Source organism: Salibacterium salarium, assembly GCF_030813635.1.
Taxonomy (GTDB): domain Bacteria; phylum Bacillota; class Bacilli; order Bacillales; family Marinococcaceae; genus Salibacterium; species Salibacterium salarium.
This window is the reverse complement of record NZ_JAUSUM010000004.1, coordinates 57,672-288,357: the sequence shown is the minus strand read 5'-3', so window position 1 is coordinate 288,357 and position 230,686 is coordinate 57,672. Positions and strand designations below refer to the sequence as shown.

Annotated in this window: 201 protein-coding genes, 10 pseudogenes, 1 CRISPR repeat array and 1 riboswitch (2 of these 213 only partly in view); of the genes and pseudogenes, 72 read left to right on the top strand and 139 right to left on the bottom strand. The window is 40.1% G+C overall.

Annotated features, from left to right (window positions below; all coding sequences use genetic code 11):
- The 3 genes from J2S78_RS15530 to J2S78_RS15520 form a co-directional block, all read right to left on the bottom strand.
- Positions 1–54, bottom strand: partial view of a hypothetical protein gene (locus tag J2S78_RS15530; RefSeq protein ID WP_306900029.1) — the 5' portion only. Its footprint begins 291 nt before the window's first position; only the first 54 of its 345 coding nucleotides appear in the window; the start codon lies at positions 52–54; its stop codon lies off the left edge, out of view.
- A gap of 26 nt (positions 55–80) precedes the next feature.
- Positions 81–1,472, bottom strand: coding sequence for a hypothetical protein (locus J2S78_RS15525; protein ID WP_306900027.1), 1,392 nt, complete (start codon positions 1,470–1,472; stop codon positions 81–83).
- Between the two features lie 376 nt (positions 1,473–1,848).
- Positions 1,849–2,856 (bottom strand): pectate lyase family protein, encoded by a 1,008-nt coding sequence (locus J2S78_RS15520; protein WP_306900025.1) that lies wholly within the window; start codon positions 2,854–2,856, stop codon positions 1,849–1,851.
- A 456-nt stretch (positions 2,857–3,312) separates the two neighbouring features.
- Here J2S78_RS15520 and J2S78_RS15515 point away from each other — a divergent pair, with 456 nt between their 5' ends.
- Entirely contained in the window at positions 3,313–3,492 is a 180-nt protein-coding gene (locus J2S78_RS15515) for an H-type small acid-soluble spore protein (RefSeq protein WP_306900023.1), read from the top strand.
- A gap of 41 nt (positions 3,493–3,533) precedes the next feature.
- On the opposite strand, the gene J2S78_RS15510 is transcribed toward J2S78_RS15515, so the two are convergent.
- Positions 3,534–4,037 carry a ferritin gene (locus J2S78_RS15510; protein WP_306900022.1) on the bottom strand — a complete coding sequence of 168 codons (504 nt, stop codon included), beginning with the start codon at positions 4,035–4,037 and terminating at the stop codon, positions 3,534–3,536.
- Between the two features lie 185 nt (positions 4,038–4,222).
- Here J2S78_RS15510 and J2S78_RS15505 point away from each other — a divergent pair, with 185 nt between their 5' ends.
- Entirely contained in the window at positions 4,223–4,864 is a 642-nt protein-coding gene (locus tag J2S78_RS15505) for a LysE family transporter (protein ID WP_306900021.1), read from the top strand.
- On the opposite strand, the gene J2S78_RS15500 is transcribed toward J2S78_RS15505, so the two are convergent.
- The 3 genes from J2S78_RS15500 to J2S78_RS15490 all read right to left on the bottom strand — a co-directional run bounded on the left by J2S78_RS15500 (position 4,861) and on the right by J2S78_RS15490 (position 7,904).
- A complete protein-coding gene (locus J2S78_RS15500) occupies positions 4,861–6,204 on the bottom strand; it encodes an amino acid permease (RefSeq protein WP_306900019.1) in 1,344 nt (447 codons plus the stop codon). The two genes, J2S78_RS15505 and J2S78_RS15500, sit on opposite strands and share 4 nt — an antisense overlap.
- A gap of 223 nt (positions 6,205–6,427) precedes the next feature.
- The gene (locus tag J2S78_RS15495; protein WP_185819830.1) at positions 6,428–6,589 is read right to left on the bottom strand and encodes a hypothetical protein; all 162 of its coding nucleotides are present in this window, start codon (positions 6,587–6,589) and stop codon (positions 6,428–6,430) included.
- 130 nt (positions 6,590–6,719) lie between these two features.
- Positions 6,720–7,904 (bottom strand): nitrate/nitrite transporter, encoded by a 1,185-nt coding sequence (locus tag J2S78_RS15490; RefSeq protein ID WP_306900016.1) that lies wholly within the window; start codon positions 7,902–7,904, stop codon positions 6,720–6,722.
- Positions 7,905–8,108: 204 nt separating this feature from the next.
- Here J2S78_RS15490 and J2S78_RS15485 point away from each other — a divergent pair, with 204 nt between their 5' ends.
- Both J2S78_RS15485 and J2S78_RS15480 read left to right on the top strand, forming a co-directional pair.
- Positions 8,109–9,056, top strand: a complete 948-nt coding sequence (locus J2S78_RS15485; RefSeq protein ID WP_306900284.1) for an L-lactate dehydrogenase — start codon at positions 8,109–8,111, stop codon at positions 9,054–9,056.
- A gap of 582 nt (positions 9,057–9,638) precedes the next feature.
- On the top strand, positions 9,639–10,013 hold the full coding sequence (locus tag J2S78_RS15480; protein WP_306900014.1) for a DUF2512 family protein: 375 nt from the start codon (positions 9,639–9,641) through the stop codon (positions 10,011–10,013).
- A gap of 47 nt (positions 10,014–10,060) precedes the next feature.
- On the opposite strand, the gene J2S78_RS15475 is transcribed toward J2S78_RS15480, so the two are convergent.
- From J2S78_RS15475 to J2S78_RS15465, 3 genes are all read right to left on the bottom strand, one after another.
- On the bottom strand, positions 10,061–10,744 hold the full coding sequence (locus J2S78_RS15475) for a DUF421 domain-containing protein (RefSeq protein WP_306900012.1): 684 nt from the start codon (positions 10,742–10,744) through the stop codon (positions 10,061–10,063).
- A gap of 157 nt (positions 10,745–10,901) precedes the next feature.
- Positions 10,902–12,110, bottom strand: a complete 1,209-nt coding sequence (locus tag J2S78_RS15470) for a hypothetical protein (protein WP_306900010.1) — start codon at positions 12,108–12,110, stop codon at positions 10,902–10,904.
- Positions 12,103–12,636, bottom strand: coding sequence for an RNA polymerase sigma factor (locus J2S78_RS15465; protein ID WP_306900009.1), 534 nt, complete (start codon positions 12,634–12,636; stop codon positions 12,103–12,105). Before J2S78_RS15465 ends, J2S78_RS15470 begins: the two co-directional genes overlap by 8 nt.
- Positions 12,637–12,798: 162 nt before the next feature.
- On the opposite strand from J2S78_RS15465, the gene J2S78_RS15460 reads away from it, so the two are divergent.
- Positions 12,799–13,998 carry a cation:proton antiporter gene (locus J2S78_RS15460; RefSeq protein ID WP_306900007.1) on the top strand — a complete coding sequence of 400 codons (1,200 nt, stop codon included), beginning with the start codon at positions 12,799–12,801 and terminating at the stop codon, positions 13,996–13,998.
- Between the two features lie 267 nt (positions 13,999–14,265).
- Here J2S78_RS15460 and J2S78_RS15455 read toward each other — a convergent pair whose 3' ends face one another.
- On the bottom strand, positions 14,266–15,330 hold the full coding sequence (locus J2S78_RS15455; protein WP_306900004.1) for a DUF3231 family protein: 1,065 nt from the start codon (positions 15,328–15,330) through the stop codon (positions 14,266–14,268).
- Positions 15,331–15,718: 388 nt separating this feature from the next.
- On the opposite strand from J2S78_RS15455, the gene J2S78_RS15450 reads away from it, so the two are divergent.
- The 3 genes from J2S78_RS15450 (at position 15,719) to tatC (ending at position 18,195) form a co-directional block, all read left to right on the top strand.
- Positions 15,719–17,152 (top strand): alkaline phosphatase PhoX, encoded by a 1,434-nt coding sequence (locus J2S78_RS15450; RefSeq protein WP_370871577.1) that lies wholly within the window; start codon positions 15,719–15,721, stop codon positions 17,150–17,152.
- A 13-nt stretch (positions 17,153–17,165) separates the two neighbouring features.
- Entirely contained in the window at positions 17,166–17,399 is a 234-nt protein-coding gene (locus J2S78_RS15445) for a twin-arginine translocase TatA/TatE family subunit (protein WP_125560414.1), read from the top strand.
- 73 nt (positions 17,400–17,472) lie between these two features.
- The gene (gene tatC / locus J2S78_RS15440) at positions 17,473–18,195 is read left to right on the top strand and encodes a twin-arginine translocase subunit TatC (RefSeq protein WP_306900000.1); all 723 of its coding nucleotides are present in this window, start codon (positions 17,473–17,475) and stop codon (positions 18,193–18,195) included.
- Positions 18,196–18,261: 66 nt separating this feature from the next.
- On the opposite strand, the gene J2S78_RS15435 is transcribed toward tatC, so the two are convergent.
- Positions 18,262–19,467: a CHAD domain-containing protein gene (locus tag J2S78_RS15435; RefSeq protein WP_306899999.1), complete on the bottom strand. Its 1,206-nt coding sequence runs from the start codon at positions 19,465–19,467 to the stop codon at positions 18,262–18,264.
- Positions 19,468–19,632: 165 nt separating this feature from the next.
- Here J2S78_RS15435 and J2S78_RS15430 point away from each other — a divergent pair, with 165 nt between their 5' ends.
- The 3 genes from J2S78_RS15430 (at position 19,633) to J2S78_RS15420 (ending at position 22,673) form a co-directional block, all read left to right on the top strand.
- On the top strand, positions 19,633–20,652 hold the full coding sequence (locus J2S78_RS15430) for an LLM class flavin-dependent oxidoreductase (protein ID WP_306899998.1): 1,020 nt from the start codon (positions 19,633–19,635) through the stop codon (positions 20,650–20,652).
- A 127-nt stretch (positions 20,653–20,779) separates the two neighbouring features.
- The gene (locus J2S78_RS15425) at positions 20,780–22,459 is read left to right on the top strand and encodes a tetratricopeptide repeat protein (protein ID WP_306899996.1); all 1,680 of its coding nucleotides are present in this window, start codon (positions 20,780–20,782) and stop codon (positions 22,457–22,459) included.
- Between the two features lie 16 nt (positions 22,460–22,475).
- Positions 22,476–22,673, top strand: a complete 198-nt coding sequence (locus J2S78_RS15420; RefSeq protein WP_125560360.1) for a YwbE family protein — start codon at positions 22,476–22,478, stop codon at positions 22,671–22,673.
- A gap of 384 nt (positions 22,674–23,057) precedes the next feature.
- Here the strand turns inward: J2S78_RS15420 and J2S78_RS15415 are convergent, their stop codons facing one another.
- From J2S78_RS15415 to J2S78_RS15350, 14 genes are all read right to left on the bottom strand, one after another.
- Complete coding sequence (locus J2S78_RS15415; RefSeq protein WP_306899994.1) at positions 23,058–24,977, bottom strand: glycoside hydrolase family 13 protein; 1,920 nt, start codon at positions 24,975–24,977, stop codon at positions 23,058–23,060.
- 26 nt (positions 24,978–25,003) lie between these two features.
- Positions 25,004–27,442 (bottom strand): glycogen/starch/alpha-glucan phosphorylase, encoded by a 2,439-nt coding sequence (locus tag J2S78_RS15410; RefSeq protein WP_306899993.1) that lies wholly within the window; start codon positions 27,440–27,442, stop codon positions 25,004–25,006.
- A gap of 25 nt (positions 27,443–27,467) precedes the next feature.
- Positions 27,468–28,898, bottom strand: coding sequence for a glycogen synthase GlgA (gene glgA, locus J2S78_RS15405; protein WP_306899991.1), 1,431 nt, complete (start codon positions 28,896–28,898; stop codon positions 27,468–27,470).
- 77 nt (positions 28,899–28,975) lie between these two features.
- A complete protein-coding gene (glgD, locus tag J2S78_RS15400) occupies positions 28,976–30,082 on the bottom strand; it encodes a glucose-1-phosphate adenylyltransferase subunit GlgD (protein WP_306899989.1) in 1,107 nt (368 codons plus the stop codon).
- Between the two features lie 13 nt (positions 30,083–30,095).
- Positions 30,096–31,256 (bottom strand): glucose-1-phosphate adenylyltransferase, encoded by a 1,161-nt coding sequence (locus J2S78_RS15395; RefSeq protein WP_306899986.1) that lies wholly within the window; start codon positions 31,254–31,256, stop codon positions 30,096–30,098.
- Positions 31,246–33,147, bottom strand: a complete 1,902-nt coding sequence (gene glgB / locus J2S78_RS15390; protein ID WP_306900281.1) for a 1,4-alpha-glucan branching protein GlgB — start codon at positions 33,145–33,147, stop codon at positions 31,246–31,248. The genes J2S78_RS15395 and glgB overlap by 11 nt, the downstream gene beginning before the upstream one ends.
- 399 nt (positions 33,148–33,546) lie before the next feature.
- Positions 33,547–34,719 carry an aminotransferase-like domain-containing protein gene (locus J2S78_RS15385; protein ID WP_306899985.1) on the bottom strand — a complete coding sequence of 391 codons (1,173 nt, stop codon included), beginning with the start codon at positions 34,717–34,719 and terminating at the stop codon, positions 33,547–33,549.
- Between the two features lie 150 nt (positions 34,720–34,869).
- Positions 34,870–35,919 carry a galactitol-1-phosphate 5-dehydrogenase gene (locus J2S78_RS15380; RefSeq protein ID WP_306900280.1) on the bottom strand — a complete coding sequence of 350 codons (1,050 nt, stop codon included), beginning with the start codon at positions 35,917–35,919 and terminating at the stop codon, positions 34,870–34,872.
- Between the two features lie 2 nt (positions 35,920–35,921).
- Positions 35,922–36,098, bottom strand: a complete 177-nt coding sequence (locus J2S78_RS15375; protein ID WP_306899983.1) for a hypothetical protein — start codon at positions 36,096–36,098, stop codon at positions 35,922–35,924.
- A gap of 27 nt (positions 36,099–36,125) precedes the next feature.
- Complete coding sequence (locus J2S78_RS15370) at positions 36,126–37,160, bottom strand: zinc-binding dehydrogenase (protein ID WP_306899980.1); 1,035 nt, start codon at positions 37,158–37,160, stop codon at positions 36,126–36,128.
- Positions 37,161–37,188: 28 nt separating this feature from the next.
- Positions 37,189–38,451: a PTS galactitol transporter subunit IIC gene (locus J2S78_RS15365; RefSeq protein WP_306899978.1), complete on the bottom strand. Its 1,263-nt coding sequence runs from the start codon at positions 38,449–38,451 to the stop codon at positions 37,189–37,191.
- A gap of 144 nt (positions 38,452–38,595) precedes the next feature.
- A complete protein-coding gene (locus J2S78_RS15360) occupies positions 38,596–38,877 on the bottom strand; it encodes a PTS sugar transporter subunit IIB (RefSeq protein WP_306899976.1) in 282 nt (93 codons plus the stop codon).
- On the bottom strand, positions 38,874–39,362 hold the full coding sequence (locus tag J2S78_RS15355; protein ID WP_306899975.1) for a PTS sugar transporter subunit IIA: 489 nt from the start codon (positions 39,360–39,362) through the stop codon (positions 38,874–38,876). The genes J2S78_RS15360 and J2S78_RS15355 overlap by 4 nt, the downstream gene beginning before the upstream one ends.
- Before the next feature lie 16 nt (positions 39,363–39,378).
- A complete protein-coding gene (locus tag J2S78_RS15350; protein ID WP_306899974.1) occupies positions 39,379–41,433 on the bottom strand; it encodes a BglG family transcription antiterminator in 2,055 nt (684 codons plus the stop codon).
- 491 nt (positions 41,434–41,924) lie between these two features.
- On the opposite strand from J2S78_RS15350, the gene J2S78_RS15345 reads away from it, so the two are divergent.
- Positions 41,925–42,674, top strand: a complete 750-nt coding sequence (locus tag J2S78_RS15345) for a class I SAM-dependent methyltransferase (protein WP_306899971.1) — start codon at positions 41,925–41,927, stop codon at positions 42,672–42,674.
- Positions 42,675–42,795: 121 nt separating this feature from the next.
- Here the strand turns inward: J2S78_RS15345 and J2S78_RS15340 are convergent, their stop codons facing one another.
- A complete protein-coding gene (locus J2S78_RS15340) occupies positions 42,796–43,245 on the bottom strand; it encodes a VOC family protein (RefSeq protein ID WP_306899970.1) in 450 nt (149 codons plus the stop codon).
- Between the two features lie 663 nt (positions 43,246–43,908).
- Positions 43,909–44,880, bottom strand: coding sequence for a Gfo/Idh/MocA family protein (locus J2S78_RS15335; protein ID WP_306899968.1), 972 nt, complete (start codon positions 44,878–44,880; stop codon positions 43,909–43,911).
- A gap of 300 nt (positions 44,881–45,180) precedes the next feature.
- Between J2S78_RS15335 and J2S78_RS15330 the strand changes: the two genes are divergently transcribed.
- On the top strand, positions 45,181–45,954 hold the full coding sequence (locus tag J2S78_RS15330; protein ID WP_306899965.1) for a hypothetical protein: 774 nt from the start codon (positions 45,181–45,183) through the stop codon (positions 45,952–45,954).
- A gap of 147 nt (positions 45,955–46,101) precedes the next feature.
- On the opposite strand, the gene J2S78_RS15325 is transcribed toward J2S78_RS15330, so the two are convergent.
- The gene (locus tag J2S78_RS15325; protein WP_306899963.1) at positions 46,102–46,584 is read right to left on the bottom strand and encodes a metallophosphoesterase family protein; all 483 of its coding nucleotides are present in this window, start codon (positions 46,582–46,584) and stop codon (positions 46,102–46,104) included.
- A gap of 58 nt (positions 46,585–46,642) precedes the next feature.
- Complete coding sequence (locus J2S78_RS15320) at positions 46,643–47,761, bottom strand: serine hydrolase (protein WP_306899961.1); 1,119 nt, start codon at positions 47,759–47,761, stop codon at positions 46,643–46,645.
- A gap of 153 nt (positions 47,762–47,914) precedes the next feature.
- Here J2S78_RS15320 and J2S78_RS15315 point away from each other — a divergent pair, with 153 nt between their 5' ends.
- Positions 47,915–48,568: a type 1 glutamine amidotransferase domain-containing protein gene (locus J2S78_RS15315; protein ID WP_306899960.1), complete on the top strand. Its 654-nt coding sequence runs from the start codon at positions 47,915–47,917 to the stop codon at positions 48,566–48,568.
- A gap of 183 nt (positions 48,569–48,751) precedes the next feature.
- Here the strand turns inward: J2S78_RS15315 and J2S78_RS15310 are convergent, their stop codons facing one another.
- Positions 48,752–50,644: a 3'-5' exonuclease gene (locus J2S78_RS15310; RefSeq protein WP_306899958.1), complete on the bottom strand. Its 1,893-nt coding sequence runs from the start codon at positions 50,642–50,644 to the stop codon at positions 48,752–48,754.
- A 145-nt stretch (positions 50,645–50,789) separates the two neighbouring features.
- On the opposite strand from J2S78_RS15310, the gene J2S78_RS15305 reads away from it, so the two are divergent.
- The gene (locus J2S78_RS15305) at positions 50,790–51,899 is read left to right on the top strand and encodes a 5-methyltetrahydropteroyltriglutamate--homocysteine S-methyltransferase (RefSeq protein ID WP_306899957.1); all 1,110 of its coding nucleotides are present in this window, start codon (positions 50,790–50,792) and stop codon (positions 51,897–51,899) included.
- Positions 51,900–52,671: 772 nt separating this feature from the next.
- Here J2S78_RS15305 and J2S78_RS15300 read toward each other — a convergent pair.
- The 3 genes from J2S78_RS15300 to gltC all read right to left on the bottom strand — a co-directional run bounded on the left by J2S78_RS15300 (position 52,672) and on the right by gltC (position 56,061).
- Positions 52,672–53,439, bottom strand: coding sequence for a TatD family hydrolase (locus J2S78_RS15300; protein ID WP_370871582.1), 768 nt, complete (start codon positions 53,437–53,439; stop codon positions 52,672–52,674).
- Positions 53,440–53,458: 19 nt separating this feature from the next.
- Entirely contained in the window at positions 53,459–54,904 is a 1,446-nt protein-coding gene (locus J2S78_RS15295) for a restriction endonuclease FokI C-terminal domain-containing protein (RefSeq protein ID WP_306899954.1), read from the bottom strand.
- 269 nt (positions 54,905–55,173) lie between these two features.
- Complete coding sequence (gltC, locus tag J2S78_RS15290) at positions 55,174–56,061, bottom strand: glutamate biosynthesis transcriptional regulator GltC (protein WP_306899952.1); 888 nt, start codon at positions 56,059–56,061, stop codon at positions 55,174–55,176.
- Positions 56,062–56,571: 510 nt separating this feature from the next.
- On the opposite strand from gltC, the gene gdhA reads away from it, so the two are divergent.
- Positions 56,572–57,954 (top strand): NADP-specific glutamate dehydrogenase, encoded by a 1,383-nt coding sequence (gene gdhA, locus J2S78_RS15285; protein WP_306900279.1) that lies wholly within the window; start codon positions 56,572–56,574, stop codon positions 57,952–57,954.
- Between the two features lie 221 nt (positions 57,955–58,175).
- On the top strand, positions 58,176–58,541 hold the full coding sequence (locus tag J2S78_RS15280) for a DoxX family membrane protein (protein WP_306899949.1): 366 nt from the start codon (positions 58,176–58,178) through the stop codon (positions 58,539–58,541).
- Positions 58,542–58,593: 52 nt separating this feature from the next.
- On the opposite strand, the gene tenA is transcribed toward J2S78_RS15280, so the two are convergent.
- From tenA to J2S78_RS15240, 8 genes are all read right to left on the bottom strand, one after another.
- Positions 58,594–59,262, bottom strand: a complete 669-nt coding sequence (gene tenA / locus J2S78_RS15275) for a thiaminase II (protein ID WP_306899947.1) — start codon at positions 59,260–59,262, stop codon at positions 58,594–58,596.
- Entirely contained in the window at positions 59,263–60,549 is a 1,287-nt protein-coding gene (locus tag J2S78_RS15270) for an acetylornithine deacetylase (protein WP_306899945.1), read from the bottom strand.
- Between the two features lie 67 nt (positions 60,550–60,616).
- Positions 60,617–60,720, bottom strand: a riboswitch (TPP riboswitch).
- A 261-nt stretch (positions 60,721–60,981) separates the two neighbouring features.
- Positions 60,982–62,865 carry a molecular chaperone HtpG gene (htpG, locus tag J2S78_RS15265; protein ID WP_306899943.1) on the bottom strand — a complete coding sequence of 628 codons (1,884 nt, stop codon included), beginning with the start codon at positions 62,863–62,865 and terminating at the stop codon, positions 60,982–60,984.
- A gap of 219 nt (positions 62,866–63,084) precedes the next feature.
- Positions 63,085–65,289: a choice-of-anchor I family protein gene (locus J2S78_RS15260; RefSeq protein WP_306899941.1), complete on the bottom strand. Its 2,205-nt coding sequence runs from the start codon at positions 65,287–65,289 to the stop codon at positions 63,085–63,087.
- Positions 65,290–65,519: 230 nt separating this feature from the next.
- On the bottom strand, positions 65,520–66,569 hold the full coding sequence (locus J2S78_RS15255; RefSeq protein WP_125560172.1) for an NAD(P)/FAD-dependent oxidoreductase: 1,050 nt from the start codon (positions 66,567–66,569) through the stop codon (positions 65,520–65,522).
- 141 nt (positions 66,570–66,710) lie between these two features.
- Positions 66,711–67,181 (bottom strand): HAD family hydrolase, encoded by a 471-nt coding sequence (locus J2S78_RS15250; protein WP_306899938.1) that lies wholly within the window; start codon positions 67,179–67,181, stop codon positions 66,711–66,713.
- Positions 67,115–67,366 (bottom strand): HAD hydrolase family protein, encoded by a 252-nt coding sequence (locus tag J2S78_RS15245; protein ID WP_306899937.1) that lies wholly within the window; start codon positions 67,364–67,366, stop codon positions 67,115–67,117. Before J2S78_RS15245 ends, J2S78_RS15250 begins: the two co-directional genes overlap by 67 nt.
- 140 nt (positions 67,367–67,506) lie before the next feature.
- Entirely contained in the window at positions 67,507–69,090 is a 1,584-nt protein-coding gene (locus J2S78_RS15240; RefSeq protein ID WP_442476012.1) for a glycoside hydrolase family 43 protein, read from the bottom strand.
- 361 nt (positions 69,091–69,451) lie between these two features.
- Here J2S78_RS15240 and J2S78_RS15235 point away from each other — a divergent pair, with 361 nt between their 5' ends.
- Positions 69,452–70,660, top strand: coding sequence for a Bcr/CflA family efflux MFS transporter (locus J2S78_RS15235; protein ID WP_306899936.1), 1,209 nt, complete (start codon positions 69,452–69,454; stop codon positions 70,658–70,660).
- Between the two features lie 60 nt (positions 70,661–70,720).
- On the opposite strand, the gene J2S78_RS15230 is transcribed toward J2S78_RS15235, so the two are convergent.
- Positions 70,721–70,909: a hypothetical protein gene (locus J2S78_RS15230; protein WP_306899934.1), complete on the bottom strand. Its 189-nt coding sequence runs from the start codon at positions 70,907–70,909 to the stop codon at positions 70,721–70,723.
- Between the two features lie 593 nt (positions 70,910–71,502).
- Here J2S78_RS15230 and J2S78_RS15225 point away from each other — a divergent pair.
- Entirely contained in the window at positions 71,503–72,282 is a 780-nt protein-coding gene (locus J2S78_RS15225) for a metal-binding protein ZinT (RefSeq protein ID WP_306899932.1), read from the top strand.
- A gap of 274 nt (positions 72,283–72,556) precedes the next feature.
- Complete coding sequence (locus tag J2S78_RS17120) at positions 72,557–72,643, top strand: putative holin-like toxin (protein ID WP_221761387.1); 87 nt, start codon at positions 72,557–72,559, stop codon at positions 72,641–72,643.
- A gap of 476 nt (positions 72,644–73,119) precedes the next feature.
- Here J2S78_RS17120 and J2S78_RS15220 read toward each other — a convergent pair whose 3' ends face one another.
- The 7 genes from J2S78_RS15220 to J2S78_RS15190 all read right to left on the bottom strand — a co-directional run bounded on the left by J2S78_RS15220 (position 73,120) and on the right by J2S78_RS15190 (position 82,542).
- Positions 73,120–76,014 (bottom strand): DEAD/DEAH box helicase, encoded by a 2,895-nt coding sequence (locus J2S78_RS15220; protein WP_306899931.1) that lies wholly within the window; start codon positions 76,012–76,014, stop codon positions 73,120–73,122.
- A gap of 21 nt (positions 76,015–76,035) precedes the next feature.
- A complete protein-coding gene (locus J2S78_RS15215) occupies positions 76,036–76,437 on the bottom strand; it encodes a (deoxy)nucleoside triphosphate pyrophosphohydrolase (RefSeq protein WP_306899929.1) in 402 nt (133 codons plus the stop codon).
- A 364-nt stretch (positions 76,438–76,801) separates the two neighbouring features.
- Complete coding sequence (gene uvsE, locus J2S78_RS15210) at positions 76,802–77,767, bottom strand: UV DNA damage repair endonuclease UvsE (protein ID WP_306899927.1); 966 nt, start codon at positions 77,765–77,767, stop codon at positions 76,802–76,804.
- Between the two features lie 108 nt (positions 77,768–77,875).
- Positions 77,876–78,520: an RDD family protein gene (locus J2S78_RS15205; RefSeq protein ID WP_306899925.1), complete on the bottom strand. Its 645-nt coding sequence runs from the start codon at positions 78,518–78,520 to the stop codon at positions 77,876–77,878.
- 200 nt (positions 78,521–78,720) lie between these two features.
- Positions 78,721–80,166, bottom strand: coding sequence for a nitrate/nitrite transporter (locus J2S78_RS15200; RefSeq protein ID WP_306899923.1), 1,446 nt, complete (start codon positions 80,164–80,166; stop codon positions 78,721–78,723).
- A 183-nt stretch (positions 80,167–80,349) separates the two neighbouring features.
- On the bottom strand, positions 80,350–81,036 hold the full coding sequence (locus tag J2S78_RS15195) for a phosphatase PAP2 family protein (protein ID WP_306899921.1): 687 nt from the start codon (positions 81,034–81,036) through the stop codon (positions 80,350–80,352).
- Positions 81,037–81,108: 72 nt separating this feature from the next.
- Complete coding sequence (locus J2S78_RS15190; protein ID WP_306899920.1) at positions 81,109–82,542, bottom strand: MDR family MFS transporter; 1,434 nt, start codon at positions 82,540–82,542, stop codon at positions 81,109–81,111.
- A 239-nt stretch (positions 82,543–82,781) separates the two neighbouring features.
- Here J2S78_RS15190 and J2S78_RS15185 point away from each other — a divergent pair, with 239 nt between their 5' ends.
- The gene (locus tag J2S78_RS15185; protein ID WP_306899918.1) at positions 82,782–82,928 is read left to right on the top strand and encodes a hypothetical protein; all 147 of its coding nucleotides are present in this window, start codon (positions 82,782–82,784) and stop codon (positions 82,926–82,928) included.
- 141 nt (positions 82,929–83,069) lie between these two features.
- On the opposite strand, the gene J2S78_RS15180 is transcribed toward J2S78_RS15185, so the two are convergent.
- Entirely contained in the window at positions 83,070–84,827 is a 1,758-nt protein-coding gene (locus J2S78_RS15180) for a methyl-accepting chemotaxis protein (protein ID WP_306899916.1), read from the bottom strand.
- 251 nt (positions 84,828–85,078) lie between these two features.
- Between J2S78_RS15180 and J2S78_RS15175 the strand changes: the two genes are divergently transcribed.
- Positions 85,079–85,786 carry a class I SAM-dependent methyltransferase gene (locus J2S78_RS15175; protein ID WP_306899914.1) on the top strand — a complete coding sequence of 236 codons (708 nt, stop codon included), beginning with the start codon at positions 85,079–85,081 and terminating at the stop codon, positions 85,784–85,786.
- 88 nt (positions 85,787–85,874) lie between these two features.
- Here J2S78_RS15175 and J2S78_RS15170 read toward each other — a convergent pair whose 3' ends face one another.
- Both J2S78_RS15170 and J2S78_RS15165 read right to left on the bottom strand, forming a co-directional pair.
- Positions 85,875–86,639, bottom strand: a complete 765-nt coding sequence (locus tag J2S78_RS15170) for a LamB/YcsF family protein (RefSeq protein ID WP_306899912.1) — start codon at positions 86,637–86,639, stop codon at positions 85,875–85,877.
- 58 nt (positions 86,640–86,697) lie between these two features.
- Positions 86,698–87,121, bottom strand: a pseudogene (locus J2S78_RS15165) (hypothetical protein); the annotation flags it as partial.
- A 328-nt stretch (positions 87,122–87,449) separates the two neighbouring features.
- Here J2S78_RS15165 and J2S78_RS15160 point away from each other — a divergent pair.
- Positions 87,450–88,199 (top strand): IclR family transcriptional regulator, encoded by a 750-nt coding sequence (locus J2S78_RS15160; protein ID WP_306900277.1) that lies wholly within the window; start codon positions 87,450–87,452, stop codon positions 88,197–88,199.
- A 5-nt stretch (positions 88,200–88,204) separates the two neighbouring features.
- Here J2S78_RS15160 and J2S78_RS15155 read toward each other — a convergent pair whose 3' ends face one another.
- Both J2S78_RS15155 and pxpB read right to left on the bottom strand, forming a co-directional pair.
- The gene (locus tag J2S78_RS15155) at positions 88,205–89,200 is read right to left on the bottom strand and encodes a 5-oxoprolinase subunit C family protein (RefSeq protein ID WP_306899910.1); all 996 of its coding nucleotides are present in this window, start codon (positions 89,198–89,200) and stop codon (positions 88,205–88,207) included.
- Positions 89,193–89,936: a 5-oxoprolinase subunit PxpB gene (gene pxpB / locus J2S78_RS15150; protein ID WP_306899908.1), complete on the bottom strand. Its 744-nt coding sequence runs from the start codon at positions 89,934–89,936 to the stop codon at positions 89,193–89,195. Before pxpB ends, J2S78_RS15155 begins: the two co-directional genes overlap by 8 nt.
- 477 nt (positions 89,937–90,413) lie before the next feature.
- On the opposite strand from pxpB, the pseudogene J2S78_RS17115 reads away from it, so the two are divergent.
- A pseudogene (locus J2S78_RS17115) lies at positions 90,414–90,530 on the top strand (hypothetical protein); the annotation flags it as partial.
- Between the two features lie 113 nt (positions 90,531–90,643).
- Positions 90,644–90,856 carry a hypothetical protein gene (locus tag J2S78_RS15145; RefSeq protein ID WP_306899906.1) on the top strand — a complete coding sequence of 71 codons (213 nt, stop codon included), beginning with the start codon at positions 90,644–90,646 and terminating at the stop codon, positions 90,854–90,856.
- Positions 90,857–90,891: 35 nt separating this feature from the next.
- Positions 90,892–91,383: a CRISPR direct-repeat array (repeat unit 32 nt; unit sequence ATTTCAATCCACGCACTCACATGGAGTGCGAC).
- A gap of 160 nt (positions 91,384–91,543) precedes the next feature.
- Here J2S78_RS15145 and cas2 read toward each other — a convergent pair.
- From cas2 to J2S78_RS15085, 12 genes and pseudogenes are all read right to left on the bottom strand, one after another.
- Positions 91,544–91,833, bottom strand: a pseudogene (cas2, locus tag J2S78_RS15140) (CRISPR-associated endonuclease Cas2).
- 9 nt (positions 91,834–91,842) lie between these two features.
- Positions 91,843–92,874: pseudogene (gene cas1c, locus J2S78_RS15135) on the bottom strand (type I-C CRISPR-associated endonuclease Cas1c).
- Positions 92,871–93,529 (bottom strand): annotated as a pseudogene (gene cas4 / locus J2S78_RS15130) (CRISPR-associated protein Cas4). Before cas4 ends, cas1c begins: the two co-directional pseudogenes overlap by 4 nt.
- Positions 93,519–94,382: a type I-C CRISPR-associated protein Cas7/Csd2 gene (gene cas7c / locus J2S78_RS15125; RefSeq protein WP_306899904.1), complete on the bottom strand. Its 864-nt coding sequence runs from the start codon at positions 94,380–94,382 to the stop codon at positions 93,519–93,521. The pseudogene cas4 and the gene cas7c overlap by 11 nt, the downstream one beginning before the upstream one ends.
- A gap of 3 nt (positions 94,383–94,385) precedes the next feature.
- Positions 94,386–96,281, bottom strand: coding sequence for a type I-C CRISPR-associated protein Cas8c/Csd1 (cas8c, locus tag J2S78_RS15120; RefSeq protein ID WP_306899902.1), 1,896 nt, complete (start codon positions 96,279–96,281; stop codon positions 94,386–94,388).
- On the bottom strand, positions 96,282–96,992 hold the full coding sequence (gene cas5c / locus J2S78_RS15115) for a type I-C CRISPR-associated protein Cas5c (protein WP_306899901.1): 711 nt from the start codon (positions 96,990–96,992) through the stop codon (positions 96,282–96,284). It abuts the gene before it with no gap.
- Positions 96,993–97,221: 229 nt separating this feature from the next.
- Positions 97,222–99,651, bottom strand: a complete 2,430-nt coding sequence (gene cas3, locus J2S78_RS15110; protein ID WP_306899899.1) for a CRISPR-associated helicase Cas3' — start codon at positions 99,649–99,651, stop codon at positions 97,222–97,224.
- 403 nt (positions 99,652–100,054) lie between these two features.
- Entirely contained in the window at positions 100,055–101,170 is a 1,116-nt protein-coding gene (locus J2S78_RS15105) for an acyl-CoA dehydrogenase family protein (protein ID WP_306899898.1), read from the bottom strand.
- A 31-nt stretch (positions 101,171–101,201) separates the two neighbouring features.
- A complete protein-coding gene (locus J2S78_RS15100) occupies positions 101,202–101,573 on the bottom strand; it encodes a DUF5367 domain-containing protein (protein ID WP_306899897.1) in 372 nt (123 codons plus the stop codon).
- Positions 101,574–101,599: 26 nt separating this feature from the next.
- Entirely contained in the window at positions 101,600–102,190 is a 591-nt protein-coding gene (locus J2S78_RS15095; protein WP_306899895.1) for a TetR/AcrR family transcriptional regulator, read from the bottom strand.
- A 99-nt stretch (positions 102,191–102,289) separates the two neighbouring features.
- Positions 102,290–103,336, bottom strand: coding sequence for a Glu/Leu/Phe/Val dehydrogenase dimerization domain-containing protein (locus J2S78_RS15090; protein ID WP_306899894.1), 1,047 nt, complete (start codon positions 103,334–103,336; stop codon positions 102,290–102,292).
- Positions 103,337–103,553: 217 nt separating this feature from the next.
- A complete protein-coding gene (locus J2S78_RS15085; RefSeq protein WP_306899893.1) occupies positions 103,554–104,993 on the bottom strand; it encodes a DEAD/DEAH box helicase in 1,440 nt (479 codons plus the stop codon).
- Between the two features lie 298 nt (positions 104,994–105,291).
- Between J2S78_RS15085 and J2S78_RS15080 the strand changes: the two genes are divergently transcribed.
- A complete protein-coding gene (locus J2S78_RS15080) occupies positions 105,292–105,630 on the top strand; it encodes a hypothetical protein (protein WP_306899891.1) in 339 nt (112 codons plus the stop codon).
- Between the two features lie 73 nt (positions 105,631–105,703).
- On the opposite strand, the gene J2S78_RS15075 is transcribed toward J2S78_RS15080, so the two are convergent.
- On the bottom strand, positions 105,704–106,069 hold the full coding sequence (locus J2S78_RS15075; protein ID WP_306899889.1) for a PH domain-containing protein: 366 nt from the start codon (positions 106,067–106,069) through the stop codon (positions 105,704–105,706).
- A gap of 418 nt (positions 106,070–106,487) precedes the next feature.
- Here J2S78_RS15075 and J2S78_RS15070 point away from each other — a divergent pair, with 418 nt between their 5' ends.
- Entirely contained in the window at positions 106,488–107,456 is a 969-nt protein-coding gene (locus J2S78_RS15070; protein WP_306899887.1) for a DUF4003 family protein, read from the top strand.
- 122 nt (positions 107,457–107,578) lie between these two features.
- Here J2S78_RS15070 and J2S78_RS15065 read toward each other — a convergent pair whose 3' ends face one another.
- Complete coding sequence (locus J2S78_RS15065) at positions 107,579–108,403, bottom strand: MerR family transcriptional regulator (RefSeq protein WP_306899885.1); 825 nt, start codon at positions 108,401–108,403, stop codon at positions 107,579–107,581.
- 89 nt (positions 108,404–108,492) lie between these two features.
- Here J2S78_RS15065 and J2S78_RS15060 point away from each other — a divergent pair, with 89 nt between their 5' ends.
- Complete coding sequence (locus J2S78_RS15060) at positions 108,493–109,698, top strand: MFS transporter (RefSeq protein ID WP_306899883.1); 1,206 nt, start codon at positions 108,493–108,495, stop codon at positions 109,696–109,698.
- A gap of 470 nt (positions 109,699–110,168) precedes the next feature.
- Here J2S78_RS15060 and J2S78_RS15055 read toward each other — a convergent pair whose 3' ends face one another.
- Positions 110,169–111,866: an SWIM zinc finger family protein gene (locus J2S78_RS15055; RefSeq protein ID WP_306899882.1), complete on the bottom strand. Its 1,698-nt coding sequence runs from the start codon at positions 111,864–111,866 to the stop codon at positions 110,169–110,171.
- Positions 111,867–112,374: 508 nt separating this feature from the next.
- On the opposite strand from J2S78_RS15055, the gene J2S78_RS15050 reads away from it, so the two are divergent.
- Positions 112,375–112,638, top strand: coding sequence for a hypothetical protein (locus tag J2S78_RS15050; RefSeq protein ID WP_306899880.1), 264 nt, complete (start codon positions 112,375–112,377; stop codon positions 112,636–112,638).
- A 220-nt stretch (positions 112,639–112,858) separates the two neighbouring features.
- The gene (locus J2S78_RS15045; protein ID WP_306899879.1) at positions 112,859–113,164 is read left to right on the top strand and encodes a hypothetical protein; all 306 of its coding nucleotides are present in this window, start codon (positions 112,859–112,861) and stop codon (positions 113,162–113,164) included.
- 119 nt (positions 113,165–113,283) lie between these two features.
- Here J2S78_RS15045 and J2S78_RS15040 read toward each other — a convergent pair whose 3' ends face one another.
- Both J2S78_RS15040 and J2S78_RS15035 read right to left on the bottom strand, forming a co-directional pair.
- Positions 113,284–113,469 carry a P-loop NTPase family protein gene (locus tag J2S78_RS15040; RefSeq protein WP_306899878.1) on the bottom strand — a complete coding sequence of 62 codons (186 nt, stop codon included), beginning with the start codon at positions 113,467–113,469 and terminating at the stop codon, positions 113,284–113,286.
- A 25-nt stretch (positions 113,470–113,494) separates the two neighbouring features.
- A complete protein-coding gene (locus J2S78_RS15035) occupies positions 113,495–113,866 on the bottom strand; it encodes an ATP-binding cassette domain-containing protein (protein WP_306899876.1) in 372 nt (123 codons plus the stop codon).
- Positions 113,867–114,024: 158 nt separating this feature from the next.
- On the opposite strand from J2S78_RS15035, the gene J2S78_RS15030 reads away from it, so the two are divergent.
- From J2S78_RS15030 to J2S78_RS15015, 4 genes are all read left to right on the top strand, one after another.
- Positions 114,025–114,219, top strand: a complete 195-nt coding sequence (locus tag J2S78_RS15030; protein ID WP_125560962.1) for a helix-turn-helix transcriptional regulator — start codon at positions 114,025–114,027, stop codon at positions 114,217–114,219.
- Positions 114,220–114,221: 2 nt separating this feature from the next.
- Positions 114,222–114,686, top strand: a complete 465-nt coding sequence (locus J2S78_RS15025; protein ID WP_306899874.1) for a hypothetical protein — start codon at positions 114,222–114,224, stop codon at positions 114,684–114,686.
- Between the two features lie 401 nt (positions 114,687–115,087).
- Complete coding sequence (locus J2S78_RS15020) at positions 115,088–115,912, top strand: metallophosphoesterase (RefSeq protein ID WP_306899873.1); 825 nt, start codon at positions 115,088–115,090, stop codon at positions 115,910–115,912.
- A 157-nt stretch (positions 115,913–116,069) separates the two neighbouring features.
- Positions 116,070–116,780, top strand: a complete 711-nt coding sequence (locus tag J2S78_RS15015) for a class I SAM-dependent methyltransferase (protein ID WP_306899872.1) — start codon at positions 116,070–116,072, stop codon at positions 116,778–116,780.
- On the opposite strand, the gene J2S78_RS15010 is transcribed toward J2S78_RS15015, so the two are convergent.
- The 7 genes from J2S78_RS15010 to J2S78_RS14980 form a co-directional block, all read right to left on the bottom strand.
- Positions 116,777–117,889 (bottom strand): DNA alkylation repair protein, encoded by a 1,113-nt coding sequence (locus tag J2S78_RS15010; protein WP_306899869.1) that lies wholly within the window; start codon positions 117,887–117,889, stop codon positions 116,777–116,779. The genes J2S78_RS15015 and J2S78_RS15010 overlap by 4 nt on opposite strands.
- An 80-nt stretch (positions 117,890–117,969) precedes the next feature.
- Positions 117,970–120,099 (bottom strand): alpha-galactosidase, encoded by a 2,130-nt coding sequence (locus tag J2S78_RS15005; RefSeq protein WP_306899867.1) that lies wholly within the window; start codon positions 120,097–120,099, stop codon positions 117,970–117,972.
- A gap of 106 nt (positions 120,100–120,205) precedes the next feature.
- On the bottom strand, positions 120,206–121,189 hold the full coding sequence (locus J2S78_RS15000) for a LacI family DNA-binding transcriptional regulator (RefSeq protein ID WP_306899865.1): 984 nt from the start codon (positions 121,187–121,189) through the stop codon (positions 120,206–120,208).
- A 26-nt stretch (positions 121,190–121,215) separates the two neighbouring features.
- The gene (locus J2S78_RS14995; RefSeq protein WP_306899863.1) at positions 121,216–122,940 is read right to left on the bottom strand and encodes a glycoside hydrolase family 35 protein; all 1,725 of its coding nucleotides are present in this window, start codon (positions 122,938–122,940) and stop codon (positions 121,216–121,218) included.
- A 16-nt stretch (positions 122,941–122,956) separates the two neighbouring features.
- A complete protein-coding gene (locus J2S78_RS14990) occupies positions 122,957–123,790 on the bottom strand; it encodes a carbohydrate ABC transporter permease (protein WP_306899861.1) in 834 nt (277 codons plus the stop codon).
- Positions 123,787–124,638, bottom strand: coding sequence for a carbohydrate ABC transporter permease (locus J2S78_RS14985; protein ID WP_306899859.1), 852 nt, complete (start codon positions 124,636–124,638; stop codon positions 123,787–123,789). Before J2S78_RS14985 ends, J2S78_RS14990 begins: the two co-directional genes overlap by 4 nt.
- Positions 124,639–124,716: 78 nt before the next feature.
- A complete protein-coding gene (locus J2S78_RS14980; protein ID WP_306899857.1) occupies positions 124,717–126,000 on the bottom strand; it encodes an ABC transporter substrate-binding protein in 1,284 nt (427 codons plus the stop codon).
- Positions 126,001–126,392: 392 nt separating this feature from the next.
- On the opposite strand from J2S78_RS14980, the pseudogene J2S78_RS14975 reads away from it, so the two are divergent.
- Positions 126,393–126,713 (top strand): annotated as a pseudogene (locus tag J2S78_RS14975) (SRPBCC family protein); the annotation flags it as partial.
- A 115-nt stretch (positions 126,714–126,828) separates the two neighbouring features.
- Here J2S78_RS14975 and J2S78_RS14970 read toward each other — a convergent pair.
- On the bottom strand, positions 126,829–126,969 hold the full coding sequence (locus J2S78_RS14970; protein WP_370871575.1) for a hypothetical protein: 141 nt from the start codon (positions 126,967–126,969) through the stop codon (positions 126,829–126,831).
- Positions 126,970–127,156: 187 nt separating this feature from the next.
- Entirely contained in the window at positions 127,157–128,020 is an 864-nt protein-coding gene (locus J2S78_RS14965; protein ID WP_306899855.1) for a LysR family transcriptional regulator, read from the bottom strand.
- 115 nt (positions 128,021–128,135) lie between these two features.
- Between J2S78_RS14965 and J2S78_RS14960 the strand changes: the two genes are divergently transcribed.
- Both J2S78_RS14960 and J2S78_RS14955 read left to right on the top strand, forming a co-directional pair.
- Positions 128,136–128,762, top strand: a complete 627-nt coding sequence (locus J2S78_RS14960; protein ID WP_306899853.1) for a LysE family translocator — start codon at positions 128,136–128,138, stop codon at positions 128,760–128,762.
- Between the two features lie 150 nt (positions 128,763–128,912).
- Positions 128,913–130,079 (top strand): DUF4317 domain-containing protein, encoded by a 1,167-nt coding sequence (locus J2S78_RS14955; protein ID WP_306899852.1) that lies wholly within the window; start codon positions 128,913–128,915, stop codon positions 130,077–130,079.
- A gap of 71 nt (positions 130,080–130,150) precedes the next feature.
- Here the strand turns inward: J2S78_RS14955 and J2S78_RS14950 are convergent, their stop codons facing one another.
- The 3 genes and pseudogenes from J2S78_RS14950 to J2S78_RS14940 all read right to left on the bottom strand — a co-directional run bounded on the left by J2S78_RS14950 (position 130,151) and on the right by J2S78_RS14940 (position 132,552).
- Positions 130,151–130,909 carry a GNAT family N-acetyltransferase gene (locus J2S78_RS14950; protein ID WP_306899849.1) on the bottom strand — a complete coding sequence of 253 codons (759 nt, stop codon included), beginning with the start codon at positions 130,907–130,909 and terminating at the stop codon, positions 130,151–130,153.
- Between the two features lie 80 nt (positions 130,910–130,989).
- Positions 130,990–131,503: pseudogene (locus J2S78_RS14945) on the bottom strand (3-oxoacyl-[acyl-carrier-protein] synthase III C-terminal domain-containing protein); the annotation flags it as partial.
- A gap of 587 nt (positions 131,504–132,090) precedes the next feature.
- On the bottom strand, positions 132,091–132,552 hold the full coding sequence (locus tag J2S78_RS14940; protein ID WP_125560988.1) for a hypothetical protein: 462 nt from the start codon (positions 132,550–132,552) through the stop codon (positions 132,091–132,093).
- Between the two features lie 281 nt (positions 132,553–132,833).
- Here J2S78_RS14940 and J2S78_RS14935 point away from each other — a divergent pair, with 281 nt between their 5' ends.
- Entirely contained in the window at positions 132,834–133,133 is a 300-nt protein-coding gene (locus J2S78_RS14935; protein ID WP_125560990.1) for a hypothetical protein, read from the top strand.
- Positions 133,134–133,487: 354 nt separating this feature from the next.
- Here the strand turns inward: J2S78_RS14935 and phnE (J2S78_RS14930) are convergent, their stop codons facing one another.
- From phnE (J2S78_RS14930) to phnD, 4 genes are read right to left on the bottom strand one after another with little or no spacing between them, the layout of a single operon-like run.
- Positions 133,488–134,303, bottom strand: a complete 816-nt coding sequence (phnE, locus tag J2S78_RS14930; protein ID WP_306899846.1) for a phosphonate ABC transporter, permease protein PhnE — start codon at positions 134,301–134,303, stop codon at positions 133,488–133,490.
- Complete coding sequence (phnE, locus tag J2S78_RS14925) at positions 134,300–135,142, bottom strand: phosphonate ABC transporter, permease protein PhnE (RefSeq protein ID WP_306899844.1); 843 nt, start codon at positions 135,140–135,142, stop codon at positions 134,300–134,302. The genes phnE (J2S78_RS14930) and phnE (J2S78_RS14925) overlap by 4 nt, the downstream gene beginning before the upstream one ends.
- An 11-nt stretch (positions 135,143–135,153) precedes the next feature.
- Positions 135,154–135,897, bottom strand: coding sequence for a phosphonate ABC transporter ATP-binding protein (phnC, locus tag J2S78_RS14920; protein ID WP_306899843.1), 744 nt, complete (start codon positions 135,895–135,897; stop codon positions 135,154–135,156).
- A gap of 13 nt (positions 135,898–135,910) precedes the next feature.
- Positions 135,911–136,819, bottom strand: coding sequence for a phosphate/phosphite/phosphonate ABC transporter substrate-binding protein (gene phnD, locus J2S78_RS14915; protein WP_125560996.1), 909 nt, complete (start codon positions 136,817–136,819; stop codon positions 135,911–135,913).
- A gap of 381 nt (positions 136,820–137,200) precedes the next feature.
- Between phnD and J2S78_RS14910 the strand changes: the two genes are divergently transcribed.
- Together J2S78_RS14910 and J2S78_RS14905 are read left to right on the top strand one after the other, a co-directional pair.
- Positions 137,201–137,497, top strand: a complete 297-nt coding sequence (locus J2S78_RS14910; RefSeq protein WP_306899842.1) for an RpnC/YadD family protein — start codon at positions 137,201–137,203, stop codon at positions 137,495–137,497.
- Between the two features lie 280 nt (positions 137,498–137,777).
- Positions 137,778–138,041, top strand: a complete 264-nt coding sequence (locus tag J2S78_RS14905; protein WP_306899841.1) for an MFS transporter — start codon at positions 137,778–137,780, stop codon at positions 138,039–138,041.
- Positions 138,042–138,070: 29 nt separating this feature from the next.
- On the opposite strand, the gene J2S78_RS14900 is transcribed toward J2S78_RS14905, so the two are convergent.
- Positions 138,071–138,400, bottom strand: a complete 330-nt coding sequence (locus J2S78_RS14900) for a type II toxin-antitoxin system PemK/MazF family toxin (protein ID WP_306899838.1) — start codon at positions 138,398–138,400, stop codon at positions 138,071–138,073.
- A complete protein-coding gene (locus tag J2S78_RS14895; RefSeq protein ID WP_306899837.1) occupies positions 138,390–138,560 on the bottom strand; it encodes a hypothetical protein in 171 nt (56 codons plus the stop codon). The genes J2S78_RS14900 and J2S78_RS14895 overlap by 11 nt, the downstream gene beginning before the upstream one ends.
- A gap of 364 nt (positions 138,561–138,924) precedes the next feature.
- Here J2S78_RS14895 and J2S78_RS14890 point away from each other — a divergent pair, with 364 nt between their 5' ends.
- Positions 138,925–139,077 (top strand): Rpn/YhgA-type helix-turn-helix domain-containing protein, encoded by a 153-nt coding sequence (locus J2S78_RS14890; protein WP_306899834.1) that lies wholly within the window; start codon positions 138,925–138,927, stop codon positions 139,075–139,077.
- A gap of 26 nt (positions 139,078–139,103) precedes the next feature.
- On the opposite strand, the pseudogene J2S78_RS14885 reads toward J2S78_RS14890, so the two are convergent.
- The 7 genes and pseudogenes from J2S78_RS14885 to hsdR form a co-directional block, all read right to left on the bottom strand.
- Positions 139,104–140,075, bottom strand: a pseudogene (locus J2S78_RS14885) (ISL3 family transposase); the annotation flags it as partial.
- 177 nt (positions 140,076–140,252) lie between these two features.
- A complete protein-coding gene (locus J2S78_RS14880) occupies positions 140,253–142,991 on the bottom strand; it encodes an AAA domain-containing protein (RefSeq protein ID WP_306899832.1) in 2,739 nt (912 codons plus the stop codon).
- A 216-nt stretch (positions 142,992–143,207) separates the two neighbouring features.
- Positions 143,208–143,618: pseudogene (locus J2S78_RS14875) on the bottom strand (zinc-binding dehydrogenase); the annotation flags it as partial.
- A 190-nt stretch (positions 143,619–143,808) separates the two neighbouring features.
- Positions 143,809–144,714: a restriction endonuclease subunit S gene (locus J2S78_RS14870; protein WP_306899830.1), complete on the bottom strand. Its 906-nt coding sequence runs from the start codon at positions 144,712–144,714 to the stop codon at positions 143,809–143,811.
- 25 nt (positions 144,715–144,739) lie between these two features.
- A complete protein-coding gene (locus J2S78_RS14865; protein WP_306899828.1) occupies positions 144,740–145,249 on the bottom strand; it encodes a restriction endonuclease subunit S domain-containing protein in 510 nt (169 codons plus the stop codon).
- A gap of 1 nt (position 145,250) precedes the next feature.
- Complete coding sequence (locus J2S78_RS14860; protein WP_306899827.1) at positions 145,251–146,720, bottom strand: class I SAM-dependent DNA methyltransferase; 1,470 nt, start codon at positions 146,718–146,720, stop codon at positions 145,251–145,253.
- A 20-nt stretch (positions 146,721–146,740) separates the two neighbouring features.
- Entirely contained in the window at positions 146,741–149,113 is a 2,373-nt protein-coding gene (gene hsdR, locus J2S78_RS14855; protein WP_306899825.1) for an EcoAI/FtnUII family type I restriction enzme subunit R, read from the bottom strand.
- A 160-nt stretch (positions 149,114–149,273) separates the two neighbouring features.
- On the opposite strand from hsdR, the gene J2S78_RS14850 reads away from it, so the two are divergent.
- Positions 149,274–149,603, top strand: coding sequence for a hypothetical protein (locus J2S78_RS14850; protein WP_306899822.1), 330 nt, complete (start codon positions 149,274–149,276; stop codon positions 149,601–149,603).
- Positions 149,578–150,264, top strand: a complete 687-nt coding sequence (locus J2S78_RS14845) for a transposase (protein ID WP_306899820.1) — start codon at positions 149,578–149,580, stop codon at positions 150,262–150,264. The genes J2S78_RS14850 and J2S78_RS14845 overlap by 26 nt, the downstream gene beginning before the upstream one ends.
- Before the next feature lie 346 nt (positions 150,265–150,610).
- Here J2S78_RS14845 and J2S78_RS14840 read toward each other — a convergent pair whose 3' ends face one another.
- The 3 genes from J2S78_RS14840 to J2S78_RS14830 all read right to left on the bottom strand — a co-directional run bounded on the left by J2S78_RS14840 (position 150,611) and on the right by J2S78_RS14830 (position 154,776).
- Entirely contained in the window at positions 150,611–151,726 is a 1,116-nt protein-coding gene (locus J2S78_RS14840; protein ID WP_306899819.1) for a hypothetical protein, read from the bottom strand.
- 577 nt (positions 151,727–152,303) lie between these two features.
- Positions 152,304–152,651 (bottom strand): hypothetical protein, encoded by a 348-nt coding sequence (locus J2S78_RS14835; protein WP_306899817.1) that lies wholly within the window; start codon positions 152,649–152,651, stop codon positions 152,304–152,306.
- On the bottom strand, positions 152,641–154,776 hold the full coding sequence (locus J2S78_RS14830; protein WP_306899816.1) for a PHP domain-containing protein: 2,136 nt from the start codon (positions 154,774–154,776) through the stop codon (positions 152,641–152,643). Before J2S78_RS14830 ends, J2S78_RS14835 begins: the two co-directional genes overlap by 11 nt.
- A 363-nt stretch (positions 154,777–155,139) precedes the next feature.
- Between J2S78_RS14830 and J2S78_RS14825 the strand changes: the two genes are divergently transcribed.
- Both J2S78_RS14825 and J2S78_RS14820 read left to right on the top strand, forming a co-directional pair.
- A complete protein-coding gene (locus J2S78_RS14825) occupies positions 155,140–155,454 on the top strand; it encodes a hypothetical protein (RefSeq protein WP_306899814.1) in 315 nt (104 codons plus the stop codon).
- Between the two features lie 180 nt (positions 155,455–155,634).
- Positions 155,635–155,826 (top strand): hypothetical protein, encoded by a 192-nt coding sequence (locus tag J2S78_RS14820; protein ID WP_306899812.1) that lies wholly within the window; start codon positions 155,635–155,637, stop codon positions 155,824–155,826.
- A 104-nt stretch (positions 155,827–155,930) separates the two neighbouring features.
- Here J2S78_RS14820 and J2S78_RS14815 read toward each other — a convergent pair whose 3' ends face one another.
- A complete protein-coding gene (locus J2S78_RS14815) occupies positions 155,931–156,164 on the bottom strand; it encodes a hypothetical protein (protein ID WP_306899810.1) in 234 nt (77 codons plus the stop codon).
- A gap of 752 nt (positions 156,165–156,916) precedes the next feature.
- Between J2S78_RS14815 and J2S78_RS14810 the strand changes: the two genes are divergently transcribed.
- Positions 156,917–157,453, top strand: coding sequence for a GNAT family N-acetyltransferase (locus J2S78_RS14810; RefSeq protein WP_306899808.1), 537 nt, complete (start codon positions 156,917–156,919; stop codon positions 157,451–157,453).
- A 114-nt stretch (positions 157,454–157,567) separates the two neighbouring features.
- On the opposite strand, the gene J2S78_RS14805 is transcribed toward J2S78_RS14810, so the two are convergent.
- Together J2S78_RS14805 and J2S78_RS14800 are read right to left on the bottom strand one after the other, a co-directional pair.
- Positions 157,568–157,819 carry a hypothetical protein gene (locus J2S78_RS14805; RefSeq protein ID WP_125561002.1) on the bottom strand — a complete coding sequence of 84 codons (252 nt, stop codon included), beginning with the start codon at positions 157,817–157,819 and terminating at the stop codon, positions 157,568–157,570.
- Between the two features lie 607 nt (positions 157,820–158,426).
- Positions 158,427–159,389 (bottom strand): proline dehydrogenase family protein, encoded by a 963-nt coding sequence (locus J2S78_RS14800; protein ID WP_125561004.1) that lies wholly within the window; start codon positions 159,387–159,389, stop codon positions 158,427–158,429.
- A gap of 201 nt (positions 159,390–159,590) precedes the next feature.
- On the opposite strand from J2S78_RS14800, the gene J2S78_RS14795 reads away from it, so the two are divergent.
- From J2S78_RS14795 to J2S78_RS14785, 3 genes are all read left to right on the top strand, one after another.
- On the top strand, positions 159,591–159,932 hold the full coding sequence (locus tag J2S78_RS14795) for a hypothetical protein (RefSeq protein WP_125561006.1): 342 nt from the start codon (positions 159,591–159,593) through the stop codon (positions 159,930–159,932).
- A 27-nt stretch (positions 159,933–159,959) separates the two neighbouring features.
- Positions 159,960–160,118, top strand: a complete 159-nt coding sequence (locus J2S78_RS14790; protein WP_185819851.1) for a hypothetical protein — start codon at positions 159,960–159,962, stop codon at positions 160,116–160,118.
- Positions 160,119–160,258: 140 nt separating this feature from the next.
- Entirely contained in the window at positions 160,259–160,630 is a 372-nt protein-coding gene (locus J2S78_RS14785; protein WP_125561008.1) for a hypothetical protein, read from the top strand.
- Positions 160,631–160,932: 302 nt separating this feature from the next.
- Here J2S78_RS14785 and J2S78_RS14780 read toward each other — a convergent pair whose 3' ends face one another.
- Positions 160,933–161,127, bottom strand: coding sequence for a hypothetical protein (locus tag J2S78_RS14780; RefSeq protein ID WP_125561012.1), 195 nt, complete (start codon positions 161,125–161,127; stop codon positions 160,933–160,935).
- Positions 161,128–161,496: 369 nt separating this feature from the next.
- A pseudogene (locus J2S78_RS14775) lies at positions 161,497–161,643 on the bottom strand (DUF4256 domain-containing protein); the annotation flags it as partial.
- 163 nt (positions 161,644–161,806) lie between these two features.
- Here J2S78_RS14775 and J2S78_RS14770 point away from each other — a divergent pair.
- From J2S78_RS14770 to J2S78_RS14755, 4 genes are all read left to right on the top strand, one after another.
- A complete protein-coding gene (locus J2S78_RS14770) occupies positions 161,807–162,064 on the top strand; it encodes a hypothetical protein (protein WP_306899802.1) in 258 nt (85 codons plus the stop codon).
- 530 nt (positions 162,065–162,594) lie between these two features.
- The gene (locus tag J2S78_RS14765) at positions 162,595–163,458 is read left to right on the top strand and encodes a PhzF family phenazine biosynthesis protein (RefSeq protein WP_125558077.1); all 864 of its coding nucleotides are present in this window, start codon (positions 162,595–162,597) and stop codon (positions 163,456–163,458) included.
- A 67-nt stretch (positions 163,459–163,525) separates the two neighbouring features.
- Positions 163,526–164,035, top strand: coding sequence for a GNAT family N-acetyltransferase (locus J2S78_RS14760; RefSeq protein WP_306899799.1), 510 nt, complete (start codon positions 163,526–163,528; stop codon positions 164,033–164,035).
- 195 nt (positions 164,036–164,230) lie between these two features.
- Positions 164,231–164,959: a YdeJ family lipoprotein gene (locus J2S78_RS14755; RefSeq protein ID WP_306899798.1), complete on the top strand. Its 729-nt coding sequence runs from the start codon at positions 164,231–164,233 to the stop codon at positions 164,957–164,959.
- Between the two features lie 140 nt (positions 164,960–165,099).
- On the opposite strand, the gene J2S78_RS14750 is transcribed toward J2S78_RS14755, so the two are convergent.
- From J2S78_RS14750 to J2S78_RS14715, 8 genes are all read right to left on the bottom strand, one after another.
- A complete protein-coding gene (locus J2S78_RS14750; protein ID WP_306899796.1) occupies positions 165,100–165,855 on the bottom strand; it encodes a sugar phosphate isomerase/epimerase family protein in 756 nt (251 codons plus the stop codon).
- Positions 165,856–165,867: 12 nt separating this feature from the next.
- Complete coding sequence (locus J2S78_RS14745; protein ID WP_306899794.1) at positions 165,868–167,721, bottom strand: DUF2264 domain-containing protein; 1,854 nt, start codon at positions 167,719–167,721, stop codon at positions 165,868–165,870.
- A 10-nt stretch (positions 167,722–167,731) separates the two neighbouring features.
- Positions 167,732–169,282, bottom strand: coding sequence for a response regulator transcription factor (locus J2S78_RS14740; RefSeq protein WP_125558069.1), 1,551 nt, complete (start codon positions 169,280–169,282; stop codon positions 167,732–167,734).
- The gene (locus J2S78_RS14735; protein WP_306899792.1) at positions 169,263–171,092 is read right to left on the bottom strand and encodes a cache domain-containing sensor histidine kinase; all 1,830 of its coding nucleotides are present in this window, start codon (positions 171,090–171,092) and stop codon (positions 169,263–169,265) included. Before J2S78_RS14735 ends, J2S78_RS14740 begins: the two co-directional genes overlap by 20 nt.
- Positions 171,093–171,115: 23 nt before the next feature.
- Positions 171,116–172,870 carry a heparinase II/III family protein gene (locus J2S78_RS14730; protein WP_306899790.1) on the bottom strand — a complete coding sequence of 585 codons (1,755 nt, stop codon included), beginning with the start codon at positions 172,868–172,870 and terminating at the stop codon, positions 171,116–171,118.
- A 65-nt stretch (positions 172,871–172,935) separates the two neighbouring features.
- The gene (locus J2S78_RS14725) at positions 172,936–174,282 is read right to left on the bottom strand and encodes an ABC transporter substrate-binding protein (RefSeq protein WP_306899788.1); all 1,347 of its coding nucleotides are present in this window, start codon (positions 174,280–174,282) and stop codon (positions 172,936–172,938) included.
- Positions 174,283–174,312: 30 nt separating this feature from the next.
- Positions 174,313–175,149 carry a carbohydrate ABC transporter permease gene (locus J2S78_RS14720; RefSeq protein WP_306899786.1) on the bottom strand — a complete coding sequence of 279 codons (837 nt, stop codon included), beginning with the start codon at positions 175,147–175,149 and terminating at the stop codon, positions 174,313–174,315.
- Between the two features lie 14 nt (positions 175,150–175,163).
- A complete protein-coding gene (locus J2S78_RS14715) occupies positions 175,164–176,117 on the bottom strand; it encodes a carbohydrate ABC transporter permease (protein WP_370871574.1) in 954 nt (317 codons plus the stop codon).
- An 866-nt stretch (positions 176,118–176,983) separates the two neighbouring features.
- Here J2S78_RS14715 and J2S78_RS14710 point away from each other — a divergent pair.
- On the top strand, positions 176,984–180,772 hold the full coding sequence (locus J2S78_RS14710) for an S-layer protein (protein ID WP_306899784.1): 3,789 nt from the start codon (positions 176,984–176,986) through the stop codon (positions 180,770–180,772).
- Positions 180,773–181,080: 308 nt separating this feature from the next.
- Here the strand turns inward: J2S78_RS14710 and J2S78_RS14705 are convergent, their stop codons facing one another.
- Together J2S78_RS14705 and J2S78_RS14700 are read right to left on the bottom strand one after the other, a co-directional pair.
- A complete protein-coding gene (locus tag J2S78_RS14705; protein WP_306899782.1) occupies positions 181,081–181,482 on the bottom strand; it encodes a VOC family protein in 402 nt (133 codons plus the stop codon).
- Between the two features lie 442 nt (positions 181,483–181,924).
- A complete protein-coding gene (locus tag J2S78_RS14700) occupies positions 181,925–182,533 on the bottom strand; it encodes an SCO family protein (protein WP_306899780.1) in 609 nt (202 codons plus the stop codon).
- 239 nt (positions 182,534–182,772) lie between these two features.
- Here J2S78_RS14700 and J2S78_RS14695 point away from each other — a divergent pair, with 239 nt between their 5' ends.
- From J2S78_RS14695 to J2S78_RS14670, 6 genes are all read left to right on the top strand, one after another.
- On the top strand, positions 182,773–183,615 hold the full coding sequence (locus J2S78_RS14695) for a cytochrome c oxidase assembly protein (protein ID WP_306899779.1): 843 nt from the start codon (positions 182,773–182,775) through the stop codon (positions 183,613–183,615).
- Positions 183,616–183,651: 36 nt separating this feature from the next.
- Positions 183,652–185,853, top strand: coding sequence for a heavy metal translocating P-type ATPase (locus J2S78_RS14690; RefSeq protein WP_306899778.1), 2,202 nt, complete (start codon positions 183,652–183,654; stop codon positions 185,851–185,853).
- Between the two features lie 171 nt (positions 185,854–186,024).
- On the top strand, positions 186,025–186,147 hold the full coding sequence (locus tag J2S78_RS14685; RefSeq protein WP_306899777.1) for a hypothetical protein: 123 nt from the start codon (positions 186,025–186,027) through the stop codon (positions 186,145–186,147).
- A 527-nt stretch (positions 186,148–186,674) separates the two neighbouring features.
- Positions 186,675–187,136 (top strand): hypothetical protein, encoded by a 462-nt coding sequence (locus tag J2S78_RS14680; RefSeq protein WP_306899775.1) that lies wholly within the window; start codon positions 186,675–186,677, stop codon positions 187,134–187,136.
- Positions 187,137–187,291: 155 nt separating this feature from the next.
- On the top strand, positions 187,292–187,693 hold the full coding sequence (locus J2S78_RS14675) for an RrF2 family transcriptional regulator (protein WP_306899773.1): 402 nt from the start codon (positions 187,292–187,294) through the stop codon (positions 187,691–187,693).
- Positions 187,694–187,770: 77 nt separating this feature from the next.
- Positions 187,771–188,469 carry a class I SAM-dependent methyltransferase gene (locus J2S78_RS14670; RefSeq protein WP_306899771.1) on the top strand — a complete coding sequence of 233 codons (699 nt, stop codon included), beginning with the start codon at positions 187,771–187,773 and terminating at the stop codon, positions 188,467–188,469.
- Positions 188,470–188,615: 146 nt separating this feature from the next.
- Here the strand turns inward: J2S78_RS14670 and J2S78_RS14665 are convergent, their stop codons facing one another.
- Positions 188,616–190,094 carry an aldehyde dehydrogenase family protein gene (locus J2S78_RS14665; protein ID WP_306899769.1) on the bottom strand — a complete coding sequence of 493 codons (1,479 nt, stop codon included), beginning with the start codon at positions 190,092–190,094 and terminating at the stop codon, positions 188,616–188,618.
- A 325-nt stretch (positions 190,095–190,419) separates the two neighbouring features.
- Between J2S78_RS14665 and J2S78_RS14660 the strand changes: the two genes are divergently transcribed.
- The 4 genes from J2S78_RS14660 to J2S78_RS14645 all read left to right on the top strand — a co-directional run bounded on the left by J2S78_RS14660 (position 190,420) and on the right by J2S78_RS14645 (position 194,632).
- Positions 190,420–190,623 carry an aldehyde dehydrogenase family protein gene (locus J2S78_RS14660; RefSeq protein WP_306900273.1) on the top strand — a complete coding sequence of 68 codons (204 nt, stop codon included), beginning with the start codon at positions 190,420–190,422 and terminating at the stop codon, positions 190,621–190,623.
- Between the two features lie 210 nt (positions 190,624–190,833).
- Positions 190,834–192,519: a choline dehydrogenase gene (gene betA, locus J2S78_RS14655; RefSeq protein ID WP_306899767.1), complete on the top strand. Its 1,686-nt coding sequence runs from the start codon at positions 190,834–190,836 to the stop codon at positions 192,517–192,519.
- Positions 192,520–192,765: 246 nt separating this feature from the next.
- Complete coding sequence (gene betT / locus J2S78_RS14650) at positions 192,766–194,313, top strand: choline BCCT transporter BetT (RefSeq protein WP_306899766.1); 1,548 nt, start codon at positions 192,766–192,768, stop codon at positions 194,311–194,313.
- Positions 194,314–194,452: 139 nt separating this feature from the next.
- Positions 194,453–194,632 (top strand): hypothetical protein, encoded by a 180-nt coding sequence (locus J2S78_RS14645; RefSeq protein ID WP_306899764.1) that lies wholly within the window; start codon positions 194,453–194,455, stop codon positions 194,630–194,632.
- Positions 194,633–195,072: 440 nt separating this feature from the next.
- On the opposite strand, the gene betA (J2S78_RS14640) is transcribed toward J2S78_RS14645, so the two are convergent.
- Positions 195,073–196,758, bottom strand: a complete 1,686-nt coding sequence (gene betA, locus J2S78_RS14640) for a choline dehydrogenase (protein WP_306899762.1) — start codon at positions 196,756–196,758, stop codon at positions 195,073–195,075.
- Positions 196,759–197,046: 288 nt separating this feature from the next.
- Positions 197,047–198,540, bottom strand: a complete 1,494-nt coding sequence (rlmD, locus tag J2S78_RS14635) for a 23S rRNA (uracil(1939)-C(5))-methyltransferase RlmD (protein WP_306899760.1) — start codon at positions 198,538–198,540, stop codon at positions 197,047–197,049.
- 218 nt (positions 198,541–198,758) lie between these two features.
- Between rlmD (J2S78_RS14635) and J2S78_RS14630 the strand changes: the two genes are divergently transcribed.
- Positions 198,759–199,403, top strand: a complete 645-nt coding sequence (locus J2S78_RS14630; RefSeq protein WP_306899759.1) for a glycosyltransferase — start codon at positions 198,759–198,761, stop codon at positions 199,401–199,403.
- Between the two features lie 146 nt (positions 199,404–199,549).
- Here J2S78_RS14630 and rlmD (J2S78_RS14625) read toward each other — a convergent pair whose 3' ends face one another.
- From rlmD (J2S78_RS14625) to J2S78_RS14610, 4 genes are all read right to left on the bottom strand, one after another.
- A complete protein-coding gene (rlmD, locus tag J2S78_RS14625) occupies positions 199,550–200,941 on the bottom strand; it encodes a 23S rRNA (uracil(1939)-C(5))-methyltransferase RlmD (protein ID WP_306899757.1) in 1,392 nt (463 codons plus the stop codon).
- Positions 200,942–201,109: 168 nt separating this feature from the next.
- A complete protein-coding gene (locus J2S78_RS14620; RefSeq protein ID WP_306899755.1) occupies positions 201,110–202,048 on the bottom strand; it encodes a nuclease-related domain-containing protein in 939 nt (312 codons plus the stop codon).
- Complete coding sequence (locus tag J2S78_RS14615) at positions 202,026–202,163, bottom strand: hypothetical protein (protein WP_306899753.1); 138 nt, start codon at positions 202,161–202,163, stop codon at positions 202,026–202,028. The genes J2S78_RS14620 and J2S78_RS14615 overlap by 23 nt, the downstream gene beginning before the upstream one ends.
- 38 nt (positions 202,164–202,201) lie before the next feature.
- The gene (locus J2S78_RS14610) at positions 202,202–202,699 is read right to left on the bottom strand and encodes a GNAT family N-acetyltransferase (protein WP_306899750.1); all 498 of its coding nucleotides are present in this window, start codon (positions 202,697–202,699) and stop codon (positions 202,202–202,204) included.
- Between the two features lie 106 nt (positions 202,700–202,805).
- On the opposite strand from J2S78_RS14610, the gene J2S78_RS14605 reads away from it, so the two are divergent.
- The 5 genes from J2S78_RS14605 to J2S78_RS14585 all read left to right on the top strand — a co-directional run bounded on the left by J2S78_RS14605 (position 202,806) and on the right by J2S78_RS14585 (position 207,310).
- Positions 202,806–203,765, top strand: a complete 960-nt coding sequence (locus J2S78_RS14605) for an aldo/keto reductase family protein (protein ID WP_306899749.1) — start codon at positions 202,806–202,808, stop codon at positions 203,763–203,765.
- Positions 203,766–203,916: 151 nt separating this feature from the next.
- Complete coding sequence (gene exaC / locus J2S78_RS14600; protein WP_306899747.1) at positions 203,917–205,437, top strand: acetaldehyde dehydrogenase ExaC; 1,521 nt, start codon at positions 203,917–203,919, stop codon at positions 205,435–205,437.
- 34 nt (positions 205,438–205,471) lie between these two features.
- On the top strand, positions 205,472–205,831 hold the full coding sequence (locus tag J2S78_RS14595) for a DUF779 domain-containing protein (RefSeq protein WP_306899745.1): 360 nt from the start codon (positions 205,472–205,474) through the stop codon (positions 205,829–205,831).
- 293 nt (positions 205,832–206,124) lie between these two features.
- Entirely contained in the window at positions 206,125–206,700 is a 576-nt protein-coding gene (locus J2S78_RS14590; RefSeq protein ID WP_306899743.1) for a hypothetical protein, read from the top strand.
- Entirely contained in the window at positions 206,663–207,310 is a 648-nt protein-coding gene (locus tag J2S78_RS14585) for a GNAT family N-acetyltransferase (RefSeq protein ID WP_306899742.1), read from the top strand. The genes J2S78_RS14590 and J2S78_RS14585 overlap by 38 nt, the downstream gene beginning before the upstream one ends.
- Positions 207,311–207,347: 37 nt before the next feature.
- On the opposite strand, the gene J2S78_RS14580 is transcribed toward J2S78_RS14585, so the two are convergent.
- Entirely contained in the window at positions 207,348–208,235 is an 888-nt protein-coding gene (locus tag J2S78_RS14580; protein ID WP_306900271.1) for a diacylglycerol kinase, read from the bottom strand.
- 213 nt (positions 208,236–208,448) lie between these two features.
- On the opposite strand from J2S78_RS14580, the gene J2S78_RS14575 reads away from it, so the two are divergent.
- Positions 208,449–209,171 carry a metallophosphoesterase family protein gene (locus J2S78_RS14575; protein WP_306899740.1) on the top strand — a complete coding sequence of 241 codons (723 nt, stop codon included), beginning with the start codon at positions 208,449–208,451 and terminating at the stop codon, positions 209,169–209,171.
- A gap of 122 nt (positions 209,172–209,293) precedes the next feature.
- Here the strand turns inward: J2S78_RS14575 and gatB are convergent, their stop codons facing one another.
- The 10 genes from gatB to J2S78_RS14525 form a co-directional block, all read right to left on the bottom strand.
- Positions 209,294–210,727 (bottom strand): Asp-tRNA(Asn)/Glu-tRNA(Gln) amidotransferase subunit GatB, encoded by a 1,434-nt coding sequence (gene gatB, locus J2S78_RS14570; RefSeq protein ID WP_306899738.1) that lies wholly within the window; start codon positions 210,725–210,727, stop codon positions 209,294–209,296.
- Between the two features lie 15 nt (positions 210,728–210,742).
- Complete coding sequence (gene gatA / locus J2S78_RS14565; RefSeq protein WP_306899736.1) at positions 210,743–212,200, bottom strand: Asp-tRNA(Asn)/Glu-tRNA(Gln) amidotransferase subunit GatA; 1,458 nt, start codon at positions 212,198–212,200, stop codon at positions 210,743–210,745.
- Positions 212,201–212,216: 16 nt separating this feature from the next.
- On the bottom strand, positions 212,217–212,507 hold the full coding sequence (gene gatC, locus J2S78_RS14560; RefSeq protein WP_306899734.1) for an Asp-tRNA(Asn)/Glu-tRNA(Gln) amidotransferase subunit GatC: 291 nt from the start codon (positions 212,505–212,507) through the stop codon (positions 212,217–212,219).
- A 103-nt stretch (positions 212,508–212,610) separates the two neighbouring features.
- The gene (locus J2S78_RS14555) at positions 212,611–213,789 is read right to left on the bottom strand and encodes a CamS family sex pheromone protein (RefSeq protein ID WP_306899732.1); all 1,179 of its coding nucleotides are present in this window, start codon (positions 213,787–213,789) and stop codon (positions 212,611–212,613) included.
- A 126-nt stretch (positions 213,790–213,915) separates the two neighbouring features.
- Positions 213,916–215,919 (bottom strand): NAD-dependent DNA ligase LigA, encoded by a 2,004-nt coding sequence (gene ligA, locus J2S78_RS14550; protein WP_306900269.1) that lies wholly within the window; start codon positions 215,917–215,919, stop codon positions 213,916–213,918.
- A 25-nt stretch (positions 215,920–215,944) separates the two neighbouring features.
- A complete protein-coding gene (pcrA, locus tag J2S78_RS14545; RefSeq protein WP_306900267.1) occupies positions 215,945–218,161 on the bottom strand; it encodes a DNA helicase PcrA in 2,217 nt (738 codons plus the stop codon).
- Positions 218,162–218,223: 62 nt separating this feature from the next.
- Positions 218,224–218,937 (bottom strand): heptaprenylglyceryl phosphate synthase, encoded by a 714-nt coding sequence (gene pcrB / locus J2S78_RS14540; protein ID WP_306899730.1) that lies wholly within the window; start codon positions 218,935–218,937, stop codon positions 218,224–218,226.
- Between the two features lie 174 nt (positions 218,938–219,111).
- The gene (locus J2S78_RS14535; protein WP_306899729.1) at positions 219,112–219,426 is read right to left on the bottom strand and encodes a YerC/YecD family TrpR-related protein; all 315 of its coding nucleotides are present in this window, start codon (positions 219,424–219,426) and stop codon (positions 219,112–219,114) included.
- Positions 219,427–219,474: 48 nt separating this feature from the next.
- On the bottom strand, positions 219,475–220,563 hold the full coding sequence (locus J2S78_RS14530) for a DUF3048 domain-containing protein (RefSeq protein ID WP_306899727.1): 1,089 nt from the start codon (positions 220,561–220,563) through the stop codon (positions 219,475–219,477).
- A 44-nt stretch (positions 220,564–220,607) separates the two neighbouring features.
- Positions 220,608–222,353, bottom strand: coding sequence for an adenine deaminase C-terminal domain-containing protein (locus J2S78_RS14525; protein WP_306899725.1), 1,746 nt, complete (start codon positions 222,351–222,353; stop codon positions 220,608–220,610).
- Between the two features lie 175 nt (positions 222,354–222,528).
- Here J2S78_RS14525 and J2S78_RS14520 point away from each other — a divergent pair, with 175 nt between their 5' ends.
- On the top strand, positions 222,529–222,798 hold the full coding sequence (locus J2S78_RS14520) for a YgaP family membrane protein (RefSeq protein ID WP_306899723.1): 270 nt from the start codon (positions 222,529–222,531) through the stop codon (positions 222,796–222,798).
- 615 nt (positions 222,799–223,413) lie between these two features.
- Here J2S78_RS14520 and purD read toward each other — a convergent pair.
- The 6 genes in view from purD to purL are tightly spaced (at most 39 nt apart) and all read right to left on the bottom strand, a layout consistent with a single transcriptional unit that may run on beyond the window.
- The gene (gene purD, locus J2S78_RS14515) at positions 223,414–224,670 is read right to left on the bottom strand and encodes a phosphoribosylamine--glycine ligase (protein ID WP_306899721.1); all 1,257 of its coding nucleotides are present in this window, start codon (positions 224,668–224,670) and stop codon (positions 223,414–223,416) included.
- A gap of 39 nt (positions 224,671–224,709) precedes the next feature.
- The gene (gene purH / locus J2S78_RS14510; protein ID WP_306899719.1) at positions 224,710–226,251 is read right to left on the bottom strand and encodes a bifunctional phosphoribosylaminoimidazolecarboxamide formyltransferase/IMP cyclohydrolase; all 1,542 of its coding nucleotides are present in this window, start codon (positions 226,249–226,251) and stop codon (positions 224,710–224,712) included.
- On the bottom strand, positions 226,226–226,840 hold the full coding sequence (gene purN, locus J2S78_RS14505; RefSeq protein WP_306899718.1) for a phosphoribosylglycinamide formyltransferase: 615 nt from the start codon (positions 226,838–226,840) through the stop codon (positions 226,226–226,228). Before purN ends, purH begins: the two co-directional genes overlap by 26 nt.
- Complete coding sequence (gene purM, locus J2S78_RS14500) at positions 226,837–227,877, bottom strand: phosphoribosylformylglycinamidine cyclo-ligase (protein WP_306899716.1); 1,041 nt, start codon at positions 227,875–227,877, stop codon at positions 226,837–226,839. Before purM ends, purN begins: the two co-directional genes overlap by 4 nt.
- A 31-nt stretch (positions 227,878–227,908) precedes the next feature.
- Positions 227,909–229,330 (bottom strand): amidophosphoribosyltransferase, encoded by a 1,422-nt coding sequence (purF, locus tag J2S78_RS14495; RefSeq protein ID WP_306899714.1) that lies wholly within the window; start codon positions 229,328–229,330, stop codon positions 227,909–227,911.
- A protein-coding gene (purL, locus tag J2S78_RS14490) for a phosphoribosylformylglycinamidine synthase subunit PurL (RefSeq protein ID WP_306899713.1) crosses the window boundary here: on the bottom strand, positions 229,306–230,686 show its 3' portion. Its footprint extends 848 nt past the window's final position; only the last 1,381 of its 2,229 coding nucleotides appear in the window; its start codon lies beyond the right edge, outside the window; it ends in the stop codon at positions 229,306–229,308. Before purL ends, purF begins: the two co-directional genes overlap by 25 nt.

Here is a 230,686-nt window from a genome sequence, read left to right as displayed (position 1 = left end):
CGTTTTCCCTTTTTTAACAGGAATAGAACTGCGCGATACATTCTTTTTTGACATATTTTACCTCCCACTCCGGTATTAATTTATTGCTTATCATGAAGGTTATTTACAACGTCCGTAAGAACTTTTTTCGTCTCATTTTCATCTTTTGTTAAAACATTTAATGTCTCAGTGAGGTTAGAAATAACATCGTCAATATTGGTAGTGGAATTATTGCCATGGAAAGCTTTGACCATGGATAACGTTGAGATAGCAGTAACAATAGCTTCGACTCCACTTTTGGACACATTAACTAGCGTATTGTCTCCCGTTCTAAGGGTATTGCCGCCAGCACTGGCTGTTATTTCATTATCATCAAAACTAGCAGAGGATTCGGATTCAGATTCTGCTTCTGCTTCTGCCTCTGCTTCCGCTTCTGCCTCTGCTTCTGCTTCTGCTTCTGCTTCTGCTTCCGCTTCTGCTTCTGCTTCCGCTTCCGCTTCTGCTTCTGCTTCTGCTTCTGCTTCCGCTTCTGCCTCTGCTTCTGCTTCTGCCTCTGCTTCTGCTTCTGCCTCTGCTTCTGCTTCCGCTTCACCATCGATATCAGCGTCTGCATCTGCATCTGCTTCCGCTTCTGCTTCCGCTTCTGCCTCTGCTTCTGCTTCCGCTTCCGCTTCCGCTTCTGCTTCTGCTTCCGCTTCTGCTTCTGCTTCTGCTTCCGCTTCCGCTTCTGCTTCTGCTTCCGCTTCCGCTTCTGCTTCCGCTTCTGCTTCCGCTTCTGCTTCTGCTTCCGCTTCCGCTTCTGCTTCTGCTTCCGCTTCCGCTTCTGCTTCTGCTTCTGCTTCCGCTTCTGCTTCTGCTTCTCCTTTAATATCAGATTCTACTTTTGCATCGGACTCTGCTTCCGATTCAGACTCTGCTTCCGCATCGGATTCTGCCTCTGATTCAGATTTTGATTTCGCATCGGACTCTGCCTCCGATTCAGACTCTGCTTCCGCATCGGACTCTGCCTCTGATTCAGACTCTGCTTCCGCATCGGACTCTGCTTCCGATTCAGACTCTGCTTTTGCATCGGACTCTGCCTCTGATTCAGACTCTGCTTCCGCATCGGACTCTGCCTCCGATTCAGACTCTGCTTTTGCATCGGACTCTGCCTCTGATTCAGACTCTGCTTCCGCTTCGGATTCTGCTTCCGATTCAGACTCTGCTTTTGCATCGGACTCTGCCTCTGATTCAGACTCTGCTTCCGCTTCGGATTCTGCTTCCGATTCAGACTCTGCTTTTGCATCGGATTCTGCCTCCGATTCAGACTCTGCTTTTGCATCGGATTCTGCCTCCGATTCAGATTTTGATTTCGCATCAGACTCTGCTTCTGCTTCCGCTTCAGCAATTGCTTGAATAATTTGCTCCAATTCTATTAAATTCTGTTTCATTTGTTCCTTCCGTTTTTTCATTCTTCTAATATTTTTATGGCGTTTCGATAGATAATTATCCATAAAATCGTCCTTTCTATTTTTAATTTTCATCAGTACCACTTATTAATCAATATCTTACAGTTTGGATTCCTCTTCTTTTATACGTTTTTCCAATCGTTCTAATTTTGAAAGCAATCTCTCGCGTTCCTTTTTCTTTCGAGATAATCTTTTATCACTCATTTAAAGCTCACTCCTTTTCATGAGAGATACTCTATTATAGTGAAGCTCCCTCTAATTGTTGTAGGACTTATCATCATACCAAGAGTGGAATTTCTAACAAGGAAAAAGAAAATTTTACAAAAACATAAAAAAAGACTGCCTTATAAGCGTTCTGCTTACTAGACAGTCCTTTCTATCTTTCTCGTATTTTCAAGTAAATAGGTCGATTCCATCTTCCCTATGGGTTGATTACACCTACACCAGAATATTGAGTAACGATACTTTTTACATCATCTTGGTGATCCAAGCTATAGTTGTAAGGAGGTGTATAACTTGTAGTAGAAGTCGTCGGCATACTTCCAGAACTATTTTCATACTTATTATTAGAAACGTTCCAATATCCTGCATCATCACTATACCAATATCCCAACGGATCATTAGAATCTTCAAAATGGTTATTTTCCACCAAAAGTTCCGCTCCCATGCGAGAATTTATACCTGTATCTACAATATTTTCAAAGTAGTTATTATAGAGATGACCTTCTCCATGTCGAAAACTCGGCACTCTTGAGTTTAAATTATCGAAGTGGTTATGGTGAAATGTGATATTTCTGTCGTCATCATCGCCGTCAGATGACCCCATTAGCATTGCTTTCCATCCGTCATGAACGTAATTCCAAGAGAATGTAATATTATACGCATCTCTTTTCACATCAAATAATCCATCGTAGTAGTCTTTATCAACATTTAAGCTTGCATATAATTCATTATGATCGACCCAAATATTATTAGAAGGTCCTTCTACGCTGATGGCATCTTTATCCCCAGTATCAACTTCATGGATGGTCAAGTTACGCACTATAACATTATCGGCTCTCCAAATCTTTAAACCAATCCCATCAAATTCTCCATTATTTCCTACACCAAGTACGGAAATATCAGAGACATCTTTAATGTTAATCTTACTGTCAGAAGTGTTAGAAGGTGTAATGGTCCCATCAACGTAGATAGTTAATGGCGTGTTTTCATCCTTGTTACTAATTGCATCTGCCAGTTCATCACCAGTACTTACTGTCACTGTGTCTCCACCTTCTCCGCCAGTTGTTCCACCATCTTCTGTGGCAAATCCAGTCATGTCAAAGTTTGGTGTAGAAGCATTGGCTTGGTCTGCTTGAAATGAAAAACTCACCACAAAAAGGGCAGCAATAAAACTAAATGCTAGCAAATAGTTAAATTTTCTTTTCATTTTTTCCCCTTCTTTCTTTATAATATAATAATTTGGATCCGATCATTTGACAACGCTTTCATTATGGTGGACGTAAATTTCTCATTTTTTATGATACCTCCCTTCTCTACAAACTAAGGTAGTGCAGTTAAAATATATCATAATTTTACATTTTAGAATATAAATGGTTTTAATACAAAAGATTATACATAATCATATTATACTTCATAAGACATGCGTATATACTTTTTCTTGCTTCGCTTTTCATAAAGATTCATTTGTTTTCTTGTTCCAACATACAACGATTCTCCTGTTTTTATATGTACAAGCCGTTACATTGTATTAATTTTTAAATATACCAACTTTTTTAAGACTCTATAAGTTTTAGCATAATTATCCACATAAGATATTTGGTTCTTATTCGTATAATGATAAAGCTAGTGAGGGATAGTAATGATTAGATAAGGAGGGGCTACTATGGATGTTTTACGTGCCCAGAAAATATCAGAATCTCCGGTAATGGGGAATATAACCTATGACGGAACTCCAGTTTATATTCAACATGTTGATGTGCAAAATGGAACAGCTAGAATATATGCACTTGAGAATCCTGATAATGAACTAACGGTATCCCTGAATCAACTAGAAGAAAGGTAAAAATAGAATCAGAGCAATAAGCTCTGATTCTATTAACAGTACTATTCATTTGCTTCGAATTTGCGTTTGCCTAGTTCTTCCTCAAGCATAAAGAGAGCATTGCTGTCGCTGTCGATACGCTTCAATTTTTGAATAAGATCATCGAATAACGATTCTTCTTCAATTTGTTCCTCAATAAACCAATTTAAAAATGTCATTGTAGCATGTTCACGTTCATCAAGTGCTATATCTGCTAGCTTATAAATACGTTTGGTTACATCTTTTTCCTGCTCCAACCCTTTTTCAAATACATCAAGAAGTGAGCTAAAAGTATTATTTGGGCTATCAAACCCTTTTACAATTGCACGTTCTCCCATATCATTCAGAAAATGATAGAATTTCATTCCATGAAAACGTTCTTCTTCTGCTTGAACTAAAAAGAAATTTGCAAAACCATCCAAGTTTTCCGCCGAGCAGTATGCTGCTGCAGCCATGTAAGCATGTGCCGAATAAAACTCATAATTCATCTGATCAATGAGTCCATCTCTCAATTTCTCGCTCATCATAAATATCCCACCTATCGAGTTTTTTCATATTTCATCTTATTTTAATCATATCATCTGCTGAGACGCCTGTCACCGCTAACGACTTACGATATTACATATTATTTCTCCAACAAAAAAGTTGTACAAGTTCATTCTCCTGAATATACTTTTGAAGATTATCCTTTAAATATTGAGGGGTTGCTGATATGAGTGTATTCTTTAGCTATATTTTTTTAGGATTGACTCTGGCAGCACCAATTGGACCTATTAATGCGGCTCAATTGGACAGGGGAATAAAAAGCGGTTTTTGGCATGCATGGCTTGTTGGAGTAGGCGCAATGGTTGCTGATGGGTTATATATGCTGCTGGTTTATCTTGGCGTCGTTCATTTTTTAAGTGCCCCATTGGTAAAAACGTTTCTTTGGCTTTTTGGCTTCTTTGTATTAGTTTATATTGGTATCGAAAGTGTGAAAGGGGCAGCCAACACTATTACAGTCCGTAGTCAACGCAAGGAGCAGCCAATTATGAAATCATTTCTTTCGGGGTTTTTTATGTCTTTATGCAACCCGTTAACAATTTTATTTTGGTTAGGAATATACGGATCTATCGTCGCAAAAACAGCTGCTTCCCAAAGTATAGAACAGTTATGGTTATATAGCCTCGCTATTTTTATCGGGGTGTCCTTGTGGGATGTGACCATGGCTGGAATGGCAAGTGGATTTCGAAAATACTTATCCGATCGTATGTTAACGATTATTTCGATTGCGTCCGGTTTTTCCTTAATTATTTTTGGCATCTATTTTGGTTGGGAAGGGATAAAGGCTCTCCTTGCATTCGGTCATCCTTAACTTTCATATGACCGTTGTTGCCATTTTTTTCTCATTTTAAGGACAACAAGACCTACGACAACAACAAAGGCAAGACTGACAAAAAAACCAATGCGGCTTGCTTTTTCCAAAAGGGTTCCGCTTACCGCTAACAGAACAAAAGCCATGCTGCCAAAACGTTTCATATGGTCAAAACCTTTTATTTCAAGCAAACGATTCGAATAGAAAAGTATGAAAAACCAGTTATAAATCAGCATAAGACCTGCTGCTGTGGTAATATACTCAAAAATCTTTTCTGGCAACAACAGAGAAAAGATAATCGAAACAATCATACCAATAACAGTTAAGCCCAATGCCGGGAGATGAAGATTCACCTTTCCTTTTCCTTCTTTTGAAAAAAGTGCAGGTGCATCTCCATCCTTGGCTAGTGTCACAAGCATGCTGGTTACAGCAAATAGAGACGCAACCATAGTAGAAAAGCCTGCTATAATTAACGCTCCATTAAACACATGGGGAAAGAACGGAAACTGATGTTTGTCTAGTGCTGTCACAAAAGGACTTTCATTCGCATCAAAACTGTCAACGGAAACTAACAAGACTGCTAAACCAAGAGAAATGATGTAGATAGAGGTAATAAGCAGTAACATGACTCTTCCTGATTTTGAGGCGTCTTTTTTATCCTTTAAACGAATCGACATCATGCTCATGATTTCAATTCCACCAAAGGCATAGAACGCATAAATCAAGGAAGACCATAAACCTGTAAATCCATTAGGAAAAAATGAAGAGAGTGTCTGCGGAACATGCACCGCCTCCGCATTTTTAGTCACCATGCCAGAAAGAGCAATGCAAGCAACAACAATAAACATGAGAATAGCAGCTATTTTCACAACACCGAAAATATTTTCAATCCGGTCAAAACCTTTCGAACCAGTTAGAACAACGAGAATCCCAAGTACCGAGTAGCCTGTTGCAAATATCCATAGAGGGATATCCGGAAACCAAAATTTCGAAAAAATCGACAAGGCCGTCATCTGACTTCCCATAATCAACATCTCCGAACCCCAATATACCCAGCCCGAACTAAACCCAGCCCAACGTCCGTAAGCCTTTCTAGCATATGTATGAAAAGACCCTTTTTGCGGGTCATCTGTCATTAATTTTGCCAGGAAATGATACACAGAATACGTACCGAAACTTGCTAAAATAAAGGAGATGACAACGGCCGGTCCTGTCATGGAAATCGCAAGGCTTGATGCTAGAAAGAAACCTGTCCCGATAATACAGCCCGTCCCCAGTAGCGACAACTGCCACCACTTAAGATAACTTTCCTCTTGCCCACTATCTGTCGATTTCTTCATCGCCTTTCAACCCCTGTACAAGAAATAATGACACACTCTTCAACGTTCTATAACGTGTGCAAAAGAAGTCTTCATTATTCTCGCCACAGAAAAATATCATTTGAACTAAGAAAACGGACCAGGGAAGTTCACCCAAAATCCGTCTTTTTTTATCCTGGAAGGTTGCTACATGGTCTTAAACTGTGCTATCTACAGGGGGGGGACTTCTAGCGGGCTGGATGTATTAGGCTTGGTTCCGCTCCGCTTGAACTTCTTTTTTTGCCTCTTCATGCAATTCTTTTTCTTCTTCTTCCTTGTACTCCCACAAGGTGTTATACACTTCTATTAAGCTTTCTTCGGGAAGACTGTTGATTAAGGCATGAATGTCATCACGTAAGGAGGACATATCAGATACTCCTTTCTTGTTTGTTCTTGTTGTTTTTTCGTGGTTGTTTTATTCAACAGCTACCTTTTTCCATGTTACCCCACACTTGCTGTATAATACTCATTCCTGTTTATTTCTTATATTAAACATATTACGCCGTTGATTTTGGTCGTACTGTCATTCTATTATGATATAGCTTTCGGATTACAATCAAGCACCCGATTGTAAATAACGCAAGTAACAGGAAACCAAGTGTGTATCCACCTGTGATACCTTTGATCAATCCAAGCGCAACAGGCGGAAAAAATCCACCTACTCCTCCAATCGCACTCACAAAACCAGTAACCGCTCCTGTATTTGTCGGAGAAACTTGAGGAACTAATTTAAATACAGCTCCATTACCTGCCCCTAACAGCAGTGCCATCACCGCACAACTCATACTAAACATAGCAAAATTAGTACTATAAAAAGCCATGACTATAGCAAATATAACGATGCCACTAAATAACAGTTTTAGCACGTGGACAGGACTAAATATATCAGCTAAATATCCTCCTAATGGTCTGATACACGTTGCCAATATAACAAAACCGGCCGCGATCATTCCCGCTCTGACTGCTGAAAACTGAAACGTGTCTTGCAAAATAGCAGGCAAATATAAACTAAAGGCCATAAATCCGCCAAAAGTTAAAAAGTAAAATAAAGACAACACCCATGTTTGTTTATGTTTTACAACAGAAAATGATTGTTTTAAAGTAATAACTTCTTTAGGATTTGACAATTCTTTCGTCCCGAACCAGAAAATTAGAGCCATAAACGCTATAGCAACAGCAAATCCCCAAAACACCCACTCTAAACCGAAACTTGTGTAAATGGTTGGAACCGTGAAGCTTGCGAGCGCCGTCCCCATGTTCCCCATTCCGGTTATTCCAAGAACAATGCCTTGTTTCTCCGGCGGAAACCACTTCGTCACATAACTCACCGCTATTGCAAATGTCGTTCCCGCCATACCAATGAAAAATACAAAAAACAACAGCATACTGTATTGATGAAAAAAACCCGCGCCTACCAACGGAATGATTAGAAACAGCATAGTTATCGTATATACTTTTCTTCCGCCATATTTATCAGTAATAATCCCCATTGGAATTCTCATAATCGATCCTAAAACAACTGGAGTCACGACGAGAAAACTCTTTTCCATTTCACTGAGTCCATACACTATTTGAATATCAGTTGAAATTGGTGCAATCACCGACCATAATGCAAAAGAAACAACCATTGCTAAAGTTGATAAAAATAGAGCTGACGTCTGATCCTTCTTTTTTACATCCATAAAAGTGTGTCACCCTTACATTTATATCTTTCTTTAGAGTGTTGCATAATAAGTATTTTTCATCACGAATTTTGATAGATTAACTAACACACTTTCCATGATGAAAAAGTTCACATAATTTTCACTCCAATATGTGAACTTTTTCACAATCAAATGTTACACTTAATATGTGAAATAATTCACATGAAAAAGGAGGCTTTTATGATGACAAAAGAAGACGTGAATCGCGTTGTTATAATAGGAACAGGAGCAGTTGGCTGCAGCTATGCTTATTCCCTTATTCATCAAGGGACTGTCGGTGAAATTGTGCTTATCGATGTGAATAAAGAAAAAGCGGAAGGCGAAGCGATGGATCTCAATCATAGTATTCCATTCGCTCCTGCTCCTGCTAAAGTGTGGAGCGGTGTTTATGAAGATTGCAAAGACGCAGATTTGGTTGTCATCACTGCCGGCCTTGCCCAAAAACCAGGCGAAACAAGGCTTGATTTATTAGCTAAAAACACAGACATCTTTAAACAAATTGTAAAACAAGTCATGGACAATAAATTTAACGGCATTTTTCTCGTAGCCACTAACCCTGTTGATATTTTGACCCATGTGACATGGCAAGAATCCGGACTTCCGAAAGAAAAAGTAATCGGATCAGGGACTGTCCTTGATTCCGCACGCTTGCGGTATATGCTTGGAGAATATTTCGATGTCGATACGAGAAATATTCACGCAGCTGTCATCGGCGAACATGGTGACACGGAATTACCTGTATGGAGCCATGCTGCAATAGGAATGGAGAGCATTTATAAACGAATGCAAGGACAGGCTGAGTTAGAAGAAAGCACATTAGATAATATTTTTGAAAATGTCCGTGATGCTGCTTATCATATTATTAAACGAAAAGGAGCGACCAATTACGGAATCGGAATGTCGCTGCTTCGCATAACACAAGCAATTTTTAATAATGAACGGTCGGTTTTAACCGTATCTGCTCATCTTGACGGAGAATACGGGGAAAAAGGAATATATATAGGTGTTCCCGCGATTATTAACCGTGGAGGAATTCATGAAATTATTGAGATTGATTTAAACGAAACAGAAAAAAAACAATTCACCCATTCAGCAAAGGTATTAAAGAATTTAATGTCACACACACCATAAAACAACAAGAGGTTGGGACAAAAGAAAAATATGCGGTAGTAAACACGAATGTCTTGCGCTGGTCAAGAACTGCATATTAGCGGAGCCAAAATGCTTCGACTCCTGCGGGAAAAGCACGAAGGAACTTCTACTAAAATCGCACACGTCCTGTGTGCAACGTAGAAGCCACCGCATCCTGCGGAAGTGAGACCCCGCAGGCAGGGGTTTTCTGCCGAGGGCCCGCAGGATGCGGGTCAGATCGGCGTTGGCACAGGACGTGCCGCTTTTAGCCGATCTTTCTCTTTTCGAGCCGTGCCCGCGGCAAAGGAGACACGGTGATCCGCAGGGAGCCGATGTCGCTCTTGTGCTCTGGAGTGAAAGCGAAGTATTTTGGCGCAGCGATTTGTCTTAGGAACGAAAAATGCCGAACGATTTTGTAAAATCGTTCGGCATTTTTCTATCTTATAAAGGTTTAGTCCCAGCCCCTTTTAGATGGAAGCTCTTATGGGTGGTTGAAAAACGATAATAAAGAAATACATAACATGATTAACAAACGGGCAATTTACAAGTAAATAAGGAAACAAAAAGGAGATTAGAAAGCAGATGGAACATGCAAAAGCACTTCTTATAAAAGGTGTCACTACCCTTATTGTCCTATATTTAATACTTGGAATTGGTTTTGGTGTGTCTTTTTTATTTGTCTTTATTTTAACTGCCATCATTGGTATCGTATCTTATCCAGGTGATTTGTTCATCATGCCAAGAATCATGAACATTCCCGCTACCATCGCTGACTTTTTTCTCGCCTTTCTGCTAATATGGATTTTTGGTTCACTGTTTTTCAAGTCCGAGATTCCAATTATTTCAGCTTCAATCCTTGCTGCTACCGTACTAGCTTTTTGCGAATATTATTTCCATTTCTACCTCGCCACTCATGTCCTTCCCGGAAACAACCGCATCAAAGCTTATACCCAGTAATTATAAGCTTGATAATCAATATTTAAATGTGATTTCCACTTTAAACCTTACGAGGAGCCATGTTTCCCCTCTCCATCATCAACAAGGAAAGAGTGATCGTTGTCTCGTACCGACGCATAAAAAATATCATTTACTTTAGTGAAACCAGCAGCTTGTACTTTTTCCATCAGCCAGTCTCTATCTTTATGAATTAATTCTAAATTTCTGTGTTGAATCTCCCCCTCAACAATTACAGCAATAGGGGTTCCTTGGTATTCTAATTGGTAACCTAACATATTAGGTGTCACTGGCATGGCGTTTTCATTCGGCAGCACACTAATATCTCCGCTTGGTTCAAGAATCGCATATTGAATGTTGCTTATATCTGCATAGCCTTTACTTCTAATACTTGCTAAAAGTTCCGACAACGAAAAACGACTCTTTTTTAAGTTAGCCCTGATTAATTTTCCATGTTTAATAAAAATTGTCGGTTCTCCGATCACTAATTTGTTTAACTTATTGTAAAGGCTTAATTTGGAAAGCGAGATATGAACAACAATAACAACTACTATGCCAATGGACGATTGAAAAATTCCTTCTACTTCCAAAACGCTCATCGCAAGGCCTATTATAAAAAATATTGCAATTAAATCGTGTGGGGTAAATTGTGATAATGCAGATTTCCCCATAAACCGCACAACAATAACAGTAACAGCAAATAGTACAAGTAACGTTCCAAGAAATAACAACATAGACTCACCACTGATTGTAAACTTTATAGCACGTAATATGACCGTCTCTTACACACTTTTTATCTTTTCACTCATTTATGTTCTTATTCCCTTGTTTGATGAAAACATTTATAATGCCCGAATCTGCGCACGACTCGGGCATTATAAAGATCGATATCTAGATTGTCCATTGATCATGAACAACCGCAACTAATTTCCATGAATCCTCTGTATCTTGTTCAAACACGAGATTGAGACTTGCCCAATCCATCCCTCCGCTTTCACCTGAAGCTTCAATATGGTATTCCACTACGGTACTATCCGGAAAAACGTCTTTCATGTTACTGCTCATATTCCCACGTTGTTCAATGTCATCAACAGAAATCTCATCCGCGTTTTGAAAATCTCGATCGAAAATAAACTCCTCATAATATTCACTTGGCGTCTGTTCAATCGTATCGCCTCGACCATCATAAACACCCCATTCATACACTTGATCTGTTTCAAAAAATTGTTCTACTTCTTCCTGATCAAATACGCGAGCATCTTCTTCATCAATATTTACATACGGGGAGAAGAGAACTCCTTTTTCGGGGTGAACAAGCGATGACAAGCTTCCCATATCTTGACTTGCTAACATAGTTAGTACTGTTTCAGAAGTATTCATAATATTTTCTTGTTCTTCTGATTCCGGGTTTTCGTTCGTTTGCTCATCTAATACATTTGTTTCAATATCATCCACTATCCATTGTTCCTCTCGATACGTTGCATGATAAATCATTTCGCGGTGCCCGAGTAATTCGTTGTTTCGTTCTTGGACTATTTTGAAATGTTCCTCCGACACTTCTTCCAACTCAAACGATTGATCTTCCTGAAACCACGTTGGTCCATCTTTTGCAATGACGTAAACTCCATCATCTTCTTCTCTGAAATAAGAATCTGTCATCCACGTAGCTAGCTCATCAGACATAACGTTGTTGAAGTGTTGTTTTACTTCATCAATGGATTGATAGGAGTTGATTTTTTGATTATTTTGGTTGGCCTCATCAATAAGAGATACAAATGATTCTTTATAAGCATTCATTACTTGTACTGCACGTTCTTCTGTGAAAGCAGGCACTTCATCATCTTGTTGCGATTCTTCCATTGGTTGTTCATTATTTTCCACGTTATCGCCACCCGGGGCTACACTAGTCTGACTCATAATAAGCAGGGCTGCAATGCCGGCAGCAATTACTCCTCCGCCCGTTGTATATATTCTTTTCCAGCGGGATTTTTTCTTTGTTTTCTCTACGCTTTCAATGATTTTTTCTGGTGAGATGGAATCCGACATATTGTTATATCCTTCCTCTAATTCTTTCATACGCTCTTCAAAAGATTTACTCATGAGAAACACCTCCCTTTTCCATTTGAGCTTTGAGCTGCTGTTTCGCCCTCATCACCTGTGATTTCACACCGGATACAGATGTTCCGGTTACTTCACTGATTTCTGCATGCGTCTGTTGATGAAAATAATGAAGGACAAGCGGTACCCGATATTTTTCATCAAGAGTGCGGATCATCTCGTGTAGTTCCATTGCGTCTTCACTAACGTCCAGTGTAGCGTACGTCTGATTTGACGTTTTCTCTTTCATCTTTTCAATTTTCTGATTCAAGCGTTTTTGTTTTCTCATCATATCTCTTGCGGTGTTCAACGTAATCGAATACAGCCAGGTTGTGAAAGTACCGCCGGAAAAATGATGGAGTGACCGATATACTTTCAAAAAGACTTCCTGGGTGACATCTTCTATATCTTCTGGTTTGACACCGATTTGGTACGCAAATCGCTGAACGGTTTGATAATAGGTATGAACAAGGTCATGAAACTCTTGATTGCCGTAGCGCGCACGTTGAATCGATTCATTGCTGGTCATTGGTGTGTCCCCCCTTTTTGTTATTCTACCTGTGAAACGTAGTAACTGAAAAAATGGTCTCAAATTCTCTCAAAAAAATGCTCTGTTTTATATAATGGCCGGTTCTTGTAAATACTACTTTCTAATAATACATGACAATGGTATGAGGAAAGGGAGGGTATCATGGATTTTAGTTTATTAGGAGTAGGACTTGTTTTGTTTATCGGAATGTTTTCCCAATGGTTATCATGGCGTTGGAGTTTACCTGCAATTGTAGTGATGACGATCGCAGGCGTTATCGTCGGGCCTGGACTGCATGTTGTTCAACCTGAAAACATTTTCGGTCCGATTATGAAATCATTGATTTCCATGGCCGTCGCCATCATTTTATTTGAAGGCAGTCTCAGTTTAGACCGAGACGAAATTCGTCATTTCAGAAGGCCTGTTCGGCGTATGGTAACGTCTGTTCCTTTCCTGTCATGGATACTTACAGCAGTCGCTACCCATTACATCATAGACTTATCATGGGTGGTTTCTTTTGTTATTGGTGGATTATTCGTCGTTACCGGACCAACTGTCATTGGTCCATTGCTACGGCAATCCAAGTTAAAAGAACGTCCAGCCAGTTTATTGCATTGGGAGGGCGTTATTGTTGATCCAGTTGGTCCTCTACTAGCATTACTCGCGTTACAAATCGGTTTGAGTGTTACGGGCATAACGGAATGGACATATTTAGTGTTGTTCTTTCTCGCTGCGGCAACTGCTTTAATCAGTGGGTACTTTATAGGTTATGGGATGGGTTATGTATTCCAAAAAGAGATTATCCCTCACCACATGCAGACTTCTATCATGTTCGTCGTCGTTGTTCTTAGTTTTAGTCTGTCTAATCTGTTGATGCCAGAAAGCGGTCTGTTAGCAGTAACAGCAATGGGATTTGCCATGGCAAATATGGGCTTGGATGACCATATATTAGAAAACATACGGCACTTCAAAGAGGATATAGCCATTCTTTTAGTTTCTGCTGTATTTGTCATTTTAACAGCTACGATTACCAGAGAAGAATTAGCAGGCATGCTTGATTTTCGATTGTTAGGGTTTGTGCTGTTGATGCTTTTTATCGTTCGTCCATTGTCTGTCTGGTTATCTTTAATAGGGACAGACCTCCCCGCCCGCGAGAAAACATTAATAAGTTGGATTGCTCCAAGGGGAATTGTCGCTTTGACAGTCAGTAGCTATTTTGAAAGTATCCTTATAAAAAATGGCTTCGATGATGCTGTCTTACTATTGCCCATGACACTCGCCTTAGTTTTTACCACGGTTACGGCTCATGGATTCACTTTAACTCCTCTTGCCAAACGATTACAGCTAACAAAAAAATCATGACGGTTTTCCACCGTTTGATGAAACCTTCAGGTCCTCGTGTGAGCCCTCGACCTCATGCTTTTCCCGTTGGAATCGCCCGTTCTACTCCTGCTGAAGGTTCATCCCAAAATATAAATCGTGCCAAATCTATACTTACCTTTCTAACCAAATAAGTTTGTTTAAAAAAAGAGAAATAAATGCACAAAAATATGTGCGTTCATTCCTCTTTTTCCAAATTCTTCTTTACACGATGACCTTCCAATCTAGATTAAGTAATCAGTCTACAGGTTAATCTGCAGATGAGTGCTTCGAAAGATTTATTCGGTCCGCTGCTGTAGGGGGCTCCTCAAACCAATTATTTTCGATTGTAAGATTCATTCCTTCATTTGCGTATTTCGCTATATCTGCCGTGAGAAGAGCAATTTTAGCATGTAAATCATGTCTCATTATTTTAGAAACAGCGAATCCATAGTTTGAAACGCCAATCGTATTAGCTAACGATGTATGATAAAGCATTAACTTATCAGAAAATGGCGGGATGATAGAATCACTTATATGAGCATCCATTAAATTTGGCGTCGGTAAATCTTCACTAATTAGAAACTTTCCTAATTCCTCAATTTGTCTATCTGCCACTTTTACTCCGTCTTGAAAATAATTTCGTAATTTGGCGGAAGAAGCAACTTGGCTAAATCCTAACATCAAAGACTTACCTAAAATGTTTGAATTAATGTTTACCTGCAAATGCTTAATTTCAATTGCTGTTAGGGGTCTAAACTTACCAGCTATGACAGAAATAAAGGACTCTTTTTCGACAAAATCAACTTTTGTTGGATATGGTATATTTGGAGTGGAGATTGGTATTCCTTTAGACAATAATAAATGCATCGCCTTTTCTTGAGTCACAATAGAATCATTCAAACACATCTTAAAGTAATCAGCAATATCATGTCTTACTGATGTTGATAACGTATCACCATACGTAATAAGAGCAACTCTCGTCATTTGCTCAATGTAAAAGAGCATGAAAATATCACTAAATAATCGAGGCGCTTCTTGTCTCATATCTTGTTCTCCAAATCCTACAGGTACAGGTATGTTTTCTTTGACAAATATTTCTCTCATCATTCTGAGATGTTTGTTTGAAATGTCTAATGCGAATTCTATACATTCTTTAATCTCATCATCTTCCACTACCTGAAGTTGATGTTCAAAAACACAGGCAAACATCGAATCACCCATGTAATTTGAAAATAAATCTCCGAGTTCTGAAGCGTTTAATTTTTTATTTTGTTGATGTTCTCTATGTTCGTCGCGTGAAAACATGTCCTTGTTTTGTGAATGTCCCTCCACCAATGAACCTCCTTAAAAAAATTGGTTAGGATTATTGTGTCCTAACCAATCAAAAATATGAAGGAACTACATTTTGATAATGTTCTTTTTCACATTACCTTTACCTTTTCTTCATTTCCTTAACGTCCTCCTCCTTCCATAGACACCCCGATTCTTTGTTATTATTAGTTCTTATATTATCTACCTGTGTCATACTACCTACTGTCAACAGAACATAGCGCCCTATCCTCCGTTAACAACGGCGATTATTACATACTTTAGAAGTAATGTTCATTAAAATCTGAATATTTACATAAAATAAACCGTTTTTCAAAACTCTTTTGATAGTTTTGAACTAGACATACTCCCAAGGATAACATCCTATTAAAAGTAAGGAGGAATGCTGACATTGAAAAACACAATGAATCGTAGGGATTTTTTAAAAGCTGGAAGCATGAGTGCCATTGCCTTAACTCTTTCGACGTCAGGGTTGGGGTCACTCGGCAGCGTTAAACATGGGATGGCTGCCACTCGGAATCCAGACAGTAGTTCATTTGGCTATGGACCGCTCGTAAAAGATCCTGGAGGAGTTCTTGATCTGCCTAATGGATTTCAATACCGTATTATTTCTGAAGAGGGGGGAAAGCTGGTTGACGGCCGCCCAACCCCAGCCATGTTTGATGGAATGGCTGCTTTTCCAGGTAAACAAAATTCTACTATTTTAGTGAGAAATCATGAATTAAGCGGAAACCACGAATTTCCTGTAGAAGGAAAAAATCCATACAATAAAGAGGCAACTGGCGGTACAACAGCGCTTATTGTCGGACCAAACCGAAAATTAACTGGAGAATATGTGACGTCTGCCGGAACGGTTCGAAACTGCGCTGGCGGCTCTACTCCTTGGGGCACTTGGCTAACATGTGAGGAAACGTTAAACCGGGGACATGGATACGTGTTCGAAGTCGATCCTCTCGATCCGGAAGGCGACGTGTCTAAAACTCCTATCCGTGACATGGGGGCATTTTCTCATGAAGCCACAGCTACTGATCCTGAGACAGGAATCGTCTATTTAACAGAAGATTCGAGTCCTAGTTTTTTCTATCGTTTTATTCCTAACGATCGTAGCCAGAAGGTGGGGGCATTACAGAAAGGCGGTACACTGCAAGCGGCAGCTTTAGAAGAAAAACCTTCTTCGATGGCCAGTGATTTTGATGATGGCCAAACCTTCGGGATTGTTTGGAAAGATGTTGATCCTGAAAAGCCGAGTGATGAAGCTATAGAAAAAGACTGTATACAATTCAGCCGTTTAGAAGGAGCTTACTTTGCAGGAGGAGTATTTTGGTTCGACGATACGTCTGCTGGCGACGGGAATCTTGGCCGTGTTTACCGCTATATTCCGGCAACTAACACATTAGAACTATTTTATGAATCCACTGACAAAAATGACCTCGAGATGCCGGATAATATTTGCATGACGCCATGGGGAGATTTGTGGATAGCAGAAGATGGAGGCGGAGTAGACCGTATTATCGGAATGACACCCGAAGGAGAAGTATATACCTTTGCCGAAAACCGATTAAATAATTCCGAACTTGCCGGCCCGACTTTTTCCTCTGATGGCAAAACATTTTTTGTAAATATACAAGTTCCCGGCTTAACCTTTGCGATTTGGGGGCCGTTTTCCTGGAGAAACGCCGGTCGGCAACGACTAATGGGACACGCTGAACCACCGGCATCCTACGCTCCTCAAGTTTCAGATAAATTGGCCGCCTTTGCTGAACGAAAAGGAATGTCTAATCTTGAAGCGGCAGCCTTTTCACGTCACGGCATGCCACTACTATGAGGAGGATTAAATGATGCCGCAAAATATAGGAATTCCAGGATTAATTCTAGTGCTCGTTATCGCGTTAATTATTTTTGGACCATCCAAACTTCCGGAAATCGGACGAGCTTTCGGAAATACGTTAAAGGAATTTAAAAAAGCAACGACCGAATTAGTAAACGGAGATAGCGAAGAAAAGAAAACCGTAGAAAAAGACGACAGCAACGTGCAAGCAATGGAAAGAAAACATGATAAAACAGGCAGTTAACGACTGAATAGATGCAGGCAGGTTTTCTCATATCCTGCTTGCATCTTGATTTTACAAGAAAGGTTGATTATCAATGAGTACCGAAATGAATCTTGTCGATCACCTCGGTGAACTCCGCAAAAGAATAATCATTACACTGCTTTCTTTTGTTTTTTCTTTTGCTGTATCATTTGTTTTCGTAAAAAATATTTATCAATTTCTAGTACGAGATTTAGAACATAAGCTAGCATTGCTCGGGCCTGGGGATGTCCTTTGGGTGTACATGGTTATTGCTGGTGTCATTGGGTTAGCCGTCACGCTGCCAATTGCAGCCTTACAAGTATGGAAGTTTGTGCAGCCGGCTTTAACCAACATCGAACAAAAAGCGTCATTGTCATTTATCCCCGTCTTATTTTTCTTATTTTTAGGAGGAATCGCTTTCGGTTATTTTGTATTATTTCCGCTGGTTCTCTCCTTTTTGGAAAATTTAGCTGACGATGATTTTGAAACCTTTTTCACTGTCCATAAATATTTTTCGTTTATGATTAATTTAACGTTGCCTTTTGGATTTTTATTTGAAATGCCTGCCGTTATTATGTTTCTCACACAAATTGGTATTATCAATCCAAGGAAACTGGTGAAAGTAAGAAAAGTAGCCTACTTTGTATTGGTTATTATCTCCGTTCTTATCACCCCGCCAGACTTTATGTCAGACATACTCGTAATCATCCCACTACTTCTATTATACGAGTGCAGCATTATTCTAAGTACATTTATTTATAGAAAGAAACTCCATGCTCAAGAGACCCAGTCATAACTAAACGCAGTAAATTATATTTCGATGGATAGCCCCGGCATTCCTATTGTCCGGGACCCTTCCCCTTTATTTTCCTATTTCTATTTTGCTTACCAATGCTTGAAGTTCTTCTGTTAACATCTTTCGCACGTCCTTCACATTTTCAGCAGGGGCGTCTATTTTCTTTCGGCAGTCTTTTATTTCGCGTAACCAATCGCGGATATCATTTATGTCTCCGAATTGACGCTGATAATTTTTATACTGTTTAGCATAATCGGCATAGTTCTTCCCATAAATCAATCCTAAATATTGATAGATGTATCGAAGTTCTTTTGAAAGAATCCGAATATCATGTAATGCTTTTAACGCAGGCTTCGATGATTCTCCATCCTCAGCCACCACGTTTTTGTATTTTGTCACTTTTTCTGCGAATTGTTCTTCATAGTATTTGACGTTATCTTCAACATCTAATGGAAGTACTAGTTTACGTAATTCGTCATCTCTGAATGCCTCCCAACGTTCTACAAATTTAGCGTTAATCATTTCCGGTAGATTGCTTTGCAATTTTTTCTGTTCTTTTCGACGTTTTTCATCTACTCGTTCGCCTACTTGCCGATAAATGTCAGCATGATCTGCATTTTCTGTTTCTGCTGCTCTTTTTTCAAAAGCATGAACAAGTACATCACGTTCCCTGACATTTCCTAGACGCTTATGAGCGTCTTGGAGTTTTTCCATTAGTTTATGATTTTTATCAATGCCTAAGAAATTCAACAACGTCAGCAAACGCCGGCCTTTTACACGAGCTTGATGTAAATCTTCTGTATCATTAAAAGACAGCGCTTTTTCACAATAATCCATATACTCTTGAACCAACTGATCGAGCACATTTGCCCATCTCTTTGTAATACCTCGATTACCTTCAGCCAAACAATCCTCACAAAGAAACGCCTGATTTATTTTTATTAATGAATGTTTTGATTCGCAAACCGAGCAAGTGGCCAATACACTTTGTAAGAAAATAGAGTCTTCATATATTTCGACCTCAATTTGATCTCCTTTATCCCAATCATATTCGTGTCTGATATCAGCAGGAATCAAAAGGCGACCTTGTTCATCCAATACTTTATATTCTTCAGACGTCTGATTAGCTTTTATCACAACTACCGCCTGACGATTCACTCTTTTGTTTAAAACAAGGGGTTGGTCCGCAAGCTCCAACTGATCTCGGACACTTTTAGGGATAACGATGCGTCCCATCGAATCTATCTGTCTCGTCAATGTTTTTGCCGCCATAGAATAACCACCTTTCACCCTTTTCTTTACTCATTCCCTGTTCTATCCGTTCGAAACTACTAAATGTCATTTCCAGACGCGTACAATCATTTTATTTTGGAACACTAAATAAAATTGATAAAATACGACCAGTCCAAAATTTTTTAAAGTAAAGGAAGATGTAATATGTCTACAGATAAACAATTAAAAGACATTCGTTACTCCGCTCTTGATTTGTCACCCATCGTAGAAAACGGAACAGCCTCTGATTCGTATCAAAATACAGTCGACCTTGCCCAATATGCGGAAAAATGGGGATATCATCGCTATTGGATGGCCGAACATCACAATATGCCTTTCATTGGCAGTTCCGCAACATCTGTATTAATCGGGCACGTGGCAGGCGCTACATCGAAAATTCGTGTCGGTTCAGGCGGTATTATGCTGCCAAACCACTCCCCACTCGTTATCGCCGAACAATTCGGCACGCTCGAAACGCTTTATCCTAATCGTATTGACCTCGGACTTGGACGCGCACCAGGAACCGATCAGCTCACGATGCAGGCGCTTCGCCGTAACAGTAAGAGCGATGGACATGATTTCCCGCAAGATTTAGAAGAATTGCGTGCATATTTTGATTCGTCCCTTGCTTCTGGGAAACAACGTATTCGTGCGATTCCAGGACAAGGTTTAGATATCCCAATCTGGCTGCTTGGTTCCAGCGGGTTCAGTGCACAACTTGCCGGTCAGCTTGGCTTGCCATTCGCCTTTGCCAGCCACTTTTCACCAGACAATACACTGCCGGCACTTGATTTATATCGTCGCTCCTTCCAGCCATCCGATGTACTGGATGAACCTTATGCGATGGTAGGTCTTAATATTATTGCCGCAGATACAGATAATGCAGCTGAGTATCTCAGTACAACCATGAAACAGCAGTTTTTGAATCTAGTTCGGAACACGGAAAACAAGCTCCAACCGCCTGTTGATAACATGGATGATGTTTGGACAGAGCAAGAAAAATTTGCTTTACAAAAACAACTAGGTTCTTCTATTATCGGTTCACAGGACACTGTCAGAAAGCAAATGCAGGATTTCTTAAACGATACACAAGCGGATGAAATGATGATTAATGCTCAAATTTATGATCATAATGCGCGTTTACGTTCTTATGAAATCGTATCTGAAATTATGAACGAAAACTAAACTTTCACGATGTTTTATCTTCTATTGGCTTTACTCCAGGCAGTATGAACTGTCTGGATTTTTTAAAATGTCCTCCTTATGATAAAATTTTAACCAAGTATCTCGTAATGAAAGGACTTAAACGACGATGTTATTAATAAATCCAGAATTATATCCATTGTTAACCAATAAACCTTTACCCGAAAATGAGACCCTTCCAACAAGTAATCTCCTTCTTGGGTCAATTGCTTATGAAGTAGCGGAAAAATTAAATAAAATGCCACGTTTTTTTAGAAGAAACCGACACTTGTTAACATGTCATCAATGTGGACAACGTGAGAAATATAATATCGGGCAGCCGCTTCTAGACTATTCTATCGTGGACCGTTCTAAACTGGTTACACAAGAAATAACCGTAATGGACAAAGTTCAATTCCCGTTTTATTTTCGTTGTGTTCATTGTAATGCAGCAGGAGAATGGACATGGAGCGATCGCCTGGAAAAAGCCGTTTATCTGGGAGCATTAGGCAATACAGAAAATCCCGATAACCCGTCGATTCCGTTAAACGGGGAATCCCGGCTTTTCGACGATTATAAACCAAAATGGGCAGCACAAGGGGAAGAACATATACTGAAGCTGATTAAACAAGACCAGACGAATGCTTTTTTATGGTATACACTCGGTAACCTTTACTACAAAAGCCACCGCGCTGACCTTGCCGCAGCTGCGCTTGAAAAAGCAGTTGAATTAGATCCAACTCACACTGAAGCACTGTATACTCTCGCCCAGATTCTAGATACCGTTAACTTAGATGCTTCCCAGTATTATTTTCACAACGTCTTATTAACAGTTAGCACATACAACGACATGGACGTGCATATGCTGCGCGATGTTGCCGCTCACAGTATCTGGGAATTAGAGAGCATGTATAAAGAATCTGAAGGGAAACTACCTGTCTTTCCGTCAGCAAAAGCAGCTAAACATATAAATGATTCTTCGTTACATGAGTTTCTTTCCCGTACAGAAGAGGAAAAAATGAACTTTTTAAATGATAGTGATATTAATGCCAAAACACTCGATTCGTTTTATCCGTTGGCAGAATTGTTTCTAGGTAAGCAAAAAGAAAAGCTGCCGAAAAAAGAGCAAACATTTCATCATATCGTCCATCCGGAAGTGGCTAAACAAAAACAAGCAAACCTTGAAAAATATAAACAGATTCGAAGCGCTGGTATGCAGCTTCATGCGGACATCTTCTCCTATTTAGTCGAGCAAAATGGTCCTCACACATTACGAGAAGTGAGCCGATTTTTAAATATTTCCTTTGAAAACGAAGAAGCGTTTGATCGTGATGTTATGACCGATTTTGCTATTTATGAATACGATTGGAATGGTGAAAAGGCTGTTCAGAAGTACAAACAGGACCACGAAGAAGCAGACGAACGATTGCAAATACTCGAAGCTGCAGACAATGCCTGGTCGTCATTATTTCAAGTAAAAGATGCTAGCAAAATCGATGGTACGGTGCTTTTAGAGGACCTCATTTATGAAATGGACATTGAAATTATAGATAATCATTTTAGCGCTACTGTCGATTCTGATGAATTACTGTTGTACACAAGAATTCTTCCGTTTTCAACCTTTAACATAACTTCAGGTATTAGTTTCCTCTTTGGTAAAGACGACTCATCTTACTTGTTGAATCAATGGGAGAAACAAAAAGAAAAAACAGAGCCAGAAAATAGGTCACCGTATTGCTTTAAAAAGTTTTATCAGCTATACAAAAGAGCGGATCTCGGCCTTCCACTCGATTTTCAGACAACCAAATAAAAAGGGAGCGACTGCCATGAATGGGCAAAACCGCAGCACTATTCAACCAGGAATAGAAGTAAACATTGTACTTAAACAAAATCAACGATCCGGAAAACTGACTCGCGGTATCGTTAAAGATGTACTGACAAACTCGTCGAATCACCCGCACGGCATTAAAGTGCGACTGGAAGATGGCAGTGTTGGACGGGTGAAAGAAATTATAAAAGGATGATGAACATGTCGATTTATTCCGATGATGAGCTTATTAGATTTGGTTCGCTTGTGAAAGATTGGACAGTAAATTTGAATTTCGCTAGTAAACTTGCTCATTCGGACAGTAATCACTCAAACTCGGCTAGTAAATTATCGAATGGGAACAGTAAATGTTGGATGTGGATCATAAATCCATGCTGACTCCCTCATTTTAATAAAGAACGATAGCCAATCACTACCAAGAAAAACGGAGCTTGGGCGAACTTCCCAAGCTCCGTCCTTTGTTTTAGAATATGCTTCTTTCCGCATCCGCTCCAGACAGGACGCTTTCTGCAGGTCTAGCCTCAGCCTCCTCCGAAAAAACGCCAACATTTTATACTGCCCTATCCCATTAAATAAACATTCAATCAAGATATTGCAACAGCATACTTTCGTTTGGCTCAAGCGTAAGCCTTAATTTCCCGTTTTTTGAAGGAAATATGCGCAAAAGATTCTGTATATCCTGCCAATTCCCTTCCTTTTTAACAGATAGGGTGACTTCTTCACTCTCTCTATGGTCCCGATTGATAAAATAAATCATGTGTTCATTATCAGCTTTTTTGCCAAAGGTATCCTCCCCATTTTCTGTCCATCTTTCAAAACTATACACATGTTGATTTAAAAAGTGGGATTTCCAGTGCCCAGTCCGTAGAGCAGTAAATTTATTTCTCCAGCTACCTAGCTTTTTATACCACGATATTAATTCGCGGTCTTCTTTACCCCACGGGTATGGCTTACGATTGTCTGGATCTTTCCCTCCTGTTAACCCCGCCTCATCTCCGTAATACAACGACGGAATCCCCGGGAAGGAGTATAACCATAGACTTAAGGCTTTCACTTGTGCTTTAACGATTTCTTTTCTTTCTTCCATTGGATGAGCAAGGACATTTTTTTCTAAAACCGTTTTTATGCGTTCCACATCATGGTTCGATAACATATTCATCAACGAATAAAAATAGTGCTTAGGGTAATGTTCACGTAAGGTCATTAATTTTCGGTGAACAACACCGGCGTCTATTTCTCCCTTCATAAAGTCGAGCATAATACGGCGAAGTGGATAGTTCATTACAGAATCCAATACCCCACCCAAAAAATAATCCCTGCGCTTACCATACGCTGTCTTATTCGTTGCATCTTCCCATACTTCACCAAGAAGCACACTCGACTCATCGTCGTTTTTCATTTGTTTATAGATTTTTTTAATAAGATCATCGGGAAGCTCATCCGCAACATCAAGACGCCAATTCTTCATCCCTCGTTGTTGCCAGGTTTTAATCACACTTTCTTTGTCATAGATAAGAAAGTCTTGATAATCTTGGTTTTCTTTATTCAGTGTGGGCAGCGTTCCTACTCCCCACCATGTTTCATAGTCATAAGGGTGATTATGAAACGTGTACCATTCATAATAAGGGGAATCTTTTGACTGATAAGCTCCAAGTGTTGAATACTGTCCTTCGCGATTAAAATATTTACTATTACTACCTGTATGGCTAAAGACGCCATCAAGCATAATTTCGATATTACAATCTGCTGCCTTGTCGATAAGTTCTATAAAATCATTCTTATCTCCAAGGAACGGATCAATTGTATGATAGTCACCTGTATCATAACGGTGATTGCTTTCCGCCTCAAAAATCGGATTCAAATAAAGAACCGTCACTCCTAATGATTGTAGATAATCTAACTTTGCAATCACACCTTGTAGGTCGCCCCCAAAAAAATCCCAACGTGTCACTTCTTTTTTCTCATTAAAAATATAAAGTGGTTCATCATCCCAATGGGTGTGCAATAAGCTTGTTTTAGGTGCATGAGTGACATCAACCGTTCCCGAGCGGTAAAAACGGTCAGGGAATATTTGATACATCGTAGCATGTTTCCACCAATTTGGAGTTTGATAAACCGGATCATAAACGGTAATTTGCCAAGATGGCGGGATATGATCATAAATATGACCAGCACCACTTTCAAACACTTCTTCCCGTCCATAATAAAGAGAATGGTTATCTGTCACCACCTCAAAGAAATACCAGAGTAACTGGGGTTCCTCCGGAGTGGTAATTCTCGATTCATATCTATGATAGGGGCGTACTTTCTTATTCAATTCCATGGCTTGGATGTGATGGTCATCTTTTTTATCGTAAATATAATGCAGGTTCACTTGTGACACCTTATACCATTGGTGAATATCAAGTTTCAACGAAACGTTTGAACCTTTCGGAACAGCCCCAAAAGGCTCCCTGTATTGTAATTGAAAACTATTGTGATACAAATCTCGCTGCCTCACGTTTCGTCCCCCTAACTGCGATCCCTTCATATTGTAGCAGGTTTAATTTTCCAAATGTCATCCGCATACTGCTGTATCGTACGATCACTCGAAAACGTTCCGGAATGAGCAATGTTTATTAAACTTTTTTTACTCCACTTCCTTTTAAATGGATAATCCCGATTTATTTTTTGTTGCGCTGCCACGTAACTAGCAAAATCTTTTAACACAAAGAATTCATCATTATGGGTCAATAAGGCATGATAAATTTCTTCGAATACATTGTCACCTTTGGAGAAGGGACTAAACAGAATGAGTTGATCCAGAAGGAGACGGATGCGGTGATCCGACTCATAGATATCTCTCGATGAATAGGAACCGTTATAGTCGAACCGATGAACTTCCTCGGCACTTAATCCAAACGTATAAATGTTAGCATTACCTACTAACTCATGGATTTCAACATTAGCACCATCCATCGTGCCAAGGGTCACCGCTCCGTTCATCATTAGTTTCATATTACCTGTGCCGGATGCCTCTTTACTGGCTAAAGAAATTTGCTCACTTACATTTGTTGCAGGAATAATACGTTCCGCCGTGGAAACCGAATAATTAGGCAAAAATACAACCTTAAGTTGATCATTCACATCTGAGTCATTATTAACAACCGTTGCAATCCTATCAATTAACTTAATCACTTTTTTTGCAAAGTGATAACTGGGAGCTGCTTTTGCTGCAAAGAAAAAAGTTCTCGGCTTGATCGTATACGATCGATTTAACTTGATTTGATTATATAAATACATAATATGCATAGCATTCAATAACTGCCGCTTATATCCATGAAGGCGTTTTATATGAACATCAAATATAGAAGACGAATCAATCGTAATTCCATCGGTCTTCTTCACCCATGCCGCCAGCTCTTCCTTGTTTTGCTGTTTGATGTCATACAACTGATCCAATAAGGCAGCATCATCTTGTTGGAGAAGCAGTTTCTGTAAACAGTCAGGTTTTTCTATCCATTCTTCCCCGATTGCTTCTGTTATCGTTTTCGATAATCTTTGATTGGAATACATTAGCCAGCGTCTGTGCGTGATTCCATTCGTTTTATTGTTAAATCGATTAGGAAACGTCCTATAAAAATTTTTCATTTCCCGTCTTTTTAATATCTCTGTATGCAGTTGAGCCACTCCATTTACGCTATGACTTCCTACAATCGCCAAATGCGCCATCTTCACCTGGCCATCTGCTACAATAGCAAGCGCTGCAATTCGATCAAAATCGCCGGGGTATATTTTCCATAAAGATTGACAAAATCGCTCATTGATTTCAACAATAATCATAAAAATCCGCGGCAATAACCGACGTACTAAATCTATCGGCCAGGATTCCAAAGCTTCACTTAAGGTTGTATGATTCGTATAAGAAACCGAGCGCTGAGTTAAATCCCAAGCTTCATCCCAGCCAATCCCCTTTTCATCCATGAGAACCCTCATCAATTCAGGGATAACTAACGCAGGATGGGTATCATTAATATGAAGAGCTACTTGGTTTGAAAATGTAGACATAGGTAACTCTAGATCTTCAAAAGAACGAACTACAGACTGAACACCAGACGAGACAAGGAAATATTCTTGTTTCAAACGAAGCTCTTTGCCTTCCTCGTTAGAATCATCTGGGTATAGACATTCTGTGATAGATGTTAACGACCGGCGATGATCGAGAAAATTCCCATAATCATCCTCCAAGGAAGCTTTAACAAGAGTATCATCAACCGACGGCTCAGCGGACCACAATCTTAACGTATTCACCGTTTCATTATTATACCCTACGACAGGAACATCATAAGGCACTGCTTTTAGCTGTTCATAGTCACTATGATCAAAAGAAAGAGCACCTAATGAGTCTTCAACAGGGTACACATGTCCGCCAAAACGGATCTCAATTGTTTCTTCTGGTCGGCGTACTTCCCATACATACCCTTGGGCAAGCCAATCGTCAGGTAATTCCATTTGCTGACCGTCTAATAATTGTTGATGAAACATTCCATATTTATAACGGAGTCCATAACCATGCCCTGCCAAACCTAATGTAGCTAAAGAATCAAGAAAACATGCAGCTAAACGGCCTAAACCACCGTTGCCAAGTCCAGCATCATTCTCTCTTTCTTCTAGCATCGACAACGATAATCCAAGGTCTTGTAAACCTTCCTTTACCGTTTGAAGTACTTGTAAATTAAGAAGATTATTGCCGATCAATCGTCCTATTAAAAATTCCATAGAAAAATAGTAGACTTGTTTTTGTTTATTTTCCTTATATTTTTGATTGGTGTGCATCCAATTTTTATTTATTTTATCTTTTAACAGCGACCCCAACGCCCTGTAAGCATCATCCTCTGTAGCTGTCTCCATGTTTTTGCCAAGTTTGGTTTCTAATCTTTCGGAAAATGCCTGCTTAAATTCTTCTTTGCCGCTGAAAACGTACATGATAATTTCCTCCCATTACCCTCCGCTATTCCACCATGGATTGATAGTAATCCATATACTGATTAGCGGAGTGTCTCCATGAGAACTGACTTTTCACAGTATTTTTCATTAGTTTCTTCCAGTGATTTGCATCATGATAGATATGAAGAGCCCTTCTAATCGTAAACAACATGTCGTGAGCATTGTAATTAGCAAAAGTAAAACCATTACCTTCACCCGTTTTCTCAGAAAAAGGAATAACCGTGTCCTTTAATCCTCCGGTTTCCCGGACAATCGGCACCGCAAGATATCTAAGCGCAATCAATTGTCCTATACCACACGGTTCAAAACGTGATGGCATTAAAAAGAAGTCACTTGCTGCATAGACTTGGCGTGAAAGCGGTTCAGAGAAGGTTATATTGGCTGACATCTTTTTCGGATGTCTCTCCTGGACCCATTGCAGCATCTGTTCATATTGATATTCTCCTGTACCAAGGAGTACGATTTGTACATCTTCGTGATACAGCAATTCATCAATGACACGTCCAATAAGATCAAACCCTTTTTGTTCTACCAGTCTCGAAACAATGCCAATCATGGGAATGCCTTTTTGAACCGGTAATCCTAATTGCTCCTGAAGCCACATTTTATTTTGTTGTTTCTTTTTTAAAGAACTCCGATATGGAAAAGTAAGTGTGTCGTCCTTCATGGGATTATAATCTTTATCATTTATTCCGTTCACTATACCTGTAAATCTCTCGGAATGTTTTCTTAATACTCCGTCTAAGTTTTCTCCATAATACGGAGTTTGAATTTCATTAGCATACGTTTCACTCACCGTTGTGATAAAATCCGCATAATTCAGCGCACCCTTCATGAAATTAATACCACCAAAGAATTCCAAACCTTCTTCTGTCATCATACCCTCATCTAAATCCATCAAGTCATGTAAAACCGACTGAGGAAACGTTCCTTGATACATTAAATTATGAATGGTAAAGACGGTTTTTATACCTTGGAACTTCTCTACATTTTTGTAATGGGTATGTAAGAAGACAGGAATTAAACCTGACTGCCAATCATGACAATGAAGGATCTCCGGCTTCCAATCCAATTCTTTTATCATCTCCATAACAGCCCGATTAAAAAACACAAATCGTTCCGCTTCATCCTCATATCCATAAAGATTCGAGCGTTTAAAATAGTATTCATTGTCAATGAAATAAACAGGAATACCCTCATACTCTATATATTCAATTCCTGCATATTGGTTACGCCATCCCAATTGAACGTTAAGCTCCTTTATTTGCGTCAATTGTGATTTCCAGGACCCATCCATATTCGCATACTTAGGCAGCACAATCCGCACATCTGCTCCTTGACTACGTAGTTCGCTGGGCAGTGAACCTAATACATCAGCGAGCCCTCCTGTTTTAAAAAAAGGAGTACATTCTGCTCCAATCATTAACACATTCATATCTATCACTCCCTATAAGTATACGAATTTGTAAAAGGACTGTCAGAATCATGTCAGACAGTCCCTTCTTTTAGCTGTTAGATTATTTTTCGCTTTGGAACTACATATGGTTTTTGAGTTGCTCCTACTAATGTCTGTCCTTCCGAGATCCTGCAATCCTTATCTAAAATCACGTTCTCTAGATGTGTGTTCCTTGCAATATCACATCTTTGCATAATAATAGAATCCTTGATGACAGCTCCCTCTCCTATTCTTACTCCGCGGAACAAAATACTGTTTTCGACATGCCCATCGATGATGCAGCCATTAGCTACTAATGTGTTGGAAACATGAGAATCCGGAAGGTACTTGGAGGGGGCCTCATTTTTCACTTTTGTTAAAATAGGGGCGTCCTGCTTGAATAACTGGTCATGTACATCAGCATCCAATAATTTCGCACTGTTTCGATAATAACTTTCAATCGAATTCACAAGCGCGTGCATCCCTTTATATTCATAAGCATGAATGTGAAGGGATGAATGCTTAGCCTTAATCGCGTCTAAGAAAAAATGTGCGTTTCCATGGGCGATGCAATCTTCAATCATGTCACAAATGAGTTCTTTTTTTACAAGAAATATGTCCATATAAACGTTTTTTTCACTACGTTCATTATGAATGGCGGACACTCTTTGTTGATCATCAATTGTCAATTTATGTGACAATTGATGTTCTGGATATAGTTTATCCACTTTTTTATACACAACCGTTACATCTGCTTTTGCTTCTTTATGTTCTGCGAGCACCTCCTGAAAATCAATGTTACAAATATTTTGAGAGCCCGTTACTAAGATATAATCAGCAAGGGCACGATGAACAAAGTCAAGGTTATTGTGGAAATGCTGCAAGTCTCCTCGGGATATATCCGTTGGATCATTCCAATCAGGCGGCAAAATAAACAATCCTCCGCGGGTCCGATCCAAATCCCACGCTTTCCCTTGTTCGAGATGATCCATAAGCGATCGATATTTCCGGCGTGTGAATAAAGCAACCGATACAATTCGTGAATTCGTCATGTTTGATAAGATAAAATCAATCATCCGGTATCGTCCGGCGAACGGGACCGCAGCCCCGCACCGAAAGTATGTTAGTTCCTCTAAAACATCATGTTCATGATCCAAATTAATAATTCCAGCTATTCGATCCATGCCTCTCCTCCTCTTAGCTATTGGCTGCATAATTAGCTGCAAGAGCGCAACTTTCATGGGTAACAAGTGTGATTTCAGCACTTGGCGAAGGGTCACCAATTACAGCACCATCTTCAATAACACTTCCCTCTGTCACGATAGCGCGGTGAATGGCGACATTCTTACCCATCTGCACATTAGGCATGATGACAGAATCCTTGATGTAACATCCTTGTTTCACATGTACTCCATAAAAAATAACCGACCGGTTGACCGTACCGTATATGCGGCAGCCTTCGTTAATCTGTGCATTTTGGACGGTCGCTCCAGGGGCTATATATTGAGGGGGTTGATTCGGATTTTTAGATAATATTTGCCATGAATAATCGTTTAAGTTTAATGCCGGATCTTTTTCTAATAAATCCATGTTAGCTTCCCATAGACTCTCTATCGTTCCGACATCTTTCCAATATCCTTCAAACGTATAAGCCATTAGCTTTTTATAATCATAAAGAAGAGCTGGAATAATGTCTTTTCCAAAATCATGGGACGAATTTTCATTCCGGGCATCTTCTATTAAATATTTTTTTAGAACGTCCCATTTGAAAACGTACACTCCCATAGAAGCTAAATTACTTTTGGGCTCCTTTGGTTTTTCGTCGAATTCCGTAATACGTCCGTTTCCATCCGTATTCATAATGCCAAAACGGTCAGCCTCTTGCCATGGCACTTCAATGACAGATATGGTCGCATCCGCTCCAGATCCTTTATGATAATCAAATATAGCACCGTAATCCATTTTATAAATATGATCTCCTGAAAGAATGAGCACATGTTCAGGCTCGAATTGATTTAAAAATTTTATATTTTGGTAAATCGCATTAGCTGTTCCAGAATACCAACCTCCGCCTTCATACTGCACATATGGAGGAAGAACTGATACACCACCATACTCTCTATCTAAATCCCAAGAAGATCCGATTCCAATATAATCATTTAAAACAAGCGGTTCAAATTGTGTTAATACCCCGACGGTATCAATACCCGAGTTCGTGCAATTACTTAATGGAAAATCAATGATTCGGTATTTTCCGCCAAAATAAACAGCCGGCTTAGCAATTTGTCTCGTTAAGGATTTTAACCTTGTTCCTTGCCCACCTGCTAAAAGCATTGCCACACATTCCTTATTTTTCATGCTCTGCCTCCTTAGTAACTGATGTTCTCTTTAAGAAGCTCACACCGAGTGGAGGAATCGTCATTGTAATTTGTTGATTCTGCCCATGCGAAGGGACAGGATCTGTTTCAAGCAACAAACCATTCGTTTGTCCTGAACCACCAAAGTGTTCCGCATCACTCGTGAATATCTCTTTATAAAACCCTTGTTCAGGCACTCCTATTTTAAAATGATGGTACACTTCTGGGGTGAAATTACACACGACAACTAATTGATCGTTCGATGATCGGCTGTTGCGCGCAAAAGCTATAATACTCTGCTCATTATTATGTGGATCAATCCAGAAAAAACCGTCCTCCTTATGATCTAGTTCCCATAGGGCTGGCATGTCTCTATAAAGTTGATGAAGTTGTTTAATATAGTTAAATATGGATGCATGGGAGTCGTAATCTAGTAATTTCCAATCTAGTTCTTCCATGTCCTTCCATTCATCAAACTGGCCAAATTCACCTCCCATAAATAATAACTTTTTGCCGGGATGTGCATACATATAGGCGAGAAACACCCTAAGATTCGCAAACTTCTGCCAATAGTCTCCGGGCATTTTGTTTAATAATGACTTTTTTCCATGGACAACTTCATCATGAGAGATCGGTAAAACAAAGTTTTCTGAGAAGGCATACATGAGGGAAAATGTCAGTAAATGATGGTGGTGTTTACGATAAATCGGATCCATTTCCATATACTCAAGCATGTCATTCATCCAACCCATGTTCCATTTGTAATTGAAGCCAAGCCCGCCACTATAGGTTGGCGCACTAACTAACGGCCAGGAGGTGGATTCTTCTGCCATCATTAGTGTATTCGGAACTTCTTCAAATATTGCCTCATTCATCTTTTTTATAAATGAAACGGCTTCTACATTCTCACGTCCACCGTACTCATTCAATTCCCATTCCCCGTCGTCTTTGCCGAAATCCAGATGGAGCATGCTTGCTACCGCATCGACTCTTAGTCCGTCTAAATGGTACTCTTTCAACCAGTAAATCGCATTCGATATTAAAAAGCTTTGCACCTCATTTCGAGCAAAGTCAAAGGTGAGTGTTCCCCATTGTGATTTTTCTGCTTTTCTCGGATTAGCATATTCATAGAGTGCTTCTCCGTCGAATTTCCGCAATCCATGCTCGTCTTTGCAAAAGTGGCCCGGAACCCAGTCCAATAACACTCCAATGCCTGATTGATGGCATTGATCTACAAAATAACGAAAATCATCAGGGGTGCCATAACGAGATGTTACCGAATAATATCCAGTGGCTTGATAGCCCCAGGAGCGGTCATAAGGATGTTCTGTTAAAGGAAGCAATTCTATATGGGTGTATCCTAACTCTTTGACATAAGGAATCACTTTGTCTGCATATTCACGATATGTATAAAAAACTTCCGACTCTATATTTTTCCATGATCCTAAATGTAGTTCATAAATAGACATAGGAGATTCGTAGATATTTCGTTGTTTTCGCTGCATCAACCATTCTTGATCATTCCACGTATAGTGATCAAGAGGATATATAATAGAAGCTGTATGAGGTCTCTGTTCACTAGAAAAGGCATAAGGGTCTGATTTTAAACTTAAATGTCCATGTGCGGTTAAGATTTCATACTTATACATCATTCCCGTTTCCAGTCCAGGAATGAACGCATACCAAATTCCTTCTTCGTTCCACTTTTTCATAGGGTGTTGTCTACCGTCCCAATTATTAAACATGCCGACAACACTGACTTGTTTTGCATTAGGCGCCCAAACTGCAAAACGAATACCAGGAATGCCGTGTTGTGTATCTTTATGTGACCCCAAAAGCTGATAACTGTAACGTAGATTCCCTTGGTGATATAAATAAATATCTTGCTCCATGTCTAATTGTTTTATCACTGAAACACTCCTCTATATTAAAAAAGATCATTTTATTGACCATATATCTATCATAGAATCACTACAATATTTTTACAATAATACTTTTTGTAATATTCTGATAAGTTTTGTCACTATTAGTTCCGCTGTTTCTACAGGATTCGTTTGAGTTTTAGTTCATGATAAGAAAATCGCAAGCACCCTTGGATAGTGGACGGATATTTATTCCGTTATCTTGATTAAAAAAGGAACAATGGAGGGGCACGGACATCTGTTCCTCTATTGGCGGTTTCATTTGACAAATCGCAAGGTTTTAGGCAATTAACGGATTAAATGTCCGCGCAGCTTCTCTCCTCTTCGTTTCTGCCAGCGCAAACCACCATCCACTGCCCCAAGCCTCTCTTATTTTTTCATGACGTCAATGAGACGTTTCATTCCTTCTTCAATCATATCCGGCTCGGCGTTTGTGAAATTTAAGCGCATCGTGTGCTGAGCTGGTTGATTCACATAAAACGGTGTACCAGGGACAAACGCCACACCATTCGATACAGCTTCATTCAACAAAGCGGTTGTATTTACTTCTTCGGGCATGGACACCCAGAAAAACATACCACCTTTTGGTTCAGTATACTGGATTTTAAGATCATCGGCTTTATCAAAAATATCTTTCATAACTAGCATTCTTTCTTTATACGCATGGCGCAGCGTACGAATATGCTCATCAAGATCAAATTCCTCCATTAGCGCGATAAGAGCGTGCTGTGATAATGAATTGGTATGGAGATCTGTAGCCTGTTTTGCTTGTGCCATCATGCGGATAATTTGATATGGACCGGTAATCCACCCTGTTCGCATTGCTGGTACTACCGTTTTTGAAAAAGTACTCGTATACACAACATATTTATTATCATCCATTGCGGCAAGCGGCGGGACATTTTCTGATTCGTCAAACTGAATATCCCCATATGGATCATCTTCAAATACAATCGTATGATACTTCTCAGCCAACCTTAACAGCTGTTTTCGTCGTTCTAATGACCACATTTTCCCTTCAGGATTCGAATAGGTAGGAACGATATAAATACATTTGGGTTTTAATTGTTGAATCTTTTTTTCTAAATCGACTTGGGTCATTCCTTCCTCGTCAGAATCTACGGGAACGATATTCACTTCATACGATTGAAACACCTGGAGTGCCGCTAAATAAGTAGGATTTTCCGTTAATATAATGTCTCCTGGGTTAAACATGACACGGGCAAATAAATCTATTGCCTGCTGCGAACCAGAAGTAACCAAAATGTTTTCTGGGTGGCGGGAAATACCCTTTGCCTCCATTCGTTCGCTCAATTTTTCACGAAGTCCGGGAACCCCCTCGGTTTCCCCGTATTGTAAAACTTTAGGTTCTGCGGACAGCGCCTTATCAAACGCACGCCGTACTTCTTGGACTGGAAATAACTTTTCATCGGGCAGCCCGCCGGCAAAGGAAATAACATTTCCCTGGTTTACTACTTTTAAAATGTCTCGAACTGCCGAGGACTTCATATGATTCACACGTTTAGCAAAGCCATATTTCATTCTCTCTCCACCTTTATTATTTGAAAAATCTGAATATACAACGCAAATATTCTTATATTATAACACAAAAGATACGGGTCAGACCTTTTTATAAGAGATTTGACCCGTACATAGGTGTTAGATTTTTATTTGAATCATGTAAAGTCCTCATCACGATGTCGTTGGATAAAGCAAAACCTTGCTGAAGAATTCATTCTGGTTAAGAATACGATCAAATACAGCAGGGCCTTCTTCTAATGGCAAACGGTGGGTAATAATAGGGTTTGTTTGAATACACCCGCTGCGCATCGCTTCTATGGAGGTATGCCATTCTCTTCCTGGAAAAGGGGATGATACGGCATTCCAACCTCCTAAAATTCGCAGTTCATTTCTTACTATTTTTTCAAAATAAAACCGTTCAATCGAAACATCACTGTACGGAATACCCATAAACACAACTTCTCCGCCCTTTTTAGGAAGAGCAAGTACCTCGGCAGATGCGGCCACTGATCCAGCTGATTCAACCGCTACATCTACTCCATCTCCTCCCAACTCTTGAATGATTTCATACGCTGGTTTTTCTTTTGGTTGTATCGTTACATCAGCCCCTACTCTTTCCGCTATTGTCAGTTTATTTGAATCAATATCTATCGCATAGACAGTGGAAGCACCAAACGTCTTGGCCCACTGTATTGCTAGTAATCCAATGTTTCCACAACCTATTACGGCCACTGTATCTCCAGGCTGCATGGAGGTTCTGTAATAAGCATGCGCTACAACAGCGGAAGGCTCTATCATTGCTGCTGTATCATCATCTACTTCATCGGGTATCGGAAGAACGTTTGCAGCGGGAAGTTTTGTTTTATCAGCAAAAGCACCAGCCTGAAACGCTCCGAGAACCGTAAGTTTTTCACAACGAGCAGGATTTCCTTTTTCACACTCATGACAACTTTTGCACGGAAAAGCGGGACACCCCGCTACTCTATCTCCCGGATTCACATGAGTTACTGCTTTTCCGACTTTTTCAACAACCCCTGAAAATTCATGTCCTAATGTCATTCCTTTTACATAAGGTCCGAGCTTTGCAAAACGAGACAAATCTGAACCACAAATGCCGGCAGCTTTTACCTTGATAACAACATCATCTGATTCTGTGACTTCTACTTCTTCTGCCTTTTCAAAGCGAAGATCCTTTCTCCCATATAACTTAAGTGCCTGTATCGTCATGAGGAGTGCTCTCCTGTTCTCTTGTTATCCTTATTGTCATTGTTCCGCTTAAATATACTAACGATGGCACCGAAAACAACGATACTATTAATTATCAGCTGATTTTCTATATACCAGTCACTCACAGGAGTTAAATAAGGACCCAGCATAATCTCTACCATTGTTTCTACCATTCTTTTCACCTCTTTCAGATAAATCCATTACTCTTCTATAGGAGTTAATGAAACTTTAATTGCTTCCCCGCTTTTTATCGCATCATAAGCTTCGTTCCATTGTGTTATGTCAAATTGGTGAGTAATAAGTGCTTTAGCATCAACCTCTCCTTGATTCATCAATGACAGACTTGGTTCCCAATCACTTGATTTTTGACTGCGGCTGCCTGTAAATTGGATCTCCTTTTGAATAATATTACTTACATTTAATTCAATCGTACTCTTCGGGAATATGCCTACTTGTACGTATTGACCTTTTTTCACTAGCAAATCAATTCCCATGTTTGCCGCAGGTACCGCTCCTGTGCATTCAAATACGACGTCCGCACCATAACTATCAGTGTAGTAATTGACAACATCTTTTACATCTTTTTCTTCTATATTGATCACTTTATCTATACCTAATTCTCTCGCCTTCTCTAATCGAATGGTATCATTGGATAATCCCGTAATAATAACAGTAGCTCCTTTTGACTTTACCGTTTGTGCCGTTAATAAACCAATAGGACCTGGACCTAGTATAACGACAACGTCTCCCTTTTTTATTTCCGCTTTTTCTACCGCGTGAAAAGCACAAGCAAGTGGTTCTGCCAGAGAAGCAGCTTTAAAATCAACATGACGAGGAAGAACATGAACACTTTCTTTTTTTGCAATTAAATAATTCGTGTAGCCACCATCTTGTTTTGATCCTAGTCCTATACGGTGGTTACATAAATTATAATCTCCAGATTTACAGTACTTACAGACACCACAGATAAAAAACGTCGTCTCGGATGTAACTCGGTCGCCTATTTTGCAGTGCGTTACATTTTCGCCTACTTCAACTACTTCCCCTGAAAATTCGTGTCCTAATATAACAGGGGTCTTCACCTTATAGTGGCCTTCGTATGCATGAATATCGGAGCCGCAAACACCAGCGTATTTTACTTTGATTTTGACTTGGTCAGCGTCCGGAGAAGGTTCAAAAACCTCTCGGACATTTAAATGACCATACCCTTCTGTTTCTTTGACAAGTGCCTTCATTCAGTTTCCTCCTTTCACCAATCCACTATTAATTGAATAGTCCAAAAAATTTATAAATGACGTAGTTAATCATGTTTCCACCTTGATCAATACTTGAAATTAAATTCGTATCCTCCGGCATTTCAAACTGAGCATCCTGTGCCATTTGTGTATGAAGTTGTGCAATATCTGTAGCCATATAAAGAGATAAAGCAATCATAACCGTACCAACCAGTACAGAGTGAACAATGTTACCACGAGCCGCTCCCACTATAAATGCGACGACAAATGGAATAGTTGCTAAATCGCCAAAAGGAAGCACACTGTTACCAGGTAGTATAATAGCAAGTACAATTGTTATTGGTACTAAAATAAGTGCTGTGGCAATCACAGCTGGGTGTCCGATTGCAACCGCTGCATCCAGTCCAATATATATGTCCTTTGCTCCAAATCGTTTTTGAAGTAATTCTCTGGCAGACTGAGAAATTGGCATTAAACCTTCCATCAATATTTTCACCATTCTCGGCATAAGAACCATAACCGCTGACATCGATATACCGATGTTCACCACTTCTCCGACGGGGTAACCTGCCAATATACCTAACGCAACACCTAGTACTAATCCGATGAATATCGATTCTCCGAAAACTCCAAAACGTTTTTGAATCGTGTCAGGATCTGCATTCCAATTTTTCACTCCCGGAATCCGCTGTACCAGCCATACTAACGGAATTCCTATCGGTGCATAGGAAACGGTACTTCCAGTTGCCACTGACACTCCGGGTAAATCAAATTCCCGCTCTAACATAGGTGCTGTCCAATCAGCAATTTTCAAACAGGCTATCTCAAATAGAATCGCGGCAATCAATCCTTGAATAATACTGCCAGTCATCGCATAAACAATACCGCCCATGAAAGAAAAATGCCAAAAGTTCCAAATATCCACGTTCATCGTTTTCGTCGTTTTTGTCATAAGCATAAGCACGTTGACTAATAAACCTAAAGGAATAATAAACGCAGCTACAGGAGTGCCCCAAGAAATAGTAGAGGCTGCCGGCCAACCAATATCAATAACGTTTAGTTCCACTCCTAATCTCTCTACCATTGCTTGAGCAGCAGGTCCTAAGTTTTCCACAAGCAAATCTACGACAAGAAAAATACCAACGAATGCGACACCAATTGTTAAACCAGAACGAAAAGCTTTACCTACTTTTTGTCTGAAAGCCAATCCTAATATGAAAATAGCAATTGGCAAAATAACAGTTGGTCCTACATCTAAAAACGCTTGAAACCCATCTATAACACTTTGCATAACCTCTCCTCCTTACATTTCATCTTCTATCAAAAACAAGCTTTTTCTGTTTGTATTCAATTCATAAAAACTATATAATGAAATTGGATGTGTTGTTCTCCCGTAATCTAGTCAAGATTCGGGAGGATTTTTTTATCTTTAATGCTACTGTTTCAAAGCTTCTAATATCTCTGCTTTTGTTTCTTCTGTACCTATCCCTGTTAAAAATGAACGGGCATTGATAACCGGAAAAGGGTAGTCTTTTTTTGTCACTGTCGTTGTTATCAATAGATGAGCAGAATCTTCATAAGCTGGAATATCTGAAATCTTGCATTGGATAACTTCCGCCTCGACGTTATTATCTTCACACATTGATTCAACTGCTTCATTTACAACAGTCGATGTAGCAATCCCTGTCCCGCAAGCTACAAGTACACGCTTTTTCATGTTGTTTCACCTCCTTGATAAGATAATGCTAATGCGTCTTTCAAAACACTCACCATTTTTTTCTTATCTTTAGTGTTCTTTAAAAATAGTAATTGTTCTTCGTCTTGAAAGATTTTCATAAGGCGCTGCAACATGGCCAATTGCGAATGTTCGTCATCCATCGCAAGCATAAAAACAATATCAACCGAAGTCGTTTCTTTTTCTTCTCCCATTATTCCAAAATCAACGGGTTCTTTTAATATTCCTATACTGAGCGATTTTTGTATTACATGTTCTTTGTCTGTGTGTGGAATGGCAACGGAAGTGCCTTTCGTTGGCAAACCCGTGGCATATTGTTCTTCACGATCTATAATAGCCTGTATATAAGATTCTTTTACAAACTTTCTTTTATAAAGATTGGTTGCTAATGTACGCAGCACGCTTTCATTTGTAGTGTCATCCAAATCATCTAGTATCAATGTTTCATCGAGGTACAAGTCACTCACTAGTATCACTCCTTTTTCATGTAGGTTCATTGTACGCGTACTGTTGAAGCACAGTTTGAATGTCTTGTTTTGTCGAGGCCTGTTCGATTGCTTTTATATCTTCAGGATGTTGTGATAGTTTCATAATTTGCCGTAGTGCTTGTAAATGGTGATGCTTATCAAGAGCTGCAATGATAAAGATAAACTGCACTTCATGATTGGTGTCAAAATCTATACTTTCTTTTAACCTTAAGAAACTAATACCAAGGTTTTTTACACCTTTCTCTGGATTCGCATGAGGTATAGCTACGTTATTGCCTAACACAATATAAGGATCCGTTTGAGTAAGCATTTCATTCACATAATTTTCTGTAATACTATCATCTAACAACAGAGGCTCAGATGCTTTGCGAAGGGCTTTTTCCCAACTCTTCGCTTCAGATAGTAGCGTCATACGGTCTTGTGTCACAATTTCATATAAATGTGGTTTTCGATCAATGGATGGATCTGGAGCTATTGGTCTTACGTCTTTGTGTAAGTACCTATCTAACTCTTGTGCCAACGCTTCCGATTGAGAAATATCCACGTGCTTTTGAATAATCTCCAAAATATAATCCACACTCAAATGTTCCGGGGTATAACCGTGTAACTCTGACATCACCTGCTGTCTTAATCGTTGCTTTTCTGATGGATTCAATATTTTACTTACTATAAACAACTTTGCTTCGGTGTGGACGAATACCGGTGAAAACACTACATCGTACTCTAAATCATATTTTCTGAAATCTCGTACCGATAAGGCATCAAGAAAGACTAGTTCAGGGAAAAGTTCTTTCAACTCTCCCAGTAATAAACGAGATACCGAAACACCGTGTGGACAAACGACTAATGCTTTTGTTTTATGATGAATACTATCTCCCTGTTTAGTAAGCCAACCTCCTATGAGCATTGTTAAATAGGCTGTTTCACTATCAGGAATCACTTCACCTATCAATTCCCTTAAAGGTCCTGTTGATTGTTTGACTAAGTGGTGAAGTTCTTGAAATTCTTCACTTACTGTATGATGCCATTCGTTCATCTCCGTTAATTTATACTTCACCCGGTAGTAAGCGGGTTTCACATGTAGCAATAACCGATGAAGCAGCTGCTCTTTATTGTGCAAGTAGATACAAGACCTTTTTTCGAATTGGTGAAGGACTTCTTGTAGCGTGTTTAATAGTTCAGGTATCGCTTCTTCGGTTAAGTCTTCTGCCCAATACACGTTCGCCGTCAGCAAATGAAGTGTGATAAAGAGACGCTCCTCCATTGGTACATCCGGCTGATTTTCTAATATTTCTTCCGTCGCTTTCCATTCTTTTGTATCCATTAATTCTTCGTAATGAATATAAAACGGATCGATAAAACGACTTTGCTTCATCCGCCGCAACAAAAGGGATAGAACATACGGCATCGTTTCTATTTTTTCATCAGTAAACTTTAACTGTAATGTTTGTTCAATGTTTTGGATTTTATCGTGAAATGTTTGTATATCTGACTTATCCAGTTCACCCATTTCAAGTATCCGCCACACCCCATTTGCCCGTTCCATTATCCGATGGACAGTGTTAATCAGAAGTTTTCGAACAGAAAACTCCTTACCACTCAACTCATACCCCTCTCGTCTCGTATACGTAATTTTCAATTGATAAGCAGTCAGACGTTCCTGTACTTTTCTAAGATCACTTAAAACTGTATTTTTACTGACATCCAGAGTACTTGTGAAATGTATAAGAGAGAACTCTTCCTGCTTACTTAACAAAAGAAATATTAGAAGATCCTCTCTTTCCCTTTCTGAGAGAATATTGTCATCGCTGTACTCCTGCTGTTCGTCCAACAATGCAGATGACACAATCGGATCTACTATAAACAACCCTTGCTTCGTCCGTTCTATTTTTGGTAAGTTTTTCGTCTTCAACCAGTCATTAATTTTGTCAAAACTGTATTTCAATTGACGTCGGTTCAATACATATTTGCTTTCTAAGTCCTTACTTTTCAAACCGGGTTTTTTAATGATTTCGTTTAATAAATCATTGCTCCGCTGATCAAGCTGCATGGATTCCCCCCTTTCCACAATTTCATTGTAACACCGATAAAACCCGTTATGTATGCGTTTTCATCACAGTCTCTTGCCTTGTGCATTGTCACACGTTGTGATGTATGACAATAAATAACGCATCTTGAGAAGTTCACCCAAAATTCTCCTTTTTTATTTTCGGTGGGGCTCAATGGCCTGCGCTGCAGCAGGTGAATGGTTTCCGTAGGTCTGCTCTCGAGGAGTCTTCGCTCCTGCTGAGGGCTAGCGATGAAACATATACAATCGTGAAACATTCTATTGTTTTAATTTTACAATTTGTTCTTCACCAGATATACTCATCATAATCTTTCAAATCGGGGGTATGGAATGATTAACCGTATTGTTCGAAGGTTTTCGGGCTGAAAAATTGCGTACCGTCCTACAAGGGGCAAGTGTTCCCTTTTTATGAATACTTTTTAAATGAATTCTCCGTAGTAACTTGGGTTTATGTATGAAAGGTGGTAAACAACGTGAATCAACAAGAGTATGAGAGTTTTTATGATAAAGTAGGAAAAATAAACGGTTGGGATTTTAGTACATTGAAGTATATTTCTGAAGGAGTTACATGGGATTTCTACAAAGAAGTAATTAAAAAGTGTGATCACAAAGATATACTTTTGGATCTTGGCACTGGTGGGGGAGAAAGTGTATTAAAGATTTCCTCTTCGTTACTACTTTTAATTGGAATTGATTTATCTAGTGAAATGATTGAAACAGCCCAATCAAATCTAAAAAAATCAAATGTTTCAAATGTGAATTTTTTTCAAATGTCTTCTGAAAACATACAATTTCCTAGTGGTTTTTTCGATGTGATTTCAAGTCGACATGCCCCTTTTTCTTCAAAAGAAGTTTTTAAGGTGTTAAAATATGAGGGGCACTTTTTTACCCAACAAGTAAGTGAAGCAGATAAATTAAATGTAAAAGAAGCTTTTGGTCGAGGGCAAGCTTTTAATCAGAGTGATGGGACGTTAAAAGAACAATATATTCGTGAACTTAGGAACGCGGGATTTTCTGAGGTTAAATCCTACGAATATAATGCTGTTGATTACTATCAGAGACCTGAGGACCTTCTATTTTTACTTAAACACACACCGACAATTCCAAATTTTGGTCAAGATAAGAAGGATTTTGAAATATTAAATGGGTTTATTGAAAAGAATAAAACGGAAAAAGGAATTATGACAAATTCTAAAAGGTTCATTATAATAGCAAAAAAATGAGAATGTTAATACTAGAGGGCGCTGACTAAACGCGTTAAAAGTTAAGTCTTTTTCCACAATAGCGCCCGATTGCATAACTATGGTCTAACTTTTTTCCTGATTTTCCGAAAGTAATTTTATGTTATTTCCAGTTCTGAATCTCTATAATATTTCCTTCGGGATCCTCTGCATAGACTACTGTTAATATTCCCACAGACTCATACTCTCTTTCTTCTAAACTTCCATATTTTTGTCCACCATGTTCAATTACCTTATTCAAAACCTCTTCAACGTTATCCACTACAAATGCAATATGTCCGAAACCTTTAGAACTAATATTTGATTGCTGATTATCAAGATTTTCAGGATAATATTGAAAAATCTCTAAAGTCGGCCCTTCATCAAACCCAGGTAAAGTTAAATGGATGCCTTTAATATTAACATTATCTATATTAGTAAGCCTATCTAGCCATTTGCCTGAGAGATCTCTTTCAGGCAATACAGGCTTACAGTTAAAAACCTTAATATAAAAATCAGATAATTTGCGCCAGTCATTTGCAACTATATTTGTATGAGCATATTTTATTGACATCAAAAACCCTTCCTTTCAAGATAGTAAATTATCTTGCCATTCTTATGCTACAATATGGCCCGCTTCTTGAATAGAAGGGAAGTTTTTAAACAACTATTTTATCATTTAAATGACTTTATTATTCGTGTTCAAGTAGAGCCTCCCTCCAAGACCCGCTACGAATAAATGGCTCGTTTTTGTCCCACGAGGGTTCTCCTTTTTTGTCTTAAGAAAAGGGGCTGGGACTAAACCTTTATAAGATAGAAAAATCGCTGCGCCAAAATACTTCGCTTTCACTCCAGAGCACAAGAGCGACATCGGCTCCCTGCGGATCACCGTGTCTCCTTTGCCGCGGGCACGGCTCGAAAAGAGAAAGATCGGCTAAAAGCGGCACGTCCTGTGCCAACGCCGATCTGACGGGCCCTCGGCAGAAAACCCCTGCCTGCGGGGTCTCACTTCCGCAGGATGCGGTGGCTTCTACGTTGCACACAGGACGTGTGCGGTTTTAGTAGAAGTTCCTTCGTGCTTTTCCCGCAGGAGTCGAAGCATTTTGGCTCCGCTAATATGCAGCTCTTGACCAGCGCAAGACATTCGTGTTTACTACCGCATATTTTTCTTTTGTCCCAACCTCTTTAAATATTTATTATTTGCCGCAAATGGTGCAGCGATGATGAACAAGAAGCATTATAGTTTCACAGCACGTCCTGTTTTCGCTGATTCAAGCGCTGCAGCTGTGACTTTTTGCGTTTTCAGAGCATCGCTGTAATCAGATAAAATTTCAGAAGTATCACCCGTTTTTACCGCATGAATAAAGTTCTCATTTTCTTTTTCATATGGATCATCTCTATCATTATATTCTTCTAATATCGTGCCGCTGTCATGTTCTACACGATCTGGCTGCCAACTGAGGATACCATCGTCTGTGTAAAATGTAATCCCTATATCGTGAACATGAGGAGGTAATACACACGTATTCGTTATGCTTGCAATCACACCATTTTCTAGTGTGAGCGTAACTGTTCCGACATCCGCTATCGTAAAATCTTCTTCCTTCTTGTGAAGCAGAGTGTTCGCAAACACAGCATGGACTTCTTTTATTTCACCAACCGTGTAACGGAGTAAATCAACAATGTGAATCGTTTGTTCATTAAATTGCCCGCCTGACTTATCTTGGTCTTTCCACCATGTCGTTTGAGGCAATCCGCTCATCCATCGACCAGTAACCATCCCTACTTCAAGCTCTTCCAAAAAGTTTTTCATGGTTTGCGTATTCTGTTTATAGCGAAAATGGTAGCCAACCGAAGTAATTAGAGATTTTTCTTCAATCTGCTCAGCAAATTCTGCGGGCATATCTGCCTCATTGCTCAGCGGTTTTTCTATAAAAAACGGAATATCTCTATCGATTAATTCTTTTTCAATCGCCCCATGTGACATAGGCGGCACACAAATATATGCTGCATCCAGATGCTCATTGTCTAACATCTCGGTTAAATCTTCATACCCTTTCGCATTGTCAAATTGTTTCGCCATGTTATCAGCTTTCTCTTTGCTTGTCCCGTAAAAAGCAGCTACTTGCACATCTCGCATTTCTGTTAGAATATCGGCATGTTTTTTACTGAAATTCCCGGTACCCATCATTCCTACTCTTATGGCCATCATGACTCTCCTTTATGACTTTATTTTTATTCTACCATTTCTGCACGCTTCTCTTCATCTCCTTTCCCTTTATATATAATAGTAAATTTTATTTATCTAAAAGGAAGCATATTAAATGAAAGGAATAATGTATTTTCTAGTTAATGTAGTAATTAAGACCTAAAAATAAAAATCTTTTTACCTATTTTTTACTCATTCTCTTTTATCTCTTTATTTTTTTAAGTATTCTTATTGTCGTGTGGAAATTTAATCCTTATAATATCAAATTTTAAAAAATCATCAATATAGTGGGAGGTTTCTATGAAAAAAACTGCATTACTACTTACTTTAACATTTATCATCGCACTAATGGCGGCCTGCAGCTCCGACGATGAGAATACAGAAGCAGCCGACGACGCTAAAACAGATTCTGAAACACAAGAAGAAGAAAATGAAGAAGAATCAGAAGAATCAGAGTCAGAAGATAATGGATCTAATTTAGCAGATGCTTCTTCCGAAGAAGAACAAGATACAGAAGAAGAGGAAGAAGAAGAATACGAGCCTTATGAATACGAAGAAGTATGGGCAGACGTTGGATTAGAGGTTGAATCCTCTAACGATGAAATAAACAGCGATTTAGAGAAATTTCAACCACTTCTCATCTCCGATACAAAGCAAGATTATCGCGGTTACGTTAGTAGCGTTTTAACATCTGTCCAACAAGAAGTTACGGTTGGTTATCATTATAAAAGGTTTATGAATAATGTTCCTGACATGTTAATGGACTTAAAACGAGTGGAATTAGAAACAAATGAAATGGATTATGCCCGACAGCAAATGATTAAAGCTTACGAAAAAGCTATTGATACCATTGAGCCGTTGGAATCAGAAATTGATGACATTCACGATGGTAATTTTGACACCGAGAGTATGAATGAACTTGAAAATAATTTGTTAGAAGTGTATCACTATGAAGCTCTAGCGTGTGTTCAATTACAAAGACTTAACGAAGAAGAAGATATAGAGTTGGAATTGGAAGGAGAAGACGCATTACTCGATTTCATTGATGAGAATTTAATAGAGGACAAATTATAACCCCTCCTTGAATGACGTCGGCAGGTCTAATTCCGACGTACAGGGATTCCCACAACGGGAAGAAATCCAGAGCACTTGGACGTTACAAACATCAAAGGAAAAGCTGACCTGAAGTGATGACAAACACTTATCGGTCAGCTTTTTTCTTTATAAAAAAACATGTTCGACATGAGGTTTTTCTTCTAATGTTATAATCCCGAAGGAACAATATGGAAGTTTCCGCTTATACAAAAGAGAACCGGGATTAAACAACATCGTTTTCCCGGCGTACCGGATGAGTGGAATATGTGAATGGCCGAAAACAATAATATCAAGATGTTCATCAAAAGCTTCTTGTGCCCGCTTTTCCGTTGTTTTTTTGTCTCCATGTCCATGTACAATCCCAATTTTCCATCCATTCTTTTCAATCACCCTTTTTTCTGGAACAAGACGCATTATCTCTTCTCCATCCACATTTCCATATACACCTGTCACATCCCCATATTGTTGCAACGTATGATAAACAGCTGGTATCTGCCAATCTCCAGCATGAATAATATGGTCTGCTGATTGTAATTCTTGTATGACTCTTTCCGGAAGCTCATGTTTTTTGTATCGAATATGAGTATCCGATAAAACGACTATTTTCATCGGTTCATTTACCTTTCTATAAGTTTTTAGCCCCTTTTTCTTACGGATGAAGGCTTCTCTATTCAACATCAAGCGTTCTGACTACTTCTTCTCGAAAACGTTTGTCCGTTGCAAATTTCCCAATAAATAAATTAAACTTATTTTGAATCCATAGAAGATCCATACGGGAAGGATCGTGAATAAAAATTGCCATATCCATCGTGTTCCCGTCTTCATCTTTTGAGTAAAATGCTGTTGTTAGAATAGATATTGATGATCCACCTTTTAAACCTAAATCAATTAAGCTAGAACCTTCATTGGGAATAATGTTCATAATTTCTTGTAAAATATCTTGTGCATTGCTTGTTAAAAACTTTCTTTTTCTAATCGCCTGCATAAGGTTTGCATATTCCTTCGTAGTAGATGTTGGTTGTTTTTGAGATGCAATAACTTGAAAGCGATTATTATATATATCTTTTGTATTTAGCTGATTAATTAAAGCCATTTCTTTGTCATCTTTTAATATCTGGTTGATCTCGATAGCTTTATTTGCATATTTTTCGTAGGTCATCCCTTTTATTTCCTTTAACGCTTCCTTAAATGTCATACCATTTTTTAATTGAATATACGTACAAATAAGGTTAGCAGATGATATTGGAAATAACGGATCATGCCGTTCCAAGGTTAATATTTTAAGAACTTGATTTATTTTTTCTAGTCCTAATTTATTTATTAGAAATTCCATATTTGCATTTGAACTGAATTCAATCATACCTTTTGCCACTTGAAAGAGTGAAACCTGACCTTGATTGATTTGGTTGTTATTTCTTAAGGACTCAACCCAATTCAAATGTGCTCCACCATCAGAGTTTTTGATAAAGTACTTATCCAATTCATTCAAAGGTACTAACTCTTTAATGTCTATTGCTTTTATATCTGCTTGTCTTGCAAATTCAATAGCTATAATTATTTTCAAGGTGCTTGCTAAAGGCATTTTTTTGTCTGCTTGATATTCCAACAAAGGGTAATCATTATAGATTGCAAAGATGGATGCTTTTTCTGGATTATTCTTGATAAACTTCAAGACATCCTGTTCGTTTTTCTTGTCCTCCATTAATTTTATTATTTTTGCTAATATGCCAAATATTGTTGGTATAAGTAAAAGTAAAACAACCACTATAATCCATACATTCATCATTACCATCCTCTCTTTTCAAAACTTACTTCGGATATTTATTTCACTTGTACCATTTCCGGACTTGTTCACCGTACACCGTTGAGCAGTATTTTTTACAGGAAGTTGATTATCATATTATGATAGAGCAGTAACTCATTAAAGGAGGTATTCATAATGGCTAAAAAAGTTCTCATGGTCGTAACAAATCATACTACTATTTCAGAAGATCACAAAACCGGGCTTTGGCTTGAAGAATTCGCAGTACCATACAATGTATTTAAAGAAAATGGCTTTGATGTAAAAGTAACAAGTATTGAAGGTGGTGAAGTTCCACTCGATCCTAACAGCGTGGAAGATCATCCAGAATGGAAAGAAGCAGAAGAAGAATTGAAGCATACCGTTGCTCTAAAGAAAGATGATACAGAAGGCTTTGATGCCATCTTCTTACCTGGCGGACATGGTACAATGTTTGACTTCCCTGATAATAGTACATTACAACATGTTCTCGAGCATTTTGCGGAAAACAGTAAAGTCATTAGTGCAGTTTGTCACGGACCAGCCGGCTTAGTTAACGCAACGTACGCCAATGGTACACCTATCGTGGAAGGAAAAACGATTTCGACCTTTACCGATAAAGAAGAAATTGAAATGCAGCTAGATCAACATATGCCGTTTATGCTTGAATCTAAACTTCGGGAAAAAGGTGCTAACATTGAACACGGTGATAGCTGGAGTGATTTCTCTATCACTGACGGCAATCTCGTTACCGGTCAAAATCCACAATCCAGTAAAAGCACTGCTGAAAAAGTAGTACAAGCCTTGAAATAAATAAAGCTAACGCTGCCCTCCTGTTAAAAAGAGGGCAGCATTTACATGTAAGTGCAACAAATGGCGGTTTTTAATATTAAATTAGCGCTTTCGTTTGATATATCGGCGGAATTTTGATGTGAATCGGCGAAAAATAAGAAATACCGGCGAAAATCTAAATTAATCGGCGAATTAACTTCTAAACTACAGCTTCGACTGTGACTGAATTCTCTGACGCTGTTCTACGACTTCATCAAAATACTTCGTATATTCGGATTCATCAGAATAAGAAATCATTAAATATTCAATAGCACGGGTCATACCAATATAAAGCAAAGCTGCTTCACGCGTTTTATCTTCTTCGAGTGCAAATGGCATGTTGTCTATATTCACGATAAACACAGCTTGAAAATCAAGACCTTTACTGCTATCGATAGTTGAAATTTTCGCTTTTCCATCTTCTTTTTCATACGAGCGTTTGCTTTCCGCATTTTCTGTTATCCACTGAAAAGGAATGTCTGCTTCGTTTAATTCAAATGCAATAGAAGAAACAATTCTTTTGTACGAATTAGCGCGATAAAGAATAACCATTTCTTCAAACGGAACGTGATGGTGTTGATGAAGTTTTTTCATCGTTTGGACAACCTTCTTCATTTCTTCTTTCCAATCTGATGATTGAACAATGGCTGGTTCTGGTCCTTTACGACGTGTGCTTCTCGGAGGGATAATCTCTTGGCCTTCTATTTCTCCGGTAGTCACCCCTTCTGTTCCAGAATGCTTCTGAAAAAAATTCCAGGCAAACGTAATGATTTCGGCAGTATTGCGATAATTAATTTGCAACACTTTCGAACGCCCTCGAAAGTCGAGTCCGGTATCCTGCCTATACGATCTTTTTCTTGGATAAATCGTCTGTGCCCGATCTTCAACAAGCAGCATAGAATATGTTTCTGGATTTAATAAGAAACTAACAAGCCGAAGCCATTCCGGTTCAAAATCTTGCCCTTCATCTATTAATACAGCATCATATGTAGGTAAAATAGCTTCCCCTTTTTCTAACTTTTCGAGATAGTCTGGGATACTTTGTTCCGATATTCTCAGATCTTTTTTTAACCACTCATGAAAATTGCGAACAGTAATTCCTTTCATCGAATCACGATGTTCCTCTGCTGCATCAAATAAATCAACCGGCATCTCCATTTTGGCACGAATCATGGAGTATATAGAACGAGAAAGTGATATATTATAACTTAGAACTAAAACTCTCCAATCCGGGTGTTCTTGCTTCATAATACGTACACGACTTGCTAAAATTAACGTTTTCCCACTTCCAGCTACACCACGAATCAAGCGATTTTTATCACCAATCTGTTTAGCCAACTTCTCTTGATGTAAATCCATCGTTTGCAAATCATGCAAGGACAATAGCAACTGATCGCGGTAAGGCGTCGTTTGCTTATAGTGTCCACCGACTCTGACTTCTGGGAATAGATGATAACGGATAGCATTGATCTCATTATGTGTTAACGGTTCTTTCAAACGAAACGGAACTTTAAACATACTTAACAACTTTTCTATAAGATTTTCTTCAGAAAATCTATCTTTCTCGGAATCAATCTCTTCTCTCGTCAATAGAAACATTGGATCAATCACATCATATAAATTGTGTGTAATGCATTGTTCTTGAGAAAGACGAGTGAATACCGTTCCATATCCACAAGGAAACTTTAACTTAAACTTGTATTTTCCGTCATGATTTATTAAATTCGTGTCTTTTTTTAAAACATTTTGAATCGTATACATATAATCCATCGCCTGTTTAAGGGGCGATTTCACCGTCTGTAGACCATCTGAGGTAGTATGAATCAGCCACTGATCATGATTAAGGCTGTGTAGACTGTTCACTGTATAGTCTTTCACTTCGAGCACAAGCAACCCAAGATAAGGCCCAATAATGACAAAGTCTGCCCGGAACTCCTTAATTTTTGGTTCATAATATACGATATAGTCATCATCTAAATGCTTTTTTAATGTTTGAAAAAGGATTCTTTCGCCTGTCGTTGCCATATTCTGAATCGATTCAGGGATCATGACAGCCATCGTCTTCCACCCCTTTTTATGTTAAACTAACAAATATTTACTACCCATTATACCACGTCATGATGATTTCGTATTTATCGATACAGAAACACTCATGTTATAATAATGGGAATCAATCAAATTTCACAGAAAGAAGGAATTAGTAATGAGTGGAGAGTTAAAGCAGGCTCCTTTCCGAGCAGATCATGTGGGAAGTTTATTGCGTTCGGAAGGCATCAAAAACGCAAGAATTCAATTTGAAAAAGGAGAAATCAATGCGGACCAGTTACGGGAAATAGAAAATGAAGAAATTACCCGCATTGTAGAAAAACAAAAAGAGGCTGGATTAGAAGCCGTCACCGATGGCGAATTTCGTCGTTCATGGTGGCACTTTGATTTTCTCGAACAACTAGACGGAGTAGAAGGTTATGAAACAGACACTGGTATTAAATTCGAAGGTGTGGAAACAAAGGCCCGCGCCATCAAAGTAACAGGCAAGCTTGATTTTTCGGATCACCCTATGATTGATCACTTTAAATTTCTAAAAAGTGTAGCTGGAAATCATACAGCAAAAATGACCATTCCTAGTCCTAGTATGCTTCATTTTCGTACAACGTTTGAAGATGGAACCTATGACGATCAGGAGTCCTTTTTCACTGACTTAGCTCGTACATACAAAAAAGCCATCCAAGCGTTTTATGACGCAGGATGCCGCTATTTACAGCTAGATGATACATCTTGGGCTTATTTCTGCTCTGAAGATCAACCGGAAGAAGTGCTTGGTAAAGGCGTCGATCCAGAAGAAATTAAGAGCTGGTACGCTAAAACAATAAATGATGCGATTGCAGATAAACCATCTGACATGAAAATCACGATGCACATTTGCCGCGGTAACTTCCGCTCTACCTGGATTGCTTCCGGTGGATATGAAGCGGTAGCCGAAACTATTTTTCAAAAATTGAACGTCGACGGGCTCTTCCTAGAATATGATACTGATCGGGCCGGCGGGTTTGAACCACTTCGTTACGTTACCCGTTCCGATCTTCAAATTGTTCTTGGACTTATCACTTCTAAATTTGGGGAGCTGGAAAACGCAGAAGATGTGAAAAAACGAATCGAAGAAGCTTCCAAATACGTAAACCTTGATCAACTTAACCTCAGTCCGCAATGTGGATTTGCTTCTACAGAAGAAGGTAACATTTTAACCGAAGACGAGCAGTGGGACAAGCTTCGTCACGTTGTTAAAATTGCAAATGATGTGTGGACCAACCAATAAATTATCTTTTTGACATCCAAAGGGATCGCGACCTTTTGTAGTAGAAAATTGAAAACAAAAAGGGTGCCATGAACGTAACATGGCGCTCTTTTTGTGTCTTACACCGTAACAAACGGTTGATGATTTACATTAACCCTTGTTCGGAAGATGAACCAGTCAAATGCGTAACTAATGTTTTCACAAAAGGCTTCGTTATGATAGGATATGGTTGTAAAATTTAACCACACAGATAACTTTAACATCAGGAATAAACGATAGGAGAAGTGGTGATGAAAAATACATTGGTCCATGCAGGATATTTCATTATCCTCATTGCGCTTTCTATTTTTTCCTTTTTTTTCATATTTGGCTCAGGATTCGTCGGAGACCTAAATGCTTCCGTATTCGTTTTTCTTTCCATTTTAAGTATGATGTGGGTCAGTAGTTATGCATGGTCTGTTCTTCGAATAGAGTCATCATCAGCTGAAGTTGATCATACTACCCGTATAAAAAACTGGTATTTTGTTAGTATACATCTTGCAGGTACATGTACTGTATTTAACTTATTTTTATCAACCATGTTCCCAACTCCACCATTCCAACTAGGCTATCCATGGATTTTTATTGGGACTCCCCTTGTTATGTTCATCATTTGGCTTTCTCTCTTTTATCGATATGCAAAGAACAAAAATAAACCTTATCATTCTATAATGAGTTTCGTACTCCTTTTCCTTTCTTTGTTATACTCTTATCAAGTTTGCAGTCTTTACATGAACCAGCTCTTTTAGTAATCTTAACCTCCATACATTCTCGCTAGATTGTCGTTTAACTTTTGTTTTAACGTCTCTGGTCGTTCATCCTTTTTGGGAGCAAGAAAATCAATCACTCTATCTATTAATAAGGGTGTCGTTTTTTCTCCTACAAATGGACCTTGAAAAGACCAGGGACCATCCGTTTCTAACAACAATTGATGGTCAGGGACGATTTCTGCCAATTGCTGATCCCGCCCCCGATAACACACTTCAGGCGTAACCGAAATAAAATACCCCGATGCTGTAATATTTCGCACAACATTAGGCGGAGCCTTCAGCCAATGAAAGTGAGCCGATATAGTCGGCGCATGCATCTGCAGCATATCATATACTATTTTTGCTTTATCGTGAACGGCATGAAGCGCAACTGGCAGATGGTGTTTTTCAGCTACCTGAAAGCATTCTATTAGAAACTCTTGATAAGCCTGCAGCGAAAATGGCAGGTCGGTGAGTTCATAGTGTGGCAATCCAATTTCGCCAATACATGTAATATTTTCTCGCTCGATTTTTACTAAACGCAGCCACTCCTGAAAATCCGATGAAGCAGGAAGGGGCATTTCTGGATGAAAACCACAACCTGCCAAAACAAACGCTGGATACCGTTCTTTTAATTCAAGCGTTCGATAGGAAGAAGCTAAGTCGTTAGAAACAGCCACCACTTTTTCTACACCCGCCGCCTGCCATTTTTTGATATGCTCTTCCACATTATCGTATTTTTCCAAATGAATATGCGCATCTATCACTGTCATCATCCCAACTTTGTACTTACTATAATGACCAGCTCATTCTATCTTTTAATATGCTCCGCGTTAATTCACCTGTGTAATTCAGAACCTGTAAATTGAATTCTGGTTCTTTTTTTGTAGAATAGTCTTTCCAGTATTCAGCTACATACTTCAAATCTTCTGCCGAAACTAAAGCAACATCAGTGTCTGTTTCAGAGAATGCTTTTAATTTTTGCGCTTTTGATATAGCATCAGGGGATATCCATGAGGTTATAATTAAGAACAATGTCACTCTATTATCGTTCGCTCTAATATATTTTAAAAATTGATCAAAATGTTCATCGGGGAAATTATACTCCTTCTCCACACTTTTGTTATCCCAAAGAATTGTTTCATTTTTGTCATTAAACTTTATTTTACCGTCCGCATGTTTACTTCCTGGCATGTGGACTAGTTCCAAACCTAACTTAACTTCGAATATATATCTTGTTGCTTCTTCAAAATACTTTTCAGCTTCAAGATCCTTGTCTATCACTTTATTTACACGAAGACGTTTTAAATTCCTTGCTGCCAGGTCTTCAAAATAATCGAAGTATAAAGAACGTTCGTCTTCTGGATCAGAAATGTTTTTACCAGAAAGATTTTCATAGTAATCTATAATATTACTGATCCTTTCATTTTTTGTACCTGTGATTCGTACTCCTTCTAATTCTTTTAAAATTTCTTTCAACTCATCATTTGAAAATGTATCCAGTGCTTTCGAAGGGAGAATATTATGTTTTAATATTCTGCTGACTAATATTTCTTTTACCCCAGAAGAATTTAAATAACATTGTGACAAAATATGTTTTAAATGATTCTTCGTTAAATCGTTTAACAATGATTCATACGTTGCCTTTCTTAATTCTCCTCCTAATTCATATCTTATAATTCGTGCTAACTCAGATGGTATAATATAATAAGCTGCATCTGATTTAAATCTTAATATCAGTCCTCTGGATTGTAAATTGCGAAGTGCTTTTTCAATTTGTCTATGACTATGGGGTTTGTTCCCTTTTTGCGGAAAACGTCCAAGTCTACTTTCTATAATATAATGATCTCGTTTTGTTAACTCTAGTTCCTGTCTTAATACCGTTAACATATTTGTTTCGTGGGCATTTAAAGCTTCATCCTTTTTCCAAGCGGCTGATAAAACAGATGAATAGATTCGACAATAATCTTCCGAAATAGTATTTTTAATAAATTCATCTTCCAAGCTGTCTTTTACAATTTGGTCTTCTAACTGCTCTACATTTTGAAGCAGAATCGATTCCTCTAAAACATAGCCCTCGTTTTCCAAAAGTGACATCAATATCATTTCGTTTAAGAGCGCAATATCCCTGTATTCTTCCAAGAAGTTAAGATTACGGGTAACCCGGTCTTTATTCTGAAACTCTTCAATATTTTTTAAAATAACTTCCCGCATTTCATCTTCATCATTTAATTTCACATCTTTTAAAAAACTGTCCACAATTCTATTTAAATATAATTTGCTCATTTTAGGCAAGACGTCTTGTACATTCATAAAAACACCCTCATTTCAAAATTTAGGATAAACTGATTAGAACTTATTTACTTTTTCTCGTTTTTCTGTCATTTTCCTGCTATTTTTTTATGTTTATTGTCCAATTGGAAATAAAAATTCCTTCCAAATAGCACTACTTGCCAACACAAACTAAAAATCCAGCAAAAATAAACTGGATTGTCACTATTTGTTTCTCATTTAACGAAAAACTCTTTAATGTATTGAAAAAATATAGATTCTGTCGGTAGCAGTTGCCGCTCTTTCGGTGTGATAACTCCTACTGTACGGGTCACACCAGGGTTCTTGATTGTCTTTTTTACCGTAAAACGCGGCGTCGTGTCGACTAAAGTTATCTCAGGAATCAAAGCGATACCAAGACCCGCAGAAACAAGTCCTTTCAACGCGTCAACATCATCCCCTTCAAAAGCAACTTTCGGTTCAAATCCTTGCTCTAAACAAGCATCAATCACCATCTCACGAAAATACATACCTTCTGGTAACAAGATAAACGATTCATATTTTAACTGCTTCAATGTTAGATTTTCTTCATTGGCTAATGCATGGTTGCTTGGCAGTAAGGCAATAATATTTTCTGTAAACAATATATGTCCTTCTACCTTCTCATCATCCATCGGAACTGGGGCTAGAATCCCCATGTTGTATTCTCCGTTTTTCACTTCATCTATCACATCATAGTAAATGTTTTGTTTAAGCTGAAAATTTGCATCCGGATACTGCTCTCGAAACGAAGAAATAACTGTCGGCATCGTATAAGCAGCCATACTTATCGGATAGGTCACCCGAATAGTACCTCGTTCTGGCTCTAGGTACTCTTTCACTTCCTGCGTTGCATTTTCTAACATTTGCATGGCTTGTTTTGAACTGCCCAAAAACATTCTTCCTATCGGAGTTAACCGAACTCGTCGTCCTTGTCGGACAAACAAATCAACACCTAGTTCAGACTCAAGATTCACGATTTGCCGGCTGACTGCTGATTGTGCAACATGCATATTCTCAGCCGCTTCTGTAATATGTTCACGTTTCGCTACTTCCATAAAATATTTTAATTGTCTCAATTCCAAAAGTCATCTCTCCTCGATTCATCTCGATATGATATCATTTCTATCTTTAATCCGTATTGATTAGATTATTTATACACTATAAAATACACCTTATTGGATACATTAACAATCATTCATTCGTTAAACTAGGAAAGGGTGAATTACAATAATGTCTAATGTAAAATGGAAATCATGGCAAAAAAGTGTTGTGCAAGAGGATTATGTAAAGCCTGAAATCTCGCAGGAAAACAGAATAAAAAGAATCCATGAAGTGAATAAAAAGTATAAACCATCTTCTTATTACACTATGTTAGCAAATAAATACAAATAAGACACCTATCTTTAAAACATCCTCTACTACAGATGAAAGGGCGTCTGTAGCCCTTTTCCGCGCGAATCATCTCATACCGGCATGAAACCTATCTATACTTCATATTGTTTCAAATTGCTTAAAAATTATAAAATACTCCATAACACTCATTTTAATATTAGGTAATGATCCCATTTTTACTTGGAGGTTTGGATAAGTATATGACTGTGACAGCTCAACCTACGCAAACCGATAAACAATCAGCGGAACAGTATGTAAATGAAGTATTTGAAGCCGTGAAACATCGAAATCCCCACGAAACAGAGTTTCATCAAGCCGTCAAAGAAATATTTGAATCCCTCGTACCAGTGTTTGCAGCCCATCCTGAATATATGAAAAATGGAATACTGGAAAGATTGTCAGAGCCTGAACGTGTGATATCTTTCAGAGTTCCATGGGTAGACGATCAAGGAAACGTACAAGTGAACCGAGGGTTTCGTGCACAATTTAATAGCAGCATTGGTCCTTATAAAGGCGGACTCCGGTTCCATCCATCAGTTAACGCCAGTATTATCAAGTTTTTAGGCTTCGAACAAATTTTCAAGAATTCTCTGACTGGTCAACCGATTGGAGGCGGAAAGGGTGGATCTGATTTTGATCCAAAAGGGAAATCAGACGCAGAAGTGATGCGTTTCACCCAAAGTTTTATGACGGAACTGTCAAACCACATCGGATCTGATATCGATGTCCCAGCCGGCGATATCGGAGTCGGACCTCGAGAAATCGGCTATATGTTCGGTCAATACAAAAGACTTCGCGGCGGGTACGAAGCCGGTATCTTGACAGGAAAAGGAATAGAATACGGCGGAAGTCTTGGCAGAACAGAAGCTACAGGATACGGAACGGTATATTTCATGGAGGAAATGCTAAAGGATAAAGGTCAGAACTTCAAAGATAGTACAGTTGTCGTATCGGGATCAGGTAACGTTTCTATCTATGCGATGGAAAAGGCAGCACAATTAGGTGCTAACGTAGTTGCTTGTAGTGATTCGAATGGATATATTTATGATAAAAACGGAATAAATCTAGACACTGTTCGAAGATTAAAAGAAGTTGAAAGAAAAAGAATCTCAGAATACGTGGAAGAACATCCAGAAGCAGAATACCATGAAGGGTGTACCGATATTTGGTTTACTCCTTGTGACATCGCATTACCATGTGCTACACAAAATGAAATCGATGAAGCAGCCGCAAAAATACTCGTTGCCAACGAAGTGAAGGCGGTCGGAGAAGGGGCTAATATGCCTTCGACGTTGAAAGCAATCGACGTCTTCCAAAATAACGGCGTTCTTTTTGGACCAGCTAAAGCTGTTAATGCCGGTGGAGTTGCTGTTTCTGCTTTAGAGATGGCTCAAAACAGCATGAGACTTTCCTGGACATTTGACGAGGTAGATACGAAATTACAAGACATTATGAAAAATATTTATCGCAACAGCATTGATGCTGCAGAAAAATACGGTCACCCTGACAATCTTGTCATGGGCGCCAATATTGCCGGTTTTCTTAAAGTAGCAGACGCTATGCTTGAACAAGGTGTTATTTAAACTTTTGAATAAGATTCTATAAGCGAGGCTTTCCCAAAAAGGGAAGCCTCGCTTTTTCATCGTGGCGACAAAGCATATGGGGGTGTAGAGGCCACAAGGACGGGGATGGAAACGGGGATCCCCCGTCACTGCGGATGCTTCATTTGTAGATTTTCTCTATTCCATCATAGTCATATGTTCTCCTTTTGTCTCATACTTTCTAAAAAAAGGGAGGACAAGTTATGTTTACCACGTTTTCTGCTATCACTATAATTCGTTATCTTACAGCATTTGTTTTTATCGTTTCTGGACTTATGAAAATAATTAATCCTGCTATTTTAAGCGGGCTTGATTTACCTTTTTCTGTGAATATAATGTTTGCTGTTGCTTTATTGGAAATCCTTTGCGGTATTTTTGTTGCTGTCAATAAGCAAGTGAGAAATGCTGTTATCCCACTCATCATTATCATACTAACAGCTATACTCATAACAAAAATGCCTCTTCTGGAAACAAATATTTTAACCTTTTTATTTGAAGCGAGGCTAGACATCGTCATGCTCATCTTACTAGTCACAATTTTTTATAAATATTCTATATCTGACGTGTGAAGAATTTGTCCGGTTTTGTGGCTGCTGTTAGCCTTCACTCTTTAAACACTTTCTACACAGGCCACACTTCCTCGTGGTATGCCATGTCCCAGAACATATATTCAAATCGTGTGGTGGTGAGGAACATTTCTTCCAGGTGACGGAGTTCATGCTCTGGTTTCTCTTCTGCCAATTGATCCAAAAGATTTATTGTCCACTGTGCCAATTCTTGAAATTCGTCATCCGCATACATCGAAATCCATTCTCCATAGAATTCATGCTCACTCGCACCAGGAATCTGCTGAAGAGACTTCCCGATTTCAGCATAGCTCCACATGCATGGAAGCAAGCTTGCGACAAGCTCCGCAAGACCTCCATTTTGACCGACAGCCAGCATATAATGTGTGTAGGAAACCGTAACAGCTGCTGGTTTCGCCTGTTCAAGCTCTTCTTCACTAATATTAAATTTCTTCGCATATTGACGATGAAGGGCCATCTCCGTATTCAAGGTTGTGTCTAACATTTTGGCGAATTCACCCATTGTTTTTACATCTGTTGCTTTCACAGCACCTATAGCAAACAGCTTCGCATATTCGATTAAGTACAAGTAATCTTGAATCATAAAATATCGGAATTTATCCTTATCAAGTGTACCTTTTCCCATTTTTTGTACAAATGGATGGTTATGGTTCTTTTCCCAAATCGGTTTTACCTTTTCATATAATCGTTCGCTGAATGTCATCTACTCATCACCCTTTCTTTTCATTGAACACCATTTATAAATAAAAACAATCATTGCCTTTGTAAATTGGATAAGCTGTTCGGTGGAAACGGATTCGTTGACTGTATGGGCATTCCGCAAATCACCAGGACCATATATTAGTGTCGGAATACCAGCATCTCCAAGCCATCCACCATCGGTGACCGATGGCGACATACTAACAGAAGGCTTCTCCCCAAATATTCTTTGATGAGCTTCCTTTAGAGCCTGTGTCCCTTCCCCTTCTTCATCAATATCAAGGGAAGGAAAAATTTCTCCCCGCTCTTCAATCATCGACGTGCCTCCCCATTCAAACACCGGGGGGTTTTCTCGTAGCCAAATATCCGCTTCTGCTACTCTTCGAACATGATCTTCTACTTCTTGTGCAATCGTATTGTGATCTTCATTCGGATAAAAATGAACGGTAATCCAAAGGTTGCATTCATCAGCGACAAAAGCCGCATGGCGCCCTCCTTCAATAACCGCCGGATTAATGGTGTTCATCCCCACCGGAAAGTTTGGATAAGACTTTGTCACAGCCCAGTGGTTCTCTAAATCCCGCAAGCCACTCATGATCTTCATCATTTTCTCAATCGCACTGGCCCCTTTTACACCGCCGCCAGCATGAATCATATTGCGGCGGGTGGCGTCATGGTATGTATTCGGACTTTTTATAGTAATCCAACCAGTGATCACACCACCCTGTCCTTGAATATTCAGGTCACTTGTATCTACTACTACCGCTAAGTCTGCACTGTAACCACGTTCACAACATGCGAGAGTACCAGCTTCCCCAACTTCCTCTCCAATCACTGATTGAAAAATGAGATTGCCCGGTAGACGAATCCCCTGTTCATGGAGAAGTTTTATTGCAAAAAGCGCCCCTGCCAATCCCCCTTTCATATCCGCAGTACCACGCCCATATATTCTATCTTCTTCGATAACAGGGTCAAACGGCCCGTACTTCCAATCTTCACTCTCCTCTACTTCTGCCACATCCATATGTCCATTAATAATGAGACTTCTATAGGCCTCTGGATTTTCACCTTCCCGTGTTCCAACCACATTTGGATCACCTGAATACACATCCCACAGGTCCGTCTCAAAATCTAGTTCTCTTAAAAATTGCTCAACGAATTGTTGGGCTTCGTTTGTGTTTCTCGCTGGCGGACTTGGTGTTCTAAAGCGGACTAATTTCTCCACAAGAGCCAGCAGCTCCTCTTCTCTTTCCTCTATTAGTTCTTGTAATTGCCTGAGTTTTTCTTCCACAACAGTCCCTCCTCCTAAAAATAAAAACAGCCACTCTAACGAAGAGTGGCTGCACATATCATAAGAAAATTAGGTGCTCACACTTCCCTCCGCTAGTATAAACTAGATCAGGTTGCAGGGTTAGGACAACTTCATCCTTCTCAGCCGTAAACGGCACCCCTAGTGTTCAAGTTACATTTTTTGTTATTTCCCATTACCAACATAGCACAGTTTTCCCTATTATAAAACTGCTTTTTTAAACAGATGCTGACTGTTTTTCTTCCGTTGCTTTTGTTGGCGTTTTTAATACTTTTTGCAGTACAAAAGCCAAGACCGCAAGACCTAAGGCCAGTAAATCAAACCACAAACCACTCTACATAAAGAAAATACCCTGATGAAAGTCCATCAGGGCGTTCCATGCAACGTCAATTAAGCAAGTCGCTGAATCTACCGTTAATCCATGATCTTACACATGTCGTTGGTAAAAGATACAGGGTCCTCCACAGATAATCCTTCAATTAGGAGGGCTTGATTATACAAAAGGTTTGTGTAAAGATTTAATTTGTCTTTATCATTATCATAAGCGTCTTTAAGAGAATTATAGACATCATGGTTGATGTTGATTTCAAGCACTTTATCCGCTTGAATATTTTGATTATCCGGCATCGATTGCAATATCTTTTCCATTTCAATCGATACTTCTCCATCAGCAGTTAAGCAGACCGGATGACTTTTGAGGCGTTTGGATGCGCGGACATCCTTCACTTTGCCGGTTAAGAGATTTTTAAGCTCATCAAACATCTCTTTATTTTCCTGTTGTTCGGATTCCTCTTTTTCCTCATCTTCTTCAGACTCAATGCCAAGATCTCCGCTTGCAACGGACTTAAATTCTTTATCATCGTAGGACATCAACGTTTTAATCGCGAATTCATCAATATCTTCGGTGAAATAAAGAATTTCATAGCCTTTGTCGAGTACCATTTCTGTTTGCGGAAGTTTCTCAATGCGGTCATAAGATTCACCCGTTGCATAATAAATGTACTGTTGATCGTCTTTCATTCTTTCCACATATTCCGCTAAGCTTACCATTTTCTTTTCTTTGGAAGAGTAGAAAAGTAATAGATCTTTTAAGTCATCTTTATTTGCACCATAATCCATTTGTACGCCGAATTTCAACTGACGTCCAAAAGATTGGTAAAACTTCTCATAATTTTCACGTTCATTCTTCAACATGCTTTGTAGTTCTTTTTTAATCTTGCTCTTAATATTTTTCGCAATGAGTCGGAGTTGACGATCATGCTGGAGCATTTCTCTTGAAATGTTCAACGATAGGTCTTCTGAATCCACAATACCTTTAACAAAGCCAAAGTAATCTGGAAGCAGATCAGCACATTTTTCCATAATCAACACACCATTTGAATACAGCTCCAACCCTTTTTCATAGTCCTGGGTATAATAATCAAATGGAGTATTTTCAGGAATGAACAAGATAGCTTGATAGCGGACCTGCCCATCAATGCTAAGATGAACGTGCTTCAATGGTTTATCAAATCCATAGCGACGCTCGGCATAAAAGGCTTCATAATCCTCATCTGTCAGCTCACTTTTGTTCTTTTTCCAAATAGGAATCATGCTGTTGATGGTCTGTTCTTCTGTCACTTCCACCGTTTCTTCTTCATTATCCTCTTGTGGCTGCTGTTCTGTAACATCCATTTTAATAGGATAACGAATATAATCTGAATACTTTTTGATGATAGACTGCAGACGATTTTCCTCTAAGTAATCATCATAATTTTCTTCCTCACTGCTTTCTTTCACTTGAATGAGTATTTGAGTGCCATGTGTCTCTTTTTCTGCAGGCTCGATTGTGTAGCCTTCTGCTCCATTAGACTGCCATTTAAAGGCTTGTCCGCTGTCCGCCGATTTTGTGTAAACCGTCACTGTATCTGCCACCATGAACGCAGAATAAAACCCAACACCAAACTGTCCGATGATATCATGCCCGTCTTCGATTTCGTTTTCATTTTTGAACGCCAAGGAACCACTTTGAGCTATGGTACCTAGGTTTTGTTCCAATTCCTCTTCTGTCATCCCTACTCCTGTATCTTCGATTTTCAGGATACGGTTGTCCTTATCTGCACTCACCTTTATGTAGAAATCGTCCTGATTGAAGGTGATAGAATCATCGGTAAGCGCCTTATAATACATCTTATCAATAGCATCACTCGCGTTTGAAATTAATTCCCGTAGGAAAATTTCTTTCTGCGAATAAATCGAGTTAATCATAATATCCAACAGTCGTTTCGATTCTGCTTCAAACTGTTTTGTAGCTGTCATTATTAATACCCCTTTCAACAAATATTGACATTATTTTAGCACTCTTGATAATCGAGTGCTAATAATCACTAATTTAATTTTAACGATTCATTTTTGCGTGTCAAGAAGTAAAGAGCGGTTTATCTGAAAAATACTCAATAAAAGGGGGATTGGCCTAATAAATCTTACTTCATCAAGAAGAACTGCCCTTTTTTAAGACAGCTCTTTTCAAATTTATCTTTATTCTATTTCTGTTGCTAACAAGGAAACTACTTTTGCTGCCTGAGCACGGGTGCTATTACTTTTTGGTTGAAATCTGCCGTCATCCGTTCCGGTCATAAACCCAAGCTCATGCGCTTTTTCCACATCTGTTTTTGCATAATCACTAATGTTGTCTTCATCCTTATATGTGACTTCAGAAGCTGCTACTTCCTCTTCCGATGCATACTCAAAAGCACGAACTAACATAGCGGCTATTTGTTCTCTCGTAATAGGTTGATTCGGGTCAAATGTGCCATCCGCTCTTCCCGTCGTAATTCCTGCTTCAAACGATGCTTGAATAGCAGAAGCAGCCCATCCTGGAGCATCCTTAAACTCCGTATTATCACTATCAGTTGACAATCCTAGCGTCTCACTTATCATTACTGCAAACTGAGCACGGGTAATATTCGCTGAAGGTTCAAACGTCGTATCTGTTTTTCCTGTTATAATTTCCTTTTCATATAAATCTTTAATATACGGATATGCCCAGTGATTATTATCTGCATCTAAAAATGGATAGTTCTTTGTTTCACCCGGGGAGCCAGTATTTTCATCTATTTCTTCTGTAAATTCATAAACAGCAACGGTCCCTGATACTTCATGTGTAGCCGCAAGCAAGGCCCGTCCCGTAGGACTATCTTCAGCGTTAATAAAAGATAGTCCTTCCGGTGCCACGTCTCCAGCTACATCCTCATTAAAGTCACGGCTTGAAATCATGGTCACAAATTCTGTTTCTTGAGGTGTCGTTATATCATATACCATTACCGCACTAAAACGTTCTAGAGCCGTGAAGGCATAAGTCTTATCGCCGATTTCTCCTGTAACCGTTGTTTCCGGTTCAGGTCCTTTTGCGTCACTTCGTCCGTCAAATTCAATTTCATCATTATTTGTATTGAAATACTCCGGCATCGCTTCTCCAGTAATACGTTCTATCTCTGAACCACTATCATAAACACGTTCCATTGTGTCAGCGTTAAAAATGGTAAAACTTCTTCCACCGTAAGAATATAAGGCTTCATATACACCGGCATCATTTTTCCCGTGTTCTGCTGTGACTTCAGTACCTTCCATGTCTTCTAAAAGACCGTTATTCACCAACTGATCTAACTCCGCTTGTGTATACCCTTCATAAAAATCAGCGTTTAACTGTACTTTTTCCAAATCTTTAATTTCAACTTCCTCGGAATAACCGTCATAATCACGTGCATCTCCTTCGTTTGGAGTAATGATATACGATTGTCCATTAACAGTAAAAGTATCAATCGCATCCGGCATATAAAATCCAAGCAACGGCAAGTTTTCTATTTCCATTTCCCCGTTATCTTTTGCATCTAATTCATTCCCAGGAAGAGAATGATCTTTTAGTCCAAGACCTTTTACCGTTTCTATTGTTTCAGAGTTCAAATCAATGGTGGCAACAGCATTGTTTTCCTGCAGTGCAACATACGCGGTTGTACTATCTTCCGAAACAGAAATATATTCAGGTTCTAATTGTTGAAGTACTGAACCCTTTGAATCCACACGAACGTCTTCATCAAGCATACTTTCTTCAAATGTTAAAGTATGTATCGGAACTTCCTTGTTTTCAGAAACGCCTTCTGAAATATCAATGAGTGAGATTGAACCCTCAGGATCTTCGGTATAGTCTTCATTCGGTTCTCCTTCATTAGCAACTAACACCTTACTGCCATCTGGGGTGAAAGTAACCATATCCGGGAGAGCTCCGACTTGTACATGATTTATGTAATCTCCATCTTTACTAAGGAACACAATATACCCAGGATTTGTCTTGGGATCACTTACTACCGACAATGCAATTAAATCTTCGTTTGGATGAGCGGAAACACTAGTTATGTCATCCACCTGCTCCATCCCAAAATCCTCTACATGAATTCGTTTAGATAATTCCATTTGTTCAAATTTATCAGAAGTTATTTCAGAAAATGATAAAATATCAAGTCCAGATTCTGCGCCATTTGTAACAAAAGCCCGCTCCTTTTCCTCATCATAAGCGAGAATTTCAGTGCCTCCCTCTCCGGCCAAACTATCATACTGGGCAATCTGTGAAACGTTCAAACTTCCCGTACCATGTTGAAAAAACGGCGGCTCTTCTGCCTCTGCATTAAACGATCCATAAACAGATAATAATAAAAATGCTGTTGTTGCGCCTAGTGACTTTTTCAAAATAACCATCATTCCTTTCTATTAATGCTTGTATGTACATTTTATAGCATCCATGTAAAGGATTTATAATGGAAAGATTAATTTTGTATATATTTTACGTGTAAGAGTCATTTTTTGTAGCCGCACCTCATCGCCCAATCTGTCTTTTCTCTACAATTGCTTCCTTCTACCGCTTTCGTCTAAAAGTAAAAGAGACAAACGGGTCGGTCCGTTTGTCTCTTTTTATTCACTTACTTCACCATTCGTTTAACTAATTCCTTATTACGTTGTTTGAATATTTCGTTATGGGAGGAAATCATTCCTTTTTCTTGAGCTTCCGGTTCAACAAATTGTTTTGCTTTGTTCACAGCATTTGCTGCATCTTGAAAAGCTCCAGCAATCAAGTTTAATTTGCCGTCATGTTTTAAAATATCGCCCGCAGCATAAAGCCCATCAACGGAAGATTCACTATTAGCATTACCACTAATAAAGAAATTATCAGCCATCGAAATGTTGAGATTACTGTTTTCGAGTAATTCCGCATCCCTCTCATAGCCATGATTTATAATCACCTCATCCACAGGTAACACAGCTTGCTCTTCGGTATCTTGGTGCGTTAACTCCACACTTTCGATAGCGTCGTGCTGACCATCTGCTATCAGTTTTGTTATCGAAGTATTAAAGTAACATTCAACAGAACTATTAAGAAGTTGCGTTACTTGTGACTCGTGCCCTTTTAAATGGTCTTTCCTATATGTTAAATATACTTTTTCAGCAATGGACTCTAGTTCATTGGCCCAGTCTATGGCTGTATTTCCACCACCTGAAATAATCACTGTTTTACCTTTGAAACGCTTTAAAGATTTCACTGTATAATTCAAATTCGATACTTCGAACCTCTCCGCTCCTTCTACTTCAAGCTTTTGAGGATTCAAAATACCACTTCCTACCGTAACAATAACCGTTTTAGAAATATGTTTTTCACCTGAGGCGGTGTGCAATACAAAATGACCTTCTCGATTTTTTGTGATTTTCTCTACTTTTTCATTCAGAACTGTTTCCGGATTAAACGTTAACCCTTGTTCTACCAATTGATCAATTAATGCAGCACCTGAAGTTGGAGTCAGACCGCCAACATCCCAAATGACCTTCTCCGGATAAACATGTACCTTGCCACCTAAGTATGGTTGATATTCGATTATTTTTGTTTTCATTTCTCGCAGACCACTGTAAAACGCAGAATAAAGCCCGGCTGGACCTCCTCCGATAATTGTTACATCAAACAATTCTTTCTCGTTCATATTTTTCCCTCCGATTCTGCGTCGTTATAGTTACATTCTACCGAAACTGATAATCATTATCAATATAAAATTATATGGTGACTGGTTAAACATGTTAAGAGCCGAATCTCGAACGTAGAGATTCGGCTCTATAACGCTTCTTTATTTTTCGGTTAAAACGTGTAGTAACTCTTCAAAAGAGTCTACTTTCGTATCCGCCGCTTCCAGTTCTTCATCACTTCCATTTCCGAAACGACAGCCGATAGTGGGTAAGTGATTTTCAGTCCCAGCTTCGATATCAGAAGAGCGATCTCCAATCATGATAGCGTCCTTTCCTGCTTTCTCTAGAATCGTCCGCACCAGTTCTACTTTGTTTCCAGATTGATATTGCTGTACCGAATAAATCCCTTCAAACAACGATGTTAACCCTTCTCGTTCCAAAGCCCCCGGTACGTACTCCGCATTGCCATTACTAGCAACGTATAACTGATATCCCTGTTCCGATAAGGCAGAAAGTGTCTCTTTCACTCCCGGAAAAAGATCTCCATTTCCATTATCAACTTCTCTTAAAATAAAACGGTCCAATACGGGTTCCAAATCATCGATGACACTTTCCGAAGCCTCTGGCAGCAATTCCCGAAACGCTTGATGATAAGGCTCGCCGATGACACCGACACGATCTTTTTCCGTCCATCCTTATCAGCATGCATTCCTTGTTCTACCGCGTACCGAAGAGCATTTTCAATCGCCTGACTTAACAACTCTCTACTATCAAATAACGTTCCATCCATATCAAAAATAAGTACGTTCGCTCCCATAACTGCTGCCCCCTATGTGTTTTATAACAAAATTGTATCACAACATTTTATTATAATTCCCCATTTTCCTTTTCAATCAAAAATGCCATAGTACACAAGATAGAAGCTTGTATACTATGACACTTTCTGTTTCCTCGTTATTATTTCAATGCATTGGTTCGGCTTCCCCAAATTGTCATTCCTTGATCAGATACTGCAGTAAACGTCCATACATTCTGTTCTTCCAGCGGGTCCCATTGTTTAACAAAAACTCCACTGTATGTCTCATCATCAACGGTGACTCGAACCTCATTTTCATTTAAGAGCTCCCACGTTCCATCTATTTCACCTGAAACGTCGTTGTTGTCGTGTAACGTTACTTCCGATGATGTTTTTACTTCATCCGTATTATCTTTTTTATGGTTAATAAATTTATAGTCTCCAACTACATTTTCTTCTGATACATCCTCTAAACTTTCTCCAGTATAGCGATACGGCGCAGCAACTGGCCAATCATTTTCATTCATGTACAATGGGTGTACACGTACTTCAAACTCTTCTCCAGAGTCTGGGAAACGTGTATGAAACACGAGAAATTGCTGATTGGTATCGGGGTCAACATAGACAGAATTATGACCAGGTGAAAAATAACCTAGACTAGATTCATCATCTGATGTACTTTCAAATTCATAGTGCCCCATCAACTTATTTCCAAATGGCGCATTGTCTGTGTCCTCAGGAAGAACCGCAGGATTTCCTTCTGCATCAACAAATGGTCCATTCGGATTTTCGGACCGGAACACGCGCATGTTGTACTCTCCGTCCGCTCCAAGCCATCCATATGTTTTGTATAAAAAGTAATAATCACTTTCCTCATCATACACGATATACGGACCTTCGCCTGATTTTCCATATCCCCCTGAAATTTTTGTCCCAAAATAACGGTCTACCATACGTCCATCTTCTGTTTCTCCGTCTTCCTCTGGATAAACGACCTCTCCTGTCTCTTTATCCAGTTCATATAAAAAGATACCGCCAGACCAGGACCCATAACTCATCCAAAGTTTTCCGTTTTTATCATAAAAAACATTGGCATCAATTGCATTTGGATATGCCATGTTGTTATAAGAACCATCGTCATTAAACCAATCGGAATTCATTTCACTAACATGACCCTCATCAACCAAACTAGGAATGTTTGTATTCGTCCATTTTTTGTTAACATCACTGTTCTCATCATAGTCTTCCTGCTCCGTAAACCCGGAGTAAACAACCGTATCCACATATTCATAAGGACCTTCTATATCCTTAGAAACAGCATAACCTATCGCTGAACGAATATAGGTGGACGATGCAGAATAATAAATCATGTACGCACCAGTCGACCCATCATCATTCACATAATCTTTATTCCAAAATATTTCCGGCGCCCATACAGCAAACCCTCCTTGGCTGTCCGCATCGTCTTCACCAGCCCATTCAAAAGATTCAGATAGATTCTCAGACAAATCCCCATATAATGTATTATTAGGCGTTTCATATCCATTCGTGAATGATTCCCAATTCATTAAATCCTTTGATTTTGCCGCTTCAATATGTGTACCGAAGACATAAAACGTGTCCTCTTCTTTTATGATAGACGGATCGTGTACCGCAACTTCTGAAAAGTTTGGTTCTTCATCTTTTTTGTTATCATTTTCAGCAGATTCGTCACTTTCCACATTTGTTTCCTCCTCGTCACTCATAGTACTTATCCAAAAAATAACACCAACGAAAACAACGGCTGCTGCGCTCAATAGCACCTTTTTGAACATTTTCTTATTTTCCATTAACATATCCCCTCCTGTTAAATTAAGCGCTTACAAAAATGTCATGTCCTTACAAGTTAAGCGCTCAATCTTCAGATTACATTAATAACGAAATTTTCTCAATATTTTTGCGAAAATTGTACGTACCTCTTGCGTCGTTTTGTATTAACGTAATATTCGATATAGTACTCCGTTCTTACTATGGCACAAATAATGCATAAACTGTCTCTCCGTTTATTTTTTATGATATTCTAATAGAGTGCTTTTATACAAATATCGAAGAGGTGTTAACAGATATATGATACATAATCCAACAGGAAAAGAGCGTTTTGGCTTAGCTCTTCTACTCGGCATGCTCGGTATATTAGGACCTCTTAATATTGATATGTATTTACCGAGTTTTCCCGATATCGCAAGTGACTTAGGAGCTCGTGCTTCCTTTGTACAACTTAGTTTAACAAGCTGTTTGATTGGGTTGGCTGTCGGTCAGATCATTGTCGGGCCTATCAGTGATGCGCAAGGGAGAAGAAAGCCTTTAATGATATCAATCTCTCTATTTGCGTTATCATCCCTCCTTTGTGCTTTAGCGCCAAATATCGCGACGTTAGTAGGAGCACGATTTTTGCAGGGATTAACTGCTTCAGCAGGTATTGTCCTTTCCCGTGCAGTCGTGCGCGACGTGTTTAGCGGTCGAGATCTTACGAAATTTTTTGCGCTTTTAATGGTCATAAACGCAGTGGCTCCTATGGTTGCGCCAATAATGGGCGGAGGCATTTTGCTTTTACCCTTTGCAAGTTGGAATACCATTTTTTATTTCTTAGGTTTACTCGGACTTATCATCGTTCTAATTGTAGCATTTAGACTAAAAGAAACGTTGCCGCCGGAAAAACGAACGCCAAGCTCGATAGGACATTCTCTTCAAACGATAGGCAGCCTTTTGAAAGATCGATCGTTTATTGGTTATGCCTTAACTATCGGTTTTGTGCACGGAGGAAGTTTTGCCTACGTTTCGGGAACACCGTTTGTTTATCAGGGTATTTATGGGGTGTCCCCACAAGCCTTTAGTATATTGTTTGGTATTAATGGGCTTGCTATTATTTCAGGAAGTTTTATCATCGGACGTTTAGGAGGAATTGTTCACGAGAGAAATTTATTGAAAACCGCTGTTATTACGGCTGTTATTGCAACCTCATTCCTTCTAGTTATGACGATTATCGAAGGCCCGCTGGCAGCACTTGTTATACCAATATTTATTTATATGACTTGTATGGGTATGGTATTAACAAGTACTTTCACACTAGCAATGGAGCACCAGGGGCACAGGGCAGGAAGCGCAAGTGCTTTACTAGGAATGCTGCCGTTATTATTCGGCTCCACCGTCTCCCCACTTGTTGGTATTAATGAGACAACCGCAGTCCCAATGGGAGCCATATTATGTATTACTGCAACTATCGGTTGTACTGCCTTCTTTTCCTTAACTAAAAAAGATTACCCAACAACAAATTAGTCTGTTAAAGAGACTTCCATATGATTGGAAGTCTCTTTGTTACGTATAGTTTTTGCTACATTAGATACTAAAAAAGATAGAATAAATGAGCAATAGCGCTAAAATCACTATGATGGCATCTCTGGAAACGTTTCTAAGCGTTGGGTTTTCAAATGTTTTATTTAATAAATAGAAAAAACCTACCACCCATATCCCATTCTGGAAAAAAGTAGATATAATATCTTTAACCATAGTAAAAAATAAATCCATACGATGCCCTCCTTACTGTCATGAAAATTTTAACATAAACAACAGTAGATGAGTTATTATCATTTAATAAAAGCGCAAGCGCGCCGTGAATAGTGGAAGTTCGGCTAAGAACGCCTCGTCCTGTAGGTCTTCGTGTGGCTCGGATCTGGATCCCGAAAACGTCAACATTTTATACTATCTATTTTTCGAGTAGGAGTATTTTTTACCAAATGTATTTGGACCCGGAAACGAGTCAAATAACGGACTAAATGTCCGCGTAGCTTCTATACTCTTCATTTTTGCTAGCGAACCTCCGTGCCATGCGACATTCAAACCAACGCCCTGCTTTATTTCCTCCACCTCATGGGTTTCCTTTGTTCGTCTATCAGAAGGATTCCTATCAGGGGAGAATATCAACCTTTTTCAGAGGGAGACATCGCCTCCCACTCCGGCTCATCTAATAGCTTTTCAGTATAGAATCTCCCCCACCCGAAGAAATGTCGAAATGGACACTCTATTGGAAAAATCTATATATTTATCCTTGACTTGGCCATAAGGAGATGTATATAATACAAGTCGTAACTATTACGATTTAATTAGAAGGAGTGTTTGGTATGAAAGTTTTTTTTGCAAAAGGTATAAGCACAATAGCTATCAGTTCATTACTAGTAGTAGGGTGTCAGACTTCAGATTCATCATCCGAAAGCGATTCTGCTGATAATGAAGCAACACCAACTTCAGCAGATTCAGAAGACTCTTCTGAATCACAAGAACAAACGTCTGAGAGTCACACACATGAAAATGAACACGATCACGACCATGAGCACGATCATAGCCACGCTGATGATGAAGAAGCACAACAAATCTATGACGGGTATTTTGAAGACAGCCAAGTAGAAGATCGTTCCCTCTCCGATTGGGAAGGAGACTGGCAATCTGTCTATCCATATCTGCAAGATGGTACGCTTGACGAGGTATTTACTCATAAAGCGGAAAATGAAGGTGATATGACAGAGGAAGAATATAAGGAGTATTATCATGAAGGATACCAAACGGACGTTGACCGTATCACAATTCAAGAAGACACAGTAACCTTCTTTAATAACGGTGAAGAAAATTCTGGTGAATATGTCTACGATGGGTATGAAATTCTAACATACGATGCGGGAAATAGAGGAGTAAGATATATATTTGAGCTAGCGGAAGAAGCGGAAGGAGTTCCTTCTTATATTCAATTTAGTGATCATAGTATCTATCCAAATGAAGCTGATCACTACCACTTGTATTGGGGAGACGACCGTGAAGCTTTATTGGATGAAGTCACAAATTGGCCTACCTACTACCCATCAGCAATGGATGGACATGATATTGCCCATGAAATGATCGCGCACTAAATAATAAATCACCATTTTATTTTTTTATTAGGCAGGACATAAGAAAAGAAAAGTCGAATGGCTCTTTTATAAGAACCATTCGACTATACGGACTATAGCTTTTTAGCTCAACTTCCCTTTATTCCATTAACGTGTAAGAAATAGGAAAGATAACCTAATACATTATCAACTATTTTTATTATTATTGCGAGAAAACATTTAAGTCTTTACATTTTATGGTACACTAAAAGCGCTAGTCCTTTTAGCAGAATGAGTGATCCTCTGGTAAGAGGAGGTGATTCACTTGAGTCCGTTTGAAGCACTTAGCCTAATGGTAAGCTTTGGAATGCTGATAGCGGTTCTGCTCACACGAAAAGATTAGTGATTTGTATTACACTCATTCTGCCTTGATTCGAGGTGTGAGGGCACCTCGATCATTTTCTTTATTTTCGCATATTTCAGATTATACCGTGTATTCATTTAAACATCAACTACGTTTTTTCCATTCTTATGAACTCCACGGTAAAATCTCTGCCACCACGTTTTTTTATCTGTAAACGTAGTATGCATTACTTAATTAAATACCCTCCTTTAAACGTTAGAAACATCAACACATCAAACCATGATGTATAACAGCAAAGAAGTGAAGGAGGCCACACATTGAAGATTAAATCGAAGAAAAGATGGTTATTCTTTTTCATTCGCATAGAAGGAACACTTGCACGTATGGAAACAGACCAACCGTAGAGTCAGAAATCGAACGTTTAACTTCCTGCTAATTTCTCCTTATCTGTACCTCTCCTACTGAAAACGATAGTCTCAATGAGTCCCTTAAAACCAACATACAGCATCCTTCATTTATGCGTGTTGTTTAATATAATGATAGAGCTTATTATCCATCTTTTGTTCCATTCTCATATTCATCTTCACAACAGGAAGGTTCTTATCATCCTTTCCTTTCATCCTTGTTTCTTCTACACTATCCTTCTCTGGTACAGCCTTCCCTAGATAATAAAAATCGCTTCCTTCATCGTCATCTTTTTTCACAAAAAGATGAATGTTTATATTGTTCTCTTTTGCATGTATTATTTTTTGCACCTCATTGGATTGTAATGTCCGGTTGCTCCGAGTGTACCATTTTAGTACGTCTTGACTGATAAACTCATCCCCATAATCAACACTAGTCTCTACAGTATCGTCTTTATGATACGTTACGAAAATGGGACATGTCTGGTGCTTAGTCTTATAACCATATACTGTTGAGCTTTCGTCTTGTTTCCAATTTAATAGTTTTACAACATCTTTCCTTGTATATTTATCATATAATTGAAATGGTGTATCACATGGATATTTCTCACTTTTTGCTTCTGCTGTATCCACAATATCCTTCATTAGCTTTTTATAATATGGATTCTCCCGAAGACTTATTTCTATGTCATTATTAAACTCGTAGGTTAAATCATGGTTTAACGTAACCATTGGAATATTTCCATATTTCTTTTTGTTATTTTGGGTGAAAAAAGATAAATCAAAGATATTCTCCACAGATGCAATAGTTGCATCGTCGGTGCGACAACCTTTATTTCTTAGTGAATGAATAAAGTGTTCACGAGATACTTTTTCTTGTTGTAACAACATTTTCAATAGCACGACCTCATGTTTTCGTTTTCCATTTAATACTTCTTGTGAAAGCATTGTTAGTATATTATTTTCATATTCATTTATTTCACAAGTCTGCTGTTTCATTTTCTTTAGAAACTGATAGTAATTTGATTTCCCGACTAAAACAACGGGATCGATCGAATGATTTTGTATAAAATCATATAGATACGGAACCCTTCCGAGACGGTTTTTCAGGTTCTTGTAAGCATCCTTTAAAATTTTCATTGTTGTTAAATTAGTCGTATCAATAGATTTGAAGATCTGTTTTTTCGCGATTTCTTCAAAGTGAATCGTTGATACTCCTTTAATGTAACTAGTATCTTTCATTCGTCTGCGAATGTTGTCCTTATTTTGTGACTTATCCCCGGACAAGGCAACAGGAATTAGATAGTTATTTTTATAGTTACCAATAAAATCAATAACCGTCACATAATCTTTCGTCTCGTTTTTACGGAGTCCTCTTCCTAACTGTTGAATAAAGATGATACTAGATTGTGTTTGTCTAAGCATAACTACTTGATTAATACTTGGGATATCAACACCCTCGTTAAATATGTCGACGGTTAAAATATAATCGAGCTTGCCATTTTCTAACTCATTAATACGTTGTAAACGTAATTCTTGAGAGTCATCACCTGTTAGTGCCACAGTGTTGAAATTCTTTTCATTCATTACTTTTGAAAGATGATGAGCTTCTTCTTTTCGACTGCAAAAAATAAGACCTCTGACTCGTTCTCCTGAATACCCGTAGTAATGAATTTTATTCAAAAGATGATTCACACGTTCCTCTGTGACGAGATTTGCTAATTCCGTTGCGTCATCTACAATACTTCCGTTATATTCAAAATCAGTGACACCAAAATAATGGAACGGGCATAGCATATCTTCTTCTAATGCTTCTTGTAACCTGATTTCATAGGCAATATTATAATCAAATAATTCATAAATATTAAAGTCATCTGTCCGTTCAGGAGTTGCAGTCATTCCCAACATGAATGTTGGAGTAAAATACTCTATCACCTTATGGTAAGAATTTGCTCCCGCCTTATGTACTTCATCAATCACAATATAATCAAACTCCGTTGGGTCAAATTCCTGCAAGTTTTTTTCCTTTGATATTGTTTGTATGGTTGCAAATAAATATTTGGCACCTTTGTCTTTATTAGATCCAGACAAAATACCAAAATCTTTATCAGCACCGCCGAGCACTCTTTGAAAATCATTTATAGCCTTTTGCAATATTTGCTCACGATGAACGATAAATAACATACGTTTTGGTGCAAAGCGCCGCACATCAAAAACTGATAAGTATGTTTTACCTGTACCTGTTGCTGATATGATTAATCCTTTTTCCTTACCATCTTCCCGCACTGCTTCAATGTCTCTTAATGCTGCTTCCTGCATTTTATTCGGTTCGATTTGCATCGACTCTTCTACTGGATTTTTTACGTAGTCAGAAGGAAAGTCTGCAATTTGATTGACCGGTTTCTGTTCCACCAACTCATTATACTTTTTCTCATATTCCAAAACCCATTCAGATGTTAAACATATAGCGTCTTTCCAAACATCATCAAATTGGTTTTTAAAGTGATAAATAATTTCCCCGTTTTCGTAAGACGTTAATTTGACATTCCATTCATAGTTTACTTTCATCGCATGAGACGTTAGGTTTGAACTACCGACGATAAGAGAGTAATGAGTATCTTTCTCAAAAATATAACCTTTTGAGTGAAAACCTTCCACGTTCGTTAATCTCACTTCTACATTTTTTAACTTCAATAGTTCTCGAAAGACCTTTGGTTGATTAAAATTCAAAAATGTAGATGTCAAAATGCGGCCGTGAATACCTTTTTCCCTAAGGTCAAACAAATGAGATTTTAATGAAGCTAACCCACTTTCGGTAATAAAAGCAACAGAAAAAATAAAAGACTGACAATGGTCTAGTTCTTCTGTAATAGATGATAAAACATCTTCACTTTTTTCCTTTTTATTAAGTAAAAGTTGTGGTTGATGATCTCCTTGATAAGGATAAGATTGATCAATAAAACCTTTATGTAAAGAAGCTTCTAGTTTTGAAATAAAGTTTCCCATTAGATAAACCACCGTTTGTTTTTAATGTGAAGTAAATGCTCTTGAAATTTTTTCAATTGCCGGGATGTCTGCTGGAGCCCAATCTAACGTATGCAACTGGCTGGGAGACATCCATTTTATAGCTGCATGTTCTGTCAAAACAGGCTCTCTATCAATAACAGTGCAATAAAACGTCGTTAAATGAACAATTCCAAAATCGTATTCATATACGGTATGATCAATTTGTTCACCAATTTCAATAGTACAATGCATTTCTTCTTCTATTTCTCGTTTTAATGCCTTTTGTGGTGATTCCCCTTCTTCGATTTTCCCACCTGGAAACTCCCATTTAAAAGGTAACGACTTGGAATTTCCCCTTTGAGCACACAATATCTTCTGGTTTTCCACTATCACAGCACCAACAACATGAATGTTCTTTTTCATTTGATCACTTCCTGATTCGTTCGTATTGTAACGCTTGATTTGCTGTTGCCTACGTTATGCTTATAATACCAAATCTAAATCTATCTGACTATTCTTACCATATGATAGACTGGTTGTATCGAATGATACGTTGTTTTCTACTTTTTTGTGTATATTATTTTTATTCGGATTGGTTCTTCTCCTGACAATTCCAGATAAAAGACGAAAGTACAAATATGGGAAACATCGGCATAGGGAAAAAACACAGCAGGAAAAAGACGCTGCATTTGCTGAAACAAAAGAAAAAGGCAGAGGCGGACTGCCAGGAGGGGGATTTGGCGGTGGAGGACATAAATTTCTCAATCATCAAATTTTTGACGCATCCTTAATGGATGACAAAGCTCGCATCATCTACTAGTTCGATATCGGAGTGATGCTTTAGATCCTGCATGATATTAAAAAGGGCTTCATCTTTTCTTTTTGCTTCTATCATACAATCTATTTGCTTCACGCTTCCTTTGACAGTACGAAGAAAGCGGAGAAACATGTCGGGGGCAACGTGATCGGCGTGACTTCGGAACTCTTTTTCATTTTTAGGACTCGAAATGTGCATTTTTAAAGGGAGCGGGGAATACTTCCATGTATCAATGACACGTGACCATTCTGTTTCCCAGTTTACATCACCATGGTTTGCCAAATGATGATGATAGTCAAAAATAAGCGGGACCCCTAATTTTTCACATAAATACAAGACATCGTTTAAATGAAACGATTTGTCGTCATTTTCAAGCATAATCATTTCTTGAACATCTCCCGGGATTTCCTTCCAATTCGAAATAAATCGCTCGAGTGCCGTCTCCTTATTTTGATACATTCCTCCTACATGCAACACACAGCGATGCTTTGGATCTACCCTCATCCCTTTTAATAATTTTTTATGTACCCCTAATATTTTGATCGACATGGCCAGTACTTCTTTTTTTGGTGAATTTAAGATGACAAAATGGTCTGGATGAAAGTCTACACGCATTTGATTTTTTTCAATATAGTGACCTACCTCCTCTAAATATTCTTGTAGCGGCTGTTCGTAATTCCAATCTGACAAATCTTGATGTGTAGCAAGCGGGACCAAGCGGGAACTAAACCTATAAAAGGCAATATCATGAGCCACACAGTGCTTTAAAATCCGGTGAGAATTCTGCAGATTAGATTGAGCAATCCTCTCCAATTTACGAATGGCCGCTTCCCGATTTTCATGTTTTTGAAATTGTGCGTAGGTCATGGTTTGCGAAGGGGATGCATTTTTTAACTCCATACTCATTGCGACAAATCCAAGACGAACATAAGTCATCCGGTATCTTCCTTTCTCTATACCATTTATTATTATTGTGTCCAACCACTGCTTTTCAAAACAGAAAAACCGACATCCTCCAAGGACATCGGTTTTTCATCAGTTGGTTTATCTTTTCTTGATAACTAAAGTGCTTGACATCATATCATGTAAAGCTTCCTTATTTTTTGTAAGACCAGCCATTATGTAGCCAATACCTAAAATTATCCCTGAAAGTAAGTATCCAAAGTACCGACCAAAGCTCTTCCAGAATGATATTTTTCCACCGTTATAATCAATAACCTTGATTCCTACTGCCTTTTTTCCAATCGTAGCCTGCCATTTAGAGCAGTGGAATATAGTAAAATAAAAGAGGCCGATAAGACCACTTAATAAGTTCACAATAAAATTCACTAACATTAGCTTCGCTTCCGCTTCCGCTTCCGCTTCCGCTTCCATATTGTAATCGACATAAAGGGAATCTGGACTCAATGATAATCCTACTATAAAACCGGTGATTGAAAGAATACCTGCTGGCACTGCAAGAATTATACAATCAATAAGTACAGCAGCTACCCGGAGCCAAAATCCAGCATATTCTTCACCGCCACTTGATTGGAGCATTTCTCCACAATTCACGCACATTTCCTGGTGGGCTTTCGTCTCTTCTCCGCAAGATTGACAATAGTTACTGCTTTGATTAGGCCGAAACCCACATGACATGCAATAATTATTGTGTTGATTAACTGTACTTCCACATTCCCTGCAATACATTGCGCTCACTCCTTCCAAAACCTTATAATTTAAAAAAAATATAGAAAGACACAGACCTCATTCATTCTAATGGATTTTCCCTAAAATATCTATAGATTTTACAGAATATGACGCTAATGTCATATTCAAATGAAAAACCTCGAATCACTATATTAATGTGACTCGAGGCTTCTACCATTGTGAATCATATGGCTGTGATATTATAATGCCGCGGCTTTTTGTTGTTCTTTTTCCTCGGCAGCTTGTGCTTCTGTTTCTTTCAAAGGTTCTTCAAGAAAGAATGTGCAGGCAAAACATATCACTGCAGATAAGCCTATAACTAAGAAGAAAATACTAGGACTAACAAAGCTCAATACGGTTAGAAATATAACAGATCCGACATTCCCATATGCTCCAACCATTCCTGATATTTGACCTGTAACTCTCTTTTTGACGAGGGGGACCATGGCATATACTGCTCCTTCTCCAGCTTGTACAAAGAACGAACAAGACATCGTCAGAATGACAGCAAGCCAAACGGGCCATGTTGAACCGATCTGTGACATTCCCATATACCCAACGGCTAGTCCGGCTGTCAGAATGATTAACGTTTTTCTTCGTCCAAACATATCACTGAACCATCCGCCGCTTGGGCGTGACATTAAATTCATAAATGCAAAACTTCCTGCAATCAAGCCTGCCTGGGCAACACCTAACGAAAACGTCTGTTCAAAAAATTGCGGTAACATCGATATGACGGCAAGTTCAGATCCAAACGTACAAAAATATGCAAAGTTCAAGATGGCCACTTGCTTAAAAGAATATTTATCCTTTTCCGGGACTCCTTCTTTCAAATGATCTTTATTGACATTGAATATTTTTGAAATATTATAAATAAACAGAATAATCAAACTAATATATATGATAGTTGCCGTTGTCGAAGTGATAAACTCTAAATGATCCAGACGATACGTTTGAAAAGCTAATATCCCAAACACCGGTAAACTCATTAACATTAACCCTACCATATCTTTATAACTTGTGACCTCCAACGCTCCACTTTTTTTCGGTCGCTTGTAAGTAACACCTTCTGGAGTATCATTCACAGAGCGCATAAAGATAAAACCATATACAAGAGCAATGACACCGGTCAAAGCTGTAGCATAACGCCAACCGTCCTCGCCTCCAAAAATAATAGCAAGAGTCGGTAATGTCATCGAAGCAGCGGCGGAACCAAAATTCCCCCATCCGCCATATATCCCTTCTGCGACACCGACACGATTTGGCGGAAACCATTCCGCTACTAAGCGAATCCCAACAACAAACCCAGCACCAATCATAGCTAAGAACATTCTAGAAATCATTAATTGCGTGAAAGATGTAGATAAGGCAAAAGTGAAACACGGAATACTTAATATAATTAGAAGCCAAGAATAAACGTTTCGAGGACCAAATCGGTCAACTAGCATACCAATGGCGACACGAGCTGGAATCGTTAAGGTAACGTTTGCTACTGCGAGTAGAGCAACTTCATCATTCGTTAGATCAAAAGTGCTTTTCAACGTTGTCATAAACGGCGCCATGTTGAACCAAACTACGAACGATATGAAAAAAGCGAGAGTCGTAAATCCTAACACCTTCACATTTCCCTTATAGGCATTTTTCATTTTATCAACCTCCATTAATATGTAAGTTCGGTACATGTATTATTATAATTTTTCTAAAAGCTATATCAACGAACTCGTTATATAAACTCACACACTATTCAGATAATATTTGTATCTCATGTTTATACACATAAAAAAGAACTACCTCGAATCAGTGTTTTACCACTAACGAGATAGTTCTTCCTATTTCTTTTTTCGCCATAAGGTGTATTCGAGAATGAGAATACAAATCACAAGCCAAGTTAGACCTAAGGCAAATCCAGCCAATACATCCGTAACATAATGTACACTTAAGTAGACACGGCTCATTCCAATTAGTAAAATGAGGAAGCTTAATAAACCACAAAGGGTCCATTTCAACCATTTTTTTAACTGGCTTTTAGCTACTATATATACGAGAAAACCGTAAAACACCATCGGTCCTGTTGAATGGCCGCTCGGAAAACTAAAGCCTGTCCCATCGAATTCCTCTAACAAATCCGGACGTTTCCGCTCAAACGTGACTTTCAATAATTTTGTCAGAACACTGATGCCAATCATGGCAACCGCGAAATAGAACAGACGCCACCGTTTTCTATCATAGGCGAACCAAATAAATATACAAACAAATATAGAAGCAATAACGAGCCATGTAACAGACCCTAACTCTGTTATCCACGCCATCCATTCATTTAACCATAGCGTTTCAATTGAATCTATAAAGGCAGCGCCATGTCTGTCAATCATAAACTTCTCTTCTTCGAGAACTCCTTCCGCCAATTCAGCGAAAAGAAACGACGCTCCTCCCAAAGCAAGAAGTGCTAATACTATATACACGTAAGTTTTTATTGGTATATTACTTAAGTTAAATATAATCAACCGTCGTTGCAATCGTTCTCTCCTCTTTTACCACAGTGTATATATAACTATTCCCGACTTCTGCGCAAAAAAAACGGACTTTACTTATACATGATTCCTTCCATATTCTGCATCCCATTCTTCATCAGTAGGTGGATACGTTTTTTTCAGCTGAAAAGACAGAATTAATGCTATGACTGTAAGAAGAGCAATTAGAAAAAAGGCCACTTGCGCACCAAAGATTTCTGGATGTTCAATAGCAGTACTTCCATTAACAGCTTCCGTCGTTGTTGTCATCGTCGTGACAAGTACAGCTGTTCCGATAGACGCTGCCATCTGCCGCATCGTATTCGTCACTGCCGCCCCATGCGGAATCAGTTTCGGCGGCATCTGATTTAGTCCGGCCGTATTCACCGGCATCATCACCATCGAGAAACCAAACATCCGAATGGCATACATCAATCCTACATAAAAGAGCGTTGTCGTCGCATCAATGAAAAGAAATCCTAATGTTGACAGCGACATGAGAAAAAGACCTGGAATAGCAAGGGAACGTGCTCCAATTCGGTCAAAAATTCGTCCAGTAACAGGAGCCATTAACCCAGCAATAAGAGCCCCAGGAAATAATACAAGACCTGATTCCATTGCCGAAAATCCGCGCATGTTTTGTACATATAATGGAATGATTGTTTCCAACCCAATTAACCCCATAAAACCAACCATACAGATAATCGTTGAAAGGGTGAAAATTCTTTGTTTAAACACCCGAAACTCAAGCATCGGGTGGTTCATGCTAAGCTGACGCAAGATGAAAAAGATAATAGCCGCTGAGCCAAACACAAGCACGCCAAGCGTAATAGGATGTGTCCATCCATTATTACCAGCACTCGTAAACCCATACAAAAGTCCGCCGAACCCAAACGTTGATAATATAATTGATTTTGGGTCGACTTTCGGGTTTTTCAGTTCCGTAACATTTCTCATAATAAAATAAGCAATGACTATCATTATAAGGGCAAGCGGAAGAATCCCCCAAAACAAATAACGCCATTCCAAATTTGATGTTACCCAGCCGGATAACGTCGGTCCGATTGCCGGTGCAAACGAAATAACCAGCCCAATGTACCCCATGGCTGCCCCTCGTTTTTCAACCGGAAATATAAGCAGGAACACCGTCTGCATAAGCGGAAGCATCACACCAGCTCCGGCAGACTGAATGATTCGCCCTGTAATTAATAATGGAAAATTAGTAGCAAGCGCTCCGAACAATGTACCAAACGCAAACACGCCCATCGCTGTCATAAATAACTGTCGTGTTGTGAATTTTTCCATCAAAAACGCTGATATCGGAATCATGATACCGTTTACAAGCATAAAGACGGTAGTTAACCACTGTGCTGTATTTGCTGTAATATTCATTTCTTCCATTATTGGCGGAATCGCCGTAATCATCAGTGTCTGATTTAATACCGCAACAAATGAACCGGCAATCAATAATGATGCTATTAAGACTCTACTATACTCTTGTTGTTGCCCCATACAAATGACTCCTCTTTGTTATATAAAATCTATCGGTATATTTCGTGAGACTAATAGAAAATTATACCCTTTCCTTAGAAATGTGACAAATGAACACAAATAGATTATATTGGTGAGAATAATTCATAAATCGGCAATAATAAAGATTTTTCGCTACTACATCACAAGTTATAATCATAAGATTAGAGGGAAACCTATATGATGGCATTACAAAAATGGATGACAAGGAGAGATGTGGTTTGGATCCACTTACAATAATTATCCTCATCGTTATGATTATTTTCTTATTCCCGCTTATCATGCGTGGTGTTGGCTGTATTTTACGCATCGTCGCTCTCGCTGTTCTCATTATTGGCGCACTCATTCTGTTAAGTTTGCTTTTATAGCAAAAAAGCTCAAGTTAGACTCACTTGAGCTTTTACTATTCTCGTCACCTCGACAAATTTCTATCATATCCATACACTGAAAATTTGTATGCAGTTTCCATGAATTCCCTCCAGAAGACTTTGCCTTGCTTCTTCATGTATCTACTCTTCTTCTTTTGTTTCATTGTTTTCCAACCGGAAGGCAGATATGCTTTCTTGCATCGATTCTGCCACATGACTTAAGTTCTCAGCTGAGGCGCTTATTTCTTCCATCGATGCATTTTGTTCTTCTATACCGCCTGCTACTTGCTCGACCTCTTCTGCTGTTGTATTACTTAACGTTTTCGTGTGCTCCATTTGTTTCATCGAAGCTTCTGTCTTTTCATCAATGGCAGCTAGAGACGTCTCCATCATATTTACGTCGTTTGCAATAGATGATACTGCCTCTTCAATTTGATCAAACGTTTCGTCTGTTTCTTTTGCCCGTAATTCACAGGTTTCTGCTTTTTGATGATTTTCATTCATAGAGGCAGCCGAGCGTTTAACAGTATCCTGAATTTCACTTATTAACTGATTAATATCAGAAGCTGATGAATTGGATCGTTCTGCCAGTTTTCGAACTTCTTCAGCAACAACCGCAAAACCTTTACCACTTTCCCCTGCTCTTGCGGCTTCTATTGCAGCATTTAATGCGAGTAAATTCGTTTGTTCCGATATATCGGTTATTAAAGATACAATGTCATTAATTTGGTCGGACTTTTGTTCTAATTCTTGAATTTCACCATTCGTCTCCGTCGTCAATTTCTGTAAATTAGTTACTTCATCCGTTAATGTGGAAATCATTTCTTTACCAGAATTAGTCTTTTCTGTAGCGACTTGCGTAGACTCTTTCGTTTGTTCTGTCTTGCGATGAAGTTCCGCGACGGTTGTCTCAATTTCTTTCATAGCTTGACTTGAGTGATCAGAATAACTTGATTGTTGACTCGATTGATGACTAACATCTTGTACCGATTGTGCCATCATCTCAGCAGCTTTTGCATTTTCTCCGGTAGTCGCGTTTAATTCTTCTGACATAGCAGAAACTTGCTGAGAAGACTCACTGACAGAGTGAATAATAGAGCGAAGTGAGGCTTTCATATTATCTACTTCTTTGGATAATGCTCCTATTTCGTCCCCTCTATTAATGTTAAGATTTCGTTCACTTAAATTACCATCAGCAACTAATTTCACTTCATGATTCAATTGTTCTACCGGTTTTGATATACGGTTTGCGAAATAGAAAATAAGGATGCCACCTATAACAACAGCAATTCCCAATGTCAGTAAAAGGACTTCTAAGACATGTGATGCCCCTTCATTAAAGTCGGACATATAAGAACCCGCAACAATAACCCAATCCCAATCTTCATTATATTCTGCGTAAATAATCTTTTCTTCACTTGTTTCTGGATCGTTTGGAAGCGGCCATTCATAGTTAACAAACCCTCCGCCTGCATGTGCTTTTTCAATGACATTTTGTATGAATAAGTCGCCGCCTTCTCCTTCTGAATCCCATATGTTGTCTCCTTCTTGATTCGGGTGGGCGACCAATTCACCTTCGCTATCCAAAATATAAAAATAACCATTTGGTCCTAAATCTATGTCTTCTGTAATAGATCGTTCTTTCTCACCTTCTGATGGTCCAAGTATGCTTTCTTTAATCTGTTCCTTGGCTTCACCTTCATCCATTTCTCCCTCTTCAACAGCCCGCTGCATATGTTCAGTCATATCCATTGCCATACCTACATAGTTTTCTAGGCTGACTTCACTTGCGTCATTCAGCTCTCCTTCTGCCGTTTGATAGCTGATAATACCTAAAATAACCATAGGTACAATTAACAAAGTTAAACAAATAATGAGTAGCCGCGACCGTAACTTCATGTAAACATCCCCTTTTATGTAATCGCATACAAATGGTGTTCTATTAAATAAGTAAAAAGTCCTTGCTACTAGTATAATACGAATGAATGTAATATAAAATAGAAAATTATCATTCGTTATCAAAAATTCAGACTTTTTACTTAAATTTACACTTCATCGCATAATTTTATTGCAGGGGATACATATATTTCCTATAATATATAGAAGTTTTAGTTTAGCTGAGTTAAGTGGAGAAAAGGAGAGACGAGAAGATGAGAAAAACAGAGTTATATGCACAACAAGGTATTGCGATGACTTGCCGCTCTTACACGGAGTACAAAGAAATGTTCATGTTACACAAAAAAGATTTTCGTTCAGACATCGTCCTTGATGTAGGTGCTGGAGCTTCATCGTTTACGGCTGCCTTAATAAAAACAGGGCATGAGGCCATAGCCGTTGACCCTTTATACAACCTTTCAAATGAAGAGATGTATGAACTTGGAAGAAAGGAAATGAAAACAGCCTCAGAAAAGTTATCCGAAAAGGGAAATCTTTTTAATTGGGATTATTACCATACCTTACATGACCACGATGAAATGAGGAATCGTTCGTTTCAGCAGTTTATGGATCAATACCGACAAGATAATACTAAAGAAAAATATGTTCCCGGTACACTGCCTAACTTACCTTTCTATGATAATACGTTTTCATTTATTGTATGCAATCACTTTTTATTTCTATACCAAGAGCAGTTTGATTTTTCATTCCATATAGAAGCAATTAAAGAACTTGTTCGAGTGACGAAAAGCGGGGGATCTATTTTGATTTACCCTTTAGTAGATTTTAAAGATGAACGTTATCCACATTTAGATAAATTAATTTCCCTATTAAAGAAAAAAAGCGCGGACGCTGAATTATATGAAACAGACTTTCGCTTCTTACCTTCAGCTAGTCATTTTCTTAAAGTAACCGTCCGTTAGTTTCATCGTACGAAAGGGAGCGGAGAAGGCGACGAACTAGCAGAGTATGTCCGCGCCTGAATCCGCCTCCTTTTTTTCAATCTAATCTCTACTCCACTTTCAAAGGTTGGAGGTGTATTCCTTCTTCTTTTAAAACCTCTTTTAACTGACGGGTGAAACCGAGGGATTGTGGGTTATCTCCATGCACACAAATCGTATCTGCTTGTAATGGAAAAACGGTACCATCGACCGCTGTACATGTTTTTTCTTTCACCATTTGTTTTACCTGTTCGACAGCTTCCTCTGGTTGATCAATCATAGCATCAGACTGCGATCTTGGAGTTAACGTACCGTCAGGCTGATATGTTCGATCAGCAAACACTTCTTGGGCCACGTTTAATCCAATGTCTTCTCCCGCCTTCACTAATTCACTGCCCGCCAAACCAAACAGTATCAAATCAGGATCTGTGTCATATACGGCTCTTGCAATAGCATCGGCAATTTTTCTGTCTGTCGCAGCCATTTGATATAAAGCTCCATGTGGTTTCACATGCTGCATCTTTATTTGATGAATCTGACAAAACCCTTTTAAAGCACTTATTTGATAAATGATGAGATGATATATATCAGACGGCTCCGATTGAATGGCTCTCCTGCCAAACCCTATTAAATCTAAAAAACCAGGATGAGCACCAACCGCAACTCCATGTTCAACAGCATATTCAACCGTTTTTGCCATCACATTATGATCTCCTGCATGATAACCGCAAGCCACATTTGCTGATGTAATTTCTTTTAACACTTCCTTGTCATTACCAAGTTCATACACACCAAAGCTTTCACCTAAGTCACAATTTAAATCGATAACAGCCAACCTTTTCTTCCTCCTTTAAAAAAACTGTGTAATGTTTGTAAGTAATGTACGAATTCCCAATAATCATGACATAGCTTGTAAACACAATCATTACAATTCCTAAATAACGTACAATCTGATCCATTGCAGCGTTTGCTTCTGATAACAATACAAATAATACCCGTAAGGATTGATCCAACGACAGGGTCCACACCAATTAATGCGTTGGCTCCCAAACCACCGCCGCCGACATTTCCAATATTAAAAGCAAGTCCTCCTAACACAATAAAAAAAGCAACCACATAGCCAACACCGGGAAGAACGTCATTTGCAATATCTTGTCCCCGTTTTTTGGCTACTGCTATAATACGCCATATGTTCATTTGTGCCCCAACGTCCAAAATAATTGATATAATAATAACAAAGGCAAAACTGGCCATAAGCTGTTCGGTAAAAACAGCAGTTTGTGTTAAAAATCCAGGTCCGATGGCAGACGTTGCCATAAGAAAAGTGTAAGCGCCCTGGAAAGCCGCGACAGGTTCTGGACTGGGCGCGCAGGGCAGCCTGCTGCCCGGAGTCGCACAGGAAGAAACCCCGAGCGGCTGGGCGCTAGAGCTGGATCTCAAAACGCCAAAAAGAAAGGTTGCACCGATCATCGCGTTTAACCTTTGTTTCGGAGTCATTTTTCCTTTATCTGATAAATCTGGTTTCATTATGTATCCCTCATTTATACGGTATTTACTTGACACCATAACGTGTCATGAATAGAATTTTTTCGTGAATTGCCATATCATTTAACAGCGCTGTAAAGGGGAATGTTTCGTGCAAGATATGAATAAAACACTTATTAAATCAATGGATATCCTTCACTTATTTCGTGAACATGAATCTTTATCTTTAAACGACATCATGCACCTCTCTGCTACACCTAAAACATCTGCCTACAGAATGGTAAACGCCCTCGTGGAAATGGGTTTTTTAGAAAAAAACAAGGATGGGCAATACAAACTAGGATTAGCTTTTTTAGAGTTTGGACAGTTGGTCACTAATCGACTCGATTTAAGAAAAATAGCCTTCCCGATAATGCAGCGTCTTCGTGATGACGTAAAGGAAGCGGTCAACTTAGTAGTAAAGGACCAAAACGAAGCCATCTACATAGAGAAATTGGATACCAATCAGCCCGTTCGTTTGTTCACCAAAATCGGGAAACGTTCCCCCCTCTATGCCGGAGCTTGTCCGCGAATTCTTTTAGCTTATAGCCCTAAGGATCAAATAGAGGACTATATAAAAAACACGGCATTAACAGCTGTTAGTTCTGGTACGATTACAAATTCAGAAACGCTGCAACAAACCTTGGTACAAACACAATCCGACGGCTATACAATCAGTCATTCTGAACTGGAAGAAAACACAACAGCCGTTGCCGCTCCGATATTTGACTCCTCTCATCGTATTATTGCTGGATTGAGTATCGCGGGTCCGGATCTTCGTTTGTCAGAAGAACAGATGGACGAACTAATAATAAAAGTGAAAGATGCTGCTTTTTCCATCTCAAAAAGATTGGGGTGGAAATCGACTTAATACATTCACACTTGCCTTAATTTTTCGTACGTACTGCTTTTTATAGAATGAACATCTATTTGTCTATCAACGTACAAAGACTCCGCTTCTCCCCAGGTCACTGCCTTGAAATGCAACTGCTCACCAGGTTTTGTTTGAGCTACTACGGATATGTCAACGGATATGACCTGAGCGATGCGGGGATATCCGCCAGTTGTTTGGCGGTCTGCCAATAATATAACTGGATTCCCATCCGCTGGAACTTGAACGGTTCCTAACGTAACAGCTTCAGACAAAATCTCGTCCTTTTGCCTTCTTTCTAAGAGAGGACCGTGAAGCCGATATCCCATCCGGTCGGATTGAGTGTGGACTTGAAACGATTCTTGAAAAAAAGCATCGAGACTTTCGTTTGTAAATTGAGAATAATGCACTCCAGGCAACACTCTCACTGTCTTTGTTTTCTTATTCGCAAAATCATATGGCGGACTGGCCTGCCATGATACCGTAGAGAAATCGGCGTAGTCTTTATCGAAAACAGAAAGCAAGGGATGTTCAGGTTTTTCTTCTATAAAAAGAGTATCCCCCTTTTTTATTCCTCTTCCCTCGAATCCACCAATCCCTGCTCGCAAGTATGTACTTTTACTTCCCAGCACTTTAGGAACACTTAATCCGCCGGCAACAGAAAGATAAGCACGACATCCAGTCTTACAGCCACCCCATTCTATTAGGCTTCCTTTTGGCACAAAAATCGGCCTCCACATAGGAAGAGGATTGTTCTGAATCATCGGTGTTAAATCCCCACCGGTGATTGCTATAACCGTATCTTCTTCAACAGAGAGAGTGGGGCCTTGCAACGTTATTTCAAGTCCTGCTTCCTGTTCGGAATTACCAACTAAAATATTAGCGATTCTTAAAGAGAAAGGATCAATCGCACCACTAACGATAAAACCGTCTTTTTGAAAACCTGTTCTCCCTAAATCCTGTATAGTTGTCAAAAAGCCCGGCTTCCATACTTTAAACATCGACGAAGTCTCCTTTCCCACTTTCATATTCCTCGGCAGAAATCGGATAAAATTGAACATAATCCCCCATTTGAAGCAAACTAGGATTCTCTTCCTTTAACTGAAAAAGCGGCTTCGACGTTCTTCCAATAATTTGCCACCCTCCTGGTGTTGTGAGAGAGTATACCCCCGTTTGCGAACCGGCAATCCCAACAGAACCTGCCGGGACACTCGTTCGGGGTGTTTGTTTGCGTGGAGCGGCAATGTCTTGATCCATCCCTCCTAAATAAGGAAACCCTGGTGCAAAACCAATCATGTAAACAAGATACGTTACATCACTATGCTTTTGAATAACGTCGTTTTCGGTTAAGTGATTATAGTCCGCCACTTCTTTAAGATCCGGACCATATTCCCCACCGTACACGACCGGGATACGCACCAACTTATTTACAGGTAAAGATAACGTTTCCCCTTGTTTCATTTTATCCTCGAGCAGTTCTTTTACCATTTCAAAAGTAGAAATATCCTTATCCTTGTTTTTCCTCAACATAAAAGGATCGTAATATACGGTTAAGCTCGTAAAACCAGGAACATACTCTATCATTCCAACGAAGGGAGATTGATCTAATACGAGCGACAAAGTCCTCACTTTTACGTGCGTCTGCTCACGAGATTCGTTGTAGAACTGAACCATTGCAGCTGTTTCACTAACAGGAAAAATTTGAAATGAATTTCCTTGGAGGGGAGAATCATTCAATTCATTCTACCTCCTTTCTCCTAAGTTCCGTTTTTCGGAACTTCAATTCCGATTTTATTCTTTTGTTTATTATAATCGTCTCGTTTTTCAATAGCAAGAAATTATTAGAATTGATGAAATATTTAATATAGCTAATTCATTAAATAATAAAATAGCGCACCTTCCCCATGAAAAGTAGAGAAAATGCGCTATTTTATATTGGCAAATATCATCTTAATGCCAACCGCTATTTGATCATTGATTTATAAATGAAATACCGTTTTTTAAACATTCACGTCCAGATCCTGTGAAGTATTAAAATGACTAGCATGTGAGCGACGGTTTTCTATTAAATCTCATATCGATATACTTAAAATTACAGAGTACAGGTATGTCAATACCCGCCTCTGTTAGGATAGTTGTCGTACCTACTTTAGTGTTATAGTTTAAGTAAATGACACGGATGTTGTTCGATATGATTAAAAAGAACGCTTACGATATTCGAAGGAACACAAGACGGCCATTATCAAATGTATAATGCCACCACATAATGAACCAGTGGCCCATATCGCAAAAGAAGAAGGGATATCAGAAGTAACGTTGTATAAGTGGTGATAAGAAGATCATACAGACGGCAAGGAAGAATGATTAGCCCTTCAAATCGCGCATTGTCTTAAGAACTTATTCAGGATGCAAATCAAAGCGGCGCGCGGTTAGCGAAAGCTTGTGTGGAACTTCATATTAGGATTCCAACCTATGAGCGCTGGGTGACAGAAGGCAGTATAAAAGTCAATCAACGTCCCCTTGTACAACGATCCGCACCGAAAAATAAGGTAGGAGATGAAGAAAAGGAAGAGGTTTTTATGGTTGTTAAACAAAAGGAATACACGGATTTATCTCCGACACAAATTGTTCCTATATTGGCGGATAATGGACTGTGACCACTGCCTCCAACATACTCGACACGTTCTCGATTATTTCAATCCACGCACTCACATGGAGTGCGACTGATGCAGGTAACAATGGATTAAAATTATGGGTATTTCAATCCACGCACTCACATGGAGTGCGACGACGCGACCGAGCGACGCGGTCGATTTATTCGGCATTTCAATCCACGCACTCACATGGAGTGCGACCTTCTTTTTTAAACCTAATAACTTGATCTTTGCGATTTCAATCCACGCACTCACATGGAGTGCGACTACGGATGGCTGTGGATTTAACCAGGAGTTGTCAATTTCAATCCACGCACTCACATGGAGTGCGACGAGAGCATGCAGGAAGCAGAAAATCAAGCTCAGGAATTTCAATCCACGCACTCACATGGAGTGCGACAACACAAGGGACAGCAGTCGAAGAAAACCAGGAATTTCAATCCACGCACTCACATGGAGTGCGACCTTCTGCTAACGTTTCTAGCTATTACGATTGTAATTTCAATCCACGCACTCACATGGAGTGCGACAGCGAATTTTGGGTTTTCGGGCCTATAAAATAGTAAATAGTACCCATTTATTCACTATTTCCTCTAATATTTAAGAGGACTGATACAGTTAACTTGCTATAATGGAGCATTTTTTTTGGTGCGAAACCTACCATAGAATGATGTGCACTTCACGTTCGCACTAGAAAATCAACGGATCTTCTAAATCAATCGATTCATTTGTACCTATATGCTCCACTTTAGATTTATAATTGTTTCCGAGTCGATAAAATCTGAGGCTGTCTTGTTCATCATCAATAATATTAACTAATTCTATTTTTAGTGTAGCAAATTGTGCGGAGTCTACGATACATTCAAAAACAGAATTTTGCACACGTTGTCCATAAATTTGACAGACCTTTGCGACTTTGCGAAGTCTTTTTTTCCTCCATCACTGATTGTACTCACATCATACGTGATTAATACAAGCAAAACACTCACCTACTTCCACAAAAATGGTGGATATTCATCTAAATCGTCCCGTAAGTAACGAGCCAGCAATAATGCCTGAGCATGTGGAACTAAACCCCAAGCTATTTTTTCTCCTAAAAAAGGATGAGTTATCTTTTCTTGCTTTCGTTTTTGCCACGCATCTAGAAATTTCTTTCTAGCCTCATCTGTCATCATGACAGCACCACTTTCTTTCTTATAAAAATCTTGCTCATCAACAATTTTTTTATTTACAAGAGAAAGTACAAACCGATCGGCATATACTCCTCGTAGTTCTTCCATAGCATCTAGTGCTAGAGAAGCTCTGCCAGGACGGTCTCGATGCAAAAATCCTACATATGCGTCTAATCCAACTCCTTCTAGTGCGGCGGCAGTGTCATTTGCCAGCAAAGTGTAGGCAAATGAAAGCAAGGCATTCATATTGTCTAGCGGTGGCCTGCGTGATCTTGTTTGAAACCAAAAATGCTTTTTTTGCTGTAAAATCATATGATCAAATAATCGATTGTAGCTAATCGCTGCTTGGCCTTACCAGCCACGTAGTGTTTCGAGGTCCTCGCATTGTCTTACTTCTTTTATAATAGAAGTTAATTGTTGGGAAACTTCTTTGAATTTAGTTGTATCTATCCTCATAGAGTAATCTCTCGTAGCACGTTCTAGAATCCATTTGTTATTATAGATTTTACCAACAATGAAATTTCTCGAGATCTTTGCAGCTTGTCTTTCATCATCTGAAAGGCGGTACTGCTTTTTCCGTAAGATAACATTTCCTCTACTTTCCCCTATCACTCTCGCTAAGAATCTTCCAGTCATCGTAAAGAAAACAAGAGAGATATTACGATCCGCGCAATAACCCATGAGAGCGGGACTTGCACCCGTATATCCAAACGACACAATTGATTCGAGATTGTGAAGAGGAAGCCTTCCTAGTTTCTCCTTTTCTTTCAACAGTACAACATTCTCTCCGTCCAATGATAAATAAACGTCTGGTTGTGTAATGAAAAGTGTGTTCAGCAATTTTTTCATTCGTTTAGTTTCCCTTCGATATAGCTTTTCACCGATTGCTTATTCATAAGTCTTGGGAGACATACATGTTGAAGAGAACAACTTTTACAAAAAGAGCCGGTTTTCACGCGCGGTGTGTGTTTACGATCATAATAGTTGTGCATTTCTGTCACAACCGCACGAACTTCCTCCCGTTGTTCTTCTGTGATAGGAACTTCCACACGATTCTTGATTCATCATAATACATGTACCCAACCTTCACGTCACATACAAGCATTTCTTCCAAGCACATCGCTTGTGCTGTCAGCTGTAAAACATCTGCATCATTCATTTTAGGCTTGCCACGTTTATATTCAACGGGGAATGGGACATAAAGCCCTTTTGTCCCATTCAATTCTATTCCATTGTCATCTGCCATAAATTCTATGACGTCACAAATACCGGTAATTTGCAACTCTTGTGACTTAATCGGCATCCCCCGTACGATAAGTTTATTTTTCCTTTTTTCCCTAATAAAAGGTTGATCTGCTTTATGATGCAAGTGTTGTCCTTCTACTGTACGTACATTTTCATCCCATTGTTGTTCAATATGGATAAGCGCCCATTGACGTTTGCAGAATTGAAAATGTTGGATGCCAGACAACATCAGGTAATACTCTTCTTCTTTATAATCCATTCAATTCCTCTGTTTTCAACCCATCTAATTCTTGTACTTCAATCGCGTAATCATTAAGACTCATTGGTTCGTTTACTTTTGGCTCAACAGTTAGTGAACGATGTACTTTCGCAGCTGAATATTGGCCTAGCTTGGAGTTATGTTCCCACCAGAATACTTTATTCACTTCCATACTGCCTTCTGGTCTAGCAGAAGAAGTATCATTTTCAAACAAAGTCACCAGAGCTTGTTTTAATTTTTCTGCATCTTCTGGAGAAAAACCAGTCTTTTCGGCTAGCTGAGTATTGATACTCCCATGAAAAACGTATACACCAAAATCTACGCGGTGCTTCATTCCCATCGTATCCGAACCTCGTTCCTTACCTGACTCGGAATTAACACTTTTAGTAATTTGCATACTTGTAAGATCGATTGGATCGATGCTGGTTGCTGTGTGAATCGATACTGGACCACGTACCCCTACCGATACACCGTTGCCGCTTCCTTTTCCTTTAAATGCAAATACTTGTCCGAATCCACGAACATCAATCCATTTTTCGCAGGCAATACGAGCAAATTCCTCGCTTTGGCTTTCTTTCGACTTTAAGACATCTTCTAATTCTTTCACTGATTCCGCTCGTTCTTTGAGACTTTTATGTGAATCTATTTTTCTATCATCCGACTGCACAAACACAGATTCTCCTAAATCTTGCAGACGGTTTCTAATTTTACGTTTAATCGCTACATCAGAAATTTCCCCATACCCGTCATAATTCTGCCTTGGACGATTTCCGTTAAGCGGATCGCCGTTAGGATTAGCTTTTGTCACCGACAATACAACAGCAAAGTCAATTTTGTGATCTAATGTACTCATATTTTATTCCTCCTCTTGATTAGTAGATACTGCAGAATCTTTTTTCTCCTTCTTTTGATACAATTCATGTCGCTGACTATAAAACCCTAATAGATATCTTTCTGATAAAGACCTGTTTGTAAAATCCTCTATTGATAGTTTTGAACCAACTTCATCAATTAAACTCGATAAATAACCTGCTTTTGCTCCTAAGCGCGCCTGATAAGGTTGCAGACTATCTTGAATTGTTTTCCATGTCCTTGCGGGATGCTTGGAATAAGCACTCATGTAACGAATAGCATTGGTTGCTCGATTTTCTTCATTCCCTAGCGCTCGCCTTTCCAATACATCTGCAATAGCGAGTAATCTACCAAATAAATAATCTCGATCTTGTTCTTCGTGATCTAAAGCCACCGGATACCCCTCCTCTTTTTTAATTAACGCACATGCAATACTTAACGTCTTTTCCCATTCCCATTTTTCCATCGATACTGGGTTGGAAGCTCGTTGAAAGGAACTTTTCACAATATCTCTTGGCGTTTTTCTTCCATCGATAATACAAGGAAGTAGTCGCTCCATCGTTCCTTTCACGACTTCATCACTGACCCTTGGACCATATGCTGCAAAAGCAATGTCTTTTGTTGCTGGCGCCCCCAGAAATTCCACACGATCCCCATCCGTTTTACGATAGGTGTGAAGCCACGAGCACGAACGGTGCCACGCTTCCATTCTATTTAAGTAAAACTCTTTTTCCAGGTGTCGGTAATAAAGCACAGCTAACCGGCCGGTTGTAGCAGAGTCTAGTACAAGAATATTCACATTAGCGTTATAGTCAAAACTATACTTGTACCCATCTATTGCTTTAGAGAGCTGCCTGGCAAATTCCTCATTTGCAAAGCCATGAAGGTTTTCCTTCGCAAGTCTCGAACCAAATAGATCAAAGCTGTCTTCGTGAGGATCTATCGTTTTTTCTTGGTCTTTTTCCCAAACGAGAAAAACACGTTCGTCTATCACCTTTCCTTGGCGATGAATAAGCCATTTCAGAGCATTATGAGCTTTTTGAGAAACGTCATAGCTGATATTTGCCACTTGATAACTTTTTTGAAAACGCCCCCGAAACGTAAATCCACTCGTATCATTCGCAGAAATAAGTTTTGCCTTATCGGCTGCATGACGAATCTTATTTGAATGCCTCTCTGTAGATGGAAGTTCTTGACCAGTAACATAGCAGATGTCATTATCACTTAGCTGGTCCTTATAGAACGTAATGAATGAATTGTAGACTTCGTGATCCTTCCAAACCTTTGTCAATAACTCTTTTGTTGAATAGACATTAAATCGAACGAATGCACTTTCCTGTCCACTGCCAACTGTAGAAAAAATCGCTGGTTTTTCTCCATGAAGAGCTTCATGCTTTGTATCCCATTTACTGATTAACTTTTCTTCTGCATCTAAAAATAATATTTTCTCTTTCACTAAGTCCTCAATGAGACAGCCTTTTTTAACATACTGATAGATACTCTGGATCTTCGGATGAACATAGGAAGACGCCGCCCAATCTTCTAGTTGTTGAATGTAAGAGGAAAAAGGATCTCCATTCTTTACTTGTCGACCGTATTTTACATAATCTCCAGCAGTATAGCTTAGTTTATCGTGAAGGGGATATGGTGCAATCTTTGCTCCCGCACGGTTCGCCGATGCTTCCGTTGTGGGAATAAGCGTACTCCTATCACTTTTATCAATAACGGTCGCAGAATGAAATTCTCCCGATTCGGTAATAGTGACTTCAATATGTGCATTTTGTGTGGTGTGTGAAATCGGGAGTAGTGTATATTCGCTACCGTTATGCTTTTTCTCTACTTTACCTATCTTGTCTTCGTTAGCTTCATAGGTTTCATATAAGTGCAACAACCAACTCATCTATTTACCCCCTAACTTCCCCAGCAGCTCCTCAGCTGTTTCTACATTCGTTGCGTCAAAATGCTTCATGTTCATATCTTGAATTTTACGCACATGCATGCAATCATCTGGACGCATAAATCGAATAACGCCATCTTCCATCACTGGATTCCACAGGCGTACCGCCATTTCATCTCGACCTGTTTCATCGGGATAATTGATACCGTGTACCATCGTCCCAAACGAAAGCTGCCCGTATCCGTCATAATATCCTTCTCCTTCGCCAAACGTGCAAGGCTCCACATAACCCTGACACTCGCGCGTACCTAAAAATATATCTCTTCGTCCGCCTGCTTTTAAAGATCGCTTCATAATATTATGATGCTTATTTTCATTACGATCGTAATCTAAATCGGGCCGATGTGGATTAAAGATGAAGTGAGCCTTCACTTGATATCTTACATCTCGCAAATACGTGTAGTTTGCCAATGTATTTCCACCACCGTATTCGATCGGACGCACTCCTTTTGATTCCATTCTTATTGGATTCATAACCCGGATTTCATCTACCACTATTAAAATAGTGGGCTTCCAGTAAATCGATTCCACTATTCCCTTCAATGCTTGATATGTCGGCACATGATAGGATAGTTTCTCTCCACCCATTTTTGTAAGCGGATCTGTAAACAAAGCATAATCACCCGTTAGTTCAAATTCTATTGCATTTCTCAATGTCACACCTCCATTTTGGAACTATTCTGATATCTTAGTCTACATAAAATATAGTAGAAAGTAAATGTCTTATATAAAATATTATATGAATTTTTTACTCGTTTCCTAATATGTTATAATTACACTGTCGCTTTATTTGAAGTACAGATTGAAAAAAGCGCGGATTGAAAAATATAGTATTTTATATGGGAAAATGTTAGAAACCTATCTTACTTAAACAGATAGGTTTCTAATACATTTGGAGACTAAATGAATCATCTCCTTCAAGATCTAACCCAAACTCATCGCTATATACTCCGTCTGTCAGCGCTAAGACAGAACCGTCCAGGTAAGAAACGAGTGCCCCCTGATTGTCGAGAATTTTTCTTTCATGCCTGTATACATTGATAGAATACTGCTGCGCGTTCTTTAACAACTTTGATAAATCTGTAATCGTTTTTCCTCCATTAAGTTCTGCAATCATTTCTGCTCCTTCTTCACCAAAAGGGACAAGAACAGACATCGTTTGATTATCAATAACGGAGAAGTGGGATGCAGCTGTATTGTAGCTATTTACCAAAAACAATTCAGGTGATTTCCCTTCTTTCCTGTGATAAGCCTCCACGTAACTGTTATTGGTTCGTGTTGCATTCAATAAATCTGTCATGTTTTTGCCGAGTGAAGATACATGATAATGTAAGTAAGCTTCCCGGTCTGAGTAAAACTCATAAAAATAACGTTTCATCGCCTGTCGAGATAATAGATGACCACCAAAACTAGTGGGATCTTTTTTCAAGCTTTTTAGCAGTTTCATCGATATTTCCTTACCAATCCTAATTTCACTCAAGTGCTTTAAGTTTTCTTCCAAATGATCCATAACATACACATATTGTAATTCTTTCTTACCATTGCGATTACATCTACCCGCCGCCTGGGCGATAGAGTCTAAACCGGCCAGCGAACGTATCACACAATCAAAATCGATATCCACTCCCGCTTCAATAAGTTGTGTTGTCACACATATTACCGGTTCCTCATTTTCAAGTTTGGAGTGAATCTCTTTTAGCATATCCTGTCGATGAGCAGCACACATTGATGTACTCAAATGATAAATAGAAGCTCCCATCTCTTTTTCCTTCAAAAGCATGTACAACTGCTTTACAACAGATTTTGTATTTAAAATCACTAACATACTACGCACTTCCGTAGTTTTTGATTGGATAAAAGAAACAATGTCATCATTGGTCATCGATCCCTCTGATGCATGATCAACTATTTTCACTCGTGAAAAGGCCTCGATAACATGGTCTAACTCTTGTATCATTTCAGCTTCTGCACTTAGCTCAAGCTTTTGTTCGACAAAATCTAGTGCTGGCTGCGTCGCTGTACATAGCACGATACTAGAACGACATGTAGTCTGTAGAAAATTAAGTGCCTGATTAAATAAGGAGACACAGGATGTAGGTACCTTTTGCACTTCATCAAAAATAAGGATCGCATCACTCAAATGATGCAGCCTACGAACATTTCGATTCCCCTTCTCGTAAAATACATTCAAAAATTGAACCATCGTCGTAAAAATAACCGGTGCATCCCAGTTGTCTCTGGCAAGCCTGAGCTTCTCCCGTGTGTTCACCATACCGTCGGAGGCCTCATCATCTTCTAAATCATGTTCTACTACGTTCGAGTGATGTTCTAAAATATTCGCATGATCGTTCAAAATATCTCTTACTTCTTTTGCATTTTGTTCAATAATCGTTGTAAATGGCACCACGTAAATGATTCTTTTTTTGTCATGAATCATGGCATGCTTTAATGCATAGCGTAGACTCGCTAACGTTTTCCCACCTCCCGTCGGAATCGACAACGTATAAATTCCTGATGGATTTTCTGCAAACTTATCACACTGTTCAGACATCTTCGTCCGTAATGTATTGATAGGAGAATTCGCATCCTTGTGCTTTTGAAACCCCTGTACCTTCTGCATCAGCTTTTCATAGTAACGGGCCATCAAAATATCGGGAGCTTCTTCCGATTCGCCACCAGTTTTCTCCTCGAATTGTCTCGTGTTGGTTCTGTCAGCATCAATAATCGTACTGAATACAAATTTTGATATAAAATGAAGTTGTTCCGGATAGTTTTCAGTAGCAACCTCTGCTAAACAGACCTTCAACTCTTCTACCGCTTTGTCTACGTAATGATAAAAATCTTCTTCATTCATTACTCGTTCAAAAAACATCTCCTTTATCCGTTCATAACCAGGGATTTCTTTATCACGTACCCTTTTTAGAAATGGTGATGTTAATTCTGGTTCAATAAAGTCTTGTAAGTACGAATGATGAGAAATAATCGCATTTCCTATAACCTCCGTTAAAATGACAGCATACGGCTTCTTGATATCCGAATGGTATAGGTCATACAAAAGCTTTCCACCAGCTGTCGCGTGATCGACACTCCCTCGTTTGGGAGGGTTATCAGGATTTTGTACAGCTTCAGTGATGTATGCATTAAACTCCTCCGTATACTTGCCTACGTCATGTAACATAGCAGTAAGGCCCGCCATGTGCTTCATGCCTGTTCTCTCACCATAACCTTCCGCCAATGCTTTAGCATCTAGTAAATGCTCTTCGACTGTTTGTATATCCCCATCACTTGCGCGAATATGTGCAATAGAGTTCAATGTAAAATCCCACCTTCAGACTTAATATAATTCCTTTATTTGTTATTTTAACACGAAAATAGACAGATTAATTGGTTTTTCAACAATTAATCCGAATTTTCTTAACCTATTTTATATATCAAATAAGAATATTGTAATTTATTTATCTGTATACGTTTCAAAGATATACAAAAAAAGCATGAGGATTTCCTCATGCCTGCTACCATGTATTTTTCCTGCTTTTGTGATGTTAGTTGTTTCCACAGTTATGAATTACCCCTTTAGCATGCGTTTATAATTTTCAGAAAAAAGTGGAGAATTGTTTTTGTCAAATAGATTTAATAATTTATCTCTGCTGAATCCTGATTGGTCATATGTTACTTGATTTAACCCTGCAAAGTTTTGTTTTAAAAGAATAGTTTGGTTAACTAGAGTACTCGTGTTCTACCCCTTTGGCATATTGTTCAAACAACTCAAAAGTATCTTGCTTAGAAGGGGGATGAAAAGAAATCAATTGAGATGTCAGTAGTAAATATGATGTTTCCTTAGAGGAAAGATAGTTCATCCCACCTAATAATTTTGAAGCTTGTGTAGATATTTTTTCTAATACTTTATCGATATGACCGCGTACAAAAAGGGATTCTTGTAACATTAGTTCACTAAATTGATTCCTTTCAAATTTGAAGGCTAGGCCTTCCAACGAACTCATTGCTCCCTCCACTTCCGATACTAATTCAAAAACCTTGTCCATCGGTAAGCGTTCAGATTCAATTACCTTCTCGACAAGTGCAGATGTTACTCCGATATAAGTGGCAATCATAAATAATTCAAACCAGACGAGTCCGTTCATAATAATTGGATCAATATCTTCTTGTCCCCCAGCTCTATAAATTAAATCATCTGAAACGAATACATTTTTCAAAATGACTTCTTCCGTATGAGTACCTTTAAGAATCCAATGACTCCAAAAATCTTTCACTTCTACCCCTTCTGTATCCGCAGGTATAGTAATAACAGCTAGTTCTCCATTCGGAAGCTGAACACTGGCTGTCAGTAGATCCATAGTTCTTGAGTTAGTGCATGGTTTTTTTGAACCGTTAACTATAATTCCCCCAACAGCATTCTCTGCCACGACATTGGGAGTGAAAATATTACTTTCTACACCCTCTGCAAAAGCTGAAGCAAGTAATAAGTTATGTTCTGAAATATTTGTTAAAGCAGATTGTAGATTAGTTTGGTATTTTGCCGCTTCAATTAATGAGGCTATTGAGAATTGGTGCATCATAAAAGAGACAGCAAGGGAAGGCGATCTACTTCCTATCGAACGCTGAATATAAATCGCCTCTAGTGCACTAGCTCCTTTTCCCCCATACTCTTTTGGTATCATAAGAGATGTAATTCCTAAACTCTTTGCCATATCCATATATGTTGTTACGTTTTCCATCTCTCTACTTAATAATGAATCTTGTTTTAATTGATAGTCAAATCCTGAAAAGTATTGATTTAACACCTGTCTTTCTTTTTGTAAAAAAAGGGACATTTTATTTACCTCCAGTAATTTGTTTGTCAAATTAGTTAGATTTTTTTCCTGGTATGAATCCCGTAAGAAGAATAAATGAATTGGCCCACAGCAACCAAGAAGCAAACATTCCATTCATCCGAGCTTCTAAATTTACAAATACATCTGAGAAGTAAATTAACACAACCGCATCAATGAACATACCTGGTAAAGCTATCAAGATAGCCGCTCTAAGTCGTTGCTGCGAGTGTACTTTTTTCCATCGATAAACCGGTAATGTCAGGATCAATATTAAAGGAACTACCAAAATATATGAAGTAACTAGTAGAGTTGGACTTTCAAGAGAGAAAAAGAATTGTCCTGTAAATCTAAAAATGGCTGATGCACCCAACCAAACTAAAAATCCCCAAAATAGAAAAAACATCCTTCATCACACTCCTACATACTTGTTTACATATTATCCATTTTTTTAACCAGTAACAGCTCTATTCCTTCGTACACCTTTTCAATATCTAAATCTTCGACCATAAGCGTTTGAATGGCTAAACCATCAATTAAAGCATTCCATAAGACACTCCAGATTTCTGTTGAAATTCCATAAAGTTCATCGGTCCCAATAAAAGATTGAATTTGTTTTTGAAGAACTTCATTTTCATATTTCAATAAATCTCCCATTTGTCCGCGAACATCATCATTATTTAATCCTGTAGTAATCAACGACAAAAATAAATGATGATAAAAAGAATTTTTGGTGTGTCGCTCATAAGCTGACTGTAGTGCAGTTTTAATCCATTTAAATCCCTGATCTTTTGATTCTTTATTTACATTTTCTAGATGATTCCATGAAGACTCACACATATCATTTACAATCTCAATCATCAGTTTATCCTTGGTTTTAAAATGATAATAAACAGTTCCTTGAGTCACACCAGCGCCTTCTCCCACTGATTTTAACGTAAGCTTATTTATTCCCTTTTCTACGATGCAACGTTTGGCAGATTCAACTAAATCTTCTTTTGTAACAACATTAGGTTCGGCCATTTTAATCTCCTTACTCTTAGTTAGTTATTTAATTAACTAAGAGTTTACATGACCGATGATATGAAGTCAACGCAACTCATCTCAACCATGTTTTTAGTCCTAATTTGGCCGCATTATCTTCATATTATTGTCCATTACCTCCATCGCTACCTTACGTGGCGTACTATTTTTTTCAATACTTTCACTAAGTATCGTTTTAACTACACTTCTGATTCGTGTAGCACATACTTCAAAAACATCGTCAAACTCTGCCTGACCTGTAATCAATAAACCAAATCCGACCGCTGACCCTGCATTTACTACAAAATCAGGTAAAATAAGCTTGTTTTGCTTCATTAAAATTTTTTCAGCGTCCTTTGTAGTTGGTAAATTTGCGCCTTCAACAATAAGTTTAGCTTGTATGGAAGAGGCATTTTCACTATTTATTACATTGGACACGGAAGCAGGAACGAAAATATCAACAGGTAAGGAAAAAATTTTATCTCGATTTAGTTTCTTAAAATTAGTAAGTTGTGAAATGTTAAGGTTTCCTCCGACTCCTTGTAGCGAACGAAGTTCTTCAAAAGAAAAACCTTCATCTCGATAAACGCAATGGTTCACATCACTAATAGCACTTATAGTAGCTCCTTTATTTATTAACAACATAGCAATTCCACTTCCGACAGTACCGAATCCTTGCAGAGCTACTTTTGATTGAGTAAGATCAATATCCGATACAACCGCTGATTCTTCTATCGCCTCTAATAAACCAAATCCAGCAAGATAATCCATAAAATCTTTACTTAGTAAATCATCAACTGTCTTACCAGCAGGTAGTTGAATAGGGATCCCTTTTTTGCTTAAAGTTTCAATAACTAATTCACTTGGGTCAAACTGAATTGATTGATAAACCTTCTTCACGTCACTGCTCGTCAATCCCATGTCTTCTCCAACTAAAATCTTTGTCCTTAATAAGTCTTCAGCCATTTTGGCAAATGCCTGTAATTTGCTGTCCTTATCTTCACTTTCTGGGTCACCCACAATCCCTATTTTCGCTCCACCTAATGGAATTCCCATGATACTATTTTTTTTTGACATAACATGGGCAAGATCACGTATATCATTCATGGTTACACTTTCACTCATTCTTATTCCACCCGTAGCCAAGTTCCCTATGTTGTCAACATAATACGCTAATTATCTTCACTTAAAGTTTTCAGGGAAATTCGCGCTATTACTATCTGCCTTTTTACCTCCGTTCCTATTTTTTCATTATCTTTTACAAATATATATAAATCACACGGAAAACATTAATAAATATGAATGTCTATGTGACATTCGTTGCAAGCTTAACAAGACTACTAAAGGTCCTATCCTTCAACCATCATTTCCTGGCTTCATGAACCTTTAATTGTTTTCCCTTTATTGTCCTATTTTTCATTTCCTGCAATACGATGGTACCTTTCGCATTTAAAATATCAATATAAGTGACATTTTCCTGTATGGTGATAATCCCGATATCATCAGCCGTTATGTCTGGAATGCTTGTGAGGGTCCCAACGAAATCTACAGGTCGCAATTTCTTTTTCTTACCACCATTAAAATAAAGCTTCATTATATTTTCATTTAAAAGATCGCTTTTATCTTTTTTATCCTGCAATGGAGCAATCACTTTTTCTTTGAAGGCTTTGTTTGCTTTCGCAACGTCTGCTTGGTTTGGTACAGATTTAACAGGGATTGAAAAACCTATATATTCTTCAATCGGGGCAACATATTTTTCTTCAACAGAGGTAAAAAAGGTGATTGCTTTTCCTGATTTACCGGCACGTCCAGTTCGTCCGGTTCGATGAACATAGCTTTCTTTTTCAACTGGAATGTCATAATTGATAATTAGGGCAATATTATCTATGTCAATCCCGCGTGCGGCCACATCTGTCGCAATCAGATAGCGAAAGGAACCTCGTTTAAAATCGTTCATGACAGAAAATCTGTCTTCTTGTCTCAGTCCCCCATGAATCTTTTCCGTGGAATAATTTGCTCGTTTTAACTCACTAAATAAGGCATTCACCATTTCTTGTGTCCTGCTAAACACGATGCAGCTATCTGGATTTTCAACAATGGTTACATCTTTAAGAATGGATGATTTCTTTTCTTCGTTTACTTTCAATAAGGAGTGTTCAATCTTATTCGTCGTTATTCCCATACCAGCAACCTCTAGTTTAATCGGATTTTTCATATATTTATTGCAAAGCCGACCTACATCGTCAGGAATCGTAGCGGAATAAATCGAAGTTACTCTTTCTTCTGGAAGTTCTTCTATAATGGATTCGACTTGATCAATGAACCCCATATTAAACATTTCATCGGCTTCATCAATGACGAGGTACTTGATTTTGTCCAAAAGAAGTGTTCCTTTTTTAATATGATCATACACTCTACCCGGTGTACCGACGACTACATGTGTCTTTTGCTTTAACTCTAATTTTTGTTTGTCAAAAGGGTGTTTGCCAAAAACAGCTGCAGCTTTTATTCGCTTAAACCGACCTATATTTATAATATCCTCTTTCACTTGAGCAGCGAGCTCCCGCGTAGGTGTGAGAATTAGTGCCTGCGGTTTATTTTCCTCCCAATCTGCCAATTCACAAATAGGAATCCCAAAGGAAGCAGTTTTACCGCTCCCAGTTTGAGATTTCACAATAAGATCCTGTTTTTTTAATGCAAAAGGAACTACTTTTTCTTGCACTTCCGTTGGATTATCGTATCTTAATTCCGTTAATGCTTGCTTGATACTATCACTTAACTTAAAGTTATTAAAACTTTCCATATTTTTCTCCCTGAGGGCTGTCAGCGCCCGATTTTTGTCGAAAGTAATTTATTGAATTTAGTTTATCTGACCGTTATTAAATTGTCCAATTTTATACTGAACTCCACTCTGCATTATGTATGTGAAGAAAATAAAGCTTTCTGCATCTTTTCGACTAATTTCCCCCGCGTAATATCCCTTATTTTGTCAGTTCATATAGAAAAAACAGGAAAATAGACACATGTTAATATCAGGATGAGTGTTGTATAGTGATTTATTAGAATAAGGAAATAAATAACAAAGGTAGGGAGTTTACATAATGAAAATAATAGTGTCAATTATAGGAGCATTGGGAATAACAGCAATTATTTCTGGTTGTTCTGCTTTCAATGAAGACAACATCTATGAAGAATCAACACAATTAATGGTAGAGGGGTTGGCTGAAGATTCAGAGGATGTGACAGAAGACGACTTGGTAGTAGAAGATGAAGAGTCGGCAAATATTGAAAAAGTAGATGAAGATGGTACGGAATTCAAAATAACTGGTGAGTTGACGGAAAACGATACATATAACTATGATTATATTATTAATGCGTCTATTATTAATGGCGATCAACTTGAAATAAGCTACAGACTTAATGATCAAACAGGTTCATAAAATATCGTTTGAAAATGCCCTCTTATTGTATATGAAAGGGCATTTTCACTTAAGCTAACGGTAAAGTTCCCGTTCACAAAATGTGTGAACCTATCAAACGATCTAGTTTTCGAACATCCACTTTTTTATTCAGATTCAGCTTAAGACGACCAACTTTCGTCCACAACTCCATTTCCGCATTAAGATCAAATGTTCCTCCATTTTCTGAAGAATACATTACAATAGAAGAAAACGGAATCGTATACACTTCCACCTTTTTCCCCGTCATTCCTTGACGATCCGCAATCATGATTCTCTTATTCGTCACTACGGCGACATCTCGTACTGTTTTATAGGCAATCTCTGCTGTTTCTCCTTCCACCAGAACATCCATAATCTCCGCCGGAACTTTCGTTTCTTCATAAAACGTCCACGTCATAATATTGTTTACGTCAGCCATAACTAGAATCCTCCTCCAACAAGATATAACCATTTTACCCTTTTTTTATGAAAGTTCAAAAATAACTGAATTTTCTTGTTAGGTAAACTTACATATATGTAGAAGAAAAGTGTATTTAATGAGAGACTATGGTTAATCAAGAAAACAGGAGGGAACTTCGTGAATAAGTTTAAAAATCCCGGCATTCTGTCATTTTTGAGAATTACTTATGTTGTACTGTTTCGTTAAAAAAAGCTTTTAAACCCGGGAATATTCATCTCCCGGGTTTTTCTTTTTACAGATATCTATAATGCCACCTCCTCCTACAAAACATACCCTTTTCCCTATTTGTATTTTTTTCGGAAAATAACGGAAGATGGACTCTTAAAGATTGAGAAACATGGTAAAATGTAATAAATCAGTCTGGGAGGAATTCTCCATGAGTGAAACAAAGATTAATCAATACGTTGAATTGTTCGAAACATTGAAGAAGGCCATGAAATGGAAGGTATTTGATGACAATATTGTAAAAACAATCGCTTCGGTCTACGTGATGAACGATAAAAAATGGGAAGAGGGCCGTTTTTTTCAGGTGGCCGATGATTTAAAAAAAGAAGCCGGCGCCTTTTCTTCGATGAAATCACATCCCCGGTTCACAATGGCAGCCTTGCTTGACGTAAAGTTTGATCAACCTGCAGAAAAAGTACCTCAGCTTTTTGACGTCTACAACACATTAAAGCAAGAAAAATTCAAAGGTGGGGAGTCCACATACATTGCTGCTGCAAGTCTGTTGACTCAAGACGAGTCCATTCAGGAAACTGCCGAGAAAGCAATGATATTGTATGAAAAAATGAAAAAAGAGCACCCTTTTATAACAGGTGCGAGTGATTATCCTCTTGCAGTTTTACTTGCAATGGAGGAAAAAAACGATATGATTGAGCGAATTGAAAATTATTATGAAGCTTTAGATAAGCAAGGATTTAAAAAAGGTAATGAGTTACAGTTTTTGAGCCATATTCTTTCGCTAGGTAGCGGGGAGAATCCACAACTTTTCATTCAGCGGGCGGTAGAAGTTTCTGATGCTTTCAAAGAGGCTGGAATTAAGTCAAAACCGATGTACTATCCGATGATTGGGATGCTTGCATTGCTTCCTACCGATCTCTTTGACATGCATGACATTCAAACAATGTACGAAAAGCTCACTAACATGAAGCATTTTAAATGGAGTAAAGATATGAATGTACTCATTGCCGGCAGTTTTTTTGTAAATGAAAAACTCGAGCATTCCGGACTCACCGAAACAAGTCTGTATACTACGCTTGAATCCATTCTTCAAGCCCAGCAGGCCGCCATGATTGCAGCCATTACAGGCGCAACAGCCGCTGCATCAAGCAATGGATCGAACTAGTCTCATGGCGTAGTGTCAGCCGAAAACAATGAGGAATCATATGAAAAAGCGGTCCACATCTCACGGTGGACCGACATCGATTCACATTGTGTTTCAATCTCATCCATACCTCACTGACCTTTCTATAAATGGACCTGAATCATTATCTTGATAACGTATTGATCCTCACTGTTCTGTACAACGTTATCATATATAAATTCTTCCAACACATAATCTCCAAGCCTTACATTTAATCGTTCCATTTCTGACAAAAGTCGCTCATATGTACTATGTGAAGTGTTTTCCGCTCCTACATGGTATCCAATTAGAAAGTATCCTTCCCCCATCTTAAAATAGGGACGACCTTTCTTTGGATTTCGCTGAAGCATATACAAATGACTGTAATTAGTGAATTCCCCTTTTAGTATTTGTTCTCGTTTCGTAATACTGCCTATAGGATTTCCTGTATCAAGATAGGATTCGTACAATTCATCAATGAAACCTGCCAATACTTCAAAAAATGTATCATCCGTTATATTTTCTATATTTTCACTTAAATAAAATGTTTGTTCCGGTAATTTTTCGAGTGTAATATTACTAAAATTAAGGTCAGATGCTTTTTGCATCAATTCAATTTTTGTATCGATCATTCTCTCTTTCATTTCAATTTCCTTACGTTGTTTCGCAATCTCTTCTCTCTGTTGATACATCATCGATAAAAATTTTTCTGGCGACTTATTTACTACATAATATCGAATATCACGCAATGACATGCCTAAATCCTTTAACAAATCAATAACAGTGAAAAATTCTAACTGTTGAATGGAGTAATAGCGATATCCTTTTTCATTTTTAAATACAGGGGATAAAAGTCCAATTTGATCGTAATAAAATAATGTCTGTTTGTTTACTTTACAAAGTTTTGCAAATTCCCCTGTGGTGAAATATTTAATATTCTTTTCCTTCATTTTTTCATCACTCCACTCTTGACTATATAGTTACTATATACCATAAGATGATTTTGTAAACAATGGAGTGAAGAGAAGGAGAAAATTTCATGAAACAATCGATCTTTCGTAATAGAACATACATGTTACTTTTAATTGCAGGCATTTTCGCAATTGTTGGCTTTAGTATGTTCCTAACAACTACTACTTGGTATATTATCAATATACTTGGTTCTCCTGGGATCTTAGGACTTGCTTTAATTACAGCTACCGTTCCACGTTTAATTTTGATAACATTTGGTGGCGTTTTGGCTGATAAATACAAAAAAACGACCATTATGTTTAGTACTAACTTGTTGCAGGCCTTTGTTTTATTTAGTATTTATTGGCTTGTGGCAAACGATTCTATGACGCTAGTTTTGTTATTTGTAAGTACAGGTACATTTGGTATGTTAGATGCATTTTTTGGTCCAGCCAGTTCATCTTTGATACCAAAAGTCGTTAAAAAATCACAATTACAACAAGCTAATGCTTACTTTCAAGGCGTTGACCAAATATCTTTTATTATCGGTCCCATCCTAGCGGGGAGTATTATGGAAACAAGTTCTATATCGACAAGTTATTTGGTGGCGACTACTTTAGTACTCGCATCTGCTTTTGTCGTATTTCCACCTTTCATTAAAGAAGTACCAGTTGAGCAAAGTACAAATCAAAATACTATAGAAGACTTCCGTGAAGGTATAGCGTATATGAAATCTTCCCGTTTTTTAGTAATCGGAATTCTTGTATTGATTACATTAAACTTTTTTGTTTTTGGCGGACTAGAGATTGCTATGCCGTTATTAGTTGATCTTCTCGGCGGCACTCCCATTCATTTAAGTTTTATGGAAGTAAGCTTAGGAGTTGGCATGGTTATCGGGACGATGATTATGAGCTTTATTAAAGTGAAACGTAAAGGTTTAACATCTTTAATGGGACTGTTTGCTTCCTTGATATCTCTCATTATCTTTAGCTTTGCGGATAATTTAACAATTTTGACAGCCATATTATTTTTCATTGGATTTTCCATTGCATTCGTGTTTGTTCCATTTTTTACAGCCGTTCAAGAAACTACTGAGAACCGAATCATGGGGCGGGTAATGAGCATTATCTTTTTGGCTATGAATGGGTTTGATCCTATTGCATATGGTGTTGTAAGTGTACTAGCTTCAGCTGGAATGGACATCCAACTAATTTTGTTTGCAGCAGGACTGCTAGGGATGCTGATCGCTATTTGGATATGGTTAAAAGGAAAGGCTTTTGTTAAGGAGTATTGAGAAAAAGTTTATAGGGTTACTTTTTTGTACAATTCGCGGTATAGAATAAAAAAACACCTCAGAAAACAAGAATAACTATATATGACAGATTTCCATCAATTAATTAGTAAATCAAAGAAATAAAGAGAAAATCCTCCTTTTTATACGCTTTCATAATAGATGTTTTCGTTTTCATGATATTTTCATGGATTTGTACATTTGCAATCTTCGTTGTATTATGCGGTAAGAACGTAAGAGATGGAGGAATGCTAAATGAAACACTTCTTCAGCAGTGTACTACATTCAATTTATAAGTCGCAGGAGAAAAAAGCAGAAAAAATTCTTAAAAACAACTTATATATCGACTAACACGCCACAACGAGCTGCCTGTTTTCCGATAAAAGGAAATATGGCAGCCTTTTTTATTTCCTCACACATTGCTTCATTTCATGATTAAGCAGGCCTCCGCCAATCATCTAAGAGTGTATCCTTCAAATCATGTTATATTTTTCAAGTTCATCCACAAACGCTGGGCGACGCTGATATACGTCTATCAATTCGTCCCTCAGCTCATCTGCAGCAGACTGTCCGCACGCTTTCGCCAATTCCTGAATGTGCTTGCAGACGCTGCGATATTTTTTTCGGTCCCTGCTATGTTCGGCCGCTTCTCTAATCACCCCGGCAAACAGGTCCTGCACCGCTTCCGGATAGTCCTCCGCTACATACGGATACAACTTTAAAATACGTCTCGGCTGTTGCCGGCAGTAGTCTAGTATCCGGTCGACCAGACGCTCTTCGGTCAGCACGGTCAGATACGCGGGCATAGGGCGGCCGTTCTGGTCAAAATCATCGAGAATCTTCTGCATCACTTCCTGCCACTCTTCCGGAGCATACAGACGTTTCAAACGCTCATAATGCCGGTCTTCTCCGTCCTGCAGTAATTCCAGCAGTAGCGCTTTCTGTTTTTCCACATTATTGGTCTGTCCATAAACATGTAGCTTGTACTCATTCCACTTCCTGCGCAAATTGGGGCGCGTATCCGTCTGCAGTCCTTTTTCGCATATCTCCAACACTTCTTCATACTCTTTTTTATCCAGCAGACGATCCACCGCTTTTTCACGAAATTCCGGGTACGCCAAGTTCTCAGAAAGATAGGCGTTCACCGCTTCTTCACTGTCGTACATTTCGATAATCTCCAGCTGAATCTTTTTCATTAGCGGCTCGTATACCATAGCCCCCCAGGAATCTTCCGGAAGTTCTTCTAGCAACTGCTTAATTTTCGCTTCGAGCCGGTTGCGCCGTTCCACCGTATCCGACACATATATACATGCCTGCAGGAGACTCGTGCGCCATTCCATCATGTCATCATATCGGGGTTTGACCACTTCGGTGAGCAAAATATGAAATACGCGATCCTTCCCAGTTTCAGAAAGCTTTGTAACCCCAACGGCCGCCGCCTGATGAATCAGAACCAAGCTTTGATGGATGACAAGACCCGGCTCTCCGCCAGAATCATCCGCATAAGCAAGCATATCTACAACTTCGGCGAGTACCACAAGACAGAGCTGCACCGCCTGTTCCGCTTCACCATCTGCCGCTTTCTCTTCGACCTGTTCCAGCACCATATGCGCCCCTTCCAGCGCAGCCGAAACATCATGATATGCGATGAAACCGTCCCGTTCATAAGTTTCGATATAATCCTTCACGAGCTTCCGGGCTGAGGCCACTGGATCCACCGGCGCATCAAAAGCGGCCAGCACCTGCTGCTTAACCTCCGGGTACTCCGTCGCGACCCCGCGCATCAGCTTGGTCAATTCTTCCCGCGACAGAGATGCTAGCGCTGTCTCAAAATCCGGGTGAGCGGCAGCCTCCATTTCCGGATCCTCATCTTTTTTATGTTCCCCTAGCGCTATTAGCGCAGCCGCAGTATGTTCGCAGTAGGACCTCCTAGGAATCTGGCAGTCACAAAACGTCTTCACAATATTTTGTTCATCATCCAAAACAACGTCTACAGTGTAATCCTCTACTCCTTCGACCTCGATGACAAAATGGTTCCGGTTCGGTTCCTGTATTTTTGTCACCAGTTCTTCCACAATATACATCATGCCCCGCGAAAACGTATCCTCATCAATCACGTCTTCGATATCAAAAAGGTGCATTGCCCCTCTTCCTTTCTGGTCCGTTTTCATCTGAATACCTTCATCATAACAGATAAAAAAAGGTTCAATCGGGGTACATCCAGAAATTTTCTTCCTTTTTTTGAAAACTCCTGTTTCATTGGTAGTACATATTATAAAACATATCAGCAGTGAAAAAAGTACACATTACGGAGATTGCCCTTATTTCTGCGTACGAATTATAAACTTGTTTAAAAAATAATAAAATCGTTTAAAATGAGCCTTTTTACTCTGATGTAGAGACGTTTTGAAAGGAATAATCTATGAATCTTGAAATTCTTTTTCATGGTCATATCCGCAAAGCGTTCCGCATCCTGTTCACTGCCATATCCATGGTAATGAAGATCACCAAACTATACAGTAACGGTTGGTTCCTCTGTCATCACTTAAGGTCCTGGAAGGAACATAATTTTTTAAAAAAGATATAAAATTACCAAAGAAGGATAAAAAAATTAACTTAATCTATTATATGTTTATAGTTATCAACATGTAGGAATTTGAGAAATGGAGGATGGTTAAATTGTTCAATACATTTTTACCCTATGTAATAGCAACATCAATATTAGTAACACAACATTACTTATCGATCAGGCCAAAGGGTTTCTGGGGAGCAATCTTACCTTCAGCTTATATTATAACTTTTATATCAGGGGGAATATACGGTTTATATTCATTTTCTAATATTGGTACGGTTTTAGTTATTGGTATGGGAGGAACATCAATGCTGTTGGGAATTTGGTTATCAGGAAGACAAAAAGTAGCTAATAAATATAAGAAAGAATGAAAGAAAGTAGACTTTTGCAAGATTGCCTCGTTATCGTTTTATATTTTATCCTCTATTTCTTATCAAATGTCTAAAACTTAAAACACATTTTACATGTTTTGATAAAAAAGGAAGGTAACAACCAGGGCTTAGGATATCCCTTGGAGGAGGAAATGACAGATCAATGGATTGAAGAGTTTCTCTTTCCGGAAAAAACGATGGAAGGGTCAGGTAGGCAGGCTTGAACTTTGATTATATCCATAAAGAATTAGCTAAGCCAAACGTGGCTCTTTCACTTCTGCACCATGAATATGAAGCTGAATGCCGAGCGAATCAAAAGATACCATATTCATATCGTAGCTTTGCCCGTCACTATAGTAACTATGCAGACAAGTATAAAGCTACGTTACGAATTCGAAGAGAACCAGGTGAAATCATGGAGGTTGATTGGGCAGGTTCAACAACTTTTATCCTTGATAGAGACACTGATCTATATATAACTATGATTCTTAATGAGGCCTTGCTAGATAAACAGCAAAAAGAATGAGAATGATTCCTAGCACTATGAAAAACTTGTATAAAAAATTCCGTTTTCTACGAGAAGCACCAAGAATGGTGAAGAATATGCCAAGGATGAATGACATGATCATTGCATAGAATCCCATTTTATTCATTCCTTTCGAGAGTAATTATTCGTTCATGACGATTGGCTAAATCTAAATCATGAGTCACTGTAATAACAGTAGTATTAAATTCTTTATTCATATCAAAAAGTAGATTGATAATTTTTTCTTTATTTTCTAAGTCTAAAGACGCAGTTGGTTCATCTGATAAAATTCTTTGGGGATTCATAATTACAGCCCTAGCAAAAACAGCTCTAGATCGTTGGCCACCAGAACAAATAAGTGGTTTTTTTCAAAATGGGCTCAATCCCAATTTTATTAATAATTCGTTTAAAGTGATCTTGGACAGTTAGGTCTTTTTCAATGTTAGCATACATAAGCGGCAATTTAATATTATCCTCTATGGTCAAAGAATTAATTAGTGAGGACTCCTGAAGAACAAAACCAATTTTTTGATTACGCCACTCAGCTAGTTTATTTCGTGATAAATCTTTAACAGATGAATCAAAAAGCTTATAGCTCCCTTGATATTGTGTATCAAGTAGACCAATAATATTAAGCAAAGAAGTTTTTCCAACTCCAGACTCCCCTATAATAGAAAGTCTTTCCCCAGGTTCAACTTCCAAATCAAAATCATTTAAGATAGAAAAACCTTTCTATATCCAAAATTATATATTTGAAAAGCAATCCCTTTTTCAATCCTAATTTCTCTATATGTAATATATATTTTACTTTATGTAATTTATAAGTTACAATGAAGAAAATAGTATTAAAGGTGGTTGAATTGAAAAATCGAGTAAAAATGGCTCGGCTCGAAAAGTTAATGACACAACAAAGTTTGGCTGAGCAAGTTAATGTGACAAGACAAACAATAGGTTTAATAGAAAAAGGAGAGTACAATCCTAGTTTAAAGCTATGTTGTAATATAGCCTATGTACTTGAAAAAACATTAGATGATTTGTTTTGGGAGGTTCATTAAAAATGATAAAGTCGTGGTTTTCTGTTTTTTTGCCAGAAGATGAATATAAAAGACAAAAATCTCTTTACTTTTTTGCAGAAGCATCAGTTATTATACCTATTTTCCTGGTAGTGTCTTTATTAATAAATAAATTATTTTTTAGCATTAATTACGAATTTCTAACCATTTTAGCTTTAGGCTTGTTTGGACTTTACATCTTGCTTAGATATTCCATTTCAGGAATAGAATACATTTCCGTGTCAACTAAAGCGGAATTTAATAATAAAAAGAAGAAAACATTTGTACAAAGTATTAATTTCAGTTTTATTTTTGGATTGTTGTACTTAGTATTAGTAGATTTACCAAACTCTAGGGACAATTGGTTTCAGTTCACACTCCTATTAGTTGTAATTTTTATATTGTTTTTTACTATTAATTATATTTCATTGAAGAAATCTTACCAAAAAAATATGGATTTAATGGATTGATAAACAAAAACCCAATAGCATCCATTGAACTGTTCTAGAATTCGTTGAATTCGATAAAAAACACCCCTAAATTCTATCGAAGACAGTGTATATCCGAAGACAAAGCCTTCGTCACAGGTTTTAACACCGATAGAGGGAGCCTCTTATCATTTTGATCATAAACAAGGAAGCCCTGTTTACGGTCACCAATGGGTAGTGACGATGACTGGAACCAAAAATAGACTTTTCCCGTTTGCGATCGATCCTTATGGGAAAGAAGAAGCATCGAATCGTTTCTTCAATAGGGGTATGATAATCCCAGCGGTGATCCTTTTCTTCCCTGCCGAACGGACATAGGGCATGCTATCATAGAGTCATAGGTACTCCAGCCCGTATCATGCAAAAGGAGGGTCATTATTATCATGACAAAAAAACGTTGGATCGTTCTTATCCTGATTACAGTTGCCGCAGCGATTGTGGGGAAAAGCTACTACGATACGAACGTGTTCAAAACAGCACACGTCTCGTTCGCAACCGAGGAACTGCCCTCCAACACATCGATTCGCATGCTTCAGATCAGCGACCTGCATAATAAACAGTTCGGGGAGAGTAACGAGCCGCTCCTTCACGCCGCCGAAGAAGCCGATCCCGACATGATCGTCGTCACAGGTGATCTCATTGATGAAAGTACATCCAGCATGGAGCCGGTGCTGCATCTGATGGAAAAGCTGACCGGAGTGACGGAGAAAATCTATTTTGTCACCGGTAATCACGAATGGGATAACCCGCACAAAGAAACACTTCTCAATGGACTCAAGGAACGCGGTATCACGGTTCTTGGTAATACGCATACACAGGTCGAGATAGACGGGGCCGTCATCAACCTCGTCGGCCTCGATGACCATTATACGAACCACCACAACTTGATTCGGGCATTTCAGGGGATAAATGAAGAGCATTACACCATCCTGCTCTCTCACGCCCCGCTCATCGTAGAAAATAAAACAGCCGCCCGCGCCGATCTTATCCTGAGCGGTCACACCCACGGCGGTCAGATCCGGCTCCCCTTCATCGGCGGAATCGTCTCCCCCGGCGAAGGCTTCTTCCCGCGCTACGACAAAGGAACGTACCGATCCGTCTCCGGCAGCCGGCTCTACATCGACAGCGGCCTCGGCACCAGTGTGATACCGGTGCGATTTCTAAACCAAAGCCAGATGACCGTGGTTACGGTGGAGGCAGAAGAGTGACACTATAAATTGAACTTCTTAACGTTGAAAATGGCAGAAATAATGCATCTCTTTAACGATTTTCATCAATGAGAACCAAAAAGAGGTAAAGCGCTGATTTTTCTTGAATGTATTATACAAGTATTTAAATCTATAATTCTTGGAGGAAGGATTGTGTATGGTTACTTCACATTGGCAAAGACAAGATGTGACGGAGGACTATTTGGAAAATGTTAGAGGAGGAATACCTTTTGGAGCGGAGCAAGCTAAGATCATGCTTCAAGTGATTCATCATTTTAATCCTTATCCTCGTAAAGTTATTGATTTGGGTTGTGGGAATGGATTTTTGGCTAAAATCATACTAAAATCATTTCCTGATGCTTCAGCTATTTTGTTAGATCATTCGAAACCAATGATTGAATCAGCCAAGGAAAATATGAAAATCTATAATAAACGTTGCGATATCATACTAGACGACTTTCATTCTATTGATGAACTGGCGGATTCTCATTCCGTAGACTGCATTGTTTCGGGATTCGCTATACATCACCTTCCCCATTCTCAGAAAAAACAGCTTTATAACAAAATATATCATTTATTGTCCAAAGGCGGCATTTTCATTAATATGGAGCATACCGCTTCAGCCACTGCAGAATTAGAAACATTATATGATGAACTGTTTATAGATCATTTATCAAATTATAATCAGAAAGACAGAGAAACAGTGGCAAAAGAGTATCATAGTCGCCCCGATAAAGAGGATAATATTTTGGAAACAGTAACGGTTCAACTCGATTGGCTTAAAGATATCGGCTTTAAACATACGGACTGTTACTTTAAATGGTTTGAACTTGCTATATTCGGAGGCGTAAAAAGAGAGAAATCTTAGGCTTCGTTTTCCTTTTTGGAATTGCTTAACAGATTTATCTCCGTCGACGCTACTTCCACTCCATTAACATATAGACCAATACGATGTGATCCGGGGTAATGTTTTCGAGTAGAAAGGTCCGCCCAACTGTGTGTCCGTTCCCCTGTCATCGTAGCTCCACCTTGGACTTTTTTATCTGAAAGCAGGAACAATTTTCGAGATGTATGTTGACGGGACTTCACAAAATAAATACCGTATTCCACTCGGACTTTCACAGCGTTTCCCTCTTGTACCCTTATATCATATTGAAGTGTACTGCTTTGTCCAATCGTTATATCGCTTGCATTCATGGTAATTGTTGCATCCTTCACTTCTACAGGAGGATAACCAAAAAGTTCCATGATCTCAGGATCAGCTTTTCTAATTAAGGTACGGCTGCCGTGTCGTAAAATCCAGTCCGTACCGGGACTTCTATTTTTCCACTTTCGCACCATGCCAACGACAACATTTGGGTTATCTTTTGCAATATCATTGAGGTTATTAGCAACGCTTTTTTGTACATAAGAAGAGCTGTCATCCATAAGATTTTCCAAAATAGGGAGGACAGGTTGTGGATTCTGCTTATACAATGGCAGGGATTGTCCCCAAGGTAGCCTTGGCCGGCACCCTTCACTTGCCAATCTTCTCACATGTTCATTCGGATGTTCTGACCATTCCAACATCTGATTCATCATTCTCTCAGGGTCTTTTAAAATAAAAGCCCGTACCGCAAATTCGGCTGATGATTTTGACGTAAATCGTTCTAACGCCGCCATCGAATTCTCCCAGTTCTCTTCCTCCAACCCATAGACTTCTACAAAATCAGGAAAAAATAAATAACGAAGCCCGTTACATTCTTCATCTATTTTATAAAGAACTGCAAGAGCGTCCTTGAAATCGGGAGGCAAATGTTCTCCTAAAACTGTACTAATGCGGCGTATTCTTTTTTTAAACGCGATGGATTCCCAATCGTTTGCCACCACAGCATCCACAAAGTTGTCGACATCCAAAAGGGGATAAACCTTGTGAACCTTTCTGCCAAAGGAATATAAAAATTCGGTGCTAAACCCATCTTTTAATAAATCAGCCACCTTACATAACTCCTTTTTAACGTTTACTAGATGTTAGTTTATCAGCATCAGTTGAGACTTATATTCCAATACGAGAGCTATTATTCATCTAGTTTCGAAAGTTCGATAATCTCGCACTGATACTCTTCTTCCAATTTCCATATTAGTCCATGATTCATCCAAAACGCACCAGTAGCCGTTGTACCCTCAGAGCAGTAATATCGAGCATTTTTATCGAGACCTTTCAACTTCACTCGAACAGGATGAGGACCGAAAGATAAGCCGTTTTCCAAAAGGAATACAACAGAACGACTGCCCTCTTCACTAACATACTGCACAATTTCCGTTTCCTTCTTTGGATGAGAAGCTGTTAAACGGTAAGTAAGCCCATCCTGAATCACCGGCCGGATGTGTTTATAAAAAGTAATCCAGCGAGCTGCCTTTTCCTTTTCTGCCTTCGTCCATTCATGCAGATTCCCCCCAATACCAAGACCGCCCATCATAGCGGAATGAAAGCGGTATTTCAAAGGAACGGTGCGCTTATTCAGCCAGTTAGGGGTATCCGTAACCCAGCACATCATAGTTTTCTGGTGATAAGCATAGGAACATCCGCGCTGAATGGAAAGCCGGTCCCGGGGATCGGTGTTATCGCTTGTCCAGAACTGATCCGTCCGCTGCAGAACACCGAGATCAATACGACCGCCGCCCCCAGAACAGGTTTCCACCAGCACGTGCGGATAAGCATACTTGATGTAGTCAAACACGTCATACAGTCCTTCGACATGTTCATGCCATAACTGCTTCTGCTCTTCCACTCCAGCGCCCATCCGGCCAACTTCAGACAACGAGCGGTTCATGTCCCATTTAATAAAGGAAATATCACTGCTTCCCAAGAGCTGATCGAGCACTTTTTTTACATAAGCACGTACGTCTTCCCTGCCAAACTGAAGCACTAATTGATTCCGGGCTGTCGTCTGATCCTGTGTCGCAAAATGATACACCCACTCCGGGTGCTCTTGAAACAAGCGACTGTCTTCGTTGACCATTTCCGGCTCCAGCCAAATACCAAAATCCATCCCTTTTTCTTTCACATATGAAATCAATGGGTCGAGGCCGTTCGGAAATTTATCATGATTCACTTCCCAGTCTCCAAGGCTTGAATCATCCGAATTTCGTTTTCCAAACCATCCGTCATCCACAACGAAAAGTTCACAGCCGATAGCTGCTGCTTCATCTGCCAATTTTTTTTGGTTTTCCTCAGAAACATCAAAGTACGTTGCTTCCCAGGAATTATATAACACTTTTCGTGTTGCATCCCTGAACTTCTTTGGCAATATATGATTTCTCTGAAAACGGTGAGCTTGATGACTCATACCCGTAAAGCCTTTTGATGTATAACCGAGATAAAACACCGGTGTTTGAAACTTCTCCTCCGGTTGAAGCACCTTCATAAAATCAAAATCATTAATGCCGCCGCACACATGCACAAATCCATGGGAATCTTTTTCTACATGAATATCCCAATTACCGGAATAGGCAAGATGACCGAACCACACTTCTCCACTGTCCTCTCCGGCTCCTTGATCAAGCGCAAACCAAGGATTAGCCTGATGAGAAGTGTTTCCTCGACGACTGTCGATCGTTTTCCGCCCTTCGTGGACCTCTTCATGAATAAGCTGAAACTCTCCAACCCACTTCCCTGCAAGATGGCTAAAATTGTACATTTGTGCAGGTGGAAAAGAGACCTGCATAGAACGGGCCGCTTCTATATGTAGGGCTTCTCCGTTAACATTTGTAATCGTCTGACATCTGGCGATTATGTCATCTTGCTCAAACACTTCATACTTTAACTCCACTTGATATCGGCCAAGGGACTCCTGAAGCTTGAGAGAAACTTGTTGTTTTTCTGAATCTTTGGCGTCTATATGCAGACCAGCGTATTCCCACTTAAACCCTCGTTCTCCAGATTCAGAAGAAGTTTTAAGGGTCGGTTCTGTATAAACCATTTCTCCCCATGGAATATAATCATATCCCATTACTCCACGCGTCGCTTCAAAAGAAGAGTGCGGAATGACAAGTGATTGCAGCGCTTCGTAATCCACTTTTGTCGAAAGTTTTTCGCCCCAATAAACATGCTGCAGATGACCATGTTTATGGACATCAATGACATACGCCGTCTCTTTGGTTTCCAACACAAGGCGCTGTTCTTTCTTTAACTGAAAAATACTCATTTAGCTCCATCTCCTGTTATTCTATTCGATCCTCTGCCGCCAGCATCATCCGCTCCTGAAAATATTCCTTGTGCGATCCTCTTTGCTCTACTCGCGTGTTATTTTTTTAAGATTGCCGGATCTTTAATTCACTACTCAAATACACTTTCTTCGGAACCTTCCGTTCTTCCTGGATGCGCTCCAGTGCAAGATCTACTGCCGTTTCCCCCATGAGCTCGGTATAAATTTTAACGGAGCTGAGCGGAGGAAAGAGATATTTCGAAACCGTGATATCATTCACTCCGATCAGGCTGACGTCATCAGGAACTTTTATACCCGATTCATGCAGGGCACGCAGACAACCGACAGCCATCGGATCATTCGCTACATAAAAGGCACCCGGGAGCTCTTCCCCCAGCGTGCGTATTGCTTTTTTCATCTGCTGGTACCCGGAGTCTACGGAAAAATCGGAGACAAAAATGAACTTCTCTTGGAGCAGGTCGAGTTCAGCCATATAAGATCTGTAATACCGCTCCCTTAAATCTGTCATCGGTTCCGTCGTATCTTTGAATGTTTCATAGCCGCCGATAAACCCAATTTCTATGTATCCCTGTTTCACGTAGTGATCGATAATCATTTTAGAAATACGCTCGAAATCTACCAAAACGGCGTCGGATGCTGTTTCATCGGGATTTGAATCTACAAACACTATCTTTTTCTCCAACTTTTTCAAGGCTCGAACCTGATCTTGATTAAAGTGGCCGACCGCAATGATCCCTTCCACATCTGTTTCAATTTGTTCCAATTCGTCTTCCCTATACTTCACCAATGTCACATTCGACATGTCGGCTCTTTTTTCAATACCAAAGCGGATAGCCATGTAATAAATATCATCGAGCTCTTCCTGATCATTCACCCAATGCAAAAAAGCAATTTTACAAATCTCTGTTTTTTTTCCGCGGACTTTATGGTAAGAAAGTTCTTCTGCAGCTTCAAATATTTTTTTCTTAGTATTATCTGCCACCGATAAAGCTTTATCATAGTTAAGTACCCTTGATACGGTGGAGGGGGATACCCCTGCTCGGTTTGCAATTTCTTTGATCGTAGCCATGTTTTCTCCTTTCCATGCCCCAACATTTATCCGATATCCGGCTCGGGGACGAGGGACAGCGATGGTGTAGAATGTCCTTCCAATTCTAAAACCTGTATTTTATTATCCCCTTCCTGCAGCAATGGACCAGGAAGATACAAGGTTTTTTGAGGGCCTATTTCCCAGTAGCGCCCCAGGTTGAACCCATTAATCAAGACATTTCCCTTTTTCCATCCGTCTAACCGGACAAAGGTGTCAGCAGGTGTCTCCACTGAAAAGCTCCCTTCAAAAAATTTCGGGAATCGTGCATCTTTCTGATGTTGAAAGTCCAGCACGGGATCTTCCAGCTCAATGGAGTACATTTCCCAGTCAAACGTATACCTGTTTCCAATCCATACGTTTTGAATAAGCCCTTTTCTCTCGGATAAATATTTTCCATAGTTGACTCTTCCCATATTCTCTATAAAGATTTCGAGCGTATTGCTCTCCTCTGAAAAAAAGAGGTCCACCACTTTTTTTGTATCATTTCGGTAGTAAGTATATTGATAAACTCCGTTAATATACAGAAAGGCGCGGTCCTGAATGGCATCCAGTTCTACCGAAAATATTCCCTTTCCTTCAAATGTTGTTCGATAAAGCACAAATCCGTAAGACTGGTCTAATTCTTCCATGGATAGCGGAAATACATTTGTTTTCCGTGTTGAAATGGTGTCAATGGTATCAAACAGACTGACGGATTGTGTCAGTTCGACCTTACGCTCCGAAAGCCGCGCAGGCTTTTCTTCCGAAACCTTTTCGACTGCCTGTCCTTCTCCCTCCAAAATATGCTGTACCGTTCTGAACTTTTCAGTAATCTCTCCAGACTCGGTCAGCAGCGCATCATAATCATAGCTCGTAATCGTCGGCTCGTATGTCTCATAGTGATTTGCTCCGTTATAAAACTGAAAATTGGTGCCACCGTGAAACATGTAAAAATTTACGGATGCATCCTGCTTCAACATCCGTTTCAATACGTCGCCGGTGCTTTCCGCGTCGCGGGTATGATGCGGATGCCCCCAAGCATCAAACCAGCCAATCCAGTATTCCATACACATGCGGGCTTCTCCGGGTTTCCACTTCTCCAGCTCCTGAAACGCTTCTTCCGGACGAGAACCGAAATTCAATGTTGTCCACTCATCACGAAGAGAACCCGGTTTTATCATATCCGGCCCGTCTGAAGTAAACAGCAGCTCCCGGATACCATGCTCATGATACATGCAACGGATTGCCTCTAAATATGCTTTGTCATCCCCATACGCTCCGTACTCATTCTCTATTTGAAACGCGATCACCGGTCCGCCCTCGGAGTACTGATATTTCTTCAATACCGGAAGCAAGTGATCATAATACTCCTCTAAATGTAATAAAAATACTGGATCTGAGCAACGGAAGTGAAGCCCGGAGTCTTTCAACAGCCATGCGGGAAGTCCGCCCATCTCCCATTCTGCACAAATATAAGGCGAGGGACGCAAAATAACGTACAAGCCGAGTTCGTCAGCCAGCTGAATGAATCCTTCTATATTGCGCATCCCTCCAAAGGTAATCATTCCTTTTTTCGGCTCGTGAAAGTTCCACGGTATATACGTTTCTACCGTATTGAACCCACCTGCTTTTAATTTTTTCAGACGGTTCCGCCAATGTCCTTCCACGATGCGGAAATAGTGAATGCTTCCGGATATTATCCGGAAGGGCTTCCCATTTAAGTACAAACTTCCTTCTTTTGTTTCAAGCATCGATCAAACTTCCTTTCTACTTCACAGCACTTCCTAACATTCCAGAAATAAAATGCTTCTGCAGTATAAGAAATACAATAATAATTGGTATAGTTGCTAAAGAGATTCCCATCATCATCTGACCATAGTCTGTATAAGAAACCCCGTTCAACGTAGACAGCGCTACCGGGAATGTGTACATTTCTTCCGTACGTATCGCTACAAGCGGCCACATAAAGTTATTCCACTGGTACATAAACAAAAAGATAGAAGTCGCCGCAAGAGCCGGTTTCATGGATGGCAGCACTATTTTTGTAAAAATTTTAAACTCGTGTGCTCCATCCAATCGAGCTGATTCCAATAACGAATCTGGAAAGGCCAAAAAGTTCTGCCTCATAAGAAAAATGGCAAACGGATAACACAACTGCGGCGCAATCAGCGCAAAATACGTATCCAAAAGCCCGTAAGCAGACATCATTTGAAACAAAGGGATGATTGTCGCCTGATATGGAATCATCATAGACAGTATCATGATAATAAAAATCGTGTTCCGCCCTTTAAATTGAAACTTTGCAAAGGCGTAGGCGGCTGCCGTGCTCACTATTAAAGCAATTACCACGTACAAACCGGCAACAAAAAGCGAATTGAACATCACACGCCAGATACCCACCGTGTTATTCAGATTCACCAGATTCTCCATGAACTGACCACCGAACGTGAGTGTAGGCGGACTTGAGATCATTTTATCCGAAGGATTCGTCGAGCCAACAAGCATCCAATAAAACGGAAAAACGGAAATAATCAAAAATATGGTTAACAATGTATACATGCCCAGTTTTCCTAGAAATCGCTTCGTAGTGGACTGTCTCATGATTTATCCCCCGTGAATTTAAATTGGCCATAGGAAAGGATTGCCACCAAAACAACTACAACATAGGCGACAGCACTGCCATAGCTGAAATCAAAATATTCGAAGCCGTTTTCGTAAATATAGAGGCCAAGGGTCATGGTAGAATTCCCAGGACCGCCGCCAGTCAGGTTAAATGGTTCATCAAAAAGCTGCAGCGTTCCGATTGTGGAGAGAATCCCCGCAAATAGAATGATAGGTTTCAAACTTGGAACAGTGATAGAAAAGAACTGTCGGATTTTTCCCGCACCGTCAATGGCAGCAGCCTCATACATCTCTTCAGGAATATTCTGTAACCCGGCCAGGAAAATAATCATGTTGTATCCGACCCAGCGCCATGTCATAGCCATTACAATCGAAAATTTTGCCCAAACGGAATCAGACAGCCACGGTATGCCATCTATACCAATATAACCGAGCAGTTCATTAAACAGTCCGTTATTCTGCATCATAATAGAAAATAATAAAGAGTATGCTACAAGTGACGTCACTGCGGGAAGGAAAAAAGAAACCCGGAACAGCGCTTTAAGCTTCAGCAGCTGACTATTCAATACACTGGCAAGAATTATCGCAAGCATAAGCATAAGCGGCACTTGTAAAATAAATATAATGAACGTATTGGATAAAGCGGTCCAAAAAATACTGTCATTTAAAAGACGAGTATAATTGGATAACCCTGCAAAAGTGTACGCCCCATCTTCTTTCTGGTGAAAACTTAAATAGAGAGAGGCAATAATCGGATAAGCCGTAAAGATCAAAAACAATATCACTGCAGGTGCAATAAAAAAATAGGGAGCTTTTGTCTGTTTCATCATTCACCCAACCTTTTACACTGAATGCGGAATAGGAGAACATAAAGGACGAAAGAACACGCCCTTTATGTTGGTCCCTTAATTATTAATGCGGTTCGAGAGACGGTCTTCTGCATTTTCAAGCGCTTCCTGCACATCATTTCCCTCTGCTACTTCGGACTGCGCTGTTTCCGCTTCATCACGGGCTATACTATAATCACCAGTATAATTGGCGGGTGGAATCTCATCCATCATGCCGGCAAACATATCCCAAATCTGCTGATCGCCGAAATAAGCAACCGACTCGGTAAACGCCTCTTCATCGTAAATCGTATTTAGAGATGGAAACAGACCGCCTTCCATTGCTGTCAGCTGTACGTCTTCAGAGGTGGAAAAGAACTCCATAAATTCATACGCCAGATCTGGATTCTCCGTATCGGCATTAATCATAAAATTACTTCCTCCAAGGTTCGCAGCCCGGTTGCCGCCTTCTTCAAAAGCAGGCAGAGGGAACACGCCCCATTTTCCTTCAAGATCCGGTGCCTGTTCTGTCAACGAACCAGTGAGCCATGCTCCACTTGGTGCCGTAGCAACTTCCCCATCAGCCAGACCGGCAAGCCAGGCATCCCAGCCGACTAGATTCTCATTCAACCCTTCTTCATCAAGCGTCTGAACAACTTCCATCGCCCGAATGGATTCGTCGGATGTTAAATTAATGTTATCTTCCTCATCAAAATAGAAAGTTTCCTGTTGATTCAGCATCATACGGTAGACACCGTCGTCATTATTTATATCAATACCTGTCATCGCCACATCAAGTTCATCGCGAAGAACGTGTCCTGCTTCGATAAAATCATCCCATGTTTCGATTTCATCAGCATTAATCCCAGCTTCTTCAAACAAATCCGTCCGGTAGAAAACGCCGCCCGGACCCGCATCAAAAGGCATTCCATAGGTGCTTCCATCTAAACTCAACAGCTCATTTTTAAATTCAGGAAACTTATCACTGTGATCTTCAGCAAATCCATAATCATCTAGAGCAAGAAAGGCATCCGAAAAATTATTTAAGTACCCCTGTACACGATCGTCTTCAATCAGCATAATATCCGGAAGACCATCACCCTGCGCTTGAAGACCTGTGGTTATCTGTTCATAAACATCCGGCGTACCTTGTTCCCTAATATCCAGCTCGAATCCTGGATTTTCTTCAGCGAACCGTTCTGCTGCTTCCTCCATCACTGGGATGTTAATATTCCATGCCCAGGCAGTCAGAGTCTGAGTAGAATCACCACCGCCATCACCTTCTGAACTTGAACTTTCTCCGCCACTGCACGCCGCCAAGACCACCGCCAATGTCGATAAAACCAGTATCAATTTTTTCATATTAAATTCGCCCCCCTCATGATTATGAAAGCCCTTTCAATAATTATAGTAAAATCATTTCGTAAACAAGTCAATGATATTTAGTAAATTATTTAGGAATTGTTTTACCTAATATCATATGATTCGATATACGAGTATTTAACTATCTAAAAAGAATTCCTAGCCCCGGAAACTTTATTTAAAATAATGTTCCATGCAACCTCCGTGGCTAAACGATGGAGTAAATTTTTATCTAGTTTCTCCTGTCTTCGTAATACAGAATGTTTTCGATAGAAGCAGCTTCAGTGGCCTGTTCGTGGAGTCGACCGATTCCCCCGTCTGCTGACTTCTACTTAAGATTTGCCTAGTAGTATAAATTGGTTAAAAAGTAATATAATTCCTCTGACGTACGGCCGGACGGTGTCTGGCACTATTGCATGCGCTCCGAGGACGGAGAAGAATCCTGGAACAAAGCTATCTATCATGAAATTACGGAACCGGAAAAACTGGTATATACGGATGTTTTCTCAGACAAAGAGGGCAACACCCTTGAAAATATGCCCCAGGTGCTCGTGACCCTGCACTTTGAAGAGCTTAACGGGAAGACGAAGCTGATCAGCCGCACCCAATTTCCAACCGAAGAGCAGTTGAAGCAAGTGCTTGACATGGGAGTTATCGACGGCATGATTAGCACCTGGAATTGTCTGGAGGATTACTTGGAGAACACTCAGTAAAAAGTATCCAAAGTACAGTTCTTATAGAAAGGAGAACTGTACTTTTTTCTTTATAAGGGAATTCGTTTCCATGGAGTAAGGCCCAGTAGCTCCTTAGATTCACTAGATATATATACTACGTGATAGTTTCAGCTATCTTTTTTAGTTCTTTTGCACGGGACGTGATAAAATTTGTCATATATTTCTCCAAAAACACGTTGTCAGCCAAAACCCCAATTGGCCCAAAAGGGGACGTATACTCCAATGTATCTATCATCAAGGTCCTTCTACAAAATGATGGGTATGAGTAAAAGAACGGAAGGTCCAATCCATACATTAAATTTTCCTCTACATGCTAAATAACGACCTTCCACGCCTAATGTATTGTTCACCATACGATTGTGTGCATTGAGTTACCAGTGAAAGAGGACGTGAATGCCTTACTCGCTGCCCCACCCTCATCCTCATACATATTGTTCAATATGGTTCTTTAAAAGACTGCGGCTGTCTTTTTTGAGAGATGTTGTTGTTACTATTAAATGATGAATACTGCCGTAAGAAATGGGTAGAGGGGTGAAAGCGATATTTTGGTATTTATCTCTTGAACGCTCAAAGGTTTTCTCCGGAAGAACAGCAATTCCTAAATCAACATTCACACAACTTAAGATGCTTTCTATGGAGCCCATTTTCGTATAAACAGGAGTAGATATAAAATGGTGATAATGGAGCAATTCATCCATTCTCTGTCTATACAAGCAGTCAGGATTTAATAACAATACTTCTTTTTCTATTACGTCCGGCCATTCTCGTATAATGACATTTTCATGATGGACAACCCCAATAAAATCCGTGAATCGGCCGACTTCATACAATCCTTTTTTTTGAATGTCATGGTCTACCATCGCTGCATCCAATGTATGGTTAAGCAATCGCTTTATCAGCTCTTCACTGGAAGCCAATTCTAATGTAAGGTCCAGCTCTCTATTCTTTTCTAACATCGTTGCAGTAAAATCAGGATAAGAAGCATTAAATATATCCGTGCAGCCCACTCTTAACCGTAAAACGTTTTCCTTGCTGTATTTTATGTCTGTTATAACAGCGTTGGTTTTTTCTAAAACCTCAAGGGTATATTTAAAAAATCTTTCTCCATCCTGCGTAAGGGAGATTCCGGTTGAATTCCGGTGAAATAATTGCGTTTCAAGGCCCTCTTCTAAGCGTTTTACCTTTTGTGTAATAGCGGACTGTGAATAGTTTAATTTGTGAGCTGCTTTTGAGAAACTCCCTTCCTTCACAACCCTTTCAAAAATTGTTAATTGTTGAATCTCCAAGAAAACACACCTCCCATTACAAATTCTAATATCCCCTATTCCTATCACAGTGAACGAACATCCATGCTCTTGATTTATAATAAAAAGGACTATGAAAGAGCAGGAGGCGGCAGATATGGATACCTTGCCAGTATTTGCAGTAGCATCGTTTGGATTATTAATTTCCCCTGGAGCAGATATGATTTTGTTAACCAATAACACACTGAATAAAGGAAGAAAGGCAGGGATTATAACCCTTTTTGGAACACTAAGCGGAGCCCTCATTCATATTCTTTTGGTCGTATTGGGAATTTCCACTATCATCCAGGCGTCCCCAATTTTATATGGCGTTTTGAAATGGGGTGGAGCATTATATTTAATTTACGTGGGAGGAACCACGCTAAAGCATGCGATGACTAAACCAGTCAATTTCCTGAATTCCCTTGACCATCATCCTAATAATAACAAAACATCCGCAGTGTATGGTCAAGCATTTCTCATAAATGTTTTAAATCCGAAAGTGGTGATATTTTTTATGGGGTACTTTCCTCAATTTATCTCGAATGAAGAAAATTACACGTTTGAGCTAATTCAATTAGGTGCCTTGTTTTTACTTATTGGATTTCTATGGATGGTGACTTATACTTTTTTTATATCTATCCTGCGTCCTTTGTTACTAATCCCAGTTATTCAAAGAACTATGAATGGTCTAACGGGGTTGTTATTCATTTTCATCGCACTATTTATACTCATCTCTGCCTAGAGAGACATTAGTTTAAAACTAGCATTTACTTTCTCTAGTATAATTACTTTTTCATCCATAAGGATTAATGTAATAACGACTATAATGAGCGTATGTTAAAATAGAAAAATCAATCAGCTTATACGCTAAACAGCTCAGGAGTGAACGAACATGGACAAAAAAGATATAGCCGGGATACGCAGGCAATTAAAAGTGGAGAATGATTTACTGAAGATCTCTGACATCTTCAATGTATATATTATGAAGGAAACAACGGAGATATATCACCACCAGAGTCAGCCGTTTGAAATGCTTACCCAAGATCAACAAGAGCTTTTCATGGACAATTTCAAGAAAGTGCTGACAGGCCAGCTGGATGAAAAATTATTTGAACTAAAATTTAAGCGTGACGTAGAAAATTCCAGTCAACTCATTCTACATAAAGGGCTTTTAAGTAGTGACACAGAAGACTGGAAAGAACAAATGCTGCATATGACGCAAAAAATGATTGAAGACCATCCGTCTGAAAAAGATATTGTCATCACCTTCATTCGAGCAGAGTACTTAAAGCCAACAAAACGTCGAAATGATGAAACGGAAGAAAGTGATCGAGATGCGGTTTACTCCAATCCCTTTATTCTTTGTAGCATTAATAAAACAGAAGATCCAAAAAAAGAAATGCAGTTCGATTACATCGAGAAGGAATTTAAGTACAAAATCGAGACAGATCCAGTCATTGATTTAAAAAATCCAATATCAGGGTTTCTTTTCCCGTCCATTACAGATGGCGCCTCTGATGTAAACCGCGTTCTCTACGCCGCCGGAAAAGCAAATGACCCGGACTATCGATTCATCGAAGAGGTGTTAAACGGAGAAGAAATCATGACGGCCAAAGAGGATAAAGCGGTGTTCGAGGAAGTCATCAAAGATGTCGTGGGAGACCAGGTTACCCCCTCCACTCTCGCAAATGTGTATGGAGAAATTAACCGCGTCGTCGAAGAAAATGAAGAAGAAACGCCGCCAACTCTCGATTACAAAGACGTCGAGCGCGTTCTCACACAGAGCGGGGAACAAGTAGATTCAGAATACGTGAAAACAGCGTTCCAGCGGGCCACCGATAATGAAACCCATGAACTGAAAGCTAGCAGTATCGTCCCTAAATACAAATCAAAGTCGATCAAAATCAACACGAAAATAGCCAACATCTCCATCAGCCCACAAGACCTTGAGTACGTGAGACAGGTCAACTACCAGGGGAAACGCTGTATTATGATTGAAGTCGATGAAGATGCAGAAGTTGATGGTTTTAAAATGCTCCCGGAAGCATTTAATGAATAAATCTTAACCAGGAAGGATGAAGGAACAAATCCTTCCTGTTACCTTTTTTCCTGCATACATCAATAATTAGTCTATTTATTCTTTCTTTTCTCCAATAGTTGAATAAACTTATTTTTCGTTTGAGGGTGATAGGAGATGATTTCGCCGTCAAAAATCACCGTGAACACTCCAAAAGGAGTAGGTGACTTTTGTTGAACCATTTCAAAACTATCTAATTCTATTAAATTGACTTTAATACCAAGTTCTTCAGCTGCCTCTTCTAAGTGGAGCACAGCGTCTAGAATAAAAGGACATTGGTCTGATTTAAAAATAGTTATTCCATTACTATATTCTTTAGCTGTGTCATGCCAGTTATAAAAACTTGGGGTTACTTCATCTTTGAAGTTAAGTACCATTAACTCAAACTCTGACATTTCATCAACAAGTTTAAAACCCTTCTTTTCAAAAAAAGATTTATTTGGCAACCATCCTTTTTCACTCGTCACCAATACAACACCAGATAAATTTAAACGTTTTGCTTCTTCTACACATTCATTTAATAATGTACGACCGAACCCTTTTCCTTTATTTTTTCCAACAATCCAAAAACAATGAATAACCATATATTCTTTAGCATGTACAGCTCTCCAAGTGAATGAACCTGGAATATATTCAATAAAACCTCTTTGTCGCCCATCTTCTTGAATGATTTTTAATCTTAATCCTTCATTAAATCTTTTATTCAACCATCTTAACTTACTTTGATAACCTTGGGATTTAGGTTTGCTTCTCATACAAAAAAAGCCATACTTATGAACATTTTCTGATGTCACGTTAATAATCTCAATCATTCTTCTCCCCTCTCAGTAAAACTGGTTTTTCATTATTTTACAGAAAATATGAAAAAAAATGAAGACAATTAAAGATTAGATCAAAGAGTCCAATTAATAAGTAATCCTGCTTGTGCTAAGCCACCACCAAAACCATATAATAATACTTTATCACCGTGCTTTATTTTCCCATTTCTCACCCCTATATCCAAAGACAATGGAATAGTAGCTGAGGATGTATTTCCGTAATCAACTAGACTGTATAAAGTTCGTTCCATAGGAAAATTGCACTTTTCACAAATAGACTCAATCATTCTTAAATTAGCACTATGAGGAACAAACCAATCAATCTCTTCCAAATTAATGCCTCCGTTTTCCACAACAGATTGCATTCCTGTTGGTACAGTCTTAACAGCCCATTTATAGACCTCCTTACCATTTTGAACGATCAAACCGCTATCAATTAACTTTTCAGTATTCATTCGGTTTGATAGTAATCCATAAGTAAATCCTGCACAAGCAGCGTTTAAATCGATTGCTCCAGTATTTTTTATTCCTAGTTTTGCTTGAAGATTGGAAGTCAGGAGTTAAAGTAGACACAATTATTAAGTCAACCCGCTTGGGCTGATAAATCGGCGGCTGCTACAAAGATATCGGCGATTCCGAGCAAGAAATCGGCGGTTTTGCCAAAAATATCGGCGGAAAATTGATTTTATCAGCGATATCCGTGCATTCTGTTTAACGATAACAGGATGGGATGACATCCATGGGATCGGTCGATTGATTTCTCCCTGGTTGAAAAAATAATCGCATTCAATATATCGAACAAGAGTGCTTTACTTTTTTTGGTGAAATTGGAAAAAGGAAATGATTTGTGTAGTTTAGGAATGTTAAATGATTGGTTTGGAAGTATAGGGAAGGGGTCATTTTGGGTGGCAGGGGTCAAAAGTGATCTTTTCTCGAAATGATGCGTCTTTTTCATGACGCAGCGGAGGCTCGGATAAACGTTCTAGTGTACGAAGCTGCCTTTCCTTTCATTGTTCAAAATATTCCGTTCGGTCCGGAATCCGGTCCAGTACTTTCTCCATTCGTTCCTATCCTTCTTTCAACTCTTTACACATCCGCCTTATTTCAGAATGAACGTCTTCATTTTCTCCCTTTATGCTTACTCCTTTTCAAGGCTATACATCTAAAAATGCACACTAGGAGCGGGTACTTTTTAAAAATTGAATATCAGCTTCATGACGGATAGACCGCTCCGATAACTTTTCCATCGTACGCTGCTGACGGTCGATGAAAACCTCAAGATTCTCATAGTTTTCCGGAATACTCATTAACTTCTTCTCGAGACGCTCGTGCCCTTCTTGTAATTCAGTGTGCACACTACTGATATCTTCTTTTAATTCTGTACGTACACTACTGATATCTTCTTTTAATTCTGTTCGTATACTTCTGATATCTTCTTTTAATTCTGTTCGTACACTTCCAATTTCAGTTTTCAGTCCGGTTTCCATACTGATCATTTCACTGCGGACACTTCCGATTTCATCTTTTAATTCTGTACGCACGCTCCCGATTTCATCTTTCAGCTCCGTGCGTACACTCCCGATATCATTTTTTAATACAGAAAGTTCTTCCAGAATCCTGTTTAGCGTTTTTTCCATCCTTTCCCCTCCCTTCTCCATGTAAGATGATATCATTATACCACATCCCCGGCTGGCGTTTCATTTTCTACTCTATTACGATGAAAAAATGATAAAAAAAGTGCGGAAGAGATAGACGACTTGTGAAAATTCTTGTTAGTATTGAAATGTAAAAAATTCCAGTGCTTTGATAACTGTTTTCGTATATGGAATTACTTTACTGCATGGGATTACTATGCAAAAATAAAGGAACAGAAATATAAAATCTAAAGATACGTTAACTTCTTAGGAGGAGTTTATTGGTGAATCAACTAAATGAGTGGACACAAGGATGGTTTTCCATCGTTATAATGGGTATTCTCGGAGCCTCTATCCTATATTTTACGATTTCCCTGGTTTCTAATAAAAAGTGGCGTTATGCGCCTGATATTCTTACTGTCATAATCGGAATATTTATCATCGTTTGTGTTGCACCTTTTATGAGTGGCTGGGGAACGTTTACAGTTATATCTATAACAACCTGCGGTATCGCAACCAGTTTGATTTTCACTTTCATTAAAGGGAAAAAAGGTAACTTGACTCCCTTCGGCCAAAAGAATTAGCATCCGGAAGCAGCCATACAAGATATTCGTTCGAAGAAGACCAAAACGGATAATGCACGGCAAAAATTGCGATTGTATATATGTTAAAACATGGAAGTTGAACGGTGGCAAAAAAAGAAAAGGTCCTCTTATCAATGTATGCCTCACAAGCAAATACAAAGAGAAAAGAGACCTTCTCATGACAACCTTTATCATCAAATTGAAAAGAGAAAAACAGTATTGTATACTTCAAGCTTCTTTACCTTGTTAATTGATTGGGTATCCTCCAAGGCACTTTCATACGTGTCTAGCCACTCCTGACTTGATCGAGATCGAGTAAATCCTAGAAGAATAATACATAACGGATGCCCGCTCTTAATTGGAATTGGACTGAAAAGCACGTACATTGCTTTTTTCTATCCATTTTTGCAAAAAACGTGTAACCCATTCAGCAAACAGCACAATAGCGAATATTACTATGGTAATACCAAGCATCTCGTTATACGCCATCGTCTGCGAGGCTCTCACCAATTCCCAGCCGATTCCACCAGCACCTACTACTCCCAGCACTGAAGCATAACGAATGTTGATATCAAAACGAAATATGGACCAGGTTATAAAAATAGGTGTAATGAGAGGAAGAATACCCTGCATCACTAGTTGAAACTTTGAAGCGCCAGTTGCGGTGATTGCTTCGATATATCCTTTTTCCACTTCTTCAATAGCCTCTGCATAAACTTTTATCAGCATGCCCGTGCTGTTCACTGCTAGTGCCAGAATCCCTGGTACAGCACCAAGTCCGACCGCCGCAATAAAAAGCAGAGCCCAGATAAGAGCTGGTACGGCTCGTACGAGAACGGCAAATCCTTTTACGATATAACTAATGGTCCAGTGAGGAGCCAGGTTTTTTGCACCGAATACAGCAAGAATAAGAGAAAGAATAACTCCCCAGAATGTCCCCATAATAGCAATTTGCAGTGACTCTATAGCAGCTTCGAGAACACCTGACGGTTCATGAACATCAGGGGGAACCATACTGTTTAGCATCGATTGGATACGCTCTCCGCTATCGAGCAGTTTCCCCGGGGCAACACCAAGTTGTGCCAGACTAATCACAAGAAATAAAAAAAGCGTTATAAATAGAAAGAAGGTAGTTCGTCTTTTTTGTTTCTTCCATTCATCCAGATTCATATAATACGCTCCCTTAGCTTGGCAGTGGCAAATTCGACGATAACAATCAAGAAAAAAATCATAACGATACCGCTGGCCGCTTCTTTATACTGAAATAGACTGATACTGCTTTCCAAGGCGTAACCAATTCCACCGGCCCCGACTACACCAAGCATAGCTGCTTCTCTGATGTTCAGATCCATTTTGTAAAGTGACCATGTCACAAATCCTGACTTGAACTGAGGCCATACTGCCTGCCCAAAAACCTGAAACCAAGAAGCGCCTGCGGCACGCACAGCTTCAAGCTGAGATTCGTCTATTTCTTCCAATAAGTCGGCGTAAGCTTTTCCAAGAATTCCAACTCCTGATAATCCGAGAGCAATCGTTCCGGCCATTGGACCCAATCCAATGGCGGCAACGAGCAAAATACCCCAAACAATCGCCGGGACCGACCGTATAAATGCAATGAAAGACCGTGACAGAAAAGCACACAGCGGATGAAATGACAGGTTCTTGGCAGCTAGAACACCCAGAAAAAATGAAATACCAACAGACAGTGCCACTCCGGCATAACTCATAAAAAGAGTATCCAAAATAGGGCCGGCCATGGAGGCTACAGCACCAGGATCGGGGGGAAGAAAATCATTCACAAGAAAAGCCACGATGTTCGCAAACCCAGTGAATAATTCTGCAATTTGAAAAGAGGTGCCAATCCAGGCCCACAACAGGATAAAAAAGAGAAATACCCCAAGTAGTGCACGGTTCCATAACACAGCCTTTTTTGCCTTTTTATACTTATTGAAGAGCATGGCGTTGTCTGATGGAGAAGTGGCAGCAGAGTAAATAGGATGTATTGGCATGGGTATCCTCCTTACACATAAATTTGTTTTACTTCCTGTTTTTGCAGTTTGTCAGGGGCCCCATCAAAGACAACCTCTCCGTTGTTAATCGCGATGATGCGATCGGCGTAGGCAGCAGCCATATCAAACTGATGGAGGTTAACAATCGTTGTCATGCCTTCTTCACGACTGAAGGTAGAAAGGTATTCCATTACTCTTTCAGAGGAAGAAGGGTCCAGGCTGGCAATCGGTTCATCAGCAAGCAGTAACGAGGGACGCTGGGCAAGCGCGCGGGCCAGCCCTACGCGCTGCTGCTGCCCCCCACTCAGTTCATCCGCCCGCTTCATCAACTCCTGTTCCAGACCCACCCGTTCAAGAATAGCAATGGCTTCTTTTGTATCGCTTTGTGAATACCAGCCGAGCCCTCCTTTGATTGCAGACATATAACCGAGTTTGCCGTGCAATACATTCTGAACGACCGAGACTCGTTTAATCAGGTGAAAATGCTGAAATATCATACCAATTTCCCGCCGTGCCCAGCGCAATTCCTTCTTTTTGAGCTTCAACATATTCTGCCCGCGAAACCATATTTCTCCGCTAGTTGGTTCAACTAGACGGTTAAGGGAACGTAGAAAAGTACTTTTTCCAGCTCCACTGGGCCCAATCACCGCTACGATCTCCCCTTTATTAATAGTCAGCGAGATTCCGTTTAGAGCCGGGGTCCCGTCTTTATAAATTTTTCGCAAACTTTTTATATCCAGTATTGTTTCCGGCATAATGTTCAAACCCCTATTCCAGCAGTTCTTCAGGACTCATATTCAGCGTAGATGCTGTGTTACGGACGATGTCGAAATCTTCATCCGATACTTCATAAAAACCACTGATCCCGCGTTCTTCAAAGAAATTCTCGTCTTCGTAGTTGAGGTAAAATGCTTTGATTTCTTCTTTCAGATCATCTGGCAGTTCTTCCCGGTAAGCATCCGGTCCTCTCGGAATATCGTCTGACGTATCAATGATTTGGTAGTCCTCTTCAGAAATTTCCCCCTGATCCAACATGGCATTCATGACATCTGTGGCGATGGCGGCACCATCGACATCCCCATTTATCACAGACAGAATGGAAGCATCGTGTCCGCCAGAGTAGTTTACGTTTTCAAAAAAGTCGTCCACCTCATCTTGTTCTTCAATTCCCAATTCTTCCATGACAGCAGCGCGCGGAAAAATGTTTCCGGAGGTGGAGGCAGGATCAACGAATAAGAAATCTTTGCCTTCCAGGTCTTCGATCGATTCATCTTCAGAATCTGCAGGAACTATGATGGCACTTTGATAAGTGATGTCGTCTTCTCCTTCTGCCCCGATGGCAAAAACCTCAGCATTGCTGCGTTCCTTAGCCAGGGTGTAGGCAAAGGGTCCGAAAAAAGCGATATCTACATTTTCGTTACGCATTCCTTCTATGACACCGTTATAGTCATCTCCTAAAAAGACCTCCGTGTCGATGTCAAGTTCTGTTCCGAGTTCTTCTGTGAACTCTTCCATGCGGTCGGAAACAGAGGCTTGATCTTCTGAAGGAATAACCCCTATGGTCAATTCTTCCGGACGTTCTCCTGCTTCTCCTCCGGTCGGCTCGTCCTCTCCGCAGGCTGCGAGTATGAGAGCCACACTAAGGACACTCGTTGCAACAACTGGTTTTTTCCACATAAAAAAAGCCCCCTATGTAAAAATTTAATCTACATATTCAGGATATAGGGGGAATATTAAAGCTGTGTTAATGAGGTTTAAATTATTTTAAAAGATAGAGTGAACATTATTAACAAAAACTACGGACGCTTATACGAAAAATACCGCTGCAACATTCTTCCAATTGTTCTTTTCACCTATGATCAAAGGCGGGAGGAGCCAGATTATTTCTCCATTTAATTTCCATTTGATGTGCTGCTTTTTTAATTTCTTATCGTACAATTAAAACAGCAGAGTTGGCGACACTTTATCCGCTCGAACAACCCTTTTAGCGCTGCATTGCTATTTAAAACAGGGTATAATGAGAAGGAGAAAGTAGAAGTAAAAAAAGAATTTTTGCGTATGATGATCCGCATAAATATAGATCCTGCTCCTTTCACATTACTGACCGGTTTTTTCGAAACCTACTTAACACTTACTCCTTCTGAAGAAGAACAATTACGGGAAGAGGTGAAAACAATGGAAAAACAGGAAAGCGACAAAGTGATGGAGCTTATGGTCTCTTACGAAAAGAAAGGGATGGAAAAGACGAAAGAGGAAATTGCTTCAGAGATGCTGAAAAAAGACATGGATGTGGAAACGATAGCCGAAGTGACAGAGCTCACAACCAAGGAAGTGCTTCAATTAAAACAACAATAGCGTTATACCCAGGACGCTGTTTATTGGTCTCGTTGTCTTTGGCATGGCTTTTGCTGAAGGATCGGCCAATGACTGGCTGCCTCTTGCCATGGTGGACGGTTTCAACGTACAGCCTATCACCGGGAGCGCCATGTTCACCCTGTTTTTAACGGCCATGTTCCTGGGCCGCACAGCAGGCAGATTTTTCCTCAACCGATTCGGCCGGGTTCCCGTTCTTCGAACCGCCTCCGGATTAGCGTTCTCAGGACTGGCTCTTGTGATATTCTCAGGATATCTGCCTGTGGCATCAGTTGGTGTCTTTTTATGGGGACTTGGCACATCGCTGGGCTTTCCGGTCGGCATTTCCGCTGCCGGCGAAGAATCAGAAGGAGCCGTCACCAGAGTAAGTATTGTTTCTATTATCGGGTACTCCGCCTTTCTTGCCGGCCCGCCGATGTTGGGGTTATTTGGAGAAATCATGGGGCTCTTACATGCTTTTGTTTTTGTGCTTATCGGAATCTTCCTTGCAGGGTTGGCTTCTTCTTCTGTAAAGAAAACGGCTTGATGAAATCCAGGGCATAAACAGTAAGACAGCTAAAATAAATTCCTGCACATATAGAGGACTTGTTCAAGATCATGCTTATGTAAAACACCTAAACGACGTTTTAATTCAGATCCATGTACCGACATAATTTTTGAAGTACGTGCCACCGATGGTTTTAATAACCCGGCTTCGTTCCAATATTCCAAAACAACATCAAATTGATTTCTAGGATGTTGGCTGGTTACAGGGGTAATAATGACATCCACATCCAATGCCAATTCATTTCCTACAATAATAACAGAACGCTGCTTCGTTTGATGAGTCCCTTTAAAAAGGACATCCGCCAACCAAACATCGCCCTGCTTCATCCTACCGCTCATTGTATATGTCATCCTCCTCATTATCCCACCAGTCATGATTTTTATTTAGTAAAATAACATCCGGAGACATATATTTTTCTTTTATTTTTTCAAGTACTTTTTTCCTTTCTTCCTCACTCAACATGTCAATTTCCTTGATAATTTTTTCTGGAATAGACATATTATGCACCTCCGGTAAACGATACTTTTATTATAACTTATATTCGCATTATCATAAACGTTCAGATAACAAATGTTATAATTTTCTTTAAATTAAATTTCCCTTTAAAACAACTGAATTGGCGACGCTTTGTCCGCACAACAACCATTTAAACGCTCCAATGCTCTCGAAAATGGGGTATAATAAAAAGGAGAAAATACAGGTAAAAAAAAGAATTTCTACATATGATGGCTCGCATGAATATAGATCCTGCTAGATCCGATCTGTTAACCGTTTTTTTCGAAACATTTCTAACTCTTACTTTCTCGGAAGAAAAGAAACTACAGGAAGAGGTGAAAAAGATGGACGGAAGAGAAGGCGAAAAGTGAGGGAGTTTATGGTATCTTACGAAAAAAAGGGCATGGAAAAAGCAAAAACGGAAATTGCTGAAGAAATGTTGAAAAAAGACATGGATATCGAAACGATCTCTGAATTAACAGGACTCACCACCGAAGAAGTCCTTCGACTAAAACAATAATTTTTGGCTCTCTTTTTCCACCACCCTTAAGCATGCTTAAGGGTGGTGGGGACTTGTTGACGCCAAAGGATTTTCTTCTTTAAGCGCTCAAAACTTTTGATACCATAAGAGACACGTTTGATCACTTTGGTCGTATTATTGATGCCTTCGATATAACCATTATTATACGGATACATGAACGAATGCAGGATTTCCTGTTTCCAGGTTTGAAAGGTTTTGACTACCTTCTGAAACGAGGCGATGCCTGATGCTTCAGCCTGTTCCATCCAGGTTTCCAGGCCGGCCTTGGCCGTGGTCTCATCACTCGTTTTAAACCAATAATCTAAGGCATTCTTCAGCTCGTAAGCCTGACGTAAGCGATCACCCCAGGGCAGTAGTTCCTCGACCCGTTCCCGGCCTTCTTCCGATAATCGAAACGGCGATTTCCACAATACCTCTTTGTTTCGCTTCATCTGAATTCGCTCCTGCTTCCAGAGCTCGTGCTGCACCTCCCGCCGGATCTCATCAAACGCCCAGTAAACCTGCCGCATATAATGAAAGCGGTCCGCAATGATAAGAGGATTTCCCAATGCTTCCCGGACAGCTTTTTTAAATCCCTGGGACAAGTCCATCACCACCATCTGAAGCCTCGAGGTATCACAGCTCTTCAAATAAGAGAAAATGGTGTCCCTACGCCGGTCCGGCAGGATATTTAAAATCTCCCGGGACTCCGCATCCACCACGACCGTTTGAAATCGTTCCCCACCGGCATCGCCCTTGAATTCATCAATCGCAATCGCTCGGGGGAGCACGGTACGCCCTTCCACCTGTCGTTGATCCAACAGCCGGATCATACGATGAACACTCAAACCCAGATGCTTGCCTGCCTGAGTAAAAGATAAATCGGCGGTGAAAAGAAGGGCTTCTTCCGTTAACATCGATGTCTGGCGTTGATAACGGGCCACTAGCAGCAGCCGTTCAAAAAAGGCATGGCCACAAGCGGTGCAGCGATAACGGCGTTTTCGTAGCGTTACCTACACCACAACATTCACTATAGAGCCAAAATTAGTGCCGACAACGCAGCAGCCGGCACGAAAATAATAGAGGATAAAGAAAAATGCAGAGCATATGTTTTCGAAATAATAAGCCATAATCCTTGTGGAATCAGCAAATTTATTGAATTCAGCAGACCCTATTTAGCTCGCATTAACATTTAATTGTTCCATGAGTTTATGGCGGAGTACAGTTTCTTCTTCACTACCTGTCGTTTTCATTCTAACAATTGGAATTCCATACTTTTCTAATATTTTATCTTTCATTTTATCACGTTTCAGTTGATCACTATTATCTTCATGAAAACGATGACCATCAACTTCTACTACTAATACTGGCATTTTATCCATTTTATTAAAAATCAAAAAATCAGTATGTGTTAATTCATTACTCACAAATTTAGTCTCATCTTCAGTTAGTTTGGCTGAATCTTTGATTAACAAACGTAATGGATGGTGCAATACGAAATCAAAACTTCTAAACTCTACTTCATTTAAGACTTTTTCTATCACGGCACTCATGAGGTTTTCTGACATATGTTCAGATATCTGTTTGTTATTATTCATAAATTTCAAAAGTTCCTTGGAGTAACTGCTATAAAGTAAATCAAATACTGAACGAATTTCACTTTCAATAATGTCGAAATTATTATATTTTATATATCTGACTAGATCACCAATGTTTGTTCCGTGCCAATTCTCACAATCATCAGCAACCACTACAACTAATTTATCGACAGCTCGAGATACAGCAACATTAATAAGATTAGAAGTGTCAGCGAAGTCATTTACATTAATATCATTAGAAACAGTAGATAGAATGATATTATCCATTTCTCGACCTTGGAATTTATGTACGGTGTCTATTTCCGCATTTTCTAATTCACCAGCTTTTTGTAGTTCTTGTACTTGTGGTCGAAACGGTGAAACAATACCTAGGGAGTGTTCATTATTATAAAATTTTTGTTGAGGTATAACTTCATTAAAAATAACATCAATTTGACGCTGGTTCCATCTTCCTCTAGCGTGATTACCTTTTACTGTTTTATATAAGAGCATTGGATTTTCTGATTCACGCTCATCCGTTAAGAGAATTAGTTCATTGTTATAAAATTTCTGATTACAATAATTAATAATCTTGGGATGACAACGATAATGTTCTCTTAACAGTGTCTTTGGTACCTCTTCATATAAAGTTACCACTGAAGATAATAAACTATGTTCTGCATAATCATACGCTGGATTAAGTTCATATGACTGAAATATCTTTGTAGCTTTTTCTTTTTCTTCCTTCGGTATAACATTAGGGAGCTGCATCAAATCTCCTACAGTAACCACATTTTTAGCACAAGAAAAAGCTAATGCTCCTGTAACTATATCAACTTGTGAAGCCTCATCAATCAACACATAGTCAAAAAGATAATTCTTTGATACACAGTTACGCAAGGAATGGGTAGTGCTTAAGATAACTGGATACTCTTTAATAAATTCCCCAAAGTTTTTCCGCAATGCATCTTCTTTAAATGCTGTTCTTTTATTACCTGGGTAGTATTTTTTAGTTAGGAAAGCTTTAAATATCTTCATAGAATCTTCACTATATTGTTTCATTGCATTATCAAAATCATAGTTTTCCAAGCTATTCTCTAATTGCTCTACTTTGTTAGTTAACTCATTAAACTTTTGATCGTAATACGCTTTTTGTAAAGAAGAAATAATCTCTTCAGGAGGGTGTTTATATAAATTGAAATTATATATTCCAAAGACAATAAGATTATAGATCTTATCACGTAATTTAAAATTATTTCTTTTAATTCTTTGTTCGTATTTAATCAATATCTTTAAGATCTTCTCTGCACTTAATTGAAACACTGAATTAATTTGAACATGCTGAAAAGTTGAATTTGCGTAATAGTCAGCAAAATACTCATATTCTGTTCGAAACGCAGATAACTCTTGCTTTAATAGGGCCTGTTCATTTTTGAATTCTAGCATTTTACTTAATTCCTGTTGCAATTCGTTTAAGCTTTCCAATATTGATTGATACTTGGATTCTTCTAACTCCCAGTCGTTCATGTCCGGATAAGTTGTATTTTGGTGAGCAAAAAAGTTTTCTTTGTTTTCTTTATTACCAAGATAAGCAGCAATAAAATCAAGTTCATACTTTTGTAATTTTTCAAGTACATTAGCTGTTGCTGAATTATTGTTGGAAACAATCGCAACTGTCTTATTATTTAAAAGAGCATTGGCAATTATGTTTAATATGGTTTGTGTCTTTCCTGTCCCCGGTGGTCCTTGAATAACACTTAATTGCTCAATCATGGCATTTTCTGTGGCCGCTTTTTGACTTTCGTTAAATCCAAATGGATAAATAACTTGTGTTTGATTCTCTTTTCTTGTTAAGTCCTTGCGCTGCAGGTAGGTCGATAAAACACTGCGTGGGCTGATAGTGGATATTTTGTTGTACTCTTTACCCAAAAAACTATCTTCCTCATTAGATTCCTCTCCTATATTATTTGCCATCTTTTTTAAGTAATCAAAACAATCGTTAGCTTTTTTATTCGTTAAACATGACTGTTCAATCATAATATCGGAGCTTAAATAAACTTTCGCGTTTCCGTTTCTAAAAACAAGCTTAAAATAGCTTCCGAAGTCGAGTATTTGATTAATATTTAGTATTCGTTCATTGTTACTATATACTATTTGTTTAGTTGAATCCACTATTCTTGGGGTTTTAAGCCACACTACGTTTTTTTCATTAAAAGTATATAACTTACTATTGTTATAATATCGAACCATGCACTTACCATCTTCAAAATTCAAAGATTCAATTTCTTGAGTTTTATCCTTATCTTTTAATAATATTAAATTCTTTTCAGTATCCACCTTTTTCACACCTTATATTCTTTTCAATCATTTGTAAGTTATAAGAAAAATTATTTTAATTTACATTTTATCACATTCCCATTTAAGACGTTATGATAAAGAGAATAAAAAATTCATTTTAAAAAGTTCCCTCTATTCGGGTTACGGGTTACACGCTATAATGCGACTAAACCCAAGGCGTGACAGGTACCATTAAAAAACATCATAAGATACGTTTTACGGGATGAGGACGATCTTCCCGAGTTTCCCTGCATGTTCAAAATAGGTTTGAGCGTCTCGAGCTTCTTCCAGTGGAAACGTGCGGTCAATGACAGGTTTGATTTTGCCCTCTGCTATAGCATCAAGCATTTGTTTGAACTCTTTTCTTGTCCCTAAAACAGAACCATACAAGGTGATGTGCTTTAAGTAAAGGGTTCTGAAATCGAGCTCTGTCTTTTGGCCGCCTGCTGAACCGGAAGTGCAGAATTTCCCTCCCTTTTTGAGGACCTGCAACGAAGTGGTAAACAAGGCATCGCCGACGACATCCAGCACGGAATCCACAGGCCCGCCGTTTACTTCGAGGATCTGTTCAGTAAGCTGGCTGGACTTATACGATAGGACGTGAGCAGCTCCTAATTCTTGTTGTCTTCTAAAAATTTGTTTTCAAATTCCCCTTGTTTTCCAGCACGAAATAACCAAACTGTCATAGTTTCACTTCCCTCATTAATATCTTCATTTCAAAATGGAGTAAAGATATATTTCTAATAAAACTCAAGCGCACTCAATTTAAATAAAAGATTGAAAAATCATTGCAAATTCAAACCACAAACCTCTTCTATTATTCTAAGCGTTCTGTATACGGCTCTAAATCTTCGATCTTTGCTACGATTCGTTTTTGTTCTTCGATTGGAGGTAAAGGGACCAGTTTTGTTTTAATCATTGGGACTGTTAACTGCTTTATACTTGTTCCTACCCCCTTCTCTAATGGTGCTGTTAAAACATATTCAATATAGTGATTTGAAATCCCACTTGGGAAATTTAGCACTATAAGTCTTACAATCGGTGTAAAAGGCTCTGATCTATAACATGTATAACCTATAGTTCCTCTTCCTGAAACTGTTAAACAAGGTACTTCTACAGTAGGTGTAGTCGTATATCCAACTATTCCGTTGTTTTCTTTCCCATTACCAATTACCGGTACGTCGTAATAGCTATTTTTCTGATCAATAATTTCTTTCGGTTTGTCTCCACCTGCTTTAATAAATGACGCAATTTCATTTATTCTAACCCACTTCCAACTCTTAGGTATATCAAACGGGATTTCTTCTTCTGTAATCTCTGGCAATTTCTTTTGTTTCTTGATTTTACCTTCTTCAACTAGTTGCTCTTTCTCTACTTGAATCTGATGGTACAGTTCTTCCGCTGTTCCCTCTTCTTCACGCTGCTCTACAAGTTTTCCTTGAATAGCATATTGTAAAATGGATTTTTGCATATCTTCAGGGAACTTCTCATTTAATTTTCCTAGTTCTATATTAGCTTTGTCATATTCGTCAGCATATGGCATTAACTCTTCGATTTTTGCTACGATCCGTTTTTGTTCTTCAAAAGGCGGGAGGGGCAATAGATAGCCTTTAATTTTTGTCAAACTAGTACGAACTCTTGTAATCCCTTGTACTTGTGAATAAATTTGTTTTCTAAACATTCCACTATTAATTGCATTTAAAAGGTATTTTTTGCTAAGCATTCTATGTGGAACAAACTTAACCGCATCATAAAACGTAGTGAGATTCTATATTAGGAACTATCATTGCACGACCTGCTGGCATCATTTTTGCAATTACTATATCCCCGCTGTATACTTGACTTCTTTTTATAGATTCCAGATGTTTAAATGAAGTGTATTTCACATTATCATTTTTCCAACCATCTGAGCCTATATTACTCAATTGAACTATTCTTACCTCAGGTTCATCTATATAATGAGATTTCTTAAGATTGCTACCAAAAGGCCCATCAGCAAAGGGGCTGTTAATTGCTTCGGCTAAATCATTAATTCTCACCCACTTCCAGCCATCTGGAATATCAAATGGAATCTCTTCTTCTGTAATCTCAGGCATTTTTTTTTGTTTATTTGTCTTTCCTTCATCAATCAAACGTTCCCTTTCTTCCTGAATCTGATGAAACAATTCATCTGCAGTACCTTCCTCTTCCTTTTGTTCTACTAGCTTTCCTTGAACAGCTAGTTGTAAAATACTGTTCTTTAAATCTTCTCCGTTCAATTTAATCATCTCCAAGCTTAGAAGTTATTTGCTCTAATACATGGTCAATTTCAGCATTTAATGATGCTCTTTTTTCTTGATATTCCATGATTAAATCCATCGGTTCCAAGATAACTTCTTCTTCGTTTGGAAATCCACATAAATCAATATTGAAGCTTCTCTCTTCTAACTCATGAACAGTATATTTTTTCGCTTTCGGATAACCATCTAATTCGATTTCCTCTCTGTTATCCCACCATGATAGAGCATCTTCGAAATGTTCAAGCTTCATTGGACGTGTCTTTGAGAAATTTTTATACCCCTCTGGCATATCCAAACGGTAAAACCAAGTTTCCTCAGTCGGTTCAGTATCTTCAAAGAAAATAATATTCGTTCGGATCGATGTATATGGCGCAAACACACTATGAGGCATTCTTACAACCGTATGTATATTATATTCGCTAAACAACTTTTTCTTAATATTGAACTTGGCATTATCTGTCCCAAATAAAAAGCCATCTGGTATAATCACGGCTGCTCGCCCCTGCTTTTTCAAGCGATACATGATTACATTCATGAAAAGGTCTGCTGTTTCAGAACTTCTCAATTCAGCTGGAAAGTTATTTTTTACACTTTCTTTCTCACTTCCACCATACGGTGGGTTCATTAAAATCAAATCAAAATGTTCCATTTTACGAAGATCCTTATAATCTGAGTCTAAGGCATTTCCGTGCATGATCTCCGGGTTATCAATATCATGAATTAGTATATTTGTTGCGCACAACATGTGCGGTAATGATTTCTTTTCTATACCGACAACGGATTTATTATAAAGTTCTCGATTCTCAAGCGAGTTGCCCACCTGTTTATTTAGTACCTCTAATGCAGAAGTTAAGAAGCCACCTGTCCCACATGCAAAGTCTGCAATTCTCTCACCTAACTCGGGATTAGTCACTTGGACCATAAAATCAGTCACAGCACGTGGCGTGTAAAATTCACCCGCATTACCAGCGCTTTGTAAGTCTTTTAAGAATGACTCATAAATAGCTCCAAATTCGTTTCGCTCTCTATATTCAGTGAAATCAATTTCATCAATGATATTGACTACTTGACGTAGAAGGATTCCATCTTTTTGATAGTTATTTACATCCTCAAAAGCGTACTTTACTATAACTTGACTCATAGGAGTGTGTTCATCAATCTCTAGGTTTTTTAAAGCTGGAAATAGCTCGTTGTTTACGAAGTCAAGGAGTGCATCTCCTGTTAATGCTTCTCCATCCTTTTTATCAACAGCCCAATCACGCCATTTCAAACCTTCAGGTATAATCGATTTGTAGTTGTCATCGTATAATTCCCAAGCCTCTTCTTTCGCATCATAAATTTTTAAGAAGAGGATCCATACGATCTGCTCGATACGTTGGGCATCTCCATTTACACCTGAATCATTTCGCATGACATCTTGGATTCGTTTCACAAAGTTGCTTATTGTCATTGTTCATTCCCTCTTTCACGTTATTGTGCGTCATAAATTTCATTCTCGAGTTCTTTGACAGCTTTTTTATAGCCTGATTTACCTCCGAACTCTTTCACAATTTTTAATGGACTTCCTATTTTCGCAAACTCTTTTAATTGAAGAACCTTGGTGTCTTCAATTTCTTTAATACCATCATCAGAATACTTATCCAATAATGCTTCTAGAACATATTGAGCTGTTTCTGAGTACTCATAAATGTAGCCTTTCTTCTTTACATTCTCCGCCCGTTCTTGTTTCGTCAACGGGGGTTGATCGTAAGCCAAATGACAGATTAAATCAAAGTCATCTAAGTCTGGCTGCCCCAGTTCTTCTTTTACCGCATCTAAAAGCACTCCGCCATCTTGAAGTTCATCGATAATAGCCTGTTTTTTGTCAGCATTCGTCCATGAGCGAAGAAAATCATCCAAATTAGCATACTGTTCCAGAATATTTTTCTTTGTATAGTCCACAAGGCTTTCAGTTATAAGTTTACCATCCTTATCAAGATACTGAACCCGTTCAGACAGGACCTCAACCTTAACATCACCGACAAAATATTTCTTAGGTTCTTCATCATCGTCCTCAAAGAAACCAGTGTCTTCTGAATCTCCTTGAAAACCTCCACCTTCATCAGTTGTGTGGTCAGGAGGCGTATCTTCCGATTCATCTTCTTCACTTACGCCTGGCTCATTCATTTCGTCTTCATTTGAAATATCTTGGACAGCTTCTGGAGTACCATCAAATGCGGGATCAGCAAATAATCGACTCGCATTGCGGAAATCCAAAATACTAAAATGAGTTTTCCCATATTCTTCTAATAGCCGTGTCCCACGTCCGATGATTTGTTTGAATTCAGTCATGCTTGTTATGTTGTTATCAAGTGCTATCACACGACACATTTTTGCGTCTACTCCAGTAGTCATTAACTTACTCGTCACTGCAATAACAGGGTAGGTGCTTTCTTCATCAATAAAGTTATCAAGCTGAGATTTCCCTTCGGCATTATCGCCTGTAATTCGCATGATGTATCGAGAGTCTTGTGTATATAAATCTTTATTTTCATTAATGAGAGCCTGCCTCATCCGTTCAGCATGCTCAATGTCTACACAAAAGACAATAGTTTTACTGTATCGATCCGTCTTTTTCAGGAATTCAGTAATTTTTTTAGCAACAACTTTTGTCCGATCCTCTATGACGAGTTGTCTGTCATAGTCTTTTACGTTATATTCACGATCTTCAATTTCGAATCCATATTTATCCTGTTTGCCACTTTCAGGACGATAGCCCTCCAAGTCACGATCAAGTCCAACGCGAATGACTTTATATGGCGCAAGAAACCCGTCATCAATACCTTGTTTTAGTGAATACTCATAAATCGGTTCACCAAAATAAGACACACTAGACGCCTCGTTTGTTTCAACAGGCGTTGCTGTACATCCAATATGCGTGGCATTTGAGAAGTAATCAAGAAGTTTACGCCAATTAGAATCTTCTTTAGCACTGCCTCGGTGGCACTCGTCAATCACTATCAAATCAAAGAAATTAGGCTGGAATTGACGGAACGCTTCTTCCCCGTCGTCACCAGATAATTGTTGGTACAGCCCAAGATAAATCTCATAGGAGCTATCTAATTGTTTATTCGTGATTTTTGTCATCTTATTCTGAAATGGTTTAAAATCCCCAGTCATGGTTTGATCCACAAGTACATTTCGATCTGCCACAAAGAGGATTTTCTTTTTAATTCCTGCTTTCCAAAGCCTGTAGATCATTTGAAAAGTCATATACGTCTTTCCAGTCCCAGTAGCACTAACAAGCAATACACGATCCTGCCCTTGTGCAACTGCATCTACAGTTCGATTAATAGCGACACGTTGATAATAACGTGGCGTTTTATAATTCGGATCATAATAATACGGTTCAAGAAGTGCCTTCTCTTCCGTTTCACTCAACCCTTTATCATACCGATATCGATTATACAATTCATCAGAAGATGGGAACTCATCGAGCATCAACTCCCTTACTTCTCCCGTAATCAAATTCTGTTCCACAAACGCATCACCATTAGAAGAATAAACGTAAGGTACATCGAGTATCCCCGCATAGTCGATACCTTGTTGTAGACCACTACCTACAGAGTGATTGTTATCTTTTGCCTCTATAATCGCAAGCGGGAAATTGTTTTTATAAAAAAGTACATAGTCTGCTCTCTTCGGTTTTCCTCTGGCTGTCAAATTTCCACGAAGAATAATGCGTCCTGCTGTAAACGAATATTCAAAACGAATCTGTTTTTGAAGATTCCACCCTGACTGTGTGACTGCTGGTGTGATATACCTCGCTTTAATGTCCTCTTCAGACAATTGACTCTTCCCCATGAATTCAGCCCCTTTCATTATACTTTAAATAAAGTCATTCACTCTGAAGTTGCATAATCTATAGAAAAAAATTCCACACATATTCATAAAAAGACAGAACCTCCAAATCTGCGGTACGATGAATGTACCACCAAACACGTACACAGAGGGGTTCTGCCATATGTGTCCTGTAGCACAGTCATCATCTATCGACAATTTCTTAGACCAAATAGATGTATCGCTTCATGTACCAAAACCGGCATACCGGCATCTTTCCCATCTTCTGCAGGGCATGATTCAAGAGCGGCGGAATGGAAGTATGACCGTACTACGGAACAGCAGTTTCTGGCACCGGCATCTCACCTCCGTAACGCGATTTTTTCAATGCGGGCAGTGGAACGAGCAAGGCGTACAGCGAAAGCTGCAGAGGTCTATCTATCAACAAGGTCGGGAGCTCTCCTCTTCTGATTGCCATGACGCCTTATGTGAAAGAAAAGTATTCAAAACTTGATATGGCCTGGCACCATATGGATCAAATACTTGACGGCACGCGTGACGTCTATGTCCTGACAGACAGCTGGTATGCTTCCACATCCTTGATTGACGATATTCAAGAACGTGGATGGCATGTCATCGGTGGTCTGAAAAGCAACCGTGTTCTGTTGAATGGCCGTATTCATCAACCCGTCAAGGAATGGGCACAACAAAAGGAAGACCAAACATCCTGCATCGTCACCGTAAGAGACACTTCCTACCGTGTTCATCGCTATGACGGGACACTGAAAGGCGGGCTACAGGGAACGGTGCTGGCGTGCCAGCCTACTAATACAGCAGCTAGCGAATCATCGGTTCGCTATTTCTTCTGTACAGATTCCAGCTTAACCGCCCAAAAGATCCTGCATTTCTACGCCGAACGCTGGAACATCAAAATCTTTTTCAGGAAACGAAAGAAAAACTTCATATGGGGGATTACAGGCTGCGATCCCTTTTTGCTATCAAGCGGTACATGCTGGTACTTCAACTTGCCTATACATTTATTGTGCAGCATTACCAGCAGGGATTCTCTACAGGATATTGGCGGGCTGACAAGGAAAAGCGCCGTTCTCTCCTGTTTTATGTTTACCAGAAAGCCCAAAAGGGCGTGTCCCTGCAGTCTCTTGAAAAAGAGTTGATGATTGCCTAAGGAGATATGTAAGCTCCAAAGTAAAATATTCATTCTATTGGATATCCCTGTTATTTATTATGCAACTTTAGAGTGGCTACATAAACGTTTTCCGTTTTCCGTTTTCCGTTTATGCATTTTTCTCTTGCCAAATAAAGCTACGTTGGTTATATCAGCGTACTTTCAAAGGAAAAGCGATAGAAACGCTGTCTTTCATCTCCTTCACACGCTATTTTCTAGCTCAAAATCTACTGATCGACTGGCTGAGTGAAATGGCTGCTTCTCTAAAAGGTGGAAGCAGTCTCACGGGACGATTATGTTAAATGGTAGATAATCAACAGCTGTGCATTAACACTTTATTTCTCTATGTATAAATACAAATTATAGTTACCCCAAAGGTGAGCTATTTTATTATTTTGCTGACTTTTTTCTATTTCTTCGTCATCGATAAGGATTAAGGAGGTCCCATCATTATGTATTGAGATATGAGTTAACTCAAAATTAATATTATATTTCCCATTGAAATTTAACAAAGCTTCAAAGTTTTGATCCTCTAAATATTTTTTTATATTTTCATCCATTCCGAAAAATAATTGCAAATCATCCCTAACTCTAAATTTAAACCCATTGTTGTTGTAACTGTGGAAAAAAGTACAAAATTTATATTCCCCGATATTTGTAAATATCTCATATCCTGATTCATCTAAATCATTTTTATATTCAATTTCTTTAAGTTCATAATAATCAATTTTTGAATTATTTTTAGTTATTTCATTTATTCTTACATTTAATATACTAGCTAATTGGCTATACCCTGAAAGTTGAGCCACTTTGGTATAATAAATTAATAAAGATAGTATCCTTTCATATCTGCTTATATTATCCATTTCACTAGGTGGATCAACTACTTCAATTTTTGTAGGATTAGCATCTCTCCCAATTATACTGATTGCCCCATATTTCGGTACTGTAGTAGTGTGAGCTGTTTTTTGGTTTGTTATTTCATTAGCAGCTTGGTTTAAATTCCCTTTTCTTCCCTTTGACTCTGCTATTATTTTTTTTCCTTTATAATAAATTTCAAAATCACATCGTTTACCCGTATTAATTATTTCGTTAATACAGTTAAAGTTCACATCAAATAGTTTTTGAAAAAGTGCAATTGCAAACCCTACACCAATCACCTCTGACGATTGGGTTTGTAATTCTGATTTTTCTCCATCGTCAAAATAAAAGTATTTCTTGTCTTTAAGTAAAGAAGGCTCTATAGTTAAATATGTGTACTGAAATCTCTTTGATATATCTGTTTTAAATCTAGATTGATAATGAATCATTGCACAATGAATTAAATTCAAATCAGTTAGCATTAAGCCTCTTGATTTGACTTCTTTATAAACTTTTTTCACAAAGAGAGTGGTATCTGTACTCGAGTTAAAATTAACCATTACTTGCTTTAAACTTAGCTTGATTGCCATTTAACCACCATTTTCTAATTTAGAGATAGCTATTATGAACTTTGCAGTCTTATAATCGGTTGAAAAACTTACATACATCTGTATAAAAAGACAAAACATTAAATTATGCAGCAATACAACGAAGTATTACTAGGCATGCACAGAGAGACGTTCTGCCGTATGTTTCCTGTAGCACAGTCACAAGCATCGATTATTTTTTAATGTCTATTGATGCACCTCTCCATGTATCAAATCCAGAATACCTGCCATTTAAGGAATGGTTCAAGATCGATCGGCACAATGCCAGTATGAAAATACTACGAGGTTGTAGTTTAAAAAATTTTCATCTTATATTAGTAACCCGTTATTTCATTATGGACAATAGAATTCTCTGGGGCTTACATCGGAAATTGCAGATCTCTATTTATCAACAAATTCAGCTGATATTTTTTCCTGGGGAGGTCTGAAAAGCAACCATGTTCTAATGAATGACCGCGTTCCTCTACCCATCAGCGAATCAAGCATTTTTCTTTTTTAGAGATGGCGTTAAATACCCGCCCATTAGTGGAACGGCCGTGTACTCTTCACAATCTTAATATTATTCTTTATCACTAGCTAAACTAATTATCTGTTCAAAATTTTCTTGTGATTGTTTAATTTCATTATTCAAATGATCTATTATATCGCTAGCAACCTCAGAATATAAATTATTCTTTTCGCACCTTAACTGAAATTCAATCAACTTTTTTTCAGAAATAATATACTCAAAAACTCTATCGTAAAATTTTTTGATATCATTAATATTTTCATCACTTAAACTTATCTTTATTTTATCTAAATCTTCAACAATAAAATTCACTTCCTCATTTCTCTGGTCTTCTAATTCTTCGACGTCTACATTCATTGTTACTGTTCCTAATTCCATATTAGGTTCACTAGACTTCATATATATTCCTCCTTTTTCCAAACATTTCTTCGCTGCCTTCTAAATGTACTAAAGCTTTTTCCTTCCAAACCAATTCATCACCTTCTTCTATACCAGTAAGCTTGTTCGTATATAGGTTCCCCAGATAATATATATTAGATGAATTAACTTTATAATCGCAGTATATGGTTTGACTAGGTAATGTGTTTATAGCGATATTAGAATTGTGAGTTGAAACAATGATAATTTTTCCTTTATCCCTTTGCTCTTTAAGTTTAGGAATGATGTAATCTGTTATATATTTTTGACCTAATCCTCGTTCTATTTCATCGAACAAATAACAATCATAATTATCATCTTCTAACAGACTGCTTATTGTAAGGATCGCTTTTTCGCCTTCGGAGGGCTCATAGTTATCATAGTCTTTAATTCTAACTACACTGTTTTTCTTTATGATTTCATTGGAAAAAGACTCTGGAGTAGTCATTTTTTCATCAAAATCAAAGTATTCATTAATGTTTTTAAAATATTGGGTTTTAAAGTCGTAGATTTTCTTTAGTACTTCTCTATTTGGTATGATTTTATTTCTGTCAAATAATTTTCTTTCATTATAGCTTTCATCTGGTTTTAGAACTTCTATACTTGTTACTAAATATGCATCTCCTTTATTCGGTATGTATCCAAGTTTATGATCTTTTTTATCTTTTATTTCTCTTAAATTCTTCTTTATATCATTGTTGACCTCTACTCGCTTTAATCTCTTTGAAATTAGAGTAGCGAAACCGACATTGTTTGGCTTCGACACTTTACCAGTCTTCTTTTGTATCGAATTTTTTAGGGTGGACAAAAATGAATCAATATTGTTATTTACGAATATTTCTTTGTAGTCATCAATTGCAGATTTAATAAGATCATCTTTTAAATTTTTCAGCTGTTTGTCGAGAAAATATTTTCCTTCCTGTTCTTCTCCTCGGACCTGCTCATTAATCTCTCTTACATCTTCAATTTTTGAAAGATTATTTTCCAGGGTTGTTGAAATTGACTCAAAGGTATCAATGTTATTATTGCTAAATTTCGCATTGGCTTTTTTTATTTTTCCCGCTTTTTTATTAGCATTGTCATTGGTATGATATTTTTTCATTTGCGTCACAAAATTTGGAGGGAGCTCCTCGCTATAATTAATTATAAAATTAAAATTACTATTTATATCCTCTAAAATACTTTCGTTTATTACTACAGAACTTTTGAAGTTCTCCAAAATCTTAGCGTATTGATTATTATATTCCTTTCCTTCATGTAAAAAAGCACTTATCCCTTGGTTTTTTAAATGTGGAAATATATAGTCTCTCAATAGAATTGTTTTGCCGGAACCTTTTTCTCCAAAAATAACATTCATATCCTCATAAATTTCAATATCATTATTAAGTGCCTTTTCATTTACTTTTACAGGTATTGAATGTCTTTTTGTTTCTTGTAAATAATTATTAATAAAAACAGGAGTGTCTACGGCTAGTTCATAAAATCTTTTAAATGAACTTATTCTGAATTTAATGTCAGGTATCTGTGAATCGTCGTACTTACTCCAGTCCTTAACATCACTTCCTATTAAAGACAATTCGTTATGTGCATTTATAACTCCCATCGTTTGTAATTTACCTGCTTCCAAAATAATTAAATAATTTTCAAGGTCACTTGATAATTTATCTTTGGCTTTTACATTTAACGATCGTTCCTTGTCTTTATCAAGAAAATGAGGAATTACTATAATGTCTTCTGGATTGAAACTTTGAATTTTTTGTATAAAGTCATTATATTCAATATAGTAGGCTTCATAATTTCTATCGGGATCGTTATCAAACGTTTCATAGAACTTATCCTTTTTTTGTGGTTCACAAATTACGATTATGTGATATTGTTCATCTATATATTTTACATCTAATTCAATACCAGGAAATACTACTAACTCAGGGTCTTCGTCGATAATTTCCTCATAAGCTCTTATATCAAAATGATTATGATTAGTAATTGCACATATCCCTACATCATTTTTTCTCATCTTGTTTATAAAATCACTTGTTCCAATAACCCTTTTAGATCCATCACCTTTTTTACAATTTTTTGTATGTAAATGTAAATCTATTTTCACGTTTATACTCCTTTCTTAAAAATCTGATTGCATTTGTTTTATTCACCCTATATTCCATAAAAGAATTGAGTGCAATAATAGTTTTTTAGGTATCCAGAATTTTCGAGACCAGCACATCCTGGTCCACATGATGCATAAAATCCTTCTTTCTGGCTTCGTAGACGATCATACTTTCCTCTCCAATACCGTGCGGATAAGTCTAAGATCATGGTTATTTATGTTTATATGCATCCATTTTAACACATCCTTCCATAGATGGAAGAGTAATAACGGAGAAATTTATCGAAAATTGGAATATCTCTGACGGTATGTGATATTTTCTTTTATAATGGAAATACAGGAGGGATCAAGCATGAGCATGGATTGTTGCACACGTTTTCAACACATGAACCTATTCGGGAAGGCGGTCTGGGGGATATTTCTTCTTCTAATCACCAGCGTTGTCTGGTACTTTGGACTGCCGCTCCTTCTTCCGGGAAACCTCGGCTATGTGCTAGTTTGGTTCACCCCCTATCTTCTTGGCGGATTGTTATTCGGCCTGCTCTTGTTTGGATTGGCTCTGGGTGTGGTAAAGATGTCGGAGTGGTGGAACAGGTGAAGAACCCGCTGCAATCGAAGTTTCTACCAAAAAAGCAAGAACTTCTGCGAATGCATTATCCCGGAATAATGAACTGTTAATCAACAGCAGATGGCCAGAAAGGCTGTGTACCAGGGATAAGCTGGAGCTTCCATTGCGATTTTTGTCGTAATGATTGTTGTTACGTCGACTCATCGCTTATTTATGGCTGGTTTTTCTGTCATGTGTTTCAATGTTTATAGAAATAAAGTCAGTTTATGAACTGGAATGGATGGTTTGATATGAGATTGCTGGGTACTATTTTAGAGAAAATAGGCTTAGTTTTGTTTATTATTTATAACATCATTTTTTTGGCTCAAGGCACGCCTAATGATTTTCCTACGCACTTTTTATGGGTAATAGCAGGGATTGTTATTTTAGGTTTATTAATTAAGTTTATTGATTATATAACGAAAAAGGTTAAAAATAATTAACACTCATTATTTTTGAAAGTTTTTTGATTGTCCTTCTATAATGGACCCATAGATGAATTCCCTTATAGTGATTCTGAAAACCGAAGCGGAATAAGAAATACTAGTTATTTTTTATTTAATGCCTCGTATACACCCCAAGCGAAAAAAACAATACCAAGCGCAAGAGCAATGATAGTAACCACCATTAAACTGTTTGGGATGAAAGACATTGCTCTAGCAAACTCTTTATCGTTCCAAGATGTTGCACCAATGCCCCCTATCGCTCCAGCAATAAATCGGGTGGCATAGAGTATCGTGGCCATTAGTAAAAAGGAAAGTCCTGTTCTTGTTTTGTTCATGCTATTGTTCTCCTATGATTTTAGTTATTTATAATTCTAGTGCACGGTATTGACGTTCCAGGATGATAATATATTCTCCATCCTGATACGATTTACTTGTGATTCTGTATAAAAATCTACCATTAAACAAAAATATTACTGGTCGAATGGTAACATATTTATTTTCCTTATTATACCTATAAATAGAAAATTCTATCAATGTGGAACATTATAAATTTTGTTTGTTATTTAATAACTTTTCCACTTTCTTTTCTAATTCCTCAATTCTGGATTCCTGTTTCATAAAAACAGTAATAAACACCGACAATACGAATGCAATAAGAGTAACAACAGCCCAAACATTATCTAGAATAAGAGCCGCAAAGAAAAAATTCTTTCAATTTGAATCCTCCACAATTTTTGGTTCTTAAGATTTAATTAACCTTTTCTTACTACGCAATATAGACCTTACATGCCAAAAGGATCCTTATTAGATGAATGCGCCCGTTAGCTTAATAGTACCATCAGCCTCTTTCAAACTTGATATTTCTGCATATAGATATGGCAAAATATAAAGAGAATAAAGTAAAGGTTACATATTTAGAGGCATCATAATAAACTAAATCATCCCCCATGAAAAAACAATAAGAAATAAAACCAACGTGAAGTATTCCAGCTAGAAGATATATCTTTTCCAAAAATTTTAGAATTACCATAGTAGCCCCCAATAGTGGCAGTATACTTAAAAATAATAAAACAAAGGAGAAACGGTCATGGATATTACGATCAGGCAGGAGACCCCTGCAGACTACCGCGCGACGGAGGCGCTTGTGAACCGGGCGTTTGGGGATGAGACCTACAGCGATCCGACGGAGCACGTGCTCGTTGAGAACCTGCGGGACTCCGACGCGTTCATTCCGGAACTGTCGCTGGTGGCATTGGACAGCGGGGAACATATCATCGGCCATATTCTGTTGTCCCGGATCACGATTGAGGATGACAGAGCCGCTGTAGAGTCGCTCGCGCTTGCGCCTGTGTCGGTGGCGCCGGAACACCAGAATCAGGGAATCGGCACGCAGTTGATGCATACCGCGTTACATCGGGCAACCGAACTTGGACATTCCTCCGTTATTGTACTGGGGCATCCGGAGTACTATGCCAAGTTCGGCTTTGAGCCGGCGGACCGCTGGGATATCTCCGCTCCTTTTGACGTGCCGGAAGAATCCTTTATGGCGTTGGAGTTAACTGAGCATGCGCTGCTCGAGGTGCAGGGTATCGTGCAGTATTCCCGGCCATTTTTAGAGGAATGAAAAGAAGCGGGTAGTCGGGCTGATAAATCGGCGATGCGTTGTAGATATCGGCGTTTTTCTCCATATATCGGCGATTTGGCACGAAATATCGGCGAATGTTTCAGGATAGATATTTTAAAGTTCCGGATGCAGCATGACATAGATTCCGAACAGAACGAAAGAAATCCCCATTACCAAAGTGAACCCTTTGAGGAATCCGACCGGGAATTTGTGCAGCACCTTGAAAAGAAGCTCCCATTCCAGAAAACCGCTCACGTTTACGACCCCTTTGTCTTTGCCAACGGCTGCTGTCTTTATCTGAGAGAGCGAAGCGTAAAGGACGGTTAATCCCCATAGTACAAGCAGCGCCCCTATAAATACGTTCACTCGTATCCCACCTTTCTGAGCCTAAAATGAGACAGATTTGTTACAACAACGAACTTATCTAATATATTCCATACCTTGAACTTATTGTAACATTTAAACCGTTTATGTCCATTTAAATCATAACTTTTTTACTCGGTTCCAGGCGTCATACCGCCGTCGACAACAATATCTGTTCCCGGGCAGTAGGAATGAATAAGAACTTTGGACGATGCCTTTCCCCCTGATAGAAGGCAGAGCTTCCTGATAAATGCCGTGCAGTTTAAATCGGCGTTTCCTGCCTGGATATCGGCGTTTTTTCGTATATATCGGCGGTATAAGGGAATATATCAGCGCTTTTGATGCTGATATCGGCGAAACTTTGATTTTATCGGCGACTCCGCTTCCCTTTTTCTCAGCAACACCTCGATCAGAACCTGCACCAAATCAAACACCAGTCCCACAGCAGCGCCGAGTAGTGTTCCCATTCCCACCGGTCCGTGGACTAAAACCATCATATAATATACAACATGGCGGAGGTTGTATGCCTCCACCCTGCTTGTATTCCGGACGATGATACCTGCTATTAAAAACAGATGGGAGGAACATCGAATTTTCCCAAATTTCTTTTTTAATACAGGGCCGGGATATCTTCGACGCCTTCGATCATATCGGTAATCGCCGCATAAATATTAGGAGGATATTCTGCGATACGGTGGACCAGATATAAGTACCATTCCTGCCCATAGGTTAAGTACACGCGGACCGGGACGCCCTTTTCTTTCAGCCGCCGGCACACATCCGGCCGGATCCCGTAAAGCAGTTCCGCTTCGACATACGAGTGCTCGAAACAACCACGCTTCATCAATTGCTGATAGATGGTTTCATCGTGAGAAGCAACAGAAACAGGAAAGTCAGCTTGGATGCATAACTGCACCAATTCCATAAAACGTTCGTCCAATGTTTCAGAACGGGGGATATGCAGCTCTTCCGGCTCCTGATAGGCTCCTTTCACAAGCCGAACAGCACCGGGATATGTAAGCAGCTCTTGAAGATCGTCAAGCGTTCGATGCAGCTGTGCTTGAAGCGTAACACCTATATGTTCATACTGGGTAACGGCTTTTTTATACACCTCTAAAATATCATCTGTTTTTCCTGATTCCTCCATGCTTATCATGAGAGAAAGATCATATCTCTCTGCTTCAGCTGCCATTTCCAGCAGGTGCTCAAGCGCCAGTTCCGGGTCTACCGACAAACCAATGTGAGATAAGTCAAACGAAATTCGGGAGCGCAGATTCTGGTGGCCGCACGCCTGCATCATAGTCACAAACTCGTCCTTCGCCTGTCTGCAGGCTTCCCGCTCCATCGTATTTTCCCCAATGAACTCCAACGAAATATCGTAACCTTTTTCGCTTAGCTGTGCTCCGACAGCAATCCCTTCTTCTCTCGTTTCTCCTGTAACAAAACGCTTCGCCGAGCGTTGAAACAATGGATAGAGATCTTTTGAATTTTGTACATACTCTTTGATGTCTAAATTACGCGCGACAGATTTCAGGGCATTTTCAAATCGTTTTTCCGCATAAGATAGTTCCATGTGTTCACCTCATGTTAAAAAATAACTTTCATTTTCTATTATATCGTTATTTTTCCTGCTATCTATTTTGAAGTCGGAAACAAAAGAGAATGTGACACCCGCCTAGCACCATGGCATTGACCTGCATTTGGTTTATGATACCATAAACGTAAGGAAATTCCGTCGAAATGTATCAGTGCTGTTTACTAAAGGAGGATAACGATGACCGTTACAATGTGGTTTATTTATATCGTGATGGGGTTAACCATATTAGCTGCCCATTGGATTTACCACACCATAGCGAAGGTGAAAAATGAGGAATACGGAAAGGTCGATTCCGGAAAAGCTATCATTTATTACCGGTTGAGTTACCGGAGAAGAATGCACCGGTCATTATGGACCCTGCCGTTTGGAATAGTTATCCTGGTGGGATTATACTTCGTCCCCGGCATGACAATGAACGCCATCCTCTCTCTCACCGCTATTTTTGTCATTTGCTCCATCATCGAAATCGGGTACACCTATATCAAATGGAAAAAGACAAGTACCGCATCAGAGCAGTAGAAAACCAGGAAAACAGGAGGCCGCGCCTTGGAGTATATAGGAAATGCCATTATCGTACTTGGTTCCGTTATCATCATCACCGGTGTCTTGAGGAAACTCGCAGATATCATCGGAAACCATTTGAATTTCTATAGTCTGCTGCAGCGGGTATGGACTTGGTTCCGGGCTCAAAAAAATAATCGTTGAAAAAGAGGATGGCTGCGTGCCGTCTTCTTTTTTTATTTTATATAAGCCGGATCCCTTACCGGTCCACTATTCTTTTTTCTGTATCTTATGGATATTTCTGTTACAATCGAGGGGGATTTCATCGAAGGAGGTGCACAGCAATGAGTCTTATTCCGTTTATAAGTCTCTGGGTCATTATTTTCTTTCTTGTTTTATATGTAGTCATGAAAGCCGCAGTGAGACATGGAATCGACAGTTCTCATACATACCAGCTCATACAAAAGTATATAGAGCCCAACATACCGGAAAAAGCAGAAAGAGGACCTGTTGATCAAGAAACGTTCAACCGGATTTACGAGACTTTAAACGAACAGAATTTTTTGCTGCAGGAAATTATTAAGACACCGTTCGACAACATTTACTTCGTCAAAACCAAAGAGGAGCACTTCTTCGTCCAAGTCGGAGAAGGCGTGACGCTGATCGATCAGGAAGATGTGAAAGACGAATGGAAACAATGGATGGAGCGTCTGTAATGAAAACCGTATGGAAAATAATAATTTGTATCACCGGAATCTATTGCCTCGGACACATTCTTTTTGGATTCGACACAAATCAAACGATTGCCGTATCAGGATATGATACAGGAATAACAATCAGCCTGCTGACCAGGATCACAAGAGCGGTTTTCTTTGGAAGTTTATTTATTTATTTAAGAAAATACACGACCTCTACATCGAAATAATTTTTTCTTCTTCCAAAAAGGACGATCCAGTGAGTCAACAAGTTTTTCTAAAATCCCATTCTCTACCCACATATCCGAGTTGTAAATATTGCATTATAAAGGATTATTCATTTTAAGTGTCATGATGATAATGCTGATAGGTTTGTGCAGCAACTTGAAGAGAAACTCCCATTCAATAAAACCGCTCACGCCTACAATACCTTCATCTTTTTCAGTCGTTGTCTTCCCCTTGTATAAAGAAACGTAGAGCAAGATCACTCCCCACAGCACAAGCAGCAGACCTATCAATAAGCTTATTCCATTTCCTGCCTTTCCACTCCTAAATTACAGGTGTGTATGAACGTTAATTACACGTCCCTGCTTGAATCAACCTTTACATGGATTGCTCCATTACTCATAGACCGATTTTATGGTCTATGATAACATAGAAGTAAATAATTCCCATTTCTCTTTATCACGAAAAAACGAAGTCACTTACGTTTTACACCACGTTGCAGCAGTTGTGGTACCGGATCAAAAAAATATATAAGAGCTGAGAAATCAGCTGCTACATAGATATCGGCGATTTTTCCGTTATATCGGCGGGTCCGAGCAAGAAATCGGCGCTTTTGCTGCGGATATCGGCGGAAAATTGATTTTATCGGCGATATCCGCGGGTCAGACCACCAGCGAACCACGGAAACCTCTGGCCGCATAGTAGGATTCTGCTCCATTGTGATACACGAAGACGTGGCCAAAGCGATAATCACAAAACAGGGCACCACCACGTTCTCTAATATCAGCAGGGGTCTGCACCCAGCTCGATCTTACACAAACTATCTTTCGCTATCGGAATTTATATATAGGGAATTTTTATTAAACGAACGGGCGCCATTCCGGAATAAGAATTGTCTCCTCTTCTTTTGAGGATGGGCAATTTTCGTAATAGGAGATGTTAAAATTTTAATGGTTAAAGGAGACATTGAAAATGCCGTGGTCAGATATAAGCTCATTAATTATAATACTCGTACTTCTAGGTTGGTGTTTTAGTTTAATGCGTAAAAACGATGCTTTAAAAAGAGAAAACATCAAACTATTAGAGGGAACGGGGAAATATGAAGATATAAAAAGCGAAGCAAAAGAAATATTGAGCACATCAACAGAGGTGAAAACCGTTAAATCAGTAAGAGAGAAGCATGGCTTGTCTTTGTTAGATGCGAAAAAAATCGTGGACTCAGTGAAATAATGTTAATCTTCAGGAAACGCGCGCTAAGGTTGTTGAATATCGTTAGGAGGCTTAAGGTGAGAAGTTGGATTTTTCATTGCCTCAATATAGTCATTTTAGTTATTATTGTTCCGTTTAATCTATTTGCTTAGTTCGGAAATGCAATGAGTGCTGTTTCATACCCTGGCATTAATTTTCGATTATAACTTCTTTTGTTTGGTGGGGAATTTTTTACTTTATTCAGTTTCGAAAGAAAACGAACACTTGGAGATTTATTTGGCTTTTAATTTCTGTAATTGTTTTATGGTATTGGATGTTTGGTGGCGGGGACTCATTCTGGAATCAGATTAAGTTTTAATATAAATTCCTTATAAACTGTACTTAAGAAAGTAGCCACTAACAACAAGACTATTCCATAAAAGGGTGCGATTCTGAAATAGTGAATTGCGCTCTTTCTTTATCTATCGGGCAAACTGTTTAATACTGAAATGTTGGAAATCGCGCTGAAATGATATGATACTGAATAAATTCCAGTTGAAAGGAGCTTTATTATGAAATTCTATATCGTTGATGTTTTTGCAGAAAGCAAATACCAAGGAAACCAATTGGCAGTTTTAATTCCTGAAGGATATATAGGACAAGAGGAAATGCAAAACATTGCAAAGGAAATAAATTTTTCTGAAACTACCTTTATCATGTCAGGGCTACAAACGAATGGAGGATATGATGTAAAGATTTTCACCCCTGATTCAGAAATACCATTTGCAGGCCATCCTACCATTGGCACTGCTTACGTCATTCAACGTTTTATAGAAAAAGATAAGAATAGTGAAATTAAACTGAATCTTAAAGTTGGACAAGTTCCGGTAGATTTTAAAGACCAAAATGTATGGATGACACAGAATCAGCCAACTTTTGGTACAAAAATAGATGTCGATACTATTGCAAAAACACTTCAAATTAATACAGAGGATATCAATGCTGAGTATCCAGTTCAAACAGTTTCGACAGGATTACCGAGTATAATTGTTAATTTAAAAACTTTGGATGCTGTTAATAGGTGTAAAGTGGCACATCAGTTTTATGATGAAATACTGGAGGAAGTAGGAAATGCCAATCTCCTTGTTTACACTGACGAAACCGTGAACAAAAAAAATGATTTACATGCAAGAGTTTTTATGTTCACTTCAGGACATTTAGAAGATCCCGCAACTGGAAGTGCCAATGGTAATTTAGCAGGCTATTTGCTGAAATATAACTTTTTTAATAGTAGTGAAGTAAACTATACTGTTGAACAAGGATATCCAACCGGCAGACAATCGTTACTTAATGTAATTGCTCAAAAGACGAATGACCAATTTCTGATACAAGTAGGAGGAGGTATTTTTGTACCTGCGGAAGGAAATTGGCTATAAACTACTATTCTATGGAATAGCGCCAGATAACGGAATACAAGGTTAAATACTTACAGGGGGGACCATTTTGAAGATAATCGAGACGGACCGATTGTACCTGAGGGAGTTCGTAATGCATGATAAACACGAATTATCGAAGGTTCTTTCCGATCCGGAATCCATGCAATATTATCCTCATCCTTTTAACGAAGAAGAGGTTAAAAATTGGATCAAATGGAATATAGAAAATTATAAGCGAGATAAACATGGACTGTGGGCAGTTATATTAAAAGAAGGGGATACCTTTATTGGCGATTGCGGAATAACAATGCAGAACATCGATGACGAGAAGTTACCGGAAATCGGTTTTCACGTTATTAAAGAATATTGGAATAAAGGATATGCAACAGAAGCTGCCCTTGCTTGTAGGGAATATGCATTGAATGTTTTAGGCTATTCCAAAATATTTTCTTATACGACCTTAAGAAATATCCCCTCACAAAAAGTTGCAGAAAAAATCGGAATGAAGACTTATAAGTTTTTTGAGAAGAATGGTGAACAACAAATTGTTCAAGTTATATATAACAATGAAGGATAATAAAAAGTAGTGCCACAGTTGGCTGTTATTCTAGAAAAGAGCACCTATCCGGAATAAGGATTAACGTCCTATCATGCGAAAATGGGCAATCTAATGGAATAACGCATTGTTCAAATAAAAGAGATAGGTGAGCGACCAAGATAATGATTAAGTATGCTAAGATATGAATATTTACATAAAATGGGGGCATTAAAAGTGAAAAAAATTCTAATACCAATGATGATTTTATTTACAACAGCATTACTGCTTGTGGCGTGCAGTAATGATGATAACCAAAACGGAAGTAGTGATAAAACAAATTCTTCAGAGAACACCTCAGCTTCCCAACCTGAAAAAAATGACGATGCAGAAGAAAGCAGTCAAACAGACAAGAAAGAAAATAAATCGGAGTCCACATCAGAGTCAGAAGATCCAGAGACTGATGATTCGAACGAAACATTTTCAAAAGAAAACAAAGATTCAAAGAATCAATCTAACAGCAAAGAGAATAAAGGATTGTCCGAATATTCTTCTAACGAAATCGAATACGCTCGTGTTTGGTTGGAGCTTGGTCCGAATCAAGATATAGATGAGTTGTATGTTCGACATATTTCCGCAGGCGAACCACTCCATCCTGACGACGAAACGAGTGCTAATTATCCAGAAGACGTTGTCCAGTTATCAGGTCCACGCTTAGTAGATGGATCAGTGACTTATAGTAGTAATGGGGATGGTACGATAAATGTATACAATGTTCCTTTACGTTGGGATGGCAAGAATCCTGCTGGTGAAGACTTCTATAAAGATATTATTAAGAATACAAAGACAGCGTCCATTGATCCAAGTGACGATCAAAAGGTCATAAAGTTAATCAAATTGCTTAATATTGATCATTATGCAATCAGACGCGATTTCCTACAAACCTTTTATAAAAGAACACTTTAATTGAATATATTAAAAGCGTATTTTGATCAACCTTTTTTCAAAATACGCTTTTTCTTTTTATTTGTTTATCAGGGTTAGTAGCATCCATTTGATCAAACTGTTTTACCATCCAACTACACACACATACACATTTATACAAGTCAGAGGTCCGCTATAAGATCGCGAAGCTCGGCAGCATCACAAAGAAACTGCGTCGGGTCGTCGTTCTGGACAAATTCAAGCATGGCAAAGCGAGACTTGTCGTCAGGAATGTGCCGGAGATACGCTTTCCATTCCTCCCTTCCCTCCTGTAGCGGATACCTTGTCGTGCCCCGCCAGAAAAAGACATGGACATGCTTAATCCACGGCTTCACCGTTTCAATCGACGACAATCTCTCTTCCATAGACAGACCGACGGCAGGCTGCCAGTATAGCTGGACGTTGGGGTGATCGATTTCTTCCATCAACTGACGTGCGCTTTCCGCTGTATCGGTAAGCGTGCCCCCGTGATATTCGAGATGGATGCCTACCCCTTTTGACTGCGCGTGAGTAGCGGCATCCTGAATATCTCGGACGACCTGCTTCCGCTCCTCCGGTCCCACATCCTCTGAGCCTTTAACTCCTGCCCATATGCGAATAGACGGGGCGTCCAATTCTTCGGCTGTTTCGAGAACCGCCGGAAATGGGGTGGCGTGATGTTCTGCCCCAGCTTTGTAGTATGATCCGTAAGAGGATACCCCCAGTCCGGCCTCCTTTGTCATTTGCGCAGTATATCTGGCTTGTGCTGTGTCTCCCGGAGGTACGTGTACATCTCCCGCCCATTCAATGCTGTGAAGGTCTGCCTCTGACGCCAATTTTATTATTTCATCTATCGTTTTCCCACGGAATGTTACAGAACACATTCCTATCTTCCACATGACGCTCCCTCCTTAGCTTGGATTGCTTCCTAATATAGATTCCACTCGAACCGTTGTCTGTCCACTATAAACCACGTCATATGATTCATCTGAGGTGCGAATCATCTTCGGTATAGTACTAGGCGTTTGACTACCGGCATACACGGCGGTGCCGTACCACACTGGGCCTTCTTCCGCTGTAATCCGGGAGGTAACGGTGGGCAGAACAGCTGGGCTGGCAAAGAGTAGATTCGTATTTGGATCGGTTTTTCCCAATTCCAGACGGCGGATTCCGCCTAAATCCGCAATTATGCTTATACCCGCAGGCAGTTCAGTGGAAAGCACGTTATCTGCTGGCGTTTCTATGTTCGGCTGAATATCCGGAAGCGGGATAAGGCCGTCCTGTTCGAGCGGCAGGGAAAAGCCACCTTCTCTGGCATCCAGCGTACGCCGGGAATGAACCCGGTGGATCCGCACTTGCCACGGCCATGCCGGCAGCAGCCATGTTTCCACATCGACATCCCGCCACGGTTTCCAGTGCGAATACAGCACACCGTCCTGCCACTCGGTCAACAGAGACCGGCGCCTTCCCCGGTAATAGCCGTCTTCTTCACTGAAGGCTAGCATCGAATCAAAGGCTCCCTGTTCTGGTCCGAACACTCCTTTTGCAACGTGAAAACCGTACGAAGTGGAATACGCAAACTTAGCGTACTTGCTGTCATTATGGGCGTGTTCTGTTGTCGAGTATTGCCCGGAGACGAGGCTGGAAACGTGATTCCCCTCTCTCATAATCGTCATTCGGGGCACAGTCAGCTTCTTCACACGATCCAGCGACGGCATCGGCTTTTCTGGAGCCTGCCAGAACTCGTGCTCCTCTGGCAGCGCAAGAATAAGAAATGTTTTCAGTGCCCAGTAAGGGGACCCCGGAGAATTATAGTTTTCTGCCATGATAAGATTCGGATACGTATACCCTACCGTTAACAGTCCGTCCCCCGAGAAGATCGGCTGCTTCATCCACCAGCGCATATGCCTCAGAATAAGTCCCTTCGCAACGCCGGTATCGATCTCCGGCAGTTCCGCGAATACGCAGGCACTCCAGAACGACACCTGCGCAAAGCGGTACGTCAAGCTGCGCCCGAACGGGAGGGCAGAACCGTCGTCGGAAAACCAGTATATAAAATCCTCCGCAAAACGGGATGCCCTTTGTTTATAAAGCTCCGCCCGTTCAGGATCTTTATCTTTCTGACATGCCGCATATAACAGGCCGTAAAAGTGAAAACCAAACGAAATATAGTAATCCCACTGCTCCACTGGTCCGTCTGCGTACCAGCCGTCCCCTTGATAATAGGACTCTATCAACTCAAACGACTCCTGCTGTTTTTCTTCATTAACTGGAAGATCTACAGTATCAAAGCCTGTATTCACGAGGATGCGGAAAAACTGCCAGTTGTTTTCCACGACATCGTATTGATTGATTTGATCAAGCCATTGATAGAGGTTATGTTGTTCGGTTTCATTGAGCGGTTGCCATATCTTATCCGGAATAAGAGCAAGTGCCAGGCCGAATGCTGCCATTTCCACCATCCGCTGATCAATTCCGTGAATCCATCCCCAAAATTCAGGGTGGTCCGGATTTGTTCCATTTTTTATCCCTTCCAAATGATGCTCCCAGCGCCCGGTAAACTCTCCTCCGGCCACGGCCGGGACGATCCCCCACAGCACGCGAGAGAACGCTTCCATTTCTGCGATACCGGAGCCGAAATGAGCGCTTGTTTGTCCGAGGTTGAGTCTCGCTCTCCCTTCACTGTAGTATGATTCGAGCGGCTGCAATAAGTCCTCCAACAGGAGCGCCATATCCTTTCGTGACTGCAACTTGTTATGCTTCATATCCTTCACCTCACCTGTCTTTGCGATATTGTTTAGGGGAGCACCCGCTAAATTTTTTGAACAGTTTTGTAAAATAGCTCGTGTTGTCATATCCGATGGATAACGCAATGTCATCCACCGTGTGATTGGTATGGAGAAGGTCGTGTGCCGCCTGCTCCATCTTCTTGTTCGTCGTGTACTCGACAAACGTTTCTCCTGTTTCTTGCTTGAACAGGCGGCTGAAGTGGCTTGGATTAAGATGAAGATGATTGGCCGCACCCTCCATCGTGATTTTCTGGTCAAGATGAGTGTCTACATATTTTTTCGCATCCCATATTTCTCGTCGATCCGAGCTTTCACGAATGTTGGCGGCCTGAATTATTTTCTGCCGAATATAATTCCGAAGGTAAGAATCTAGTTCTATCATGTGACGCAATATATAAATTTCACTGTACAGAACAGACGAAGACTTATCGCTGTAGTGCTGCAGAGACTGATACTTTAATTCAATATCCGTAAGAATTTTATGAATCCAACTTTTAATCTGTTCCGGGTGGTAAGCCTGCTGCTTTATATACTCCATCCACGACTGTACCCATTGTTCGGCCGCTTTCTCATCTTCTTGCGCAATCATTTTCTTTACATCGTGTAGGGCTGTGGTGTAATGTATGAAAATATCATTTTCCCCGTCGTTTAAGCGCAACTGATCCGGAGTATAAATTCCAGGTTCGGTGATATAAAACCATGCTTCCTCCCCTCCTTTTATTTGCTGCAGTGAGGACCGCAGGGTTTCCCAATTTCCGACCTGTTTCCCCAGTACAAAAACAAGTGATTCCCCCATCTCCCGTTCCACATACCGCTGTATTCTTGTTAATTCCATGGATATTTGCTCTATCGTGATTTTACGATTACAAGGAAAAAACCAGTACATCTTGTCAGGGGAGCATAAAATGTAATCGGCTGTTTCCCATTCTTTCACGATTGATGTACTGATCGGTTCCAACACGGCTTCTGCTCCTGCGTTTTGATGATTGAGAAATCGGCCAAATACCGGAATATAGCTGGACGTTGTAAACGAAACAGCAAGAAGATCCGTCTTTTCGTCTGCACCGTCCATAAACGAGTGAATCCATTCTTTTTTCAATGATTTCTTCGAATGCTCTACGAAAGATTTCAACTGATGAATATGATGCCGTCCAGCCTTATGTTCTTCCAGCTTCTGCTTCATACGCTGCACCGCTTCAAGCAGCATACTAGGCTCCAGTGTTTCCTTTAAAATGTAATCTCCGACATAGAGCCTTAGTGCTTTTCTTGCATACTCAAAATCGTCATGGCACGTAATAATCAGCGATTCCATATTCGGATTGACGTCACTCAACTTCTCAATTAAATCAAGGCCGTCCATTCCCGGCATGCTGATATCGGTAATAACCATATCAGGCGTTTCCTGCTGCGCGGCAGACCACGCTTCCATCCCCGTCTCACATTTCGCCGTCACCTGCAGGCCGTGATCCTTCCATGGAACACATTGATACATGAATTCAAGCATCTTGTAATTATCTTCAGCCAGTAGTACTTTCATCGTCCGTCATCCCCCTTCGTTCTCGCGGAAAACGCATAAATATCGTCGTACTTTCATCAATCCGGCTGTCCAGATCCATATGAAAATCGTTCCCATATGTTAATTTCATTCGGTCATATACGTTTTTCAGTCCGATTCCAAACATGCTGTTTTTTTGATTCATGTAATCTCTAACGATGTCCTCTTTGTTTATAAACAGCGCCCGTTTGATTCCTGCCAGTTTTTCCGGTTCCAGTCCTTTTCCATTATCTTTCACCTCGATACAGAGCATGGTTCCTTCTGTCCATGCCCGAATCAGAATATGGCCAGGTGTGGTTGGAAGACCATGATAGCACGCATTCTCAATAACAGGCTGTAGAATAAACTGCGGAACTCTTTCTGCTGCCGCTTCTTCTTCCAAGTCATGTTCGAGTTCAACCGGGTGCTTTCTCATCGTGTTAATCAGATTTACATATTCTTCTAATTGATTCGACTCTTCTTCCAGTGTCACCCACTCTGATCCGCGGTAAATTGCGCGCAGCAGTGTTCCGAGCGACGTAATTAATTTTGCGTTTTCGGTATTTCCGTCCTGCAGGATTTGAATGCGGATCGTGTTTAATATATTAAATAGAAAATGAGGCTGAATTTTGGATTGCAGTACTTCCATTTCCGCTTTCCGCTTCATCGCCTGCTCGGTTTTTGTCTGCTGGATGGTTTCCTGGATGCGGTCCAGCATATGGTCAAACGAAGTCGACAGTCTTCCGATTTCATCGTTTCGCTGCAATTCGTTGCGCATGTCCAGATGGCCCTGCTCTACTTTTTCCGCAGTGTATACGAGGTGCTGGATCGGCCGGAAAAAGCGGTGGATCACAAACAGCATAATCAGGATAAACACCAGGAAAGCCCCTGTCTGTATAAAGAAATTCTGCTGATAGGCCCGGTCGAGACTGCTTGCGGCCTGCTGGTACGGCACGTAACTGACAAGACTCCAGTCACGCTGCTCGAGTCCCTGCCTGACGAGCACGTGGTCTTTCCCTTCTTCCATAGATGTGATGAAAGTTTCCTCCCCTTCGTGCTCTTGATCTCTGTAAGGAAATTCCTGACCCGGAACGTAGTCTTCGTTTCCGTACAACACTCTTCCTTCACGGTCCAGCAGTATATTACGACGTCCCACATCTTCATCTGCCAACAGCGCCCGGTCCAGCTCGGTCCGACTGATGCGCGCGAATAAATAAGCCGTGGTCTCGCCGTTGTAGTCCGTCAACCGGCGCGCAAGCAGCAGCGGAGAATTCACAGAGTCTTCGGAAAACGAACTCTCTCCAAGTAGAGCAGCGGGTCCGAGCCAGCGCACCTGAAAGGACGAGAATCCCTCCATCCGGCTTTTAAAGTCTTTATACAGCGGTTTCTCCTCCGTAAAAGCCGGTTTCCAGCCCGATCCCGACATCACCTGCTGTTCATCCGCGCTCACAATCGAGAGCGACATATTATGATTTCTCGCTAACGAACCGAGGCGGTTATTGATTTCAAGAATCTGCCTCGCTCCCAGTTTTTCATTGCGGAGGCTTGAAATCATCGGCTGAATATCATTATTGAACGTGGCATCATTCATCGTCTGAATGACGTTATCCATCAAGTTGGAGACATTCGCTTCTGTCAGTTCCGACGCATTCTCTTCACTCTGAATCAGCCGCTCCCGTAAAATCTGAGAACTGGAAATGTTCAGATTAATAACACTGAATACCATCGGCAGCAGCATACAGATGACAACCCAGATGAACAGTTTCTGCTTAAATGAAAAGCTGTTGCGGAACCAACTCACGACCCTTTTCATACGGATACCCCTCTGCCTCCTGTTCAGTAAAATGAAAACGCTATCTTTATTATACCTGTTTGCGCAGGGTTATGGGCATATAATTTCAATAATTGATAGAATTCTTTCCGTCCGCTGTGATTGATGAAATGTTCCCTCGTCATCACCGGGCGCAGCTGAACGGGATCATAGTGGATCTGCATGCCGTCTGCAGCAATGACTCCCTCTGTCTCTTCTTTCCAGAACAGATCCCCGAGAATAAACTGTTCCATGACACGGTTCGGAGGCTCTTCGAGTTCAAAGGTGTCCAGGAGTTCAAACACAGGTTTCTCTTTTTTGTGCCACGTGAACGTCCGGTGAAAGGAAGCCAAACCGGAAACTGGGTACGTATCTTTCAGCTCGAGACCGTAAACAAGACGTGCTTCATCCTGCACCGTCTTTGTCTGTACGGCCTTTCTATCCCTGCCTTCCGTCTGATAGATTCCGTTTATCACCGGCAGGGAATGGCCGAGAGCGTGATTCGTGATAAACGTGTACCTTTTCTCGTCAAAATATCCTTTTTGGTATAATCCCGCTCCCAGATCTTTCAGAAACATCTTCCCGTTTTTCATCATAATCATGTGGCCGACGTCATTATGGTTGTGCGGTTCATCGTTATGGCCGCCTTTGGCCGCGAACGCATAGTGGTCTTCTCCGGAACGAAAGCGGGATACCACCCACTGGGCAGCATCCATCACTTCGTCTTTTTCCTCCCATTCTCTGCCCTGCAGTGTATCATCCAGCCATATCCACTCGCGCAGAAGCGGCGCCCACCGCGCACAGTGATCGGCCGTATAGGGCTCACGGAGACGCTCATCCGGAACCGTCACATCAGAGAAACAGTGATGCAGGTAATGGCTCAACCCAAGCGGAACCGACTGTTCCGGCACGCAGTCCGAAAAAGGGACCACCTTATTGCGGTATAAAAACACATGCTGTTGAAAGCGCGCGATCTGATGGACCTTCTCGTTTTGAAACAGGTCGATTCGTCCTTCGGATTCCGCCAGCAGCAAATCGGCAAAATAGACAAAAAAGCCGAAGCCGTACTGCCAGTATTGATAGCCTTCCCGGCAAACGCCGTCTTCGCTGAATCCGCTCAGAAAATAGTCCATCGTCCGCACATTCCGCTCAAGGACCGCATCCAGCACGTCTCCGTCCTCCAGCAGATGCATCGCGGCCGCTCCGACCGACCCGGCACACACAGCCGCCCAGTTATGATCCACGGTTTCCCAGTGATGTGTATGCGAAAGAAAAGGGTGCAGTACCCGTTTCTGCACCTCTTCTTCGATTCTCTGGCAGAGCGGTTCTCCCAGGCTCGTCCCAAGGATGCTTTTTATTTCGCTCAGCGCAAACCCTGTCTCCGCTGCGAACAGGTCAATAGTATACGGATCGCCGTCTTTGATGTGAGCGGGAAGGCACCATGAATATTCGGAGCAGACATCTTCCACTTCATCCCGGAGAGCCTGTTCGTACCACTTTTTGTCCGAATGGATGAGTGTCATGAAGGCAAACGTGTTTAAGCGGTGCCTACGGTGAAAATAAACGGCTTCGTATTCCTTACGGGACCCGGTCTCTTCAAACAACCGGAATAAATCATCGGTTAACGGTGGTGTTCCGCGGTTAATGAGTTGTTCGGCTTCGCTTTCCACTTCTGCGGCAGGTGCCTGCCAGGCCGGATGGGACGGACGCTCGTTCCACCATTTTCCGGCCAGTACTTTAGACGGCAGAAGCCGCTCTCCTTTTTTTCGTGAAAACAGCATAGTTCACCCTTCTCTCTAAACAGGAGGAAGGATCAGGGTCGTATGGACCCTCATCCTTCGTTTTGTTATTCTGCGTTATTATCGATAATCTCCTGTGCTGCTTCGTCAGCATTTTGTATCGTCGTCTCCAGATCCTGTTCCCCGAGAAGGAAAGCATCCGTTTCACTCATGTAGGCGTCTTCCACCTCTCCGATATAGGTTGGAGGGATGTTAAGCGGCGCGGCTTCAGATGTTTCCAGCACGTTGATGAGAGATTCAGTGTCGACTTTGTCCGGAGCAGCACCTGCCTGAACAAGGTTATCTACTACTTCTTGCAGATCAGCGTCTTGGTATGCCGGCAGATATTTTCCCTGTTCCTGGATACCTTCGGTCGTGTACCAGCGGATGAATTCAAACGCTGCGTCCTTGTTCTTGGAGCCGGAATAAACGGAAAGGAAATCAGCACCGGCCGGCGTCGTAACCGGATCTCCCTCTTCCGCTTTCGGGTACGGAGCAAAAGAGACATTGAACGGTGACGGACTGCCGTCAATACCGCCTGCTTCACTGATCATCCAGCTTCCCGTCAAGATGCTTGCCGCAGACTCGTTGAAAAACTGATCGCGGTACGACAGCTCCTGGGATATTGTGTTGTCATACGGCACGGCGGATCCATCTTTATGCCCCCGCTGCCTGATTTCAAGCGACTGTCTTATCTTCTCACTATCGATATTGGACGTCGTTCCGTCATCTTTGACAAGGTTGCTGTTTTCCGGCTGGTTGAACGCTGCCAGTTTGACGTAATCGACCCACGTATGGAAGTACGTTCCATACATCTTATTGGCACCTTCGCCTTCAGACAACTGGTCGGCATAATCCATGAAGTCGCTCCACGTCCATTCGGTAGGAAGTTCCAGATTATTTTCGTCCAGTTTATCCTGGTTCATCATGACAAAGTGCATATTATATTTTCCCGGCAACGCGTAACGCTCACCGTCCACGGCTGTATTGACACGGTATTCTTCATCAAAATTGAACCCTGCTTCATCAATATAACTATTCAGCGGTTCAAACATGCCTTGGCTCACCCGCTGGGCGTAGTTGGAGGCATCGTTGACCATGATGACATCGAGCTGGTCCCCTGACGCTGCAGCGAGGTCAATCTGCTGCATCGTTTCGTTAGCATCATTGTTTTCCGGTGTTACCGACTCCACGTTAATGTTCGGATGATCTTCCTCAAATGAGGCAATCACGTCGTCCCAGTTGTCCTGTTCTTCATTGTACCAATGGTGGAGACGGATCGTGACTTCCTCCCCGGAAGATCCGCCGTCCCCGCCGTCTGATGAATCAGAAGCTTCCTGATCTCCGCCTCCGGAACATGCCGCCAGTGTCGCAAGTAGAAATGTCCCCGACAGTGTTAACAGTGATTTTTTCATTATAATTCCCCCTTCATTATAGTTAAAAGGTTACCCTTTTACTCCCCCTCGTGCGATTCCTTCAATAACGTATTTCTGGCCGATGATGAAAATAATGATCAGCGGCAGAATGGCCGACACCGACCCTGCCATAATCAAACTGTATAACTCCCCGCTGCTCGTCGAGAAACGCTCAATCGCCAGCTGGATCGTTGACAAATGGTCCGACCGCAGAAAGATAAGCGGTCCCTGGTAATCGTTCCACGTCCAGATAAACCGGAGAATGGCGTAGGTCGAAATCGCCGGAATCATCATCGGCACAACAACTTTGTAAAAGATCGTAAAATGCGAAGCTCCGTCCATTTTCGCCGCATCAATGTAGTCATCCTGAATACTGGAGAAAAACTGCCTTAATAGAAACGTTCCAAGCACACTGAAACTGTTCAGCAAAATCAACCCAAGGTGCGTGTCAAACAGGTTGAGCACCCGGTACATCATGAACTGCGGCACAAGGATAGCCTGCGCCGGAATCAAAAAGGTGGCAAGCACGATCAGAAACAGCGCATTCCTTCCTTTAAAGTGAATTTTGGAAAATCCGTACGCCGCCAGCGCGGAAACGGTTACAGAAAGCAGCGTTGTCAGCACCGTTACTTTGATGGAGTTCCAGTAGTACAGAATGAAAGGCTGCTCGCCGAACCATACCCGGCTGTAATTGTCCCACTTCCAATCCGACGGTATCCATTCAATCGGATACGAAAACACATTTGTTTCTGCCTTCAGGGACGCGGACAGCATCCAGATAAACGGCATCAGAAATAACAGCCCTATCGCGAACATAATAATGGTAATGATAACTTTTTTCGTGTTCAGCCTGCGCAGACGATTCACTATCTTTCACCCCCTTAATAATTCACCCATTTTTTCTGCCCGATCCATTGAATGGCTGTGATGACAAGCAGCATACCGAGCAGGGTAATCGCAATGGCCGACGCATAACCGGATTTCAGATTTTCAAAGGCCTGCTCATACAGGTAATACACAATCACCGACGTGGAATACCCCGGGCCGCCTTCGGTCAGCACGACAATCAGCTCAAATGATTTGAAACTGTAAATGATTCCTGTGATTAAAAGGAAAAATGTTGTCGGCGACAGCAACGGTACGGTGATGTTTTTGAATTTCACCCAGGCCGAAGCGCCGTCTATATCCGCTGCTTCGTACAGATCCATCGGGATGTTCTGCAGGCCGGCCAGATAGATAATAAGATTGAATCCAATCGACGTCCACACCGTGATAATAATAACCGATACGAGCGCCCAGTCGGAATCTGCCAGCCATTTCGGTGGATTATCAATGCCGATCGACATGAGAAACTCATTGATTGGTCCGTACGCCGGGTGGAACAATAGCTGGAATACAATTGCAATCGCTACGATACTGGAAATATAAGGCATGAAATAAATAACCTTGAAAAATCCCTTAAAGTATACATTTTTATTAATAACGACAGCGAGTACCAGCGACAGCGCCATCGTCAGCGGCACGGCCAGGATCAGCCAGATGTTGTTCACCACTGACTGGATGAACGGTTCATCCTGCACCATCGTTTTAAAATTCTCCAGCCCTACGAAATCCGCGCTCTGAAACCCACTGATAAAGACCCAGTCCGTAAAACTGACAGCCAGCGCGATAAAAATAGGAATAATGATTAAAACAGTTGTTCCGATCAACATCGGCGCCACGAACATATAGCCTGCGAAGTTTTCTTTGAACTTCGTGCTTTTGAAGCGGCCCAACTGCTGTTTCTTCGTATTGCTTTGATATGCTGTGGTAGCTTCATTCTTTGCCACATCCATCACCCCCAATGCTTTAGTAAGCGGTTTCAACTATAGGTATATTGTATGCGTTTTCAACGCTGGATACATGGAACAGATTTGACTGAAATGAAAAGAATTTTGCTTTTTGCGGAAAAGGTGTTTTTCTGAAGATTATTCATTTAGTCGGCACTATCGCATTTTTTCGCGCGGTTAGTGGTTACACATCTGCCCCTGGGAACCACTAATCCTGTTTTTCATATCTTAGTGTCCGATAGACTTTCCTTATTGGACACTATCATTTTCTTTCAAATAACTAGTGTCCATAACCGAAGTGGATTGCATTGTTCTGCACCAACCATAAAAACCGGCCCGGTATGGTGACGCGGATCGGCTTTTTATTTATGGATATCTGGTTCCGTTTCTGCTGTCTGTTTTTTCTTTCCTGGTCCCTTTTTATATAGGGGGCGATGGCGATAATAATCATTAAATAAATACCGCCAGTAGGTAATAGTCAGTCCATGACTGTTCCCCGAAGAAAAACGAAAAAAAGAAAGATGTCCCAACTATGGCAAGGATCACCCAATACATACCGTACGCCTCCCTTTTTTTACCTATAGTAGCATACCATCAGAAAACCTGCGACCGTTCCCGCGCGCTGCTTTTCAAGCAGGATTTTATATTATATCTACGGTTGTTTGTTTGTGGTTTATCGGTGCGAACGCGATCCCTTCCATTTAACACGGTCTTTCTCCGCCGAGGCAGTCAAATTATTTTCAGAATAAGCAAAATAATTATATGAAAGCGCATACAAAACAACGTACAATGAGAACCGTTATGGATACTTACAGAAAGGAGGACCGTACGTCACAGCGGCACTATAATGATAAAAAGGGGTTATGAATACGATGCTTGGAAAAAAACAGCTGGCATCCGCCGCTCTTCTACTGGTTTTACCGGGACTCGTTACCATGACAACAGGTGACAAAGTGCTGGCGGATGAAGAAAGGGAAACTATTACCATCAATGGAAATGATGTAGATGAAGATCACCGGTTCAAAGGTTTCGGCACGGTTTCTGCCAATAACACGACACGATTGATGATGGACTACAAGGAAGAAAATCCGGAAGCATACTGGGAGATTATGCATCAATTGTTTGATCCCGAAACCGGTGCGGGGCTTGCCCACGTGAAAGTTGAACTGGGGGCGGATGTGAACTCTTCGTCCGGAACAGAGCCCGCCACCAAGCGTTATGAGGATGAACCTGCTAATGTCCTGCGCGGAGCTGGATTTCAGTTCGCCGCTGATGCGAAATCGATCAATGAAAATATTACAACCGAAATCCTGCGCTGGGGAGAACCACGGTGGACGTGGGAAGGTGCTGCCAATCAAAATTATGAAAACAGATACCAATGGTACAAAGATACGATGGATGCCGTGGAAGAAGAATACGGCTTCAAACTGGATTATGTCGGTGTGACGCAGAATGAACGGGCCCAAAACGGTAACGGAAGAATCGACGAAGAATGGCTGCAGTATTTCACTACGTCTCTTGAAGATGAACCGAATTACGCTGAAGACTATGAAGATATCAAACTTGTGGCCGCGGACGGGTACCGCGATACATCTTCCATCAGCCAGACCCTTCTCGATCATGAGAACCTGCGGGAAGATATCGATGTGATCAGTACCCACTATGAAATCTCCGGTTCGGATGCATTAACAGAACTTCAGAACACCCTGAAAGATAATGGAAAAGAACCAAAAGAAATCTGGATCTCCGAAGGTGTTGCCCCCATGGTCAACGCGCGTTACAGGGAGAACATGGAACCGCAGTACAACGGGCTCGGCGGACAGTACGGCATCGTGGATGTCACGTCCCGCATTATTTCTGCCTATTCCTGGGAAGGGGCCGGTGATAACCCGCTGAACGCTGTATCTTTTGACTTTCAGCCTTCCATCAGTGCTTTCTACGAAGGTGCGTCGTACAATCCGAAGCATTTAATCAGCGCCAAAGATCCCTGGTCCGGCTTTTATGAAACAGACGGCGGTCTGCAGGGTGTCCGTCATGTTATGAACTTTGTCGAGCATGACGACCGGTCTACAGAGAAAAATGAGCGCTGGCAGTATGTACAGGGCGCAACTTACAGCGACGGGGAATTTTTCGACGGCGGTGTCGAAGTTGATACAAGCACCCGCAACTACATGACGCTGAAAGACCCGGAAACGGATGACTACTCCACTGTATTTGCCAACAATACGGAAGACACCCGTCGTTATACGATTCAGGCGGAACAGTTAAATGGAAAGGAAAACGCCCCGGTTCATATCTGGGAAACAAAAGGTTCGAAGGATGGCGGAGCGATTGATGAAAACTGGTTTCAGCATACCGGGACTGTCACCCCGGAAAATGGGCAGTACAATGTGGAAGTGAGTCCCTACTCGATCGTAACCATTTCAACATTGGACAAGCAGGCCGAGGTGGAGGGTTTTGAATATGAATCGGACCCGGTTGATACGTCCGACAATACGACTCTTTCTCTTCCCTACGAGGATGATTTTAAATATGACGAGTACGGCACCGATGAAGAAGGAAGAGATTACATTGAACGTCGCGGCGGTACACCGCGTTATACCACCGATCAAACCGGCGCATTTGAGGTCGTAAAAGAAGCGACGAAACCAAAAGAACAGGGCAGCGCTGAGCGGGTGGAGCGTACGATCCCGCAGGCGGACGAGCACGGCAGCATGCTGCAGCAGAAAATAACACCTGACATTATCGGTGCAGAATGGGCTGTATGGGGCGGAAATGACGGCGCAGCGACCGACCGCAATCCGACAACCAATATCGGGGACCACCGCTGGGCGAACTACAAAGCATCGTATGATTTTCTGCTCGATACCCACACCCCGAAAGCGGAGAACAGAAGCAATTATGCCTTAATCGGCGTCCGTCAGGTGAAAGCGGACGGCGGTGATTCCCAGGCTCCTTATAATGCGAAAATTTATGAGGATGGAACCTATGAAATACTGAAAATGGGAAGCGTCGTTAAAGAAGGAACGGTCGACGGCTTCGACAGCAGCAAGTGGCACAATATAGCCCTGGAAGCCAAAGAAAATACGTTCACGCTGTATCTCGATGAAAAAGAAATCGCGAGCTACACCGATGAAGAGGAAACAGTCATGGCCGGACGAGTGTCGCTTGGCTCCGGTTATTATGAAACACTTATCGACAACCTGAAAATCGAACCGCTGGACGGCTATTCCTATGAATCAGAAAAGATAGATAATGCCCAGGGGCATGTCTACGATTCGAAAGAGGAAGCCCGGAATAACGATGACGACGTGAATCCAATCGGTTATGTCGGCGATTGGAACTACAGCCGTACCGGTTATGACCATTTCAACCGTACATTGATGAGTACAGAAACCGATGTTCCGGTCTGGAACGGCGTGGACATTGGCCACCAGGATACAACCGACACACAAGGCACGTTAAATAAAGTCTACTATTCCGGAGACTGGTCCTCCAATGGAACGAATGCCTGGGGGTCCGGCGGCGAATCATTTGAAATTACTTTTAAAGGAAATGAAATCCGGTTGTACGGTATCACAAACCCATCCAATGGTACCGCTGATGTCTATCTCGACGGGGAACAGGTTGGTGAAGCAGATTACCTGAACAACAGCGAAATGGAACAGATGGTCTGGTCCGCGGAAAACCTGGAAGAAACCGAGCATACACTGAAGGTGGTGGCAAACGACGGGTACGCGAGCTTCACCCATGTGGAAGTAGAAACATCGGAAGAACGTACCCTTACGACAAAAGATACGCTCGCCCCTGATCAGTTTACAGCCGTATCGCAGGAATCAGAAATCAGCGGGGAGGAAAATACGGTATATGCCTACCGTGAAGGAGAAAACGACTGGGGCGCCAACAGCACCAATGCGTGGGCAAATTTTGACGATAACCCCTACATTCTTGTTCATTTCACCGGAACCGGCATTGACTATTTAGCAGGCGCGGGCGAAGAAACCGCCTATAATGTGGAACTCGATGGCGAAGACATGGGAGATCACACCGTCGACTCCGAGAGCGGCATCCGCTATTCCGTGCGCAACCTCGAAGAAGGACAGCACACATTGAAGGTGTCACTCGGAGACAATGAAGCGAAAGAAACGTACATGGATTATCGTGGTGTCAATATTTACAGCACCCCGGATACCGAGGAAAAAGCAAGCAGCATGGTGTTTGACTTTGAAGGGTCCGGCTTTAACCTGTTTGGAGCCACCCCAGATGCGTTAATTGATGTCTATGTGGATGATACTCTCATTCAAGAGGATTACCGGATTCATACCGCCGGTGACAGACAGACATCCTATGTGCTGCGAGGACTAGAAAACAAAAACCATACCGCAGAAATCGTCGTGAAACGAGGCAGCTTTGTTCTAGACGGAATGGATATCATCACTGGAACAAATGATGGAGAAACAGATAAATCCTCCCTGCAGGAATTATTTGAGAACCATCAAGACAAAAATCATAAAGACTATACGAAAGACAGCTGGAAAACGTTCCATAAAGCCCGGCAGCATGCAAAACAGGTACTGAAAAATCCACAGTCCTCTCAGATAGATGTATATGCTGCACAGACCTCTATGCAACAAGCGGTGGAGGGATTAGTCGAAAAATAAGTGACTGTTGAACTTCGATCCTCATGAAAGGGTCGAAGTTCTTTTTGTTAAAAGATATAAAATGAAGTGTGTTACACAAATTCGATTAAGTCTGTCTGTTTCACTCTCGGGGGAACTGTATAAATCAGCGGTTTTCCCATATATATCGGCGTAATTTTTACTTTATCAATGAAACTAGAAACAGGTCCTTCCCCGTAGATGCGGTAGAATTCCAAGTTTTTTTCGAATAGACCTTGGTGTGCTCTTGTGCCAATATCATTAGCCCTAAGACATTCAACACATACTGCTGGCCGGTATGAATATTTCAATTATTCATACGATCGATTCATCAAAACAACTCTCCAGCCGTCCGGATCTTCTATTGTAATTCCTTGTTCTTTCCAATAGCTGTTTTCAGGTTCTTCTTCTTTATATCCCATGTTTTTCACTCGATCTAAGACCTGATGGATTTCATTTTCATTTGATATATAAAAAACTAAAAGATTATCTTTCGTTGGCGCGGGACAGGGACTTCCATCAACGTGACGGGTGAATTCCAAGTGGTAGTTAACCCCGGGCAGCCCAAATATTACCCCTTCATATTCATTACTCTTAAATTCTTCTATTTGACTGAGTCCTAAGCCCTTCTCATAAAAATCGATGACCTCTTCAAATTTGTCTGTCGGTCTGGCGATTCTGACTTGACTAGCCGTAAAACTATTGAATTCCATTTACATTCGCCTTTCTTTTAACTTATATGCTCTATATACTTAATTGTATTTTTGTTTCTAATATTCTCACCTCCAATTGCTTCGGAAGTAAATTTATTAATTAAGTAATGTTAGTAACAATATAACAAAAAATTAAGAGTCTAGCTTCTTGTTAAAACGAATAAGGTACAATTACAAGATTATAAAACTGCGATGATTGGGAGATGAAATCGGTGCTTCTGCGATCACAGCAACGGACTGCTTCCCTGTATGAGCCTAAACAAAGGTAATACTTAAGTTCTCATGAACGAGCACGGAGGATAACGTTTCACCTTCTATCACATACCGTGAGGATTGTCAGATTTCATAAGATGAGATGTTACCGTTAGTTTATGTTCACGTTGATGGCCAGCTTCATTGTCTTCGGTTTCTTCTGTCTGTTCCCTTCTTCAACATCCCCACTTCAATTTAATCTTTTTACATCCTCCACAATCCGTTCCGTGTCATTTTCCAGTCCGTCATACTTTCTTATTACATTGCCTTCCGGATCAATCAGAAAAAAAGCTGTCGCATGAATAACATTATTTTCTTCCGGAATTTTCTCTACAACACTTTGAAACGTATTCTGTGATAACTGTCGGATGTCTTCATCGGTATACCCCGTTAAAAAATGCCAATTCGAAAAATCTGCGCCATATTTTTCTGCGTATTTTTTTAATTGTTCTGGGTCATCGAAGGAGGGGGCGACTGTGAAAGATACGAATTGAAGATCCAGCCCGGCTTTTTCTGCCTGACCTTGTAAGTTCAACATATTCGGTGTCATTGTATTACAGACAGTTGGACAGCTGGTGAAAATCATATCCGCAATCCAATAGGTGTCTTGGAAATCTTCATTGGACATCGTTTCTCCGTCCTGATTGGTAAATTCAAACGATTGCATTTGTAAATCGGCGTCTGTTAAATCTGTTCCACTTTCTGCAGAAGAGAATCCGGTCTGATGTAACCAGGAACATCCACTTAAAACACATATTAAAATACTAATCATCCAAAAAAGGTGAAACGATTGTCTCATACCAATCCCCTCTTTGTTCAAAGGTTAGGACTTGCGGCTAACAACAAACAACGTGTAAGGGTTGTATCCACGACATACCATGTAAAAAAATTATGATACTTTTTAATAAAATATAACAATATAACACGAATTTTATCGTTATCACTTAAAACATACATTACGATATCAGGAAAAGAGATAAATTGTTATAAATTACACAATCAAACATAAATATGCATTATCAGAAGAGGGGGAATTATATGTTTTATGATGTTTTGCTTGGTGGCCAATTAACTTGGAATACTACGTTATTGACGGTGTTTATTTCTGTTGCTGTTTTTTATATTTTAATAGTAAAGCGTTGGACCAACATAAAAATGAACGAAAAAACACCTCTTCTTTTTTTACTCGGCCTGGGGATCTTATACATAACGACGGGCAGTCCTTTCACAGCAATCAGTCATTTTGCTTTCAGTCTGCATATGCTCCAAATGAGTATTCTATTCTTTATTATTCCGCCGCTTCTTATATTGGGAATTCCCGAACCTCTGTTTCAACAAATAGGCAAGAATCCAATAATCAAATCAGGAAGTAAATTATTTTTTCCCCCTATGATTGCTTTAAGTATTTTTGCTGTTCTGTTTTTGATGTACCATACACCGTTCGTATTAGAAATTCTTTCTCAATCTCCTTTCCTTCGGGATGGATATACATTTTTTCTTTTCATATTATCTCTTCGTATGTGGTGGCCCCTTACAGCGCCTGATCCAAAGCAGCGTTTGGACAGGAAACGAAAAAAACGTTATGCATTGTGGAGTGGCCTTTTCATCATGCCAGCTTGTCTCTTATTTATTTTCAATGCCCTGGTAAACAGCATGAACAATCCTTTTCTTGCTGAAAAAACTGCCCATCTTTGTTTACCACCAGCTTCATCCAATATGTTATTGCCGCCGCTATTCAATTCAACCTTTGATCAATTAACAGCGGGAATACTTATGTTAGCAACCCATAAATTGGGATTACTCCTGGTCTCGCATCTTGACAGTAATGGAGGAGGTCATCGGTTTCCTCGATTCCTTGTTATAAACAAAGGCAGTGATTAATAGAATGTAGATAAAACAATAGAAGTGGTGAGGATCATGAAAGAAACGAACCATTTAGAAATTAGGGGAATGCACTGCGCTGCTTGTGCCACAAGAATTGAAAAGGCCGTTTCAAAAATAGAAGGCGTCACCGATGCTCATGTAAATGTAACAACGGAAAAGGGGTATTTCACGTACGATAAAAAACAAACAGGGATTTCTGACATTATAAATAGAATCAATAATATCGGCTTTCAAGCAAACAAGTCCACCGCGCAGCCGGACAGGACAAAACATAGAGAAGTCAAGGCGCTCCAATGGAATTTTATCGTGTCAGCGCTGCTTACTCTGCCGCTGGCATGGGCCATGTTAACCCATTTCAAATGGAGTTCTTTTCTTTATGTCCCGGATATCTTTCTCCATCCCTTATTTCAACTTGCCATTACCATTCCTATTCAGTTTGTGATTGGGTTTCCGTTTTACGAAAGAGCCTGGAATGCCTTGAAACACGGAAGCGCCAATATGGATAGTTTAGTTGTTTTAAGTACATCCACAGCCTTTTTTTACAGCCACTATTTGACATTCACTTCTTTTCACACGGCTCATGATGCTCACTCCCTCGGATTGTTCTATGAAACAAGTGCCTTCATCATCACCTTTATCCTGCTGGGGAAGGTATTGGAAGCAAGAACGAAAATGAAAACAACGGAAGCGGTACAAAAGCTCAATCAATTGCAGACAAAAACAGCCACCTTATATGAAAATGGTAAAGAATCGAGGGTTTCTGTCGACAATATTCTACCAGGAGATGTCGTGGTTCTTCGGCCGGGAGAAAAAGTTCCGGTCGACGGACAAGTCCTAAAAGGGACATCGACGGTGGATGAATCACTATTAACCGGAGAAAGTATGCCCGTTGAAAAAACTGCAGGAAATGCAATATATGCAGGGACCATGAATAAGAATGGACTATTGAATGTGAAAGTAACGAAAAAAAGGACGGAAACAACGTTATCCCACATTATTCGCATTGTAGAAAAAGCTCAGGTTTCGAAAGCACCGATTCAGCATATAGCGGACAAAATTACGGAGGTTTTCGTACCCATTGTGATTACTACAGCCTTGGTAACGTTCGCCGTATGGTATATGGTTTTTCAACCAGGTTATATATATGGAGCATTGGAAAAAGCGATTGCCGTCTTAATCATTGCCTGTCCTTGCGCCCTCGGATTGGCTACCCCTACATCTGTGATGGTTGGAAGCGGAAGAGCCGCACAGTTAGGTCTTCTTTTTAAAGAAGGAAGATTTCTTGAGTTATTAGGCAAAACCAACGTTGTAGCCCTGGATAAAACGGGAACTATTACAAAAGGGGAACCACAGGTCACCGACATGTACGTGGAACATATGGATACAAATGAATTCATGAAAATCATAGGCGCAGCAGAAAATACGTCCACCCATCCTTTAGCCAAAGCGATCGTAACAGAAGTGAAAAAGCAGGGACATCCTCTTCCACATGCCACGAATGTCCTCTCCTTCCCGGGGTATGGAGTTCAGGCATCGATAAACGGTAAAAAAATACTGATTGCCAATCCAAGGTATTATAAAAATAATTCTATTCTCCTTCCTAGAAAAGCAAAAAAAATGGTGAAAGATTGGGAGCGGCAAGGAAAGACGGTAATGATTGCATCAATTAATTCCCGGTTTTCCGGGATTATTGCCATCGCCGATGAAATAAATAAATCTTCAAAAATAGCCGTTTCCCGTTTAAAAAAAATGGGATTCAAGGTGATGATGCTAACAGGAGATAACAGAAGTAATGCAGCGTCTGTTGCACATAATGTAGGTATAAAAAAACAATATGCAGAGATTACACCACAGGAGAAGGCAGAAATAATACGACAATTACAACAACAAGGAAATAGAGTTATAATGGTAGGAGATGGTATTAATGATGCGCCGGCGTTGACGGTCGCGAAAGTAGGGATTGCGATAGGAACAGGTTCCGATGTGGCTATTGAATCAGGAGATATAACCATCGTAAAAAATGATCTAAATCGTGTCGTGGATGCCATCACCATTAGTAATAAAACAACAAGAAATATAAAACAGAATTTTCTTTGGGCCTTTCTGTACAATGTTCTCATGATTCCCATTGCCATGCTGGGTTTTTTGGCCCCCTGGTTGGCCGGTGCAGCGATGGCCTTCAGCTCCGTGTCGGTGGTGTTAAATTCCCTCCGGCTGAAGAACATGAAAATATAATTCTGTCGTTGAATATGCAAGAAAGTTCAACGAGCTTCCACTAAAAAGAAGTAATTTGGATGGGCTGGTCCTCTAGAATAGTTCCCTAACCATTTTTCAGACTTTTCATAGTTTTAACCTTTTAAGGAATAGGTATTAATAAAAATTAAGCGACATAAGGGGCAATGCCTTATGCCGCTTGAACCATATTTTCATCTAACAAAAACATCGATCGAAACATCGAATGGCATCTTGCACACAGCATTCCAAACAGTAGTCATCGCACGATCTACATTTCATAAGACACTTGTTTAAATTCACGCTGCAATCTATGAGGCATTCCCGTGTCGTTTCACAGTTACAATCATGGGATCTCTTTAATTTTTTTATGCTGTCCTCGCATCCGCATCGATGTTTATGCCTATGATGGTGGCTATGATGTTCTCTCACTATCACTCACCCCCTTCTCTAACAGAATATGCTATAAGAAAGGGAGTGCTTGTATTCTTTCATCATAATACATAAATCTATTAGTCGAACGAAGCTAGTTACTAGATGCCATTTCCTCCAATCTCTGTGGGAGGAATATATCTTCATCTGTTCAGCCAGCTCTAGAAGATACGATTCATCCAGATTGGGGGGGTGAATATCGTATACCAGTTCACTTTCTGACCATGTAAGAAAGCATAAGCCCTCTGTCTATACCGGATACATCTTCCCTTCTTTCCGAAGATTTTAACAGACTATTCTCCTTCTACTACAGCCTATAATTGAAATTCATTTGTTTTATTATGGTAGAGTGAGAAAGGAAGACTATCCATCCATCATGGGAGGGGAAAATTGTGGTAAAGGATAAAACTTTTAAGTTTTTTCAATATGTTGGAGATGTATCACTTTTTCTAGTTTCGGGATTTTATATTGTACCTTTTTGTCTCATATTCCATTTGATGTGGGCTGTAAATGTTATTGCTGTTGATGTGTCATATGAGGAGTATATTACAATGCCTTTTCAAGATTATATTTTTTATTTTTTATTAGGCAGTATCGTTCTATATCTTTATATACGTTATTTATTTGGTAATCCAATCTACAAAATGGTAAAAATCGTAATACTTATGTTTTTACTAGGTTTTTCATTTCTTTCTGGAGCTGTGGAGTTAATCATAATGATACTTTTCTTTAAAGAGATTCCAGCAGAACTCTATATTTCTCAACTTACGATGTTTACCTTTTCTTTATTATTATTAGCTGTTATAACGAAAAGACATCTAAGGTTATTTAAAAATAATGGGTGCTTTAATTGAAGCAGCAATAAAAAAAAACAATTTACAGTGCGGATCTAGGTTTTGTAGTTGGACGCTCTTCAGTCTGTTTAAAGTTTTTAAGCGAAAAAGTTTGACCTTTATTATACTAAAAGATATTATAGATATTATAACTCTTTAATAGAGGTGAATAGTTCATGAAGTATTCGAAAGCGACAAATTATGCGCTGCATACAATGCTTTATCTCGCTGTAACGAGTCCGAATCAGCGTGTTGGCGTGCAGCCAATGGCAGAAAAGCTTAAAGTCTCCCCAACGTATTTATCCAAAATCCTGACGCAGCTCGTCAAAGCGGGGATGATTGAATCTTCCCCCGGTGCGGGCGGTGGATACAAGCTACCTCCACACTGGGAAGAGATTTCGTTTCTAGATATTATTCATGCTATTGAAGGCCCTGTTTCCCTTTTTGATGGCTGCTTGAACGACCATCCAGACTGTTTGATTCAGAATGTTATGGTCTCAGCGGAAGAAAAAATGGAAGAGGAATTAAAGCAGAAGAAAATCGCAGAACTTGCCAAAAAAGCACCTCCCGTTCTTTAAACGGGTGTTACTTTTCGATCAATTATAGATAATTATGATCTATAAAATCTTTCATTAAAATATTGGAGGAACTCACAATGAATGAAGAATTTACGTTCACTTCCGAAGCAGCTCTTGCCTACGAGAAAAACACCCGGATCTCGCTTCCCACCTATGACGCGCTGTTTTCAATGGTGCAGTCGTATTTTCGGGCTCAATTGGGCGAAAAAGAGGCTTCCCTGCTGGTAGTTGGTGCGGGCAGCGGCAATGAACTCGCCGCCTGGGGACCGTCCAATCCGGCATGGACCTTCACCGGCGTTGATCCGTCGGAAGACATGTTGAAAACCGCAGAAGACAAAACCATGCAGCTGGAATTGGAAAACCGCGTCAGACTCATTCAGGGAACGATAGACGATGTTCCGCTACAGAACCCGCCTTTTGATGCGGCGAGCTGTATCCTCGTTCTTCATTTTATTCACGATGAACAGGAGAAACAGAACCTGCTCACATCCATCAAGAATCGTTTGAAACCGGGCGCTCCTTTCGTCCTCGTCAGCGCGAACGGCGACCTCGACAGTGCTGAACTTCATAACAGATTAAACGTCTGGAAAAGCTTCTGGCTGGATGCCGGACATGACACAGCCCACCTAGACGAGATGATCGGCAAACTTAAGAAGCAAGTTTCTTTTCTGACTGATACTCAAATCGAACAGTTCTTGACAGCAGCCGGGTTTACAAATATCAGCCGGTTTTATTCCACTGGGATTATGGCGGGATGGATGTGCCACGCAAAATAATGAATTCACAGATATTAAACACACTGGCATTACCAGCATAAAAAAAGAGAGCCTATCAATAAGAATAAGGCTCTCTTTTGCTACATTTAACGTTGAAGGAATTGCTCTATTTCTTTTTCACTTATATCTTCCGGGTACTTGCTTCATTATTCCGGAATATAAGGGAGTTCTCCTTCTTTTGGAATATTAATCACATGAGGATCCGTATAAGCTAGAAGACCTTCTTTCCCGTACTCACGCCCGATTCCGGACTGTTTCACGCCGCCAAATGGAAATCTTACGTCCAGTCCCTGCACGGCCGCCGTGTTAATCATGGTCGTGCCGGCCTGAATCCGTTCAGCTACTTGAACAGCATGTTCTTCCTCTCCCCACACCGAACTCGTCAGTCCGTAGATACTGTTGTTGGCTAATTCAATGCCGTGTTCATCTCCGTCAAACGGGAGAATCGGAACCGTCGGACCGAACTGCTCTTCTTCCACAATCGGATCGTCATAATCAACACCCAATACCACTGTCGGATGCAGGTAATATCCTTCATTGAACACTTCTTCATCTAAAATAGTTCCAAGCTTTACAACTTCGGCGCCTTTGTTTTCCGCTTCATCCACCAGGCTTTGCACGTAATCGGCTTGTTTCTTATTGTTCATAGGACCAATCGTCACGTTTTCGTTAAACGGATCTCCGACTCTGATCCATTTATTGGCTGCTTCAATATATTTTTCTACAAATTGATCATAAATCGAGCGATCCACATATATTCGTTTTGCAATCATGCAGATCTGTCCAGCGGTTAAGAAATTGGAAATGACCATACGGCGCATCGCTCTTTCATCGTTCACGTCAAAGTCTTTCAAAACGACTGCTGCGTCGTTTCCGCCTAATTCCAGGGTCAAGTTTTTAATCGTGTCTGCCGCTGCTTTCATAATGTGCTTGGCTGTTTCCGTGCCGCCGGTAAATGCAATTTTTGCGACTTTTGGATTTGAGGTTAATTCCTTGCCGACGTCCGCTTCTCCGTGAACGAGGTTCAGCACACCGTCCGGCATTTCTTCTGCGATCATTTCCACAACTTTGCTTACGGCAAGCGGTGCAAGTGGACTTGGCTTTAAAACCATTGTGTTGCCGGCTAACAAGGCCGGCGCCATTTTTATCGTTGAAAGAGATAACGGATAGTTCCAAGGAGAAATAGCAGAAACAACGCCGATGCCGTCCCTGGCAATGATAGTTTTTCCGTTTTCATCTTCGTTCACTTCATCTTTTAGTACTTCCTTCACATTATCACAGGCAAATTCCATCCATGCCAGGGAAACACCAATTTCTCCATCGGAATCATACAGTGGTTTCCCATGTTCTCTGGATAACAATTCTTTTATCTCTGGTGTGGCATCCTTTATCTTTTGAATTGCCTTTCTCATACGCTCTATTCGTTCGTCCATAGCCATGTTTGTCCATGCCGGAAAAGCGTCATGAGCCGCTTCAATCGCACGTATTGCGTCATCCTGGGTGTTGACCGGGAAAAAACCGGCTATTTGGTCAGGATGGGCAGGGTTTTCGCGGGCCTCATGTTTTTCCGATTTTATTGTTTCCCCATTAATAATGGCCTCCACTGTCATTTCCTTTTCATACATTGGATGTCTCCCCCTTCATCTATTTTTCGATAGTATTCCCCTGTTGAAAATGGGTGTATCTAGTTTATACCAGTTTTTCTCTCGTTTCAAAGTTTCTGCATACTGCGTCTTAACGGCTTTTCCATCCAATAGGACACCGAGCAGCGTATTTCGACTTCTATGTAAAATTTTTCATCATGTAATCATTATATTATGAATGTTACAACAATCCCTCAGTATTAAAAAACTATATTTCAATTGATAATGCTGATAACACATTTATTTAGAATAAGTGAAAATATCTTAGGGCATAGTAAGCTAAGACAACAGGAAAAGGAGGTCCCATATAAGGGTTGCTCTAGAGCTTGGCGATAAAAATCCGAGCATAATATTTGGTGATAGTGCATTTGAAACGGCTGTTGACCAAGTTTTAAATGCGGTCTATTTTCATTTTGGACAAGTCTGTTCGGCAGGGCACGTCTTAAAAGCCGGGCGGAACGTATCAAACTGGGAAACGGCTTTGAGGAAGGTACATAGTCCGGACCATTAATCTCAGAAGAGCATAGGGCTAAAGTGGAAAATTACGTGAAATTGCAAAAAATGAAGGAGCAAAGCTTGTCATTGGTGGAAAAGGGCTGGTCATCCGGACTTGCAGAATGGATTTTTCTATTTGCCAACTAACTCATTGCCACTCTAATATGCTGATTATCCAATTCCCCAACCTAACAACTGGTTTAAATAATTCAAGGAGGTTTTATAGATGAATCAAACATATGACATTGTTATCATCGGTGGCGGTAGTGCAGGTTCTGTACTCGGTGACCGTCTAAGCGCAGATGGAGAACGTAGTGTCCTTCTTCTAGAAGCGGGGCGTAGTGACTATCCATGGGACCTGCTGATCCAAATGCCAGCAGCTTTGATGTTCCCCTCTGGAAATCCTCTTTATGACTGGATTTATGAATCTGACCCTGAACCTTACATGAATGGGCGACGTATCCCGCATGCCCGGGGAAAAGTGCTCGGAGGTTCAAGCTCTATCAATGGAATGATTTACCAACGTGGCAATCCGATGGACTATGAACGGTGGGGATCTGTCCAGGGTATGGAGACCTGGGACTATGCACATTGCCTTCCGTACTTTAAACGACTGGAAACTGCCTTTGGAGCGGATCCATCTGATGAGTATCGCGGTCACAACGGTCCGATTAAATTAAGGCGCGGACCAGCAAAGAATCCTTTGTTTCAAGCCTTTTTCGATGCAGCTGTAGAGGCTGGTTATTCGAGAACACCTGATGTGAATGGTTTTCGTCAGGAAGGATTCGGTCCATTCGACGCCCATATACATAACGGAAGACGTGTTTCCGCCTCAGGTGCATATTTACATCCGGCTATGCATCGTAAGAATCTCACGGTGGAAACCCTTGCTTTTGTTACTAGTATCGACTTCAATGGGACCCGAGCCAACGGTGTGACCTATCGACGAGGCAAAAAGAATTACCATGTTACCGCAGGTGAAGTCATACTCTGCGGAGGTGCATTCAACACACCACAGCTACTTCAACTGTCAGGCGTGGGTGATGCCGAGCATCTTCGTTCACTTGACATTAACCCGATTGTTGACTTGCCTGGTGTAGGTGAAAACATGGAAGATCATCTCGAAGTATACATTCAGCACGAATGTCCGCAGCCGGTTTCATTACAGCCTAGCTTAAATAAAGCAAAAATGCCATGGATCGGCTTACAGTGGCTGCTTGGACGTACCGGTCCGGCAGCATCGAGCCATTTTGAAGGCGGCGGGTTCGCCCGTTCGAATGAAGATGTAGAATATCCAAATCTGATGTACCATTTCCTTCCGCTTGCGGTTCGATACGATGGAAAAAAAGCGGACGTAGATCATGGATTCCAGGTGCACATTGGACCGATGTATTCCAACTCTAGAGGGCGTCTGAAGATCCGTTCCCGTGACCCTATTCAACATCCAAGTATCGTATTTAACTATCTGTCTACCGAAGAGGATAGACGTGAGTGGGTTGAAGCAATACGGGTTGCACGGAATATTCTTTCTCAGCCTGCATTAAAACCTTACAATTCGGGAGAAATTTCGCCTGGTCCATCTGTCCAAACGGATGAGGAAATTCTGGATTGGGTAGCGAGTGATGCAGAAACGGCGCTCCATCCATCCAGTACAGCAAAAATGGGGCCCGCTTCCGATCCGATGGCTGTCGTAGATCCGCTGACCATGAAGGTTCATGGCCTGGACAATGTACGGGTAGTTGATGCATCTGCTATGCCACACACGACGAATGGAAACATCCATGCACCGGTGTTGATGTTGGCAGAAAAAGCGGCTGACATCATCAGTGGAAAAAAACCATTGAATCCTGAGTATAAGGACTATTACCGTCATGGCGTACATCCGAAAGACGCAGGCACCGTAGACAAATAAATGAATAAAAGCTTGCTTATCAATGGAACAGAAAAATTAAGATATCACTGTTGGCAGAGCTAAGACAAAACTTAAGGATATTTGCTGATAAGTATAATATAAATTAGAGTTTTGTGTTCATGGCGGTAAACGGAATTACACCGCCGTGAACTTATATATTTTTTTCTTTTTTTCCAAAGAATATTTGGCATGCATTGACGACGATGAACATGTAAATAATAATCAAAACGATCAAGAACAGGGGGGTTGACTATTATTGAAGGAAAGGAAAACAATTCTAACACGTTCAACCACACTAAAAAACAAAAGACAATCAAACCATTAGTTTTCTATGGATCCGCAACCATTATTATTCTCTTAGCGTTTTGGACCATCTTTTATCCTAAAGCTTCGGAAAATCTTATAGGTGTAGTAGAGGGTGGGATTGTCGATAACTTGGGTTGGTATTACATCTTGACCACAACCTTCGTTTTAATATTTGTGATTTCCATCGCGTTTGGAAAAACTGGAAACATAAAGATGGGCTCGGACGATTCGACCCCGCGGTATAATATGTTCTCTTGGGCTGCGATGTTGTTTGCTGCTGGTATCGGAACCGACATCTTATTCTATTCTGCCTCAGCCCCTGTAAGCCATTACTTGTTTCCTCCAGCAGGACAAGGAGAAACGAGTGAAGCTGCAAGACAAGCTGTAATCTGGGCGTTATTTCACTATGGTATTACAGGATGGGCGTTGTATATGCTGATGGGATTGGCACTTGGACTTTTTGCTTTCCGTTATGAACTTCCTTTAAGTATCCGATCTATGTTATATCCTATTTTCGGTAAGCGGGTTAAAGGGGTTACAGGAGATACCATCGAGATTGCTGCTGTTCTTGGTACTATCTTTGGTATCGCGGCATCGTTAGGAATTGGTGTACTTCAGCTTAACTACGGACTAAATATCATATTTGACATACCTATAGGCTTAAGTGCACAAATAGGACTCATTGTTGTTGCCATTCTTATCGCTTGTGCGTCTACTTTTTCAGGTGTAGATGCAGGTATACGCCGACTATCTCAACTAAATGTTTTTATTGCGATTGGTCTCGTATTATATGTTCTGATCGCCGGGCAGACACAGTTTCTGCTAAATGCACTTGTGCAAAATATTGGTGATTACGTAAGCAAATTTCCAAGCATGACGCTCGCCACCTTCGCCTACGGTGAGGCAAGTGAGTGGCTTTCCCAATGGACGTTATTCTTTTGGGCTTGGTGGGTTGCTTGGGCACCCTTCGTTGGTCTATTCCTTGCTCGAATCTCACGTGGACGGACAATCCGCCAGTTTGTTATGGGTACGATTATTATACCGTTTATTTTCACTTTACTTTTATTTTCCGTTTTTGGGAATAGTGCTCTTTCCGTAGTAATGGATGGGAATAGCAGCTTTGGTAATACTGCTGCGAACAACCCGGAATCAGGATTTTACATGTTGCTGGAACAGTTTCCAGGTGCCACAATAACTATAGCAGTCGCCACTTTCCTAGGATTGATGTTTTTTGTAACGAGTGCTGACTCCGCATCTTTGGTCATGAGCAACTTCACTTCCAATGTAGCTAGCACTTATGGTGATGGACCACCGTGGTTGCGCATTTTTTGGGCTGTTGCTATAGGTTTTCTTACGCTTTCCTTGTTAGCGTTAGGAGGTCTAACTGCTCTGCAGTACGCTACTATCATTATTGGCCTACCCTTTTCTGTAGTGCTTTACCTAATCATGTTTAGTCTCCATCGAGTATTGAAACATGATCGACTATAATTTTTGTCTTGAAAAATAAACCAATGTTATGAGATATGCTAATTTAATCTTTTTTTAACAGAACTGGACAAGGTTTTTGTGGATATAGCGTTAAATCGTTAAATAATGAAAAACATGTCAGAAAAAAAGGAGAGTTTTTATGAGAAATAATATGGTAAAAATCGGAGCCCTAACAATTATATTTATTTTGTTGTTTTCTTCTCGTTTTAGAAAAACAATCCGCGAGTCAATGGATGGAGAAGCATTAAACAAAGCATGTGAACTAAAAAATGTTTTGTCAGATTGGAAAAAAAACCAAAAAGGCACCAGTTACGAGTAAACAAATCAAAGAAGTGAGTCTGGACATAAATGATTGAATAAAAAAAGGTTGGTTCCGATTATCAAAACTAGATAATCGGAACCTTTTTTATAAGACGAAGATGCTTCGCTTGATGTAGAAGTAGTGCTAGTGGCGGAGTATTTTTTCAAGTTTCTCCGCCAGCAGCGCAAACCCTATCTCATTTTTCACTTTCTCCGTGCCACGCGGAGAAATGGGTAAAACGCAAACAAGCCTTCAAAAATTCAAAAACTAGGTTCTACATCTACTTTTCGTTTTCCATAGATTTCTCCAGTTTCTGGGTTTGTCCTAGACCCTTTTTTGATAAGGTATTTTTAACCGTAGTATTTCCTCCATTTAAGGGCGCGATTGTTGAAGTTTTTCAAACAAAAAAAGAGAAGGCACTCTTTAAAAGAGGCCTTCCTATAAAAGCATTATTTCACTTAACTGTTTATGGTACCTGCGTCGGCTGAATGTACGCCATGACGATAGAAATCAGCATGAATCGGCTCCAACGGGGGCCGTCCAAGGATGAGGTCAGATGCCTTTTCCGCCAACATCAATACCGGTGCATGGATATTGCCGTTCGTGATGTAAGGCATAGCAGACGCATCGACCACCCGCACATTGTCGAGGCCGTGAACCTTCATGGTATTCGGATCTACAACCGACATAGGGTCTGAAGCAGGTCCTATTTTTGCCGTGCACGATGGATGAAGTGCTGTTTCCGCATCTTCTTTCACCCAGTCCAGAATCTCCTCATCTGTTTGAACGGAAGGTCCGGGTGCAATTTCTCCTGAATTGTAAGGGGCAATGGATGGCTGAGACATAATGTCCCTTGTCACTCGAACTGCTTCCACCCACTCACGCCGGTCCTGCTCTGTTGAAAGATAGTTGTACACCATGCTCGGATACTCTTTAGGGTCCTTGGAACGAATCTTTAATGATCCCCGTGCATCCGAGAACATAGGTCCGACGTGTACCTGGAATCCATGATCTGTATCTGCTTTTTGCCCATCATAACGTACCGCAAGCGGAAGGAAGTGATACATCAAGTTAGGGTAAGGAACGTCCTCGTTTGAACGGACAAAACCTCCACCTTCGAAATGGTTTGTCGCTGCCGGTCCTTTACGTCCGAATATCCACTGCAGACCAATCCACGGCATCCGTGATTTCTTTAAGTTAGGCTGTTCTGAAACCGGTTCTGGACAATTGTATTGAATGTAGGCTTCAAGGTGATCCTGAAGGTTTTCACCTACACCCGGCAGATCAACGACCGGTTCGATACCAAGGGAACGTAGGTGTTCCGCTTCGCCCACACCTGACAGTTGAAGTAACTGCGGCGTATTAATGGCACCGCCGGCAAGAATAACTTCCCCTGCCGAGACTTGATGAGTCTTTCCGTTTCGTCGATAGGTCACACCCTCGGCACGGGTCCCATTAAAGTCGATACTTGAAACGAATGCACGAGTTTTCACCGTGAGATTTTGGCGCTTCATAACCGGACGCAGATAGGCACGTGACACAGACATACGTCTGCCTTTGTACACATGCTTATCAAACGGGGCAAAACCTTCCTGACGAAAACCGTTTACATCAGGTGTCCGCGAGTAGCCGGCATCAACAGCTGCTCCAAAAAAGGCTTGGAACAAAGGATTCTTGGCTGGTCCACGCTCTAATTTAACAGGACCATCATGACCGCGGTACTCATCATCTTTATCCGCTGCCAACGCATTTTCCAGTCGTTTAAAATACGGAAGACAGTGAGCAAAGTCCCACGTTTCCATACCTGGATCGGCTCCCCAGCGTTCATAGTCCAATGGGTTTCCACGTTGGTAAATCATGCCGTTGATAGAGCTCGAACCTCCCAGCACCTTTCCTCGGGCATGCTTCACACGTCGTCCATTCATATAAGGTTCAGGGTCCGATACGTATTTCCAGTCGTAGAATGGTTTACCGGCGGGGAAAGGCAGAGCTGCCGGCATCTGAATCAACAGGTCCCATGGATAGTCACTACGTCCTGCTTCCAGAACAAGGACACTGTGTTTTCCATCTTCACTTAGACGATTGGCAAGTATAGAACCTGCACTACCGCCACCAATAACAATATAATCATATGTTTCACTCATCTTAAAGACCTCCTTGTATGTTTAGAATAGAATGAAGGGATCAAAACGATAGGAGTAATGTCTCTTCATTTCTTTCGGAACAGGCCTCAACCCATTCCTTGTTGAGTTAATATCTCACTTAACTAATTAACTTTATTAAATTTTTATTTAACGTTTTTAACATTATTAATTTAACATAGGCTATTTTTTTTGTAAAGCCAGCAAACAATTATTTTATTAGATTTAATCAAATTATAAGGGCATTAGCGGGGACTGGCACCAATCCAAAAAAAAAGAAACAGGCACCTTTTATTGGTTACCTGTTTCTTCTTTTCGTACTAATTTTGTGACTGCCTCCACATGCACCGTCTGTGGAAACATATCCACCGGCTGAATTCTTTTAACCTCATATCCGTTATTCACCAAATACTTCATATCACGCGCCTGTGTCTCAGGGTTACAGGACACATACACGACCCGTTTCGGCTGCAGTTTAACCACACTAGACAAGAATGCTTCATCGCTCCCACTCCGTGGTGGATCCATAATCACTACATCTGCATTTTCCCCTCTTGCAGCCATCTGCACCATAAACTCACCGGCGTCACCTTGATAGAACCGGGCGTTTTTCACGCCGTTACGCTTTGAATTACGAATGGCATCGCGGACCGCATCTTTATTGAGCTCAACACCAATAACCTTACCAGCTTTTTGACTAGCAACTAGACCAATCGTACCGATCCCACAGTACGCATCCACAACAGTTTCCTCTCCAATCAACTCTGCCATTTCAATAGCTTTTTTATAGAGCTTTTCTGTCTGGACAGGATTAATTTGATAAAAGGATTTCGCCGATATCTCAAATTCCAATCCACAGAGAGTGTCTGTTATGGTTCCCTTACCGAAAAGCACTTTCTCCTGATCGCCAAGCACCATGCTGTCGCTCCGGTTATTAACGTTCAGCAGAATGGTCGTAATTTCTGGATGAGTCTTTCTTAGTGCTTTTATAAAATTATTCTTGCCCTTAAACACAGGTGATGCGGCTACCAGTACCACCATGATCTCGCCGCTGAACTTGCCGACCCTTATTAACACGTGGCGCAAAAAGCCCCGTCCAGTGTCTTCGTTGTACGGCTGCATTTTAAACGACTTCATCATACCCTTAATGGTCTGTATGATTTCATCTGCTTTCGGATCATGAAGGAGAGACCGTTCCATTGGGACGATCCGATGAGTATTTGGGGCATAGAGACCGCTAACGATCTGCCGCTCATTATTCAATCCGAATGTCATAACATTTTTGTTCCGGTAACCATACGGATGTTCCATGGTTATGATCGGATCTGGTTTTCCAAAAGGCTTCATTAGTTCATCGATGGTTTTCTGTTTGAAACGCTTTTGCGCCTGATCGTTCATGTGGTGAATCTGACATCCCGCATCCTCGTGGTAATAAGTGAATGGTGGATTGGCACGATCTTCTGAAGGGTTAATCACCCGCTTCAGCTCCGTGTTGAAGCGTCCTTTTTTGGAAACGACAATTTCAGCTGTTTCACCAGGTAACAGATTCGCTACCTCAAGCTGCTTCCCTTCCCACTGGACAATCCCTTTACCTTCACTTGTCAGGCCTGAACAAGTTGCCTCTATGGTTACATTATTCTGGCCACGCTGTTTTTTATCAGTCGCGCTAGGCTTGCCTTTGGATTTTAAGTTTTTTTGATTTCTCTGCGGTGGGGGTTGTTTGCTATTCTGTTTTTCAGATTGATATTGTTTATCTCTGGATTTCCGATTCTTTTGTTTAGTCATAAAGTACTGCCCAACTTTTCTTTTACTTAGTTTGACATTCCATTATAAACTACCCAAAGCTGGCAGTAAAATATACTAAATGTAAAAGCTAGGCTAAGTTTTCCGATTTAGTTGAGTAGTAATTGCAGATAAGATTCGTAAATAATGATTTTGACGAATGAAAACATTCCATTTTGTAATAATAGGAAGGAACTTTTATTTTGAAAGGAGTAGATTTGATGAAAAAATTGTGGGCTATGGCTTTCATTTCTTTATTTCTGTTAAACACGCTACCTGAGTCAATTAGTGCTAATTCTAATACACAGGAACAAGGTGTTAGTCAATCAGAAGTGCAGTTCGAAAATGAATTCAGGAGACTTTGGATTGACCATGTAATGTGGACAAGTAATTATATTACAAGTGCAACAACAGCAGGAGCTGAGGATCAAGAGCAAGTGCTAGCAAGGCTTCTGAAAAATCAGGAGGAAATCGGTAATGCCGTGAAGCCGGTATACGGAGAGGACGCAGGGAACAAACTTACGGATTTGCTTAAGGAGCATATTGTTATTGCCGGCAAGATCGTTGATGCAGCTAAAAACGAAAAGGAAGACATAGTAAATCAGCTGAACAAAGAATGGTATACAAATGCTGATGATATAGCAGAGTTCCTTAGTGGCGCCAACCCTAACTTAAAAAATGAAAACTTAAAAAAATTGCTGTACACGCATTTGGAATTGGTAACAGATGACTTAATAGCAAGCTTAGAAAAAGAATGGGATGCAAGAATCGTTGCGATAGATGAAGGGATCACACATATAATCTTAATGGCAGATGCTATCTCTGATGGAGTTGTGAAACAATTTCCTGAGAAGTTTAATAAATAATCTATAGAAGCTCCAGCATCGTGCTGAAGCTTCTTTATTTACAATTAGTTGCAATTATCCCTACACCTTAGACCACAATTTCATATGAAAAGAGTAGTTCAATTACCCCAAAACTGAAATACTTACCTTCATAGTGCACCAGCTTCTTATTTTCGAACTAACTGTGAAACACATTCTACATGATTCGTCTGCGGAAACATATCTACGGGCTGTACCTCTTTTGTTTCATATCCGCCGTCTTCGAGAATTTTCAAATCGCGTGCAAGTGTGGCGGGATTACAGGAGACGTATACGATTTTTTCTGGTTTCATATCTATCATGGTCTGCAATAGTGTTTCGTCGCAGCCTTTGCGGGGCGGGTCGACGACGAAGACATCGGGCTCGAGGCCGTTTGTTTTGTGCCACCACGGGACGATGTCTTCAGCTTCTCCGACGGCAAATGTGGTGACGCCTTCCATTTTGTTTAGTTCGGCATTCCGTTTAGCGTCTGAGACGGCTTCGGGAATGACTTCGACGCCGTAGACGTGTTTTGCTTTCTGCGCGAGAAATAAAGAGATGGTTCCGATGCCGCAGTAGGCGTCAATGACGGTTTCGTTTCCTTGTAAGTCGGCGTATTCGAGTGCTTTATCGTATAACACTTTGGTTTGGGACGGATTCACTTGATAAAAGGAGCGTGCGGATATGGCAAATTTGATGTCTCCGATGTAGTCGTAAATATATTCTTCGCCCCAAATCACGTCTGTTTTTTCTCCAAAAATAACATTGGTACGCTTGTTGTTGGCGTTATGCATGATGGATGTGACGTTCGGCATGGCTTCACGGATATCGGCAATAAGGTTCTTTTTATGCGGTAGATCCGGACCGTTTGTCACGAGAATAATCATCAGTTGTTCGGTAGAATTGGCCTGGCGCGTCACGATATGACGAAGAGTGCCGCGGTGTTTTTCTTCCTCATATGCCTTTATATCGTATTTGTCTGCAATTTCTTTTACAATCTGGACGGCTTCATCGTTGGCGCCTTGTTGGATGATACAGCTTTCCATATCGATGATGCGGTGGGATCGTTTTTGAAAGAAACCGGCTTTTAAGTTTCCGTCCTCATTTTCACCGACAGGAACCTGGGCTTTGTTGCGGTAGCGCCACGGGTCTTCCATCCCGATGGTGGGATGAACGGGTACATCTTCGAGACCGCCGATGCGTTTCATGGCGTCTTGGACTTGTTTATGTTTAAAACGGAGCTGCGCATCATAGGTCATATGCTGGAGCTGACAGCCACCGCATAAATAATAAATCGGACACGGGGCATCAGTTCTGTCACTGCTTTCTTCAATGCGCTCGAGCATTTTCCCAAAACCGTACCCTTTTTTTGTTTTCAATACTTTAATTTTTGCGGTTTCCCCAGGAAGGCCGTAGGGAACGAAAAGCGCATAGCCGTCTACTTTCGCTACTCCTGCTCCTTCGTGGGTTAAATCTTCAAATGTTGCGGTGATAATATCATTTTTTTGTACGGGCACATCTGTATTCTGCTTCTTTGTCATGGAGACTGATCCTTTCTATTTCCGTTCTTATTATCTACACGCCATTTTAACACAAGTTTGTGCTGTTTAACCTGGAACAACTCAGTATCGGCGATTTTGGATGAGAAATCGGCTAAAATAGTAGTGGAATCGGCGAATTTCACATGAGAATCGGCTAAAATAACAGAATTATCGGCGATACCTTGGAATAAGATATTTGCGACCTCTGTTTTCACCTTTATGTGTAGTGTTTAGTGATTTGAGCAGGCGTTTGGTCACGTCTTCCGATGATATATGAAGGAATTGCTGGGCTTGGCGATTGGAGATAAAAGAGGAAAACAGTAGAGAATAGTCATCAAGAGCTTCAAGATGTGCGGTTTTGGACAAATGGTTGCAATGAGAACATTTCCATCTGCCGTGTTTGCGTTCCATCGGGCGTGAGAAACAACTAGGACATATTACACCAGATAAAACTTCCAGACGTTTGATATGGTGCCGTTTTAGGATATCTTCATTCGATTCCATGTGGCTGCGTTTTAGTGCATCCGAGATTGTTTTCAATTGAACTTTTGCCACACTATTTGTCTTATATTGATCCATTAGTTGAAATATTTTATTTGGTAGCAGCGGGCTGTGAACGACTTTTTCATGGATAGTATCGTTACGATTTGTTTTTTTTAACACTGAATGGGTATTACCTATAACAACCAGCGTTTCAATCGGTAATGGGGCGTGACCGTAGGATACAAGCCAATTCATCAACTGGGATCGGTGCCTGTTCACTTGAATGAGTGGATGTTGAAAGGCTTCTTCCTTTTCCTCATATTTACGAATAAACTGATTGAAATTCGGATCAAATATAAGAGTGCCCGCCATATTTTTGACTTCCAAAATAAAAAGACAAACAGGGGAAAGGATTATTGTGTCCATTTGAAAAAAATGGGTGCCATCGTAAAGACGAATATCGTGAAGAATGAAACAATCTTTGGCAGGTAGAAATGTGAGGGGATAATCAATCGATTTTTCACCTTTGTATCCAGCTGTCCAGCGGGCAGCATCCCGTTTTATGTCTGAGAATGCTGGGTGATGAGCAGGCAATCTTCGTTCAAGGATTTTTAGTTTTTGCAAAATAAGGGGCATCGTACGGGGTTTTATAATCAATCGACACATTCCTTTCTATTATCGCCGATTGTTGATTGTTTTTAGCCGATTCTTCTACTAAATTCGCCGATTTCTCATCCAAAATCGCCGATTCCCTACTATTCTACATCAGCCCCATCATTAACCTACCACTTCGCTCCGGCGTTCATATAGTTCAACATCCCGCCAAACACCGTTTAACTTCCCTATCCGTTCACGCGTACCGACTTTGCGGAAACCGGCCGCTTCATGAATTTTAATACTTGTCCGATTTTCGGGAAAAATTCCCGCTTGCAGCATCCAGTACCCTTCATTTTCTGTCACCCGGATCATTTCGCTCAATAACGCCGTGCCCACACCTTTCCCGCGAACATCTCCACGTATGTAGATACTGGTCTCCCCTACTCCTTCATACACGTCCCGGTTAGATACAGGTGAAATCGCAGCGAAACCTAAAACTTCCTCTCCTTTTTCATCCATCACAACGAGCCGACAAACCAAATCATGGGTGGCGGACCAAATTTCCCAAGACGGTGCTTCTGTTTCAAACGTAGCATTCTCTGTTTCTATTCCCATTTCATAGATTTCCTTCACTTCAGGCCAATGATATTTATGTAGTCTTTCAATCGGATAGTTCAACCAACCACCTCCCGTTTATGCATTCAGTATAAGAAAAAATTCAAAATTGTTCAAATAAAAACACTTTTTCTGTATGATAGTAAACAAAGAAGGAGGTTTTTCATATATGCAATATCGAAGACTTGGTAACAGTGGTGTAAAAATCAGCGAGATTGGACTTGGCAGTTGGCTGACTTATGGCTCTACTGTCGAAGATAATAATGCCGTAGACATTATTCACAAAGCTTATAATAGTGGCATTAATTTTTTTGATACTGCCAATGTTTACAACCGTGGGGAAGCAGAAAAAGTAGTCGGAAAAGCGTTACAGGACTTCCAACGAGACAGTTATGTGTTAGCCACAAAGGTTTATTTTCCAATGGGTGACGGTCCCAACGATCGCGGTTTATCCCGTAAACATATTATCGAACAGTGTAATGCGAGCCTGAAACGTCTCAATGTGGACTATATTGACTTATACCAATGTCACCGTTTTGATCCAGAAACACCTGTTGAGGAAACATTAATGGCACTCGATGATCTCGTTAAACAAGGAAAAATCCTGTATTACGGCGTCAGTGAATGGTCTGCCGCTCAAATTACAGATGCGGTGCATATTGCCAAGGAACGAAATCTTAATCAAATGGTCTCCAATCAGCCGATTTATAATATGATCAAACGTTACATTGAAAAGGATGTTCTTCCGGTCAGCGAACAAAATGGCATCGGACAAGTTGTCTTTTCCCCGCTCGCCCAAGGTGTCCTTACCGGTAAATACAAACCTGGTCAACAATTTCCAAAAGACAGTCGTGCAGCAAACGAAGACATTAGTAAATTTATTAGCGGATTTTTATCAGAACCTATTTTAGAACAAGTCGCACGTCTTGAAAAACTAGCGCACAACGAATTGAATATCAAACTATCTCAATTAGCGCTCGCCTGGATTCTTCGTCAACCTGGTGTGAGTTCCGCCATCGTTGGGGCCAGTCGCCCATCCCAACTCGAAGAAAATATCCTATCCACCGAAGTAGAGTTAACCACTGACATTCTCAATGAAATAGAAGACATTTTAACAGAACTTGAATAATTATCTCCTTTTACCATGCTGAAATAAATGGTAAAATACTATTGAAAACGCTTACAAATAATATGAGAAGGAGCTGATTTCTTCCCGGCTTGAGGTAACTGCTTTATGAACCTTGTTATATTCTCTACAAAAAGAAAGGGGATACTCTATCATGCGTTATAATGCACCGAATACATCTGAAAGTCTCGTAACTTTTAAAGAACGTTATGATAACTTTATAGGCGGGGAGTATAAGGCTCCTGTGAACGGAGAATATTTTGACAACGTTTCGCCTGTAACGGGGAAGGTATTTTGCCAAATATCCCGATCAACCAGCTCCGATGTGGATGCGGCTGTGTATGCAGGAGAACGGGCGAAAGATGCATGGGGACGAACATCTCCTGCCGAACGCGGCAATATTTTAAATAAAATAGCAGATCGGATAGAAGAAAATAAGGAAATGCTGGCAGTTGCTGAAACATGGGATAACGGCAAAGCCGTACGAGAATGCTTAAATGCTGACATTCCGCTCGCCGTCGATCATTTTCGTTATTTTGCCGGTGTCATCCGTGCCCAAGAAGGAACATTAAGTCAAATTAATGATGATACAGTTGCCTATCATTTTCATGAACCTCTTGGTGTCGTAGGACAAATTATTCCTTGGAATTTTCCGCTGTTAATGGCAACGTGGAAAGTAGCACCAGCCCTTGCAGCAGGGAACTGCATCGTGTTAAAACCAGCTGAACAAACACCTGCATCCATTCATGTTTTGCTGGAATTAATCCAAGATCTTCTTCCTCCCGGTGTGCTTAATGTCGTCAATGGGTTCGGAGTTGAAGCCGGAAAACCCCTTGCCTCTAACAGTCGTATTGCAAAAATTGCTTTCACGGGAGAAACAACGACAGGCCGGCTTATCATGCAGTATGCGTCCGAAAATATTATTCCGGTTACTTTGGAGCTCGGTGGTAAATCACCGAACATTTTCTTCGCTGATGTTATGAACGAAGATGACAAGTTTCTCGACAAAGCAATTGAAGGTTTTGCCATGTTTGCTTTAAACCAAGGTGAAGTCTGCACCTGCCCCTCACGTGCGTTGATTCATGAATCCATTTACGATCGATTTATGGAAAGAGCGTTACAGCGGGTAGAAGCCATACAAGCCGGTCACCCACTCGATACCGAAACAATGATGGGAGCGCAGGCTTCTCAAGAACAAATGGAAAAAATTATGTCTTACCTCGATATCGGAAAGCAAGAAGGCGCTGAGGTCCTCGCCGGCGGTGCTGAAAATAAAATGGATGGCGACCTCTCTAATGGATATTACGTACAGCCGACAATTTTCAAAGGAACCAACGACATGCGCATTTTCCAAGAAGAAATATTCGGGCCTGTATTGTCTGTTACGACGTTTAAAACAAATGAGGAAGCATTGTCAATTGCTAATGACACATTATATGGACTTGGCGCCGGTGTTTGGACACGTGATATGAACACTGCTTATCGTTTTGGTCGAGAAATTCAAGCCGGACGGGTCTGGACGAACTGCTATCATGATTATCCAGCCCATGCGGCATTTGGCGGCTACAAAAAATCAGGGATTGGACGCGAAAATCATAAAATGATGATAGATCATTATCAACAAACGAAAAATCTTTTAGTTAGTTACGGCGACAGCGCACTCGGTTTCTTTTAACCTTTCACCATACAATGAAGAAGGGGAGAAAATCATGAAAGTCGAGAAAGTAACAGCCACCGACGCTGCTCTCACCTTTATTGAACAGTTAAAGGAAAAGCATGGTCCGTTGATGTTTCATCAATCAGGCGGATGCTGTGACGGAAGTTCTCCTATGTGCTTTCAAGATGGAGAATTCCGCGTTGGTGAAAATGATGTCCATCTTGGTGATATTGGCGGCATGCCCTTTTACATGTCAAAAGATCAATATGATTACTGGAAACACACCCAGCTCATCATTGATGTCGTTGATGGACGAGGTGGAATGTTTTCCCTTGAAGGGCCGGAGGGAAAACGATTTCTGACGCGTTCTCGTATGTATACAGAGGAAGAAATGAACAACCTTCAACAATAAAAATAAACAAAAAAGCAGGTGAGCTCTTAGGCGCATCTGCTTTTTTGTAATAACATCATAAATATTGAGAAAAATAAAATGAAATATCCTCTGTTTGTTTATTGATTTTTTTTCTAAATCATACTATTGTTTATAGTAAGTGTATGATTCTTAATACTGCTAGAAAGGAGTTTCGATTATGCATTGGTTTATTATCGGTACCATTGTTGTTTCAGCCATTACAGTTATTTGGTCCCTTTTTAATATAAAAAAAGGATATTAATATGCACTACATAGTAGGAGGGAAAGAAGCATTGAAAAAAGTTACCTTCTTTTTTCTAGGCGCCGGTTTACTAGCCCTCCCTCTTCAAGTCCATGCTTCGCCCAATGATTATTTCTGGAATCCTAACGCAGAGCAAGAATCAGAAGTGGAGACATCTGATGAAAGTTGGGACGAACTTTGGGGAGAAGCTCAAGAGGAAGCCGAACAGGCAAATGAGGACAACCGGACAGAAGAAGAAAGACTCGATGATTTTGATCAGCAATGGGCTGCTTTCGGCTCTGACAATACAAACAATAGTTTCGGGTTACTTTCTGGAGAAATCAACAACTTTGGTGCATTTCAGCCGTTATGGAGCTCTATCTTTAACTCACCAGAAGAAAATGAGGATTCCGAAACCGATAACGGCATGAACGTAGAAAGTCCTGAATCTCCTCAATCATATAGTAACGATGACGTCGAACAGGAATCCTCTTCTTTTGACGATAAGTGGAGTCAATTTGGGGAAAAGTTTGATAGTACATATGACAATGAAGGGGAAGACAGCAATTCCTATGAATGGGAAGAATCTTTTGACGGCAGTACGGGGACTTACGAACGCAGCAACTAAATTAATAGATACTAATCCGTTTATTTGGACTCAGAAAGGCGCTCATATGACAGTGAAACCAACAAATCCTTTTTATCCTTTTCCTGAACTTCAAACAAAGCGCTTACTTCTCAGGAAGCTTCAACAAGATGATTTACATGCTGTATTCGATTATGCATCGAGAACGGAAGTAAGCCGCTTCGTGTTGTGGGACACTCATCAATCTACCCAGGACACGCAGCAATTTCTTAATATATCGTATGAAAAGTATGAGAGAGGCGAGGTTGCTCCTTTTGCGATTGAAGAAAAATCGTCCGGGCGACTTATTGGAACAATTGATTTTGTGTGGTGGGACAAGGAGCACAGTGTGGCAGAGTTAGGTTATGTGTTAACTCCTGATTACTGGGGGCATGGCTTCATTCCAGAGGCGGCGGAAAGATTAGTGCAGTTTGGCTTTGATAAGATGGACTTGTTTCGAATCGAAGCCCGTTGTTATGAAACGAACACTAATTCTACCCGAGTTATGGAAAAAATCGGGATGTCCCATGAAGGAACATTACGAGGGCGGATGCTTGTAAAAGGGGAACGCCAAAATATTTTATTGTATTCCTTATTAAAAAACGAAGCATAAAAGGGCCGAATCTCTCATCAAGAGAATCGGCCTTTTTTTAGGATGGACAGAACATTTGCACATGGTGGTAAAGGTTAACAAACTCTGCCGGTAAATTACCTCCATATTCCCCGTCTAAATTAAGCTCCATATCTTCTTCTACTTCAATCTTTATACGATTGGCCTGCATATACATTATTTTATTATGATGCAGGTGCTCTCCATTTAAGGCTTGACTGCCGATACGAATCAACTCAGGGATATTCGTTTTTTTAATCACAATCATATCGAACATTCCGTCGTCAAAACTAGCATTAGGTAACAGCTTTTCAAATCCTCCGACAGAATTAGTGTTAGAAATCAAAAACATCATAATTTCGCCTTCAAATAATTTGCCGTCATATTCAATTCGTGCATATTTCGGTTTTAGGAAACGAAGCTTTTCAAAGCCTTTCACATAGTAAGCAAACTGACCTAACATCGTTTTTAATTTACTTGGGGTATCATATGTAAGTTCGGTTAACTTTCCTCCCGCTGCAATATTGATAAAATACTGATTATTCACTTTTCCAATATCAACAGGTTGAACATTATTCGAACATATGACATCACAGACTGATTCTATATTACTTCCATCTATCCCAAGCGCTCGTGCCAAGTCGTTTGTCGTGCCAGCTGGAATAAGACCAAGCTTCGGTCTATGTTCTAGTTCCGCCAAGCCATTGACGACTTCAAATATGGTTCCGTCTCCTCCAGCTGCAATGACAACGTCAAAACCAGCTCGTCCGGCTCTTCGTGCTTCCTCTTTAGCATCCTCTTCCCCTTTTGTCATATGAGCTGATGTTTCATATCCTTCTGTTTCCAATCTGTCAAGGACATATGGCAATTGCTTTTTCATGTGCTCTCTGCCAGAAGTAGGATTGTAGATTACTCGTGCTCGTTCCATAAATGTTCTCCCATTTCGAAAATTAATCTTACCTCTATCGTACACCAAAATCGACGAACTGGCGAGGAGTGACTCATCATAATTATCAACTAAACGCCCAAACTTCCAAGCTTGTTCAACCACACAACCTCCTATTACTGAGATGTCGATTTTTTTAGTTTTCACTTGGGACATTATGGGAATGAATACTGATAGATAAACTATGTGAATGAGGTGAGAAGTATCGCACGCGAGATTTTTATTTCAGATATACACGGTCAGTTTGAAGCGTTTACTTCCCTATTAGCAAAGCTGGATTACCAACCAGCAGAGGACGTTTTATATTTGTTGGGAGACTATATTGACCGGGGACCGCAATCAAATGAGGTTATCGAGTATTTATTAGAATTAAAAGAAACGGCCGGTTCTAATATTACTTTTTTAAAAGGAAATCATGAAGCCATGATGCTTGATGCTTTTGAAAATGAAGATAAAAGTAATGTAGGGCTCTGGTTTGAAAACGGGGGAAGGGAAACATTAAAAAGTTATGTTGGCGATGATTTGATTTCAAGTCCATTTGATGAAATCGAACATGCCATCCGGCGGGATTATCCAGATCATTTAGAATTCATCAAAAACCTACAGTTATATGAAGAGACCACAGATCACATCCTCGTTCACGCAGGTATCGATCCTTTTTTAGAAAACTGGAAACAAGCATCTGAACATACTTTTGTGTGGATACGTTCTCCTTTTCTCGAATCAAATCACTCTGTCGATAAAACGGTTGTTTTCGGCCATACCCCGACGCTCACGCTTCATGAGGATGCTAGTGTTTGGTTTCAATCAGACAAAATTGGAATCGACGGAGGAGCTGGATTTCAAAAGCAACTAAATGCGTTGATTTATGAAGACGCAGCGTATAGCACGGTTTCTGTACCAGTAGAAGTAGAATAACGCGGAGCGCGGACGACAAAATTAGCAGGAACATATCCTAACGTCCTTCACCACAAACATTTATCCCTCAGAAAACAAAACAATCCCCTTCAGCTATAGAGGGGACTGTTTTTTTATTTTCTTTATTTCGCTTCAATGCCTTCTAATATCAGTTTATTCACTAGTTGTGGATTCGCTTTTCCTTTTGTCTCTTTCATCACTTGCCCGACAAGGAAACCAAGTGCTTTGTCTTTTCCATTATTATAATCTTCAATGGATTGAGGATTATTTTCAAGAATTGTATCGACAATTTGCTTCAGTTCCCCTTCATCGGAAATCTGAACAAGCCCTTTGTCTTTTACAATCTGTTCAGGGTCGCCGCCTTGTTCAATCAAATCCGTGAATACTGTTTTGGCAATCTTACTGGATATGGTTCCTTTTTCAATGAGACTAATCAATGTCGCTAAACCTTCAGGGGTGAGAGCTGTATCTGCAAGTTCTAGATCGTTCGAATTCAGATATCCGTTCACATCCCCCATTAACCAGTTAGCAGCTTGCTTTGGATCTGCTCCTTGATTAATTGTCTCCTGGAAGAAATCGGCCATATTCTTCGATTGTGTCATAACACCAGCATCATATTCCGGGAGATCGAATTCTTGAATATATCTTGCTTTTCTCTCATCCGGGAGTTCTGGAATATCGGCTTTGATTTTCTGCTCCCAGTCTTTATCAATATAAAGAGAAACAAGGTCCGGTTCTGGGAAGTAACGGTAATCGTCAGATCCTTCTTTGACGCGCATTAATGTTGTTTCTTTTTTCGCATCATCCCAGCGTCTTGTTTCCTGCAGAATTTCTCCACCAGATAACAATTCTTGCTCTTGACGTTTTTCTTCAAACGCTAGACCTTTTTGGACGTTTGTAAAGGAGTTAAGGTTTTTCAACTCGGTTTTTGTTCCAAACTCTTCTTGTCCAGCCGGTTTTAGAGAAATATTTGCATCACAACGGAGTGATCCTTCTTCCATTTTACAATCAGAAACCTCGGTATATTGTAAAATAGCCTTCAATTTCTCTAAATACGCATACGCTTCTTCCGGTGTTTCAATATCCGGTTCGGATACAATTTCAATTAATGGTGTCCCGACTCTGTTAAAATCCACAAGACTGTGATCGTCAAAATCGTCATGTGTTAACTTTCCTGCGTCTTCTTCCATATGAATTCGGGTAATACCGATTTTCTTTTTGTATCCTTCTACTTCAATTTCAAGATATCCGTTTTCCCCGATTGGTTTATCAAACTGGGAAATTTGGTATGCTTTCGGATTATCAGGATAGAAATAGTTTTTCCGATCAAACTTTGTTTCCTCCGCAACCTCACAATTCAACGCAAGTGCTGCTTTCATAGCATATTCCACCGCGCGTTTATTTAAAACAGGCAACACGCCAGGATGACCGAGACACACGGGACAAGTATGCGTATTCGGTGGTGCGCCGAATTCGGTGGAGCAATTACAAAAGATTTTCGTGTTTGTTTTTAATTCAGAGTGAACTTCAAGTCCAATGACTGTATCAAATTTCATCTTCGTTTTCCCCCCTTACAATTCCGGCTTAGTCTTGTTATGATTTGTCGCTTGTTCATATGCATGAGCTGCGCGATACACCGTTCCTTCTTCGAACGGTCTTGAGATAATTTGAAGTCCAACCGGCAATCCGCCTGAAAATCCGCATGGAACTGAAATCGCTGGTACGCCAGCTAAGTTTACAGGAATCGTTAGAATATCGTTCGCATACATCGTTAACGGATCGTTCACTTTTTCTCCTACCTTAAAGGCCGTTGTCGGAGCAGTTGGTCCAACGATGACATCATAGTCTTTCAAAATATTATCGAAGTCTTGTTTAATTAAAGTTCTTACCTTTTGTGCTTTTTTGTAATAAGCGTCGTAATAACCGGAACTGAGCGCAAAGGTTCCAAGCATAATCCGGCGTTTCACTTCATCCCCAAAGCCTTGACTGCGTGTATGCTTGTACATGTCAATTAAGTTGTCTGCCTGTTCAGCGCGTACACCATAACGGACACCATCAAATCGTGCCAGGTTAGCAGACGCTTCAGAAGAAGCCAATAGATAATAAGCTGCTACCGCGTATTGCGAATGCGGAAGGGATACTTCTTCCCAACTTGCCCCTTGCTCTTCCAATACTTTTAACGCTTCAAGAACACGATTTCTTACGTCTTCACTAACACCTTCTCCGAGATATTCCTTTGGGACAGCTATTTTCATCCCTTTAACATCGCCTGTAAGGGAAGAAAGATAATCTGATACAGGAACGTCAGCGGACGTGGAGTCACTCTTAGAATGACCTGCAATTTGTCCGAGGACAAGTGCATTATCTTCTACTGTTTGTGTGAGCGGTCCAATTTGATCCAAAGAAGAAGCAAAGGCTACCAAACCATAGCGGGAAACTCTTCCGTAGGTTGGCTTCAACCCTACTACTCCACAATAGGAAGCTGGCTGCCGGATTGATCCACCAGTGTCAGAGCCAAGGGAAAAACTAACTTCTCCCGCAGCAACAGCTGCTGCTGCGCCACCACTTGAACCTCCAGGAACATATTCTGTATTCCATGGATTGCGTGTTGTTTGAAATCCTGAATTTTCGTTAGAAGACCCCATCGCAAATTCGTCCATATTGAGTTTTCCGATGGTAACCGATTCAGCTTTTTCAAGGCCGTCCATGACATTTGCGTTATGGACAGGCTCAAAGTTAGCAAGTAATTGGCTTGCACAAGTTGTGCGTAGTCCATTGGTTATAATGTTGTCTTTGATACCGGCGGGTAGTCCGAACAATAATCCTCGTGTGTTTTCGTTGGCGAGGGCTTCGTCTAATTTCTCCGCCTGTTGTCTTGCATTTTCTTCATCCAATGTTAGAAATGCTTGGACTTGATTATCTACTTCTTTAATACGTTTAAAGGATGCATCTACTACTTCTGAAACTTTCAATTCTTTATTGTGCAGCTTTTTATGTATCGATGAAAAGCTTTCTTCAAGTATCGACATTTACTATTTCCCTCCTTTACTCTAAAACAGATGGTACTTTCACTTGTCCGTCTTCTTGGTCTGGTGCGTTCTTCAACGCTTCCTCCCGAGTTAATGATGGACGTTCTTCATCTTCGCGCAAGACATTATGAATATCTAATACGTGTGTCGTCGCTTCTACATTTTCTGTATCTAGTTCATTTAATTGTTCAGCGAAACCAATGATGGCATCCAATTGTTCCGTAAAAGTATCCACTTCGTCTTCTGTTACAGACAAGCGTGCTAGATGCGCAACATGTCTCACTTGATCTTTTGAAATACGTTCCATTCCGAGTCACCTCCAACTATACATTTGCAATACTTAGATGATACCAAATAAGGGGGAATGGGGCAACGCATCAGCGTCTCGGCTCCATCCCATTCTCCAATTTTTAATACACGTGAATGAACGGGTCGTCACCAGGTTCTTTCACAACTAACGCTTCTGCTCCATTAGATGATGTTATCTCTACTTCTACGCTAATATCTGGAAAACGCTGTTCTACTTTGTCTGTTACGTGTTGAGTAAACGCAATAACTTCTGTTTCACTATAAAATGTTATCGGTACCTCTATTGAAAGTTCCCTCATTTCTCCGTTTTGATAATAACCTTTTCCGACAACTCCAACAAAGTTTTCGAAGAAATTATTAACTTCATCCCGAAACTGGTTAAAAGCTTCTGCATCTTCTCTTTGTTCTTCGTTAGCGGTACTTGATGGGAACAAGTAGTGTGTTTCATTCAAGTTATCCCAGTTATTCACATCTTCACCTGGCTGAGCAGTGCCTGTCGCAATAAAGTCACCCGGTAAGCTAGAGTCTCTTGCAGCCTCACGGTAGACCGCAAACATAATAGGAACATTTTCCAACGCTCCATTATCCCGATCTTCACTACGAAGTCTTTCTACGATTTGCGATGCAATGTCTTGCGCTTCTTCTAAACTGGTCTCTTTATCAATTTCTTTATCCTGCCAAGCTTCGTATGTTCCATCTTCATTTTCTTCTCGAAAGTAATAAATGCTATTCATCGACAAACCAATTACGATACCGCCGACTTGGAGATTCCCTTCATTATTTTCCACTACATAGTTGTGTTCAATAATATTAGAAAGCACTCTTGGTTGTGAGCTTTCACGTTCCTCAAAGCTTTCCCCTTCACCTAAAGGCGGGTTAAGTCCGAGTGGATTGTCTTCTTCATTTCTTCTCATAACCCAGCTATTAAGTTCAGAACTGTCGATGAACTGACCTTCCCGGAAAAAATAATCGTCTTGATTAAATTCTTCCGAAGCAAGTTCTTGCATGCCAACCTCAACACGTTCTAAATCCATTCTATTGTACACAACATCTCTATGGAATTCTCTTGCAGCCCCGCTAATGTATTTGCCATCTTGCAAAACACTTCTATAGTAATTATCTAAACTAGGTATCTCAGGACTTACTTCCACTTCTGAGTCTTCCGTTGCATCTTCCTCTTGTTCAATGTCCACTCCATCTTCTTCTCGCTCCATACCTGGAATACAGCCTGCCAACAATATAAAAGAGGACATAGCCAAGACGCCCGTTTTCCTCCGCATTATTCCATCTCCTCGTTTCCCAAGAGAATTTCTATGTTTCATTCTTTTTACTAATAATCCTTGTACCATCATAGAATGTTCATTAGGTATTCACAAGGGCAAAAAGAAGAATTTTACTTTAAAAAGCTAAGTCGCTGTTTTATCTAAAAACTGATCCTCATCCCATATTTCTATGCCGAGTTGTTCTGCTTTGGTTAACTTTGAACCTGCATCAGCCCCTGCTACCAGAACATCTGTATTTTTACTAACACTTCCCGTCACTTTCCCACCGAGAGATTCAATTAATTCTTTTGCTTCATTTCTCGTCACTCTCTCTAATGTCCCGGTTAATACAACGGTTTTATCACTAAGCGCAGTATCAGAGACGGCTTCTTGTTTCTTTGGCCCCTTATACGTCATATTTAATCCGAGCTCTTTTAACTCATCAAGGAGTGCATTTGCTTCAGGTAATTCAAAATAACGGACGATAGCGTCTGCCATTTTATCCCCAATTTCATAAATAGCAAGCAAATCGTCACGACTCGCACGACGCAAGCTTTCCATTGTCTCAAAATGTTCTGCCAATGTGCGTGCTGCCTTTGCTCCTACAAATCGAATACCTAGTCCAAACACAAGTTTTTCCAGTGAGTTAGCTTTTGAAACTTCAATAGCTGACAAGAGGTTTTGTACCGATTTTTCGCCCATTCGTTCCAACTTTAATAATTCGTCTTTTTCTAATTTATACAAGTCTGCGATTCCCGAAACTAATTGATGAGTGAATAATTGTTGAATGACTTTTTCCCCTAATCCATCAATATTCATTGCATTGCGGGACACAAAGTGAATGAGCTCCTCTTGAATTTGAGCGGGACACTGCGGGTTTATACAACGCAGGGCGACTTCTTCTTCCAAATGAACCAGTTCACTCTCACAAGCAGGGCACGTGCTCGGCATGTCAAATTGTTCTTCACTTCCATCCCGAAGTTCCTCCAACACTCTAACTACTTCTGGTATAATGTCCCCTGCTTTTTTTATAACAACTTGGTCACCAATCTTAATATCTTTTTCTCGGATTAAATCTTCATTATGAAGAGAAGCACGCTGCACAACAGTTCCTGCCACTTGTACTGGCTTTAATTTAGCGGTTGGTGTCACCGCCCCTGTCCGGCCGACAGACAGCATAATTCCTTCTAGAGTCGTGATTTTTTCTTCGGCAGGGAACTTGTAAGCAATGGCCCAACGCGGACTTTTGGCAGTGAACCCCAGCTGTTCCTGTTGCTCCAAATGATTTACTTTAACGACAATGCCATCTATTTCATAATTAAGCTCATCACGCCGTTCCACCCAACTGTTCACAAACTCAATGACTGCCTCTATATCTTCACAATGCTTACTTTCTGGGTTTGTTTTAAAACCTAATCGTTTCATGTATTGAATTGCTTCATAATGGGTTTGGGTTTTCATCTCGTAATCATTCCCAATGGCGTAAAGAAAAATATCGAGATTTCTATTAGCTGCTATTTTCGGATCAAGCTGCCTTAACGAACCAGCTGCTGCATTCCTCGGGTTAGCAAACACCGATTCTCCTGCTTTTTCTTTCTGTTCATTCAACCGCTCAAAAGAACGCTTAGGCATAAATACTTCACCGCGCACTTCAAGGTTCACAGGTTCATTTAATCGAAGCGGAATCGATCCGACCGTTTTTAAATTACTAGTAATGTCTTCACCCGTTGTACCATCACCACGTGTTGCCCCTCGAACAAATCGTCCATTTTCATACGTCAAAGAGACCGCCAACCCATCAATTTTCAGTTCACAAACATAATCAATACTTTCGCTTAACCCTTGTCTTACACGTCGATCGAAGTCGCGAAGATCTTGATCATGAAAAGCGTTACCAAGACTCATCATTGGAATCTCATGCTGTACTTTGACAAAAGCATCCAGCGGTGCGCCGCCAATACGTTGTGTCGGAGAATCACTGGTTTGCAGTTCCTCGAAATCTTGTTCTAGCTTGACTAATTCCTGCAGCTTTTCATCATACTCTGAATCCGGCACAATCGGGTCGTCCATAACATAATAATGGTAGCCGTACTTGTCTAAAAGATCACGAAGTTTTTGTGCCCGTTTCTGTGCTTCCGCTTGATCCATCACCTTTTCGTCCCTTCTGCGTCATTCATTGTACTTTCGTAATTGGCGCAAACTTAGCGTACAACCGTTTGATTCCTTCGGTTGGAAAAGCAATATCAAGTTCGATTTCTTCTCCTTCGCCTTTAAGACTTACAACCGTTCCTGTTCCCCACTTCTTATGTTCTGCTTTATCGCCAACTTGCCAGTCAAAATTACTGCCTCCGTGTGAAGTGGAAATCGTCCGTCCTCTCGACGGAGAGACGGCTGCTTGTCGTTTTTGTTCAAATGGAGATATTTTCTGGCTTGTCCCTCCATTATTTTTCATCCAATCCGGTGTTTCATCATCATCCTTATCGATGACCTCTTTTGGCAGTTCTTCAATAAAACGAGACATTGGATTTACCTGGGTTCGACCATATAACTGGCGCATATAAGAGTGTGTAAGGTGCAACTCCTGTTCGGCTCTTGTAATTCCTACGTAAGCCAGACGCCGCTCTTCTTCCATTTCTTCATTTTCAAACAAGGAACGACTATGCGGGAAGATACCTTCTTCCATCCCGGTTAAAAAGACAACCGGAAATTCCAGACCTTTTGCTGAATGCAGTGTCATCATAATAACAGCACTTTCTTCTTCCTCTTCATCAGACTGATTCATATCGGCAACGAGTGCTAAGTCAGTTAAAAATGCGATTAAGGAAACATCGTCATTTTTCTTTTCAAAATCCTGTGTCACCGACATAAATTCATCAATATTTTCAAGCCTGCTTTGAGACTCCAACGATTTATCTTCTTTTAACGCATCACGATACCCCGTCTTTTCCAATAACTCTTCCACAAGCTCGGTAACGGATAGATATTCCTGCATCTGAATCCAATGTCCAAGCTGTTCAGCAAACGAGCGCAGTTTTTTTGTAGGACTTGCGCCAAGGCCGATTTGTTCTGCTTCTTGAAGTGCTGTGAACATGGAAATGTCTTGTGCATTAGCGTAATTCGCTATCTTATCCACCGTAGTCGCACCAATTCCTCGTTTTGGGACATTAATAATCCGGGTTAAACTGATGTCATCATCGGGATTGGCGACCAATCGTAAGTATGCCAGAACGTCTTTAATTTCTTTTCGATCATAGAACTTTGTTCCGCCGATCATATTGTAGTTAATGTTTGATTTTAAAAACATTTCCTCAATGATACGGGATTGTGCATTTGTACGATACAAAATAGCAATATCCGAGTAATCAAACGTTCCACTTTGCACGGCTTCTTTTATCCTTTCAACAATATAAACCGCTTCATCTCGTTCATCCGCTGATCTGAAATAGTGAATATTTTTTCCTTCTTCATTATCTGTCCATAATTTTTTCGGCTTACGCCCGAGATTATTCTGGATGACTTCATTAGCAGCCTTCAAAATCGTCTGGGTGGAACGATAATTTTGTTCTAGTAAAATCGTTTGCGCTTCTTCATAATCTTTTTCAAACGATAAAATATTCTCAATATCTGCTCCGCGCCATTTATAGATAGACTGGTCTGAATCACCTACGACACAAAGGTTACGGTGACTATCAGCCAGCAGTTTAACGAGTGTATATTGAGCCCTGTTTGTATCCTGATATTCATCTACATGAATATATTGAAATTTACGCTGATAAAACGCAAGGACTTCAGGAACCTGACGGAACAAACGGATTGTCATCATAATAAGATCGTCAAAATCCAACGCATGATTTGAACGAAGACGTCGTTGATATTCTTTATATACGTCTGCGGCCGTTTCTTCAAACGGACCTTCCGCTCTCTCTATAAATTTTTCTGGAGGTTCCAGCACATTTTTGGCAGAAGAAATCATACCTAAAATGCCACGCGCGTCGAACTTCTTGGAATCAATATTTTGATCCTTCAAAATCTGTCTGATTACAGATTGCTGATCCGAGCTATCGAGTATCGAAAAATTACGATTATACCCAATCCGGTCGATGTCTCTTCTTAAAATTCTTACACACATAGAGTGAAACGTAGACATCCAAATATCTTGAGCAACCGGACCTACCAATTCTGACACGCGGTCTTTCATTTCTCGGGCAGCCTTATTCGTAAACGTGATCGCAAGAATTGAATAAGGAGGAATCCCCTTTTCTCGTATTAAGTATGCAATTCGGTGCGTCAACACTCTTGTTTTTCCGCTGCCGGCCCCAGCCATTACTAATAACGGGCCTTCTGTATGTTGTACAGCCTCTTTTTGTTCAGGATTCATCCCATTAAGCATTTTTTCAACAATTTGTTTTTGCAATGCTTCCACCACCTAGAAACGTATGTTCGATATTGTCATTATACGTTATTTGTTTTGTCTTGGCTACTGTTTTTAACAGCATTCACCGTCGACAGCGCTGCTTTTAAATCATCATAAACGATGTTTCCGACAATGATTGTGTCCGCTATTTTACTCATTTCGGCTGCCTGCTCTGCATTTTGTATGCCGCCGCCGTAAAACAATCTTGCCTGTTGCAATGTATCTGCTGCAGCTTTTACCATCTCGGGGTCACCGTAAGTTCCACTGTATTCTAAATAAAAAACAGGCAAATGAAACAAGCGGTCAGCAAGTAAAGCACTCGCTTTTACATCTTCCACGTCAAACGACGTATCGGCATCCGTTAACGAAGCGACTTTAGCGTCCTTATTTAATACGCAATAGCCTTCTGTAATTATCTCTTCCCAATCCATCATGGTTCCGTACTCTTTTAATGCTTGTTGGTGCATTCCTGTGATCCAGCGGGAATCCCCTGCATTTAGAACAGTCGGTATGAGAAAATAATCAAACCCTGGTGTAATCGACTCAAGGGTAGAAATTTCAAGTGCACAAGCAACCGAATGCCGGCGCACTCGTGACAATAAGGCAAGCGTATTATCCAAAGTCACACCATCACTACCCCCGATAATAATCGCATCTGTCCCAGAATCACAAATCGTCTCCAATGATTCGTCATCTATGTCTTTTGCGGGATCAAGTTTAAATGCATGCTGCCATTCTGTATATAAAAGCATTTCTGCTCCTCCACTATTCATTCTTCATTACTTTCCGACACCTAATTATAGCAAAAACCCACTTGAGCCTCAAAATTCCATAAAAAAACAGCCCATCTTCTTAAAAACAGTCTTCAGCATGAAAAAAGCTGCCTTTTCAAGCACAATACGCGCCTAAAAAAGACAGTTTTTTCTTTACTCTTGCGTTTCTTGTTTGTTGCTTTCCCTCACGCGATCAAGGGTCATTTGATAACTGTCGTTGCCGTAATTCAGACAACGCTTCACTCTAGAAATAGTGGCAGTACTTGCCCCTGTTTCCGTTTCGATTTTATGGTAAGTATGACCATATTGCAGCATCCGTGCTACATCTAAACGTTGAGCTAGTGATTGAATCTCATTAATAGTGCAAAGATCATCAAAAAATTCATAGCACTCTTCTACATCACGAAGGGACAAAATGGCTTGAAATAACTGGTCCAATTCCTTGCCTCTTAATTTATCAATTTGCAATGCGTTAACACCTCTTTTTTTGCGAAACTTGTACATATAAAAATATTACTAGTCAATCCCCTGCACGCTGCCGTCAATGCCTGAAGAGGAAGGTACTACATTAATCCATGTTTTCCCCGGATGAAATGGAACTTCTTTTCCATCTTTCATCGGCAGCAACCGTCCCCCTTCATTTTTCCATTGTACCTTTAACGCTTCACCATTTTGAAGTAATAAACCTTCACCACCGGATGATAAATTTATTTCCCGGCGTCCTTTGTCGTCAACAACCCGGTGTGAGGCTTCGACAACAAACACATTATTAACTGCTAATTGCTCGCCTGTGCTTTCGTCAATCGTCTCCTCATTATCACTGGAACGCTCATACACATTTTCATTCTCATTATAAGTAAATTGTACAACGTATTTATCACGATACCATATGTCAATCTCGTCTGCTTGTTGAGATGATATGAAAGCCGAGAATCCATCTTCTTCGAAAGAATTTTCGGAGACTTCTCGTTCTACCTCGTATCCTTTACTAGTCAAGCCTTCCATAGCATCATCAAATGATATGTATGAATTGTGCGGAGCTTGTCTCTTTGCAGAACGCTGAAAAAGAGTTCCATCATGAAACAATCCATTTAGGTATGGAGCATAACCGGCTTGTAACATTTGCTTGGCTTCCGGGCTCCAACCATGTGTCACATATAAAGAATCATACCCTTGCGCTAAATCAATAAAATAGTCGCGCGAACTTCTCACCGGGCCAATCTCATCAGGCTGCTCACTTTGATAAATGGCCAAAAATCTTGTCGTATTCCCTTCCGTTAGTACTTCGTAGACAATATCGGCGTCACTAAGTCCTGTCTGCGGTCGAGCTAGCGGATGATTGTTGACCATAACAGCCATTGGACGGTAAGGGGAAATGGTATCTGTCCCCTCTCCCGTCAATGGTTCTGTATATGCATATTCTGGTTCTTCCGACTCATCTTCCTCCAATGATTCATCTTCCTCAGAGGTTTCGGGTTCCGACTGAACCGGTTCATTTTCTTCCTCTGATTCTTCTGTTTCCGTTTGAGTACTCGTATCCTCTCCGCCGCAGGCACTCAAATAAAATACAAATACAAAACAGCCTAACAAAACCAACTTCTTCATACTATTTCCATCCTTTAGCAACGTTATCTTTACCTTTTCCCAGTTTAACGCATAATGGAAGGAAAGAGTACCGTTTTCTTATGGACATCAAAAATTCCCTTTTGTGTAATACGAATATAAGGAAGATGTGTTGACGAAAAAAATAACATACTATAAACCGGATCTTCGTGCGGATAACCTTTGTCCTTAAGAGCTTTCACCATCTTTTCATGTTGTTCAATCACATTTCCCATCGGTTCTAGTGACATAGCCCCAAATAATTTCAAAGGTATGCTTTCGATAAGCTTTTCGTCTTCTACTAAAAACATGCCGCCGTCGTGGCTTTTCAATTCTTGAAATGCTTTTTCCATATCTTTTTTTCTTTTTCCGATAAGAACAATATCACCTGTGTTCGAAAATGTTGTGGCAAATCCTCCAAGCGTGTTTGCGAATCCTTTTATTACTGTATTGATACGCCATTTTCCATGACGATCCAACATAACAAAGAAGCATTCATCATGATCTTCAGATAATTCATCGCTGGTAACGTCAATGCTAACTTGATACGGCTTTAAAATAACAGAGTTCACCAGTTCAATCCCCATTGGCATCGAAAAATGCAAATCATCTTCTTGGAGTCTCCAATCAATCATAAATGGATGAACTCCGTAAGATTCCCATGAAAAATCACGGTTTGGATAATGGTTTTCCCCGTCTTTCAAAATCCATTTCCCTTTCGCAAGAACAGCTTCTGGAACAGGATTCCCCGCATCTTCCAATACGTTCAAATGTGCAATACGTCCAGGTGCAATCATACCGATTTGATCATCTATACCATAATGACGGGCATTGTTATAGCTTCCCATTTCATAGGCATCTATTTCTGGTACACCTTTTTCCAAAGCAATCGCAATCGTTTTATCAATAACACCTTGTTTATAAAAGGATGGAGTGGATCCATCGGTATTTAATGTAAATCGACTGAAGTCATGAACACCCGCTGCTAACAATTCCTCCAACATTTGAGGCAAATCCGGACGTATCGAGGAATAACGCAGCGAAGTTGTCATACCAGCATCAAGTCGGCGCAATGCCTCCTCTCCACTCATAGCTTCATGATCGCCATTAACACCTAAAAGGGACATCTGCGTCAATGTTCTAGAAGATGCACCTGGTAAATGTCCTTCGATTGGTTTGTTCAATTCCTTCGTATATTGCATCCAATGAAGTACCGTGTCGTCTCCTGTCATTACTTTCGGCCATGACGTTAGTTCCCCGCCTTGTAACACAAGTGGGTGTTCTAACCATGCTTTCATATCAGATGGAGAAAATATTGCGTCCTCTTCCTCTAACTCTGTTTGCGCATCATATCTTGCCCACCAATACATTGATGTTGGCAGTTTCTCTAGGTCTTCGATGAGTGTAAGCGCTTTCCCTTTTTCGATATTTAAAAAGAAAAACATGTTGTCATTAATCAGTGTTGTTGTTCCTCGCAACGATGCATATTCTGCAAACGTGTGGGGATTATATAACTGAAACGGATGAGCATGTGGTTCAATGTAACCTGGAACGATTCGCTTACCAGTACAATCTACAATTTCTGTTCCTTCAGTCAATGCCGGCCACTCTTTTCCGGCGTAGACGATTCGATCTTCGTATATCCATATATGTCCATCAAGCCATGCTTTACGTGCACTGCTTAAATATGTTGCATTCTTTAAAATAAGCGTAGGTGCTGCTTCACCGCGGATGACGGAAAGCTGACGTCTTAATGTTTCTTTATTCCATGGAAATAATTGCTGTGCTGCCATGTCTGTTCACCTGCTTTCTGCATAGGTAACTGTTGCTATTTTGTTAATATTATTTCCTATAAATCTTTATTTAACCTGTTTATCTACGTTCATTTTATCACATTTTAATTCGTTACTCTATAAAAGGAAAGTGACAAGATTATAAAGAATTTATTAACGAAAGGAAAATGCAAAAATGAAGTCCAATATTGGAACAATAAACGCTCTCATCCGCATTACTTGCGGGCTGACGGTCCTTAGCTGGACGACGGCCGATTGGAGCAGGTCACGTCATCGAAATACACACTTGATTTGTACAGTTCTCGGGGCAATGAAAGTCGCAGAAGGAATTACACGATTTTGCCCTATAACAAAGTGGGTAACAGAAAGTATGCCAAATAAAAATAATCATTCATCACAAGAATCCCAAAACACACCGGAATATCATAACACGAATGAGCAATGAGTCAAGGATTTACCTGAAATTTCTTGTTTAAGTATAACAGTTGAGATAAACAGTCAAACGATTTTATCAGATAATCTGACAGTCCATTTTCAATAAAAACAATTACGCACACTCTTTTCTATGTATATGAAGGCTCTCTCTTCTTTATGACAATTATAAAAAAATTACAAGCGCCCAAGGCTGCCCGAAGTCCTTTCCACTGAATGTGGCGACTTCTACGCCCGAGAACAGGATGTTCGACAAAGAGCGGCACGTCCTAGAAGAGGTTCTTGAGGCAATACCAAACTACTGTCGGTCCGGTGCTTCCCTTTTCGAGACAGTCCTTTCCCTAAAATGTCTCGCATGATACAGGTTCGGGACATTTCATACCGATTTTCATTACGTTTTGTCCCGGATGGGTCGTATTAGGGACAAAACGTTCTTCATCTACCTTTTATTTGTCCTCCAAACATCATTTCGGACAATTTCAACATTGGTTCGAACGCTTTCCGCGGTCTGGCTACTCCTGCTGAAGGATCGCCCCAAAATATAAATCGCACAAATTTCATCTAAATAAAAAACGCTCTGAGATTTTTGCGCTCAGAGCGTTTTCCTTTTACTACAAAACCATGGCTTTTATTCAAATCGAGTGATCGCTTTATCTCCAATATCCGTTCTGTAGAAAAGATTGGTCGTATCAAGATGCTGTAACTTGTCATAAACAGCTTCCTTCGCGTCCTTCAAACTAGAAGATTTTTCAGCTAAAAGAAGCACTCTTCCACCGGCTGTTTGATAGTTATCAGCTTCTTTTTTCACGCCTGCAAAGAAAAGCAATTCTGCTTCTGGCACAGCTTGAATCAGTTTTCCTTTAGCATATGGGCCTGGGTAGCCTTTTGCGGCTGCAACAACGCCTAAGACCGCTTCTTCTGACCATAATAATTCAGGCTTACCGCGATGTAACAAATCCATTATAACTGTCGCCAAGTCAGATTCTAAACGTGGCAACACAACTTGCGCTTCCGGATCACCAAATCGGGCATTAAATTCAATAACCTGTGGACCTTTCTCCGTCATCATAAGGCCAGCGTAGAGGATACCAGTAAAAGGGCGCCCTTCCTTCATCAGCCCTGTCGCTGCCGGCTGCAATACATCTATGACCGCGCGATCAATATCCGCTTGTGAAAATTGTGGAACCGGACTGTATGCCCCCATTCCACCGGTATTCGGTCCTTCATCCCCATCAAAGGCACGTTTATGATCTTGTGCAGCGACCATCGGAATGACCATCTCTTCGTGAACAAAAGCCATTAAGGAAAGTTCTTCGCCTTCCAAAAATTGCTCAAGTACAACTTCCGCACCGGCTTTTCCAAACTTATCATCTTTTAAAATAGCTTTTATCGCATCTATTGCTTCCGATTTTGTAAACGCAACGGTTACACCTTTACCAGCTGCCAATCCGTCAGCTTTAATTACAATCGGAGCCCCTTCTTTTTCAAGGTGGCTTATCGCCTCGTCATAATCAGACGTAACAAAATAAGAACCAGTCGGAATAGCATGCCGATGCATGAACGATTTTGCGAACGATTTACTTCCTTCAATAAGCGCCGCTTCTTTTGTCGGACCAAAAACGGTCAATCCAACTTCTTGAAAGTCGTTCACTATCCCTTCCAAAAGCGGAGCCTCTGGACCAACAATCGTCAAATCAATCTGGTTTTCTTTCGCAAAAGTAATCAGACCTCTATGATCTGACTCCTTTACATTTATGGATTCTGCTACTTTGCCCATCCCAGCATTTCCAGGCGCGGCATAAATATGTTCGACTGTGGTGCTTTGGGCAAACTTCCACGCTAACGTGTGCTCTCTACCGCCACCGCCAATTATTAGCACTTTCATCGGTCGGGCTCCTCCTTAAAACAATTCCTATATTCTCGTTTAATGCTTAAAATGACGCATTCCTGTAAAGACCATAGCAATTCCTAGTTCATTCGCTTTCTCAATCGATTCTTCATCTCGAATCGAACCACCTGGTTGAATAATAGCAGTTATTCCAGCTTCTCCAGCCGTCTCCACTGTATCTTTCATTGGGAAAAAGGCGTCTGAGGCTAGTGCACTTTCTTCTGCTGTTTCTCCCGCTTGTTCAATCGCGATTTTTGCAGAACCTACCCGGTTCATTTGGCCTGCTCCAACCCCAACTGTTCTATCATTTTTCGCTAGTAAGATAGCATTGGATTTTACGTGTTTTACGACTTTCCAGGCTAGTTTCAAATCCTGCCACTCTCGTTCTGTCGGATCACGATCGGTTACAACTCGGATATCAGCGTCCAAAAATCCTTTTCGGTCTTCCTCTTGAAACAAGGCCCCTCCGTGAATAGACGTTATTTTTGACCGTTCTTGTGGTTTTTCTTCATCAAGTGCAATCGTTAATAAACGAAGGTTTTTCTTTTCCGTCAAAATATCTAACGCTTCTTGAGTAAACGTTGGAGCAATCACAATTTCAAGAAAGATTTCTTTTAACTTATGGGCTGTATCTGCATCCACTTCCTGATTAACAGCGATAATACCGCCGAAAATCGAAACGGGATCTGCTTCGTATGCTTTCTGGTACGCATCATATAGATTGTCTCCTATTCCAACTCCACATGGGTTCATGTGCTTTACAGCTACAGCAGCAGGTTGACTAAATTCTTTCACTATCGAAAGTGCTGCTTCTGCGTCATTAATATTATTGTAAGATAGTTCTTTTCCATGAAGTTGAATGGCGTTTGCGATAGAGCTCATCGGGCCAATTGGTTCCCGATAAAAGGCAGCTTCTTGATGAGGGTTTTCACCGTAACGAAGGTCCTGTTTCTTCTCATACGTCACAGTATATGTTTCTGGGTATCGTTCTCCTGTTTGTTCTGTTAAGTAATTCGCTATAAGTGCGTCATATGACGCGGTGTGCCGAAAAACTTTCGCAGCTAAACGCTGTCTAGTATCCGCTCCGATATCCCCTTTTTCGTTCCATTCATCAAGGACAACGTTATAATCTTCCGGATCTGTAACAACCGTAACGTGTTTATTATTTTTGGCGGCAGCACGAAGCATACTCGGTCCACCGATATCAATGTTTTCGATAGCATCTTCAAATGTTGTGTCTGGTTTTTCGATTGTTTCCTTAAATGGATACAAGTTAACAACCACAAGATCAATCGGTGTAATTTTATGTTCATCGAGTTGTGAAAGGTGTTCGTCTTTGTCACGCATGGCAAGCAATCCACTATGAATATAAGGATGAAGTGTTTTTACTCTCCCATCTAAAATTTCAGGGAAACCAGTTACTTCTGATATTCCTATAACGTTTACGCCGCCTTCGGACAAAATACGGCTTGTCCCACCGGTCGATATAATTTCCACACCTTGGGCTTCGAGTTGTTTTGCAAACGGAAGAATGCCTTCTTTATTTGATACACTAATTAACGCTCGTTTGATGCTCATTTTTCGTTTGGCCCCCTTGAGATATTCGCTTGTTATTTAACCATTGTATCGTATCCGGGTATATTCGATGTTCAATCGATTGGATAGCTTTTGTCAGAGATGACAGGGAATCCGTCTCTTTCACATACACTGCTTCTTGGGCAATAATAGGTCCAGAATCCATTCCTTCATCGACATAATGTACTGTCACACCAGTGACTTTGACTCCAGACTCCCATGCTTGTCCAATCGCGTCTTTCCCAGGAAAGGCGGGCAAAAGAGAGGGGTGTATATTGATGATTCGATCATGATAGGCTTCTAACAATGTTGAACCAATTAATCTCATATATCCAGCCAACACAATAAGGTCAACCTTGTTCTCTTCTAGTTTTGAAATAATATCAATTTCAAACGCCGCTTTATTTTCATAACTTTTCGGGTGAAAAGCAAAAACGGGGATATTTAATGCTTCTGCTTTTGATATGACAGATGCTTCCGGTTTATCACAAACCACTAATGATATTTCAGCCTCCAGCCTATTTTCTTGTATAGCATCCGCTATGGCTTGAAAATTCGACCCGCTCCCAGAAGCAAATACGGCAAGCTTCATGTTGTCTGCCCCCTTTTCACTTCTAATGAACCACTATTTGTGACAGAACCAATGATATGAACGTCTTTCCCTTGTTCTTTTAATGATGCAACAGCTTCTTCTGCTACATCCTTTGAAACGGCAGCTACCAATCCTATTCCCATATTAAATGTACCGAACATATCCTCTTCTGACAGGTTACCATTCTCTTGTACAAAAGAAAATATAGACGGGCATTCCCACGTTGCTGTATGCACTTGGGCTCCTAAGTTTTCCGGAAGCATCCGCGGAATATTTTCATAAAATCCACCACCGGTGACATGTGCCATTCCTTTTACGTTCACTTTTTCTCTTAATGCTTTGATAGCTTGAACGTAAATGCAAGTAGGTTCCAGCAATTCTTCACCGAGCGGACGATCAAACGGTTCGTATATTTTTGTTAAATCCAATCCGGCTTGTTCTAACAGTACTTTTCGCACGAGTGAAAATCCATTGCTGTGTATACCCGATGAAGGAAAGCCTAATAGCACATCACCTGCTTCGATTGTTTCACCAGTAATAATAGAGCTTTTTTCTACTGCCCCAACGGTAAAGCCGGCTAAATCATATTCGTCTTCTGCGTACATCCCCGGCATTTCTGCTGTTTCTCCACCAATCAGCGCACAATCAGCTTCTTCACAACCGTCAGCAACACCTTTAACGATCGCTTCTATTTTTTCAGGGTCTGCTTTTCCACAGGCAAGATAATCGAGAAAATAAAGCGGTTCTGCTCCTTGAACCGCAATATCATTTACGCACATAGCAACCGCATCTTTTCCAATTGTGTCATGTTTATCCATCTGAAAAGCAAGCATTAGCTTCGTACCTACGCCGTCCGTACCGGAAACAAGCACAGGTTCTTTATAGGGAAGCGCAGAAAAATCAAACATCGCTCCGAATCCACCTAATCCGCCCATTACTTCTGGGCGCATCGTTCGATTGGTGTGTTGTTTCATCCGGTCAACTGCTTCGTATCCTGCTTCTACATTTACACCTGCTTTTTTATACGCTTCTGACATGTTTTTATCCTCCTCACCGTGTCTTTCTTATTTATCCGTTGATCACTTTATCGTGAGGATGAAGCGTATCCTCATAGATATCGGTTGGATACTGCCCTGTAAAACAGGCTAAGCATTGACCACAGTTCGAATCCTGATTGCTTCTTCCAATTCCGTTTAACATACCGTCTATACTGATGAAGGACAGAGAGTCAGCTCCCATTTTTTCCCGCATTTTCTCTACCGAATAACTTGCAGCAATGAGTTCTGATTTTGTTGAAATATCAATGCCATAAAAACATGGATGAGTAATGGGGGGAGAACTAATTCTCACATGTACTTCTGTTGCACCTGCTTCTTTTAACATACTTACAATTCTTCTACTCGTCGTTCCGCGTACAATCGAGTCATCTACCATAACAACACGTTTTCCTTCGACCACACCTCGAACGGGAGAAAGTTTCATCTTCACCCCTTGTTCTCGCAGTTCTTGGGATGGTTGTATGAACGTTCTGCCGACGTAGCGGTTTTTTATCATCCCTAGTTCATAAGGGATGCCTGCTTCTTCTGCATAACCAATTGCAGCAGAAATCGATGAATCTGGTACACCTGTCACAACATCTGCTTCAATAGGAGACTCTGAAGCCAGTTTTTTGCCTAGATTCTTGCGTGCTGTATGAATATTTATTTGATCAATATTTGAATCAGGACGGGAGAAATAGACATATTCCATGCTGCACATCCGCCGTGGTTCAGAAGAAGCATATAACGTAGAATGCATGCCATTTTTATCAAACGTTATGATTTCTCCAGGTTGCACTTCTCGTTCATATTGCGCACCGATAACGTCAAACGCACATGTTTCTGAAGCAACAACATAAGCATCACCAAGACGACCGATAGACAAAGGACGTAATCCGTTTGGATCCTGTGCCACTAGCAGTTGTTTTTCCGTCATAACGGCGAGAGCATATGCCCCTTGGACCATAGAAAGGGCATCACTCAACTTGTCTTCCATATTCGGATATACACTACGTTTAATTAAGTGGGCAATCACTTCGGTGTCAGAGGTTGATTGAAAAATGCTTCCTTGATTCTCAAGTTCAAGCTTCAGCCCATTTGCATTAACGAGATTGCCGTTGTGAGCAATCGCAAGACTGTCCGTTTGAGAGCGGAACATTAACGGCTGACAGTTATCCAAACCGCCGCCACCTGCTGTAGCATAACGTACGTGACCCACAGAAGCATGACCTTGTAATTGATCAAGTTCCCCTTCTTTGAAAGCCTCTGTTACAAGTCCAAGACCTTTATGAATTGATAGCTGTTCTTCATCACTTACTACAATTCCCGCACCTTCTTGTCCGCGGTGTTGTAAACTGTGAAGGCCGTAATACGTTATTTGTGCTGCCTCTTTGTGTCCCCACACTGCAAACACACCACATTCTTCATTTAATCCCTTGATTTCACCAAGCATGGAATGGCTCCTTTCCAGGCATCTTCTAGTTCATCTACTTTCGCCTGTAACACTATTTCCCCTGATTGTTCGTACACTTCAAGCTGACTGTCATTCGTAACCGTTCCAAGGTATCTAGCATCAGGTACCATTTTTTGAAATGACTTCTTTTTATGAGCAGGAACAGACACTAGAAAACGAGACTGCGTTTCAGAAAACAAATCTGTTGCCACTTCTTCAGAAATGGTGACCGTTGCTCCAAGCCCTGTATCCATCAAGCTTTCTGCGATGGCAACTCCAAGTCCACCTTCAGCCAAATCATGAGCCGATTGAACAAGACCTGCCCGAATCGCTTCAAGTACTTGATTTTGACGGTGTTTCTCCAATTCGAGATCAAGGGATGGTGCTTTTCCAGAAATGTCACCTTCAAGAAGCTTTTGCAGTTCACTTCCTCCAAAATCCGGTGTCGTCTCCCCGATAACATATACAGCATCTCCTGCCTGTTTAAAGGATTGCGTTGTAATATGCTCTAGATTTTCAATTAACCCAACCATTCCTACAACAGGGGTTGGATAAACAGCGCCAGCCTTTGTTTCATTGTAAAGAGAAACGTTTCCTCCAATAACCGGCGTTTCCAACGTTTCACACGCGGCTGACATGCCATCTGTTGATTTTTCAAGCTGCCAATAAATTTCTGGGTTTTCTGGGTTACCATAATTCAAGCAATCTGTTAAACCGAGCGGAATACCGCCTGAACATACGATATTTCTTGCCGATTCTGCTACTGCGATTTTACCGCCGGTTTCTGGATCAAGATAAATAAAACGAGAGTTACTATCTGTCGTCATTGCAAGAGCTTTATTCTTATCTCTTACCCGCAATACAGCTGCATCTGAACCTGGCTGGACCACCGTGTTGGTTTGGACCATATAATCGTACTGATCATAAATCCATTCTTTACTTGCGATGGTTGGCTGCTGTAGCAAGTCAATTAACGTTTTCTTCGGGTCATCTATATGAAAAACGGTTTCTTTTATTTGTTGATTTTTTGTAAATGCGGCATGTTCTATTGATTCTGGGTGATATACAGGAGCCTCTTCAGCAAGAGCGTCTGCCGGGATTTCCGCTACTACTTCGTTTTGATGAAGCAGGCGCAGAGTTTGTTCTTCGGTAACACGACCCACTTCGGCGGCATATAATCCCCAACGGTCACAAATATTTCTTACTTCTTGTTCATGCCCTTTTTTCACGACAAGAAGCATCCGCTCCTGTGACTCAGAAAGCATCATTTCGTAAGGTGTCATATCTTTTTCGCGTTGCGGTACTTTATCCAAATCCATCTCGATTCCAAACCCAGCTTTGCTTGCCATTTCAGAA

Bases quoted from the DNA above. Each gene is read 5' to 3' on its own strand.
- J2S78_RS14670 (WP_306899771.1), top strand. From the start codon at position 187,771: ATGAATGAAGAATTTACGTTCACTTCCGAAGCAGCTCTTGCCTACGAG.
- pcrA (WP_306900267.1), bottom strand. From the start codon at position 218,161: ATGCTTAATGGGATGAATCCTGAACAAAAAGAGGCTGTACAACATACA.
- J2S78_RS15060 (WP_306899883.1), top strand. From the start codon at position 108,493: ATGAAACAATCGATCTTTCGTAATAGAACATACATGTTACTTTTAATT.
- J2S78_RS15075 (WP_306899889.1), bottom strand. From the start codon at position 106,069: ATGGCTGACGTAAACAATATTATGACGTGGACGTTTTATGAAGAAACG.
- J2S78_RS15315 (WP_306899960.1), top strand. From the start codon at position 47,915: ATGGCTAAAAAAGTTCTCATGGTCGTAACAAATCATACTACTATTTCA.
- J2S78_RS15330 (WP_306899965.1), top strand. From the start codon at position 45,181: ATGAAAAAAACTGCATTACTACTTACTTTAACATTTATCATCGCACTA.
- phnD (WP_125560996.1), bottom strand. From the start codon at position 136,819: ATGTGGAAAAAACCAGTTGTTGCAACGAGTGTCCTTAGTGTGGCTCTC.
- J2S78_RS15175 (WP_306899914.1), top strand. From the start codon at position 85,079: ATGAGAAAAACAGAGTTATATGCACAACAAGGTATTGCGATGACTTGC.
- J2S78_RS14820 (WP_306899812.1), top strand. From the start codon at position 155,635: ATGAGATTGCTGGGTACTATTTTAGAGAAAATAGGCTTAGTTTTGTTT.
- J2S78_RS15095 (WP_306899895.1), bottom strand. From the start codon at position 102,190: ATGGCCGAACCTAATGTTGTTACAAAAGAAGATTTAGTTGAATCTGCC.
- J2S78_RS15510 (WP_306900022.1), bottom strand. From the start codon at position 4,037: ATGATGAGCGAGAAATTGAGAGATGGACTCATTGATCAGATGAATTAT.
- J2S78_RS15025 (WP_306899874.1), top strand. From the start codon at position 114,222: ATGATAAAGTCGTGGTTTTCTGTTTTTTTGCCAGAAGATGAATATAAA.
- J2S78_RS14705 (WP_306899782.1), bottom strand. From the start codon at position 181,482: ATGGAATTCAATAGTTTTACGGCTAGTCAAGTCAGAATCGCCAGACCG.
- J2S78_RS15505 (WP_306900021.1), top strand. From the start codon at position 4,223: ATGAGTGTATTCTTTAGCTATATTTTTTTAGGATTGACTCTGGCAGCA.
- J2S78_RS14950 (WP_306899849.1), bottom strand. From the start codon at position 130,909: ATGATTGAGATTATTAACGTGACATCAGAAAATGTTCATAAGTATGGC.
- J2S78_RS15385 (WP_306899985.1), bottom strand. From the start codon at position 34,719: ATGAAATATGGCTTTGCTAAACGTGTGAATCATATGAAGTCCTCGGCA.
- J2S78_RS15445 (WP_125560414.1), top strand. From the start codon at position 17,166: ATGCCGCAAAATATAGGAATTCCAGGATTAATTCTAGTGCTCGTTATC.
- J2S78_RS14815 (WP_306899810.1), bottom strand. From the start codon at position 156,164: ATGAACAAAACAAGAACAGGACTTTCCTTTTTACTAATGGCCACGATA.
- J2S78_RS14770 (WP_306899802.1), top strand. From the start codon at position 161,807: ATGCCGTGGTCAGATATAAGCTCATTAATTATAATACTCGTACTTCTA.
- J2S78_RS15160 (WP_306900277.1), top strand. From the start codon at position 87,450: ATGAATAAAACACTTATTAAATCAATGGATATCCTTCACTTATTTCGT.
- J2S78_RS15105 (WP_306899898.1), bottom strand. From the start codon at position 101,170: ATGTCCCTTTTTTTACAAAAAGAAAGACAGGTGTTAAATCAATACTTT.
- J2S78_RS14995 (WP_306899863.1), bottom strand. From the start codon at position 122,940: ATGCTTGAAACAAAAGAAGGAAGTTTGTACTTAAATGGGAAGCCCTTC.
- J2S78_RS14750 (WP_306899796.1), bottom strand. From the start codon at position 165,855: ATGTGGAAGATAGGAATGTGTTCTGTAACATTCCGTGGGAAAACGATA.
- J2S78_RS14860 (WP_306899827.1), bottom strand. From the start codon at position 146,720: ATGACAATAAGCAACTTTGTGAAACGAATCCAAGATGTCATGCGAAAT.
- J2S78_RS14525 (WP_306899725.1), bottom strand. From the start codon at position 222,353: ATGGCAGCACAGCAATTATTTCCATGGAATAAAGAAACATTAAGACGT.
- phnC (WP_306899843.1), bottom strand. From the start codon at position 135,897: ATGCCGGAAACAATACTGGATATAAAAAGTTTGCGAAAAATTTATAAA.
- J2S78_RS15005 (WP_306899867.1), bottom strand. From the start codon at position 120,099: ATGAGTATTTTTCAGTTAAAGAAAGAACAGCGCCTTGTGTTGGAAACC.
- J2S78_RS14595 (WP_306899745.1), top strand. From the start codon at position 205,472: ATGAAAGTCGAGAAAGTAACAGCCACCGACGCTGCTCTCACCTTTATT.
- J2S78_RS14970 (WP_370871575.1), bottom strand. From the start codon at position 126,969: ATGATAGATACATTGGAGTATACGTCCCCTTTTGGGCCAATTGGGGTT.
- J2S78_RS15360 (WP_306899976.1), bottom strand. From the start codon at position 38,877: ATGAAAAAGCGTGTACTTGTAGCTTGCGGGACAGGGATTGCTACATCG.
- J2S78_RS14910 (WP_306899842.1), top strand. From the start codon at position 137,201: ATGATGATCCGCATAAATATAGATCCTGCTCCTTTCACATTACTGACC.
- J2S78_RS14765 (WP_125558077.1), top strand. From the start codon at position 162,595: ATGAAATTCTATATCGTTGATGTTTTTGCAGAAAGCAAATACCAAGGA.
- J2S78_RS14850 (WP_306899822.1), top strand. From the start codon at position 149,274: ATGTGTCCTGTAGCACAGTCATCATCTATCGACAATTTCTTAGACCAA.
- J2S78_RS15425 (WP_306899996.1), top strand. From the start codon at position 20,780: ATGTTATTAATAAATCCAGAATTATATCCATTGTTAACCAATAAACCT.
- J2S78_RS15200 (WP_306899923.1), bottom strand. From the start codon at position 80,166: ATGAAAAATGCCTATAAGGGAAATGTGAAGGTGTTAGGATTTACGACT.
- J2S78_RS15375 (WP_306899983.1), bottom strand. From the start codon at position 36,098: ATGGTAGAAACAATGGTAGAGATTATGCTGGGTCCTTATTTAACTCCT.
- J2S78_RS15155 (WP_306899910.1), bottom strand. From the start codon at position 89,200: ATGTTTAAAGTATGGAAGCCGGGCTTTTTGACAACTATACAGGATTTA.
- cas7c (WP_306899904.1), bottom strand. From the start codon at position 94,382: ATGAGTACATTAGATCACAAAATTGACTTTGCTGTTGTATTGTCGGTG.
- J2S78_RS15470 (WP_306900010.1), bottom strand. From the start codon at position 12,110: ATGAGTAAATCTTTTGAAGAGCGTATGAAAGAATTAGAGGAAGGATAT.
- J2S78_RS15000 (WP_306899865.1), bottom strand. From the start codon at position 121,189: ATGGCTACGATCAAAGAAATTGCAAACCGAGCAGGGGTATCCCCCTCC.
- tenA (WP_306899947.1), bottom strand. From the start codon at position 59,262: ATGACATTCAGCGAACGATTATATGAAAAGGTAAAACCGATTTGGGAA.
- J2S78_RS15190 (WP_306899920.1), bottom strand. From the start codon at position 82,542: ATGGGGCAACAACAAGAGTATAGTAGAGTCTTAATAGCATCATTATTG.
- J2S78_RS15325 (WP_306899963.1), bottom strand. From the start codon at position 46,584: ATGAAAATAGTCGTTTTATCGGATACTCATATTCGATACAAAAAACAT.
- hsdR (WP_306899825.1), bottom strand. From the start codon at position 149,113: ATGGGGAAGAGTCAATTGTCTGAAGAGGACATTAAAGCGAGGTATATC.
- J2S78_RS15015 (WP_306899872.1), top strand. From the start codon at position 116,070: ATGGTTACTTCACATTGGCAAAGACAAGATGTGACGGAGGACTATTTG.
- exaC (WP_306899747.1), top strand. From the start codon at position 203,917: ATGCGTTATAATGCACCGAATACATCTGAAAGTCTCGTAACTTTTAAA.
- J2S78_RS15280 (WP_306899949.1), top strand. From the start codon at position 58,176: ATGTTTACCACGTTTTCTGCTATCACTATAATTCGTTATCTTACAGCA.
- J2S78_RS15335 (WP_306899968.1), bottom strand. From the start codon at position 44,880: ATGGCCATAAGAGTAGGAATGATGGGTACCGGGAATTTCAGTAAAAAA.
- J2S78_RS15240 (WP_442476012.1), bottom strand. From the start codon at position 69,090: ATGAGTGACGAGGAGGAAACAAATGTGGAAAGTGACGAATCTGCTGAA.
- phnE (WP_306899846.1), bottom strand. From the start codon at position 134,303: ATGAATCTGGATGAATGGAAGAAACAAAAAAGACGAACTACCTTCTTT.
- gatB (WP_306899738.1), bottom strand. From the start codon at position 210,727: ATGAAATTTGATACAGTCATTGGACTTGAAGTTCACTCTGAATTAAAA.
- J2S78_RS15460 (WP_306900007.1), top strand. From the start codon at position 12,799: ATGGATTTTAGTTTATTAGGAGTAGGACTTGTTTTGTTTATCGGAATG.
- betA (WP_306899767.1), top strand. From the start codon at position 190,834: ATGAATCAAACATATGACATTGTTATCATCGGTGGCGGTAGTGCAGGT.
- J2S78_RS15300 (WP_370871582.1), bottom strand. From the start codon at position 53,439: ATGACAGTGATAGATGCGCATATTCATTTGGAAAAATACGATAATGTG.
- rlmD (WP_306899760.1), bottom strand. From the start codon at position 198,540: ATGACTAAACAAAAGAATCGGAAATCCAGAGATAAACAATATCAATCT.
- J2S78_RS15340 (WP_306899970.1), bottom strand. From the start codon at position 43,245: ATGTCAATAAAATATGCTCATACAAATATAGTTGCAAATGACTGGCGC.
- J2S78_RS15065 (WP_306899885.1), bottom strand. From the start codon at position 108,403: ATGAAGGAAAAGAATATTAAATATTTCACCACAGGGGAATTTGCAAAA.
- J2S78_RS15365 (WP_306899978.1), bottom strand. From the start codon at position 38,451: ATGCAAAGTGTTATAGATGGGTTTCAAGCGTTTTTAGATGTAGGACCA.
- betA (WP_306899762.1), bottom strand. From the start codon at position 196,758: ATGAGTGAAACATATGATTATATTGTTATTGGTGGCGGTAGTGCAGGT.
- glgD (WP_306899989.1), bottom strand. From the start codon at position 30,082: ATGGATCGAATAGCTGGAATTATTAATTTGGATCATGAACATGATGTT.
- J2S78_RS15020 (WP_306899873.1), top strand. From the start codon at position 115,088: ATGACAAAAAAACGTTGGATCGTTCTTATCCTGATTACAGTTGCCGCA.
- cas8c (WP_306899902.1), bottom strand. From the start codon at position 96,281: ATGAGTTGGTTGTTGCACTTATATGAAACCTATGAAGCTAACGAAGAC.
- J2S78_RS15480 (WP_306900014.1), top strand. From the start codon at position 9,639: ATGGAACATGCAAAAGCACTTCTTATAAAAGGTGTCACTACCCTTATT.
- J2S78_RS14870 (WP_306899830.1), bottom strand. From the start codon at position 144,714: ATGCTTAGCAAAAAATACCTTTTAAATGCAATTAATAGTGGAATGTTT.
- J2S78_RS14520 (WP_306899723.1), top strand. From the start codon at position 222,529: ATGAAGTCCAATATTGGAACAATAAACGCTCTCATCCGCATTACTTGC.
- J2S78_RS15485 (WP_306900284.1), top strand. From the start codon at position 8,109: ATGACAAAAGAAGACGTGAATCGCGTTGTTATAATAGGAACAGGAGCA.
- J2S78_RS14645 (WP_306899764.1), top strand. From the start codon at position 194,453: ATGAGAAATAATATGGTAAAAATCGGAGCCCTAACAATTATATTTATT.
- gatC (WP_306899734.1), bottom strand. From the start codon at position 212,507: ATGGAACGTATTTCAAAAGATCAAGTGAGACATGTTGCGCATCTAGCA.
- ligA (WP_306900269.1), bottom strand. From the start codon at position 215,919: ATGGATCAAGCGGAAGCACAGAAACGGGCACAAAAACTTCGTGATCTT.
- J2S78_RS15235 (WP_306899936.1), top strand. From the start codon at position 69,452: ATGATACATAATCCAACAGGAAAAGAGCGTTTTGGCTTAGCTCTTCTA.
- J2S78_RS15305 (WP_306899957.1), top strand. From the start codon at position 50,790: ATGAGTGGAGAGTTAAAGCAGGCTCCTTTCCGAGCAGATCATGTGGGA.
- J2S78_RS15085 (WP_306899893.1), bottom strand. From the start codon at position 104,993: ATGGAAAGTTTTAATAACTTTAAGTTAAGTGATAGTATCAAGCAAGCA.
- J2S78_RS15320 (WP_306899961.1), bottom strand. From the start codon at position 47,761: ATGATGAATGTATGGATTATAGTGGTTGTTTTACTTTTACTTATACCA.
- gdhA (WP_306900279.1), top strand. From the start codon at position 56,572: ATGACTGTGACAGCTCAACCTACGCAAACCGATAAACAATCAGCGGAA.
- J2S78_RS14690 (WP_306899778.1), top strand. From the start codon at position 183,652: ATGAAAGAAACGAACCATTTAGAAATTAGGGGAATGCACTGCGCTGCT.
- J2S78_RS14835 (WP_306899817.1), bottom strand. From the start codon at position 152,651: ATGAAGTCTAGTGAACCTAATATGGAATTAGGAACAGTAACAATGAAT.
- J2S78_RS14745 (WP_306899794.1), bottom strand. From the start codon at position 167,721: ATGAAGCATAACAAGTTGCAGTCACGAAAGGATATGGCGCTCCTGTTG.
- J2S78_RS15080 (WP_306899891.1), top strand. From the start codon at position 105,292: ATGAAAATAATAGTGTCAATTATAGGAGCATTGGGAATAACAGCAATT.
- phnE (WP_306899844.1), bottom strand. From the start codon at position 135,142: ATGCCAATACATCCTATTTACTCTGCTGCCACTTCTCCATCAGACAAC.
- J2S78_RS14735 (WP_306899792.1), bottom strand. From the start codon at position 171,092: ATGAAAAGGGTCGTGAGTTGGTTCCGCAACAGCTTTTCATTTAAGCAG.
- J2S78_RS14840 (WP_306899819.1), bottom strand. From the start codon at position 151,726: ATGGCAATCAAGCTAAGTTTAAAGCAAGTAATGGTTAATTTTAACTCG.
- J2S78_RS14785 (WP_125561008.1), top strand. From the start codon at position 160,259: ATGAGTCTTATTCCGTTTATAAGTCTCTGGGTCATTATTTTCTTTCTT.
- J2S78_RS15490 (WP_306900016.1), bottom strand. From the start codon at position 7,904: ATGGATGTAAAAAAGAAGGATCAGACGTCAGCTCTATTTTTATCAACT.
- J2S78_RS15215 (WP_306899929.1), bottom strand. From the start codon at position 76,437: ATGAAAAAGAACATTCATGTTGTTGGTGCTGTGATAGTGGAAAACCAG.
- J2S78_RS15245 (WP_306899937.1), bottom strand. From the start codon at position 67,366: ATGGGAGCGAACGTACTTATTTTTGATATGGATGGAACGTTATTTGAT.
- J2S78_RS15420 (WP_125560360.1), top strand. From the start codon at position 22,476: ATGAATGGGCAAAACCGCAGCACTATTCAACCAGGAATAGAAGTAAAC.
- J2S78_RS15205 (WP_306899925.1), bottom strand. From the start codon at position 78,520: ATGTATTGCAGGGAATGTGGAAGTACAGTTAATCAACACAATAATTAT.
- purF (WP_306899714.1), bottom strand. From the start codon at position 229,330: ATGCTTGGTGAAATCAAGGGATTAAATGAAGAATGTGGTGTGTTTGCA.
- J2S78_RS15465 (WP_306900009.1), bottom strand. From the start codon at position 12,636: ATGACCAGCAATGAATCGATTCAACGTGCGCGCTACGGCAATCAAGAG.
- J2S78_RS15395 (WP_306899986.1), bottom strand. From the start codon at position 31,256: ATGAAAAATAAGGAATGTGTGGCAATGCTTTTAGCAGGTGGGCAAGGA.
- J2S78_RS14740 (WP_125558069.1), bottom strand. From the start codon at position 169,282: ATGAAAGTACTACTGGCTGAAGATAATTACAAGATGCTTGAATTCATG.
- J2S78_RS14605 (WP_306899749.1), top strand. From the start codon at position 202,806: ATGCAATATCGAAGACTTGGTAACAGTGGTGTAAAAATCAGCGAGATT.
- J2S78_RS15430 (WP_306899998.1), top strand. From the start codon at position 19,633: ATGTCTACAGATAAACAATTAAAAGACATTCGTTACTCCGCTCTTGAT.
- htpG (WP_306899943.1), bottom strand. From the start codon at position 62,865: ATGACAGCTACAAAACAGTTTGAAGCAGAATCGAAACGACTGTTGGAT.
- pcrB (WP_306899730.1), bottom strand. From the start codon at position 218,937: ATGCTTTTATATACAGAATGGCAGCATGCATTTAAACTTGATCCCGCA.
- J2S78_RS14630 (WP_306899759.1), top strand. From the start codon at position 198,759: ATGAAAAAATTGTGGGCTATGGCTTTCATTTCTTTATTTCTGTTAAAC.
- tatC (WP_306900000.1), top strand. From the start codon at position 17,473: ATGAGTACCGAAATGAATCTTGTCGATCACCTCGGTGAACTCCGCAAA.
- J2S78_RS15475 (WP_306900012.1), bottom strand. From the start codon at position 10,744: ATGTTGTTATTTCTTGGAACGTTACTTGTACTATTTGCTGTTACTGTT.
- J2S78_RS14730 (WP_306899790.1), bottom strand. From the start codon at position 172,870: ATGCTGTTTTCACGAAAAAAAGGAGAGCGGCTTCTGCCGTCTAAAGTA.
- J2S78_RS15500 (WP_306900019.1), bottom strand. From the start codon at position 6,204: ATGAAGAAATCGACAGATAGTGGGCAAGAGGAAAGTTATCTTAAGTGG.
- J2S78_RS14695 (WP_306899779.1), top strand. From the start codon at position 182,773: ATGTTTTATGATGTTTTGCTTGGTGGCCAATTAACTTGGAATACTACG.
- J2S78_RS15230 (WP_306899934.1), bottom strand. From the start codon at position 70,909: ATGGATTTATTTTTTACTATGGTTAAAGATATTATATCTACTTTTTTC.
- J2S78_RS14940 (WP_125560988.1), bottom strand. From the start codon at position 132,552: ATGGAAAAAACGCTAAACAGGATTCTGGAAGAACTTTCTGTATTAAAA.
- J2S78_RS15310 (WP_306899958.1), bottom strand. From the start codon at position 50,644: ATGGCTGTCATGATCCCTGAATCGATTCAGAATATGGCAACGACAGGC.
- J2S78_RS15070 (WP_306899887.1), top strand. From the start codon at position 106,488: ATGAGTGAAACAAAGATTAATCAATACGTTGAATTGTTCGAAACATTG.
- J2S78_RS14710 (WP_306899784.1), top strand. From the start codon at position 176,984: ATGCTTGGAAAAAAACAGCTGGCATCCGCCGCTCTTCTACTGGTTTTA.
- purM (WP_306899716.1), bottom strand. From the start codon at position 227,877: ATGTCAGAAGCGTATAAAAAAGCAGGTGTAAATGTAGAAGCAGGATAC.
- J2S78_RS15525 (WP_306900027.1), bottom strand. From the start codon at position 1,472: ATGGATAATTATCTATCGAAACGCCATAAAAATATTAGAAGAATGAAA.
- J2S78_RS14980 (WP_306899857.1), bottom strand. From the start codon at position 126,000: ATGAAAAAATTGATACTGGTTTTATCGACATTGGCGGTGGTCTTGGCG.
- J2S78_RS15495 (WP_185819830.1), bottom strand. From the start codon at position 6,589: ATGTCCTCCTTACGTGATGACATTCATGCCTTAATCAACAGTCTTCCC.
- J2S78_RS14795 (WP_125561006.1), top strand. From the start codon at position 159,591: ATGACCGTTACAATGTGGTTTATTTATATCGTGATGGGGTTAACCATA.
- J2S78_RS14960 (WP_306899853.1), top strand. From the start codon at position 128,136: ATGGATACCTTGCCAGTATTTGCAGTAGCATCGTTTGGATTATTAATT.
- uvsE (WP_306899927.1), bottom strand. From the start codon at position 77,767: ATGACTTATGTTCGTCTTGGATTTGTCGCAATGAGTATGGAGTTAAAA.
- rlmD (WP_306899757.1), bottom strand. From the start codon at position 200,941: ATGACAAAGAAGCAGAATACAGATGTGCCCGTACAAAAAAATGATATT.
- J2S78_RS15435 (WP_306899999.1), bottom strand. From the start codon at position 19,467: ATGGCGGCAAAAACATTGACGAGACAGATAGATTCGATGGGACGCATC.
- J2S78_RS15040 (WP_306899878.1), bottom strand. From the start codon at position 113,469: ATGAATCCCCAAAGAATTTTATCAGATGAACCAACTGCGTCTTTAGAC.
- J2S78_RS14675 (WP_306899773.1), top strand. From the start codon at position 187,292: ATGAAGTATTCGAAAGCGACAAATTATGCGCTGCATACAATGCTTTAT.
- J2S78_RS14955 (WP_306899852.1), top strand. From the start codon at position 128,913: ATGGACAAAAAAGATATAGCCGGGATACGCAGGCAATTAAAAGTGGAG.
- glgB (WP_306900281.1), bottom strand. From the start codon at position 33,147: ATGGAGCAAGATATTTATTTATATCACCAAGGGAATCTACGTTACAGT.
- J2S78_RS14685 (WP_306899777.1), top strand. From the start codon at position 186,025: ATGCCGCTTGAACCATATTTTCATCTAACAAAAACATCGATCGAAACA.
- J2S78_RS15350 (WP_306899974.1), bottom strand. From the start codon at position 41,433: ATGCAGCTTGATCAGCGGAGCAATGATTTATTAAACGAAATCATTAAA.
- J2S78_RS14555 (WP_306899732.1), bottom strand. From the start codon at position 213,789: ATGCGGAGGAAAACGGGCGTCTTGGCTATGTCCTCTTTTATATTGTTG.
- J2S78_RS15520 (WP_306900025.1), bottom strand. From the start codon at position 2,856: ATGAAAAGAAAATTTAACTATTTGCTAGCATTTAGTTTTATTGCTGCC.
- J2S78_RS14725 (WP_306899788.1), bottom strand. From the start codon at position 174,282: ATGAAAAAATCACTGTTAACACTGTCGGGGACATTTCTACTTGCGACA.
- J2S78_RS15225 (WP_306899932.1), top strand. From the start codon at position 71,503: ATGAAAGTTTTTTTTGCAAAAGGTATAAGCACAATAGCTATCAGTTCA.
- J2S78_RS14985 (WP_306899859.1), bottom strand. From the start codon at position 124,638: ATGAAACAGACAAAAGCTCCCTATTTTTTTATTGCACCTGCAGTGATA.
- J2S78_RS14715 (WP_370871574.1), bottom strand. From the start codon at position 176,117: ATGGATGTGGCAAAGAATGAAGCTACCACAGCATATCAAAGCAATACG.
- J2S78_RS14895 (WP_306899837.1), bottom strand. From the start codon at position 138,560: ATGTCTATTCCAGAAAAAATTATCAAGGAAATTGACATGTTGAGTGAG.
- J2S78_RS14530 (WP_306899727.1), bottom strand. From the start codon at position 220,563: ATGAAGAAGTTGGTTTTGTTAGGCTGTTTTGTATTTGTATTTTATTTG.
- J2S78_RS15180 (WP_306899916.1), bottom strand. From the start codon at position 84,827: ATGAAGTTACGGTCGCGGCTACTCATTATTTGTTTAACTTTGTTAATT.
- J2S78_RS14580 (WP_306900271.1), bottom strand. From the start codon at position 208,235: ATGGAACGAGCACGAGTAATCTACAATCCTACTTCTGGCAGAGAGCAC.
- gatA (WP_306899736.1), bottom strand. From the start codon at position 212,200: ATGTCGATACTTGAAGAAAGCTTTTCATCGATACATAAAAAGCTGCAC.
- J2S78_RS14800 (WP_125561004.1), bottom strand. From the start codon at position 159,389: ATGGAACTATCTTATGCGGAAAAACGATTTGAAAATGCCCTGAAATCT.
- J2S78_RS14990 (WP_306899861.1), bottom strand. From the start codon at position 123,790: ATGAGACAGTCCACTACGAAGCGATTTCTAGGAAAACTGGGCATGTAT.
- J2S78_RS15515 (WP_306900023.1), top strand. From the start codon at position 3,313: ATGGATGTTTTACGTGCCCAGAAAATATCAGAATCTCCGGTAATGGGG.
- J2S78_RS14700 (WP_306899780.1), bottom strand. From the start codon at position 182,533: ATGAGACAATCGTTTCACCTTTTTTGGATGATTAGTATTTTAATATGT.
- J2S78_RS15220 (WP_306899931.1), bottom strand. From the start codon at position 76,014: ATGGGAAACTTTATTTCAAAACTAGAAGCTTCTTTACATAAAGGTTTT.
- purN (WP_306899718.1), bottom strand. From the start codon at position 226,840: ATGAAGCTTGCCGTATTTGCTTCTGGGAGCGGGTCGAATTTTCAAGCC.
- J2S78_RS15100 (WP_306899897.1), bottom strand. From the start codon at position 101,573: ATGTTTTTTCTATTTTGGGGATTTTTAGTTTGGTTGGGTGCATCAGCC.
- glgA (WP_306899991.1), bottom strand. From the start codon at position 28,898: ATGAATGTGTTAATGATTGGAGCAGAATGTACTCCTTTTTTTAAAACA.
- J2S78_RS14665 (WP_306899769.1), bottom strand. From the start codon at position 190,094: ATGTATGAAAAGGAAATGACAGTGGAGGCCATTATTAATGGGGAAACA.
- J2S78_RS15410 (WP_306899993.1), bottom strand. From the start codon at position 27,442: ATGTACGTTTTCAGCGGCAAAGAAGAATTTAAGCAGGCATTTTCCGAA.
- J2S78_RS14810 (WP_306899808.1), top strand. From the start codon at position 156,917: ATGGATATTACGATCAGGCAGGAGACCCCTGCAGACTACCGCGCGACG.
- J2S78_RS15255 (WP_125560172.1), bottom strand. From the start codon at position 66,569: ATGAACGAGAAAGAATTGTTTGATGTAACAATTATCGGAGGAGGTCCA.
- purD (WP_306899721.1), bottom strand. From the start codon at position 224,670: ATGAAAGTGCTAATAATTGGCGGTGGCGGTAGAGAGCACACGTTAGCG.
- purH (WP_306899719.1), bottom strand. From the start codon at position 226,251: ATGAGCATCAAACGAGCGTTAATTAGTGTATCAAATAAAGAAGGCATT.
- J2S78_RS15055 (WP_306899882.1), bottom strand. From the start codon at position 111,866: ATGAAAACGGACCAGAAAGGAAGAGGGGCAATGCACCTTTTTGATATC.
- J2S78_RS14900 (WP_306899838.1), bottom strand. From the start codon at position 138,400: ATGAGCGGTAGGATGAAGCAGGGCGATGTTTGGTTGGCGGATGTCCTT.
- J2S78_RS15370 (WP_306899980.1), bottom strand. From the start codon at position 37,160: ATGAAGGCACTTGTCAAAGAAACAGAAGGGTATGGTCATTTAAATGTC.